Source organism: Pseudomonas sp. SR18 (genome assembly GCF_023701505.1).
GTDB lineage: Bacteria > Pseudomonadota > Gammaproteobacteria > Pseudomonadales > Pseudomonadaceae > Aquipseudomonas > Aquipseudomonas cyclaminis.
The window spans coordinates 1-228,062 of sequence record NZ_JAMQAU010000001.1; the positions used below are offsets into that span (position 1 = coordinate 1).

The 228,062-nt window shown below is 61.0% G+C and carries 212 protein-coding genes, 5 tRNA genes and 2 pseudogenes (1 of these 219 running past the window's edge); 106 read left to right on the plus strand and 113 right to left on the minus strand.

All coding sequences use genetic code 11. From position 1 onward, the window contains the following. Nucleotides 1–618 precede the first annotated feature (618 nt). Nucleotides 619–783, plus strand: a pseudogene (locus NDJ82_RS00005) (signal peptidase II); the annotation flags it as partial. Nucleotides 784–788: 5 nt separating this feature from the next. On the opposite strand, the gene NDJ82_RS00010 reads toward NDJ82_RS00005, so the two are convergent. The 6 genes from NDJ82_RS00010 to NDJ82_RS00035 all read right to left on the minus strand — a co-directional run bounded on the left by NDJ82_RS00010 (nt 789) and on the right by NDJ82_RS00035 (nt 3,878). Further along, the gene (locus tag NDJ82_RS00010; protein ID WP_244643479.1) at nt 789–1,109 is read right to left on the minus strand and encodes a hypothetical protein; all 321 of its coding nucleotides are present in this window, start codon (nt 1,107–1,109) and stop codon (nt 789–791) included. An 84-nt stretch (nt 1,110–1,193) separates the two neighbouring features. After that, nucleotides 1,194–1,937 carry an ATPase gene (locus NDJ82_RS00015; protein WP_244643481.1) on the minus strand — a complete coding sequence of 248 codons (744 nt, stop codon included), beginning with the start codon at nt 1,935–1,937 and terminating at the stop codon, nt 1,194–1,196. Then, nucleotides 1,934–2,224 (minus strand): hypothetical protein, encoded by a 291-nt coding sequence (locus NDJ82_RS00020; RefSeq protein WP_150762284.1) that lies wholly within the window; start codon nt 2,222–2,224, stop codon nt 1,934–1,936. Before NDJ82_RS00020 ends, NDJ82_RS00015 begins: the two co-directional genes overlap by 4 nt. Before the next feature lie 143 nt (nt 2,225–2,367). After that, nucleotides 2,368–3,276: a glutaminase B gene (gene glsB, locus NDJ82_RS00025; RefSeq protein WP_158878083.1), complete on the minus strand. Its 909-nt coding sequence runs from the start codon at nt 3,274–3,276 to the stop codon at nt 2,368–2,370. A gap of 55 nt (nt 3,277–3,331) precedes the next feature. Continuing rightward, nucleotides 3,332–3,484 carry a hypothetical protein gene (locus tag NDJ82_RS00030; RefSeq protein WP_158878033.1) on the minus strand — a complete coding sequence of 51 codons (153 nt, stop codon included), beginning with the start codon at nt 3,482–3,484 and terminating at the stop codon, nt 3,332–3,334. Next, the gene (locus NDJ82_RS00035; RefSeq protein WP_099586937.1) at nt 3,468–3,878 is read right to left on the minus strand and encodes a hypothetical protein; all 411 of its coding nucleotides are present in this window, start codon (nt 3,876–3,878) and stop codon (nt 3,468–3,470) included. The genes NDJ82_RS00030 and NDJ82_RS00035 overlap by 17 nt, the downstream gene beginning before the upstream one ends. Nucleotides 3,879–3,988: 110 nt before the next feature. On the opposite strand from NDJ82_RS00035, the gene NDJ82_RS00040 reads away from it, so the two are divergent. Together NDJ82_RS00040 and NDJ82_RS00045 are read left to right on the plus strand one after the other, a co-directional pair. Further along, nucleotides 3,989–4,849: an AraC family transcriptional regulator gene (locus NDJ82_RS00040; RefSeq protein WP_250924725.1), complete on the plus strand. Its 861-nt coding sequence runs from the start codon at nt 3,989–3,991 to the stop codon at nt 4,847–4,849. After that, a pseudogene (locus NDJ82_RS00045) lies at nt 4,837–4,962 on the plus strand (ABC transporter substrate-binding protein); the annotation flags it as partial. The gene NDJ82_RS00040 and the pseudogene NDJ82_RS00045, both read left to right, overlap by 13 nt. Before the next feature lie 96 nt (nt 4,963–5,058). Here NDJ82_RS00045 and NDJ82_RS00050 read toward each other — a convergent pair. From NDJ82_RS00050 to NDJ82_RS00060, 3 genes are read right to left on the minus strand one after another with little or no spacing between them, the layout of a single operon-like run. After that, nucleotides 5,059–6,534, minus strand: a complete 1,476-nt coding sequence (locus NDJ82_RS00050) for an FGGY family carbohydrate kinase (protein WP_250924726.1) — start codon at nt 6,532–6,534, stop codon at nt 5,059–5,061. Nucleotides 6,535–6,538: 4 nt separating this feature from the next. Then, nucleotides 6,539–7,471: a transketolase family protein gene (locus tag NDJ82_RS00055; RefSeq protein WP_099586940.1), complete on the minus strand. Its 933-nt coding sequence runs from the start codon at nt 7,469–7,471 to the stop codon at nt 6,539–6,541. After that, nucleotides 7,461–8,297: a transketolase gene (locus NDJ82_RS00060; RefSeq protein WP_250924727.1), complete on the minus strand. Its 837-nt coding sequence runs from the start codon at nt 8,295–8,297 to the stop codon at nt 7,461–7,463. Before NDJ82_RS00060 ends, NDJ82_RS00055 begins: the two co-directional genes overlap by 11 nt. A 361-nt stretch (nt 8,298–8,658) precedes the next feature. Between NDJ82_RS00060 and NDJ82_RS00065 the strand changes: the two genes are divergently transcribed. The 7 genes from NDJ82_RS00065 (at nt 8,659) to tal (ending at nt 15,841) form a co-directional block, all read left to right on the plus strand. Further along, complete coding sequence (locus NDJ82_RS00065) at nt 8,659–9,666, plus strand: ABC transporter permease (RefSeq protein WP_099586942.1); 1,008 nt, start codon at nt 8,659–8,661, stop codon at nt 9,664–9,666. A 50-nt stretch (nt 9,667–9,716) separates the two neighbouring features. Continuing rightward, complete coding sequence (locus NDJ82_RS00070) at nt 9,717–10,649, plus strand: sugar ABC transporter substrate-binding protein (protein WP_099586943.1); 933 nt, start codon at nt 9,717–9,719, stop codon at nt 10,647–10,649. 15 nt (nt 10,650–10,664) lie between these two features. Beyond that, nucleotides 10,665–12,173 (plus strand): sugar ABC transporter ATP-binding protein, encoded by a 1,509-nt coding sequence (locus NDJ82_RS00075; protein WP_250924728.1) that lies wholly within the window; start codon nt 10,665–10,667, stop codon nt 12,171–12,173. Nucleotides 12,174–12,319: 146 nt separating this feature from the next. After that, entirely contained in the window at nt 12,320–13,084 is a 765-nt protein-coding gene (locus NDJ82_RS00080) for an SDR family oxidoreductase (protein WP_099586945.1), read from the plus strand. Nucleotides 13,085–13,093: 9 nt separating this feature from the next. Further along, a complete protein-coding gene (locus tag NDJ82_RS00085) occupies nt 13,094–13,894 on the plus strand; it encodes an SDR family oxidoreductase (RefSeq protein ID WP_099586946.1) in 801 nt (266 codons plus the stop codon). Between the two features lie 45 nt (nt 13,895–13,939). Next, the gene (locus tag NDJ82_RS00090; RefSeq protein ID WP_032889554.1) at nt 13,940–14,893 is read left to right on the plus strand and encodes a sugar-binding transcriptional regulator; all 954 of its coding nucleotides are present in this window, start codon (nt 13,940–13,942) and stop codon (nt 14,891–14,893) included. 24 nt (nt 14,894–14,917) lie between these two features. Continuing rightward, nucleotides 14,918–15,841 carry a transaldolase gene (gene tal, locus NDJ82_RS00095; protein ID WP_191946313.1) on the plus strand — a complete coding sequence of 308 codons (924 nt, stop codon included), beginning with the start codon at nt 14,918–14,920 and terminating at the stop codon, nt 15,839–15,841. Nucleotides 15,842–15,879: 38 nt separating this feature from the next. Here tal and NDJ82_RS00100 read toward each other — a convergent pair whose 3' ends face one another. Both NDJ82_RS00100 and NDJ82_RS00110 read right to left on the minus strand, forming a co-directional pair. Continuing rightward, a complete protein-coding gene (locus NDJ82_RS00100; protein WP_158878041.1) occupies nt 15,880–17,064 on the minus strand; it encodes a sugar transporter in 1,185 nt (394 codons plus the stop codon). A 333-nt stretch (nt 17,065–17,397) separates the two neighbouring features. Beyond that, on the minus strand, nt 17,398–18,396 hold the full coding sequence (locus NDJ82_RS00110; protein WP_112195827.1) for a bile acid:sodium symporter family protein: 999 nt from the start codon (nt 18,394–18,396) through the stop codon (nt 17,398–17,400). 85 nt (nt 18,397–18,481) lie between these two features. Between NDJ82_RS00110 and NDJ82_RS00115 the strand changes: the two genes are divergently transcribed. Further along, a complete protein-coding gene (locus NDJ82_RS00115) occupies nt 18,482–19,270 on the plus strand; it encodes an AraC family transcriptional regulator (RefSeq protein ID WP_191958898.1) in 789 nt (262 codons plus the stop codon). Between the two features lie 124 nt (nt 19,271–19,394). Continuing rightward, nucleotides 19,395–19,826, plus strand: coding sequence for a hypothetical protein (locus NDJ82_RS00120; protein ID WP_250924729.1), 432 nt, complete (start codon nt 19,395–19,397; stop codon nt 19,824–19,826). Between the two features lie 8 nt (nt 19,827–19,834). Here the strand turns inward: NDJ82_RS00120 and NDJ82_RS00125 are convergent, their stop codons facing one another. From NDJ82_RS00125 to NDJ82_RS00170, 10 genes are all read right to left on the minus strand, one after another. Next, on the minus strand, nt 19,835–21,079 hold the full coding sequence (locus NDJ82_RS00125) for a zinc-dependent alcohol dehydrogenase (RefSeq protein ID WP_112195833.1): 1,245 nt from the start codon (nt 21,077–21,079) through the stop codon (nt 19,835–19,837). A gap of 83 nt (nt 21,080–21,162) precedes the next feature. Beyond that, nucleotides 21,163–22,281 carry a carboxylate-amine ligase gene (locus NDJ82_RS00130; protein WP_250924955.1) on the minus strand — a complete coding sequence of 373 codons (1,119 nt, stop codon included), beginning with the start codon at nt 22,279–22,281 and terminating at the stop codon, nt 21,163–21,165. 5 nt (nt 22,282–22,286) lie between these two features. Then, the gene (locus NDJ82_RS00135; RefSeq protein ID WP_250924730.1) at nt 22,287–23,234 is read right to left on the minus strand and encodes a methyltransferase; all 948 of its coding nucleotides are present in this window, start codon (nt 23,232–23,234) and stop codon (nt 22,287–22,289) included. A gap of 11 nt (nt 23,235–23,245) precedes the next feature. Beyond that, nucleotides 23,246–24,625 carry an iron-containing redox enzyme family protein gene (locus NDJ82_RS00140; protein WP_250924731.1) on the minus strand — a complete coding sequence of 460 codons (1,380 nt, stop codon included), beginning with the start codon at nt 24,623–24,625 and terminating at the stop codon, nt 23,246–23,248. A gap of 265 nt (nt 24,626–24,890) precedes the next feature. Beyond that, nucleotides 24,891–26,633: an ABC transporter substrate-binding protein gene (locus tag NDJ82_RS00145; protein ID WP_112195839.1), complete on the minus strand. Its 1,743-nt coding sequence runs from the start codon at nt 26,631–26,633 to the stop codon at nt 24,891–24,893. 32 nt (nt 26,634–26,665) lie between these two features. Then, nucleotides 26,666–26,938 (minus strand): DUF2160 domain-containing protein, encoded by a 273-nt coding sequence (locus tag NDJ82_RS00150; protein WP_014718862.1) that lies wholly within the window; start codon nt 26,936–26,938, stop codon nt 26,666–26,668. Between the two features lie 10 nt (nt 26,939–26,948). Continuing rightward, nucleotides 26,949–27,749 carry a carbohydrate ABC transporter permease gene (locus NDJ82_RS00155; protein ID WP_003232361.1) on the minus strand — a complete coding sequence of 267 codons (801 nt, stop codon included), beginning with the start codon at nt 27,747–27,749 and terminating at the stop codon, nt 26,949–26,951. Nucleotides 27,750–27,759: 10 nt separating this feature from the next. Further along, nucleotides 27,760–28,626, minus strand: a complete 867-nt coding sequence (locus NDJ82_RS00160) for a carbohydrate ABC transporter permease (RefSeq protein WP_032889576.1) — start codon at nt 28,624–28,626, stop codon at nt 27,760–27,762. Next, the gene (locus tag NDJ82_RS00165; RefSeq protein WP_099586964.1) at nt 28,623–29,720 is read right to left on the minus strand and encodes an ABC transporter ATP-binding protein; all 1,098 of its coding nucleotides are present in this window, start codon (nt 29,718–29,720) and stop codon (nt 28,623–28,625) included. The genes NDJ82_RS00160 and NDJ82_RS00165 overlap by 4 nt, the downstream gene beginning before the upstream one ends. Continuing rightward, entirely contained in the window at nt 29,720–30,814 is a 1,095-nt protein-coding gene (locus NDJ82_RS00170; RefSeq protein WP_099587036.1) for an ABC transporter ATP-binding protein, read from the minus strand. Before NDJ82_RS00170 ends, NDJ82_RS00165 begins: the two co-directional genes overlap by 1 nt. A gap of 237 nt (nt 30,815–31,051) precedes the next feature. Here NDJ82_RS00170 and NDJ82_RS00175 point away from each other — a divergent pair, with 237 nt between their 5' ends. Continuing rightward, entirely contained in the window at nt 31,052–32,878 is a 1,827-nt protein-coding gene (locus NDJ82_RS00175; RefSeq protein ID WP_112195843.1) for a sigma-54-dependent Fis family transcriptional regulator, read from the plus strand. A 44-nt stretch (nt 32,879–32,922) separates the two neighbouring features. On the opposite strand, the gene NDJ82_RS00180 is transcribed toward NDJ82_RS00175, so the two are convergent. The 7 genes from NDJ82_RS00180 to NDJ82_RS00210 form a co-directional block, all read right to left on the minus strand. Further along, a complete protein-coding gene (locus NDJ82_RS00180; RefSeq protein WP_250924732.1) occupies nt 32,923–33,855 on the minus strand; it encodes a FecR family protein in 933 nt (310 codons plus the stop codon). Then, nucleotides 33,852–34,394 (minus strand): sigma-70 family RNA polymerase sigma factor, encoded by a 543-nt coding sequence (locus NDJ82_RS00185; protein WP_112195847.1) that lies wholly within the window; start codon nt 34,392–34,394, stop codon nt 33,852–33,854. Before NDJ82_RS00185 ends, NDJ82_RS00180 begins: the two co-directional genes overlap by 4 nt. 115 nt (nt 34,395–34,509) lie before the next feature. After that, nucleotides 34,510–36,624, minus strand: a complete 2,115-nt coding sequence (locus tag NDJ82_RS00190; protein WP_250924733.1) for a TonB-dependent receptor family protein — start codon at nt 36,622–36,624, stop codon at nt 34,510–34,512. A gap of 181 nt (nt 36,625–36,805) precedes the next feature. Beyond that, entirely contained in the window at nt 36,806–37,282 is a 477-nt protein-coding gene (locus NDJ82_RS00195; protein WP_250924956.1) for a GAF domain-containing protein, read from the minus strand. A 48-nt stretch (nt 37,283–37,330) separates the two neighbouring features. Beyond that, a complete protein-coding gene (locus tag NDJ82_RS00200; RefSeq protein WP_099586970.1) occupies nt 37,331–38,644 on the minus strand; it encodes a methyl-accepting chemotaxis protein in 1,314 nt (437 codons plus the stop codon). Between the two features lie 112 nt (nt 38,645–38,756). After that, a complete protein-coding gene (locus NDJ82_RS00205; RefSeq protein WP_158878051.1) occupies nt 38,757–39,026 on the minus strand; it encodes a hypothetical protein in 270 nt (89 codons plus the stop codon). Between the two features lie 123 nt (nt 39,027–39,149). Next, complete coding sequence (locus NDJ82_RS00210; protein ID WP_099586972.1) at nt 39,150–39,899, minus strand: hypothetical protein; 750 nt, start codon at nt 39,897–39,899, stop codon at nt 39,150–39,152. Between the two features lie 115 nt (nt 39,900–40,014). Here NDJ82_RS00210 and NDJ82_RS00215 point away from each other — a divergent pair, with 115 nt between their 5' ends. Next, nucleotides 40,015–40,371, plus strand: coding sequence for a hypothetical protein (locus NDJ82_RS00215; RefSeq protein ID WP_191946320.1), 357 nt, complete (start codon nt 40,015–40,017; stop codon nt 40,369–40,371). A 4-nt stretch (nt 40,372–40,375) separates the two neighbouring features. On the opposite strand, the gene NDJ82_RS00220 is transcribed toward NDJ82_RS00215, so the two are convergent. Next, nucleotides 40,376–40,466: transfer RNA gene (locus NDJ82_RS00220), tRNA-Ser, on the minus strand. A gap of 152 nt (nt 40,467–40,618) precedes the next feature. Between NDJ82_RS00220 and NDJ82_RS00225 the strand changes: the two genes are divergently transcribed. Next, complete coding sequence (locus NDJ82_RS00225) at nt 40,619–41,290, plus strand: Bax inhibitor-1/YccA family protein (RefSeq protein WP_078048997.1); 672 nt, start codon at nt 40,619–40,621, stop codon at nt 41,288–41,290. Nucleotides 41,291–41,352: 62 nt separating this feature from the next. Here the strand turns inward: NDJ82_RS00225 and murB are convergent, their stop codons facing one another. From murB to NDJ82_RS00265, 8 genes are read right to left on the minus strand one after another with little or no spacing between them, the layout of a single operon-like run. Beyond that, nucleotides 41,353–42,372, minus strand: a complete 1,020-nt coding sequence (murB, locus tag NDJ82_RS00230) for a UDP-N-acetylmuramate dehydrogenase (protein ID WP_250924734.1) — start codon at nt 42,370–42,372, stop codon at nt 41,353–41,355. After that, nucleotides 42,369–42,833, minus strand: coding sequence for a low molecular weight protein-tyrosine-phosphatase (locus tag NDJ82_RS00235; protein ID WP_250924735.1), 465 nt, complete (start codon nt 42,831–42,833; stop codon nt 42,369–42,371). Before NDJ82_RS00235 ends, murB begins: the two co-directional genes overlap by 4 nt. Beyond that, on the minus strand, nt 42,833–43,597 hold the full coding sequence (gene kdsB / locus NDJ82_RS00240) for a 3-deoxy-manno-octulosonate cytidylyltransferase (RefSeq protein WP_099586975.1): 765 nt from the start codon (nt 43,595–43,597) through the stop codon (nt 42,833–42,835). The genes NDJ82_RS00235 and kdsB overlap by 1 nt, the downstream gene beginning before the upstream one ends. Continuing rightward, nucleotides 43,594–43,779, minus strand: coding sequence for a Trm112 family protein (locus NDJ82_RS00245; protein ID WP_003174668.1), 186 nt, complete (start codon nt 43,777–43,779; stop codon nt 43,594–43,596). Before NDJ82_RS00245 ends, kdsB begins: the two co-directional genes overlap by 4 nt. Before the next feature lie 24 nt (nt 43,780–43,803). Continuing rightward, entirely contained in the window at nt 43,804–44,814 is a 1,011-nt protein-coding gene (gene lpxK / locus NDJ82_RS00250; RefSeq protein WP_250924736.1) for a tetraacyldisaccharide 4'-kinase, read from the minus strand. Next, on the minus strand, nt 44,814–45,242 hold the full coding sequence (pocB, locus tag NDJ82_RS00255) for a flagellar polar localization protein PocB (RefSeq protein ID WP_099586977.1): 429 nt from the start codon (nt 45,240–45,242) through the stop codon (nt 44,814–44,816). Before pocB ends, lpxK begins: the two co-directional genes overlap by 1 nt. Continuing rightward, nucleotides 45,239–45,874: a flagellar polar localization protein PocA gene (pocA, locus tag NDJ82_RS00260; RefSeq protein ID WP_099586978.1), complete on the minus strand. Its 636-nt coding sequence runs from the start codon at nt 45,872–45,874 to the stop codon at nt 45,239–45,241. The genes pocB and pocA overlap by 4 nt, the downstream gene beginning before the upstream one ends. 44 nt (nt 45,875–45,918) lie before the next feature. Beyond that, complete coding sequence (locus tag NDJ82_RS00265) at nt 45,919–48,183, minus strand: DNA internalization-related competence protein ComEC/Rec2 (protein ID WP_250924737.1); 2,265 nt, start codon at nt 48,181–48,183, stop codon at nt 45,919–45,921. Between the two features lie 135 nt (nt 48,184–48,318). Here NDJ82_RS00265 and NDJ82_RS00270 point away from each other — a divergent pair, with 135 nt between their 5' ends. Next, nucleotides 48,319–48,840, plus strand: coding sequence for a DUF2062 domain-containing protein (locus tag NDJ82_RS00270; RefSeq protein WP_112195857.1), 522 nt, complete (start codon nt 48,319–48,321; stop codon nt 48,838–48,840). On the opposite strand, the gene NDJ82_RS00275 is transcribed toward NDJ82_RS00270, so the two are convergent. After that, on the minus strand, nt 48,837–50,210 hold the full coding sequence (locus tag NDJ82_RS00275) for a sensor histidine kinase (RefSeq protein WP_250924738.1): 1,374 nt from the start codon (nt 50,208–50,210) through the stop codon (nt 48,837–48,839). The two genes, NDJ82_RS00270 and NDJ82_RS00275, sit on opposite strands and share 4 nt — an antisense overlap. Next, on the minus strand, nt 50,194–50,922 hold the full coding sequence (locus NDJ82_RS00280) for a response regulator transcription factor (RefSeq protein ID WP_250924739.1): 729 nt from the start codon (nt 50,920–50,922) through the stop codon (nt 50,194–50,196). The genes NDJ82_RS00275 and NDJ82_RS00280 overlap by 17 nt, the downstream gene beginning before the upstream one ends. Before the next feature lie 205 nt (nt 50,923–51,127). On the opposite strand from NDJ82_RS00280, the gene NDJ82_RS00285 reads away from it, so the two are divergent. From NDJ82_RS00285 to NDJ82_RS00300, 4 genes are all read left to right on the plus strand, one after another. Further along, nucleotides 51,128–53,881, plus strand: a complete 2,754-nt coding sequence (locus tag NDJ82_RS00285) for a response regulator (RefSeq protein ID WP_099586983.1) — start codon at nt 51,128–51,130, stop codon at nt 53,879–53,881. 49 nt (nt 53,882–53,930) lie between these two features. Further along, nucleotides 53,931–54,920, plus strand: a complete 990-nt coding sequence (locus NDJ82_RS00290; RefSeq protein ID WP_250924740.1) for a 2-hydroxyacid dehydrogenase — start codon at nt 53,931–53,933, stop codon at nt 54,918–54,920. 71 nt (nt 54,921–54,991) lie between these two features. Next, entirely contained in the window at nt 54,992–55,432 is a 441-nt protein-coding gene (locus tag NDJ82_RS00295; protein ID WP_099586985.1) for a hypothetical protein, read from the plus strand. Continuing rightward, nucleotides 55,429–55,833 (plus strand): META domain-containing protein, encoded by a 405-nt coding sequence (locus tag NDJ82_RS00300; RefSeq protein ID WP_099586986.1) that lies wholly within the window; start codon nt 55,429–55,431, stop codon nt 55,831–55,833. The genes NDJ82_RS00295 and NDJ82_RS00300 overlap by 4 nt, the downstream gene beginning before the upstream one ends. 65 nt (nt 55,834–55,898) lie before the next feature. Here NDJ82_RS00300 and NDJ82_RS00305 read toward each other — a convergent pair whose 3' ends face one another. Next, nucleotides 55,899–56,360: a TlpA disulfide reductase family protein gene (locus tag NDJ82_RS00305; protein ID WP_250924741.1), complete on the minus strand. Its 462-nt coding sequence runs from the start codon at nt 56,358–56,360 to the stop codon at nt 55,899–55,901. Nucleotides 56,361–56,475: 115 nt separating this feature from the next. On the opposite strand from NDJ82_RS00305, the gene arsC reads away from it, so the two are divergent. The 3 genes from arsC to NDJ82_RS00320 are packed head-to-tail and all read left to right on the plus strand — an operon-like array spanning nt 56,476 to nt 57,837. Beyond that, nucleotides 56,476–56,829 carry an arsenate reductase (glutaredoxin) gene (arsC, locus tag NDJ82_RS00310; RefSeq protein ID WP_099586988.1) on the plus strand — a complete coding sequence of 118 codons (354 nt, stop codon included), beginning with the start codon at nt 56,476–56,478 and terminating at the stop codon, nt 56,827–56,829. Beyond that, nucleotides 56,826–57,440 carry an NAD(P)H:quinone oxidoreductase gene (gene wrbA, locus NDJ82_RS00315; RefSeq protein ID WP_250924742.1) on the plus strand — a complete coding sequence of 205 codons (615 nt, stop codon included), beginning with the start codon at nt 56,826–56,828 and terminating at the stop codon, nt 57,438–57,440. The genes arsC and wrbA overlap by 4 nt, the downstream gene beginning before the upstream one ends. After that, nucleotides 57,424–57,837 carry a DUF2069 domain-containing protein gene (locus NDJ82_RS00320; protein WP_250924743.1) on the plus strand — a complete coding sequence of 138 codons (414 nt, stop codon included), beginning with the start codon at nt 57,424–57,426 and terminating at the stop codon, nt 57,835–57,837. The genes wrbA and NDJ82_RS00320 overlap by 17 nt, the downstream gene beginning before the upstream one ends. A gap of 38 nt (nt 57,838–57,875) precedes the next feature. Here NDJ82_RS00320 and NDJ82_RS00325 read toward each other — a convergent pair whose 3' ends face one another. After that, complete coding sequence (locus tag NDJ82_RS00325; protein WP_250924744.1) at nt 57,876–58,547, minus strand: DNA-3-methyladenine glycosylase I; 672 nt, start codon at nt 58,545–58,547, stop codon at nt 57,876–57,878. Nucleotides 58,548–58,615: 68 nt separating this feature from the next. Beyond that, complete coding sequence (gene ttcA, locus NDJ82_RS00330; protein ID WP_250924745.1) at nt 58,616–59,440, minus strand: tRNA 2-thiocytidine(32) synthetase TtcA; 825 nt, start codon at nt 59,438–59,440, stop codon at nt 58,616–58,618. Between the two features lie 264 nt (nt 59,441–59,704). On the opposite strand from ttcA, the gene NDJ82_RS00335 reads away from it, so the two are divergent. Together NDJ82_RS00335 and NDJ82_RS00340 are read left to right on the plus strand one after the other, a co-directional pair. Continuing rightward, entirely contained in the window at nt 59,705–60,307 is a 603-nt protein-coding gene (locus NDJ82_RS00335) for a Yip1 family protein (RefSeq protein ID WP_032889661.1), read from the plus strand. A 128-nt stretch (nt 60,308–60,435) separates the two neighbouring features. Then, nucleotides 60,436–60,930 carry a SprT family zinc-dependent metalloprotease gene (locus tag NDJ82_RS00340; RefSeq protein ID WP_032890037.1) on the plus strand — a complete coding sequence of 165 codons (495 nt, stop codon included), beginning with the start codon at nt 60,436–60,438 and terminating at the stop codon, nt 60,928–60,930. A gap of 84 nt (nt 60,931–61,014) precedes the next feature. On the opposite strand, the gene NDJ82_RS00345 is transcribed toward NDJ82_RS00340, so the two are convergent. Then, nucleotides 61,015–62,178 (minus strand): CaiB/BaiF CoA transferase family protein, encoded by a 1,164-nt coding sequence (locus NDJ82_RS00345; protein ID WP_250924746.1) that lies wholly within the window; start codon nt 62,176–62,178, stop codon nt 61,015–61,017. A 159-nt stretch (nt 62,179–62,337) separates the two neighbouring features. Here NDJ82_RS00345 and tusD point away from each other — a divergent pair, with 159 nt between their 5' ends. The 6 genes from tusD to NDJ82_RS00375 all read left to right on the plus strand — a co-directional run bounded on the left by tusD (nt 62,338) and on the right by NDJ82_RS00375 (nt 65,774). Further along, nucleotides 62,338–62,730, plus strand: coding sequence for a sulfurtransferase complex subunit TusD (gene tusD, locus NDJ82_RS00350; protein ID WP_158878062.1), 393 nt, complete (start codon nt 62,338–62,340; stop codon nt 62,728–62,730). Between the two features lies 1 nt (nt 62,731). Continuing rightward, nucleotides 62,732–63,082, plus strand: coding sequence for a sulfurtransferase complex subunit TusC (gene tusC, locus NDJ82_RS00355; protein WP_099586993.1), 351 nt, complete (start codon nt 62,732–62,734; stop codon nt 63,080–63,082). Next, complete coding sequence (tusB, locus tag NDJ82_RS00360; protein ID WP_112195880.1) at nt 63,082–63,360, plus strand: sulfurtransferase complex subunit TusB; 279 nt, start codon at nt 63,082–63,084, stop codon at nt 63,358–63,360. Before tusC ends, tusB begins: the two co-directional genes overlap by 1 nt. Beyond that, nucleotides 63,357–63,692 (plus strand): TusE/DsrC/DsvC family sulfur relay protein, encoded by a 336-nt coding sequence (locus tag NDJ82_RS00365; RefSeq protein WP_099586995.1) that lies wholly within the window; start codon nt 63,357–63,359, stop codon nt 63,690–63,692. The genes tusB and NDJ82_RS00365 overlap by 4 nt, the downstream gene beginning before the upstream one ends. Next, nucleotides 63,689–64,690 (plus strand): glycosyl transferase family protein, encoded by a 1,002-nt coding sequence (locus tag NDJ82_RS00370; RefSeq protein WP_250924747.1) that lies wholly within the window; start codon nt 63,689–63,691, stop codon nt 64,688–64,690. Before NDJ82_RS00365 ends, NDJ82_RS00370 begins: the two co-directional genes overlap by 4 nt. An 88-nt stretch (nt 64,691–64,778) precedes the next feature. Further along, nucleotides 64,779–65,774, plus strand: a complete 996-nt coding sequence (locus NDJ82_RS00375) for a glutathione S-transferase family protein (protein WP_250924748.1) — start codon at nt 64,779–64,781, stop codon at nt 65,772–65,774. 105 nt (nt 65,775–65,879) lie between these two features. Here the strand turns inward: NDJ82_RS00375 and cysG are convergent, their stop codons facing one another. The 6 genes from cysG to NDJ82_RS00405 are packed head-to-tail and all read right to left on the minus strand — an operon-like array spanning nt 65,880 to nt 73,378. Further along, a complete protein-coding gene (gene cysG, locus NDJ82_RS00380) occupies nt 65,880–67,274 on the minus strand; it encodes a siroheme synthase CysG (RefSeq protein ID WP_112195886.1) in 1,395 nt (464 codons plus the stop codon). Next, entirely contained in the window at nt 67,275–68,555 is a 1,281-nt protein-coding gene (gene serS, locus NDJ82_RS00385) for a serine--tRNA ligase (protein WP_250924749.1), read from the minus strand. A 16-nt stretch (nt 68,556–68,571) separates the two neighbouring features. After that, the gene (gene crcB / locus NDJ82_RS00390; protein WP_099587000.1) at nt 68,572–68,946 is read right to left on the minus strand and encodes a fluoride efflux transporter CrcB; all 375 of its coding nucleotides are present in this window, start codon (nt 68,944–68,946) and stop codon (nt 68,572–68,574) included. Continuing rightward, nucleotides 68,943–70,268 carry a replication-associated recombination protein A gene (locus NDJ82_RS00395; RefSeq protein WP_099587001.1) on the minus strand — a complete coding sequence of 442 codons (1,326 nt, stop codon included), beginning with the start codon at nt 70,266–70,268 and terminating at the stop codon, nt 68,943–68,945. Before NDJ82_RS00395 ends, crcB begins: the two co-directional genes overlap by 4 nt. A 23-nt stretch (nt 70,269–70,291) precedes the next feature. After that, entirely contained in the window at nt 70,292–70,915 is a 624-nt protein-coding gene (lolA, locus tag NDJ82_RS00400; RefSeq protein ID WP_112195892.1) for an outer membrane lipoprotein periplasmic chaperone LolA, read from the minus strand. Nucleotides 70,916–70,969: 54 nt separating this feature from the next. Beyond that, nucleotides 70,970–73,378, minus strand: a complete 2,409-nt coding sequence (locus tag NDJ82_RS00405; RefSeq protein ID WP_099587003.1) for a DNA translocase FtsK — start codon at nt 73,376–73,378, stop codon at nt 70,970–70,972. 496 nt (nt 73,379–73,874) lie between these two features. Here NDJ82_RS00405 and aat point away from each other — a divergent pair, with 496 nt between their 5' ends. From aat to infA, 3 genes are all read left to right on the plus strand, one after another. Next, the gene (gene aat / locus NDJ82_RS00410; protein WP_099587004.1) at nt 73,875–74,555 is read left to right on the plus strand and encodes a leucyl/phenylalanyl-tRNA--protein transferase; all 681 of its coding nucleotides are present in this window, start codon (nt 73,875–73,877) and stop codon (nt 74,553–74,555) included. 56 nt (nt 74,556–74,611) lie between these two features. Further along, a complete protein-coding gene (locus tag NDJ82_RS00415) occupies nt 74,612–75,319 on the plus strand; it encodes an arginyltransferase (protein WP_099587005.1) in 708 nt (235 codons plus the stop codon). A 100-nt stretch (nt 75,320–75,419) separates the two neighbouring features. Further along, nucleotides 75,420–75,638, plus strand: a complete 219-nt coding sequence (gene infA, locus NDJ82_RS00420) for a translation initiation factor IF-1 (protein ID WP_002553999.1) — start codon at nt 75,420–75,422, stop codon at nt 75,636–75,638. Between the two features lie 181 nt (nt 75,639–75,819). Here the strand turns inward: infA and clpA are convergent, their stop codons facing one another. After that, the gene (gene clpA / locus NDJ82_RS00425) at nt 75,820–78,090 is read right to left on the minus strand and encodes an ATP-dependent Clp protease ATP-binding subunit ClpA (protein WP_078743290.1); all 2,271 of its coding nucleotides are present in this window, start codon (nt 78,088–78,090) and stop codon (nt 75,820–75,822) included. 29 nt (nt 78,091–78,119) lie between these two features. Continuing rightward, nucleotides 78,120–78,488 carry an ATP-dependent Clp protease adapter ClpS gene (clpS, locus tag NDJ82_RS00430; RefSeq protein ID WP_010567912.1) on the minus strand — a complete coding sequence of 123 codons (369 nt, stop codon included), beginning with the start codon at nt 78,486–78,488 and terminating at the stop codon, nt 78,120–78,122. Between the two features lie 225 nt (nt 78,489–78,713). Here clpS and cspD point away from each other — a divergent pair, with 225 nt between their 5' ends. Beyond that, nucleotides 78,714–78,977, plus strand: coding sequence for a cold shock domain-containing protein CspD (cspD, locus tag NDJ82_RS00435; RefSeq protein WP_250924750.1), 264 nt, complete (start codon nt 78,714–78,716; stop codon nt 78,975–78,977). An 82-nt stretch (nt 78,978–79,059) separates the two neighbouring features. Here the strand turns inward: cspD and icd are convergent, their stop codons facing one another. Continuing rightward, nucleotides 79,060–80,316 carry an NADP-dependent isocitrate dehydrogenase gene (gene icd / locus NDJ82_RS00440; RefSeq protein ID WP_099587006.1) on the minus strand — a complete coding sequence of 419 codons (1,257 nt, stop codon included), beginning with the start codon at nt 80,314–80,316 and terminating at the stop codon, nt 79,060–79,062. Nucleotides 80,317–80,810: 494 nt separating this feature from the next. Between icd and NDJ82_RS00445 the strand changes: the two genes are divergently transcribed. The 25 genes from NDJ82_RS00445 (at nt 80,811) to NDJ82_RS00565 (ending at nt 108,317) form a co-directional block, all read left to right on the plus strand. Further along, entirely contained in the window at nt 80,811–83,036 is a 2,226-nt protein-coding gene (locus NDJ82_RS00445; RefSeq protein ID WP_191946336.1) for an NADP-dependent isocitrate dehydrogenase, read from the plus strand. Between the two features lie 180 nt (nt 83,037–83,216). Then, nucleotides 83,217–83,624: a carbohydrate-binding module family 20 domain-containing protein gene (locus tag NDJ82_RS00450; RefSeq protein WP_112196969.1), complete on the plus strand. Its 408-nt coding sequence runs from the start codon at nt 83,217–83,219 to the stop codon at nt 83,622–83,624. A gap of 67 nt (nt 83,625–83,691) precedes the next feature. Beyond that, nucleotides 83,692–84,138, plus strand: a complete 447-nt coding sequence (locus NDJ82_RS00455) for an NUDIX hydrolase (protein WP_158878070.1) — start codon at nt 83,692–83,694, stop codon at nt 84,136–84,138. Between the two features lie 59 nt (nt 84,139–84,197). Then, on the plus strand, nt 84,198–85,322 hold the full coding sequence (gene mnmA / locus NDJ82_RS00460) for a tRNA 2-thiouridine(34) synthase MnmA (protein WP_191958875.1): 1,125 nt from the start codon (nt 84,198–84,200) through the stop codon (nt 85,320–85,322). Further along, nucleotides 85,319–85,942, plus strand: a complete 624-nt coding sequence (hflD, locus tag NDJ82_RS00465) for a high frequency lysogenization protein HflD (protein WP_099587011.1) — start codon at nt 85,319–85,321, stop codon at nt 85,940–85,942. The genes mnmA and hflD overlap by 4 nt, the downstream gene beginning before the upstream one ends. 125 nt (nt 85,943–86,067) lie before the next feature. Continuing rightward, nucleotides 86,068–87,438 (plus strand): adenylosuccinate lyase, encoded by a 1,371-nt coding sequence (gene purB, locus NDJ82_RS00470; RefSeq protein WP_250924751.1) that lies wholly within the window; start codon nt 86,068–86,070, stop codon nt 87,436–87,438. 83 nt (nt 87,439–87,521) lie between these two features. Next, nucleotides 87,522–88,688: a ribosomal protein uL16 3-hydroxylase gene (locus tag NDJ82_RS00475; protein ID WP_099587013.1), complete on the plus strand. Its 1,167-nt coding sequence runs from the start codon at nt 87,522–87,524 to the stop codon at nt 88,686–88,688. Beyond that, nucleotides 88,681–89,103, plus strand: a complete 423-nt coding sequence (locus tag NDJ82_RS00480) for a GNAT family N-acetyltransferase (RefSeq protein WP_158878071.1) — start codon at nt 88,681–88,683, stop codon at nt 89,101–89,103. The genes NDJ82_RS00475 and NDJ82_RS00480 overlap by 8 nt, the downstream gene beginning before the upstream one ends. Nucleotides 89,104–89,336: 233 nt before the next feature. Next, on the plus strand, nt 89,337–90,074 hold the full coding sequence (locus NDJ82_RS00485) for a secretin N-terminal domain-containing protein (protein WP_250924752.1): 738 nt from the start codon (nt 89,337–89,339) through the stop codon (nt 90,072–90,074). A gap of 486 nt (nt 90,075–90,560) precedes the next feature. Next, on the plus strand, nt 90,561–91,886 hold the full coding sequence (aceA, locus tag NDJ82_RS00490; protein WP_010458877.1) for an isocitrate lyase: 1,326 nt from the start codon (nt 90,561–90,563) through the stop codon (nt 91,884–91,886). Nucleotides 91,887–92,461: 575 nt separating this feature from the next. Continuing rightward, nucleotides 92,462–92,875, plus strand: a complete 414-nt coding sequence (locus NDJ82_RS00495; RefSeq protein ID WP_015372409.1) for an NADH-quinone oxidoreductase subunit A — start codon at nt 92,462–92,464, stop codon at nt 92,873–92,875. A 10-nt stretch (nt 92,876–92,885) separates the two neighbouring features. Further along, nucleotides 92,886–93,560 (plus strand): NuoB/complex I 20 kDa subunit family protein, encoded by a 675-nt coding sequence (locus NDJ82_RS00500; protein ID WP_012724951.1) that lies wholly within the window; start codon nt 92,886–92,888, stop codon nt 93,558–93,560. 71 nt (nt 93,561–93,631) lie between these two features. Further along, complete coding sequence (nuoC, locus tag NDJ82_RS00505; protein ID WP_101271729.1) at nt 93,632–95,416, plus strand: NADH-quinone oxidoreductase subunit C/D; 1,785 nt, start codon at nt 93,632–93,634, stop codon at nt 95,414–95,416. A gap of 2 nt (nt 95,417–95,418) precedes the next feature. Then, nucleotides 95,419–95,916 (plus strand): NADH-quinone oxidoreductase subunit NuoE, encoded by a 498-nt coding sequence (gene nuoE, locus NDJ82_RS00510; protein ID WP_099587017.1) that lies wholly within the window; start codon nt 95,419–95,421, stop codon nt 95,914–95,916. Further along, nucleotides 95,913–97,268 (plus strand): NADH-quinone oxidoreductase subunit NuoF, encoded by a 1,356-nt coding sequence (nuoF, locus tag NDJ82_RS00515; protein WP_099587018.1) that lies wholly within the window; start codon nt 95,913–95,915, stop codon nt 97,266–97,268. The genes nuoE and nuoF overlap by 4 nt, the downstream gene beginning before the upstream one ends. 135 nt (nt 97,269–97,403) lie before the next feature. After that, a complete protein-coding gene (gene nuoG, locus NDJ82_RS00520) occupies nt 97,404–100,118 on the plus strand; it encodes an NADH-quinone oxidoreductase subunit NuoG (protein ID WP_250924753.1) in 2,715 nt (904 codons plus the stop codon). Further along, nucleotides 100,115–101,122: an NADH-quinone oxidoreductase subunit NuoH gene (nuoH, locus tag NDJ82_RS00525; protein ID WP_017137518.1), complete on the plus strand. Its 1,008-nt coding sequence runs from the start codon at nt 100,115–100,117 to the stop codon at nt 101,120–101,122. The genes nuoG and nuoH overlap by 4 nt, the downstream gene beginning before the upstream one ends. Before the next feature lie 11 nt (nt 101,123–101,133). Continuing rightward, complete coding sequence (nuoI, locus tag NDJ82_RS00530) at nt 101,134–101,682, plus strand: NADH-quinone oxidoreductase subunit NuoI (RefSeq protein WP_003174725.1); 549 nt, start codon at nt 101,134–101,136, stop codon at nt 101,680–101,682. Nucleotides 101,683–101,691: 9 nt separating this feature from the next. Further along, nucleotides 101,692–102,195, plus strand: coding sequence for an NADH-quinone oxidoreductase subunit J (gene nuoJ / locus NDJ82_RS00535; RefSeq protein WP_003174726.1), 504 nt, complete (start codon nt 101,692–101,694; stop codon nt 102,193–102,195). A gap of 2 nt (nt 102,196–102,197) precedes the next feature. Next, nucleotides 102,198–102,506: an NADH-quinone oxidoreductase subunit NuoK gene (gene nuoK, locus NDJ82_RS00540; protein ID WP_003174727.1), complete on the plus strand. Its 309-nt coding sequence runs from the start codon at nt 102,198–102,200 to the stop codon at nt 102,504–102,506. Then, nucleotides 102,503–104,356, plus strand: coding sequence for an NADH-quinone oxidoreductase subunit L (gene nuoL / locus NDJ82_RS00545; protein WP_099587020.1), 1,854 nt, complete (start codon nt 102,503–102,505; stop codon nt 104,354–104,356). The genes nuoK and nuoL overlap by 4 nt, the downstream gene beginning before the upstream one ends. 64 nt (nt 104,357–104,420) lie before the next feature. Then, nucleotides 104,421–105,953, plus strand: coding sequence for an NADH-quinone oxidoreductase subunit M (nuoM, locus tag NDJ82_RS00550; protein ID WP_003232072.1), 1,533 nt, complete (start codon nt 104,421–104,423; stop codon nt 105,951–105,953). Nucleotides 105,954–105,960: 7 nt separating this feature from the next. Then, nucleotides 105,961–107,424: an NADH-quinone oxidoreductase subunit NuoN gene (gene nuoN / locus NDJ82_RS00555; RefSeq protein ID WP_250924754.1), complete on the plus strand. Its 1,464-nt coding sequence runs from the start codon at nt 105,961–105,963 to the stop codon at nt 107,422–107,424. Between the two features lie 238 nt (nt 107,425–107,662). Beyond that, nucleotides 107,663–108,013: a toxin gene (locus NDJ82_RS00560; RefSeq protein ID WP_250924755.1), complete on the plus strand. Its 351-nt coding sequence runs from the start codon at nt 107,663–107,665 to the stop codon at nt 108,011–108,013. Further along, on the plus strand, nt 108,003–108,317 hold the full coding sequence (locus tag NDJ82_RS00565) for a helix-turn-helix domain-containing protein (RefSeq protein WP_099587022.1): 315 nt from the start codon (nt 108,003–108,005) through the stop codon (nt 108,315–108,317). Before NDJ82_RS00560 ends, NDJ82_RS00565 begins: the two co-directional genes overlap by 11 nt. Nucleotides 108,318–108,381: 64 nt before the next feature. On the opposite strand, the gene NDJ82_RS00570 is transcribed toward NDJ82_RS00565, so the two are convergent. Both NDJ82_RS00570 and NDJ82_RS00575 read right to left on the minus strand, forming a co-directional pair. Then, nucleotides 108,382–109,134: an outer membrane beta-barrel protein gene (locus tag NDJ82_RS00570; RefSeq protein ID WP_158878075.1), complete on the minus strand. Its 753-nt coding sequence runs from the start codon at nt 109,132–109,134 to the stop codon at nt 108,382–108,384. Between the two features lie 123 nt (nt 109,135–109,257). Further along, nucleotides 109,258–110,097, minus strand: coding sequence for an arylamine N-acetyltransferase family protein (locus NDJ82_RS00575; RefSeq protein WP_250924756.1), 840 nt, complete (start codon nt 110,095–110,097; stop codon nt 109,258–109,260). A gap of 120 nt (nt 110,098–110,217) precedes the next feature. Here NDJ82_RS00575 and NDJ82_RS00580 point away from each other — a divergent pair, with 120 nt between their 5' ends. Then, nucleotides 110,218–110,454, plus strand: coding sequence for a DUF6555 family protein (locus NDJ82_RS00580; RefSeq protein WP_099587025.1), 237 nt, complete (start codon nt 110,218–110,220; stop codon nt 110,452–110,454). A gap of 45 nt (nt 110,455–110,499) precedes the next feature. Here NDJ82_RS00580 and NDJ82_RS00585 read toward each other — a convergent pair whose 3' ends face one another. Continuing rightward, nucleotides 110,500–110,700, minus strand: a complete 201-nt coding sequence (locus tag NDJ82_RS00585; RefSeq protein ID WP_099587026.1) for a DUF6021 family protein — start codon at nt 110,698–110,700, stop codon at nt 110,500–110,502. A gap of 12 nt (nt 110,701–110,712) precedes the next feature. Next, a complete protein-coding gene (locus NDJ82_RS00590; RefSeq protein ID WP_032889724.1) occupies nt 110,713–110,892 on the minus strand; it encodes a hypothetical protein in 180 nt (59 codons plus the stop codon). Between the two features lie 133 nt (nt 110,893–111,025). On the opposite strand from NDJ82_RS00590, the gene NDJ82_RS00595 reads away from it, so the two are divergent. Next, entirely contained in the window at nt 111,026–111,547 is a 522-nt protein-coding gene (locus NDJ82_RS00595; RefSeq protein ID WP_191946347.1) for a DUF3087 family protein, read from the plus strand. Between the two features lies 1 nt (nt 111,548). Here the strand turns inward: NDJ82_RS00595 and NDJ82_RS00600 are convergent, their stop codons facing one another. The 5 genes from NDJ82_RS00600 to NDJ82_RS00620 form a co-directional block, all read right to left on the minus strand. Next, complete coding sequence (locus NDJ82_RS00600; RefSeq protein ID WP_112195912.1) at nt 111,549–112,670, minus strand: MFS transporter; 1,122 nt, start codon at nt 112,668–112,670, stop codon at nt 111,549–111,551. A 70-nt stretch (nt 112,671–112,740) separates the two neighbouring features. Further along, on the minus strand, nt 112,741–114,105 hold the full coding sequence (locus tag NDJ82_RS00605) for an MFS transporter (RefSeq protein WP_250924757.1): 1,365 nt from the start codon (nt 114,103–114,105) through the stop codon (nt 112,741–112,743). A gap of 229 nt (nt 114,106–114,334) precedes the next feature. Next, nucleotides 114,335–115,270, minus strand: a complete 936-nt coding sequence (locus NDJ82_RS00610) for a hypothetical protein (protein WP_250924758.1) — start codon at nt 115,268–115,270, stop codon at nt 114,335–114,337. Nucleotides 115,271–115,281: 11 nt separating this feature from the next. Further along, entirely contained in the window at nt 115,282–118,176 is a 2,895-nt protein-coding gene (locus NDJ82_RS00615) for an SH3 domain-containing protein (protein ID WP_250924759.1), read from the minus strand. 237 nt (nt 118,177–118,413) lie between these two features. After that, nucleotides 118,414–119,277 carry a Dyp-type peroxidase gene (locus tag NDJ82_RS00620; protein WP_099583892.1) on the minus strand — a complete coding sequence of 288 codons (864 nt, stop codon included), beginning with the start codon at nt 119,275–119,277 and terminating at the stop codon, nt 118,414–118,416. 138 nt (nt 119,278–119,415) lie between these two features. On the opposite strand from NDJ82_RS00620, the gene NDJ82_RS00625 reads away from it, so the two are divergent. Further along, nucleotides 119,416–121,032, plus strand: a complete 1,617-nt coding sequence (locus NDJ82_RS00625; protein ID WP_250924760.1) for an NADP-dependent glyceraldehyde-3-phosphate dehydrogenase — start codon at nt 119,416–119,418, stop codon at nt 121,030–121,032. A 151-nt stretch (nt 121,033–121,183) separates the two neighbouring features. Further along, nucleotides 121,184–122,245 (plus strand): FUSC family protein, encoded by a 1,062-nt coding sequence (locus tag NDJ82_RS00630; protein WP_250924761.1) that lies wholly within the window; start codon nt 121,184–121,186, stop codon nt 122,243–122,245. A 167-nt stretch (nt 122,246–122,412) separates the two neighbouring features. On the opposite strand, the gene NDJ82_RS00635 is transcribed toward NDJ82_RS00630, so the two are convergent. Then, on the minus strand, nt 122,413–123,171 hold the full coding sequence (locus NDJ82_RS00635; RefSeq protein WP_099583281.1) for a TetR/AcrR family transcriptional regulator: 759 nt from the start codon (nt 123,169–123,171) through the stop codon (nt 122,413–122,415). A 357-nt stretch (nt 123,172–123,528) separates the two neighbouring features. Between NDJ82_RS00635 and NDJ82_RS00640 the strand changes: the two genes are divergently transcribed. The 4 genes from NDJ82_RS00640 to NDJ82_RS00655 are packed head-to-tail and all read left to right on the plus strand — an operon-like array spanning nt 123,529 to nt 128,119. Further along, complete coding sequence (locus tag NDJ82_RS00640) at nt 123,529–124,236, plus strand: ABC transporter ATP-binding protein (RefSeq protein WP_158876755.1); 708 nt, start codon at nt 123,529–123,531, stop codon at nt 124,234–124,236. Further along, on the plus strand, nt 124,233–125,432 hold the full coding sequence (locus NDJ82_RS00645; protein ID WP_158876753.1) for an ABC transporter permease: 1,200 nt from the start codon (nt 124,233–124,235) through the stop codon (nt 125,430–125,432). Before NDJ82_RS00640 ends, NDJ82_RS00645 begins: the two co-directional genes overlap by 4 nt. After that, nucleotides 125,425–126,888: a TolC family protein gene (locus NDJ82_RS00650; RefSeq protein WP_099583278.1), complete on the plus strand. Its 1,464-nt coding sequence runs from the start codon at nt 125,425–125,427 to the stop codon at nt 126,886–126,888. The genes NDJ82_RS00645 and NDJ82_RS00650 overlap by 8 nt, the downstream gene beginning before the upstream one ends. Continuing rightward, nucleotides 126,878–128,119 carry an efflux RND transporter periplasmic adaptor subunit gene (locus NDJ82_RS00655; protein ID WP_250924762.1) on the plus strand — a complete coding sequence of 414 codons (1,242 nt, stop codon included), beginning with the start codon at nt 126,878–126,880 and terminating at the stop codon, nt 128,117–128,119. The genes NDJ82_RS00650 and NDJ82_RS00655 overlap by 11 nt, the downstream gene beginning before the upstream one ends. A gap of 41 nt (nt 128,120–128,160) precedes the next feature. On the opposite strand, the gene NDJ82_RS00660 is transcribed toward NDJ82_RS00655, so the two are convergent. The 11 genes from NDJ82_RS00660 to NDJ82_RS00710 form a co-directional block, all read right to left on the minus strand. Next, a complete protein-coding gene (locus NDJ82_RS00660; protein ID WP_250924763.1) occupies nt 128,161–129,555 on the minus strand; it encodes an FAD/NAD(P)-binding protein in 1,395 nt (464 codons plus the stop codon). 12 nt (nt 129,556–129,567) lie between these two features. Continuing rightward, nucleotides 129,568–130,335 (minus strand): ABC transporter ATP-binding protein, encoded by a 768-nt coding sequence (locus NDJ82_RS00665; protein ID WP_112195932.1) that lies wholly within the window; start codon nt 130,333–130,335, stop codon nt 129,568–129,570. Between the two features lie 3 nt (nt 130,336–130,338). Continuing rightward, the gene (locus NDJ82_RS00670) at nt 130,339–131,679 is read right to left on the minus strand and encodes an ABC transporter substrate-binding protein (protein ID WP_158876743.1); all 1,341 of its coding nucleotides are present in this window, start codon (nt 131,677–131,679) and stop codon (nt 130,339–130,341) included. A 19-nt stretch (nt 131,680–131,698) separates the two neighbouring features. Further along, nucleotides 131,699–132,748: a branched-chain amino acid ABC transporter permease gene (locus NDJ82_RS00675; protein WP_112195936.1), complete on the minus strand. Its 1,050-nt coding sequence runs from the start codon at nt 132,746–132,748 to the stop codon at nt 131,699–131,701. A 4-nt stretch (nt 132,749–132,752) separates the two neighbouring features. Continuing rightward, on the minus strand, nt 132,753–133,634 hold the full coding sequence (locus NDJ82_RS00680) for a branched-chain amino acid ABC transporter permease (RefSeq protein WP_158876741.1): 882 nt from the start codon (nt 133,632–133,634) through the stop codon (nt 132,753–132,755). Beyond that, nucleotides 133,634–134,404 (minus strand): ABC transporter ATP-binding protein, encoded by a 771-nt coding sequence (locus NDJ82_RS00685; protein WP_158876739.1) that lies wholly within the window; start codon nt 134,402–134,404, stop codon nt 133,634–133,636. The genes NDJ82_RS00680 and NDJ82_RS00685 overlap by 1 nt, the downstream gene beginning before the upstream one ends. After that, a complete protein-coding gene (locus NDJ82_RS00690; protein WP_158876737.1) occupies nt 134,401–135,249 on the minus strand; it encodes an acyl-CoA synthetase in 849 nt (282 codons plus the stop codon). The genes NDJ82_RS00685 and NDJ82_RS00690 overlap by 4 nt, the downstream gene beginning before the upstream one ends. Nucleotides 135,250–135,362: 113 nt before the next feature. Further along, nucleotides 135,363–136,796, minus strand: a complete 1,434-nt coding sequence (locus tag NDJ82_RS00695) for an LLM class flavin-dependent oxidoreductase (protein WP_250924764.1) — start codon at nt 136,794–136,796, stop codon at nt 135,363–135,365. Next, nucleotides 136,796–137,122 carry an acyl-CoA dehydrogenase gene (locus tag NDJ82_RS00700; protein ID WP_112195946.1) on the minus strand — a complete coding sequence of 109 codons (327 nt, stop codon included), beginning with the start codon at nt 137,120–137,122 and terminating at the stop codon, nt 136,796–136,798. The genes NDJ82_RS00695 and NDJ82_RS00700 overlap by 1 nt, the downstream gene beginning before the upstream one ends. 12 nt (nt 137,123–137,134) lie before the next feature. Further along, nucleotides 137,135–138,331: an SfnB family sulfur acquisition oxidoreductase gene (locus NDJ82_RS00705; RefSeq protein WP_250924765.1), complete on the minus strand. Its 1,197-nt coding sequence runs from the start codon at nt 138,329–138,331 to the stop codon at nt 137,135–137,137. 154 nt (nt 138,332–138,485) lie between these two features. Beyond that, complete coding sequence (locus NDJ82_RS00710; protein ID WP_112195950.1) at nt 138,486–139,049, minus strand: helix-turn-helix domain-containing protein; 564 nt, start codon at nt 139,047–139,049, stop codon at nt 138,486–138,488. Between the two features lie 93 nt (nt 139,050–139,142). Here NDJ82_RS00710 and NDJ82_RS00715 point away from each other — a divergent pair, with 93 nt between their 5' ends. From NDJ82_RS00715 to NDJ82_RS00745, 7 genes are all read left to right on the plus strand, one after another. Beyond that, the gene (locus tag NDJ82_RS00715) at nt 139,143–140,072 is read left to right on the plus strand and encodes a DMT family transporter (RefSeq protein WP_112195952.1); all 930 of its coding nucleotides are present in this window, start codon (nt 139,143–139,145) and stop codon (nt 140,070–140,072) included. Between the two features lie 124 nt (nt 140,073–140,196). After that, nucleotides 140,197–143,118, plus strand: a complete 2,922-nt coding sequence (locus tag NDJ82_RS00720; RefSeq protein ID WP_099583264.1) for a monovalent cation/H+ antiporter subunit A — start codon at nt 140,197–140,199, stop codon at nt 143,116–143,118. After that, nucleotides 143,118–143,462 (plus strand): Na+/H+ antiporter subunit C, encoded by a 345-nt coding sequence (locus NDJ82_RS00725; protein ID WP_003192163.1) that lies wholly within the window; start codon nt 143,118–143,120, stop codon nt 143,460–143,462. Before NDJ82_RS00720 ends, NDJ82_RS00725 begins: the two co-directional genes overlap by 1 nt. Continuing rightward, a complete protein-coding gene (locus NDJ82_RS00730; protein WP_250924766.1) occupies nt 143,459–145,141 on the plus strand; it encodes a monovalent cation/H+ antiporter subunit D in 1,683 nt (560 codons plus the stop codon). The genes NDJ82_RS00725 and NDJ82_RS00730 overlap by 4 nt, the downstream gene beginning before the upstream one ends. Beyond that, nucleotides 145,138–145,626: a Na+/H+ antiporter subunit E gene (locus NDJ82_RS00735; RefSeq protein WP_099583262.1), complete on the plus strand. Its 489-nt coding sequence runs from the start codon at nt 145,138–145,140 to the stop codon at nt 145,624–145,626. Before NDJ82_RS00730 ends, NDJ82_RS00735 begins: the two co-directional genes overlap by 4 nt. Further along, on the plus strand, nt 145,623–145,901 hold the full coding sequence (locus NDJ82_RS00740) for a K+/H+ antiporter subunit F (protein ID WP_005789171.1): 279 nt from the start codon (nt 145,623–145,625) through the stop codon (nt 145,899–145,901). Before NDJ82_RS00735 ends, NDJ82_RS00740 begins: the two co-directional genes overlap by 4 nt. After that, complete coding sequence (locus tag NDJ82_RS00745; protein ID WP_112195958.1) at nt 145,898–146,236, plus strand: Na+/H+ antiporter subunit G; 339 nt, start codon at nt 145,898–145,900, stop codon at nt 146,234–146,236. The genes NDJ82_RS00740 and NDJ82_RS00745 overlap by 4 nt, the downstream gene beginning before the upstream one ends. 125 nt (nt 146,237–146,361) lie before the next feature. Here the strand turns inward: NDJ82_RS00745 and NDJ82_RS00750 are convergent, their stop codons facing one another. Continuing rightward, nucleotides 146,362–146,820 carry an HIT family protein gene (locus NDJ82_RS00750; RefSeq protein WP_250924957.1) on the minus strand — a complete coding sequence of 153 codons (459 nt, stop codon included), beginning with the start codon at nt 146,818–146,820 and terminating at the stop codon, nt 146,362–146,364. Nucleotides 146,821–147,060: 240 nt separating this feature from the next. Between NDJ82_RS00750 and NDJ82_RS00755 the strand changes: the two genes are divergently transcribed. The 3 genes from NDJ82_RS00755 (at nt 147,061) to NDJ82_RS00765 (ending at nt 152,421) form a co-directional block, all read left to right on the plus strand. Next, nucleotides 147,061–151,773 carry an RHS repeat-associated core domain-containing protein gene (locus NDJ82_RS00755; RefSeq protein WP_250924767.1) on the plus strand — a complete coding sequence of 1,571 codons (4,713 nt, stop codon included), beginning with the start codon at nt 147,061–147,063 and terminating at the stop codon, nt 151,771–151,773. After that, complete coding sequence (locus NDJ82_RS00760; protein WP_250924768.1) at nt 151,730–152,143, plus strand: UCP019853 family protein; 414 nt, start codon at nt 151,730–151,732, stop codon at nt 152,141–152,143. Before NDJ82_RS00755 ends, NDJ82_RS00760 begins: the two co-directional genes overlap by 44 nt. Before the next feature lie 140 nt (nt 152,144–152,283). Beyond that, nucleotides 152,284–152,421: a hypothetical protein gene (locus NDJ82_RS00765; RefSeq protein ID WP_158878923.1), complete on the plus strand. Its 138-nt coding sequence runs from the start codon at nt 152,284–152,286 to the stop codon at nt 152,419–152,421. An 85-nt stretch (nt 152,422–152,506) separates the two neighbouring features. Here NDJ82_RS00765 and cysS read toward each other — a convergent pair whose 3' ends face one another. Together cysS and NDJ82_RS00775 are read right to left on the minus strand one after the other, a co-directional pair. Then, complete coding sequence (cysS, locus tag NDJ82_RS00770; RefSeq protein ID WP_099586697.1) at nt 152,507–153,895, minus strand: cysteine--tRNA ligase; 1,389 nt, start codon at nt 153,893–153,895, stop codon at nt 152,507–152,509. A 19-nt stretch (nt 153,896–153,914) separates the two neighbouring features. Further along, on the minus strand, nt 153,915–155,615 hold the full coding sequence (locus NDJ82_RS00775) for a glutamine--tRNA ligase/YqeY domain fusion protein (protein WP_250924769.1): 1,701 nt from the start codon (nt 155,613–155,615) through the stop codon (nt 153,915–153,917). Nucleotides 155,616–155,862: 247 nt separating this feature from the next. On the opposite strand from NDJ82_RS00775, the gene NDJ82_RS00780 reads away from it, so the two are divergent. After that, complete coding sequence (locus NDJ82_RS00780; RefSeq protein ID WP_112195970.1) at nt 155,863–156,369, plus strand: peptidylprolyl isomerase; 507 nt, start codon at nt 155,863–155,865, stop codon at nt 156,367–156,369. Beyond that, the gene (gene lpxH, locus NDJ82_RS00785) at nt 156,366–157,115 is read left to right on the plus strand and encodes a UDP-2,3-diacylglucosamine diphosphatase (RefSeq protein WP_112195972.1); all 750 of its coding nucleotides are present in this window, start codon (nt 156,366–156,368) and stop codon (nt 157,113–157,115) included. Before NDJ82_RS00780 ends, lpxH begins: the two co-directional genes overlap by 4 nt. Before the next feature lie 138 nt (nt 157,116–157,253). Here the strand turns inward: lpxH and NDJ82_RS00790 are convergent, their stop codons facing one another. From NDJ82_RS00790 to NDJ82_RS00820, 7 genes are all read right to left on the minus strand, one after another. Continuing rightward, nucleotides 157,254–158,783 (minus strand): DHA2 family efflux MFS transporter permease subunit, encoded by a 1,530-nt coding sequence (locus NDJ82_RS00790; RefSeq protein ID WP_099586693.1) that lies wholly within the window; start codon nt 158,781–158,783, stop codon nt 157,254–157,256. Then, nucleotides 158,783–159,979 carry an HlyD family secretion protein gene (locus NDJ82_RS00795; RefSeq protein ID WP_250924770.1) on the minus strand — a complete coding sequence of 399 codons (1,197 nt, stop codon included), beginning with the start codon at nt 159,977–159,979 and terminating at the stop codon, nt 158,783–158,785. The genes NDJ82_RS00790 and NDJ82_RS00795 overlap by 1 nt, the downstream gene beginning before the upstream one ends. A gap of 15 nt (nt 159,980–159,994) precedes the next feature. Beyond that, nucleotides 159,995–161,446: an efflux transporter outer membrane subunit gene (locus NDJ82_RS00800; RefSeq protein ID WP_250924771.1), complete on the minus strand. Its 1,452-nt coding sequence runs from the start codon at nt 161,444–161,446 to the stop codon at nt 159,995–159,997. Beyond that, the gene (locus NDJ82_RS00805) at nt 161,443–161,916 is read right to left on the minus strand and encodes a MarR family winged helix-turn-helix transcriptional regulator (RefSeq protein ID WP_112195978.1); all 474 of its coding nucleotides are present in this window, start codon (nt 161,914–161,916) and stop codon (nt 161,443–161,445) included. Before NDJ82_RS00805 ends, NDJ82_RS00800 begins: the two co-directional genes overlap by 4 nt. Before the next feature lie 178 nt (nt 161,917–162,094). Continuing rightward, entirely contained in the window at nt 162,095–165,766 is a 3,672-nt protein-coding gene (locus NDJ82_RS00810) for a translocation/assembly module TamB domain-containing protein (RefSeq protein WP_250924772.1), read from the minus strand. Continuing rightward, nucleotides 165,766–167,493 (minus strand): autotransporter assembly complex protein TamA, encoded by a 1,728-nt coding sequence (locus NDJ82_RS00815; RefSeq protein ID WP_250924773.1) that lies wholly within the window; start codon nt 167,491–167,493, stop codon nt 165,766–165,768. The genes NDJ82_RS00810 and NDJ82_RS00815 overlap by 1 nt, the downstream gene beginning before the upstream one ends. Nucleotides 167,494–167,557: 64 nt before the next feature. Beyond that, nucleotides 167,558–168,202 carry a GNAT family N-acetyltransferase gene (locus NDJ82_RS00820; protein WP_250924774.1) on the minus strand — a complete coding sequence of 215 codons (645 nt, stop codon included), beginning with the start codon at nt 168,200–168,202 and terminating at the stop codon, nt 167,558–167,560. Nucleotides 168,203–168,371: 169 nt separating this feature from the next. On the opposite strand from NDJ82_RS00820, the gene xthA reads away from it, so the two are divergent. Both xthA and NDJ82_RS00830 read left to right on the plus strand, forming a co-directional pair. Then, a complete protein-coding gene (gene xthA, locus NDJ82_RS00825) occupies nt 168,372–169,190 on the plus strand; it encodes an exodeoxyribonuclease III (RefSeq protein WP_250924775.1) in 819 nt (272 codons plus the stop codon). Nucleotides 169,191–169,381: 191 nt separating this feature from the next. Next, entirely contained in the window at nt 169,382–170,716 is a 1,335-nt protein-coding gene (locus tag NDJ82_RS00830) for a substrate-binding domain-containing protein (RefSeq protein ID WP_250924776.1), read from the plus strand. Between the two features lie 133 nt (nt 170,717–170,849). Here NDJ82_RS00830 and NDJ82_RS00835 read toward each other — a convergent pair whose 3' ends face one another. Further along, nucleotides 170,850–172,079, minus strand: coding sequence for an acyl-CoA dehydrogenase (locus tag NDJ82_RS00835; RefSeq protein WP_191946368.1), 1,230 nt, complete (start codon nt 172,077–172,079; stop codon nt 170,850–170,852). 151 nt (nt 172,080–172,230) lie between these two features. Between NDJ82_RS00835 and NDJ82_RS00840 the strand changes: the two genes are divergently transcribed. From NDJ82_RS00840 to NDJ82_RS00870, 7 genes are all read left to right on the plus strand, one after another. Further along, on the plus strand, nt 172,231–173,166 hold the full coding sequence (locus tag NDJ82_RS00840; RefSeq protein WP_250924777.1) for a LysR family transcriptional regulator: 936 nt from the start codon (nt 172,231–172,233) through the stop codon (nt 173,164–173,166). A gap of 75 nt (nt 173,167–173,241) precedes the next feature. Next, the gene (locus tag NDJ82_RS00845) at nt 173,242–173,634 is read left to right on the plus strand and encodes a MerR family transcriptional regulator (RefSeq protein ID WP_099586683.1); all 393 of its coding nucleotides are present in this window, start codon (nt 173,242–173,244) and stop codon (nt 173,632–173,634) included. Between the two features lie 16 nt (nt 173,635–173,650). Then, complete coding sequence (locus NDJ82_RS00850) at nt 173,651–174,550, plus strand: hydroxymethylglutaryl-CoA lyase (RefSeq protein WP_250924778.1); 900 nt, start codon at nt 173,651–173,653, stop codon at nt 174,548–174,550. Nucleotides 174,551–175,253: 703 nt separating this feature from the next. Continuing rightward, a complete protein-coding gene (locus tag NDJ82_RS00855) occupies nt 175,254–176,417 on the plus strand; it encodes an isovaleryl-CoA dehydrogenase (protein ID WP_099586681.1) in 1,164 nt (387 codons plus the stop codon). A gap of 12 nt (nt 176,418–176,429) precedes the next feature. Further along, nucleotides 176,430–178,037, plus strand: coding sequence for a carboxyl transferase domain-containing protein (locus NDJ82_RS00860; RefSeq protein ID WP_158876769.1), 1,608 nt, complete (start codon nt 176,430–176,432; stop codon nt 178,035–178,037). Between the two features lie 15 nt (nt 178,038–178,052). Continuing rightward, the gene (locus NDJ82_RS00865) at nt 178,053–178,859 is read left to right on the plus strand and encodes a gamma-carboxygeranoyl-CoA hydratase (protein ID WP_250924779.1); all 807 of its coding nucleotides are present in this window, start codon (nt 178,053–178,055) and stop codon (nt 178,857–178,859) included. Further along, nucleotides 178,856–180,781: an acetyl/propionyl/methylcrotonyl-CoA carboxylase subunit alpha gene (locus tag NDJ82_RS00870; RefSeq protein WP_250924780.1), complete on the plus strand. Its 1,926-nt coding sequence runs from the start codon at nt 178,856–178,858 to the stop codon at nt 180,779–180,781. Before NDJ82_RS00865 ends, NDJ82_RS00870 begins: the two co-directional genes overlap by 4 nt. Here the strand turns inward: NDJ82_RS00870 and NDJ82_RS00875 are convergent. After that, nucleotides 180,778–181,413, minus strand: a complete 636-nt coding sequence (locus NDJ82_RS00875; RefSeq protein WP_099586677.1) for a LexA family protein — start codon at nt 181,411–181,413, stop codon at nt 180,778–180,780. The genes NDJ82_RS00870 and NDJ82_RS00875 overlap by 4 nt on opposite strands. Before the next feature lie 131 nt (nt 181,414–181,544). Here NDJ82_RS00875 and NDJ82_RS00880 point away from each other — a divergent pair, with 131 nt between their 5' ends. Further along, nucleotides 181,545–181,895, plus strand: a complete 351-nt coding sequence (locus tag NDJ82_RS00880; RefSeq protein ID WP_112195994.1) for a DUF6124 family protein — start codon at nt 181,545–181,547, stop codon at nt 181,893–181,895. 466 nt (nt 181,896–182,361) lie between these two features. After that, nucleotides 182,362–183,513, plus strand: a complete 1,152-nt coding sequence (locus NDJ82_RS00885; RefSeq protein WP_250924781.1) for a M14 family metallopeptidase — start codon at nt 182,362–182,364, stop codon at nt 183,511–183,513. 19 nt (nt 183,514–183,532) lie between these two features. Here the strand turns inward: NDJ82_RS00885 and NDJ82_RS00890 are convergent, their stop codons facing one another. After that, complete coding sequence (locus NDJ82_RS00890) at nt 183,533–184,072, minus strand: cytochrome b (protein ID WP_099586673.1); 540 nt, start codon at nt 184,070–184,072, stop codon at nt 183,533–183,535. Next, nucleotides 184,069–185,151, minus strand: coding sequence for a catalase family peroxidase (locus tag NDJ82_RS00895; protein WP_112195996.1), 1,083 nt, complete (start codon nt 185,149–185,151; stop codon nt 184,069–184,071). The genes NDJ82_RS00890 and NDJ82_RS00895 overlap by 4 nt, the downstream gene beginning before the upstream one ends. Before the next feature lie 170 nt (nt 185,152–185,321). On the opposite strand from NDJ82_RS00895, the gene NDJ82_RS00900 reads away from it, so the two are divergent. After that, on the plus strand, nt 185,322–185,828 hold the full coding sequence (locus tag NDJ82_RS00900; RefSeq protein ID WP_099586668.1) for a sigma-70 family RNA polymerase sigma factor: 507 nt from the start codon (nt 185,322–185,324) through the stop codon (nt 185,826–185,828). After that, complete coding sequence (locus NDJ82_RS00905) at nt 185,825–186,562, plus strand: anti-sigma factor family protein (protein WP_099586667.1); 738 nt, start codon at nt 185,825–185,827, stop codon at nt 186,560–186,562. The genes NDJ82_RS00900 and NDJ82_RS00905 overlap by 4 nt, the downstream gene beginning before the upstream one ends. Here the strand turns inward: NDJ82_RS00905 and NDJ82_RS00910 are convergent. The 7 genes from NDJ82_RS00910 to NDJ82_RS00940 form a co-directional block, all read right to left on the minus strand. Next, nucleotides 186,559–187,479, minus strand: a complete 921-nt coding sequence (locus tag NDJ82_RS00910; RefSeq protein ID WP_250924958.1) for a Csu type fimbrial protein — start codon at nt 187,477–187,479, stop codon at nt 186,559–186,561. The two genes, NDJ82_RS00905 and NDJ82_RS00910, sit on opposite strands and share 4 nt — an antisense overlap. Nucleotides 187,480–187,526: 47 nt before the next feature. Continuing rightward, nucleotides 187,527–189,872, minus strand: a complete 2,346-nt coding sequence (locus NDJ82_RS00915; RefSeq protein WP_250924959.1) for a fimbria/pilus outer membrane usher protein — start codon at nt 189,870–189,872, stop codon at nt 187,527–187,529. A 71-nt stretch (nt 189,873–189,943) separates the two neighbouring features. After that, nucleotides 189,944–190,732, minus strand: coding sequence for a fimbrial biogenesis chaperone (locus NDJ82_RS00920; protein ID WP_250924782.1), 789 nt, complete (start codon nt 190,730–190,732; stop codon nt 189,944–189,946). Between the two features lie 26 nt (nt 190,733–190,758). Then, the gene (locus tag NDJ82_RS00925) at nt 190,759–191,250 is read right to left on the minus strand and encodes a Csu type fimbrial protein (RefSeq protein WP_099586664.1); all 492 of its coding nucleotides are present in this window, start codon (nt 191,248–191,250) and stop codon (nt 190,759–190,761) included. Then, nucleotides 191,250–191,792, minus strand: coding sequence for a Csu type fimbrial protein (locus tag NDJ82_RS00930; protein ID WP_099586663.1), 543 nt, complete (start codon nt 191,790–191,792; stop codon nt 191,250–191,252). Before NDJ82_RS00930 ends, NDJ82_RS00925 begins: the two co-directional genes overlap by 1 nt. Nucleotides 191,793–191,810: 18 nt before the next feature. Further along, nucleotides 191,811–192,353, minus strand: a complete 543-nt coding sequence (locus NDJ82_RS00935) for a Csu type fimbrial protein (protein WP_250924783.1) — start codon at nt 192,351–192,353, stop codon at nt 191,811–191,813. Next, nucleotides 192,347–192,874 carry a Csu type fimbrial protein gene (locus NDJ82_RS00940; protein ID WP_480450734.1) on the minus strand — a complete coding sequence of 176 codons (528 nt, stop codon included), beginning with the start codon at nt 192,872–192,874 and terminating at the stop codon, nt 192,347–192,349. The genes NDJ82_RS00935 and NDJ82_RS00940 overlap by 7 nt, the downstream gene beginning before the upstream one ends. 187 nt (nt 192,875–193,061) lie before the next feature. Between NDJ82_RS00940 and zapE the strand changes: the two genes are divergently transcribed. Both zapE and NDJ82_RS00950 read left to right on the plus strand, forming a co-directional pair. Continuing rightward, nucleotides 193,062–194,156, plus strand: a complete 1,095-nt coding sequence (gene zapE / locus NDJ82_RS00945; protein ID WP_250924784.1) for a cell division protein ZapE — start codon at nt 193,062–193,064, stop codon at nt 194,154–194,156. Between the two features lie 39 nt (nt 194,157–194,195). After that, nucleotides 194,196–195,497, plus strand: coding sequence for a protein kinase (locus tag NDJ82_RS00950; protein WP_250924785.1), 1,302 nt, complete (start codon nt 194,196–194,198; stop codon nt 195,495–195,497). Between the two features lie 309 nt (nt 195,498–195,806). Here NDJ82_RS00950 and NDJ82_RS00955 read toward each other — a convergent pair whose 3' ends face one another. Further along, nucleotides 195,807–196,514 (minus strand): YebC/PmpR family DNA-binding transcriptional regulator, encoded by a 708-nt coding sequence (locus NDJ82_RS00955; protein WP_099586659.1) that lies wholly within the window; start codon nt 196,512–196,514, stop codon nt 195,807–195,809. 99 nt (nt 196,515–196,613) lie between these two features. After that, a complete protein-coding gene (locus NDJ82_RS00960) occupies nt 196,614–197,471 on the minus strand; it encodes a LysR substrate-binding domain-containing protein (RefSeq protein WP_099586658.1) in 858 nt (285 codons plus the stop codon). A gap of 113 nt (nt 197,472–197,584) precedes the next feature. Between NDJ82_RS00960 and NDJ82_RS00965 the strand changes: the two genes are divergently transcribed. From NDJ82_RS00965 to NDJ82_RS00975, 3 genes are all read left to right on the plus strand, one after another. Next, nucleotides 197,585–198,712, plus strand: coding sequence for a 2-aminoethylphosphonate--pyruvate transaminase (locus NDJ82_RS00965; RefSeq protein WP_112196003.1), 1,128 nt, complete (start codon nt 197,585–197,587; stop codon nt 198,710–198,712). Further along, the gene (gene phnX / locus NDJ82_RS00970) at nt 198,709–199,536 is read left to right on the plus strand and encodes a phosphonoacetaldehyde hydrolase (protein WP_158876791.1); all 828 of its coding nucleotides are present in this window, start codon (nt 198,709–198,711) and stop codon (nt 199,534–199,536) included. The genes NDJ82_RS00965 and phnX overlap by 4 nt, the downstream gene beginning before the upstream one ends. Before the next feature lie 114 nt (nt 199,537–199,650). Then, nucleotides 199,651–200,208 carry a cytochrome b gene (locus NDJ82_RS00975; protein ID WP_112196005.1) on the plus strand — a complete coding sequence of 186 codons (558 nt, stop codon included), beginning with the start codon at nt 199,651–199,653 and terminating at the stop codon, nt 200,206–200,208. Here the strand turns inward: NDJ82_RS00975 and NDJ82_RS00980 are convergent. Together NDJ82_RS00980 and NDJ82_RS00985 are read right to left on the minus strand one after the other, a co-directional pair. Continuing rightward, nucleotides 200,198–201,088, minus strand: a complete 891-nt coding sequence (locus NDJ82_RS00980) for a 1-aminocyclopropane-1-carboxylate deaminase/D-cysteine desulfhydrase (RefSeq protein WP_250924786.1) — start codon at nt 201,086–201,088, stop codon at nt 200,198–200,200. The two genes, NDJ82_RS00975 and NDJ82_RS00980, sit on opposite strands and share 11 nt — an antisense overlap. A gap of 58 nt (nt 201,089–201,146) precedes the next feature. Continuing rightward, nucleotides 201,147–203,186 carry an NADPH-dependent 2,4-dienoyl-CoA reductase gene (locus tag NDJ82_RS00985; protein WP_250924787.1) on the minus strand — a complete coding sequence of 680 codons (2,040 nt, stop codon included), beginning with the start codon at nt 203,184–203,186 and terminating at the stop codon, nt 201,147–201,149. A gap of 212 nt (nt 203,187–203,398) precedes the next feature. Between NDJ82_RS00985 and NDJ82_RS00990 the strand changes: the two genes are divergently transcribed. Both NDJ82_RS00990 and NDJ82_RS00995 read left to right on the plus strand, forming a co-directional pair. Then, nucleotides 203,399–204,529, plus strand: a complete 1,131-nt coding sequence (locus NDJ82_RS00990; protein WP_250924788.1) for a carbon-nitrogen hydrolase family protein — start codon at nt 203,399–203,401, stop codon at nt 204,527–204,529. Nucleotides 204,530–204,533: 4 nt separating this feature from the next. After that, nucleotides 204,534–205,568 carry an AraC family transcriptional regulator gene (locus tag NDJ82_RS00995; RefSeq protein ID WP_099586651.1) on the plus strand — a complete coding sequence of 345 codons (1,035 nt, stop codon included), beginning with the start codon at nt 204,534–204,536 and terminating at the stop codon, nt 205,566–205,568. 299 nt (nt 205,569–205,867) lie between these two features. Here NDJ82_RS00995 and NDJ82_RS01000 read toward each other — a convergent pair whose 3' ends face one another. Further along, entirely contained in the window at nt 205,868–206,344 is a 477-nt protein-coding gene (locus NDJ82_RS01000) for a MarR family winged helix-turn-helix transcriptional regulator (protein ID WP_250924789.1), read from the minus strand. 146 nt (nt 206,345–206,490) lie between these two features. Between NDJ82_RS01000 and aceE the strand changes: the two genes are divergently transcribed. Next, on the plus strand, nt 206,491–209,151 hold the full coding sequence (aceE, locus tag NDJ82_RS01005; protein ID WP_250924790.1) for a pyruvate dehydrogenase (acetyl-transferring), homodimeric type: 2,661 nt from the start codon (nt 206,491–206,493) through the stop codon (nt 209,149–209,151). Between the two features lies 1 nt (nt 209,152). Here the strand turns inward: aceE and NDJ82_RS01010 are convergent, their stop codons facing one another. Beyond that, a complete protein-coding gene (locus NDJ82_RS01010; protein ID WP_250924791.1) occupies nt 209,153–209,938 on the minus strand; it encodes a DUF2242 domain-containing protein in 786 nt (261 codons plus the stop codon). 89 nt (nt 209,939–210,027) lie between these two features. Beyond that, nucleotides 210,028–210,927: a LysR family transcriptional regulator gene (locus NDJ82_RS01015; protein WP_250924792.1), complete on the minus strand. Its 900-nt coding sequence runs from the start codon at nt 210,925–210,927 to the stop codon at nt 210,028–210,030. Between the two features lie 119 nt (nt 210,928–211,046). Here NDJ82_RS01015 and NDJ82_RS01020 point away from each other — a divergent pair, with 119 nt between their 5' ends. Beyond that, nucleotides 211,047–212,213 carry an MFS transporter gene (locus NDJ82_RS01020; RefSeq protein ID WP_112196013.1) on the plus strand — a complete coding sequence of 389 codons (1,167 nt, stop codon included), beginning with the start codon at nt 211,047–211,049 and terminating at the stop codon, nt 212,211–212,213. A 62-nt stretch (nt 212,214–212,275) separates the two neighbouring features. Here the strand turns inward: NDJ82_RS01020 and NDJ82_RS01025 are convergent, their stop codons facing one another. From NDJ82_RS01025 to NDJ82_RS01070, 10 genes are all read right to left on the minus strand, one after another. Continuing rightward, nucleotides 212,276–214,150 carry a SurA N-terminal domain-containing protein gene (locus NDJ82_RS01025; RefSeq protein ID WP_250924793.1) on the minus strand — a complete coding sequence of 625 codons (1,875 nt, stop codon included), beginning with the start codon at nt 214,148–214,150 and terminating at the stop codon, nt 212,276–212,278. A 230-nt stretch (nt 214,151–214,380) separates the two neighbouring features. Next, nucleotides 214,381–214,653, minus strand: a complete 273-nt coding sequence (locus tag NDJ82_RS01030) for an HU family DNA-binding protein (RefSeq protein WP_099586644.1) — start codon at nt 214,651–214,653, stop codon at nt 214,381–214,383. A gap of 149 nt (nt 214,654–214,802) precedes the next feature. After that, complete coding sequence (lon, locus tag NDJ82_RS01035) at nt 214,803–217,199, minus strand: endopeptidase La (protein WP_122306535.1); 2,397 nt, start codon at nt 217,197–217,199, stop codon at nt 214,803–214,805. A 174-nt stretch (nt 217,200–217,373) separates the two neighbouring features. Next, nucleotides 217,374–218,657 carry an ATP-dependent Clp protease ATP-binding subunit ClpX gene (gene clpX, locus NDJ82_RS01040; RefSeq protein ID WP_003238279.1) on the minus strand — a complete coding sequence of 428 codons (1,284 nt, stop codon included), beginning with the start codon at nt 218,655–218,657 and terminating at the stop codon, nt 217,374–217,376. 112 nt (nt 218,658–218,769) lie between these two features. Further along, on the minus strand, nt 218,770–219,405 hold the full coding sequence (gene clpP, locus NDJ82_RS01045; RefSeq protein ID WP_083357884.1) for an ATP-dependent Clp endopeptidase proteolytic subunit ClpP: 636 nt from the start codon (nt 219,403–219,405) through the stop codon (nt 218,770–218,772). Between the two features lie 91 nt (nt 219,406–219,496). Further along, nucleotides 219,497–220,807, minus strand: a complete 1,311-nt coding sequence (tig, locus tag NDJ82_RS01050) for a trigger factor (RefSeq protein ID WP_099586642.1) — start codon at nt 220,805–220,807, stop codon at nt 219,497–219,499. Between the two features lie 603 nt (nt 220,808–221,410). Then, a tRNA-His gene (locus NDJ82_RS01055) sits at nt 221,411–221,486 on the minus strand. 77 nt (nt 221,487–221,563) lie between these two features. Next, nucleotides 221,564–221,648: transfer RNA gene (locus NDJ82_RS01060), tRNA-Leu, on the minus strand. A gap of 57 nt (nt 221,649–221,705) precedes the next feature. Beyond that, nucleotides 221,706–221,781, minus strand: a tRNA-His gene (locus NDJ82_RS01065). Nucleotides 221,782–221,813: 32 nt separating this feature from the next. Further along, nucleotides 221,814–221,890: transfer RNA gene (locus NDJ82_RS01070), tRNA-Arg, on the minus strand. A 275-nt stretch (nt 221,891–222,165) separates the two neighbouring features. Between NDJ82_RS01070 and folD the strand changes: the two genes are divergently transcribed. Together folD and pbpG are read left to right on the plus strand one after the other, a co-directional pair. Next, on the plus strand, nt 222,166–223,020 hold the full coding sequence (folD, locus tag NDJ82_RS01075; RefSeq protein ID WP_095184382.1) for a bifunctional methylenetetrahydrofolate dehydrogenase/methenyltetrahydrofolate cyclohydrolase FolD: 855 nt from the start codon (nt 222,166–222,168) through the stop codon (nt 223,018–223,020). 206 nt (nt 223,021–223,226) lie between these two features. Next, the gene (gene pbpG, locus NDJ82_RS01080) at nt 223,227–224,150 is read left to right on the plus strand and encodes a D-alanyl-D-alanine endopeptidase (protein ID WP_099586641.1); all 924 of its coding nucleotides are present in this window, start codon (nt 223,227–223,229) and stop codon (nt 224,148–224,150) included. A gap of 39 nt (nt 224,151–224,189) precedes the next feature. Here pbpG and NDJ82_RS01085 read toward each other — a convergent pair whose 3' ends face one another. Beyond that, nucleotides 224,190–224,852 (minus strand): C39 family peptidase, encoded by a 663-nt coding sequence (locus tag NDJ82_RS01085; protein WP_112196015.1) that lies wholly within the window; start codon nt 224,850–224,852, stop codon nt 224,190–224,192. Nucleotides 224,853–225,063: 211 nt separating this feature from the next. Between NDJ82_RS01085 and NDJ82_RS01090 the strand changes: the two genes are divergently transcribed. Further along, nucleotides 225,064–225,216, plus strand: a complete 153-nt coding sequence (locus NDJ82_RS01090; RefSeq protein ID WP_178075418.1) for a hypothetical protein — start codon at nt 225,064–225,066, stop codon at nt 225,214–225,216. Here the strand turns inward: NDJ82_RS01090 and NDJ82_RS01095 are convergent. After that, on the minus strand, nt 225,213–225,623 hold the full coding sequence (locus tag NDJ82_RS01095; protein ID WP_158876809.1) for a PA0061/PA0062 family lipoprotein: 411 nt from the start codon (nt 225,621–225,623) through the stop codon (nt 225,213–225,215). The two genes, NDJ82_RS01090 and NDJ82_RS01095, sit on opposite strands and share 4 nt — an antisense overlap. A gap of 195 nt (nt 225,624–225,818) precedes the next feature. Between NDJ82_RS01095 and NDJ82_RS01100 the strand changes: the two genes are divergently transcribed. After that, nucleotides 225,819–228,062, plus strand: the 5' portion of a protein-coding gene (locus tag NDJ82_RS01100; protein ID WP_250924794.1) for an efflux RND transporter permease subunit. Its footprint extends 978 nt past the window's final position; 2,244 of the gene's 3,222 nt are visible here — the first part of the coding sequence; its start codon is at nt 225,819–225,821; its stop codon lies beyond the right edge, outside the window.

A 228,062-nucleotide genomic window follows, 5' to 3' on the forward strand; every position in this document is an offset into this window, starting at 1 on the left:
GGCACAGACTTCGGTAACTGGCTGACCTTCATCCAACACCATGCTGGCGGCCTTGAGCTTGAACTCACTCGAATAAGATTTACGCATATCCAAACACCTCAAATTTGGGCGCTATCATAGCGCCCGATTGAAGTGTCCAAAATCATTAGGCCAGTTCAGCTTGCCCCCGATGAGGCCGTTTCAGTTGATGCATCTTTGGCTGACACACTGCTATCGGGGGCAAGCCCTAATGCCAGTCAGTTAAGGACGAACACCGTACCTGTGGCGAGGGAGCTTGCTCCCGCTGGGCCGCGAAGCGGCCCCAAAAATGGGACTGCTGCGCAGTCCAACGGGAGCAAGCTCCCTCGCCACAGGTTACTTTTTGCCCTTTTATCTCTTAACTGACCGGCATTAGGGCAAGCCCCCTCCCACAGGGATAGCACTTCGCCCCAGACTCTCAGAGTTTTCCCACGACTGTTTCAGGTTGTCGCTCGGAACGCGGCCTGAACGTAGACGGCACCAGGCGCCTGAGCTATCTTCGGGCGCTCCTCTCGACAGACCCGGAACAGGAAGTTACCGCTTGAGCACCTCCCCCCTGCTGCGAAGCCGACCCTTCGCCCTCCTCGCCGGCACCGCACCGCCAACCTGATCGACCGGGTGTTTCGCGACGGCCATGTGGTTGATTACATGGTCCTGAACGTCGGGCCAGCGCATACCGGAGTGTTCAATATTGCGGATATCGCGATTACCGTCGGTGCGTTGTACCTGCTGATCGACCTGTTCATGAAGCCGCGTAAAGCCTAGGTGTATCAGTATTGCTCCCCCTCATCGCCTCGAATTTCAGCGGCGAGGGCCTGGGCGATCGCCTTGGCCTTAACGATGCTCTCGTCGCTGTATACAAATGAAATTTGGCCACTGCGATAATCGAAATAGTATTCCTGCTGCGTGGTGGGAGAGGTCCAGTAAGCCGTTTGGTTACCGCTGATGGAGATCGTCGCTCCTGTCGTGGGATTAATGGCAGTCACTTCGTCCTGCAGCACGATGGTTGGGTCACTGGCACACAAGGCGCGCCACTCTTCAGGTTCTATTGCATTGCTTTCGGCACGGGCGATGTGGAGTTCATAGGCCATAAAAATATCCATCAGAAAAAAGGGAAAGATTCTTGAACTGCTAAGGCAGCCTAATACTTCCTTTAGCGTTTTGCCCTTCGATGTCTACGTCAACTTATCAATGACATACTGCTGAAACCACGCAGGCTGAGTGTCCGCCACAATATCGATATCCTCGCCTTCTGTAATCTCGGCAAGTTGCGCAAAGCTGGGCTCGCCGTCTTGCGAATTGTCAAAAATATAGGCCCGATTGGACAAGAGAATCGCCTCTGACAAGTTTTCCAAAGAGCGCTTATAACGAGATCGAATCTTTTCCGGTGGTACATCATGACCACCTATAGAGGCCCGGTAGGCAACCCGGGCAACGTTAATATCAGCATCTGCGGTAGCAACGTAATAAACGTATACCCGATAGCCGGCAGCTTTAGCCTGCCTTAACAACTCAATCTTGCTGCCGTCCGACATGACTGTCTCGAATGTAAAACTCACGCGTTCTTCAATCAGAGACACCCGAATAAAGTCAGAAAGAGCAGAAGCTATATAAGAGTCGATGTTGCGTGAAGCAAAAATGATCCGCTCACCCTTGGCGACCAGATCATCCAGTTTGGCGAGGGAATCGGGAAATTTTGAAAGCAGTGAATGACTGCGCAAAAACGTGATGGCACGCTCGGCGTAGCGGTATAACCCGAAGACGGCAAAGTCAAAAATACCCGTTTCACGAATGCCCAACTCAATCGCGTCAGGATTGATGTAGTTGACCAGCAAGTGCGCCGGGACTTTCGAGTTGAATGTGCTCTTTCCACTCCCGTTCGGGCCGGCGAACATACGGACACGGGGGGTGGTACTCAAGCCTGAATCTGCGCCTGGGCAGACCGACGGTCCAACAAGGATTTTTTGGTTTTCAAGCGAGTGCCTGCCTTGAGAGTGCCGTAGGTTTCCACAGGGCGGATAACCAAAGTCTCCGTATTGGAAACTTTAACCAACTGACCAGCGCGAACCACAAGCACGGACTCACCCTTGGAAAGGGCAACCTCGTAGGCATCCCTGAATGCTTTGGCCGCAATGGAGGGAATGCTCGATTCCTGGGCAAGAATCTGTGCTTCGGTAATTTGGGGCTTAACTTTTTTACGTGACATGCTGGTCTCCGGCTCAGGACAAGGGCTGATCAATGGCAATGAGCATAGATCACCTCAGGCGTCGAACGCTGGCTCGACTTTACCTCAATGTGTGTCCCATGTCCTGCTGTGGGCTGCCCAACACCCTCTAAGCGGCTTCGCACTCAAAACACCGACCACCCAATCCGCTCACTCAACAATTCCAACGCCCTGATCCCCGCCAGCGAGTTCCCCGCCGCGTTCAACTCCGGCGACCACACGCACACCGTGAACTGCCCCGGCACCACTGCGACAATCCCGCCGCCGACCCCGCTCTTACCGGGCAACCCCACGCGATAGGCAAAATTGCCCGCCTCGTCATACAGCCCGCTGGTGGCCATGATCGAGTTGACTTGCTTGGTCTGGCGCGCCGTGAGGATCTGCTCGCCGCTGTGGGCGCTGGTGCCCTCGTTGGCCAGGAAGCTGAAGGCCTTGGCCAGGTCCAGGCAGCTCATCTGCAAGGCGCAGTAGTTGAAGTAGCTGTGCAGCACCGCGTCCACGTCGTTATGGAAGTTGCCGAAGGACTTCATCAGGTAGGCCATGGCCGCGTTGCGTGCGCCGTGCTGGGCTTCGGAGTCGGCGACAACTTTGTTGACCAGGATATGCGGGTTGCCCGACAGGCGCCGCACGAAGTCGCGCATCGACAGAATCGGCACGGCGAAGCGCGATTGGTTGATGTCGCAGATCACCAGTGCGCCAGCGTTGATGAAGGGATTGCGTGGCCGGCCGCGTTCGAATTCCAGCTGTACCAGGGAGTTGAACGGCTGCCCGGACGGCTCGTGGCCCAGGCGTTCCCAGATGCTTTCGCCGCCATGGTCGATGGCCTGCACCAGGCTGAACACCTTGGAAATGCTCTGCACCGAGAACAGCGTATCGGCATCACCGGCGCGGTAGGCCGAGCCGTCGTTGCCGTATACGGCGATGCCCAGTTGGTTGGCCGGTACATCGGCCAGCGCGGGAATGTAATCGGCAACTTTGCCGAGGCCGATCAGTGGGCGCACTTCGTCGAGGATCGACTCCAGCAGCGCCTGCATGTCTTGTCCGGTCATCTTGGTTTGGATCAGTGGTTGGCGGGGCGCGCAGGATACTTCAATGCGCGCGGAAGCCCCACACAATCTCCACCATCCGCTCGGCCACCACCCGATAAACCAGGATCAGCAACAGTTGCACGGCCAGGTGATAACGCAGCTGGGCCAACCCCGCCACAGGGCCGTGTCGCGCGCCTTCAAAAATGCGCCACATCCGACACCCGCTCATCCAGCACATCCCGCGCCAGCGCCCAGGCCTGGTCCTTGGACTCCACCACCAGCAACGGATAGCCCCAGGCCTTGCCGAACATCAGCGCAAACGGTTTGAGCGCCAGGCGTTTGGCGGCGCTGGGTTCTACCTGGATCATGCCTTTGACGAACGTGTGCAGCGCCTGTCGGTGTTTCTTCATCCAGATCGAGGCTTGCTTGCGTTGTTCATGGGAGTGTTCGTAGTCGTTTTCGTCCACGGCTTTTTCGTGCAGCAGCAGGAAGGATTGCTGCCGTGCCAACAGGTCTTCAAAGACCCGGAAGGCGTCCTCCGGCCCGCCTTGGTTCGGGGCATCGAAGACGATTTTGACTACAGGGAACGTTGTACTGTCGAGTCGCATGGCAAAGCTCCTTAATGAGAGTTGATCTCACTATAAGAAAGCCCGCGCTGGACGGCATTGCACAGAATAGCCAGACTATTTCGCAATTCGGCCAACTTTCGAGACCTGCCATGAAACACCTGCGCCTTGATCTGCACGACCCGCTGCTGGCCAAGGATGCCGATGTGGTTCAGCGCGCCGTGGTGGCCGTGGGCGCCAGCAGCGCGTCGGACACCTGGGAGCACACCCCGCACACCCATCGCAAGGGCCAGTTGATGTACACCCTGCGCGGGGTGATCCACTGTGAAATCGAGGCCGGGATATGGATCGTTCCGCCGCAATGCGCGCTATGGATTCCCGGTGGCGTGTCGCATTCGGCGCGGGGCAATGGCGAAGCCCATGTGTATTGCCTGCTGATCGACCCCGATGCCGCAGGCGCCCTGCCCGCGCAATGCTGCACGTTGGGCGTGTCGGGTCTGTTGCATGAGTTGATCAGCAAGGCGATCAGCTTCCCACAACTGTACGAGGTCGACGGCGCCCAGGGACGGTTGATCAACACGCTGTTGGATGAACTCGCCCAAGCCCCACTGGAAGCCCTGCACCTGCCGATGCCCCAGGACTCACGCTTGCGCCGCCTGGCCAATAGCCTGCTGGCCGACCCGGCCGACAAAGCCACCCTCGGCCAATGGGCCATGCGTATCGGCATGAGTGAACGCAGCATGACGCGCCTGTTGCTGGAGGAACTGGGCCTGAGTTTCGGCCGCTGGCGTCGGCAGTTGCATGTGATCCTGTCGTTGCAACGTCTGGCCTTGGGCGACAGTGTGCAGCGGGTGGCTCTGGACCTGGGTTATGAAAACGCCAGCGGGTTTATCACCATGTTCCGCAAGACCGTAGGCCAGCCGCCGGCTCGCTATCTGGCGGATCGGGCCGCGATGAGCTGGCACGAATTCCCCAGCGGCCTGCCGCTGCTCGAAGCGCCGGACAATGGGTGAAAAACCATCCGCAGGACGCGGCGAAAGTGCTGGGACCCCTGTGGGATAACCTGGATGTGGCCACGGTTGAAGCGGCAAACGCGCACCGCAGCTATCAGGTGCAACCGGTGACGGTGGGTGACAGTTACAGATGAGCTGACTGATAAACCGCTATCGGGGGCAAGTCGAATCGTCGCACCGCCCCTCCCACAGTTGATCTCCACGGGTCTTTAGAGAAGGGTGCGGGCCAAGGCCTTTTTCCACTCTGCGTAACGGGCTGCCATCGCCGGATCATCCTGCGGCTCAAAGCGCTCGCGCTGGCGCTCCAACTGCCCTAACGCTTGATCACTCGCCCAAATCCCCAACGCCCTGCCCGCCAGATGCGCTGCGCCCAACGCCGACACTTCCGGCGACAGGCTGCGCACCACCGGGCGTTGCAGCAGGTTGGCCAGGAACTGCATCAGCCAACGGTTACGCGTGGCGCCGCCGTCCACCCACAGTTCCTTCAACGGGCTGCCGATGTCCTGCTGCATCGCTTCAAACACATCACGAATCTGATAACCGATGGACTCCAGCGACGCCCGCAGGATATGCGCGCCTGAGGTGGCTTCCGTCAGCCCGCAGATCAATCCACGTGCATCGGCTTTCCAATGCGGTGCGCCCAGACCCGACAGGGCCGGCACGAAGTACACGCCGCCATTGTCCGGCAGTTGCGCCGCTTGTTCGGTCAGGGCATCCAGGGATTCGCCGGCCACCAGCCGCGAGGCCCACTGCACGGCAGCGCCGGTGTGGACGATATTGCCTTCCATGCCGAAGGTCGGCCTGCCGCCGTCATGCCAGGCCAGGGTGGTCGACAGCCCATGGGTGGACGCAATCGGGCCGCTCATGGGCGTCATCAAGGATGAGCCGGTGCCGAGGGTGGCCTTGACCAGCCCCGGTGCAAAACCGCCCTGCCCGTACAGCGCGGCGTGGGAGTCGCCGATCATCGACATCACCGGGATGCCCGCAGGCAAGCCGCCCAACGCGACGGTTTCGGCGAAGAAACCGGCGCTGGGCTGGATCGGTGCCAGCGCCGCCAACGGAATGGCAAACAGGTCCAGCAACTCGGGATCCCAGGCGCAGGTGTGCAGGTTGAACAGCTGCGTGCGCGCCGCGTTGGAATAGTCGGTGGCAAACACCCGGCCGCCACTGAGCTTCCACAGCAGCCAACTGTCGACCGTGCCCAGGCAAATCTCACCCGCGGCGGCGCGGGCGTGGCCGTTGTCCAGATTGTCGAGAATCCAGCGGAATTTGCCCGCCGAAAACATCGGGTCGAGGGCCAAGCCGGTTTTTTCGAGGATGAGCGCCTCATGCCCCTGCTCATGTAGTTGGGTACACAACGCCATGGAGCGGCGGCATTGCCAACTGATGCACGGTGACAGGGGCTCGCCGGTTTGCCGGTCCCAGGCCACCACGGATTCACGCTGGTTGCTGATCGCCACGGCCGTGATGGGCCGATCCACCTGGGCCAGGCATTCTTCCATCGCGGCCAGGGTGCTGTGCCAGATAAACAGCGGGTCCTGTTCGGAGAAACCGGCCTGGGGATGGCTGACGCTCAGTGGCCGCGAACCGCGAGCAATCACCTGCCCCAGTTCATTGACCAGCACCGCCTTGGCGTTGCTGGTGCCTTCGTCTATCGCCAGGATCAGCGGAGTGTTGTTAGTCATGGGTTCACCGCAACCGAGTGGCAGCCGCCACAATCCCAGCCGCGTCGATGTTATGCAAGGCGCGGGTCGGTTCACGGGCGCCGGCAGCGGCGTATTCGCCATCGCCGATGCCCAGGCGGATCAGGGCAATGCCCAGCCCGGCTTCGGCCAGCACTTCGGCGACCAGGCTGCCGACGCCACCGTTGATATTGTGTTCTTCCACGCTGATCACCGCGCGGGTGCCGCTCAAGGCGCTGAGCAGTACCTCGCGCTGCAACGGCCGGATCGATGACAGGTTGATCACCTGAGCCTGGATGCCCTGCTCCGCCAGCAAGGCGGCGGCGTCCACGGCTTCATGCACCACCGAGCCCAACGCAACGATGCTCACATCCGCGCCCTGGCGCAGGATATCCACCTGACCGGGTTGGAAGTGGTAGTCGCCAGCGTGTACGTCCGGCAAGGCTTTACCGTCGAGACGGATATACACCGGGCCGTGGTAACGCAGCGCGTAATCGACAATCTGCCGACACTCGATGGCATCGGCCGGCGCGAAGATCTGCACATTGCCAAAGCCGCGCATCACCGAAATATCGTCGAGGCTGTGGTGGGTGCTGGCCAACGGGCCGTAGCTGGTACCGGCGTTCAGGCCGAACATTTTCACATTGGCCTGGTTGTAGCAGACGTCCACCTTGATCTGCTCATTGGCGCGGGAAATCAAAAACGGTGCCGCGTTGCAGGTGGCCGCAATCTTGCCACCCAGGGCCAACCCCGCCGCGACGCTGACCAAGGACTGCTCGGCAATCCCGACGTTGATCAAGCGCTCCGGGAAGCGCTGCACAAACGGGCCGATCTTGGCCGTGGACGTGGAGTCGCTGACCACTGGCACCACATCCAGCCCGGCGTCGACTGCGTCAATAAAGGCCTGCACCATGACGCTCGCCAAATGTTCACTCGCCATGGTTCAACTCCTCCAGTGCCGCATTGATTTCATCGCCCTTGGGCACGCGGTGGTGCCATTCAGGGCGGGCTTCGATAAAGGACACGCCCTTGCCTTTGATGGTGTGGGCGATCAGCACCTGGGGCGCGCCGGTTTGGGTCTGCATGCGTTCCAGGGTGTCGATCAACTGGCCCACGTCATTGCCATCGCACTCGCTGACGGTGAAGCCGAAGGCGGCCCATTTCACATCCAGCGGGTCGAGCGGCATGATCTCGGCGGTCAGGCCGGCCAGTTGCAGTTTGTTCTTGTCGACGATCACAAACAGGTTATCCAGCCCGTATTTGGCGGCCGCCATGGCGGCTTCCCAGTTGGAGCCTTCGGCGAGTTCGCCATCGCCGGTCAGTACATAGATGCGCTTTTTGCTGCCGCACATCTTCGCCGCCAACGCCAGCCCCACCGCCACCGGCAAGCCGTGGCCGAGGGCGCCGGTGTTGAGTTCGATACCGGGGGTTTTCTGGCGCACCGGGTGGCCCGGCAAGTGGGAATTGAAGTGCTGGTAGGTGGGCAACCATTCGGTGGGGATATAGCCCGCCTGCGCCAGGCAGCAGTACAAACCGCCCACACCATGGCCCTTGCTCTGGATATAGATATCGCGCTCAGGGTCTTCGGTGCGTTCCGGGCCGGTATTGAGGATGCGGAAGTACAGGGTGGCGAGGATGTCGGTTTCCGAAAGGTCCGCCCCGGTGTGGCCGCCGGCCGGTGAGTCGGCGTTTAGGCGGATCACATGACGGCGGATCAGGCGGGCCTGTTCCTTGATCTGGTGGGCGTCGTACTGGAAGGCATTCATGCAGCGGCTCCTGTGGGGCTGACCACGTGAGGTAAAAGCGTCCAAAGCTGTTTTGAATATTTATTCAGCAGTGACAATATATTTCTATTTAGACGCTGATCGTCCGCGCGGTCAAGTGAGCGATCCACGGAAAAATCAAATAAATCGAAGAAAGATCCCTCGGACAAACGGGCAAAATCCCACACCGGCGGGTCTATCCCGTGGCTTTGGCCGGGATAAAAGCACCGGATTAGAGGCATATCCGAAAAATTAAGCGCTTGACTTTGACACGGTGTCACTGGAATCTGAATTAACAGTCAGGCACGCATAAATATTCATGGCGCCTGAAAGCACTCCAAAAAAAATAAATCAGGAGAACACTGTGGACGCCAAAGCTATTGTCCAGCACCCGGCCGAACTCAAGCCGCCACCCCGCCCACGGTTGGTGAAACTGCTCCCCAGCAATATCGGCGGCCCGCTGATCGGTCTTGTGCTGCTGGTGCTGGTCTTCTCCTTCAGTTCCGAATTCTTCTTCTCGTTGCGCAATGGCCTGAACATCCTTGATCAGGTCACGGTGCTGGGCATCCTGGCGATTGGCATGACGGCGGTGATCGTCATCGGCGGCATCGACCTGTCGGTAGGCTCGGTACTGGCCTTCTCGATGATGATGCTCGGCTGGCTTTATCAGGATCAGGCCGTGCCGCTGGGCTTTGCGATTCCGATCTCGATCGCCACCGGCATGCTCGCCGGGCTGGTGTCCGGGGGCTTGATTACCTACGCCAAGTTGCCGCCGTTTATCGCCACGCTGACCATGATGTCGGTGGCGCGTGGCCTGGCGAACATCCTCACAGAAGGCCGGCAGATCGTCGGTTACCCGGAGTGGTTCACCAGCCTGGCCACGGTGCGGCATTTCGGTTTTCTCTCGGCCACCGTCGGGCTGTTCCTGGTGATGTTGCTGGTGGCGTGGGTGTTCCTGCGCTTTCGTGCCGGTGGTCGCAATCTCTATGCCATGGGCGGCAGCCCGGAAGTGGCGCGGCTGTCCGGCATCAAGGTACGGGCGATTACCTTGTGGGTGTACGCCATCAGCGGCGCCCTCGCCGGGATCGCCGCCGTGACCCTGGCGGCGCGCCTGGACTCCTCGCAACCCAGTGCCGGCCTGAGCCTGGAACTGGACGCCATCGCCGCCGTGGTGATTGGTGGCGCCAGCCTCAGCGGCGGCGTCGGCAGCATCGGCGGCACCCTGGTGGGCGTGCTGATCATTGGCGTGTTGCGCAATGGCCTCAACCTGCTCGGCGTTTCCCCGTTTATCCAGCAAGTGGTGATCGGCGTGGTCATCGCCCTCGCCGTGACCATCGACACCCTGCGACGCCGTTCCAGCACTGCCCGTTAACCCTGTTCGACAGTTGACACCCTCCAACAATAAAACCAGGAGTCACCGACATGTTCAGCCCCAAGAAACTGCTTATCGCCACTGCTCTGGCGGCCGCGACCCTCACCGCCACCGGCACCACCTGGGCCAAGGACCTGACCATCGGCCTGGCCGTGGCGAACCTTCAGGCCGATTTTTTCAACCAGATCAAGCAATCGGTGGAGGCCGAGGGCAAGGCCAAGGGGATCAAGGTGATCACCGTGGACGCCCAGGGCAACTCCTCCACCCAGGTCAGCCAGATTGAAGACCTGATCACCCGCCAGATCGATGTGCTGATCTACATCCCGGCCGGTGCCACCGCGGCGGGTGTGCCGGTCAAAGCCGCCAAGAACGCCGGCATTCCGGTGATCGCCGTGGACCGCAACGCCCCCGACGCACCCGGCGATACCTTTATCGCCAGCGACAGCGTGGCCGGCGCCAAGACCCTGGCCGAATACGTGGGCAAGATCACCGACGGCAAGGGCCGCATCGCGATCCTGCAGGGCCAGCTCGGCACCACCCCGGAGAATGATCGCGCCAAGGGTTTCGAAGAAGGCCTCAAAGCCTTCCCGGACCTCAAGGTCGTGGCCCAGCAACCGGCCGAATGGGCCCAGGACAAAGGCTTCGCCGTGGCCCAGGACCTGCTCCAGCGTGACCCGAATATCACCGTATTCTTCGGCCGCGCCGATGCCATGGCCCTGGGTGCTGCCCAGGCAGTGAAGGTCGGCAACCTCGATCACAAGGTCGTAGTGGTCGGGTTTGACGGCGACGTGGCCGGGCTCAAGGCGGTCGAAAGCGGCGTGCTCAACGCCACCATGACCCAGCAGACCCAGAAAATGGGGCGCCTGGCCGTGGCCTCGGCAATTGACCTGAAGGCCGGCAAAGCCGTACCCAAGGAACAACTGCTGCCCACCGTGCTGACCACCAAAGAAAACGTCGCGCCGTTCCTGCAACAGCACCCGTAAGCCTTGGAGGTCGTCATGCAAGCAGCCGCTCTGGAGAGCAGCACCGATGCGGTGCTGTGCCTGCGCAATATCAGCAAGGCCTACGGCCCGGTGCAGGTGTTGTCCCAGGTCAATGTGGATATTCGTCCCGGTGAAGTGCTGGCCCTGCTCGGCGAGAACGGTGCCGGCAAGTCGACCTTGTCGTCGATCATCGCCGGCCTCGTGCAACCCGAAGCAGGGGGCAGCATGACCTGGCTCGGCGCGCCGTATGCACCCGCCTCGCCGGGCGCGGCACTGGGCGCGGGTATCGGCCTGATCCACCAGGAAATCCGTCTGCTGCCGCAATTGTCGATCGCCGAGAACATCTTTGTCGGTCGCCTGCCCATGCGTCATGGGCGGGTCGACCGCGATTACATCGAGGCCCAGGCGCAGATCCAACTGGAACGCCTGGGGCTCAACGTGCCGGCGTCACGCAAGGTCGAAGGCCTGAGCGTGGCGGCCCAGCAATTGGTGGAAATCGCCAAGGCGCTGACGTTGAAGGCCAGCCTGCTGATTCTCGATGAACCGACCGCCGCGCTGGGCGCCGAAGAGACCGAGCTGCTGTTCAAGCAGGTCGAACGGCTGAAAGCCGAAGGCGTGTCGTTTATCTATATCAGCCATCGCCTGGAAGAAATCGCGCGTATCGCCGACCGCGTGCTGGTGCTGCGCGACGGGCGCCAGATCGCCCTGCACGCCACCGCGCAAGTGCCGGTGCGCGAGCTGGTGGAACAGATGGTCGGGCGCAGCCTGGAGCGGATTTTCCCCGCCTTGCAGGCGCCGCAGGAGCAGGTGATGTTGCAGGTCAAAGACCTGACCTGCCGCGAATTCGCCCTGCACGGCATCGACTTCAGCGTGCGGGCCGGCGAAGTGTTCGGCATTGCCGGGGTGGTCGGCGCCGGACGTACAGAGCTGGTGCGCACCATTGCCGGTGCGGCCCTGGATATCCAGGGCCACATGGTGCTGGACGGCGAAGTCCGGCAGCTGCGCAGCCCGTTTGAAGCAATCCAGGCCGGCGTGGTGCTGGTGCCTGAAGACCGCAAGCAGCAAGGTGTGGTGGTGGAACATCGCATCGAAGACAACCTGGTCTACGGCAACACCGACCTGCTGGACAAACGCGGCTGGGTGCTCCCTGCCCCGCTGCGTGAATTTGCCCGCAGCGCGGTGGCGCGGCTCGGCGTGAAAGGCGCACCGCAGTCGCGGATTTCCAGCTTGTCCGGCGGTAACCAGCAGAAAGTGATCATTGCCAAGTGGCTGGCGCGCAATCCCAAGGTGTTCATTCTGGATGAGCCGACACGGGGCATCGACGTGGGTGCGCGGGCGGCGATCTATGAAGTGATTGCGGATCTGGCGGCCAAGGGCATGGCGGTGATTGTGGTGAGTTCCGACCTGGATGAAGTGCTGGGGCTTTCACATCGGGTGATGGTGATGAGCCGAGGCCGGCAGATGGGAATCCTGGAGCGCGGCGAGGCCACACCGGTTTCAGTCATGGAAATGGCCACCGCGTAACTAAAGTCCTACAGAGATTCAAATGTGGGAGGGGCTTGCCCCCGATGGCAGTGGTTCAGTTACAGATGCATCAACTGACACTCCCTCATCGGGGGCAAGCCCCCTCCCACAGGGGTTCCACTGTGATTTCAAGATTGGAGTAATTCATGCAGCTTTTTAGTCTTCAGGGCCAAGTGGCCTTTGTCACCGGTGCCGGCAGCGGCATCGGCCAAGCGATTGCCGTTGGTCTAGCCGAAGCCGGTGCCGACGTGGCGTGTTTTGACCTGCCCGGCAGCCCCGGCATCGCCAGCACCGTCGAGCGCATCCAGGCCCTGGGCCGTCGCGCCCTCGCCCTGAGCGGCACCGTCACCGAGCGCGCCGCGCTGGATGCAGCGGTCGCGCGAACCGAGCAAGAACTCGGCGAACTCAGCGTGGCCGTCAACTGCGCCGGCATCGCCAACGCCCAGGCCGCCGAGGACCTGGAGCTGCAACGCTGGCAGACCACCCTGGACATCAACCTCACGGGCATCTTCCTCAGCTGCCAGGCCCAGGCCGCCGTGATGTTGCCGCGCGGCAAAGGCGCCATCGTCAATATCGCGTCCATGTCGGGCAGCATCGTCAACCGTGGCCTGCTGCAGGCGCACTACAACACCTCCAAGGCCGGGGTGATTCACCTGAGCAAAAGCCTGGCGATGGAATGGGCCGACAAGGGCCTGCGCGTGAATTGCATCAGCCCCGGCTACACCGCCACGCCGATGAACTCGCGCCCGGAAGTGGCCGACCAGGTGAAGATCTTTGAACAGACCACGCCCATGGGCCGCATGGCCAGCGTGGACGAAATGGTCGGCCCGGCGATCTTTCTGGTCAGCCAGGCCTCGTCTTTCTGCACCGGCGTCGACCTGTTGGTCGATGGCGGTTTTGTGTGCTGGTAGGAGTTGATCATGTCGCAACGATTCAGCGGTAAAACTGTAGTGATCACCGGCGCATGCCGTGGCATCGGCGCCGGGATTGCCGAGCGTTTCGCCCAGGAAGGCGCCAACCTGGTGCTGGCCTCCAACGACCTGGAGCGCGTGACCTTCACCGCCGAGCAACTGGCCGGGGAATACGGCGTGAACGCCCTCGCCCTCGGCATCGATGTCACCGACGAAAGCGATATCGAAAAGCTCTACCGCGAAGGCCACGCCCGCTTCGGCAGCATCGACGTGTCGGTGCAGAACGCCGGCATCATCACCATCGACCACTACGACAAAATGCCCCGCGCAGACTTCGACAAGGTGCTGCAAGTCAACACCACCGGCGTGTGGCTGGGTTGCCGGGAAGCGGCCAAGTACATGGTCAAGCAAGGCAGCGGTCGGTTGATCAATACCTCGTCCGGCCAGGGTCGCCAGGGCTTTATCTACACGCCGCACTACGCCGCCAGCAAGATGGGCGTGATCGGCATCACCCAGAGCCTTTCGCTGGAGCTGGCGCCGCATAACATCACGGTCAATGCGTTTTGCCCCGGCATCATCGAAAGCGAGATGTGGGACTACAACGACCGCGTGTGGGGCGAGATCCTCAGCACCGACGAAAAGCGCTACGGCAAGGGCGAGTTGATGGCCGAATGGGTCAAGAACATCCCCCTGCGCCGTGCCGGCAAGCCCTCGGATGTGGCGGGCCTGGTCGCGTTCCTGGCCTCGGATGACGCGGCGTACCTGACCGGTCAGGCGATCAATATCGACGGCGGCCTGATCATGTCTTAAGGGTTTGGTATCCTCACCGACATTGTTTCACTCACTGAGGCCTTCATGAGCCAGATCGAAGAACAGCGCCTGATCACCAAGATCGCGAGCCTCTATTACGAAGAAGGGCTCAAGCAGTCCGAAATCTCCACGCAACTGGACCTGTCCCAGTCCTTTATCAGCCGCGCCCTGCGCCGGGCGCTGCAGGAAGGCGTCGTGAAGATCAGCGTGATGCGCCTGCAAGGCCTGCACCTGGAGCTGGAAACCCAACTGCAACGCCGCTACGGCGTGCGCCGGGTGATCGTGGTGGAAGCCACCGAGCCCGGCAATGACGAAAGCATCAAGCAAGCCATCGGCTCGGCCGCCGCCCACTACCTGGAAACCAGCCTGTCGCCCCAGGACCATATCGGTATTTCGTCGTGGAGCAGCACCATCCGCGCCATGGTCGGCCACCTGCACGCGCAGTCGGGCAAGCAAGGCGCCGAGGAAGTGGTGCAACTGCTGGGCGGCGTCGGCAACAAAGGCGCGTTCGAAGCCACGCTGCTGACCCAACGCCTGGCCACCCTGCTCAACTGCCCGGCGTATTTGCTGCCGTCCCAAAGCATCGAACAGTCGGTGCAGAGCAAGCAGCGCATCGTGCAGATGGAAGAGGTCAAGGAAGTGCTGCAACGCTTTGACAGCATCACCCTGGCGATTGTCGGCATCGGCGACCTGGAGCCCTCGCAATTGCTGCGCAACAGCGGCAACTACTACACCGAAGACATGCTGCGCCTGCTGGCCGAGCGCGGCGCGGTGGGTGATATCTGCCTGCGTTACTTCGATGCCCAGGGCAAACCGGTGCTGGAAGAAGATGAAGAATTCGTGGTGTCGGTGGCGCTGCCCAAGCTGCGCAGCATCCACCGCGTGCTCGGCCTGGCCGGCGGGCTGAACAAGGTCCAGGCGATTCGCGGCGCGCTCAAGGGCGGCTACCTGGACATCCTGATCACCGACCTGGATACCGCACAGGCCCTCAACCAATAACCTTTTTTTTGGAGACAGCCGCTCATGACGTCCAAGCTCGAACAACTCAAGCAATTCACCACCGTGGTCTGCGACACCGGCGATCTGGAAGCCATCAGCCGCCTGCGCCCGGTGGACGCCACCACCAACCCGTCGCTGCTGCTCAAGGCCGCCGCCATCCCGGAATACGCCGAGTTGCTGCGTAACGCGGTGAGCGTGTCCGAAGGCGATGTCGACCTGGCCTGTGACCGTTTCGCGGTGTCGGTGGGTTGCGGCATTCTCAAGGTGATTCCGGGGCGTATCTCCACCGAAGTCGACGCACGCCTGTCCTTCGACCAAGACGCGCTGTGGGCCAAGGCCAACCAATTGATTGCCCTGTACGACCAGGCCGGTGTCGGCCGCGACCGTGTGCTGATCAAACTGGCGTCCACCTGGGAAGGTATCCGCACCGCCGAGCGCCTGGAAAAAGCCGGCATCCAGACCAACCTCACCCTGCTGTTCTCCTTCGCCCAGGCCCAGGCCTGCGCCGACGCCGGGGTGTTTTTGATCTCGCCGTTCGTGGGCCGCATCTACGACTGGTACCGCAAGAGCACCGGCCTGGACTACACCGGCGCCGAAGACCCGGGCGTGCAGTCAGTGACGCGCATCTACAACTACTACAAGGCCAACGCCATCCCGACGGTGGTGATGGGCGCCAGCTTCCGCACCCTCAGCCAGATCGAACAACTGGCCGGCTGCGACCGCCTGACCATCAGCCCGGACCTGCTGCAAAAGCTCGCCGAAGATAACGCCCCGCTGGAGCGCAAACTGCAACCGGGCGCGGCGGGCGAAGCGCGTCAGCCGTTGAACGAAGCACAGTTCCGTTGGGCGTCGAATGAAGATGCGATGGCCACCGAGAAGCTGGCGGAAGGCATTCGACAGTTTGCGCGGGATCAGGAGAAGTTGGAGAAGGTGTTGGCGGCGCTGTAACACCGCCCTCGTCAGGAGCGAGCTTGCTCGCTCCTACATCAGTGTGGCGCCACACCCGTCCCAAACCTGCGAATCGCCAGGCAATACCCCGCCAACGCCACCGCCGCCAGCAACCCGCCCGCCACGCCGATCCAGGCGAAGCCGAAGTGGCTGCCGACCCAGCTGCCCATCAGGGCGCCGCCGCCGATGCCGATGTTGTAGATGCCGGAGAACATCGCCATGGCAACATCCGTGGCGTCCGGCGCCAGTACCAGCACCTTGGATTGCATAGCCAGGCCGAAGCCCATGATCGCCATGCCCCAGAAAATGCTCAGGATCACCAGGTACGACTCGGCGCCGCTCAGGGGCAGCATCAGCGTCAGGCACGCGGCGAGGATAAACACTGCGCCGACCACAAACAGGTGCGGGTTGAAGCGGTGCACCAGGCTGAACAGCAACGAGCCGATGATGCCCGCGCCGCCGAAGACCAGCAGGATCAGGGTCACGGCGCCGCCATCCATGCCGGCCACGCCTTCGACGAAGGGTTCGATATAGCTGTAGGCGGTGAATTGCGCAGTCACCGTGAGCGCGGTCAGCACGTACAGCGCCACCAGCGCCGGGCGCTTGAACAGCAGCGGCAGGCTGCGCAGGGAGCCGGAGTTCTGGCTCGGCAGCGGCGGTAAGGTGCGCGCCAGCCAGAACACCAGCCCGGCCGCGAAAACACCGATGACCAGGAAGGTGGTGCGCCAGCCCATGGCTTCGCCGAGCAGACGACCCAGGGGAATCCCCAACACCATCGCCAATGACGTACCGGTCGCCAGTAACCCCAGGGCCTGCACCTGCTTGCCTTCCGGCGCCAGGCGCACCGCCAGGGACGCGGTGATCGACCAGAACAACGCATGGGACAAGGCAATGCCGACGCGGCTGACCATCAGCAAGCCAAAACTGTTGGCGACGCTGGAGAGGATATGGCTGACGATAAACATGCCGAACAGCACGATCAGCAATTTGCGCCGCTCGACGTTGCGCGTCAGCAGCATCACCGGCAGCGAGGTCAGGGACACGATCCAGGCGTAAATGGTGAGCATCAGGCCGACGCTGGACACGGGCATGTCGAAGCTCGCACCGATGGCGCTGAGCAGGCCGACCGGCACGAATTCGGTGGTATTGAACACAAACGCGGCCAGCGCAAGGGCGATGACCGGTTGCCAGTTGGCTTGGGGGGTTGCGGCTGAAATGCTCATTGAAGGGCGAGGTACTCTGGCGATGATCGAGCGGCCACCCAGGACAAGCGCCGCCGCCCGACATTCTATAGGTTTCTCGGCCGGCTGTTGACGCTCATCCCCCTCAAAATACCTTCAGTTTTGTCACGGTGCGGTCACGGTGACCACATAGTTCCCGGACTGAATGGGCTTACCGGTGCTGTCTACCACCCGATACCGCTGGTCGTAATATCGCCCGCCGCCGCTGTCGGCCACCAGCCTCACGTTGCCCGCGGCGTTGACCGTGGTGACCGGCCGTACGTCGAACTGACTGCCTCGTCGCTTTAAGGAACGACTGGTAGACAGGCCCGACTATTAAGGTTCCACCCGTCCCATCAACTCGGGAATGCTCTCCGGCCGATTTGCGTACCGCTGTGCCAACGCCGCACAGACCATCAATTGAATCTGGTGAAACAGCATCAATGGCAGGATCAGCACGCCCATGCTCGCCCCGGCAAACAGCACCTGGGCCATGGGTACGCCGGTCGCGAGACTCTTCTTCGAGCCGCAGAACAAAATGGTGATGCGGTCCTCCTGACTGAAGCCGAACGCCTTGCCCAGCACGCTGGAAGCCACCAGCACCAAGGCCAGCAGCACACAGCAGGCGACCACCAGACCACCCAGTTCCCACAGCGGGATCTGGTGCCAGATGCCTTCATTGACTGCCTCGCTGAACGCGCCGTAGACCACCAGCAGGATCGAGCCCTGATCGACAAATTTCAGCCAGGCTTTGTTGCGCCCAACCCATTCGCCGATCCAGCGGCGCGCGATTTGCCCTGCGATAAATGGCAGCAGCAACTGCACGCTGATTTTCAGGATTGCGTCGACGGTGGAGCTGCCTTCACCGTGCACATTGAGCAACAACGTCACCAGCAACGGCGTCAGGAAGATACCGAACAGGCTCGACGCCGCCGCGCTGCAAATCGCCGCGGGGATATTGCCCCGCGCCAATGAGGTGAAGGCAATTGCCGATTGCACGGTGGCCGGCAAGGCACAGAGGTAAAGCATGCCCATGTACAGGTCTTTGCCGATCAGCGGCGACAGCACCGGCTTGAGCGCCAGGCCCAATAAGGGGAACAGCACGAAGGTCAGGCTGAACACCAGCAGGTGCAGGCGCCAATGGCCGGCACCGGCGACGATGGCCTGGCGCGATAGCTTGGCGCCGTGCAGGAAGAACAGCAGCGCGATGGCCAGGTTGGTAACCCAGCCGAAAGCCACGGCGGTCTGGCCGCTGGCGGGCAGCAAGGACGCGAGGATCACCGTGGCGATCAGGGTCAGGGTGAAGTTGTCGGGCAGAAAACGGGGGCGTGTCATAAGCAGATCTTCCAGGGGTTGCCAAGAGCGTCACCGCGACTCTAACGTAACGGCCTGTTACCGACTAACGCCAATGAGCCAGTAAATGCCGCCTAAAGGACATGACAAGACCGTGCGCCGCAGTATCCCCGGGCTGTCCAGCCTGCCACGGCCGGTGTATGGGCGAACTGAATCCTTGCCCAATCGCGCGTTGACCCGGCGTCACAGTCACCCGTGGGTGCAATTGTCTTACGCGATTTCCGGGGTGCTGGAGATCCAGACCAGCGCCGGCCGTTTTGTCGCGCCGCCGCAGCGGGCGGTGTGGATCCCGGCGGGCATGCCACACCGGGTGTACAGCTCGCCCCACACTGAAATGCGCAGCTTGTATCTGGATTGCAGCGTGACCGCCTGGGCCTCGCAGCTTTGCCATGTGCTGGAGGTGAGCAGCCTGTTGCGCGAATTGATCCGCAGCTTCAGCGAAGTGCCGGTGGAGTATGCCGAGGACGGTCCAGATGGGCGTCTGGCCCAAGTAGTCCTGGACCAACTCGCCGCCGCGCCCCACGTGGACTTGATGCTGCCCCTGCCCCTCGACCCGCGTTTGCGCCAGATCTACCGCAGCCTGAACCTGCGCCCGGAGCAACAGACCACCTTGGGGCACTGGAGCGAAAAACTGGGGGTCAGCGAAAAGACCCTCAGCCGCTTGTTCTTGAAGGACACCGGCCTGACCTTCCGCGCCTGGCGCCAGCGCTTGCGACTGTTGAGCGCCCTGCCCGCCCTGGAGCAAGGCGAGCGGGTGACGGATGTGGCGCTGGGGTGCGGGTATGAGTCGACGTCGGCGTTTATCAATGCGTTTCGGCAGCAGTTTGATGCCACACCGGGTGAGTTCTTTCGGTGAGCCCTCACACCCTGAATACCCCCGACACCCGCCCGCTCTGCGTGGAAATGCTGTTCCACACTTCGCCCGGCTGCTATTGTGCCGCGCTTTGAAAAATGGCCACCGACCTGCGAGGAAATGCACGTTGAACACTGACGAAAAAATGACCGGGGACCTGTTCGAGGTCGATAAGCGCCTGTCACTCAAACCCGTGGTGGACTTCAACACCTACCTGCGCAGCGCCTTTGGCGACGGCCCGTGCACCTGCATCCGCTGCACCGCCAGTGGCGGCGACGAAAGCGGCGATGCGTTCCAGCACATGTTCACCTTCGACGGCAAACCCACCCACCGTCGCTTCGCCTCCACGGCGGGCAGTGATGTGTTGATGGCGTTGAAGAGGGCCTGGTTGTCTTACACCAAGGCCGAGTTGCCGCTGAGCGGCGTGCTGACGCTGGAAACGGTGAAAGAGTTTGTCGAACCGCAGTTGCACAAACGCCTGGCACCGCTGTTTCTGGCCAGCGGGTTGGTCAAGGCGGTGGACACTGAGCTGCACCTGCAACCACAAGCCGCCGCCTGACGGGCCAGCTAGGCCGGGCGGGCAGCGCCCACGTTGAACCCTGGGGTCAGCGTGTCCAGCGGCTCAGCCACTGGCCGCTCGTCGATCCCCGGCAGCAGGATGACCTTGCGGCAATCCTCTTCGCCCTTGTCGAACAGCTCATAACCTCGCGCCGCCTGCTCCAGTGACAGGCGGTGCGTGACGATCGCCTCTGGGTTCAGGTGCCCCAACTCAATATGCTCCAGTAACTCCGGCAGAAAACGCTGCACGTGGGTCTGGCCCATCTTGAACGTCAGGCCCTTGTCGAACGCGTCGCCAAACATGAACCCGTGGATAAACCCGGCGTACACCCCCGCCACGCTGACCACCCCGCCGCGGCGCACGGCGGCGATGCACTGGCGCAAGGCCTTGCCGCTGCTGCCTTCGATCTTGAGCGTGGTCAGGATGGTTTCGGTGGTGCTGCCCTTGGCCTCGAAGCCGACCGCGTCGACCACCCCATCGACGCCGCGCATGCCGGCGGTCTGGCGGATGATGGTGTCGGCAGGGTCATCGTCCTGCTCGAAGTTGATCGGGATCACGCCATACATTTTCTGCGCGTAGGCCAGGCGGTACGGGTGGTCGTCGACCATGAAAATCTGCTCGGCGCCCAGCATCTGTGCGCACGCGGCGCTGAGCAGACCCACCGGCCCCGCGCCATAAATCGCCACGCTTGAGCCCTGCCCGATCTCGGCGTTGGTCACCGCCTGCCAGGCCGTGGGCAGGATGTCGGAGAGGAACAGCACCTTTTCATCCGCCAGCAAGCCAGGCACCTTGAACGGCCCGGTATTGGCCTTGGGCACGCGCACCAGTTCGGCCTGGCCGCCGGGAATGCCGCCGTAGAGACGACTGTAGCCAAACAGTGCCGCGCCCGGTGGGATCGCCTTTTTATTCAGGATCGCACCGCGCCCATCGTTGGTGGTTTCGCAGGCGGCAAACTGCTGGAGTTGGCAGAAGAAACAATCGCCACAGGCGATCACAAACGGGATCACCACCCGGTCGCCACGCTGCACCGCCGTCACCGCCGGGCCGGTCTCTTCAACAATGCCCATGAATTCATGACCGAAAATATCACCGTGTTCGACCGTGGGGATCTTGCCCCGGTACAGGTGCAGATCCGAGCCACAGATCGCCGTGGCCGTGACCCGCAGAATAATGTCGTCGGCTTGCTCAATGATCGGATCGGGCACCGTGTCCACCTGCACCTTGTGGGCGCCCTGGAAAGTCATCGCTCGCATGCTCTGCGCTCCTGCTCTTGAGGGATTTATTATTAAGGGCCACACAGACGGCGAGTGTTCACTTGGCCTGGGCCAGCACCCGATCAGTGGTCAGCGCGGCTCTGGGCCAGCAGACGGTCGACCACCTGTTGCAGGCACGCAAACGCTTCGGCGCCCGAAGCCTGGGCGGCGGCGTGGCAGTGCAGTTGCTCGACAGCGCTGTTACCGCCGTCCAGCAACCTGTGCAAGGTCTCAAACAGCTGCGGCTCCCCCAGGGCGTCAGCGGTGGCCGCGAAGGTGCGTTCGGCCTGTTGCAACCACTGCTCGGCAGTGCCCGTTGCGCCGTGATCGTCCAGCGCAAAGGTGCCGGCAGCGCCGTAGCGCTTGGCCTGCCATCGGTTTTCCTGGAGCAGCCAGCGGCTTTCGGCGGTGAAGTCCACACCGGGCGATGGCAGGCCACAGGCATGGGTGACCATCACGCGGTAAAACGTGGCCAGGGCCAGGGCGTCGGCCATCCTGGGGCAAGCATCGGTCATGCGCAGTTCCAGGGTCGGGTAGCGCGCCGCCGGGCGAATGCCCCACCAGCCGTTGCCATCGGCCTTGATCGCGCCGATGCGTTGCAGCAGTGCCAGGTACCGCTGATACGCGGCCCAATCGGCAAAGTGTTCCGGCACGCCCATGCGCGGCCATTCATCACAAACGGCCTGGCGGTAGCTCATGAACCCTGTGGGCGCACCGTCCCAGAACGGCGACGAGCAACTGAGCAGCAACAACAATGGCAACCAGGACGAAACCTGATTCATTACCGCAATACGGTCCACATCCGTCGGCACCGCGACATGCACATGCAAGCCGCACAGCACGCTGCGCCGCGCGACGTGCTGGATAGCGTCGAACAATTGCCGGAAATGCGCGCGCTCCGTGGGCGCCTGCTCACGCCAGTCAGCCAACGGATGGCTGCCGGCACACACCACACCCAGGCCGAACTCGCCGAGAGATCGGGCCAGGTCATGCCGCACCGTCGCCAGGTACTCCGCCGCCTCATGGCTGGTGTGGAACACCGGCGATGCCACCTCGATCTGCCCTTGGAACATTTCATCCGCAAAGCCTGCGCCAATAGCCTTCCGGCAGGCGGCCAAGACCGCCGCCGAAGGCTCGGCCAGCATGCGCCGGGTGTGCAGGTCGGTGATGAAATACTCCTCCTCGATGCCGAAGGTGAGCATCGACGTCAACGCAGGCGCGTAACGGTGAGCGCGACCACGGCAATCCGCTCGACACGCTCGTAGCCCGGCTTGTCCAGCTCTTCGCCAAACACGTCGGGGTCAAGCTCGCGGTAGGTCCAGCCATAGGCATGGCTGCCGAGCAATGGTTTGACGGCCGCCAGGAACGGGTCCTCGCCACCAGCAACGATCGCCACGCCGGTGTACAACACCAGGCTACCGCCCAGCGCCAGGCGCCCCATGGATTCGCCGACAATGCGCACCGACAATTGCTCGCCCAGTGCGCCGCCGCCATGCCGATATGCACGCTGGCGGTCGTCATTCATATAGGGCGGGTTGGCGACGATAAGGTCGAACTCGCCTTCGACGCTGCCCAATACGTCGCTGTGGTACGCGACCACATTGGCCAGCCCTGCCAACTCGGCATTCACTGCGGTCAGGCGCAACGCGCGCGGGTTGATGTCCACCGCCAACACCTCGGCGTCGTGCCGTGCCCGAGCCACCACCAGTGCGCCCACGCCCGCGCCGCAACCGATGTCCACCGCGCGCTTGATCGGCTCGAAACGCTGTTGCAGATGCGCTTCAATCAGGCGCGCGAAGCGGTAACTGTCGGGCCCGAAAAACACCGCATCCGACTGGGTCGTGGGGTACGCCGAGTGAACGAACAACAGGTCATCCAGGCTCGACCAGCGCACGGCGCTGCGCCACAGCGAATCGTGCTTTTCGATCACGTCGGCCTGCTGCAATTCTTCGCAGAACGCCTCGGGCAACAGCGCGCCGTCAAACGGCATCGACCAACCGAACACGTCGCGCAGGTCCATTGCCAGCGGCGTCGCCAGGCGCTGGAATACCCGTTCATGGGTCATGGGCGTCGGCGTGATAAAGCGGTAGCCGCTCTCCTTCAAGCCCCGGCCCAGGTTGAGCAGTGCGCGATCAGCGAGTTGTTGTGCAGACATGGGCGAATTCCTTAGCGCAGGCGCGCGCGCAATTGGATAAACCGGCGAGTGGCGTACAACCCGGCGGGCGTGCAATGGCGCCGCGCCGACAGCCAGGGAATCAGCGCGTTGAGCTGCTGTTCGTCAGGCAGTTGCCACAGCGAGTCCACGAGCGCCTGGGTGTCAGGGTCGGCCGGGCGGTGCTGTTCCTGGGAAAACCGGCTGGAGCGCCCACGCCTCACCGGCGCCACGCGCTGGTCGCTGATCCACTCGCCAGCAATCCAGTCATGTAACACCTGTTTTTCATAGCCGCTGAACACGCCGAACATCGCCGCGCCCGCGCCCTCGATGAGTTGCCAGAAGCGACTCTCGGCCGGGTCCTGATTGCGCTTGATCCACCCCTTGTCCTGCAACGCCTGGAGGAACGCGCCGACCTGCCCCGGCTGCGCCAGCCACTGGTTGACGGTCTTGCCTTCGAAGCAGCAATAGTCCGAATGCATGTGCTGGCCGAAGGTGCGTTTGCGTTCGAGCATCGCCACCACTTCGGCGTGCAGGTCGAACTGCTCGATAACGGCCGTGGTGCCCTGGCCAAGGTCATTAAGGCGATAACCCTCGGCCACCCGGCGGTAGAAGTCCGCCCTGCCCTCGCCCAGCGGCAGCAGGTTCAACACCGACTGCGCCGCCTTGCACGCGTGGCCGCTGCTGGCGTTGTCGATGGTGACGTGCAGGGTGAAGTAATACGGGTCGATGCCCAGCTCGCTCAGCTCATACGAAGTGATCAACAAGTGCAGCGGCAACTGCTCGTAACCCAGGTTGTAGCCGATGACCTGCGGCAGGAATTCCTCGGCACACAGGCCCAGGGCCAGTTGCAGCGCGCCCTGCAGGTAGTGTTCATCTTCGACGCCCGCGTCGCTGTCGGCGTCGTGATCACTGAGCAACTTGCGGTAGATCACCACATGGTTCTGCGCGGCTTCGCCGTCCCCCAACTCTTCAAGATAGGTGCTGAGCAGGCCGTCAAAACGCTGGTCTTGCCAGTAATGCAGCAGTCCATACAACCACGCCCCGTCGACCTGTTTGGTCGGGGCCACACGTTGCAATACGTACAGTGCATGGGCTTTGTTCTGGAAGTAACGGCGCGGCCGGCCTTGCTGGCGCTGCTCAAGGTAATCGGCGTAGTCCTGCGCGACCGCAGCACAACGCTGCTCAACCCAGGCCAAGAGCTGTTCCGGCTCAGCGGGCAGCTCGTTGGTGGCATCCTGTACCTGGGCCAATTGGGTTTGCAGGAACTCGCGCGCCACGCTCTCGGCGTTCGGCGCTTCGCCATACAGGTGTTGATAAACCCGCTGATACTCTCCGTAGCCCGAGTGATGCATAGAGGCCAGTTGGCCCGACAGCGCCGTTAATAGCGTCATAATGGCAGTTCCCGCAAAGTCCGAGACAACGCCCCTTCAACAAGAGGCCCCGCAAGAGCGCTCAAAATCACGCGCTTCTGAAGGAAAGAGCATCGGGCCTGGCGGAAAATTCAATCGGGATTCGAACATGCCTGATCAGTGGCGCCCGTTCGCCGTACGCCTCATGTGCCGCCATGAACACGCCCTCGGCACTCCACGCCGCGGATTGCGGAGCAGCAGAAAAACAAAACGGCACCTGAGTGCCGTTCTGCCCAACCCTACATTTTTACTTGCGCGCCGCCTCCCACGACTTGAGCAGGTCGTTGTAGCTCACGGTCTCGCCTTTCGGCTTCTCGTTCGCCAGTTTCGGTTTTGGCGCGCCCGGTTGGTCGAACCAGTATTGCGCGTCACGCTCGGGGTTCATTTTCGGACCGCACACCGGTTGCACTTTGGAGCGTTCCAGGCGCGTCATGATCGCGTCCTGTTCCTTGGCCAGGTTGTCCAGCGCCTGTTGCGGGGTTTTCTCGCCGCTGGCGGCCGAGGCGATGTTGCTCCACCACAGCTGCGCCAGGCGCGGATAGTCCGGCACGTTGGTACCGGTTGGTGACCACTCGGTGCGCGCCGGGCTGCGGTAGAACTCCACCAGGCCACCGAGTTTGGGGGCCATGTCGGTCATGGCTTGCGAGTTGATGTCGGACTCACGAATCGGCGTCAAACCGACGATGGTTTTCTTCAGCGAGACGGTTTTGGACGTCACGAACTGAGCGTAGAGCCAGGCCGCGAGTTTCTGCTTCTCGGGCGTGGACTTGAGGAAGGTCCAGGAGCCTACGTCCTGATAGCCCTTCTTCATGCCCTTTTCCCAGTAAGGTCCGACAGGCGACGGCGCCATGCGCCATTTCGGCGTGCCGTCGGCATTCACCACCGGCAGGCCAGGCTTGACCATGTCGGCGGTAAACGCGGTGTACCAGAAGATCTGCTGGGCGATGTTGCCTTGGGAAGGTACCGGGCCGGACTCGGAGAAGGTCATGCCCGCCGCTTCCGGTGGCGCGTAGGCTTTCATCCAGTCGACGTATTTCTGCGTGGCAAACACAGCGGCAGGGCCGTTGGTATCGCCGCCACGGGTCACGCTGGAGCCCACCGGATGGCAGTCCTCCACGCGAATGCCCCACTCGTCCACCGGCAAGCCGTTGGGCAGGCCTTTGTCGCCGCCACCGGCCATGGAGAACCAGGCATCGGTGAAGCGCCAGCCCAGGGACGGGTCTTTCTTGCCGTAGTCCATGTGCCCATAAATGCGCTTGCCGTCGATTTCCTTGACGTCTTCGCTGAAGAACTTGGCGATGTCTTCATAGGCCGACCAGTTCACCGGTACGCCGAGGTCGTAGCCGTATTTTTCCTTGAACTTGGCTTTCAGTTCCGGACGCTCGAACCAGTCGGCGCGGAACCAATAGAGGTTGGCGAATTGCTGGTCGGGCAGTTGATAGATCTTGCCGTCCGGCGCGGTGGTGAAGGACAGGCCGATAAAGTCCTTGAGGTCGAGGGTCGGCGAGGTGAAGTCCTTGCCTTCGTTGGCCATCAGGTCGGTGATCGATTCGGTCTTGCCATAGCGAAAGTGCGTACCGATCAAGTCGGAATCGTTGACCCAGCCGTCATAGATGTTCTTGTCGGACTGCATCTGGGTTTGCAGCTTCTCCACCACGTCGCCTTCCTGCAGCAGGTCGTGGGTCAGCTTGATGCCGGTGATTTCACTGAAGGCCTTGGCCAGCACCTTGGACTCGTATTCATGGGTGGTGAGGGTTTCCGACACCACGTTGATCTTCATCCCACGGAACGGTTCCGACGCCTTGATAAACCATTTCAACTCTTCGAGCTGCTGGGCTTCGGTGAGGGTGGACGGTTTGAACTCGCTGCCGATCCATTTCTTCGCGGCATCTTCGTACGCATCGGCCCAGGCCGAAGCGCTCAAACCGCTCAGGGCCAGTACGGCGGCCAATGAAATGCTATGTCGCAGCTTATTGTTCTTATTCAACATAGAGACCTCCTGGTTGTTTATTCATAAGGGCACTAGCCCCAACGCATCACACTCAACAGCCATACCAGGGAGAGCGCGGACGCCACCCAGATGCTCCAGTCGGTAACGCCGATCACCAGCAAATGCAGGTAGGCGCTGCCGAGAAGACCGATAAACAAGCGATCACCACGGGTGGTGCTGATCGGTAACAAACCCCGCCGGGGGATGCTCGGCGAGCGCAGTTCCCAGGTGGTCATGCCCGCCAGGATGAGGGCGATGCCGCCGAAGAACAGTGCAGTGGGGGTAGTCCAGGCCATCCATTCCATCATCGACTCCTCAGACCCGGCCCAGGGCAAAGCCCTTGGCCACGTGGTTGCGAACAAACCAGATCACCAGCATGCCCGGCAGGATGGTCAACACCCCCGCCGCTGCCAGCACGCCCCAATCGATGCCAGACGCCGACACCGTACGCGTCATCACCGCCGCGATGGGCTTGGCGTTGACCGAGGTCAGGGTGCGCGCCAGCAGCAGCTCGACCCAGGAAAACATGAAGCAGAAAAACGCGGTGACACCGATGCCGGAGCCGATCAATGGGATGAAAATTTTCACGAAAAACTTCGGAAACGAGTAGCCATCAATGTAGGCAGTTTCGTCGATCTCCTTGGGCACGCCGGACATAAAACCCTCTAGGATCCACACCGCCAACGGCACGTTGAACAGGCAGTGGGCCAGGGCTACAGCGATATGCGTGTCGAACAGGCCGATGGACGAATACAGCTGGAAAAACGGCAGCAAAAACACCGCTGGCGGCGCCATGCGGTTGGTCAGCAGCCAGAAGAACAGGTGCTTGTCGCCCAGGAAACGATAGCGCGAGAAAGCATAGGCTGCCGGCAGCGCCACGCTCAGGGAAATCACCGTGTTCAGGCTCACGTAGTACAGCGAGTTGAGATAGCCGGTGTACCAACTCGGGTCGGTGAAGATCACCTTGTAGTTGGCCAGGGTGAAATCCTGCGGAAACAACGTCAGCCCGCCGAGGATTTCGGTGTTGCTCTTGAAGGACATGTTCAGCAGCCAGTAGATCGGCACCAGCAGGAACAGGATGTAGATCAGCAACGGGATTAGCTTGCGTTTGCTCATGTTGGCGGCCTCAGCGGTTGGCGTCGGAGTGGGTCATGGCGGTGTAGAACAGCCAGGACACCAACAGGATGATCAGGAAGTACACCAGCGAAAACGCTGCCGCCGGGCCCAGGTCGAATTGGCCTACGGCCATCTGGGTCAAGGTCTGACTGAGGAAAGTGGTGGCGTTACCCGGCCCGCCGCCCGTCAGGACGAAGGGCTCGGTGTAGATCATGAAGCTGTCCATAAACCGCAGCATGACCGCGATCAGCAGCACGCTCTTCATCTTGGGCAGTTGGATATGTCGGAAAACTGCCCAGGCCGATGCACGATCAATCCGAGCGGCCTGGTAGTACACGTCCGGAATCGCCCGCAACCCCGAATAGCACAGCAACGCCACCAGTGAAGTCCAGTGCCACACGTCCATCACCAGCACAGTGACCCAGGCATCCGCCGTGTTGGCCGCGTAGTTATAGCTGATGCCCATGGCGTTTAGGCTGTAACCCAGCAGGCCGATATCGGCGCGGCCAAAAATCTGCCAGATCGTGCCCACCACGTTCCACGGAATCAGCAACGGAATCGCCAGCACGATCAACACCAGCGACGACCAGCGACCCTTGGTCGGCATGGTCAGGGCGATGGCGATGCCCAGGGGAATTTCGATCAACAGCACGCAGGCTGAATAGATGAACTGGCGCAGCAGCGAGTCGTGCAGGCGCGGGTCGAGCAATACCTGCTTGTACCAGTCGGCGCCGACAAAGTAGCGGCTGGACTGGTCGAAGATGTCCTGCACCGAGTAATTGACCACGGTCATCATCGGGATCACCGCACTGAACGCCACCAGCAGGAACACCGGCAGCACCAGCCACCAGGCCTTGTTGTTCTGCACCTTGTTCATGGCTGCACCTCCAGCAGGTAATCGTCGGCGTAGAGCATCAGCCATTGCGCGGGAAAGCTGATGGACGCCGTGCCTTCAGGCACCGGTTTGTCTTCGGCCAAACGCACTTTCAAGGTGGCGCCATCGAGGTTGAGGGTCATGATCTTGTAGGTGCCAAGGTCTTCCAGATGTGTGACGCCGGCCTGCAGGGCGTCGGGGTTGTACTCGTCCCACACATGGATAAATTCCGGGCGGATACCCACCTGCAACTTCTTGTAGTCGGTGCTGGCAATGCGTTGTTGCAACGCATCGGGCAATGGCAAGTGGGTGCCGGCAAACCGCACCCCGCCCGCCTCGGCCTGCACTTCGATCAGATTCATCCCAGGGCTGCCGATGAAGTAGCCGACAAACGTGTGGCTCGGCCGCTCGAACAGCTCCCGTGGCGTGCCGAATTGCACGATCTGCCCGCCGTACATCACCGCGATTTTGTCGGCGAAGGTGGAAGCCTCCAACTGGTCATGGGTGACGTAGACCATGGTGATGTTGAACTGCTCGTGGATCTGCTTGAGCTTGCGCCGCAGTTTCCATTTGAGGTGCGGGTCGATCACCGTCAGCGGCTCGTCGAAGAGGATCGCCGATACGTCGTCGCGCACCAGGCCACGGCCCATGGAGACTTTCTGCTTTTCGTCGGCGGTGAGGTTGCGCGCTTTCTTGCTCAGCAGGGTTTGCAGGTCGAGGACTTCGGCAATTTCCTGCACCTTGCTGTGAATTTTCGCCTCGGCCATGCCCTGATTTCGTAGCGGGAACGCCAGGTTGTCGAACACCGTCATGGTGTCGTACACCACCGGGAACTGGAACACCTGGGCGATGTTGCGCTTCTCCGGCGTGAGGTCGTTGACCACTTGGGTGTCGAACAGCACCTGGCCTTCAGACGGGCTGAGCAAACCGGAGATGATATTGAGCAGGGTCGACTTGCCGCAGCCTGACGGACCAAGCAAGGCGTAGGCACCGCCCTGCTCCCACACGTGGTTCATTTCCCGGATCGCGTAGTCTTCCGGTCCGGTCGGCGTAGGGTTATAGCTGTGCGCCAGGTTCTGCAAATGGATCTCGGCCATCACGCAACCCTCGCGACACGGCGTCCGGGAGCCTGGACCAAACGGCCCTGACCATCGAACACAAACAGTTTATGGGTGGGGATATACACGCGGATCGGCGCGTCAACGTCGTACTCATGCACCCCCGGCAAATGCAGCACCAGCAGGAAGTGTTCGCTGCGCACGTGCAGGAAGGTTTCCGAGCCACTGATTTCGGCGACTTCTACGGTCACCGCCAGCTCCAGGTCGTCGTCGTTGCTCGGCACCAGGCTGATATGGCTGGGGCGCACACCGAAGCGAAAATCGCCTTCGCCGATGGGACGCAGGTCAACATTGAGTGGGAAATGTACGAAATTGGCGAAGCTCACTTCATTGCCACTGATACGCCCCGGCATCAGGTTGATCGGTGGCTCGGAAAACAGCTCGGCCGCGAGCACGGTGTGTGGCTGGTGGTAAACCTCGGCAGCCTTGCCACTCTGGATCACCCGGCCTTCGTGAAGGATGGTGGTAGTGCCGCCGAGGGCCAGGGCTTCGTTGGGTTCGGTAGTGGCGTAGATCGCAATGGTGTGGCGGGCCTGGAACAGCTCGCGCATTTCCTGACGCAGCTCTTCGCGCAGTTTGTAGTCCAGGTTCACCAGCGGCTCGTCGAACAGGATCAGTTCGGCATCCTTGACCAGGGCGCGGGCCATGGCCGTGCGCTGCTGCTGGCCACCGGACAGCTCCAGCGGGTGACGCTTCAGGAACTTCTCGATGCGCAGCATCCGAGCGGTTTCCAGCACCTTGCTCTGGATCACCTCGTTGGACACACCGGCCTGACGCAACGGCGAGGCGATGTTCTCGAACACGGTCATGGTCGGATAGTTGATGAACTGCTGATACACCATCGACACGTTGCGCAGGCGCACCGGCTTGTGGGTGACGTCGACGCCATTCATCAGGATGCGACCGCTGTCGGGCTTGTCCAGGCCGGCCATCAGGCGCATCAGGCTGGTCTTGCCGGACAGGGTGCGACCGAGCAGCACGTTGAAGGAACCGGGCTCGAAACGCAGGGTGGCATCGTCGATCCAGGTTTGGCCTTCGACGACGCGGGAGACATGTTCCAGGGTCAATGACATGACACGACCTTTTTTATTATTGGAATGAATCTGGCCAGTCGTCAGAGCGAATTTCGTGCCAAAACCGGCAGGTGCTTGATCCACAAGGAAATGGGACATATGGGATGTTCGGGAGTGAACAATCGGGCTGAACAACTGAACACTTCTAGGGTTGACAATGAACAGTTCTGAACAACACTAATGGGGCCCCCGCGCCTGCGGGGCCCCATAAAAACAATAAAAACAGAAGGTCGCCCGATGGCCGAACCCTTGGCTCACGACACCATCATCCAGGACTCCTGGCGCCGTTGCCGCGCCTTCGGCCTGGACCACCAGAGCACGCCCAGCTTCGATCAACTGCCTGCCGAGGGCATCAGCCAACTACTGGAAAGCCAGCATTCCCTGGTGCAGACCACCCACCAGGAAGTCCTGCCCTACTACGAGAACATCCTCAGTAATTCCAATTGCCTGATCATGCTGGCCGACAACCAGGGCCAGGTGCTGACCTCGTGGGGTACCCAGCGGTTTATCGAGCCCAAGCTGGCCCGTGGGTTCAGCGCCGGTGCCAGTTGGAAGGAACGCTCCAGCGGTACCAATGCCATCGGCACCGCGCTGGCTTGTGCCCAGGCGGTGCATATCGAACACGACGAACACTTCCTCAAGGCCAACCGTTTCATGACGGGTTCGGCAGCGCCGATCTTCGATGCCCAGCGCGAAATCATCGCGGTGCTGGATGTGTCCAGCGACAGCTACCTGCCGCCCTCTCACACCTTGGGCATGGTCAAGATGATGAGTCAGACCGTGGAGAACCGGCTGATCCTCAACCTGTTTCGCGGCGAGCATTTCCAACTGACCTTCAACACCGGCCTGAGCAACCTGGACAGCCAGTGGGCGGGCCTGCTGATCTTTGATGACAGCGGCCAGGTGCTGTCGGCCAACCGTCGCGCCGACAACCTGCTGGGCATCAGCCTGTCGCGGGTAATGATCGACAGTTTGTTCAAAGTGTCGCTGCTGGAACTGCTCAACCAGCCGGAGGGCTTGCCGTTTTCGTTGCAGGCGGCCGGGCGCAATCGGTTTCAGTGCCTGTTGAAACGCCCCAAGCAGATGCCGGTGCAGGCGCGTGTGTTCAGCGAGCCGGTTATGTCGAAGCCGGCAGCCATTGGCCTCAAGACCCTGCATTTTGGCGATATGCGCGTGGAGAAAGCCGTGCGCCAGGCCGAGCGGTTGCTGGAAAAAGACATCCCGCTGCTGATTCATGGTGAAACCGGCGTGGGCAAAGAGGTGTTCGTCAAAGCCCTGCACCAGGCCAGTTCCCGCAGCCAGAAGGCATTTATCGCGGTGAACTGTGCGGCGATTCCCGCTGAGCTGGTGGAATCGGAGCTGTTCGGTTACGAAAAAGGCGCGTTCACCGGCGCCAATCAGAAAGGCAGCATCGGCCTGATCCGCAAGGCCGACAAGGGCACGCTGTTTCTCGATGAGATCGGCGATATGCCGCTACCGACCCAGGCGCGCCTGCTGCGTGTGTTGCAGGAGCGTTGTGTGCAACCGGTGGGCAGCAGCGAGTTGTTCCCGGTGGATTTGCGCATTATCTCGGCGACCAACCGCGCACTGCGCGAACAGGTGCAGGCCGGGCGTTTTCGTGAGGATTTGTACTACCGCATCGGCGGCCTGACCCTGGAATTGCCGCCCTTGCGCGAGCGGACCGACAAGCAGGCGCTGTTCCAGCAACTGTGGCAACAACACCGCGAGCCCACCCAATGGGCCGGTTTGAGCGCCGAGGTGCTGGCGCTGTTCGAGCAGCACCCGTGGCCGGGGAATTTGCGCCAGGTGAGCAGCGTGTTGCAGGTGGCGCTGGCGATGGCCGAGGAGCAGCCGATAAGGCCGGAGCATCTGCCGGATGATTTTTTTGTGGACTTGAACGTGCCTGCGCCGCTGCCGACCAGTGAGTACCTGGACGACAGCATTGACCTGACCCAGCGTTTGAAGGCGGTAGGCGGCAATATCTCCCACTTGGCACGGGAGTTGGGGGTAAGCCGCAACACGTTGTACAAACGCCTGCGCCAAGGCAATGAATGCCCCCCGTAGAGGCCCACAGATCGCCGGGTGTCAATACGTCAGCTACGGCAGGCTCAGCGCGGCTTGACCACTACCAGCAAGTCGGTGAAGTACTCCACCTGGATCGGCAGGTTGTCCGCCAGAGTCGACAAGGCCGCTGCCGTGTCGTCCAGCTTGAATACGCCGGACACACGCAGGCCGCGCAGGGCCTGTGGGTCGAAGCGGACCATGCCGTGGCGGTAGCTGGCCAGGGTTTGCAACACTTCGCTCAGGGGCTGGTCGTTGACGGTGAGCAGGCCACGCGTCCAGGCGTCCGGATCGGCATTGCCGACGGTTTGCGCGGGCGTTGCGCGCCCATGGTCGAGGACGGAACGCTGGCCGGCGCTGACCTTGACGCCCTCCTCTGCCTCACCTTTGACCGCCACGCTGGACTCGATCACCGTTACCACTGTCGTGCCGTCCGGCGCACGCTTGACCAGGTAACGGGTACCCAGTGCGGTCGCCGTGCCTTGGTCGGTGCGCACCACGAACGGCCGCTGCGCATCTTTGGCCACGTCTACCCACAGCTCGCCTTGCAGCAGTTTGATCACCCGTTGGTGGCCGTCGAATTTCACGTCCACCGCCGAGTTGCTGTTGAGCTGCAACTGGCTGCCGTCTTCGAGGGCGATCTGGCGACGTTCACCGACGCCAGTACGCTGGTCGGCCATCCACACTGGCAGGTGCTCCAGGCTCAGCCAACCGCACAGCGCGATACCGAGCACACCCAGCACCTGTGCGCTGCGTGCCCGTTGCGGGGCAAATGCGCGATTCAGGGCGCGGCGCGCCGGTTGTGCGGGCACGCTGTCGAGGCTGCCCCATAACGCACGCATGCGCTCGATGGCCACGGCGTGGCGCGGGTCGGCCTCGCACCAGGTGTTGAAGGCCTGACGGTCGGCGTCGGTGACGTCCTCGTCGTGCAGGCGTGTCAGCCAATTCGCTGCTTGCTGGATGATCTGTTCGGAGTTCATGACAGTGGGTCGGCCGCGTGCAGGCTGTGATAGCAATGCACCAGGGCGCTGGAGATGTAGTTTTTGACGGTGCTGGGGGACACTTCCAGACGCACGGCGATTTCGCTGTAGGTCAGGCCGTCGAGGCGACTCAACAAGAACGCCTCGCGGGCCTTGGGCGGTAAGCCGGCGAGCATTTCAGCAATGCGTTCCAGCGCTTGCAGGGCAACGTGGATCGCCGCCGGGTCGGGCATGCCGGCGTCTTCGCACTGGATGACCAGCGCCTGCATGTAGGCTTTTTCGATACGGCGACGACGGGCACCGTCGATGAGCAAGCGTCCCGCCGTGGTGGCCAGGAAGGCACGGGGTTCCTTGATCGCTTGCGGTTCGGCCAGCATCAATACACGGATGAAGGCGTCGTGGGCCAGGTCGGCGGCGTGCTGGGAGCAACCGAGTTTCCTGCGCAGCCAGCCATGCAACCATCCGTGGTGCTCGCGGTACATCGCCGTAAGGATCTGCTGACGCGCTGAGTTGCCCAGCGCGGCCGGAATGTCATGCATGCGCAAAAATTTCTCAAATGGGAAATGTTACCAATTGCGCAAACAATGCCAGTAAAACGATGTCGGGGCAAGGGGCTCACATCCTGTAAAAGCGCCCTCCCATCGGTGTGTCCTCTTAGCGCCAGCTCCATGAAACGCCGGTGTAGATACCACGCCCATCTGCCGGTGTAGAGCGCGCAACATCCAGGCCTTTGTCGTCGTAACCCGGCGTGACAGTGTTGGCGTAACGGCGGTTGGCGAGGTTGCGCAGATCGACCCAGGCTTGCCAGTCCTGCTTGGGTGCGTCGTAACCGAACGTTGCGCCAACAATCGTATAGGCCGCGGCGTAGTAGGAGTTGGCGTAGTCCACCGCCACTTTTGATGAGTGCTCGGTGTTAAAGCTGGTGTAGAAACCGGTCGGGTGGCTGTAGCGCAGTTGCGCCTGGTAATAGTGTTTGGGGATGCCCGGCAAGGTGTTGCCACCGAAACGGTCGTCGTCGCGGTAGTGGAAGTCGCTGAAGGTGTAGGCCTGGCGCAGGTCGAGTTTGCCGTTGCGGCCGCCGTCCCACAGTGGGCTGAGCAGGCCCAGTTCCACGCCCTGGTGCACGGTGGGGCTGGCGTTGGATTCGGCGACGATGGCATTGCTGGTTGCGGTCTGGGCCTGGGTTTCCACGGTGAGCAATTCGTGGCGCACCTCGGAGCGGTACAGCGCCAGGTCCCACAGGCCGAGCCAGGCCTCACCGCGACCGCCGACTTCCAGGGTGGTGGCGGTCTGGTTTTTCAGGCTGACGCCTTCACGCGCCATGCCTTTGGCAGGACCGCTCGTAAAATACTTGTTGGAACCCCAGATCATCGACCACGCATGCGGCGGCTCGACGGAGCGACTGAGGTTGCCGTACACCTGCAATTGCGGGTTGAAGTCATAACGCAGGCCGATGCGCGGCGCGTAGTCCCAATCGTGCTGGCTAAGCGGTGCCTGGCCTTCGGGATAGGTGACCTCGGTTTCGCGGCGGGTGTAGATGGCGGCCAGGCCGGTGGTCAGCCACAGGTCCGGCACCAGTTCCAGGTCGTTGCCGATGTGCAGCACGGTGTCGGAGCCCAGGTAGCTGTAATCGCGGGTCTTGGTGCCGGGGGCGTAATACTTCGCAGGATCGGTGGAAGGTACGCGCACGTATTCCGCGCCGCCATTGTTGGGCATCGCCTGGGTGGTGCGCAGGCCGAGGGTGGTTTTGCTGTCGTGGCCGAACACCGTGTCCTGGCGGATGTAGTTGAGGGTGCCGCTGACGTCGGTGTAGGCGACCTTCAGACGGATAGTGCCCTCGCGCAGGTCCATTGGGTAATCGTGGTACGCCAGGCCCACTTCAAGGCGGGAATTGTCGTCCAGTTGCAGGGTGGTTTTGTTGGCGATCCAGGTGGAGCCAGGTTGCAGGCGCTTGGAGTCGCGCGCAGCGTTGAGGCTGTTGGCGGCGCGTGGATCGTGGCTGATCTGGCTGCGAGTGAGTTTGCCGGGGGTGTCGTTGGTGGTTTCGCGATAACGGAAATAGAAGCGGGTTTCCAGGTTGGGGTTGAAGCGGTAGCCGAAGTTGGCGGCCACGCCCTTGCCTGTGGCCGCGCTCTGGCGCTGGTAGCCGTCGGATTGCGAGTCGGTGAGGCTGATGTAGTAGTCGGCGTCGCCCAGCACCTGGCCCGAACTGATCTCGCGCTGGGCATAGCCACGGCTGCCCGCCTCATAGCGCACTTGCAGCTTGGGAGCGTCGTAGCCCGTTCGCGTGACGTAGTTGACCGCACCACCGAGGGCCAACGCGCCCTGATCAAAACCGTTGGCGCCGCGCAACACCTCGACCCGGCTTTGCCACAGCGGGTCCTTGAGCTCATAAGGGGTGCCGCCGGGGCCGGTCAGCGGCAGGCCATCGAACATCTCGTAAAGCCCCGACGCATGGGAGCCAGGGCTGCGGTTGAGGCCCGACCCGCGAATCGACAGTTTCACCCCTTCGTTGTTCGCCGCCTTGGCGTACACCCCCGGCTGGTACTTGAACACATCTTCGTTGGTGCTCACCCGCCCCTGCTGCACGCTGCCCATGTCGATGTAATTGGTGGCGCCGGGCACGCTCTTGAGCTGCGCCTGAGCCACTTCGCCCGCACTCGCTTCAGCCGTGGTGACTTCGACCGGTGCCAATTGCAGGTCTTCGGCGTGCACCAGCGAGCTTAAGGTCAAGGCAGCAAACAGGAATGGAGGTTGGCGCAGCAGCATGGGTGGGTCCTTGGAATTCGGGGGCGTGAACGGCAGGGCCATCACGCGAACAGTGATGGGAAGCCAACGATGCCCGGCAAGTCACGCCTTATTAACGGACCAGCCCCTTCCCACAACAGTGTCGGACCGATTTTATTTACAAGGAAATAAACGATCTAATGCTGACTCAGATAGCCCGAAGTCAGGCCCTGCTGTACTGCAATTCCAGAGTGGTGCTGATCAGCCGGGTGAAAATCGTGAGTATCTCGACCATTTGCGGGTTCTCGAGTTTTTTCGGCAACACGTCCAAGGCGCACAAGGTGCCGAAGACGCTGCCGTCGGAGAAGACAATCGGCAGGGAGATGTAGCTTTCGAAGCCATGTTTACTGGGCAAAGGATTTTGCCAGAACACCGGATCCTTGCTGGCGTGTTCGATAATGATGGGCTTGGGATTGGCCCGCAGACCGTTGCACAGCGTGGCTTCAAGCTGCAATTCATGCCCGACCTCCACGCCAAAATGCAGCTCGTCGTACACCGCGCAGGCCACCCAGTGGGTGTCGGTCATCTTCGAGATCGCCGAGAAGCGCATATCCGTCAAGCGCGTGGTCAGGCGCAGGATATTGGACGCTGTTTCTATCTCGGCGATGACCGCCAGTTCTTCAGGGGTTAAAGGTTTAATAGCACTCTCCTGATTCTCAAATCAAAACCAAGCAGCCCTATGCCTGGGCTATTGCAGCTCGTTCGCAAAACGCCCCACTGCGTTCACCACCTGCTTGGCGCCACCCTGGATCTCGGTGATGACGGCGCCAGCCTGGTTGGCCAGTGTCAAGCCTTGCTCAGCCTGCTCGCGACTGCTGAACATCTCGGTAATGGCTTCGTCGGCGAGGCGTTGGTTCTGTTGGACCACGCTGACGATCTCTTCGGTTGCCGTGCTGGTACGGCTGGCCAATTGCCTTACTTCATCCGCTACCACCGCGAATCCACGGCCCTGTTCACCTGCACGAGCAGCCTCAATGGCGGCATTGAGTGCAAGCAGATTGGTTTGCGCGGCGATGCCGCCGATGGTCTGCACAATCGCGCTGATCAGCAGCGACTGTTTGCCAAGCGCCTCAATGCTGCCGGTGGCGGATTGCATCTGCAGGGCGATGTTTTGCATGGTCTGCACGGTGTCTTGCACAACCGCCGCGCCGCGTTCGGCCGTGACGTCGGTTTGTAAAGAAACCTCGTAGGCCACGCCGGCGGCGGCCTTGACCTCGGACTCGCGCAAGACCTGGTCAGTGACCACACTGGCAAACTTGACCACTTTGCACAGCTTGCCCTCGGCGTCGTGCACCGGGTTGTAGGTGGCTTCGAGCCAGACCTCGTTGCCGCGGCTGTCCACACGCTTGAAGCGGCTGGCAACAAATTCGCCGCGATTGAGGGTTTGCCAGAACGCAGCGTATCCGCTCGAAGCGGCCTCCTGCGCGGTGCAAAACAGACTGTGCTTTTTGCCGACGATCTGATCGAGCGTATAGCCCATGGCGTCGAGAAACTGGGTATTGGCGGTGACCACCGTCCCATCCAATCTGAACTGAATGACGGCCGTCGAGCGGATCAACGCGTTGATAAACGCTTCGTTTTCCTTGGCTTGCTCAATGGCGCGACTGACCTCGATGCCGTAGCCCTGGATCTGCGACAGCTGGCCGTCGCGCGCGTTGATCGGGCACCAGGTGAGGTTGATCCAGGCCAGGCTGCCGTCACTGCGCAGGAAGCGGTAATCGTCGCTCACCGGCTCGGAGCGGGCGACTGCTGCATTGAAATCACGGAAACAAGGTAAATCCCTGACGTAAGGCGGAACAATTTCACTCAAGAGACGGCCCTGCAATTGCTCGCAGGAGTAGCCCAGGGTCCGGGCAAAATCCTCGTTGACGGCAATGAGCCGCATGTCGGCATCCAGGCATATTGAGAGCATGCCGCGGTCATACTGCGTAACGAGCTGTCGCAATTGGAAAAGCTCGTCGTCCCGGTCCTGCAGATCCTTCTTCAAGCGGCGATTGAACATGGCGGCGTCCCTGAGGTAGTTATCACTGCATCGGCCATGCGGCCTGCGGCTTGAGCATAGGCCGATGAACAGTTAGTTGCTCACTCAGTTGTCTCGCGCAACAGAAATAGATCTAACCGGCAGGCCTATCCAGTGTCTGCATCAGATCGTCCGCCTCCGAGCCCACCGGAAACCTGAAGCCGTGCATCTGGTCGGCCGCCAGTATTGCCCTGAGGGCCTCGACAAACTGCGCCTCGGAGGGTGAATCACGCAGCAATTTGTGCGCCGGTAATAACAACTCGGCAGGAACCCCCTCGACACTTGCGGCGTCGATAACGGCAAAGAGGATAAAGCGCAGGCGTATCTCGCGGTCCGTCGGCCACACCGTTTTTCGCTTACCCAAGGTAGGGCCTCACTTTTTCGGAAAAGTCCGAGGCTATTGCCGACGTCGGGGCGTTTCAAGCATGGGGGCGCAACATAGGCCACTTCCTACATTGAAAAGAGAAAAGCCGTACGCGCCATCCGTTCACTGCACCGGCAGGAAATTCATCAGCAACAAACTTTGCGCATAGTTGAGACCGATACGCCGATATCGCTCATCCAGCATCTGGGTCAGCAGGTCAAGCCGCGCCACAATCTTGCCGAACTCCACGGCAAAACTGAGGTTGCTGCCTTCCTCCGAGATCTCATTGGAAAACAGCAGCAACACGCCATTCGCATCCTGACGCTTGCTCAGCAGCCAAGTAGCCTTCTCGATATTGCGCGCGGCATTGCTGACGAACTGCGGGTTGATCGAATCGGTCATGTAGAACTCAGTGCGCCCGCCGTGGGCGGTCACCAACATACTGCCGATCGCGTATATAAAGGCGCCCACCCGGTCGCCCTGAAACTCCGGACTCAAGGAGTAACTCAACGCGGCCAGGTCGCGACGCTCACCCAGGGCAGGCAGCGGTCGACGCTGCTCGATTGCCTGGCGAATTTCCCGCTCGGCACTCACCGCATCCGGATAACCCGATTGCCGCCACTGGCTGGGGTTACGCAGGTATAGCTTGCTCATCAGCAGATACAGGCTTTGCAGATTGTCGCGCATGCCCAGGGTGGCCATGCGATCGACACTGGTCTGAAAGAACTCATCGGGCTTGCCATTGGTGAACTGCTTGGCAATGTCCTGCCCCTGTTGCTGGGTGCAACCTGTCGCGCCGAATATGAAGATCGCAGCCAACAGCAGCAGCCGGCGTATGCGACGAATGTTTGAAAGAGGAAACGTGCGATCCATCGGCACCCGATCTTGTTCTTCTGCCCTCGCGGGGAATCGGCGGGGCTGGGACAAAGATAGAGCAGAGAAATCAAAAAAAGTGCGACAGGCATCGGCAAATTGTCATGAGACCCGCATGCCAGCGCGTTTCGTGACGAATTCGTTTCAGGGTCTATACTTTCTGGAGCAGTTGCGTGTGTTGTTGGCGAGCCAGGGTGGCATTTCAACCTTCGAGCGGCCTGGCGCGTGTATGCACATCGCCTACGGCACTACCACCGGCAACTGCAAACGAGGTGACGGCGATGAAACATCCAATTCGAGCACAAATGTTTGCCCAAGTGATCTGCCTGCTTTCGGTGGCTCAGCTTTTTTGCTGATTGAGATGAGAAACGGCCTTGAAGATTGGCTGCGGGAGTGGCACGGCGAAGTATTGCCCATCGGACTGCCAAACCGCAGAAACACAAAAGCCCCGCATTGCGGGGCTTTCGTTTGAATCTTGGCGGGAAACCAGGGATTCGAACCCTGGGAACGCTATTAACGTTCGCCGGTTTTCAAGACCGGTGCATTCAACCACTCTGCCAATTTCCCTTGTGCATCACAGGATTATAGTAGGCCATCCTGTCTCAGCGGGCGCCATAATACCCGAATGAAACACACTGTCAAACTCTCGCCATCGCTTGTTACAGAGCGTCTGTTATGATCTTTGCGACTGAACGTTTCAAAACCGAAGGAGTGTCGCCATGCGCGAACAGAATTACGCAGTGAATGGTAACGCGCAGGCTGAGCAGCTTGAAGTCAGCCGCGTGTTGCGCAACACCTATGGCCTGCTCGCCCTTACCCTCGCATTCAGCGGCGTGATGGCGTTCGTGGCGCAGCAGATGCGCGTCGGCTATCCGAATATCTTTGTTGTACTGATCGGCTTCTATGGCCTGTTTTTCCTGACCAACAAGCTGCGTGACTCGGCCTGGGGCCTGGTGTCGGCGTTTGCCTTGACCGGTTTCATGGGCTTTATCCTCGGCCCGATCCTCAACCGTTACCTCGGCATGGCCGGTGGTGCGGAAGTGGTCAGCTCGGCGTTTGCCATGACGGCCCTGGTGTTTGGTGGCCTGTCGGCCTACGTGCTGATCACCCGCAAGGACATGAGCTTCCTGGGCGGCTTCATCACCGCAGGTTTCTTTGTGTTGCTGGCGGCAGTGGTTGCAGGCATGTTCTTCCAGATCAGCGGGCTGCAACTGGCGATCAGCGCGGGGTTTGTGCTGTTCTCCTCGGTATGCATCCTGTTCCAGACCAGTGCCATCATCCACGGCGGTGAGCGCAACTACATCATGGCTACCGTCAGCCTGTATGTATCGATCTACAACCTGTTTGTCAGCCTGTTGCAGATCTTCGGCATCATGAGCCGCGATGACTGATTGTTAGCGGCATAAAAAATGCCCCGCATCGAAAGATGCGGGGCATTGTTGTTTTCAGGGCATCAATACTGGTTGGGTTCCATTTCCAGCTGGACCTTGAAACGCTCGGCGATATCCGTTTGGATACGCTGGGCCAGCTTCGCGATGTCGTGCCCTGTGGCGCTGCCATAGTTGACCAGCACCAGCGCCTGCAGTTTGTGCACGCCCGCATCCCCTTCACGGAAGCCCTTCCAGCCGGCCTTGTCGATCAGCCAACCGGCGGCAAGCTTCATGTGCCCATCCGCCTGGGGGTAGGCCACCAGGTCCGGATACAGCGCTTGTAGCTCTTCGGCCAAGGCCTTGGTCACCAGCGGGTTCTTGAAGAAGCTGCCGGCATTGCCCAGGACTGCCGGGTCCGGCAGTTTTTCGCTGCGGATGCTGCAAATTGCGCGGCTGACGTCGCTAGGCGTCGCGTCGGTGATGCCCTGCCCGGCCAAGCGCTGTTGCACCGGGCCGTAATCGAGCTTGAGGTGACTGGCGCGGCTCAGGGCAAAGCGGACCCGCAGGATCAGCCAGCGACCGGTTTCGTGCTTGAACAGGCTGTCACGGTAGGCAAACTTGCATTCTTGCAGGCTGAAGTCCCGCAGTTCGCCGGTGTGGCGATCCAACGCGGTGAGGCCGGCGAATACATCCTTGATCTCCACGCCGTAGGCGCCAATGTTCTGCATCGGGGCAGCGCCGACGGTACCCGGGATCAGGCTGAGGTTTTCCAGGCCGCAAAAACCCTGTGCCAATGTCCAGAGCACAAACGGGTGCCAGGCCTCGCCCGCTTCGGCTTCGACCACTACGTGCACGCCATCATCGTGCAGCACGCGAATGCCCTGGCTGGCCATGCGCAGTACCAACGCAGCGATATCCTGGGTTAGCAGCAGATTGCTACCACCGCCAATCACCAGCAACGGCAACGCTTGCGCCGAAGCATAAGCCAGAGCCTCTCGCACATCGGCATCGCTTCGGGCTTCGGCATACAGCTGGGCGCGCACGTCGATGCCAAAGCTGTTGAATGGCTTGAGGGAAACCTGCGCCAGCACGTCCAAGGTCATAACCGCCCCTTCAATTCGATCACCAATAAATCACAGGCCCGTTCGATCAGGTCCAGCACCCGCTCGAAGCCTTGCTCGCCTTCGTAATACGGGTCTGGCACGTCGTCCACTTGCGAGTCGTAGCGGCGCAGGAACAAATCCAGTTCGGCCTTACCCTGCCCCGACTGCAGCGCCTTGAGGTTGCGCAGGTTGCTGCCATCCATCGCGAGGATCAGGTCATAACGCGCAAAGTCGGCGCGGGATACCTGCTGGGCGCGCTGAGCCGACAAATCGTAACCGCGCACCATCGCCGCACGTTGGCTGCGCTGGTCCGGCGGGTTGCCGACGTGCCAGTCGCCAGTGCCGGCAGATGCCACCTCGACCTTCCCGGCCAGCCCGGCCTCGCGCAATTTATGGCGCAGAACACCTTCAGCGGTGGGCGAGCGACAGATATTGCCCAGGCAGACAAACAGAACCTCCATCAGGCCCCCAGCAGGCGACGGACGCGCTCAAGGTCTTCCTGGGTATCGACACCGGCAGGCGGCGCTTCAAGGGCATCGCCCACATGGATACGCACGCCGTGCCACAGGGCTCGCAGTTGCTCCAGGGATTCGGTATTTTCCAGCCAGCACGGCCCCCAACTGACGAAGTCGTGCAGGAAACCGGCGCGGTAGGCATAGATGCCGATATGGCGGCGGTACGGCACGCCCTCCGGCAACACATCGGGATTGCTGGCGAAGGCGTCACGCGCCCAGGGCAAGGTCGAACGGCTGAAGGTCAGTGCCAGGCCATTCACATCGCTGACGACCTTCACCACGTTCGGATTGAACAAAGTGTCGATGTCCTCAATCGGCTCGGCCAGGGTGGCCATCCGCGCCTCACCATGGGCAGCCAGGTTGGCGGCCACCTGGTCGATCACACTCGGCGGGATCAAAGGCTCGTCGCCTTGCACATTGACCACGATGGCGTCAGGCGCCAGGCCAAGCTGCGTGGCCACTTCGGCCAGGCGGTCGGTGCCGGAATTATGGTCTTCGCGGGTCAGAACCGCTTCGGCACCGAACCCTTTGCAGGCTTCGATAATGCGCGGGTCGTCGGTGGCCACGACCACCCGATCGGCGCTGCTTTTGCAGGCCTGTTCCCAGACCAGTTGGATCATCGGCTTGTTGCCGATCAGTTGCAGCGGCTTGCCTGGCAGGCGGGTCGATGCGTAACGCGAGGGAATAACGACGGTAAAGGCGGTGGTCATTTATCCAGGCGCTCATCGGTGGTCAGGGTGCGGGCTTCGCTTTCCAGCATCACCGGGATGCCATCACGGATCGGGTACGCCAGGCCGGCGCCTTTGCTGATCAGCTCGGTTTTATCGGCGCTGAGCTTGAGCGGGCCTTTGCAGATCGGGCAAGCGAGGATGTCGAGCAGTTTGGTGTCCATGAGTGTTTCCTGGAAAGAAGCGTTTTAAGGCAAGAGACGGGCGGGCAACAAGCGCATCAGCTGCGTGTCGAACCAGACGACGAACGCCGGCGACGGCACGGCATCCACTGCAAGGTACCACCAGTCGGGCTGGGCAAAGGCGCGGCACTTCACCGCGTCCTTCTCGGTCATGACCAGCGGCAATGACGGTGTAAAATTCAAGACCTCGGCGCTGTAGGGCGCGTGGTCGGCAAACGCATGGGGAATCGGCTGCCAGTGTAGCGTTTCAAGGGTGTTGAAGAAACGTTGCGGGTTACCGATACCGGCGACCGCGTGCACCGACTGACCTGCTTGAAAGTACTCCACTGGCTGGCGCTCGCCGGTATGCAGGTTGACCAGTGCCGTAGGCTGCAGACGGAAGGCAAAGCCGTCGTCGCGATCTGATTCAGCCCCGTTGTAGAGCAGTGCATCAACACTCTGCAGGCGCTCGACCGGCTCACGCAGCGGCCCGGCAGGCAGGCAACGGCGGTTGCCGAGGCCGCGGGCGGCGTCGATCAACACCAGCTCCAGGTCACGGGCCAGGCGATAGTGTTGCAGGCCGTCGTCGGAAAGGATCAGGTCGAGAGTCTCGCTGGCCAACAGTGCCTTTACCGCACGGCTGCGGTCAGGGTCGATTACCAAGGGCACGCCGCAGCGCTGCACGATCAGCAAAGGTTCGTCACCCGCCACCGCGGCGCTGTGGCTGGCCTCGACGCGCCAGGGCAGCTGAGGAGGCTTGGCGCCGTAACCCCGACTGACCACGCCGACACGCAAGCCACTGCGCCGACAATGTTCGATCAACCACAGGATCAACGGCGTTTTGCCGGTGCCGCCCACGGTGATGTTCCCGACCACCACCACGGGTACGGGCGACTGATAGATCTCTCCCTCGCCCGCCACAAACCGAGCGCGTTTGCGCTGCACCACACGGCGATACAAAGACTCCAGCGGCCGCAATAACGCGAGCGCCGGATGGCCCTCGTACCAGGCCTTGAGCAGACGATCGGACATGGCCATCAGGGTTGACTCGCCGCCTCGACGGTGCTCATGCGCAGATGGCTGAACCCGAGCTTGCCGGCCGCGTCCATCGCGGTGATCACGGCCTGGTGTTGGGTTTTACCATCGGCACTGATGGACAGCGGCAACTGGGTATCACCGCCGGATTCTTTCTCCAGGGCGACCATCAGGCTGGCGAGATCGTTTTTCTCCAGCAACTGGTTATTCACCGAAAACACCCCGTCGGCGCTGATGGCGATGTCCAGTTGCTTGACTTGCTGGTCCTCGGCCGGCGACCCACTCACCGCTTCCGGCAAGTCGACACGCAGCTCGGTTTGCCGGGTGAAGGTGGTGGTGACGACAAAGAACAGCAGCAGGATAAACACCACGTCGATCAGCGACGCGAGGTTGATATCGACATTTTCCCGTTGCTTGCGGCGAAATTTCACGCTTTGCCCCCAACCAGGTCCACATCACGATCGCCTTGCACCACTTCCACCAGCTTGATGGCTTCCTGCTCCATACCGACCACCAGCTCATCGATACGCCGCTGCAAGAAACGGTGGAAGAACACCGCAGGAATACCCACCATCAGGCCCGCTGCCGTAGTGATCAACGCCTTGGAAATACCCCCGGCGAGCACGGCCGCATTGGTGGTCATGCCCGAGCCCATGAACGAGCTGAAAATGTCGATCATGCCCAGCACCGTTCCCAGCAAACCGAGCAGCGGCGCCATGGCAGCGATGGTGCCAAGGGCATTGATATAGCGCTCCAGCTCATGGATAACCCGAGCGGCGGCCTCTTCGATGCATTCTTTCATGATCTCGCGGCCATGCTTGGAGTTGGCCAGGCCCGCGGCGAGGATTTCACCCAGGGGCGAGTCAGCGCGCAGTGCCTTGAGTTTTTCCTTGTCCAGCTGTTTGTTCTTGATCCAGCCCCAGACCTGCCCCAGTAGATGCTCGGGGGTAACGCGACTGGCACGCAGGGTCCACAGGCGTTCGGCAACGATGCCGAGTGCGGCGATGGAGCTCATGATAATCGGCAACATCATCCAGCCGCCGGATTTGACCAATTCCCACACAGTGAATGTCCCCTCGAAAAAGTGCGCCACTTTACCATATAGGTTCAGCGGCGGGGTTTGTCGGCAATGCTGCCGACGCCGGACCCGGGTAACCGTTCACGCCAGAAACGCCGTTGACTGCGCGCAACAACGGGTGGCATGAAGGCGCCCAGTTGCAGGCGCACGGCACCCTGTTCGGCGCTGTCGTACACCCGGCTGCCCAACGCCTGGTACCGCGCAATGACCTGCGGATGGGGATGACCGAACGCATTGCCGCGCCCTCGGGAAATCAGCACCGATGTGGGCGCCAGGCGCTTTAGAAACGGCCCGGACGACGAACTGCGGCTGCCGTGGTGAGGGGCTTGCAGCCAATCGGTGCGTACGGCCAAGGGTGAAGCGAGAAATGCCCGCTCGGCGGCCCGATCAATATCCCCGGTGAGCAGCAGCCGCTCGCCGTTGGCCTGGACCTGCAGAACGCAGGACTTCGGGTTGCCCTCTGAAGCGTCAGGCCACTGCCACAGCTCGAATAACACACCATCCCATTCCCACCGCTCACCGCTGACACACGGCTGGGTGCCGAGAAACGTGGGCAACCCCTCGGTTTCACCGCCTACGACCCGCCTGATGGGCAACCCACGGGCAACAGCCGCCGCCCCACCGGCATGATCGGCGTCAGCATGGCTGAGCAACATCAGATCCAGCGACCCGACGCCGAGCTTTTTCAACGCAGGCAGCACCACGCGAGCCCCCAGGTCAACCGCCCCCGAACGCGGGCCGGCATCGTAGAGCAACGTGTGATGGCGCGTGCGCAGCACCAGGGACTGCCCCTGCCCCACATCCAACTGCACCACCTCCACCCGGCCATGGGGCACCGGCTCGCGCGGTGGAAAGACTGCCAACAGCAGCATGGGCCAGCCCAGCAGCCGAAACGGCACGCCTTTGGGCAGCAATAGCAGCACCGCGCCCATCAGGCTGACCAGCCAGTACCCCACCGGCACCTCGGCAGGTACCCACGCAGGCACGTGGCCCGCAAGCCACGCCAGGCCCCGGAACAACCCATCCAGCGCCCCACCCGCCAGCCACAGCAAGCCCTCCCCCAGATAAGTCAGCGGCAGCATCAGGGTCCCCAGCAACGCCAGTGGCAACACCACGAGACTGATCCACGGTACGGCCGCCAGATTGGCCAGCGGCGCGCTGACGCTGATGGGCAATCCAAGCACCAACAACACGGGAAACAGACCAATGGCAATCAACCATTGAGGGCGCGTCCAGGCCTGCCAGGCACTCCACGGCCCCAAGCGCCCACCGAATGCCAAGATCAATACGGCAACAGCCGCAAAAGACAGCCAAAACCCCGGTTGCAGGCTGGCCAATGGCTCAAGAATCAGTACGCCATTAAGCGCCAGCAGCAATGGCCACCAGAACCCCAAATGACGGAAGCGTAAACGCCACAGCAGTACCAGGCCTACCATCACACAGGCCCGCTGAACCGGCACACCGAACCCCGCCAACAAGCCGTATGCCAGCGCGGCAGCGAACGCCAGGCCACACGCCCACGGCAGCCACGGCCAGGTGCGGGGCCAGAAACCGTAGCGTGCCAATAACGCGACCAACCCGTAGATCAAGCCCGCCAGCAAGCCGATATGCTGGCCGGAAATCACCAGCAGATGCACCGTGCCAGTGTCCTGTAAGACCTGCCAATCCTCGGCTGACAGCCCGGAACCATCTCCCAGTACCAAGGCGGCCAGGCCCGCCTCGCGACCTTGAGCGTCAACGGCGATCAACCGTTGGCGCACCGTGTCGCGCCAGGCATGCCGGGCCGGCGACAGGCGCTCACCGTCCTTCACTGAGCCAGTCGCGCCAATCCGCTGGGCCAGCAGCCAGGCCTCCTGATCAAAACCGTGAAAATTGAGCAGCCCGGAAGGCCGTTTAAGCGTGACAGCCAGGCGCCAACGCTCCCCGCTGCGCACCTCGGGCCCACCGTGCCAGGACACGCGGATACGCTTGGGCAAGCGGGCGTTGCGCGACCGACTGTCGGCCAGTTCAAAACGCACTCCGGTGCCGGTCTGCTGCGGCAGCCCAACGACGCGGCCCTCCAGCCATCGCGTCTGGCCATCGAGCGCCGGTCGCAGACGATCATCCAGCGCCCCCTGCGCGCTGATGCACGCCCAGCTCAAACCCAGCAGGAAAAACGCCAGGGGCGACGTACGAAATGGCAGCAGCATCAATGCCAGCACCAGCATGGCTATCAGCCAACCAGTCGTCGGCAATGCCGGTAGAAAACGCAGGGCAAGCAACCCCAGCGCGAGCGCGAACATCCCTGTCTTCATGAATCATCCTTTTCAAGTGATCCACTCAGTCTTAGCTGGGTGTCGGCAACCGCCTATGATGTTTTGTCACAAAGTCTGAATTTTCTGTTTATAGAATGCGCGCATACTTGCCCCTCGAACTGACCTGGACCCCTTATGCCACGGCGCTTATTCAAACGGTACATGCCCGACCCCACCAGTATCAGGGAACACAAGTCATTACAGTTTCTTGGCACGCTGCTGCATGACCCGAACCTTTGGCACCTGAATCGGCACTCAGTGGCCCGTGCGATGGCGGTGGGCCTGTTCGCGGCATTTATCCCGATTCCGTTGCAGATGCTGTTGGCCGCAGTGCTTGCAATTACCGTGCGCGGCAATATGCCCATCGCCATCAGCCTGGTTTGGCTGACCAACCCGATTACCATGCCGGTGGTATTTATCTGCACCTACATGACCGGTGCCTGGTTGATGAACGTGCCACCGCGCAGCCTGCCCGATGACTTGACCTGGGAATGGATCAGCGGTCAGTTGAGTACGCTGTGGCAACCCTTCTTGCTGGGCTCGGTAGTATTGGGCATGGTGCTGGGCGCATTGGCCTATTGCCTGACCATGGGCTACTGGCGCTGGTGGGTTGCGCATCAATGGAAGAAACGCAAGCAGCGCCGGGCAAACGCCTAACGCGCCAGCAAACGCAGGTGCACACGTAAGCCCTGGCCGGTGTTTTCCGCCCACAGGCTGCCGTCCTGGCGTTGCACGGCATTGCGCGCAATGCTCAGGCCCAGGCCGAAGCCACCATCGCCGGGCCGTGAGCCGTCCAGGCGTGTAAACGGCGCGAAGATCCGCTCCAGATCCCCCTCGTCAATCCCCCCGCCCTGATCCTCCAGCCACAGGTGCCAGTACTCGCCATCGCGCCGCCCGTCCAGGCACACAACTCCATCCACCGGCGAATGACGTATGGCGTTGCGCAGGATATTTTCCAGGGCCTGGGCCAGGGCGTTCAGGTTGCCGCGCACCCAACAGTCAGCCGCCAGCAGGCAGGGCAATCGCGATACGGGCCAATCGCTTTCAAAGCATGCATTCTCCCGCAGCATGTCCCACAGTGCCTGCACCTGAAGATCTTCCTTGGGCAGCGGCGCCCGCTCCGTGTCCAGCCAGGCCAATTGCAGGCTGTCTTCCACCAGGCGCTGCATGGCATCGATCTCTCGGCCTAACCGCTCACGCAACTGCGCTAGGTCTTGCTCACTGTCACAGGCCACGCGCAAGCGGCTCAACGGTGTACGCAGTTCATGGGACATGTCCCGCAGCAGTTGCTGCTGCAACACCACCGTGCCCTGCAACCGCTCGGACATATGATCAAACGCGCGCCCCAACTCGCCCAGTTCATCCTGACGACTGGTGGCGTCGTGGGACATCCGCGTATTCAACTGATCAGCTCGCCAGGCATTGGCCTGCTCGCGCAGTTGATTGAGGGGCATGATCAACAGCCGATACAGGCCAACGCACAGCAACAAGGTAAACAAACCGGGGATCACCCCGTTGGTCACCACCCGCCAGAACACTTGATAGCGCCCCGGCATAAAACGCTGCGGCAGTTCGATGACCAGCGAACCGGCGCCCGGATCAACCGCAAACGGGATCTTGAGCCACGGCAAGCCCTTGACGTGGCGACTCACCGGCCAATCCAGGCCGCGCAGGAAGGTCAGGCGCTGGCTCTCTGTATCGGTCAGCGGGTAGCTGCTCAAGGACTGCAAGTCATTGCCGATCACACCGATCCAGGTACGTTCCTGCTTGCCCATGGCCTGCAGCCATGCATCAACACCCGCATGACCGCCCCGGTTCCAGGCCTGCTCGGCGCTGACCGCATAACCACTCAACGTAACCCTCGCCTCGTCGGACAGGTACGCGTTCTTTTGCTCCATGTAGCGGCCCCAGGACCAACTGAGCCAGATCATCAGCAGGCAGAAGGCAATCAACAGGCAGGCGAGCTTCCAGAACAAAGAATGCTTGCCCGGCAGCCGTTTCAGCGCACCGTCAAAGCCCATCGTCATGACCACTCAACACATAACCCTTGCCCCACACCGTGCGCACTTCGCGCTCGTTGTAGCCGATGGCCTTGAGCTTGCGACGGATCTGGCTGATGTGCATGTCGAGGCTGCGGTCATGGGGCGCATAGCCACGTTGCAATACATGCTGGTAGAGAAACGCTTTGCTGAGGACTTCTTCGGTATTGCGGTGCAGGGTTTCCAGCAGACGGTATTCGCTGCGGGTCAGGCCAGCCGAGTGTTCCAGATGAAACACATCGCACAGCTCGTCGTCGAACCGCAGCGTGCGGGCGTCCCCACGCTCCGGCGCAAGTGTCGCCAGCGGGCGCCGATCCAGGGCCACCCTGCGCAGGATGGCTTCGATCCGCACGCGCAACTCGACCATGCTGAAGGGTTTAGGCAAATAGTCATCGGCACCCAGGCGAAAACCGCTGACGCGATCGGCCTCGGCGCCCAATGCTGACATCAGGATCACCGGGATCGAATGGCTCTGGCGCAGATGGGTCAGAATCGACAAGCCGTCCAGCCCCGGCAGCAGGATATCCATCAACACCACGTCGAACGCCTGTTCGCGGGCCATCTCCAACCCTAGCTGGCCGTTCTGGCACCACGTGACCTGGAAGCCACAGCGCCCCAGATGCTCGTGGACATAGGCGCCCAGCACGGGGTCATCTTCAATGGTCAGGATACTGGGTAGGCCAACTGCTGCGGGATTCATTAGCGTCTGCAAGTCATTCTCAATCACTGATTATTCAAGATAACCCGGGCGCAGGCAATCGCCACACGACGCCAAACAGGCCGAAGATTGCGCCCTGTCATTAATTTGCAAGATTCCGGGCCGCGCAAATGGCTACACTGCGCAGGTGGCGCGGGCCGGACGCCGGCGCGGAAGATTGATATCAGTGTGGTAGCAGGAGAGTGGCGTGCTTAGAAGAATGGGGATAAAAGGCCGCGTACTGTTGCTGAGCTTATTACCGACCAGCCTGATGGCCTTGTTGTTGGGCGGCTACTTTACCTGGATGCAGCTCTCGGAATTGCAGGCCCAATTGCTGCAACGCGGCGAAATGATCACCGAGCAACTGGCCCCGCTGGTGGCTCCCGCGTTGAGCAGCAAGAACACGGACCTGCTGGAACGCATTGCCACTCAGTCCCTGGAGCAACTGGACGTGCGCACCGTGGCGTTCCTCGCACCGGACCGCACGCCCCTCGCCCACGCCGGCCCGACCATGCTCAACCAGCCGCCGGTCGGCAACAGTTCGCACCTGCTGCAACGCACCGACAACGACGCCACGCGCTACCTGCTGCCGGTGTTTGGCCGCCATCGCAACCTGGCGGGCGACCTGATCCCCGATGAAGCCGACCGCCTGCTGGGGTGGGTCGAGGTAGAACTGTCCCACAACGGTATGTTGCTGCGCGGCTATCGCAGCCTGTTCGCCAGCCTGCTGTTGATTGCCATCGGCCTGATCTGCACCGCAGCCCTGGCGCTGCGCATCAGCCGTACGATCAACGGGCCGATAGGCCTGATCAAGCAAGCCGTGGCCCAACTCAAGGACGGCAACCTGGAAACCCGCTTGCCGCCTTTGGGCAGCCAGGAGCTCGACCAGCTCGCCTCAGGCGTCAACCGCATGGCCGAAACCCTGCAAAACGCCCAGGAAGAATTGCAGCACAGCATCGACCAAGCCACCGAAGACGTGCGCCAGAACCTGGAAACCATCGAAATCCAAAACATCGAGCTGGACCTGGCGCGCAAAGAGGCGCTGGAGGCCAGCCGTATCAAGTCCGAGTTCCTGGCCAATATGAGCCATGAAATCCGCACGCCGCTCAACGGCATCCTCGGCTTTACCCACCTGCTGCAAAAAAGCGAGCTCACGCCGCGCCAGTTGGACTACCTGGGCACTATCGAAAAATCCGCCGACAACCTGCTGGGCATCATCAATGAGATCCTCGACTTCTCGAAGATCGAGGCCGGCAAACTGGTACTCGACAGCATCCCGTTCAACCTGCGGGACTTGCTGCAAGACACCCTGACCATCCTCGCTCCCGCCGCCCATGCCAAGCAGTTGGAACTGGTCAGCCTGGTCTACCGCGACACGCCGCTGGCGCTGGTGGGCGACCCGCTGCGGCTCAAGCAGATCCTCACCAACCTGATCAGCAACGCGATCAAGTTCACCCGCGAGGGCACTATCGTGGCCCGAGCGATGATTGAAGAAGAACAGGAAGACAGCGTGCAACTGCGCATCAGCGTGCAGGACACCGGCATCGGCCTGTCCAGCCAGGACGTGCGCGCGCTGTTCCAGGCGTTCAGCCAGGCCGATAACTCGCTGTCACGCCAGCCGGGCGGCACCGGGCTGGGCCTGGTGATTTCCAAGCGCCTGATCGAGCAGATGGGCGGTGAAATCGGTGTAGACAGCACGCCGGGTGAAGGCTCGGAGTTCTGGATCAGCCTGAACCTGCCCAAAACCCGCGGCGACATTGAAGACCTGCCCTGCGCGCCACTGCTGGGCCACCGCGTGGCGGTACTGGAAAACCACGAACTGGCGCGCCAGGCCCTGCAACATCAACTGGAAGACTGCGGCCTGGAAGTCACGCCGTTCAATAGCCTGGAAAGCCTGACCAACGGCATCACCAGCGCCCATCAGACCGAGCAGGCCATTGACTTGGCCGTGCTCGGCGTAACCGCCAACGACATTCCGCCCGAGCGTCTCAACCAGCACCTTTGGGATCTCGAACGCCTCGGCTGCAAAGTGCTGGTGCTGTGCCCTACCACCGAACAGATGCTGTTCAACCAGTCCGTGCCCAACCCCAACAGCCAGTTGCAGGCCAAGCCGGCGTGCACCCGCAAGCTGCGCCGCGCCCTGTCCGACCTGATCAGCCCGCGCCCGTCGCGCAGCGAGCCGGGCGAGCCGCTGTCCAGCCGTGCGCCCCGTGTGCTGTGTGTCGACGACAACCCGGCGAACCTGCTGTTGGTGCAAACCTTGCTGGAAGACATGGGCGCCCAGGTGCGTGCGGTAGAAAGCGGTTATGCAGCGGTCGACGCCGTAAAACAGGACACCTTCGATCTGGTGCTGATGGACGTGCAAATGCCCGGCATGGATGGGCGCCAGAGTACCGAGGCGATACGCCAATGGGAAAGCGAGGGCCATGGCACGCCCTTGCCGGTGGTCGCCCTCACCGCCCACGCCATGGCCAACGAAAAACGCGCCTTGCTGCAAAGCGGCATGGACGATTACCTGACCAAACCCATCAGCGAACGGCAATTGGCCCAGGTGGTGTTGAAATGGACCGGCCTCGCCTTGCGTAACCAAGTGCCGGAGCGCGTCACCGAAGGGCTGGGCCCGGGCGTGCAGCTTCCGGTGCTCGACCATGAGGAAGGCCTGCGCCTGGCTGCGGGTAAAACCGATCTGGCCGCCGACATGCTCGCCATGCTGCTGGCCTCGCTGGAGGCAGACCGTCAGGCCATTCACGTTGCCCGCGATGCCAAGGACAATCTGGCGCTGATCGAGCGCGTCCACCGCCTGCACGGCGCCACCCGCTACTGTGGCGTGCCGCAACTGCGCGCTGCCTGCCAACGTGCCGAAACCCTGCTCAAGCAGGACGACGCCAAGGCCATGACGGCCCTGGACGAACTGGACATGGCCATCGCCCGGCTGGCCAGTGAAGCGCGGGTCAGCGTCTGACCCTATTTCAAGGCGCTGATCAACTGATAAATAGCAGGGAGCATTTTCAATGCGCGTGATTCTTTTCAGCAGCCAGACCTACGACCGCGACAGCTTCCTCGGCGAGCCGCTGCCACCGGGCCTGGCGCTGCAATTCCAGCCTGCCCGGCTCACTCTCGACACCGTGGCCCTGGCCGAACACCACGAAGTGGTCTGCGCCTTTATCAACGACGACCTCAGCGCCCCGGTGCTGGAACACTTGGCCAAAGGCGGTACCCGGCTGATTGCCCTGCGTTCGGCGGGATACAACCATGTCGACCTCGCCGTCGCCAGGCGCCTGGGCCTGAGCATCGTGCGCGTGCCAGCCTACTCGCCCCATGCGGTCGCGGAGCACGCTGTCGCGCTGATCCTCGCCCTCAACCGCCGCTTGCATCGCGCCTACAACCGCACCCGCGATGGTGACTTCAGCTTGCACGGCCTCACCGGTTTCGACCTGGCGGGCAAGACGGTCGGTGTGGTTGGTACCGGGCAGATCGGCGCGACATTTGCCAGAATCATGGCCGGGTTCGGATGTACGCTGCTCGCCTACGACCCCTTCCCCAATCCGCAGGTCCAGGCCTTGGGCGCGCAGTACGTGAGCCTGCCCGAGTTGCTCGCGCAAGCGCAGATCATCAGCCTGCACTGCCCGCTGACCACCGACAGTAAACACTTGATCAACGCCCGTGCCCTGGCACAGATGCAGCCCGGCGCGATGCTGATCAATACCGGTCGCGGCGGTCTGGTGGATACGCCGGCATTGATCGAAGCGCTCAAGGACGGCCAACTCGGTTATCTGGGGCTGGATGTCTACGAAGAAGAAGCCCAGCTGTTTTTCGAGGACCGTTCGGATATGCCTCTGCAAGACGACGTGCTTGCGCGCCTGCTGACCTTCCCCAACGTGATCATCACCGCGCACCAGGCGTTCCTCACCCGCGAAGCCCTGGCGGCCATTGCCGGCACCACCCTGGCCAACATTGCTGCATGGGCTGATGGCCGGGCGCGGAACCTTGTCGAAGGTTGATCAGCGGTCACATACCAGGCTCATGATGAGCAGGCACCCGTGATAGGATGCCGCGCCTATTTGGAGGATCCATGGCCGAACACGATTTCCGCTTCAGCTTGCTGAGCCCGCAACACACCCTGATCGAATGCCGCGCCCTTGTGCCGGGCCGTTACCAGGTCACCGGCAACGGTGGTTCGATCAAGCACGGCGACGTGCTGATCGTCACCCTGCGCGGCAGTAAAACCCTGTCGATGCGCCTGACCGTCGAAGGCGATGCGCGCTACTCCATCCGCCCGGCGGGCCAATGGGTCGCCATGGCCCAAGGGCCTAAATTCGGCGAGCTGGAGATTCACACCTGGAAGGTCAACTGCGACAGCTGCGACACCGTGCTGGAGTTTGAATTCGCGGTGGAAACCAAGCTGAGCAAGGAGCCGCTGCAGCCTGCCGCCAACGCGCGCATCAAGGAACTGGGCTGGGCCAGCGAAGGCGACAAGCACCGCTGCCCGAAATGCCAGAAGGCTGCGCAATGAAAGGCCTGCTTCTGCTCGCCGCCGTCGGCGCGGCACTGAGCGGCTGTGCCGGTGACGCGGTCAAGCTCAAGCAGGATCACAGTTACGTGGTGGAGTGGATTGGTGAGCGGCCGTTGATGGACTACGCCCACCTGACCGTCACCCTCGGCGCCGATGGTCGCGCCTACGGCAATGGCGGTTGCAACCACTGGTTTGCGCCATACACCGTCGAGGGCGACAAGCTCAGCTTCGGCAAGCTCGGCAGCACCCGCAAGCTCTGCGCCGAGGCCCTGATGGAGCAGGAACACCGCTTCTTCCAGGCTCTGCAAGGCGTACAGCGCTGGGATATCTCGCCGATCGAGCAGACGCGCTTCTGGCCGGCCGAGGGCAAGCCGATTCGCCTGTGGCCCGAAGAGGGCTGATCCCGACTCTGTGACTAAATGTGGGAGGGGCAAGCCCGATCCCACATTTGTTTGGAGTTGCTGCTTTAACCGCGCAGGGCCTTGAGTTTGGCCATTACGCCTTCCGCGGTCTGCTCGCCCATCAACTGCTCACGCACCTTGCCCTTGTCATCGATGATGTAAGTCACCGGCAGGGCCTCGCTGCGCGGAATGTCGAAGATCCCGTCCGGATTCTGTGCCAGCACGGTGAACTTGATGCCCAGCTTGTCGCTGGCGGCTTTCAGTTCCTCCCCCTGCACGTTATCGAAATTGACCCCGAACACCCCGACGTTCTGTGCTTTGAGCTGCTCGGCCAAGGCATTGAGCTCAGGGATTTCCGTGCGGCATGGGCCACACCATTCTGCCCAGTAGTTGACCACCAGCCATTGCTTGTCGAGGCGCTCGGCCGCGACTTTCTGGCCATACTGGTCAACGCCATAGTCATTGCCGCAGCCGCTGAGCAGCAAGGTTGTAATGATCGCCAATGCACCGATCAGTCGACGTGTCATGGGGTAATCCTTCGCAAAAATGAACGTTGGCTGCGACCTATCGCCTCTTACGGTTTAAGGACGGGGCGCAGCGCGGGTAGAATACCCGCCACCTTACGCAAGATGCGACCCGCACATGACCGATCTGACGCTTTATCACAACCCGCGCTGCTCGAAATCCCGCGGTGCGCTCGAACTGCTTGAAGCCCGCGGCCTTGCCCCAACCGTGGTGCGCTACCTGGAAACCCCGCTGGACGCGGCGCAAATCAAGGCCTTGCTGGCCAAACTGGGCCTCAGCGCCCGTCAGTTGCTGCGCACCGGCGAAGACGAATACAAAAGTCTCAACCTGGCCGACGCCACCCTCAGCGAAACCCAACTGATCGCGGCCATCGCCGAACACCCCAAGCTGATGGAACGCCCGATCCTGGAAACCGCCGACAAGGCCATCATTGGCCGCCCACCAGAAAACGTACTGGAGATTCTGCCGTGACCACACCGTATGTGCTGGTGCTGTATTACAGCCGCAACGGCTCGGTCAGCGAAATGGCCCGGCAAATTGCCCGTGGTATCGAGCAAGGCGGTATGGAAGCGCGTTTGCGCACCGTGTCGGCGATCTCCACCGAATGCGAAGCCGTGGCGCCGAGCATTCCGGACGAAGGCGCGTTGTACGCCAGCCTCGATGATTTGAAAAACTGCTCAGGCCTGGCCCTGGGCAGCCCGACGCGCTTCGGCAACATGGCCGCGCCGCTCAAGTACTTTATTGATGGCACCAGCAACCTGTGGCTCACCGGCGCTCTGGTCGGCAAGCCTGCTGGCGTGTTCACCTCCACCGCCAGCCTGCACGGCGGCCAGGAAACCACGCTGATGTCGATGCTGCTGCCGCTGTTGCACCACGGCATGTTGATCACCGGCCTGCCCTACAGCGAACAGGCATTGCTCGACACCCAGGGCGGCGGCACGCCGTATGGCGCCAGCCATCATGCCGGGCCGGACGGCAAGCGCATGCTCGATCAACACGAAATCGCCCTGTGCCGGGCATTGGGCTTGCGCCTGGCTACCACCGCCACGCTGCTGGAGAATGGCCGTGGCCAAAAAGCCTAAAGTCCTGCCGCCCCAGGCGTGGCTGGAGCCGCGTGTAAAGGCGGCACGCGCATTGAGCCTGCTGGCATTTTTTGCCCTGGTGGGCTTGCTGTGCGGGTATTACCTGTTCGTCGCCGACCTGCACGGCGCACGCCCGTGGGTGATCCTGCTGATCGAGCTGGCGCCGCTGCTGTTGCTGGCGCCGGGCATGATCAGCGGCAGTGCGCGGGGGCATTCGTGGATGTGCTTTGCGGTGAACCTGTATTTCATCAAGGGCGCGCTGGCGGCGTACGACCCGAACCGCCAGTGGTTCGGGGTGCTGGAGATGCTGACGAGTCTGGCGGTGTTTTGCACGGCGCTGGTGTATGTGCGGTGGCGGCATCAGTTGGATCGGCGGTTGGCAGCCAATCACCCGTAGCTGTCGAGCGCTACGGGGGTGTTACTTATGGCGTCGGCTCAGTGGTTGACGGTGTAGGCCAGCATCATCGACAACTGGCACATAGGTCGCCCGCTCTCGGCATGCCACTGGTTGAACGCGCCCTGCACCGTCGCCAGATCGCGCAGGCTGGTCGGCGCCTTGTCGACGATTTTCTGTGCATTCAATGCTGCCACCACGTCATCACTCGGCACAAACGTATCCTTACCCACCATCCGCAAGAAGCGCGGCGCCGACAGCCCGCCCAACTGGTGGCCGTGCTTGCTCAGGTACTTCCAGAGCCCGACGATATCGGTGACCGGCCAGTCGGCGATAAACGCGCCGAAGCTGCCTTTTTCTAGCTCAATGTCCAGCATCATCTGCGCGTTGCGCGGCACGCTCTTGAGCTTGCCCAGGTGACGGATGATCCGCGTGTCCTGCATCAGGCGTTCCAGGTGCTCGGCGCCCATCAGCACGACTTTTTCCGGGTTGAAGCCGAAGAACACCTGTTCGAACGCCGGCCATTTGGCGTCCACCACGCTGTGCTTTAAACCGGCGCGAAACACTCGCAGCGCCAGGGTCGACAGATAACGGTCATCACTGATCTTGCGCAATTGCGCCGGTGTCTTGGGCACCGGCAGGTGGGCTTCCAGTTGAGCCGCTGAACCAAAGCGGTTCAGACAATATTCGTGCAGCCACTTGTAATCGCGCATGCCCTCTCCTGGGGATTGAAAATGAAAACGGCGCCCGTAAGCGCCGTCTTTCAGAGCGTTGAGTTGCGTCAGAGGTTCACTACGTTGACGAAGCGCGAGGCGGCCGTCTCGTCGATTTTCAGGCTGGTGAAGTCAAACAGGGTGCGGTCGGCCAATTGTGATGGCTGTACGTTCTGCAAGCTGCGGAAAATACTTTCGGTGCGCCCCGGCGTCTTGCGTTCCCACTCCACCAGCATCTCCTTGACCACCTGGCGCTGCAGGTTTTCCTGGGAGCCGCACAGGTTGCACGGGATGATCGGGAATTGCTTGAAGTCGGAGTAGGCCTGGATGTCCTTCTCGTTGCAATACGCCAGCGGGCGGATGACTACGTTGCGCCCGTCATCGGCGCGCAGCTTGGGCGGCATGGCCTTGAGGGAGCCATTGAAAAACATGTTGAGAAAGAAGGTTTCGACGATGTCGTCGCGGTGGTGCCCCAGGGCCATCTTGGTCGCACCGATTTCATCGGCAAAGGTGTAGAGCGTGCCACGGCGCAGGCGCGAGCACAGCGAGCAGGTGGTCTTGCCTTCCGGAATCAACTCCTTGACCACCGAGTAGGTGTCTTTTTCGACGATGTGGTACTCGACGCCCAGGGCTTTCAGGTAGGCCGGCAGCACGTGCTCCGGGAAGCCTGGTTGTTTCTGGTCCATGTTGACGGCGACGATCTCGAACTTGATTGGCGCGACCTTTTGCAGGTGCAGCAGCACGTCAAGCAGGGTGTAACTGTCTTTGCCGCCGGAGAGACAGACCATGACCTTGTCGCCGTCCTCGATCATGTTGAAATCGGCGACCGCTTCACCGGCCAGGCGACGCAGGCGTTTTTGCAGTTTGTTCTGGTTGACCGTAAGAGTGCCCATGGCGCTTGGATCCGCTGCTGGTGTGACGAAAAGCCGGGTATCTTACCGATGTCGAGTCCCCACATTCAATGTGGGCCAGCATTCCAATCTGCGATTAGGCCCACTGTTTACAGTGCGATTTGCTCTAAAGCCCCTACAGTTATTCAGGTCATCCCTTCCTATACTGCGACGTGAGGTCGCACATCTATATCCAGACCTTTCAGGCCAATTGGCCCGTGGGCGCTCCGATGGGGGGCGATGGCAATAACGACAGGAGTGACTGGCATGATCCATCACGTCGTGGGGCTTTTTACCCATCCCGACCAGGAATGGCGGGAAATCCGTGGCGATAAAGAAGAAAGCATCGGCCACATGTACCTCACTCACACGCTGATTCTCGCGGCGATCCCTGCGATATCAGCGTTTATCGGCACCACCCAGGTGGGCTGGGTCATCGGTAACCGGGCGCCGGTGATGCTGACCCAGGAAAGTGCGTTGTGGATGACCATCATGTCCTATGCCGCCATGCTCGGCGGCGTGGCGGTGATGGGCGCGTTCATTCACTGGATGGCCCGTACCTACGACGCCAACCCCAGCATGGCGCGCTGCGTGGCCTTTGCGACCTACACTGCCACACCCCTGTTTATCGGCGGGCTGGCGGCACTTTACCCACATATGTGGCTGGGCATGGTCGTGGGCACGGCGGCAATCTGCTACACGGTGTACTTGCTGTATGTAGGCCTGCCGACGTTCATGAACATCGACCCGGACGAGGGCTTCCTGTTTTCCAGCTCGGTACTGGCTGTAGGCCTGGTGGTCCTGGTGGCGATCATGGCGTTTACCGTTATCGTCTGGGGCCTGGGTGTTGGCCCGATCTACACCAACTGACCTCACAGCCCCTCAGGCAAGGCCACCGCAAGGTGGCTTTGTGCGTTATGCATGACCATTCGGCACCTGACAGATTCGGAAACACCCGGCTTTGCGGCATACTGGGCCTCTCTGGAGATAGGTACAGCATGCCCGAGCAACTCAATACCCGCGTCGAAGATTGTTTCCTGCAAGCCGAATCCTTTTTCAAACGAAGCTTCAAGCGCCCCCAGGTCAGCCTCAAGCTGCGGGGCCAGAAAGCCGGTGTCGCGCATTTGCACGAGAACCTGCTGCGCTTCAACCCACAGTTGTACCGAGAAAACAGTCAACATTTCCTCAAGCAGACCGTGGCCCATGAAGTGGCGCACCTGATCGCCCATCAATTGTTCGGTGAGCGCATCCAGCCCCATGGCGAGGAATGGCAGTTAATCATGCGCGGGGTCTACGAACTGCCGCCAGACCGCTGCCACACCTATGCCGTGCAGCGTCGCCAGGTAACCCGCTATATCTACCGCTGCCCGTGTGCCGATAGCGACTTCCCGTTTTCGTCGCAGCGTCATGGCATGGTGGCTCAGGGACGGCGGTATTTGTGTCGGCGGTGTCGGCAGACCCTGGTGTTTACCGGGGAAACCCGCGTGGAGTGAGGGCCAAATCGGGGGCAAGCCCCCTCCCACATTTGGAATGCATTTTAATGTGGGAGGGGGCCGCCCCCGATAGCGCCGGGTCAGTCACCCAACCACCTTGGCCCGCCGCAGTTCCGCTATTCGCTGAGCGCTGAGGCCCAACTCCGCCAACACCTCATCACTGTGCACCCCCACCGCCACACCAATATGTCTCGGCGCCGGCAACCCCTCGGAAAACTTCAGCGGGCAAGCCAGTTGCGCCTGGGTCGAACCATCGCCCCTCGGCACCTGGCTGACCAACGCCCGCGCCTTCAACTGCGGGTGTTCAACGGCCTCGCTCAGGCTCAACACTGGCTCTACACACGCATCCACACCGGCAAATAACTCGCACAGTTCATCAAAGCTGCGCTTTTCGAATTCCACTTGCAGCGCCCGCTTGAGCGCAGGATCGAGGCCCAGTGCCGCCAGCTCCGGCCGCCCGAACGCCGCGCACAGTTGCTGCATAAACGCCGGCTCCAGGCTGCCCACCGACATCCAGCGCCCATCACGCGAGCGGTAATAGTCATAGAAACTGCCGCCATTGAGCACATGGGTTTCCCTTTCCGGCTGCACGCCGCAGGCCAGGTAACCGGCGCCAGCCATCGCGTTCAGGCTGAATGAGCAGTCGGTCATGCTCACATCCAGGTATTGACCGACACCCGTCTGCTGGCGAGCAATGACCGCTGCGAGCAAACCCACCACGGCATGCAACGAGCCGCCGCCCACATCCGCCAACTGCACGCCCAACGGCAGCGGCCCGCTGTCCTGGCGCCCGGTGTAGCTGGCCACGCCCGCCAGTGCCAGGTAGTTGATATCGTGGCCGGCGCGATCCTTATACGGGCCGGTCTGGCCATACCCGGTGATCGACACATAAATCAGCCGGGGGTTGAGCGCTTTCAAGGCCTCATACCCCAGGCCCAGGCGCTCCATCACGCCGGGGCGAAACTGTTCGAGCACGATGTCGTAGTTCTTGACCAGCGCCCTTACGATGTCCAGGGCCTCGGCCTGCTTGAGGTCCAGCGCCAGGCTGCGTTTATTGCGATTGAGGTAGGCGTGGCTCGCCGAGGTGCCTTGGTCATGGGGTGGCAGCACGCGCAGCAGGTCCATGCGCGTGGGCGATTCGATACGCAGCACCTCGGCCCCCATGTCCGCCAGCATCAACGAAGCAAACGGGCCAGGTAGCAAGGTGGAAAAATCCAGCACTTTGAGGGACGCCAAGGGACCTGACATTTGGGGGCTCCACTTTCGCTTCGAATGCCCACAGACTAGGCAGCCTTACGCCTACCGGCAATCGTCAGAACAATCACCGACAGTGACCGTTTTGATCACGGCGGGCTTTTTCGCGGCGGCGGCTTTATCATTGGCCCACGTTTGCTTGCCGAGTGTTCCATGAAGTTCGCGATTGCCCTGTATTCCGCCGCCCACGCGCCCTCCTCGCGCCGCGCCCTGCTGTTCGCACAGGCCGCGCTGGCCGGCGGGCATGAGATTGTGCGGTTGTTTTTTTATCAGGATGGCGTGTACAGCGCGTCCAATAACGTTGTCGCGCCCCAGGATGAGCAAGACATCGCCCGCCAATGGCGTGAGTTTGTCAGCACTCATCAGCTGGACGGCGTGGTGTGCATCGCCGCTGCCCTGCGCCGTGGCGTGCTCAACAGCGAAGAAGCCACGCGCTATCAACGCAGCGCGGTCAACCTGGATGCACCGTGGGCGCTGTCAGGCCTTGGGCAATTGCATGATGCGATCCAGGGTGCCGACCGCCTGATCTGTTTTGGAGGGCCGTGAGATGTCCAAATCCCTATTGGTGATCAGCCGCCAGGCGCCGTGGTCCGGGCCTAGCGCGCGGGAAGCGCTGGATATCGTGCTGGCCGGTGGCGCGTTTGATCTGCCCATCGGCTTGCTGTTCATGGATGACGGCGTGTTCCAACTGGCGCCGTGCCAAGCCGCCAAAGCCGTGCAACAGAAAGACCTGAGTGCCAATCTGCAGGCCCTGGGCCTGTTCGGCATTGATGACGTGTTCGCCTGCGACCACAGCCTGTCCGCACGCGGGCTGCCGCCACCCGCCAACGCGCAGTCGCTGGACAGCCAAGCCATTTCCCAATTGATTGACCGTTACGACCAGGTGATTACCCTCTGATGTCGACTCTACATGTGGTGTCTCATTCCCCGTTTACCGACAGCCGCCTCGACAGTTGCCTGCGCATCTGTGGCGCCGGGGACGCAATCCTGCTGTGTGGTGACGGCGCCTACGGCCTGCACACGCCCGCCCTGCAAACCAAAGGCGTGAAGGTGTTTGTGCTGGCCGAAGACATGCAGGCGCGCAATCTGCCACTACCGGACTGGGCTGACAGCATGGACTATCCCGGTTTCGTGCAACTGTCGATCGACTACGACAAGGTCAACACCTGGCTATGAACACCCTGACCGTAGGCGAGCGCCGCCTCGAACTGGACAAGGACGGCTACCTGGTCGATCTGGACGACTGGTCCACCGAAGTCGCCAATGCCCTCGCCGCCGCCGACAACCTGGAGCTGACGCCGGCCCACTGGGAAATCCTCGAACTGTTGCGCGGGTTTTATGCCGAATTTCAGCTGTCCCCGGCCACGCGCCCGCTGATCAAATACACCGCCCTGAAACTTGGCCCGGAGAAGGGCAACAGCCTGCACCTCAACCAACTGTTCAACGGCACTCCCGCCAAACTCGCCGCCAAGCTGGCGGGCCTGCCCAGGCCGACGAATTGCTTATGACCGACTTTGCCCCACTGACCCTGCAAACCCCTGCCGAGCACCCGTTTGCGCCATTCGTGCGCATCCTGGGCAAAGGCAAGCGCGGCGCGCGTAACCTCACCCGCGAAGAAGCCCGTGAAGCCATGGGCATGCTGCTCGACGAAAAAGTCGAAGACACCCAACTGGGCGCCTTCCTGATGCTGCTGCGGCACAAGGAAGAAAGCGCGGAAGAACTTGCTGGCTTCACCGAAGCCGTGCGCGAACGCCTGGATGCCCCGGCACTGAACGTGGATATCGACTGGCCGACCTACGCCGGTAAAAAGCGCCACCTGCCGTGGTTTCTGCTGGCGGCCAAATGCCTGGCACAGAACGGCGTGCGCATCCTGATGCACGGTGGCGGCGCCCATACGGCGGGCCGGTTGTACACCGAACAATTGCTGCAAACCCTGCAAATTCCCCTGTGCCGCAACTGGCAACAGGTCGGCGCGGCGTTTGACCAGGGCAACCTGGCGTTCATCCCGCTGGGCGACTGGGCACCGCAGCTGCAACGCATGATTGATTTGCGCAACACCCTGGGCCTGCGCTCGCCGATCCACTCCCTGGCGCGGCTGCTCAACCCGTTGAACGCCCGTTGCGGCCTGCAAAGCATTTTCCATCCGGGCTATCAGGGCGTACACCGCGACGCCAGCGGCCTGCTTGGCGATAACGTGATTGTGGTGAAAGGCGACGGCGGCGAGATCGAGATCAACCCCGACACGATCAGCCACCTGTACGGCACTACCGGCGGCGAGAGCTGGGATGAAGAATGGCCCGCCCTCTCCGCCCAGCGCCATGTCAAACCGGCAACGCTGGAGACAGAGCATTTGAAAGCGCTGTGGCGCGGTGATGTGGAGGACAGCTACCCACAACTGGCGCTGATCGCCACCATGGCCCTGGCCTTGCGCGGCCTGGGCCACCCACGGGAGCAGGCGTTCGAATTGGCCCGGCAGTACTGGGCTGCGCGGGATAAATCGATTTAATCGATCATTCACCCGCAGTCTTTGCGCTTTTAGTTCGAACTCATCCCTTTAGACTGGGCTCCAACGCTTATTAGCCAAGGAGCCAGTCATGGGTTTACTGATCAAAGGACACTGGAAAGACCAGTGGTACGAAAGTAGCGCAGACGGCGCTTTCCAACGCGAACAGGCGCAGCGCCGCCACTGGGTGACGGCCGACGGCCAGCCTGGCCCGAGCGGCGATGGCGGCTTCAGGGCCGAGGCCGGTCGGTATCACCTCTATGTGTCCCTGGCCTGCCCATGGGCTCACCGCACCCTTATCCTGCGCAAGCTCAAAGGCCTCGAAAGCCTCATCGGTGTGTCCGTGGTCAGCTGGCTGATGCTGGAAAACGGCTGGACCTTCGATAAGGCCCACGGCTCCACTGGCGACGCGCTGGATAATTTTGAATTCATGCACCAGCGCTACACCGCCGATACGGCCGACTACACCGGCCGCGTCACCGTGCCGGTGTTGTGGGACAAGCAGCTCCAACGCATCGTCAGCAATGAGTCGGCGGAGATCATCCGCATGTTCAACAGCGCGTTCAACGGGTTGACGGGCAACACCCTGGACTTCTATCCCGAGTCACTGCGCACAACCATCGACGCGCTGAACGAACGCATTTACCCGGCCGTGAACAACGGCGTGTATCGCGCAGGCTTTGCCACGTCGCAGCAGGCGTATGCAAGCGCGTTTGATGATGTGTTTGCCGAACTTGATGACCTGGAGCAGCACCTGAGCGACCATCGCTACCTGGCCGGTGAATACCTGACCGAGGCAGACGTGCGACTGTTTACCACACTGATTCGTTTTGATGCGGTGTACTACAGCCACTTCAAATGCAATCTGCGGCGGATTGCGGATTATCCAAACCTGTCGAACTGGCTGCGGGAGTTGTATCAGTGGCCTGGGGTGGCCGAGACGGTGGATTTCGAGCACATCAAGGGGCACTACTATGCGAGCCATCGGACGATCAATCCGACGGGGATTGTGCCGAAAGGGCCGTTGCAGAGGTTTGATGCCGAGCATGATCGTCGGCGCTTGAATGGTTCAGGGGTTTTGAGCTGATCCACGAGATGGTTGTGTCTGAGGGACTCATCGGGGGCAAGCCCCCTCCCACATTTGGAATGCATTTTAATGTGGGAGGGGACTTGCCCCCGATGCTTTCAGGGCTCACACCTGAGACTGGGCGCCTTCAAACCACTTGAGCTTCTCGCGCAACACCACCACCTCACCCACGATCACCAATGTCGGCGCATGCACTTCATGCTCCGCCACCATGCGTGGCAAGTCGGCCAGGGTACCGGTGAACACACGCTGGTTCGAGGTGGTGCCCTGCTGGATCAACGCTGCCGGTGTATCAGCGGCGCGACCGTGCTTGATCAGTTGCTCGCAGATGATCGGCAAGCCAATCAGGCCCATGTAGAACACCAGCGTCTGCGACGGCCCCACCAGATCCTGCCAGGGCAGATCCGACGTACCGTTTTTCAGGTGCCCGGTGATAAAGCGCACCGATTGCGCGTAATCGCGGTGGGTCAGCGGAATCCCGGCATACGCCGCGCAGCCACTGGCCGCCGTGATGCCCGGCACCACCTGGAACGGGATGCCATGGGCCGCCAATTCCTCGATTTCTTCGCCACCACGCCCAAAGATGAACGGATCGCCACCCTTGAGGCGCAGCACGCGCTTGCCTTGCTTGGCCAGATCCACCAATTGCTGGTTGATCTGGTCCTGCGGCACGGCATGGTCGGCGCGACGCTTGCCGACATAGACCCGCTCGGCATCACGACGGCACAGCTCAAGAATCGCCGGGGCGACCAGACGGTCGTACAGCACCACATCGGCTTGCTGCATCAGACGTAGCGCACGGAAGGTCAACAGGTCAGGATCGCCCGGGCCTGCGCCCACCAGGTAAACCTCACCCGGCGCGTACGGCGGTGCACCGTTGACCTTTTCAATCAATAAACGCTCAGCCTCATCGCCCTGCCCGGCCAACTGACGGTCGGCAATCGGGCCCTGGAACACTTCTTCCCAGAACGCCCGACGTTGCTGCACATCCGGGTACAAACCTTTGACCTGGGCACGAAAACGCGCCGCCAACCCGGCCAATTGGCCATAAGTCGATGGAATCCAGGTTTCCAGCTTGGCGCGGATCAAGCGTGCCAACACCGGCGCATCGCCGCCGCTGGACACCGCAATCACCAACGGCGAGCGGTCGACAATCGCCGGGAAGATCACGCTGCACAAGGCCGGCGCGTCCACCACGTTGACCGGTACACAGCGACGCTTGGCATCACTGGATACTTGCGCATTGAGTGGCTCGTCGTCCGTCGCGGCGATGATCAGGGTGCAACCATCAAGGTCGGGCTCCTGATAACCACGCACGTTCAGTTCCCCGCCACTGCCCAGCACCAATTCACGCAACTGGTCTTCGATCTGAGGAGCAACCACCCGCAGCACTGCGCCGGCGTCGGCCAGCAGCCGGGACTTGCGCAAGGCAATTTCCCCGCCACCAACGACCAATACACGGCTGCCGCGCAGATTATGAAACAGCGGCAGAAATTCCATTTAGCCGATGACCTCAACGCCGGCCATGTACGGCTTGAGCACTTCAGGTACACGGATCGAACCGTCAGCCTGCTGGTAGTTTTCCAACACCGCCACCAGGGTACGGCCTACGGCCAGGCCCGAACCATTGAGGGTGTGCACCAGTTCCGGCTTGCCGGTTTCCGGGTTACGGAAACGCGCCTGCATGCGACGGGCCTGGAAATCACCGCAGTTGGAGCACGACGAAATCTCGCGGTACTTGTCCTGGCTCGGCACCCACACTTCCAGATCGTAGGTCTTCACGGCGCTGAACCCCATGTCGCCCGTGCACAGAGCCAGCACGCGGTACGGCAGCTCCAGCAGTTGCAGCACGCGCTCGGCGTTGGCGGTCAGGCCTTCCAGGGCTTCCATGGAGGTCGACGGCTCGACCACTTGCACCATCTCGACCTTGTCGAACTGGTGCTGGCGGATCATGCCACGGGTGTCACGCCCCGATGCGCCGGCTTCACTGCGAAAGCACGGGCTGTGGGCCACGAACTTGAGTGGCAGTTGCTTGGCGTCGAGGATCTCGCCAGCGACGATATTGGTCAGCGACACTTCGGCGGTCGGGATCAGGTACAGGTCGGCTTCGCCGTCGCGGCTGATCTTGAACAGGTCTTCTTCGAACTTCGGCAACTGGCTGGTACCCATCAGCGCCGGACCTTGCACCAGATAAGGGGTGTAGGCCTCTTCGTAGCCGTGCTCGCAGGTGTGCAGGTTGATCATGAACTGCGCCAGGGCACGGTGCATGCGCGCGATCGGTCCGCGCAGCAACGCAAAGCGCGCGCCGGACATCTTGGCGGCGGTTTCGAAATCCAGGCCACCGGTCAATTCGCCCAGGGCAACGTGGTCCTTGATCTCGAAGTCAAAGGCTTTGGGCGTGCCCCAGCGGCGGACTTCGACGTTGCCGTCTTCGTCTTCACCCACTGGCACAGATTCATGCGGAATGTTGGGGATGCCCAGCAGGATCGAATCCAGCTCGGATTGAATGCCCTCCAGCTCGACCTTGCCGTCGGACAGCTCGGTGCCCATGCGCTCGACGTCCGCCATCAGCGGCGCGATGTCTTCGCCGCGCTGCTTGGCCTGACCGATGGATTTGGAACGCGCATTACGCTCAGCCTGCAGTGCTTCGGTGCGGGTCTGGACGGTCTTGCGCTGTTCTTCCAGCGCTTCGATGCGCGCAACATCCAAGGCAAAGCCACGGGATGCCAGGCGGTCCGCTACGTCCTGAAGGTTGCTACGTAACAGTTTGGAATCGAGCATGTCGGTCTCTCGTTTATCAAAGTTTGGTCAAGGACAGGCCGGCCCAGGTCGCGAGCAGCCCGCCGAATACACTGATGGCAGCGTAGCCAATCGCCAGCGGCATTTGCCCGCTTTCCAGCAGGCGTACGGTATCCAGTGAAAAGGATGAAAAGGTCGTCAGGCCGCCAAGAAAGCCAACCATCAGCCCGGCGCGCACCTCAATCGGTACTTCGGGACGCACCAGGAACAGGCCGTATAAAACGCCGATCAACAGGCAGCCCACGATATTAACGGCCAGCGTCGCGGTATAGAAGTGCTTGGGCCAATTCGCGCTGATCCAATTACCCGTCGCAAAGCGCAGCAGTGTACCCGCGATACCGCCCGCCGAGACGGCGACCACCAAGGGAATCATGATTTTCTCCGCTGTCTGGGACTTAAACGATCGAGTGCGGCCAGATGATTGAGCTTCTCGCCGATCTTCAGCTCAAGACCACGGGGCACCGGCTGATAGAGCGGCAACGGCTCAAGCTCATCGGGGAAGTAGTCTTCACCGGCGGCATAGGCATCCGGCTCATCGTGGGCATAGCGATATTCGTCGCCGTAGCCGAGCTGTTTCATCAATTTGGTCGGCGCATTGCGCAAGTGCAACGGCACTTCGAGGGAGCCGTATTCGGCCGCGGCACGCAGCGCCGACTTGAAGCCCATGTACACCGCGTTGCTTTTCGGCGCGCAGGCCAGGTAGGTGATGGCCTGGGCCACCGCCAACTCGCCTTCCGGGCTGCCGAGGCGCTCCTGCACGTCCCACGCGGCCAGACACAGGCTCAGGGCACGGGGATCGGCGTTACCGATGTCCTCGCTGGCCATGCGTACCACGCGGCGCGCCAGGTACAACGGATCGCAACCGCCGTCGATCATGCGCGCAAACCAGTACAACGCGCCGTCCGGGTTGGAGCCGCGCACGGATTTGTGCAGCGCCGAGATCTGGTCGTAGAAAGCTTCGCCGCCCTTGTCGAAGCGCCGGCGCGTGTCGCCGAGCAGGCTTTGCAGCAGGTCGACGCCAATCTCGCTGCCGTCTTCGGCTAGGTCGGATGCGTTCTCCAGCAGGTTGAGAAAACGGCGACCGTCGCCATCGGCAGCGGTGAGCAGAATCTTGAAGCCTTCTTCGCTGACACTCAGCTGGCGCTTGCCCAGGCCCTTGTCTTCACTCAAGGCGCGGTGCAGCAGCTTTTGCATCGCCGCCTCGTCGAGGCTCTTGAGCACATACACGCGAGCCCGCGACAGCAACGCGTTGTTCAGTTCGAACGAGGGGTTTTCGGTGGTGGCGCCAATAAAGATCAGCGTGCCGTCTTCGACGTAGGGCAGGAAGGCATCCTGCTGCGACTTGTTGAAGCGATGCACTTCGTCGACAAACAGGATGGTGCGCTTGCCGTATTGCCCGGCCTGCTGCTTGGCGACGTCCACCGCCTGGCGGATTTCCTTGACCCCGGCCAGCACCGCAGACACCGTTTCGAAGTGTGCATCCGAGACTTTCGCCAGCAGCCGCGCCAGGGTGGTTTTACCCACGCCCGGTGGCCCCCAGAAAATCATCGAGTGCAGCGCGCCCTGCTCCAGGGCTTCGCGCAATGGCTTGCCGCGAGCGAGCAGGTGTTCCTGACCGACGTACTCATCCAGGTTGGTCGAACGCAAGCGTGCGGCCAAGGGTTGGGCAATCGGGTCACTTCGAAACAGGTCCATGGGCAGCGTTTGAAACCTCTGGTTTATTCCTGGATCACGTCGGCACCCTTGGGGATGTCGAACTTGAACTTGGAAGCCGGCACCGGCTGGTTGGCCTTGACCCCGGAGAACAGGATATCGGTGCGCTGGCCGACGCTGTCGATCAGGCGCATGTTGTTGATCACGCCATTGCCGAACGACAGGGACAGCGTGTCAAACAGCGTGTCCTTGGATTTGGGCTTGAGGGTGAATTCGATCACGTTGCTGGTTTGCTTGGAGGTGATATCGAAGCTGTCGTTGATCTTCGACACGTCGCCCGACAGCAACAGCGCAGGCGTCTGGTTCAGGCGTGGGTCGAGCTTCTTGATGGTCGCCTGCTCCAGGTCCGGGTCCCACAGCGTAACTTTCTGGCCGTCCGAGACGATGGTCTGCTCGGCCTTGCCTTCGGTGTGCCAGTAGAACAGCCCCGGGCGCTGCACGGCCATTTCCCCTGCCGTTTCCTGCAAGCGAGTACCGCCGGCATCCAGGGTCAGCTGGGAAAAGCGTGCGGTCAGGGTCTGGGATTTGTCCAACAGGTTCTTCAGGCTGGCGACGGAGGCCGGGTCAGCGTGAGCCGAAACAGCGGTCAGGGCCAGTGCCGGCAACAACAGCATGCGGATAAAGCGCATGGGAGTCCTCATTGAGTAGTCAGGGCGCGCCGCGTGCTGCCACGCGGCACGGAGTCAGTCGCGCATCTGCCCAGGGGCAATGATTTCACGCGAGCCGTTGGTGTTCATTGCGGTGACGACGCCGGCGTTTTCCATGGCTTCGATCATGCGGGCGGCGCGGTTGTAGCCGATCTTCAGCTTGCGCTGTACCGCAGAAATCGAGGCCCGGCGGCTTTCCAGCACAAATGCCACGGCTTCGTCGTACAGCGCGTCGGTCTCGGCATCATCGTCGCCACCGCTGCTGCCACCGTCGAAACCGCTGCCAGCTTCTTCAACGCCGGCAAGGATGTCATCGTTGTATTCAGGCGCGCCGCGCAGCTTCCAGGCTTCCACCACGCGGTGCACTTCATCGTCGGACACGAAAGCGCCGTGCACACGGATCGGCAGGCTGGTGCCCGGCGGCATGTAGAGCATGTCACCGTGGCCCAACAGTTGTTCGGCGCCGCCCTGGTCGATGATGGTCCGCGAGTCGATCTTGCTCGACACCTGGAACGCCATACGCGTCGGGATGTTGGCCTTGATCAGGCCGGTGATCACGTCCACCGACGGCCGCTGGGTAGCAAGGATCAAGTGGATACCGGCCGCTCGCGCTTTCTGGGCGATACGGGCGATCAGCTCTTCAACCTTCTTGCCGACGATCATCATCATGTCGGCAAATTCGTCGACCACCACCACGATGGTCGGCAGCTTGCTCAGCAGCGGTGCTTCGTCGTGGATGCTTTCGCGCTTGTACAGCGGATCGGTCAGCGGCGTGCCGGCGTCCTGGGCTTCCTTGACCTTCGCGTTGAAGCCCGACAGGTTACGCACGCCCATCTTCGCCATCAGCTTGTAGCGGCGCTCCATCTCGGCAACGCTCCAGCGCAGGGCGTTGGCGGCGTCCTTCATGTCGGTGACCACCGGGCACAGCAGGTGCGGAATGCCTTCGTAGATCGACAGTTCGAGCATCTTCGGGTCGATCATGATCAGCTTGGCGTCTTCCGGGCCGGACTTGAACAGGATCGACAGGATCATCGCGTTCACCCCCACCGACTTACCGGAACCGGTGGTACCGGCCACCAGCAGGTGAGGCATTTTCGCCAGGTCAGTGATGACCGGCTTGCCGCCGATGTCATGGCCCAGGGCCAGGGTGACCGGCGATTTGAAGTTGTCGTATTCCGGCGTCGACAGCACTTCGGAGAAACGCACGATCTGGCGGTCTTCGTTGGGAATCTCGATACCCACGGTGGTCTTGCCGGGGATCACCTCCACCACGCGCACGCTGGTCACGGCCAGGGAGCGGGCCAAGTCCTTGGCCAGGTTGGAAATGCGGCTGACTTTTACACCGGCGGCCGGCTGGATTTCGTAACGGGTAATCACCGGGCCTGGGTGGATCGAGTCCACCGAGACTTCGACACCGAATTCCTTGAGCTTGATTTCCAGCAGGTGGCCGACGGCCGCCAGGGATTCCGGTGAATAGTTGAGTTGTTTCTTTTCGGCCGGGTCGAGAATCGAGATCGGCGGCAAGGTGCCTTCCACGGCGCTGTCGATGAACAACGGCGCCTGTTTCTCTTTCTGCACGCGATGGCTTGGCTCGGGAGCCTTGGGCGGCGCCGGCGCAATCACCGGTGGCACCTGCTTCTCGCGGTCGGACATGTGCTTGCTCAGGGCCTGTTCGCGCTCGATAAGGCGCTCCTTGACCTTGGCCTGTTCGCGGCGGTCCGGTGTGCTCGGGGCCACGACCTCATTGATGCGGGTATCCACCTCGCGCAACTGGGCCACCATGCGCTTGCGATCGACACGGGCAGACCACCAACGGTTGGCGGCGCCTTGGAACAATTCGAGCAGGTCGAGGGTGATCTTGCCCGTCACATCCATCACCTTGAACCACGAGAGGTCGGTGAATACCGTGAGGCCGAACAGGAACAGCGCAATGAACATCAGGGTGCTGCCCTGGATATTCAGGGTCTTGCGCGCCAGGTCGCCAAGGCTTTCGCCGAGCGCCCCGCCCGCGCCCGCCGGCAAACCGGTAGGCGCGTGGAAATGAATATGGGCCAGCGCAGCGCCGGAGAGCACCAGGAACACCAGGCCGATCAGGCGCCAGGAGAACAGCCAGCCACTCCATTGCCACGGCTCGTGACGCTGGCGGAAGATCTGCCAGGTCTTGATCGCCAGCAGCAACGGGAAGATGTAAGCGAAGTAACCCAGCACCATGAACAGGATATCGGCGCTGTAGGAACCCACCGGACCACCGAAGTTCTGCACGTCGTCGATCTTGCTGTTGTGGCTCCAGCCCGGATCGTCCTTGCCATAGGTGAGCAAGGCCATCATCAGGAACAGACACAGCGCGCCGATAGCGATCAGCGCACCTTCCTTGAGTCGATAGTGCAGGTGCTGGCGCCAAGCCGGCACGACTGCTGCTTTAGGTGTTGCGGCGGATTTCTTCAAAACGGGTCTTTTCCTGCGCCTTTAGCGCGTCCATCTGTTGAATGACTGCAACTACTGCCCAATCCGAGCAGCTGAAAATAAACGAACGTCGTTGAATCTACGTTTAACGTCGAGCGATTGCGCAATGAAATGACGATAACGCCACAATGGCCGCATTGTACGGGTTTGTGTGCCTGATGCCACGCCACTTGGCTTTCTTCAGCCAGCATAGCCAATTGTGTGTCACAACATGTGCAATTTGAGCATGCATTGTCTTTGCTGACAAAGGCTTATGAGCTGTTTTTACCAATCCAGGCAAGCTTGGCAATTGGCCTGCATGGGCCGGCCCAGAATACGACCACACCCCCGGCATAGAGTTGCAGAAACACCCGCTCACGCTAATACGCAGCAATGGCGGATTCAAGCTGGCCCGATGGCGCTGCGTCGACAATAATCAGCACTGCCGAGGCGGGTGTCATACCTGCCACTCCCCTCCCCTTCCATAAGCCTGGATGCCATGCTGACCTGGTTGCAACGCGACACCCTGACCTTTCCACCGCTGGCCAAAGCCATGCGCGAACCCAATGGCCTGCTTGCCGCCGGCGGCGATCTATCGGCGGAGCGACTGGTCAAGGCCTACCGCCACGGCTGCTTCCCTTGGTTTTCGGAGGGTCAACCGATCCTTTGGTGGTCGCCAGACCCGCGCACGGTGATCTTCCCTGATGAACTCCACGTATCCCGCAGCCTGGGCAAGCTGTTACGCCAGCAGCGCTACACCGTGACATTCGACCAGGACTTCGCCGCCGTCATCCAGGCCTGCGCTGCGCCGCGCGCCTACGCCGATGGCACCTGGATCACCGAAGGCATCCAGAACGCCTACCTGGAGCTGCACAAGCGCGGCCATGCGCACTCGGTAGAGGTATGGGATGCAGGCGTACTGGTGGGCGGCCTGTATGGCCTGGCGATGGGCCAGCTGTTTTTTGGCGAATCCATGTTCAGCCGCGCCGACAATGCCTCTAAATTTGGCTTCGCTACACTGACGCGACAATTACAGGCCTGGGGCTTTGTGCTGATCGACTGCCAGATGCCCAACGATCACCTGCACAGCCTGGGTGCCCGCGCCATTCCTCGCAGTGAGTTCGCCGGTTTTCTACGCGACCACCTGGACCAACCCAACACCGGGCCGTGGGTTTCTTAGGCGACATCCGCGCACCTGGCTTACACTTATTTCAAAGCTTATCCCGAGGGTTGATCATGACCGAGTTGGCGCGTTTGAAGTTTTATGCCACTCAAGCCCACTCTTGCAGCTATCTGCCAGACGAGCAGGCCACCACACTGTTCCTCGACCCCAGCCAACCGATGGACGTGCATGTGTATGCGGATCTTTCGGAAATGGGTTTTCGGCGTAGCGGCGACCATCTGTACCGACCCCATTGCCAGAACTGCAATGCCTGCGTGCCGGCGCGCCTCCCTGTGGCGCAGTTTCTGCCGGACCGCAACCAGAAGCGCATCCTCAAGCGCAATGTCGACTTGGTGGTGACATCGAGCAAGCCTCGGTTTACCGAAGAATACTTCGACCTTTACCAGCGCTATATCGAGCAACGCCACGCCGATGGCGATATGTTCCCACCAAGCCGCGACCAATTCTCCACGTTCCTGGTGCGCGACCTGCCTTTTTCACGCTTCTATGAATTTCGTGCGGACGGTCGCCTGCTGGCCGTCGCCGTGACGGATTTGCTGCCTAACGGCCTGTCGGCGGTCTACACCTTCTACGAGCCGACCGAAGAGCGCCGCAGCCTGGGGCGCTTTGCGATCCTCTGGCAAATCGGCGAAGCCCTGCGCCTGGAACTGGAGGCGGTTTACCTCGGATACTGGATCAAGAACTGCAAAAAGATGAGCTACAAGACCCAATATCGGCCCATAGAACTGCTGATTAATCAAAGATGGGTCACGCTTAACTAGAACCCCTTGGCTTAAACACCCTTTTTCGGGCACAATGCACGCCGCTTTTGCCTGGCGCAGTTGCACCGGGCCATTCACTGGATACCGAGGGCTTTACTGCATGTCGAAAGAAGACAGCTTCGAAATGGAAGGCACTGTCGTCGACACCCTGCCCAACACCATGTTTCGTGTGGAGTTGGAAAATGGGCACGTCGTAACCGCGCATATCTCCGGCAAGATGCGCAAGAACTACATTCGTATTCTTACCGGTGACAAAGTGCGCGTCGAGCTGACGCCCTATGACTTGAGCAAAGGGCGCATCACTTACCGCGCTCGCTAAGCAAGTCAATACAAAACGCCCGGTTATGCCGGGCGTTTTTGTGTGCGCCATTTATCTAGCACCACAAGACAATGTGGGAGGGGGCTTGCCCCCGATAGCGGCGTACCAGTCACTCGTGTAGCGACTGAAGCACTGCTATCGGGGGCAAGCCCCCTCCCACATTGGCGCCTGCGGTTATCGATCAGGCCATTTCTGCCGTGGTTTCGAACTCGAAGGTCAGCTCGCCGTCCTTCAGGTCAATATGCACCACGCCACCATGGTCGGAGAGTTCGCCAAACAGGATCTCTTCAGCCAGCGGCCGCTTGATCTTGTCCTGGATCAGACGCGCCATTGGGCGAGCGCCCATTGCTGCGTCGTAGCCACCCTCGGCGATCCAGCTGCGCGCCGCTTCCGTGACATCCAGCTGCACGCGCTTGTCTTCCAACTGCGCCTGTAGCTCGGTGAGGAACTTGTCCACCACACTCTTGATAACCTCATGACTGAGGCGACCAAACTGGATAATGGTGTCCAGGCGGTTGCGGAACTCCGGCGTGAAGCTTTTCTTGATCACTTCCATCGCGTCAGAAGAGTGATCCTGATGCGTGAAGCCGATCGAAGCCCGCGCGGCCGTTTCAGCACCGGCGTTGGTGGTCATGATCACGATCACGTTGCGGAAGTCCGCCTTGCGTCCGTTGTTGTCGGTCAGGGTCCCGTGATCCATCACCTGCAACAGCAGGTTGAAGACTTCCGGGTGGGCCTTCTCGATTTCATCGAGCAGCAATACGCAATGTGGCTGCTTGGTGATCGCTTCGGTCAACAGACCGCCCTGATCGAAGCCAACATAGCCCGGAGGCGCGCCGATCAGGCGCGACACGGTGTGACGCTCCATGTACTCGGACATGTCGAACCGCACCAGCTCGATACCCATGGCCTTGGCCAACTGCCGCGCCGCTTCGGTCTTGCCGACACCGGTAGGCCCGGCAAACAGGAACGAGCCGACTGGCTTGTCCGGCGACTTGAGGCCCGCACGCGACAGCTTGATCGCGGTGGACAGCGCGTCGATAGCTGCATCCTGGCCGAACACCGTGAGCTTGAGGTCGCGCTCCAGATTACGCAGCAGCTCCTTGTCGGAGCTGTTGACGTGTTTTGGCGGAATCCGCGCAATCTTCGCCACGATGTCCTCGACCTGAGGCACGTCGATGCGCTTCACACGTTTCTCGACCGGTTGCAGGCGCTGGTAGGCCCCCGCCTCGTCGATCACGTCGATGGCTTTGTCCGGCATGTGCCGATCATTGATGTAGCGCGATGCCAGCTCCGCAGCTGCGCGCAGCGCCTCATCGGTGTACTCGATGCCATGGTGCGCTTCAAAACGCCCCTTGAGCCCGCGCAGGATGCTGATGGTGTCTTCAACCGACGGCTCGGAGACGTCGACCTTCTGGAAGCGACGCGCCAGGGCGCGGTCCTTCTCGAAGATGCCACGAAATTCCTGGAAAGTGGTGGAACCGATGCAGCGGATGTCACCCGACGACAGTAACGGCTTGAGCAGGTTGGACGCATCCATCACCCCACCGGAAGCCGCACCCGCACCAATGATGGTGTGGATCTCGTCGATGAACAGGATCGCCTGCGGGCGTTTTTTCAGCTCGCCGAGCAGCGCCTTGAAGCGCTTCTCGAAATCGCCACGGTACTTGGTCCCGGCGAGCAACGCGCCCAGATCAAGGGAGTAGACGACACTGTTGGCCAACAGGTCCGGCACCTGGTTGTCCACGATGCGCTTGGCCAGGCCTTCGGCAATCGCGGTCTTGCCCACGCCCGCCTCGCCCACCAGCAGCGGGTTGTTCTTGCGACGACGCGCGAGGATCTGCGCTACACGCTCGACCTCAAGCTCACGCCCCACCAGCGGATCGATCCGCCCCTGGCGCGCCAACTCGTTGAGGTTGCTGGCATAGGCATCCAGCGGGTTGCTTGAAGAAGAAGACTCACCGCCCTCGTCGTCCTGCATATCCTGCTCACCCTCGGAATGATCGCCGTGCCCAGGCACCTTGGAGATACCGTGGGCGATGTAGTTGACGACATCAATACGGGCAACGCTCTGCTGCTTGAGCAGGAACACTGCCTGGCTTTCCTGTTCGCTGAAGATCGCCACAAGCACATTGGCGCCTGTGACTTCACGCTTACCGGAGCTCTGTACGTGGAAAACAGCACGCTGCAATACCCGCTGGAAGCCCAGGGTTGGCTGGGTTTCGCGGTCCTCGTCATGCACGGGGATCAGTGGCGTGGTGGAGTCGATAAACTCCTGCAGGTCATGCTTGAGTTTGTCGAGGTTGGCGCCGCACGCACGCAAAACGGTGGCGGCAGCTTCGTTATCCAAAAGTGCCAGCAAAAGGTGTTCGACAGTCATGAATTCATGACGCTTCGAACGAGCCTCCTTGAAGGCAAGATTGAGGGTGACTTCGAGCTCGCGGTTTAACATAGCTTCACCTCATACCCAAGTGGTCGGCGTTAACCGTCCTTCTCGATTTCACAGAGTAGCGGATGCTGGCTTTCCCTGGCGTACTGGTTGACCTGCATGGCCTTTGTCTCGGCGATGTCACGGGTAAACACTCCACATACTGCCCGTCCTTCTGTGTGAACGGCCAGCATTACCTTGGTCGCCAACTCGCGGTTCAGGTTAAAAAACACCTCGAGTACTTCGACCACGAAATCCATCGGTGTGTAGTCATCATTGAACAAAACCACCTTGTACATCGGCGGCGCCTGTAAAGCAGGCTTGGCCTCCTGAACAGCAATGCCTGCAGAACCGTCGTCATCGTGTTCGTGATCCGGTCGATCCTGATTGAATGTTAGTCGAATCTGGCTGATTGCATGCATGGAAAGAAAGGTTCGTCAGTGGTTCAAATACAGTGGTGGGGGCGAGCTGTCAGAATTTCAACTCTGACCGACTGGTCGCCTTGACTATCGGCAAATCGGTGTTACAACCAATAGAACCCACAGTGGGTAAAAAAGGTCCGCGCAGTCAACCTTAATTTATTCGGGTTAGGACGGATAAACTGGATGATACTCCAGTGATGGAGTCTGGTGCAGAGGGAAATGGGTATGTCTGGCGTCAAGATCAGTGGCAAGGTCAAGTGGTTCAACAATGCCAAAGGATATGGCTTTGTGAATGAGGAAGGGAAAACCGACGACCTTTTTGCGCATTATTCAGCGGTCACGATGGACGGGTACAAAACGCTGAAGGCGGGCCAACCAGTAACCTTTGAAATCATTCAAGGACCGAAAGGGTTGCATGCTATCAATATAACTGTAACACCGGAAAAAACCGCACCAGCGCATGCTCACGAGAAGAAACAACTGGCCTGATATCCGCCAACAAAATGTGCAGCTTGCGATAAAAAACGGCCACCCCAATCACGCTGGGGTGGCCGTTTTTATGCACCTGCTTTTACATATGCGAAATCAACGCATCACCAAAGCCCGACGACGAAACCAGCTTCGCCCCCTCCATCAAACGTTCGAAGTCATAGGTCACGGTCTTGGCCGCAATCGCGCCGTTGGTGCCCTTGATGATCAGGTCAGCCGCCTCGGTCCAACCCATATGGCGCAGCATCATTTCTGCCGACAGAATCAACGAGCCAGGGTTGACCTGATCCTTGCCTGCATACTTGGGCGCCGTACCATGGGTCGCTTCGAACATGGCAACGGTGTCAGACAGGTTAGCCCCCGGCGCAATGCCGATACCGCCCACTTCCGCCGCCAGGGCGTCGGACAGGTAGTCGCCGTTCAGGTTAAGAGTGGCGATCACGTCGTACTCGGCGGGACGCAGCAGGATCTGTTGCAGCATGGCGTCGGCAATGGCGTCCTTGACCACCACATTCCTGCCGGTCTTCGGGTTCTTGAATTGCATCCAAGGCCCACCGTCGAGGAGCGTCGCACCGAACTCTTCGGCCGCCACTTCGTAGGCCCACTCCTTGAACGCCCCTTCGGTGAACTTCATGATGTTGCCTTTGTGCACGATGGTCAGCGATTCGCGGTCGTTATCCACCACATACTGCAAGGCCTTGCGTGCCAGGCGCTTGGTGCCTTCCTTGGATACCGGCTTGACGCCAATCCCGCAATCCTGGTCGAAACGGATCTTGGTGACACCCATTTCCTCCTTGAGGAACTTGATCACCTTGATGGCTTCCGGCGAACCGGCTTTCCACTCGATGCCAGCGTAAATGTCTTCGGAGTTTTCGCGGAAGATCGTCATGTCCACGTCGCCAGGCTTCTTGACCGGGCTCGGCACACCTTCGAACCAGCGCACCGGGCGCAGGCAAACATAAAGGTCGAGTTGCTGACGCAGGGCCACGTTCAGCGAACGGATGCCCCCCCCGACCGGCGTGGTCAGCGGCCCCTTGATGGACACCACATAATCCTTGACCGCATCCAGGGTTTCCTGGGGCAGCCAGGTGTCCTGGTCGTAGACTTGAGTCGCCTTTTCGCCGGCGTACACCTCCATCCACGAGATCTTGCGCTTGCCGCCGTAGGCCTTTTCAACAGCTGCGTCGACTACCTTGATCATCACCGGGCTGATGTCGACGCCAATACCGTCACCTTCGATGTAAGGGATGATCGGTTGGTCAGGAACATTGAGAGAATGGTCTGCATTGACGGTGATTTTGTCGCCGACTGCCGGAACCTGAATCTTCTTGTATCCCATGCTGAACTCCATCTATGGATTGAACATCTGGCTGCGTTCGAGCCTACTCCAGATAAATGGCGACTGAAACCTCGCGCCATGCTCATTTGCATCGAAAACAGCATAAATTGTCGCCTACAAGCCTGAAAGCAAAGGGAAAAGCGCCAATCTTGAGCACATCGTGCGACTTTAGGCGCACCCCGGTACCTGCGACCTTTAGACCAATGGACGACTCACCTTTTGTATGAAGGCTCGGCGTAAGCATAGCGACCTATGTATAATGCCGCCGCTGACCCAAGAGTCACGACGGCTGACCGCTCTAGAATAGGTGCCTTCAGCTACAAAGCCGGACTATTACAATAGTCCACCCGCTTGACGCTCGACTGATGCAACCCAACATCACCGCGAAGAAACCTCGACATTTCGCTCATGGATGACTTTGAACGAACGCGCTCCACCCGGCGCATCTCGAGTTTCTGCGCACGCTTTCAGCAAAGAAGAGAGTTAATCCGAATATGCCCACCCGCTCGAAGATCATCTACACCTTCACCGACGAAGCCCCTGCCCTCGCCACCTATTCACTGCTGCCTATCGTAGAGGCCTTCACCGCTTCCGCTGATATTGCCGTGGAAACCCGCGACATCTCCCTCGCCGCGCGCATCCTGGCAAGCTTCCCCGAGCAACTGGGCACCAAGGCCGTACCGGACCACCTCGCCGAACTGGGCGACCTGGCCGTGACCCCTGAAGCCAACATCATCAAGCTGCCCAACATCAGCGCCTCGACCCCGCAGCTGCAAGCGGCGATCAAGGAACTGCAGGCCCAGGGCTACGCCCTGCCGGACTACCCGGAAACCGTAACCACCGACGCGGAAAAAGAAACCCGTGCACGTTACGACAAGGTCAAGGGCAGCGCCGTGAACCCGGTACTGCGCGAAGGCAACTCCGACCGCCGCGCACCGCTGTCGGTCAAGAACTATGCACGCAAGCACCCGCACAAAATGGGCGCCTGGGCTGCGGACTCGAAATCGCACATCGCCCACATGAGCAACGGCGACTTCTACGGCAGCGAAAAAGCCGTACAGATCGAAGCCGCTGATGCTGTCAAAATTGAGCTGGTCGGCAAGGACGGCACCACCACCGTCCTGAAAGAAAAGACCACCGCACAGGCTGGCGAGATCCTCGACAGCGCCGTGCTGAGCAAGAACGCATTGCGCACGTTCATCGCCGCCGAAATCGAAGACGCCAAGAAACAAGGCGTACTGCTGTCGGTTCACCTCAAAGCCACCATGATGAAGGTCTCCGACCCGATCATGTTCGGCCAGATCGTTGCCGAGTTCTATAAAGATGCCCTGGCCAAGCACGCCACCGTGCTGGAGCAGATCGGCTTCAACCTGAACAACGGCATCGGCGACCTGTACGCCCGCATCAAGGCCCTGCCGGCTGACCAGCAGGCACAGATCGAAGCTGATATCCAGGCGGTCTATGCCGCTCGCCCTTCCCTGGCGATGGTCAACTCCGACAAAGGCATTACCAACCTGCACGTGCCAAGCGACGTCATCGTCGACGCCTCGATGCCGGCCATGATCCGTGACTCCGGCAAGATGTGGGGCACCGACGGCCAACTGCACGACACCAAGGCCGTGATCCCGGATCGCTGCTACGCCACCATCTACCAAGCCGTCATCGAAGACTGCAAGGCCAATGGCGCTTTCGATCCAACCACCATGGGCAGCGTGCCAAACGTTGGCCTGATGGCCAAGAAAGCCGAAGAGTACGGCTCCCACGACAAGACCTTCCAGATCAAGGCTGATGGCGTAGTTCGCATCACCGACAGCAAGGGCAACCTGCTGATGGAACAGACCGTCGAAGCCGGCGACATCTTCCGCATGTGCCAGACCAAAGACGCGCCGATCCAGGACTGGGTCAAGCTGGCCGTCAACCGTGCCCGCGCCAGCGATACCCCGGCCATTTTCTGGCTGGACCCCAAGCGTGCGCATGACGGCGTCGTGGTCGAGAAAGTTCAGGCTTACCTGAAAGACCACAACACCGAAGGCCTGGACATCCGCATCATGGCGCCGGTCGACGCGATGAAGTTCACCCTGGAGCGTACCCGCAAGGGCCTGGACACCATTTCGGTAACCGGTAACGTACTGCGCGACTACCTGACCGACCTGTTCCCGATCATGGAACTGGGCACCAGCGCCAAGATGCTGTCGATCGTGCCGCTGATGAACGGCGGTGGCCTGTTCGAAACCGGCGCCGGCGGTTCGGCGCCAAAGCACGTGCAGCAACTGGTTGAAGAGAACTTCCTGCGCTGGGATTCCCTGGGCGAGTTCCTGGCCCTGGCCGCGTCCCTTGAGCATTTGGGTGTCACCTACAACAACCCGAAAGCCCTGGTACTGTCCAAGACCCTGGACCAGGCCACCGGCCAGTTCCTCGACAATAACAAGTCGCCATCGCGTAAAGTCGGCAACATCGACAACCGCGGCAGCCACTTCTACCTGGCGCTGTACTGGGCTCAAGCCCTGGCCGCCCAGACCGAAGACACTGCACTGCAAGCGCAGTTCGGCGAACTGGCAAAAACCCTGGCTGACAACGAAGCAACCATCGTTGCCGAGCTCAACGCCGTACAGGGCAAGCCAGTGGACATCGGTGGCTACTACGCGCCGAACCCAGAACTGACCAGCAAGGCGATGCGCCCAAGCAACACCCTCAATGCAGCGATTGCCAAGTTGAAGTAAGGTTGTAAGGTGACATCACAAACCCCGGCCATGTGCCGGGGTTTGTGTTTTCGAGCCTTCACGCAAATGGAGCAATTGCGAAAGAATCTAATGAACTGTCAACTCTAACAGGTGACTCTCCCTCCCTCTGAACACCATTATTCTCCCGTGGCTACTGAGCCAAACATGGGAGGACTTCAAATGTTCCGCACCTACTGCCTATTGCCGCTGGGCGCCTTCGTCCTTACGTTGCTACCCTTCGCGAACGCCGGCCAAAACGTTCAGATCACGTATTTCCTCAGCGCGAGCTTTACATGCCTGAACGGCAACACGAAGCCTGGTTATAGCGTCTATGTAGTCGGTTCACACCGGGATATTGGGGAATGGAAAACGGAAAAGGCTGTGTTGCTCGCCACTACGCCCACTGACTATCCGAAATGGACCGGGCAAGTCCGGTTTTCGGGCGTCCAACTCGATGAGAAGGTGGAATGGAAGTGCATCATTCGCAACGAAAATTCCCCGTATGATGTAAAGGAATGGCAGCCCGACCCGAACAGCGAGGTGATACTGAAATTTTCACCACAAGCGCAGGCCAGCGCTTCGTTCTGAGCAACACAGGAATGTCGGGCGTATCATGCAGGCTACCTGAACAACGACCTGCATTCGAGACCCACATATGACCTGGCAACCCCACATCACCGTCGCCACCATCGTCGAAGACAACGGCCGCTTCCTGATGGTCGAAGAACTCAAGGGCGGCCGCGCGGTGCTCAACCAGCCCGCCGGGCACCTCGATCCGGACGAGACCCTGACCGAGGCCGCCGTGCGCGAAACCCTCGAAGAAACCGGCTGGGACGTGGAAGCCACGGGCATCGTCGGCATCTACCTGTACACCGCCCCCAGCAATGGCGTGACCTATCAAAGAGTCTGCTTTATCGCCAAAGCCCTGAAACACCACCCGGACTATCAACTCGACGAAGGCATCCTCCGCGCCCGCTGGCTGACACGGGAGGAGCTGATGGCCGTGCGCGAGGACTGGCGCAGCGAGTTGATCATCCGTTGTATCGATGATTATCTGGCCGGTCAGCGCCACAGCCTGGAATTGATCCGCCCTTCTCTTTAGCCTTGCGGGCCCAGGCCTGCTAGAATCGCGTCCTTTTTCAAGACACCCGTTGAAACCCTATGCGTGATCCAGCCCCTTCTGACACACAAAAGAAGCGCGTCATCGTCGGCATGTCCGGCGGCGTGGATTCTTCCGTTTCCGCCGTTCTGCTCATGGAGCAGGGTTATGAGGTGGAAGGCCTGTTCATGAAGAACTGGGAAGAAGACGATGGAACGGAGTATTGCACCGCCATGGACGACCTGGCGGACGCCCAGGCCGTGTGCGACAAGATCGGTATCAAGCTGCACACCGCCAACTTCGCCGCCGAGTACTGGGACAACGTGTTCGAGCACTTCCTGGCCGAATACAAGGCTGGGCGCACGCCGAACCCGGACATCCTGTGCAATCGCGAAATCAAGTTCAAGGCGTTCCTTGATTACGCCATGATCCTCGGCGCAGACCTCATTGCAACCGGCCACTACGTGCGTCGTCGCGATATCGATGGGCGCACCGAACTGCTCAAGGGCCTGGACCCAAACAAGGACCAGAGCTACTTCCTGCACGCTGTCGGCGGCGAACAGATCGCCAAGACCCTGTTCCCGGTCGGCGAGCTGGAAAAGCCCGAAGTGCGCAAGATCGCCGAAAAACACGGCCTGGCAACCGCCAAGAAGAAAGATTCCACCGGGATCTGCTTTATCGGCGAGCGCCGTTTCAGCGACTTCCTCAAGCAATACCTGCCGGCACAACCAGGCGAAATCAAAACCACCGAAGGCGAAGTGATCGGTCGCCACCACGGCCTGATGTACCACACCATCGGCCAACGCCAGGGCCTGGGCATCGGCGGTTTGAAAGACGCCGGTGAAGAGCCGTGGTACGTGCTGGTCAAGGACCTGGAAAACAACGTGCTGATCGTCGGCCAGGGCAACGAACACCCGCTGCTGTTCTCTGGCGCGCTGCTGGCTTCTGAGATCTATTGGGTCAACCCGATCGACCTGAGCACGCCGCGCCGCCTGACCGCCAAAGTGCGTTACCGCCAGAGCGACCAACCGTGCACCCTGGAAAAAACCACTACCGGTTACCGTGCGACCTTTGATGACCCGCAACGTGCGGTCACCCCTGGCCAGTCCGTGGTGTTCTATGACGGCGAAGTCTGCCTGGGCGGTGGCGTGATTGAAGTCGCGCAAGCCTGGAGCAAGCCGGCATGAGCCCGACCCAGGAGCAACTGACGGCACTCGGCGGGGTATTTCTCTCCGCCGTGCTGGTGGACAAGATCGCCAAGACCGGCCAGGTCACCGAAGCCGGCCTGACCTGCATGCTCGGCAGCCTGCTGATCCGCGACCCCAAGGACACCCTGGAAGTCTACGGCGGCGACGACCTGGCGCTGCGCGAAGGTTACCGCGCGCTGATCGGCGCCTTGGAGCGCGACCCGAGCACCTTGCAGCGCGAACCGCTGCGCTACGCCCTGTCGATGCTCGGCCTGGAGCGTCAACTGGCCAAGCGCGACGACATGCTGGAAATCATCGGCAAGCGCCTGCCACAGATCCAGTCCCAGGTAGAACACTTCGGCCCAGCCCACGAAAACGTGATCGCCGCCTGCGGCGCTTTGTACCAGGACACCTTGAGCACCTTGCGCCAGCGGATCCAGGTCCATGGCGACATGCGCAACCTGCAGCAACCGAACAACGCCTCGAAAATCCGCGCCCTGCTCCTGGCCGGTATTCGTTCGGCGCGGTTGTGGCGCCAGTTGGGCGGTCATCGCTGGCAGCTGGTGATCAGCCGACGCAAATTGCTCAAAGAGCTTTACCCGTTGATGCGCAACGAATAAGTCGCAGCAACAGGCTATTTTCAAGCCGTTACGCGTAATACGCCGGTCAGTTGGCGACGGACCGGCGGATTTTTTCATGTATGATACGCGCCCCATTTCGTTGCCCGACTGTCCGAGAACACCCCATGCAGCTCTCTTCGCTCACTGCGGTTTCCCCTGTTGACGGCCGCTACGCCGGCAAAACCCAGGCCCTGCGCCCTATTTTCAGCGAATACGGCCTGATCCGTGCTCGTGTACTGGTTGAAGTGCGCTGGCTCCAGCGCCTGGCCGCTCACCCTGCCATCAGCGAAGTGCCGGCGTTTTCCGCCGAGGCCAACGCTGTACTGAACACCCTGGCGGAAAACTTCTCCCTGGAGCACGCCGAGCGTGTGAAAGAGATCGAGCGCACCACCAACCACGACGTAAAAGCCATCGAATACCTGCTCAAAGAGCAGGCGGCGAAGCTGCCGGAATTGGCCCAGGTCAGCGAGTTCATCCACTTTGCCTGCACCAGCGAGGACATCAACAACCTGTCCCACGCCCTGATGCTGCGCGAAGGCCGCGATGACGTGATGCTGCCGCTGATGCGCCAGACTGCCGAAGCCATCCGCAAACTGGCCATCCGTTTCGCCGACGTGCCGATGCTGTCGCGCACCCACGGTCAACCGGCATCGCCGACCACCTTGGGCAAAGAACTGGCCAACGTGGTGTATCGCCTGGAGCGCCAGATCGCTCAAGTCGCCGCCGTACCACTGCTGGGCAAGATCAACGGCGCCGTGGGCAACTACAACGCCCACCTGTCGGCCTACCCTGAGATCGACTGGGAAGCCAACGCCCGCGCCTTCATCGAAGACGAGCTGGGCCTGGGCTTCAACCCGTACACCACGCAGATCGAACCGCACGACTACATCGCCGAGCTGTTCGACGCGATTGCGCGCTTCAACACCATCCTGATCGACTTCGATCGCGATATCTGGGGCTACATTTCCCTGGGCTACTTCAAGCAGCGCACCATCGCCGGTGAAATCGGTTCGTCGACCATGCCGCACAAGGTCAACCCGATCGACTTCGAAAACTCCGAAGGCAACCTCGGCATCGCCAACGCCCTGTTCCAGCACCTGGCCAGCAAGTTGCCGATCTCCCGCTGGCAGCGCGACCTGACCGACTCCACCGTACTGCGCAACCTCGGCGTGGGCTTTGCTCACAGCGTGATCGCATACGAAGCCAGCCTCAAAGGCATCAGCAAGCTGGAGCTCAACGCGCAGAAAATCGCCGCTGACCTGGACGCCTGCTGGGAAGTCCTGGCTGAGCCGATCCAGACCGTGATGCGTCGTTACAACATCGAAAACCCGTACGAGAAGCTGAAAGAGTTGACCCGCGGCAAGGGCATCACCTCCGACGCACTGCAAACTTTCATCGACGGCCTGGACATGCCAGCCGCCGCCAAGGCCGAGCTGAAACTGCTCACCCCGGCCAACTACATCGGCAACGCTGTAGAGCAAGCCAAGCGCATCTGATCATCGCAAGACCCTTGAGACGCCCGGCCGCGCCGGGCGTTTTTATTCCCGTCTTAAAAGTGCTTTTTTTCAATAGGTTACACATGAATCCTGACATCCCTCTTCAACTTCTGGGCGGCATCACGGCACGGGAATTCCTGCGCGATTACTGGCAGAAAAAACCGCTGTTGATCCGCCAGGCCATCCCTGATTTCGAAAGCCCGATCGACGCCGACGAACTCGCCGGCCTGGCCCTGGAAGAAGAAGTCGAATCGCGCCTGGTGATCGAACACGGCGAGCGCCCATGGGAACTGCGTCGCGGCCCGTTCGCCGAAGACGCCTTCGCCAGCCTGCCTGAGCGCGAGTGGACCCTGCTGGTGCAGGCGGTCGACCAGTTCGTGCCTGAAGTGGCCGAGCTGCTGGAGCAGTTCCGCTTCCTGCCGAGCTGGCGCATCGACGACGTGATGATCAGCTTCGCCGCACCGGGCGGCAGCGTTGGTCCGCACTTCGACAACTACGACGTGTTCCTGCTGCAAGCCCAGGGCAAGCGCAACTGGAAGATCGGCCAGATGTGCAGCTCCGAAAGCCCGCTGCTGCAACACGCCGACCTGCGTATCCTCGCTGAATTCGAAGAAACCGCCGAATGGGTGCTGGAACCGGGCGACATGCTCTACCTGCCGCCTCGCCTGGCGCACTTCGGCATCGCCGAAGATGACTGCATGACCTACTCGGTCGGCTTCCGTGCTCCGAGCGCCGCTGAAGTGCTGACCCACTTCACCGACTTCCTCGCCCAGTACCTGACCGACGAAGAGCGCTACACCGACGCAGACGCCCAGCCGGTCAGCGACCCGCATCAGATCCAGAGCGACGCCCTCGACCGCCTCAAGAGCCTGCTGGCCGAGCACATGAGTGACGAGCGCATGCTGCTGACCTGGTTCGGCCAGTTCATGACCGAACCGCGCTACCCGGAACTGGTTGCAGGCGAAGAGCTGGGTGAAGACGACTTCATCAGCACCCTGCAAGACGGCGCCATCCTGGTACGCAACCCAAGCGCACGCTTGGCGTGGTCCGAAGTGGACGATGACGTGCTGCTATTCGCCAGCGGCCAGAGCCGTTACCTGCCCGGCAAACTGCGCGAGCTGCTGAAACTGGTGTGCTCCGCCGATGCGCTGCACAGCGAAAACCTGGGCGAGTGGCTCGCCGACGAAGACGGTCGCGACCTGCTGTGCGAACTGGTCAAGCAGGGCAGCCTGGGATTTGCCGATGAATAAGATTCACGTAAGTGTCGCGGACTGGCATAAGGATATCGCTGAGATTCGGCGCATTCGTGAAGCGGTATTTATCGCTGAACAATCGGTTCCGCCCGAGCTGGAGTGGGACGCGGACGACGCTGATGCGGTGCATTTCCTGGCGTTTGAAGGCGACTTTCCGATTGGCACCGCTCGCCTGCTGCCCAGTGGCGAAATTGGGCGTGTGTCGGTGCTCAAGGATTGGCGCGGGCTGAAGGTCGGCGACAAGCTGATGGAAGCGGTGATCGGCGTGGCCGAGCAACGCGGGCAGACCAAGCAATTCCTGAGTGCCCAGGTGTACGCAGCGCCGTTCTATGAGCGGCTTGGCTTCAAGATCGTCAGCGATGAATTCCTCGAAGTCGGGATTCCGCATGTCGATATGGTTCGCGGGGGCTGACTCAAGACCGCGTCGCTGCCATCGGGGGCAAGCCCCCTCCCACATTTTGACCGAGTACATCCCCTGGAATGCGGTCAAGTGTGGGAGGGGGCTTGCCCCCGATGACTATCTCAGCAACACCCCAAGATGCCCTGCCATGCCAGGGCATTTTGCCGTCTACGATTCAACTTGCGCCCCGCCAGGCCGACAAACTGGCACTATCCAAGCCTAAACGCCTCGCAGAGATAACGGACATGTCCCTACGCACCCTGCTCACCGCCCTCCTCCTGACCGCCAGCGTCTCAGCCATGGCCGACACCGAAGTCGTCAACCTGAGCAACCGCACCAGCGCCGACCTGCTGCCGGTGGCGCAGAACTTCATCGGCAAGGACAGCACTGTCAGCGCCTACGGCAACCAGCTTATTGTTAACGCCACCCCCGGCAAGATCGAAGCTCTGCGCGCCCTGCTCGCCCAGCTCGACACGCCTGCCAAACGCCTGCTGATTACTGTGGACACCAACGAAAGCAACCAGCAAAACACCGCTAGCAACCAGACCCGCATCATCAGCTATGGCACCGCCAGCCGTGACGGTGGCATCCAGCAGATCCAGGCCAGCGAAGGCGTGCCCGCTCTGATTCAGGTTGGCCAAAGCGTGCCACTGACCACCACACAACCTGATGCTTATGGCCGCCCGCAAAACCAGACCCAATACCGCAACGTGACCCAGGGCTTCTATGTGACCGCCAGCGTCACCGGCGAGACCGTTCACCTGGCGATCAGTACCAACCGTGACCGCATGAGCCAGGAACGTCCCGATGTAGTGAACGTGCAAAGCACCGACACAACCATCAGTGGCCGGCTGGGTGAGTGGATTCCCCTGGCGGGCATCAACCGCCAGACCCAGGCAGACAATTCCTCTACAACCCGCAGCTACTCTACTCAGGGCCGCGATGACCTGACTTTGCGGGTCAAGGTCGACACCCTGAACTGAAGCACCAAAAACTGACTGATGAGTCGTATAAGACTAAAGATGTAGTGCTCTGAAAAAAGCACTACAAAACATTTGACGATCCAAAAAAGCATGGGCATGATGGCCTCGCTCCCGCTAATCAGGGGCCCTGGCAAGGGCCTTCGGATCGTCGCTCCAAGTTACCCACCTGAGCCGATTCGTGTCTGTACCGCCCACAAGGCGTGTTTGACGAGGTTGCGACTGGAACGAAGTTGTCCCGAGGGACGGAAGCTAACCAGGTAACCCGGCAACACGCTGTAGAATGCCCAAGGGCCCACGACGCCCGAAGACTGTTCTCGGCCAGCCTTTACCTGCCCCCCTCTCGATCATCGTTCATCCCGTCGCCTGCCCCGTCAGACCTGACTTGACCGCCTATGCTTCTGGTCAGCGAGCAGCCATACCCCGCAACGATTGCGCGGCTGGCAAATGGATCTTTCCACCTAGACCTATGCGACGAGGTTTTTCCCCATGGCACTGACACGCGAACAGCAAATTGCAGCCCTTGAAAAAGATTGGGCTGAAAACCCACGCTGGAAAGGCGTGACCCGCGCTTATTCCGCTGCTGACGTCGTCCGCCTGCGTGGCTCGGTTCAACCTGAGCACACCTTTGCAAAACTCGGCGCCGAGAAGCTGTGGAACCTGGTCACCCAAGGTGCCAAGCCTTCCTTCCGTCCCGACAAAGATTTCGTCAACTGCATGGGCGCCCTTACTGGCGGCCAGGCAGTCCAACAGGTAAAAGCCGGCATCCAGGCGATCTACCTGTCCGGCTGGCAAGTGGCAGCGGACAACAACTCCGCTGAATCCATGTACCCCGACCAATCGCTGTATCCAGTTGACTCCGTACCGACCGTGGTCAAGCGCATCAACAACTCGTTCCGTCGTGCCGACCAGATCCAGTGGAAAGCCGGCAAAGGTCCGGGCGACGAAGGCTACATCGACTACTTCGCGCCAATCGTGGCTGACGCCGAAGCCGGTTTCGGCGGCGTACTGAACGCTTACGAGCTGATGAAGAGCATGATCGAAGCCGGCGCCGCTGGTGTTCACTTCGAAGACCAACTGGCCTCTGTGAAGAAATGTGGCCACATGGGCGGCAAGGTACTGGTTCCGACCCAGGAAGCCGTACAGAAGCTGACCGCTGCCCGTTTGGCCGCTGACGTTGCCGGCACGCCGACCATCATCCTGGCTCGTACCGACGCCAACGCCGCTGACTTGCTGACCTCGGACTGCGACCCGTACGATCAGCCGTTCGTGACCGGCGAGCGCACCCAGGAAGGCTTCTATAAAGTACGCGCCGGCCTCGACCAAGCCATCGCCCGCGGCCTGGCCTATGCGCCGTATGCCGACCTGATCTGGTGCGAAACCGCCAAGCCGGACCTGGACGAAGCCCGTCGCTTTGCCGAAGCGATCAAAAAGGAATACCCGGACCAACTGCTGTCCTACAACTGCTCGCCTTCCTTCAACTGGAAGAAGAACCTGGACGACGCGACCATCGCCAAGTTCCAGCGCGAACTGTCCGCCATGGGCTACAAGCACCAGTTCATCACCCTGGCTGGCATTCACAACATGTGGCACAGCATGTTCAACCTGGCGCACGACTACGCCCGCAACGACATGACCGCCTACGTGAAACTGCAGGAGCAGGAATTTGCTGACGCCTCCAAGGGCTATACCTTTGTGGCGCACCAGCAGGAAGTCGGCACCGGCTACTTCGACGACATGACCACCGTGATCCAGGGCGGCACCTCGTCCGTGACCGCGCTGACCGGCTCGACCGAAGAAGAGCAGTTCCACTAAGCACCGCGTACACGGCCACGGCGGCCCCAAGGAAGACCTAACCGCAGTGCCGCACAGCAATCACGCCCCGACTGGTTCGGGGCTTTTTTTTGCCTACGGAAAACCGTCTGACACGACAAAACTCAAAATGTGGGAGGGGGCAATGTGGTCTGCCTGAAGATTTTGCGCAAAACATTGATCCAGAGCGGTATGCAAATCCGCAAAAGCGGTTAAAAGATGCACACCCACAACTAAGCAGCAATCAAGCAAGTAACACCAACTTCCCCCGCCACACGAGAAACATTCGCTTAAACCTCACGCAAACAATATTCATTATCATTTGGACGATAAAAACTTCGTTACCCAACAAACAAAACTTAATTGTACAAATGCCCGCTAATGCCCGCCCCGCAAGGGCTACAGCCCCAGAAAGGTGCACTATGTCCTTATTCCATCGAATAATTTCGCCATAGGAATTTTACTTGCCCGGTGTTTAGCCATAAAATCACCGCGATTGACTGCGCTGCGACATATCGTCACTGCATCATTACTTTTTCGAGCTCAGAGACCTTTGCTCTCTGTTAAGGATTTCCAGCATGACCGAAGCGACAGGACTCATAGCCCACAACTGGGGCTTTGCCATTTTCCTCCTCGGTGTTGTAGGCCTTTGCGCCTTCATGCTCGGCGTCTCCAGCCTCCTCGGGTCAAAAGCCTGGGGCCGCAGCAAAAACGAACCGTTCGAGTCGGGCATGCTACCTACAGGTGGCGCCCGCCTGCGGCTCTCAGCCAAATTCTATCTGGTCGCGATGCTGTTCGTGATCTTCGATATCGAAGCCCTTTTTCTCTTTGCCTGGTCTGTGTCCGTCCGCGAAAGCGGCTGGACCGGATTCGTCGAAGCTCTCGTTTTCATAGCAATTCTGTTGGCAGGCCTTGTCTACCTATTTCGAGTGGGCGCCCTTGATTGGGCTCCGGAAGCTCGTCGTAAGCGGCAAGCGAAGCTGAAACAATGAGGCTTTGGCGATGCAATACAATCTCACCAGGATCGACCCGGATGCTCCTAACGATCAGTACCCCATCGGCGAACGGGAAACCGTCTCCGATCCGTTAGAAGACCAAGTCCACAAAAACATCTACATGGGCAAGCTGGAAGACGTGCTGAGTGGCGCGGTCAACTGGGGACGTAAAAACTCCCTGTGGCCGTACAACTTCGGCCTTTCGTGCTGCTACGTGGAAATGACCACCGCCTTCACGGCGCCCCACGACATCGCACGCTTTGGCGCCGAAGTTATCCGGGCATCACCGCGCCAGGCGGATTTCATGGTTATTGCCGGAACCTGCTTCATCAAGATGGCGCCGATCATTCAGCGTCTCTACGAGCAAATGCTCGAACCTAAGTGGGTTATCTCCATGGGTTCGTGCGCCAACTCCGGTGGCATGTACGACATCTACTCCGTGGTTCAGGGGGTGGACAAGTTCCTGCCCGTGGACGTCTACGTGCCTGGCTGCCCGCCTCGCCCTGAAGCATTCCTGCAAGGCTTGATGCTGTTGCAGGAATCGATTGGCAAGGAGCGTCGCCCGCTTTCCTGGGTCGTCGGCGATCAAGGCGTATACCGCGCCGAGATGCCTTCGCAAAAGGAACAGCGCCGCGAACAGCGAATCGCAGTCACCAACCTGCGCAGCCCCGACGAAGTCTGACCCAGCCCGCTTCTTTTATAGAACGAAAACCTGGCCTCATTCTTTACGTTGACCGAAAGCGATAAAAAACCATGACTACAGGCAGTGCTCTGTATATCCCGCCTTATAAGGCAGACGACCAGGATGTGGTCGTCGAACTCAATAACCGTTTTGGCCCTGACGCCTTCACCGCCCAGGCCACACGCACCGGTATGCCGGTGCTGTGGGTGGCGCGCGCCAAGCTCGTCGAAGTCCTGACCTTCCTGCGTAACCTGCCCAAGCCGTACGTCATGCTCTATGACCTGCATGGCGTGGACGAGCGTCTGCGCACCAAGCGTCAAGGGCTGCCGAGCGGTGCCGATTTCACCGTGTTCTACCACCTGATGTCGCTGGAACGTAACAGCGACGTGATGATCAAGGTTGCCCTCTCCGAGAGCGACCTGAGCGTCCCGACCGTGACCGGCATCTGGCCGAACGCCAGCTGGTACGAGCGTGAAGTCTGGGACATGTTCGGTATCGACTTCCCGGGTCACCCGCACCTGACGCGCATCATGATGCCGCCGACCTGGGAAGGTCACCCGCTGCGCAAGGACTTCCCTGCCCGCGCCACCGAATTCGACCCGTTCAGCCTCAACCTCGCCAAGCAACAGCTTGAAGAAGAAGCGGCGCGCTTCCGTCCGGAAGACTGGGGCATGAAGCGCTCCGGCACCAACGAGGACTACATGTTCCTCAACCTGGGCCCGAACCACCCTTCGGCTCACGGTGCCTTCCGTATCATCCTGCAACTGGACGGCGAAGAGATCGTCGACTGTGTACCGGACATCGGCTACCACCACCGTGGTGCCGAGAAGATGGCCGAGCGCCAGTCGTGGCACAGTTTCATCCCGTACACCGACCGTATCGACTACCTCGGCGGCGTGATGAACAACCTGCCGTACGTGCTCTCGGTCGAGAAGCTCGCCGGCATCAAAGTGCCAGACCGCGTCGACACCATCCGCATCATGATGGCCGAGTTCTTCCGGATCACCAGCCACCTGCTGTTCCTGGGTACCTATATCCAGGACGTCGGCGCCATGACCCCGGTGTTCTTCACCTTCACCGACCGTCAGCGCGCCTACAAGGTCATCGAAGCCATCACCGGTTTCCGCCTGCACCCGGCCTGGTACCGTATCGGCGGTGTTGCCCACGACTTGCCGAATGGCTGGGAGCGCCTGGTCAAGGAATTCATCGACTGGATGCCCAAGCGTCTGGACGAGTACCAAAAGGCAGCGTTGGATAACAGCATCCTGAAGGGTCGTACCATCGGCGTCGCCCAGTACAACACCAAAGAAGCCCTGGAATGGGGCGTCACCGGTGCGGGCCTGCGCTCGACCGGCTGCGATTTCGACCTGCGTAAAGCCCGCCCGTACTCGGGCTACGAGAACTTCGAGTTCGAAGTCCCGCTGGCGGCCAATGGCGATGCCTACGACCGTTGCATCGTGCGCGTCGAAGAAATGCGCCAGAGCCTGAAGATCATCGAGCAGTGCATGCGCAACATGCCAGCCGGCCCGTACAAGGCGGATCACCCGCTGACCACGCCGCCGCCGAAAGAGCGCACGCTGCAACACATCGAAACCCTGATCACGCACTTCCTGCAGGTTTCGTGGGGCCCGGTGATGCCGGCCAACGAATCCTTCCAGATGATCGAAGCGACCAAGGGTATCAACAGTTATTACCTGACGAGCGATGGCGGCACCATGAGCTACCGCACCCGGATTCGTACGCCAAGCTTCCCGCACTTGCAGCAGATCCCTTCGGTGATCAAAGGCGAGATGGTCGCGGACTTGATTGCGTACCTGGGTAGTATCGATTTCGTTATGGCCGACGTGGACCGCTAAGCATGAATAGCACGCTTATCCAGACAGACCGTTTCACCTTGAGTGAAACCGAGCGCTCGGCCATCGAGCACGAGCTGCATCACTACGAAGACCCGCGCGCGGCGTCGATCGAAGCCTTGAAGATCGTCCAGAAGGAACGTGGCTGGGTGCCGGACGGCGCCCTCTACGCCATCGGCGAGATCCTCGGCATCCCCGCCAGCGACGTTGAAGGCGTGGCCACGTTCTACAGCCAGATCTTCCGTCAGCCGGTGGGCCGCCACATCATTCGCGTGTGCGACAGCATGGTGTGCTACATCGGCGGCCACGAATCGGTGGTCGACGCGATCCAGGGCAAGCTGGGCATCGGCCTCGGCCAGACCACCGCCGACGGCCGCTTCACGCTGCTGCCGGTGTGCTGCCTGGGCAACTGCGACAAGGCGCCGGCGTTGATGATCGACGACGACACATTCGGTGACGTGCAAGCATCCGGCGTGACCCAATTGCTGGAGGGCTACCCATGACCCTTACATCTTTCGGCCCGGCCAACCTGATCAAGCGTTCGCCCGAGACCCATCCGCTGACCTGGCGCCTGCGTGACGACGCCGAGCCCGTCTGGCTCGACGAGTACCAAGCCAAGAACGGTTACGCCGCCGCGCGCAAAGCCTTCGCCGACATGGCCCAGGACGACATCGTCCAGACCGTGAAAGACGCCGGCCTCAAGGGCCGCGGCGGTGCAGGCTTCCCCACGGGCGTGAAGTGGGGCCTGATGCCCAAGGACGAATCCATCAACATCCGCTACCTGCTGTGCAACGCGGATGAAATGGAGCCGAACACCTGGAAAGACCGCATGCTGATGGAGCAACTGCCCCATCTGCTGATCGAAGGCATGCTGATCAGCGCCCGTGCACTCAAGACTTACCGGGGCTATATCTTCCTGCGTGGCGAATACACCACCGCCGCCAAGCACCTCAACCGTGCCGTGGCAGAAGCCAAGGCTGCCGGCCTGCTGGGCAAGAACATCCTCGGTTCCGGTTTTGACTTCGAACTGTTCGTGCACACCGGCGCCGGACGTTATATCTGCGGTGAAGAGACCGCGCTGATCAACTCCCTCGAAGGCCGCCGCGCCAACCCGCGCTCCAAGCCGCCCTTCCCTGCCGCCGTCGGCGTGTGGGGCAAGCCGACCTGCGTGAACAACGTCGAGACCCTGTGCAACGTGCCGGCGATCATCGCCGACGGTGTGGACTGGTACAAATCGTTGGCCCGTGAAGGCAGCGAAGACATGGGCACCAAGCTCATGGGCTTCTCCGGCAAGGTCAAGAACCCTGGCCTGTGGGAGCTGCCGTTCGGCGTGACCGCACGCGAGCTGTTCGAGGACTACGCCGGCGGCATGCGCGACGGCTATACCCTGAAAGCCTGGCAGCCAGGCGGCGCCGGTACCGGTTTCCTGCTCCCCGAGCACCTCGACGCACAGATGTATGCCGGCGGCATCGGCAAGGTCGGCACCCGGATGGGTACTGGCCTGGCGATGGCGGTGGACAACACCGTGAACATGGTCTCGCTGCTGCGCAACATGGAGCAGTTCTTTGCCCGTGAATCCTGCGGCTTCTGCACCCCGTGCCGCGACGGCCTGCCGTGGAGCGTGAAATTGCTGATGGCGTTGGAAAATGGCGAAGGCCGCGAGGGTGACATCGAAACCCTGCTGGGCCTGGTCGGTTTCCTCGGCCCTGGCAAGACCTTCTGTGCTCACGCACCGGGCGCCGTGGAGCCATTGGGCAGCGCAATCAAATACTTCCGCTCGGAGTTCGAAGCCGGCATCGCGCCTACCAGCGCCGCCGTCCCACCTCTGGCGAGGCCGATCGTAGTCGGCGCGTAACGCTTTAAAAGGCGAAGGGTCCGTGCCCTTCGCCTTCTCATGTGCTGACGCCTTGAAGGCTGTGTAGATGCACATGAATAACAAGATTCCATTAGCCACGCCCGCTGACAACGGGCCAACGAAGAACTTTGAACCATGGCCACTATCCACGTAGACGGCAAAGCGCTCGAAGTCGATGGGGCAGACAACCTGTTACAGGCATGTCTCTCACTAGGCCTCGACATCCCGTATTTCTGCTGGCACCCCGCGCTCGGTAGCGTCGGTGCCTGTCGCCAGTGTGCGGTCAAGCAATACACCGACGAGAACGACACCCGTGGTCGTATCGTCATGTCCTGCATGACCCCAGCCACCGACAACACCTGGATCTCCATCGAAGATGAAGAATCCAAGGCGTTCCGCGCCAGTGTCGTCGAATGGCTGATGACCAACCACCCCCACGACTGCCCAGTCTGTGAGGAAGGCGGTCACTGCCACCTGCAAGACATGACGGTGATGACCGGCCACAACGAGCGCCGTTATCGCTTCACCAAGCGTACCCACCAGAACCAGGACCTCGGCCCGTTCATTTCCCACGAAATGAACCGCTGCATCGCCTGCTACCGCTGCGTGCGTTTCTATAAAGACTACGCAGGCGGCACCGACCTGGGCGTCTTCGGCGCCCACGACAACGTGTACTTCGGTCGCGTTGAAGACGGCGTGCTCGAAAGCGAGTTCTCCGGCAACCTCACCGAGGTCTGCCCGACCGGTGTGTTCACCGACAAGACCCACTCCGAGCGCTACAACCGCAAGTGGGACATGCAATTCGCGCCGAGCATCTGCCATGGCTGCTCCAGCGGTTGCAACATTTCCCCGGGCGAACGCTACGGTGAACTGCGTCGCATCGAAAACCGCTTCAACGGTTCGGTCAACCAGTACTTCCTGTGCGACCGTGGCCGTTTCGGCTACGGCTACGTCAACCGCAAGGATCGCCCGCGCCAACCGCTGCTGGCCGATGGCGCCAAGCTGAGCCTGGACGAGGCGCTGGATAAAGCCGCCGACCTGCTGCGCGGCCGCAATATCGTCGGTATCGGTTCGCCCCGCGCCAGCCTCGAAAGCAACTACGCGTTGCGCGAGCTGGTGGGTGCCGAACACTTCTACAGCGGCATCGAAGCCGGTGAGTTGGAACGCATCCGCCTGGTCCTGCAAGTGCTGAACGACAGCCCGCTGCCTGTGCCAAACATGCGTGACATCGAAGACCACGATGCGATCTTCGTGCTCGGTGAAGACCTGACCCAGACCGCCGCCCGCGTGGCCCTGTCCCTGCGTCAGTCGGTCAAGGGCAAGGCCGAAGAGATGGCCGACGCCATGCGCGTACAGCCGTGGCTCGACGCCGCCGTGAAAAACATCGGCCAGCACGCGCTGAACCCGCTGTTTATCGCCAGCATCGCTGAAACCAAGCTCGACGACATCGCCGAAGAATGCGTCCACGCAGCGCCCGACGACCTGGCCCGCATCGGCTTCGCCGTCGCCCACGCCCTCGACGCCAGCGCGCCTGCCGTCGAAGGCCTGGACGCTGAAGCCGTTGAACTGGCCCAGCGCATCGCCGACGCCCTGCTCGCCGCCAAGCGCCCGTTGATCATTGCCGGCACCTCATTGGGTTCCAAAGCGCTGATCGAAGCCGCTGCCAACATCGCCAAGGCCTTGAAGCTGCGCGACAAGAACGGTTCCATCAGCCTGGTGGTGCCGGAAGCCAACAGCCTCGGCCTGGCCATGCTCGGTGGTGAGTCCCTGGACGCCGGCCTGCAAGCCGTGATCGACGGCACTGCCGATGCGATCGTGGTGCTGGAAAACGACCTGTATACCCGCACCGATGCCGCCAAGGTTGACGCTGCGCTGAACGCCGCCAAAGTGCTGATCGTGGCCGACCACCAGAAGACCGCCACCAGCGACCGCGCTCAGCTGGTACTGCCAGCGGCGAGCTTCGCCGAAGGTGACGGCACCCTGGTCAGCCAGGAAGGCCGTGCCCAGCGCTTCTTCCAGGTGTTCGATCCGAAATACATGGACGCCAGCATCCTGGTTCACGAAGGCTGGCGCTGGCTGCATGCCCTGCGCGCGACCCTGCTGAACCAGCCGATCGACTGGACCCAGCTCGACCACGTGACCGCCGCTGTCGCTTCCAGCGCACCGCAGCTGGCACGGATTGTCGACGCTGCGCCGTCCGCCGCGTTCCGCATCAAGGGCATGAAACTGGCCCGTGAACCGCTGCGTTACTCCGGTCGTACCGCCATGCGCGCCGACATCAGCGTGCACGAACCGCGTACGCCGCAAGACAACGACACCGCGTTCGCCTTCTCCATGGAAGGTTACTCGGGTTCGGTCGAGCCCCGTCAACAGGTGCCGTTCGCCTGGTCGCCGGGCTGGAACTCGCCGCAAGCCTGGAACAAGTTCCAGGACGAAGTCGGTGGTCACATCCGCGCTGGCGACCCGGGCACCCGCCTGATCGAAAGCGCCGGTGATTCGCTGAATTGGTTCGCTGGCGTACCGCGTCCGTTCAACCCGGCCCAGGGCACCTGGCAGGTTGTGCCGTTCTTCCACCTGTTCGGCAGCGAAGAGAACTCTTCCAAGGCCGCGCCGGTGCAAAGCCGCATCCCGCAAGCCTACGTCTCGGTGGCCAAGTCCGAAGCCGACCGCCTCGGCGTCAACGACGGCGCCCTGCTCAGCGTGACCGTGGCCGGCCAGACCCTGCGTCTGCCGCTGCGCATCAATGAGGAGTTGGGGGCTGGCCTGGTTGCACTGCCTAAAGGCCTCGCCGGCATTCCGCCTGCGATCTTCGGCAAAACCGTTGACGGTCTGCAGGAGGCAGCGCAATGACTTGGTTCACGCCGGAAGTAATTGACGTGATCATTTCGGTGGTCAAGGCCATCGTGATCCTGTTGGCCGTGGTCGTGGCGGGCGCCCTGCTCAGCTTCGTCGAACGTCGCCTGCTGGGCTGGTGGCAGGACCGTTACGGTCCGAACCGCGTTGGCCCATTCGGCATGTTCCAGATTGCCGCCGACATGCTGAAAATGTTCTTCAAGGAAGACTGGACCCCGCCGTTTGCCGACAAGGTGATCTTCACCCTGGCACCGGTCGTGGCCATGAGCGCCTTGCTGATCGCCTTCGCGATCATCCCGATCACCCCGACCTGGGGCGTGGCGGACTTGAACATCGGCTTGCTGTTCTTCTTCGCCATGGCCGGCCTGTCGGTCTACGCGGTGCTGTTCGCCGGTTGGTCGAGCAACAACAAGTTCGCCCTGCTGGGCAGCTTGCGTGCTTCGGCGCAAACCGTATCCTATGAAGTGTTCATGGGGTTGGCACTGATGGGCATCGTGGTGCAGGTTGGCTCGTTCAACATGCGCGACATCGTCGAGTACCAGGCGCAGAACCTGTGGTTCATCATTCCGCAGTTCTTCGGCTTCTGCACCTTCTTCATCGCTGGCGTGGCCGTGACTCACCGTCACCCGTTCGACCAGCCGGAAGCGGAACAGGAACTGGCCGACGGTTACCACATTGAATATGCCGGTATGAAGTGGGGCATGTTCTTCGTTGGTGAGTACATCGGCATCATCTTGATCTCGGCCCTGCTGGTGACGCTGTTCTTCGGCGGCTGGCACGGTCCGTTTGGCATCCTGCCGCAGTTGGCCTTCTTCTGGTTCTTCCTGAAGACCGCGTTCTTCATCATGCTGTTCATCCTGCTGCGCGCCTCGATTCCGCGCCCGCGTTATGACCAGGTGATGGATTTCAGCTGGAGATTCTGCCTGCCGCTGACCCTGATCAATTTGCTGGTGACGGCTGCCGTCGTGTTGTTGAACACGCCCGCCGGCGCGGTTCAGTGAGGATTTGACCCATGTTCAAATATATTGGCGACATCGTTAAGGGTACCGGTACCCAGTTGCGAAGCCTGGTGATGGTGTTCGGTCACGGCTTTCGCAAACGCGACACCCTGCAATACCCCGAAGAAGCGGTGTACCTGCCGCCGCGCTATCGCGGCCGCATCGTACTGACCCGCGACCCCGACGGCGAAGAGCGTTGCGTAGCCTGCAACCTGTGCGCCGTAGCGTGCCCGGTGGGTTGCATCTCCCTGCAGAAAGCTGAAACCGAAGACGGTCGCTGGTACCCGGACTTCTTCCGCATCAACTTCTCGCGCTGCATTTTCTGCGGCCTCTGCGAGGAAGCTTGCCCGACCACCGCGATCCAGCTGACCCCGGATTTCGAGATGGCCGAGTTCAAACGTCAGGACCTGGTGTACGAGAAAGAAGATCTGCTGATCTCTGGTCCCGGTAAAAACCCTGATTACAACTTCTATCGTGTTGCAGGTATGGCCGTTGCCGGGAAGCCGAAAGGCGCCGCACAAAACGAAGCCGAGCCGATCAACGTGAAGAGCTTGCTGCCTTAAGGAAGAAAGATGGAATTCGCTTTCTATTTCGCGTCGGGTATTGCAGTGGTGTCCACGCTTCGCGTGATCACCAACACCAACCCCGTGCACGCCCTGCTCTACCTGATCATTTCGCTGATCGCCGTGGCCATGACCTTCTTCAGCCTCGGCGCACCGTTCGCCGGTGTCCTGGAAGTGATCGCCTACGCCGGCGCCATCATGGTGCTGTTCGTGTTTGTGGTGATGATGCTCAACCTGGGGCCGGCTTCGGTCGCCCAGGAACGTGTCTGGCTCAAGCCCGGCATCTGGCTCGGCCCGGTTGTCCTCGCAGCCCTGCTGCTGGGTGAACTGCTGTATGTGCTGTTCGCGCACCAGAGCGGCCAGGCCATCGGCCACACCACCGTAGACGCGAAAGCCGTGGGCATCAGCCTGTTCGGCCCGTACCTGCTGGTGGTCGAACTGGCTTCGATGCTGCTGCTCGCGGCAGCCATCACCGCCTTCCACTTGGGCCGCAACGAAGCCAAGGAGCAATGACGATGCCTGCTATCCCTTTGGAGCATGGTCTGGCGGTCGCCGGCATCCTGTTCTGCCTTGGCCTGGTCGGCCTGATGGTTCGCCGTAACATTCTGTTCGTGTTGATGAGCCTGGAAATCATGATGAACGCCGCTGCACTGGCATTTATCGTGGCGGGCGCACGTTGGGGCCAGCCGGATGGACAAGTCATGTTCATCCTGGTGATCAGCCTGGCAGCCGCCGAAGCCAGTATTGGCCTCGCGATCCTGCTGCAACTGTATCGTCGCTTCCACACGCTTGATATCGACGCTGCCAGTGAGATGCGCGGATGAACATGATCTTTCTGACTTTCGTATTTCCCCTGATCGGTTTCCTGCTGCTGTCGTTCTCCCGTGGACGCTGGTCGGAAAACCTCTCGGCCTTGATCGGCGTGGGTTCCATTGGCCTGTCGGCCATCGTGACCGCCTACGTGATCTGGCAATTCAACGTCGCGCCACCGGAAGGCGGTCATTACACCCTGGTGCTTTGGCAGTGGATGTCGGTGGAGGGCTTCAAGCCCAATTTCGCCCTCTACGTCGACGGACTGTCGATCACCATGCTCGGCGTGGTGGTGGGTGTCGGCTTCCTGATCCACCTGTTCGCGTCCTGGTACATGCGCGGCGAAGCGGGCTACTCGCGCTTCTTCTCGTACACCAACCTGTTTATCGCCAGCATGCTGTTCCTGGTGCTCGGCGATAACCTGTTGTTCCTGTACTTCGGCTGGGAAGGCGTGGGCCTGTGCTCCTACCTGTTGATCGGTTTCTACTACAGCAACCGCAACAACGGTAACGCGGCACTCAAGGCATTCATCGTTACCCGGATCGGCGACGTGTTCATGGCCATCGGCCTGTTCATCCTGTTCCAACAGGTGGGCACGCTGAACATCCAGGAACTGCTGGTGCTGGCGCCGCAGAAATTCCAGGTCGGCGACTTCTGGATCACCCTGGCGACCCTGATGCTGCTGGGCGGCGCTGTCGGTAAATCCGCGCAACTGCCACTGCAAACCTGGCTGGCGGACGCGATGGCCGGTCCTACCCCTGTTTCCGCACTGATCCACGCGGCAACCATGGTAACCGCCGGTGTCTACCTGATCGCCCGTACCCACGGCCTGTTCACCCTGGCGCCGGACATCCTGCACCTGGTGGGCGTAGTCGGCGGCGTGACCCTGGTACTGGCAGGCTTTGCCGCGCTGGTGCAGACCGACATCAAGCGCATCCTCGCCTACTCGACCATGAGCCAGATCGGCTACATGTTCCTGGCCCTGGGCGTCGGCGCCTGGGACGCGGCGATCTTCCACCTGATGACCCACGCCTTCTTCAAGGCCCTGCTGTTCCTGGCCTCCGGTGCGGTCATCGTGGCCTGCCACCACGAGCAGAACATCTTCAAGATGGGCGGCCTGTGGAAGAAACTGCCGTTGGCCTACGCCAGCTTCATCGTCGGTGGTGCCGCCCTGGCCGCCCTGCCGCTGGTGACCGCCGGTTTCTATTCCAAGGACGAAATCCTCTGGGAAGCCTTTGCCAGCGGTAACCAGAACCTGCTGTACGCAGGCCTGGTGGGTGCGTTCATGACCTCGCTGTACACGTTCCGCCTGATCTTCATCACGTTCCACGGTGAAGCCAAGACCGAAGCGCACGCAGGCCACGGCATCTCCCACTGGTTGCCACTGTCGGTACTGATCGTGCTGTCGACCTTCATCGGCGCCCTGATCACGCCGCCATTGGCCGGTGTACTGCCGGAAAGCGCCGGCCATGCCGGTGGCGCCGCCAAGCACAGCCTGGAAATCGCCTCGGGTGCCATCGCTATCGCGGGTATCCTGCTGGCCGCCCTGTTGTTCCTCGGCAAGCGTCGTTTCGTGACCGCCGTGGCCAATAGCGGCATCGGCCGCTTCCTGTCGGCCTGGTGGTTCGCTGCCTGGGGCTTCGACTGGATCTACGACAAACTGTTCGTCAAGCCTTACCTGGCCATCAGCCATGTACTGCGCAAAGACCCGCTCGACCAGACTATCGGTCTGATCCCGCGCGCCGCCAAGGCCGGTCACACCGCCCTGAGCCGCAGCGAGACCGGCCAACTGCGCTGGTACGCCGCGTCCATGGCGGTCGGTGCCGTGCTGGTCATCGGCGCCATCGTTGTCGTGGCGGTCTGACTATGTCCATGCACATTGCGTACATTGCGAACTTTGCAAACCTGCGAAAGGAAACGAGCCTGTCATGATTCTGCCCTGGCTAATCCTGATCCCCTTTATCGGCGGCCTGCTCTGCTGGATGGGTGAACGCTTCGGCGCCACCCTCCCCCGCTGGATCGCGTTGCTGACCATGTCCCTGGAACTCGCGCTCGGCCTCTGGCTGTGGGCCCATGGTGACTACTCATTCGCTCCGGCACCGGGTGTCGATCCAACTTTCGCGCTTGAATTCAAGCACGTATGGATCCAGCGCTTCGGCATCAACGTGCACCTGGCCCTCGACGGCCTGTCGCTGTTGATGATCCTGCTGACCGGCCTGCTGGGTATCCTCTCGGTACTCTGCTCCTGGAAAGAGATCCAGCGTCACGTGGGCTTCTTCCACCTGAACCTGATGTGGATCCTGGGCGGCGTTGTCGGCGTGTTCCTGGCGCTGGACCTGTTCATGTTCTTCTTCTTCTGGGAAATGATGCTGGTGCCGATGTACTTCCTCATCGCGCTCTGGGGTCACAGTTCTTCGGACGGCAAGAAAACCCGGATCTACGCGGCGACCAAGTTCTTCATCTTCACCCAGGCTTCCGGCCTGATCATGTTGGTGGCGATCCTGGGTCTGGTACTGGTCAACTTCAACAGCACGGGCGTGATTACCTTCAACTACGCCGACCTGTTGAAAACCAAGATGTCCCTGACCACCGAGTACATCCTGATGCTGGGCTTCTTCATCGCGTTCGCGGTGAAGCTGCCGGTGGTGCCGTTCCACTCCTGGCTGCCTGACGCTCACGCCCAGGCGCCAACTGCCGGCTCCGTGGACCTGGCCGGTATCCTGCTGAAAACTGCTGCCTACGGCCTGCTGCGTTTCGCCCTGCCGCTGTTCCCGAATGCCTCGGCCGAATTCGCGCCGATTGCCATGACCCTGGGTCTGATCGGGATCTTCTACGGTGCGTTCCTGGCCTTCGCGCAAACCGACATCAAGCGTCTGATTGCCTTCTCGTCCGTTTCCCACATGGGTTTCGTACTGATCGGCATCTACTCCGGCAGCCAACTGGCGCTGCAAGGCGCGGTGATCCAGATGCTGGCCCACGGTGTTTCGGCCGCTGCACTCTTTATCCTGAGTGGTCAGCTGTACGAGCGCCTGCACACCCGTGACATGCGTGAAATGGGTGGCGTGTGGTCGCGCATTGCGTACCTGCCAGCGATCAGCCTGTTCTTCGCCGCCGCGTCCCTGGGCTTGCCGGGTACCGGTAACTTCATCGGCGAGTTCCTGATCCTGATGGGTGCCTTCGTGCAAACGCCGTGGATCAGTGCGATTGCCACCTCCGGCCTGGTATTCGGTTCGGTCTACTCGCTGATCATGATCCACCGCGCCTACTTCGGCCCGGCCAAGTCCGACACCGTCCTGCAAGGGATGGATGCGCGCGAACTGATCATGGTGCTCGGCCTGGCGGTACTGCTGATCTACATCGGCGTGTACCCGCAACCGTTCCTGGACACTTCTGCCGCAACGATGCATGGCGTGCAGCAGTGGTTCGGCACCGCCTTCTCTCAACTCGCTTCGGCCCGGTAAGAGCGCTATGGAATTCACGATCCAACACTTTATCGCGCTTGCGCCGCTGCTGATTACCAGCCTCACCGTTGTGGCGGTGATGCTGGCAATCGCCTGGCGCCGCAATCATTCGCAAACGTTCCTGCTGTCCTGCGCTGGGTTGAACCTGGCCCTGCTGTCGATCATCCCGGCCCTCAAGGTCGCGCCACTGGCGGTCACGCCATTGATGATGGTCGATGACTTCGCACTGCTGTACATCGCGCTGATCCTGGTCGCGACCCTGGCCTGCGTCACCCTCGCCCACGCCTATCTCGGCGAAGGCGGCACCGGCTACCCTGGCAACCGCGAAGAGCTGTACCTGCTGATCCTGCTGGCCGCGGCCGGCGGTATCGTGCTGGTCAGCGCACAGCACCTGGCGGGCCTGTTCATCGGCCTGGAACTGCTGTCGATCCCGACCTACGGTCTGGTGGCCTATGCCTTCTTCAACAAGCGTTCCCTGGAAGCCGGCATCAAGTACATGGTGCTGTCGGCCGCCGGTTCCGCGTTCCTGTTGTTCGGTATGGCGTTGCTCTACGCCGAAGCCGGCAGCCTGAGCTTCACCGGGATCGGCCACGCCCTGGCCGCCACCAACAGCCCTGCGCCGATTGCCCAATTGGGCCTGGCGATGATGCTGATCGGCCTGGCGTTCAAGCTGTCCCTGGTGCCGTTCCACCTGTGGACCCCGGACGTGTACGAAGGCGCCCCGGCGCCGGTGGCTGCGTTCCTGGCCACGGCGTCCAAGGTCGCTGTGTTTGCGGTGATGGTGCGTCTGTTCCAGATCTCGCCTGCCGCCAACACCGGCGTGCTGAGCAACGCGCTGACCGTGATCGCCATTGCGTCGATCCTGTTCGGTAACCTGCTGGCCCTGACCCAGAACAACCTCAAGCGTCTGCTGGGTTACTCGTCCATCGCCCACTTCGGCTACCTGCTGATCGCCCTGGTGGCGAGCAAAGGCCTGGCCGTGGAAGCCATCGGCGTGTACCTGGTCACCTACGTGATCACCAGCCTCGGTGCATTCGGCGTTATCACCTTGATGTCGTCGCCCTACAAAGGCCGGGACGCGGACGCCCTGTACGAATACCGCGGCCTGTTCTGGCGCCGTCCGTACCTGACCGCCGTACTCACCGTGATGATGCTGTCCCTGGCCGGGATCCCGCTGACTGCGGGCTTTATCGGCAAGTTCTACATCGTCGCCACCGGTGTAGAAGCCCACGAGTGGTGGTTGGTTGCATCCCTGGTCCTGGGTAGCGCCATCGGCGTGTTCTACTACCTGCGCGTGATGGTCACCCTGTACCTGATCGAGCCCAACCTGCGTCGTGTGGATGCCGAGTTGCATTGGGAACAGAAGGCAGGCGGCGTGATGCTGCTGGCCATCGCCCTGCTCGCGTTCTTCCTGGGCGTGTACCCACAACCGCTGCTCACCCTGGTGCAGCACGCGGTACTGGGTGTTTGATCGAATAGCTGATGCAGTAAACAAAACGGCGCCTTCGGGCGCCGTTTTTGCATTCCGGGAAACGCGTTCTTTACCCTCCTCCACTCACAGAAATTTCCTTCCTTATCCAGCTCCTCGTCTGGCATCCCTCCATAAAAAGCAATCGCATGGTGGTCACGTTTTAGGAAAACTCCCACAACAGGGTCACTTGACCCATAGCGAGTGGGCCACCAAACTATACGCAGGCTACGTACAGAACATGGATGCTCTATTTATCGAACCGCCAGCCTTCGAGCGTCATCGCAAGGACTATCTAAGCGACGAGCTTTTCCACGGTTTTCAACAGGAGTTAATGAAGAATCCACAAGCGGGCGACGTGATTGAAGGGACAGGTGGGCTGCGAAAGGTCCGCTTCGTTGATGAGCGGCGAAACAAAGGCAGGCGCGGTGGCCTGCGGGTCATCTACTACTGGTGGTCGGGAGGTACGCAGTTCTGGTTATTCACGCTGTACGGCAATCACGAACAGGACGACCTGACACCACAACACAAGAAAGCCCTAAAACAGATGCTGGACAGGGAAATCAAAGCGAGAACACATCATGAAACGTGAAATCTTTTCCGAACTGGTCGAAGGCTTCGACGCGCTTGCGGACGAACGCCAGGGCAAAGTCACCCTGCGTACCCACAAGGTCCATCTCAACAAACTGGCGCCGCTGACCGCCGAAGAAGTCATCGCCGTGCGCCAGCAACTGAACCTTTCACGGTCGGTGTTCGCCCTGTACCTGCGCACCAATACCCGTACGCTGGAAAACTGGGAACAAGGGCGGGCCAAGCCCAACGCCCAGGCCACCACCTTGATCCGCCTGGTAGCGCGCTTCCCGGAAACCGTAGCGCAACTGGCGGCCTTGAGCTGACACCGCCCAGGCAAAAAAAAACGCCCCGAATCACATCGGGGCGTTTTTTTTCAAACGCACTACCTTAGAACGCAATACCTACCTTGACCCCATACTCATCACGCTTGAGCCGGGTATTATCGGCAACTTCCGAGTCGGCATCCAGCTTGTACTCGGTGCGCGTGTAATACAGCCCGGCCATCACTGGCAGATCGCCCTTCTGGTTCATCAGCAGGCTGACTTCGGCATACGGGTTGGTGCGGTCCTTGAGGTCCACAGTGTCGCTGCCAAAGCCGTCGACCTTGATCCGGGTGCGGCCATCGAGGGTCCGGCGGGCACCGGCTTCGACGCGCAGGGTCATGTCGTCGAACTGATGGTTGTAACCCAGGGCGGCCTTGGCGAATGGCGATTTGTTGGTGAGCTCCAGGTCGTTGTCGTTGGAGTCCAACTCGTAACGGGTCCAGCTGTAGCCGCCGCCCACGATCACGTCGACAAAGTTGCGTGCATCCAGCGCGGCACGCCAGCCGAGGTCGAGGTCAGCCTGGCCTTCCTTGAGTTTGTTGTCGCTCTTCTTGCCGTACTTGGCTTCGATACCGGCCTGGTAAATAAAGCCCGATTCGGCCGTGAGCTTGTTGCCGAAGTTGTAGAACAGGCCCGCTTCCGGCATGTGGTCTTTATCACTTTGGCTACCGCCCTCAAGCTTGAAGTCGTTGTAGCTACCCAGGAGCCCGAAGGTGGAAATCGGGTCAGTGGACGGTGCGGCGAACGCCACGGCTGGAGCGGCGACCAGCGCCAGCAGTGAGGAATTTTTGAGGAAGTTTCCGAATAGTTTGGACATCGTTTACATCTCCTTGTCTGGTGGGCAAATTATTCAGGCAGCGCTTTGAGCCCGAATTGGCAGAAAAGGTTCGAAAAAATTTGCCCCCACCTGGAGGTAAAACGGTTCAGCGATGGCTCTAGGTCAAGACTCCTGGCGTGCAGCCGTTACCAAGCCATCAAGGGTTGAATCAAGCTGAGGGTGAACCGGCACGCGAATCCCGAAGGCAGTGCCCAGCACGTCCAGGAGCTCCTCGCTGCTGCGGATCACGCGCTTGGCACTCGGTCGATCCAGGTAGTGAATCGCATAGTGGGCGTTGTTCAAGGTGTGGCGTTCGCCCGCTGCCAGCCGTGCGACTTTCAATTGGCCCAGGAACGGCGAACCCGGATGGGTCGAGACGTACCAGTTGCCGATTTCGTAATCGATGACCGCCTGCACTTGCAGGTCGAACACATACAAGCCACGCCACTCCCCTGCAACCTGGGCCCATAAGGTGTAGCTGCCCTCCTGCTCATTGAGTGTCAGGCGATACGGCTCATGGGCCGTGGCCTGCACGGCTTGCGTGTCCAACAGCAACGGGCTGCTGGGCACCATGCCGCCAAAGCCGACGTCGGTGATGTAGCGCACGCCGTCCAGGGTGACCAGGCGCAGGCGGTGGGTGCGTGCGGTGCGCGCCTGCGGCGGCCCGCCCATGACCACCCGCCCGGTAATGCCGCGCGCGTCAAAGCCCAGTTCCTGCAACAGCGCCAGGAACATCTGGTTCAGTTCATAGCAATACCCGCCGCGCCCATCGAACAGGACTTTGTGCTCGACACTCGGCAAGTCTATCGGCACCGGCAAGTGCAGCAGGGTCGACAGGCTTTCAAACGCGAAGGTGCACACATGGCGCAGTTGCAGATCCTGCAGGGTTTGCAGGGTGGGCGGCGGCGGCGAATCGTAACCCAGGCGTTGCAGGTACAGATGGCTATGGTTCAGGCGGGGCATGGCACAGTCCTTGGGCACACGAAGAGTGCGCCACTATGCCGCGCCGGTGTGCAGATTGTCATTTTGAATGAACCTTTCTGAACGCTTCAGCCTCCATTTATAACAAGACAGGGAGGCAACATGAGTACCGCAAAAATCTACACCATCCACTACCAACTGCACGGTCAAGCGAAGTCCTTTGTCGTACGCGCCGGGGTGATGAACAACGCCGAAGCCTGGCACTGGGCTGCGGTCGATGCTGATATTGCCCATGTCAGCCGTATCGGCCGCGTTGGCCACGAGCAGGTGAAAAAAACCACCCGGCCCTGGGCTGAAAAGTACGGCATCACTGATGTCAGCTGGACACCACCCAAATAAACGAAGGCCCCGCTCGATGGCGGGGCCTGATTACCGATAACGCTGTTATTTCTTCAAGTCGCCCAACGGATCGTAGGGCGGCTTTTTTTTCGCTTCGTCCTTGTCCTTTTTATCCAGCGGGGCGATGGCCGGACCTACCGGATCGACCTGCGGGTCAGCCACATCCGGCGAGTCTGGATCAAATCCCAGCTCATCCTTGCCACTGGCGTGTTCGTTGGAGGGGGGCCCATCCGAGTGCTTGTTCATCATGGTCTCCTGTTATAGCGGGCGAGCTTTGTCGTGGAGGTTTTCCAGGTCTTCTTCGACGCGCTCCACATCATCATGATCGTCACGCTCTTTCGGATCATTGGGGCGCAAGGCATCGTTGTCGCGCTCTTCTTCACCGGGTGTGCGGTCAGGGTCGGGTGTACCGGGCGGTGGTTGCTTGTATTCGGGCATGGTCGTTCACCTCAGAGGGACTTCACCGATTTAGAGAAACTGCCACAGATCATGGTTCAACTTGATTGCCCCACTGCTGACCGCTGACCATGAGAAGATGCCCCACCCTACCCGCCCTGGAGACCTGACCCGGATGTTCGAGCTCAAACCCTGCGACCCCGCTGTCTACCGCCAACAGACCCGCCGCAGCACGCTGATTGTGGCCGTGGTGTTCCTGACCCTGGCCATGGTGCTGTCGAGCCTGGCAGTGATGCTGTTCGGCGAGGCCGGCGGCGATAACTTTCGCTTCAATGTCGGCGGTGTGTTCGCTGGCGTGCTGATCACCGTCGCCCTGGTGCGTGGCCCGTTCTGGACCCAGTCCTGGTTGGCTGCGGCGGTGTATGGCTGGCAGCTCAAGCGCAACCTGATGCGCGTGACCAATGTGATGCACAAGGTCACCGAACACGTGCAGGCCAATGATCCGACGGCCATGAAAGTGCTGCGTTTCTACCACCTGGGGCTGACGCAGATGCATGCCCTGGACGCCAACTCCAGCGCCCAGGCGCAACTGGTCGGCGAAATGGATGCACACCAAGCCAAGATGCGGGCGCTGGGAATCGACACCGAACAGACCCGTTTCGACCCCACATGGCTGGACGGTTTCAAAAACACTTGAGTCATCTGCCCCGCCAGCAGAACAGCGCACTCACCGCAATCGCCGCCCCGGCCACGCCAAATACCAGCGGCGCCGAGGCCACCGGCAAAAGCAAACCCGCCAGCAGCGGCCCCAGGCCCGCACCGATGTCGCGCCAGACCGCATTCGACGCCAGCGCCGAGACCCGCATCGAACCGGGGTTGCGCTCGGCGACCAAGGTGGTCACCAAGGGCAGTTGCAACGCACGCAGCACCAGCACCGCCGCCGCACCGATAATCACCCAGTAACTGCCGAAAGCGCTCAAGGCCAAGGCACTCAGAAACGAAAACAGCAACAACATCGAGGTAGCGCCGAACCGCTGCGCCGCACGACCGCCCAAGGGGCTCAGAAGCATCTCCGAGACATAGCGCAGGGCCATCAAGCCGCCAGCAATCAACACCGCGTCACCGCCGAGGATTTTCTGGGCCTGGATCGACAGGCCAAAGATAAACAGCCCATCCAGCGCCACGCCCTCGATAAACGACCACAGTGCCACGCTGTCCGGCCACTTGAAGCGCCGCCCCGGTGTGCTGTGCAAATCATGCCCGGCGCTGGGCAAACCACGCGCCATCCACAGGCCTGCCAGGCAGCAACCGGCGAGTATCACAAAGATCGGACGCGGCCCGGCCCACAGCGTCAGCCACCCACCGAGCGGCAACGCCAGCATTGGCCCCCAGGCGATCAAGGCCCTCGAACGCCCGGCCCGACGTGCGGCGCCCTCCGGCTCAGCGGTGGCCAATACTTGGGTCGACAGGTTCAACGCGGCAAAACACAAGCCCCACACCAGCCGCAGTCCGAGCAACGCAGCGAAGCCGGACAGCACCGAGTTGCCCAAGGCACACAGCGTAGCGGCACCGGCGGCGATCATGCAGGTCAGGCGATCACCGTTGCGCGCATAGAAATTCAGCACATGCCGGTAGCCGAAAATCCGCACCAGACGGTTGGCCGCCAGCAACACGCCGGCTTGGGCCAGGGTGATGCCGAAGGCCTGGGATTCCATGGGCAGCAACAGGTAGAGCAACACGTCGCTGGGCAGGCACAACGCCAGGGTCAACGCGGCGCGGCGGGAGGTGGTGTCGGCAGTGCGTTGAGCCTGGCTGGACATAAACCTGAAACATCCCGAAATATTCAGCTCGCCAAGGTAGCCTCTCTGAACCGCGTTTTACAACGGCCCGTTACGTCTTTTTCCCATAAGGCAGCACACGCAAACCACTGGCCACGCTGCCTACCAGCGCAAAGGCACAGCCCAGCCACAACGCCGCGTGCGGACCGCCGGCCTGTGACAGATGGAAACACAACGCCACCAGCGACGCGCCCAGCGTCTGCCCCAGCAAGCGTGAAATCGCCACGATGCCGCTGGCCCCGCCACTGCGCGCCAGCGGTGCACTGGTCATCAAGGCCTTGAGATTGGGCGATTGGAAAAAGCCAAACCCGGCACCGCATAACGCCATGCGCCAACCGATATCGAAGGCCGACGCGCCGCTGCCCAAGGTGGCCAACGCGGCCATCCCCAAGCTCAACATCAATAAGCCGATGCCGCACAGCAGGCCCAGGGACACACGGTCGGCCAGGCGCCCGGCAACCAGCGCCATCACGGCCACCACGGCCGGCCACGGCGTCATCAGGAAACCGGTTTCCACCTGGCTATGGCCGAGTACTGCCTGCAGCAGAAACGGCAGCGACACAAAGGCCAGGCCCTGGGCACTGAAGGCGCAGATCGCGGTAACAGAAGACAAGGCAAACACCGGCCGCCTGAACAGATCCAGGGCCAGCATCGGCGCCGGATGACCGGCCTGGCGACGCAGCAATAACCCGCCGCACAGCAGCGCCACGGCAATCAAGCCCAAGGTCAGTGCGGCTTGAGCACCGTGCACCGCCGTGCCCAGGCCCAACACCACCAAAGCGAACAAACCTGCACATAACACGGCCGCCAGTCGGTCGAACGCGTGCCCGGTCATGGGCAGCGTCGGCAATGAACGCACGCCAAGTGCCAGGGCCAACAACCCCAGCGGCACATTGATCAGGTACAGCCAATGCCACGTCGCCACCGACAGGATCGCCGACGCGGCAGTCGGCCCCAAGGTAAACGCCAACCCCACCACCAACGAGTTGTAACCGAGGCCGCGCCCGAGCATTTTCGACGGGTAGATATGCCGCAGCAACGCCGTGTTCACGCTCATGATCGCCGCTGCCCCCAACCCTTGCACCACCCGCGCCGCGGTGAGGGTTTCCAACGAACCGGCCAACCCGCAAAACAGCGACGAGACGATAAACAGCAGCAAGCCGCCCAGGTAAACGCGGCGATGCCCAAGCACGTCGCTCAGCGACGCAAACGGCAGCACCGTGGCAATAATCGCCAGCTGGTAGGCATTGACCACCCAGATCACCGAGGCCGAATCGGTGCCGATCCCCTCGGCCAGGGTAGGCAATGCCGTGTTGACGATGGCCGTGTCCAGGGTCGCCATGCCGATCCCCAAGGAGATCGCAATTACGGCCGGCAGGCGTTTATTGAGGGGCAGGCCATCGGCGGCAGAAGACATTAACGATCCGGACAGGATGGTGAAGGCGTTTAGATTACGGGTTGATGGTTTTTTTTTCAGTGGGGAATTGCGTGGCTGTCGAAATTTTCATAAAAGGGGGCCGATGAACCTGCCGATCACGCTCTAGGTCGCAGTCGTGGTGGCCTGACCACCAAACCTCCTATAATCGGCATAGGCTGCATAACTATTTTTCCATGCGAGCTGAATTAACCCCTTTCCTTTATGGAAGCTATTGCACTTCTAAGTTCTCTTTCGGCTCACAAAAATCAACATCCTGACATCGCACCCACTTCTCTATCAGGCGTCCTCCTTTTTGCTGATAGCGAACTTCAACAAAAGAATTTATCGACTTTAAGTAAATAGCAACGACATCACCCCGAATCAGATAAGCCTTGGTAACCCCTAGCGAAGAAGGTGACATGTACAAGTAAGCTCTTTCTGAAACAATTGACTTTTGAGTCCAACCGCTTATATCCACCCTAGCAGATAATTCTGTATTTTTAGGCAGCATACCTGCTTTATTCATCGCAGTTTTCAACTTGAAAAAATTGATGGTATCTCCGTCATGCGCCAACAGCTCCAACATATCAAGATATGTCTCTTTATTCACATCACGGGGTGGATCACAAGCCAGAATATTGTCAAAAGCTGTCCCCTCTAAAAAATATGCAAGGACTCTAGGCGAGGAAACCTGAATCAGGTCTTTCCGTCCGGAAGCATAGTCGTTGTAGACCTTATCGATCGTTGGCGCGTCCTTAATGAAATCATATCCATTACTTAGTGAACTATTCCATTGACTAGCGCCACCCCAACTCCCTCCACACTGCTCTCCGACAGACACATCAACAACACAACCATCAGACATTCTTACAAACGCACAAAGATACTTCTTACTCAAACCATCCTCACCTACACCCACTTCAGAAAAATTAACTATTGAAAAGGATTTATCAGGCGATAGATCTCCAGAGCCATATCGGCCATCGTAATTAAAGCTCAACCCCTCATCAAATACTTCAAAAACATCTCCTGCGCTCGACTTATACACTAAAGACCCCAACCCATCATCCGAATAAACCAGCGAGCCGAATACACCCTGAAGATCTTTTGCCATTAACCCTGAGGAAGTTAAAGCAGCCAAAGCAAACAAAATATAACTTCTCATCACAGCACTCCTCATAACAAACTTCGAAGATGCACGTAGCGCTCGCTTGGCGAATTCATGCTACGAGAGGGGCCATAAATCTCTATTAACTCTTTTTCGTATTGCTGGCTATTCTCTTCCCACTGGCTAGGGTCTGAGCTCAACCCAGGGTGGCGACTAAGCAATATGTCAATCGCACTTTTGAGGCTACGCGGCACGTTGCCGGGCGCGTTCACATCGTGATCAAGAACCAGAGCACGTCCGAGTCTTGACTGAAAGAAGTCACTTGCGGGATTAACGTAATCAAGAGGTAACTTCAAGAGAGCCACCCTCATTCGAGCAATAAAATCAACCACTTGTTTCTTCTGGAACTCGTCATGAAGCATCGCACTCGCAATCGAAGCCAGAGCTTCTGACGTTTTTGGGAACTCAGAGTCATTTTGACCAAAGTCTTTTTTTATAAAGTCGTACAATGCCTTTCCAGTTATATATTCATTCCCCGTGTCTCTGGACGAGTAATAAATTCTTTTCCCATTAGCCTCTTGCCTGATGGACCAACCACACCGTGCAAAAATCTCTTCAAATAAATCCGGGTTATCTGCTTGAAATTCACTTATCTGCTTGGGTAACTCTCCGTAACCTTCAGGAGTGACAGTTTTCTGCATCGCCCCAGCACTAAATGTTTGCCAATCCCAAGCTTGAATTGCATCCATAGCCCCTTCATTCGATGACATCGCAATTACAATGGCCTTTTCATCCGCCGTTGCTTTTCCCTTACTGATCAAGTCCTCCCAACCTGCAAATTTATTTAATTTCTTGGTCCCATGGTATACGGGCCCATAATACGTCTCATCAGGATATCCTCTCCTCTTTCTAACCCACCTGTATCTAGAAAACTTAATCTCTAAGCAACAGCCACAAGCGCACCCATTCCTCGTGAGAAACTGTCCCACCAACCCCACCGGATGCAAGTAATAAACCTGCCCATCCACCGGCAATCCAACTCCCTGCGCCACCTCATTCCACCAACTGATCTCCCTGATCCGCTCCTTTTCCGCCACCCAGTTTAAAAGTGGAGTCGAGCCGCTATGCCCCACTACATCGTCCAGTGCGTCCCACTTATGGGGTTCGTGGCGCCACTCGCTTTCGTAGTGGATGATCAGTTGCGACAGCGACTGCGCGTGCGCCGGTAGAGCAATCGCCGCCTGCAACTCTTCAGCCGTCACCACTCCATCACGGTCTCGATCGATGATGTCGTAAAGGCGATTCTTCATACGCCCGTTATCCGACTTATCGGCCAAGTTACTGTAGCGTTCGAGTTGCTGCTGACTGAAACGACCCACCGCTCGAAAAAAGGATGCCAGGGTTTGCCGAGGCGAGTCATAGTTGAAGACGACGTCGTAGCCCTCCCATGACCACGGACTGAACCACGGCGTGACACCCACTTCTTCACGCACCCAACCATCGAGTAATGCACCGTTTGCGTCGTGGAATAGTCCATCAAGTCGATACCAGTTGCAGGCGCTTCGGTCTGGCGTTGCGCTGACGACGATTTTTTTGTCTGGCGGCAAGCCGTCAATCAGGCTCTTGGGCACCAGCAGATCAGCATCACTGGGTATGCTGGCAGCGCTGAGTGTGGGTGGTTGTGTGGTGTTGAAACGCTCCTGATGCGTCACCACAGCGGTGCCCTTGGAGAATTTCAGCCAGGTCTTGCCGGCGGCGGGCAGTCGTTGCGCCCAGGCCCGGCTTGACTCGATAAATGGCTCCATGTGGTCGGCACTGAACACTTCCAGGTGCAACTTCTTTTCCGGGTACTCGGCACTGCCGTCTTGATACTCGCCAATATGACCGATCAACTCGCCAGCCTTGATCGCGATGGGTTTATCAAGGACCACAATGCGGTCAGCTATGGGTTCCAGCGCGCCTTCCAGCGAGTTGAAATGCACATACTGATTTACACGCTCCAACTTGCGGAGCCTGCCTTCCCCGCTGACGGTGACTTCCGTGCCATCGGGCAACTCCATAAGGACGGCGCTGCTGGTGTTCGCTTCGGCACGCACACGCAGTGAGGGAGTCGCTTTGACCCGATACTCATCCCCAACAATGGGGACCAGATAGTCAACCGAAAGGAAACCGAGCAGTGAGCCGTCGGCATTTTTCAGTACATCTGGTCCGCTGGTGTTTTCCAGCTTGCGGTATTCACCCTCACCGCTGACGGTCACCTCTGCGCCCCGTGGCAGCAGCGCCAATACCTTGCCGCCCCGCGCCTGGTTACGCACATTCAGGCCACGTTGCTCAGGAGGGCCTGCGCGTACGTCGCTAACCGTGGTCTTGACTTGGCGGCTCAGCCCCTCGGGCCAAAATGCCGGGCGGAGGATGGAACGGTCACTCCGGTAAACCGCCCAGTCCTGCAGGTGCATATACAGGCTATAAAAGATCAGACTCGGTGGTGCATCCGTGCTGCCCTCAATCCTGGGCGCTTCGAGGCGATGGCGGACCAGCACAAAGTTGCGTGAGAAGGGCTTGGGTACACACCGTTCTTCAGTGAAATAAGGGGTGGTCGGCGAGAGTTCATCAATGCGATAGGCCACCACTTCACCGTCCGCCAGGCAATGCACGCTGGATTGATCCAGGGTACCGGCTGTGCCGCTGTCGAAATGCACCCCGCCGTGCCAAAGGCCATTGCGGCCCAATGGGTAGTAACCCGCGGCTGCCTTGGCCATTTGGGTCACTTGCAGTAATGGATTGCTCTTGTCCTTGAAGGGGTGGCTCCAGTTTTTCAGTGGAGTCAGTGCGTCGTCACGTGACTGCGCAAACGGTTGAGACGGAGCCGGGGACGTCTGCCGCGTCGGAGGGTCCGACACGTAAATCGGCTCTTCCCTACCAGGGCCGAAGAGATCAAATAGACGAGAAAACAAATTCGCCATGGTGCTTCACTCGATGTCTGCAATAGGGCAACCCAGAGACATCCATAAGTCCCTGGATTGGCGAAGTCACAGAGAGTAAAGAGTTGCTATCCGTGGCGAATGTCGGAAGGTTCGCTTTATAAAGACAGGCACTTCCCTAAGTGCAGAACAACAGGCAGTGGATACACAGCCATAAAAAACGCGCCATGACCGGGTAGGCGATGACGCGTTTTTTATGACTTCGACTGAAAGGGAAAATCAGCCTGCCAGCGCGCTCAGGTCCAGTCGCCCCCCAATAACCGGCGGGCACCAGTAGTAACCACCGGTCAACGGCGTACTGATGCGGTACAACCCGTCGACAATCCCGTCTTCCAACCCGCTCATGCGGCGCAGTTGTGCTTCGAATGCATCGAACGAATGGCCAAACGCGAGGAACATCAACCCGGCCTGGCCGTTCTCGGCCCATGGCATCGAGCGGCGCACCACGAAGGCTTCCGGGGTGAAGCTTTCCTGGGCAGTGCGTTTGGTGTGGGCGGATTCGGGGGCGTCTTCCAGCTCTTCGTTGTCGCCATGGCGGCGGCCGATGATGTGGTCGCGCTCTTGGGCAGGCAAGGCGGCGAAGCCGTCGAGGTCGTGCTGCCATTGCTGGATCGCGGCGAAGCTGGCGCCGCTGTCGGTCAAGGCGGCTTCAACGGCGGCGTCGTCGTGAGGGTTTTCGGTGCCGTCTTCGTAGTCGGTGAGGTCGAAGCCGGTCTTGTAGCGAAAGCCTTCGGTTGATTGCACCAGGCTGAACGCTGGGGCCAGGGCCTTCTCAAAAGCGCGACTGCGCAACAGCAGTTCACCGCGATCCACGCCGTGCAGCCATACCCACAGTGCCTGCTGGGTGGACGGATTGTGCGCGCCCGGCGCGCTCACGGTTGGAAAGCTGCGCAAGCCGTCAACCGTCGCACCCAGTGCATTTACCAGCGGCTCGCCAAACCCGACCACTGCCGCCGAATCGGTCAACTGCACCAACGCGTCCAGCGCAGCAGGTACGGCTGCCAGGGTATCCACGGCAAAAAACAGATGGCGTGCCTGCAAAGGCACCGGTGCGGCAAGAATGCCCGGCTGGTACTGACTCATGTGAACTCCTTCAAGAAAGGCGCGCAGTTTACCCGGCGCAAGGCGCGGTGCGTACTGCAAAGCGCACAAGCCTTGCCATAGAGCCCTCTGTTGGGTGACTCTCTAGTCATGTTTTGCAACTATTCCAGGGGTAGCGACATGACCACCAGCAACCTGCTCGCCCAACTTTTCCCCACGTCCGTGGCCGACATTCCCGAGCAATTCCGGCTTGAAGCACCCATTGAGCAGCGTGATTACCTGGTCGATGGCCAGTTAAGGGTATGGAGCGGCCCGCTGGCCCAGGTGCAGAGCCCGGTACAGTTGGGCGAGCGCCGCGTGGTGATCGGCAGCACGCCGCTGCTGGACGCCGAGACCGCCCTCACCGCCCTCGATGCCGCCGTGCGCGCCTACGACCGGGGGCAGGGCGAATGGCCAACCATGCGCGTGGCGGACCGTATCCAGCATGTCGAAGCGTTTTTGCGCCGCATGCGTGAACAGCGCGATGTCGTGGTTACGCTGTTGATGTGGGAAATCGGCAAGAACCTCAAGGACTCGCAGAAAGAATTCGACCGTACCTGCGACTACATCACCGACACCATCAATGCGCTCAAGGAGCTGGACCGTCGCAGCAGCCGCTTCGAGCTGGAACAGGACACCCTCGGGCAAATCCGCCGTGTGCCGCTGGGCGTGGCGTTGTGCATGGGCCCCTACAACTACCCGCTCAACGAGACCTTCACCACGCTGATCCCGGCGCTGATCATGGGCAACACCGTGGTGTTCAAGCCAGCCAAGCTCGGCGTGCTGCTGATCCGCCCACTGCTGGAGGCGTTTCGCGACAGCTTCCCGGCCGGGGTGATCAACGTGATCTACGGCAGTGGCCGCGAGACCGTCAGCGCGCTGATGGCCAGTGGCAAGATCGATATCTTTGCGTTCATCGGCACCAACAAAGCCGCCAGCGACCTTAAAAAACTGCACCCCAAGCCGCACCGCTTGCGTGCCGCCCTGGGCCTGGACGCGAAAAACCCCGGCATCGTGCTGCCCGAGGTCGACCTGGACAATGCCGTCAGCGAGGCGCTCACCGGCTCGTTGTCTTTCAACGGCCAGCGCTGCACCGCGTTGAAAATCCTGTTTGTGCATGAGGATGTCGTCGAGCGCTTTATCGAGAAATTCAACGCCAAACTGGCGACCCTCAAACCCGGCATGCCATGGGAAGACGGCGTGTCGCTGACGCCGCTGCCGGAAGTGGGCAAGGTGGACTACCTCAACGAACTGGTGGCCGATGCGCAACAGCATGGCGCCCAGGTGGTGAATGCCAACGGTGGCACCAGCCGTGGGTCCTTCTTCTACCCGGCGGTGCTGTACCCGGTGAACCCGCAGATGCGCGTGTACCACGAAGAACAGTTCGGCCCGGTGGTGCCAATCGTGCCCTACCGCGACCTGGAGACGGTGATCGAATACGTGCTCGACTCGGACTTCGGCCAGCAATTGAGTATTTTCGGCACCAACGCCGTGGCCGTCGGGCGCCTGGTGGACACCTTTGCCAACCAGGTTGGCCGGATCAATATCAACGCCCAATGCCAGCGCGGGCCGGACACCTTCCCCTTCAACGGGCGCAAGAACTCGGCCGAGGGCACGTTGTCAGTGCATGACGCCTTGCGCGTGTTCTCGATCCGCACCTTGGTGGCCACCAAGTTCCAGGAGAGCAACAAGGCGCTGGTCAGCGACATTCTGCGCAACCGTGATTCGAGTTTCCTGACCACCGATTACATCTTCTAACATCTGCACGACTCACTGTGTGGGAGGGGGCTTGCTCCCGATAGCGGTGGACCAGCCAATACATGCGGTACTGATCCACCGCCATCGGGGGCAAGCCCGCTCCCACGTTTGGATTGTGTACATCTCCTGAACCGAGGCCCCTTTAATACTGATGAATCTGCCACTCTTCGCTCGGCGCCTGTTGCGCCCGCTGCTCGACCCGTACCGCCGCTATCGCCACGCCAAGCTGATCCACGCCGTGCGTGTGTCCATCGGCCTGCTGGCGACGATCCTGCTGACCACCGGCATCAACCTGCCCCATGGCGAATGGGCCTCGGTGACCATGCTGATCGTGATCGGTGGCTTGCAGCACCACGGCAATATCGGCAAGAAAGCCGTGGAGCGCGCCTACGGCACCTTGATCGGCGCCAGCGTCGGCCTGCTGCTGGTGGTGCAACAGGCCTACTTCGGCCAGCCACTGCTGACCTATTTGTTGATGTCGGTGGTGTGCGGATTCTTCTCATATCACGCCATCGGCAAGGGCGGCTACATCGCGCTGCTGTCGGCGATCACGGTATTTATCGTCGCCGGCCACGGAGACAATCCGATCTCGGATGGCTTGTGGCGCACGGTGGATATCCTTATCGGCATCGTGCTGGCCCTGGCGTTTTCCTTCGCCCTGCCGCTGTACGCCGTGTACTCGTGGCGCTACAACCTGGCCAGCGCCTTGCGTGATTGTGCGGCGATTTACAGCCGGATCATCAATGGCCAATCGGTCACCGATGATGAACACCTCAAACTGCTTAACCGCCTGAATGCGGCGATGGTGCAACTGCGTTCGCTGATGCCGTCGGTGTCCAAGGAAGTGCGAGTGTCCATGACCGAACTCGACGCAATCCAGCGCCACCTGCGCATGTGCATCAGCACCCTGGAGATTCTCGGCAACACCCGGCCGGATCCGCGTGATGAACACGCGACGGCGCGGATGCAGGTGATGTTGAAAGCCGAGCACCGGCAGATACGGGTGCAGTTGGTGGGAATGGCTCGGGCCTTGAAATCCGGAGTGACGGAGCGGCTGGAGCGGCCGAGCCATGCCGGCCTGAACGAGCCTGCGCTGGATGCGCCGGTCTACAGCGCGCTGGATGGCTACCGGTTGTTGACGCTACAGTTGGCGGCGAATATTGATGCCATGCGTCAGCGGCTGGCCAAGAGTGCCGGGCGTTGGAAGATCTAAGAAATGGCTATTTGACGCATTTGTCCACGTCAACACTTTCACACTTTCTCTTACATTTTTTTCACGTTTTATTCACATCCCAGGCCGTACTGTAAAGCCTCATCCGTTACAAATGTTGCATATCAAGCCCGCCGCCCCAGCGGGCTTTTTTTTGCCTGGGATTTGATCTAGCGCGCGACTTTGCCGACAGGTGCAGAGGCTTGCTCGCGAATCGCCCGTTGGGTGTCCAGCACCCTGGCCAACGCGGTTTCTGCCTCGGGGCTTTGCTGCGGGACACGAATCGCTGCCGAGACCAGGGTGATCAGCTTGGCCATCACCTCAGCGTCGGTGGCCGGGCGGCCCAGGCTCATGGAGTTCATCAACAGGCGCAGCTCGGTACCGGCCATCACCCCGGAAATCGCCTTGAGGGCAAATTGCAGGCGCACACCCAGTTCGTTGCGCGGCAAATCCGGCAAGGCCAGGGCGAAGGCTTCGAAAAAGCGTTGGAACACCGGCTGGTAATGCACCTTGAGGTATTCCTGGATAAACGGTGAGGTGTCGCTGTACACACGGCCCAGGAAACGAATGAACGAACGCCCTTCCCCACTGGCACTGGCCGGATCGCTGCGCTCCAGGCCCATGGCCGGAGCGAAGAGCACACCGAGCAAGGTGTCGCAATCAAGGGGGCCATCGGCTTCGGCTTCACAACGTGCCAATAGCTCCAGGCGCTGCTCGTTGAGCGGCTCCAGGCGTTGCATCAGCAGGGTCTTCATCAGGGAGTCCTTGTCCCCGAAGTGGTAGTTCACGGCAGCCAGGTTCACCTGGGCACGCTCGGTAATCTGCCGTAACAACACCGCGTCATAACCGTACTTAATAAAGAGCGCCTCTGTCGCATCCAGCAATCGAGTCTTGGTAATGTTTGGAGCGCTGAGTTTCTTCGCGACCATAAAGGGTTCCACGGCGGAAATATTGTTTTAAAAAATAATTTGATTTTTTATACCGGGGCGGCCGTTCGAAAGCAAGTAGTGACACACCGCCATACCATCCAAAGCCTTTGCCAGCGGGCATTTTGCGGCCAGCCAGGGGTATTTTGGCAGCTCCTCACACTGACGGGTTAAATCGTTTCAAAGGGTAAAACCGCTCTACATCCATGGCTGGCGAAGCACTGGGAACACGGTTAGTATTCAAACAATATTTTAAAAACAAGAAATAAAACCAGTCCGTGACGCATACCAGGCAGCTCCCGAACTTGTTACAAGGATTTACAGGGGCATGCCGGCGGCGTCGAGACTGCAGGCGTAGTCATGATGACACAGACCCCCGCGCACCCAGGCTTGATCTCCCTGCAAGGCATCGGCAAACGTTATCAGTTGGCCGGGCAAAAGCTGTCCATTCTCAATGACGTGTGCCTGTCCATCGCCCGCGGTGACAGCTGCGGCATCCTCGGCGCCTCCGGTTCCGGCAAGAGCACCCTGCTCAATATCCTTGGCCTGCTGGACCTGCCCAACAGCGGCCAGTACCACTTTGCCGGCCACGATATTTTGAGCGCCACCCCGGACGAACTGGCGGCGATCCGCAACCAGCAGATCGGTTTTGTCTTCCAGAGCTTCAACCTGCTGCCGCGCCTCAGCGCCCTGGACAACGTCGCCCTGCCCCTGAGCTATCGCGGTGTGTCGCGCCATGAATCGGTGGAGCAGGCCCAGCGCATGCTTGAACAGGTAGGCCTGGCCGACCGCGCCCACCATCGCCCCGCCGACCTCTCCGGCGGCCAGCGCCAACGCGTGGCCATCGCCCGAGCCTTGGTGGGCAAACCCTCGGTGATCCTGGCCGACGAACCCACCGGCAACCTCGACAGCAGCACCGCCCAGGACATCATGGACCTGCTGCTGGCCCTGAATCGCGAGCAGCAGGTCACGCTGATCATCGTCACCCACGACGCGCAGATCGCCGAACGCCTGGAGCGCAAGATCCTGGTGCGCAACGGCGTGGTGCACGAGGTCGGTCGCCCATGAGCCTGCGGGTCGAACAGAGCCTCAGCCAACTGCTGCATGAAGCCTTCATCAGCCTGCGCACCCTGGGCAAGCGCTCGGTTCTGGCGCTGCTGGGCATTGTTATCGGCAGTTCATCGGTGGTGGCGCTGATCAATATCGGCCACAACGCGGCGGTGGATGCCGCGCTGATTTTCAAGGACATGGGCACTGACACCCTGGTGGTGCAGTTCCCGCCCAAAGGCAGCAGCAATGTGCCGATGCGCGCCCAACTCGACCTGCAAGCAGTGCGCGCGGCTGTGCCGGGCATCGCGCATATCGGCGCACTCAGCCTGTTCAGCGGGCCCATCGTGTTCCATGGCCGCAGCGTCAACGCCAACTTTGTCGGCAGCACGCCGGACATTCCCCAGACGATGCGCCTGCAACTGCAGCAGGGGCGTTTTCTGTCGGGCTTCGATGCCAACGAAACCTATGGCGTGATCGGCAACCAGGTCGCTCAGGCCCTGGGGGCGCCGGGCGACCCTCTGCAACTGGGCGACCGCGTGCGCATCAACGACTACCTGTTCCTGATCGTCGGCATCCTGCACAACCAGCCCAGGGCGATGCTGATGCCAGTGCAGGCCAACGAGTCGTTGTTCATCCCCGCCGAAGGCATGCGCCGCATCTACGCCATGCCGCAGATCGGCAACGTGATCATCCGCGCCGCGCCCGGCCAGGACATGGAGCGCATCGCCAAAGAGGCCGCCAGTGCCTTGCAAACCCAACTTACCGAGCATTCTGTCGACATCCAGGTACCCCAGCAGATGATCGATGGCATGACCCGGCAAAGCCGCACCTTCGCCTACCTGCTGCTGGCGCTCGGTGCGATTTCCCTGGTGGGCGGTGGCGTGGGGGTGATGAACGTGATGCTGATGAACGTCTCGGAGCGGCGCCGCGAGATCGGCATTCGCATGGCCCTGGGCGCTCGCCAGCGGGATATCCGCAACCTGTTCCTGCTCGAAGCCGTGACCCTCACCGCCGTCGGCGCGCTGTGCGGCGCAGTGCTGGGCATGAGCGCCGCCTGGCTCTACGCCTGGCTGTCGGGCTGGGAATTCGCACTGGCGGCTGCCGCCCTGCCCCTCGGCGTGGGCAGCACGTTGCTGGTGGGTTTGTTCTTTGGCATCTATCCGGCGGTCTCGGCCTCGCGATTGCAACCGGTGGAGGCCCTGCGTGATGAGTAAATGGCTCTGGCTGCTGGCGCTGATCAGCCTGCCCGGCGTGGCGGCCGACGTGGTCATCCGCCCCTCGGCCCCCAGCAGCAGCCGCAGCGTGTCGCTGAACGCCCAGGTCACTACCCTGACCCTGGGCGACGCGGTGTACCTGGGCCTGCGCAAGAACCCGGCAATCCGCAGTGCCTACCTGCAACGCGTCGCGCAGAAGTTCGACCTGCGGGTGGCCGAAGACGTGTTCAACCCCAAGCTCACCCTCAACAGCTATTACCGCGGCACCCGTGGCTCCCAGGACAGTGCACGCAACGCCAACCTCGCACCGTCCAGCAGCCTGCTCGGCGAATACGGCACGCGCCTGAGCATGGCCTGGACTCAACAGCTGAACAACGCCGACCGCGCCGGCCGCTACCGCAGCGACGGCCTGGACCTGGCGATCATCCAGCCGCTGATGCGCGGCGCCGGCTGGGACGCCACGACCGCGCCACTGCGCCTGTCGCGGCTGTCGGAACAGGCCAACCGCCTCAACCTCAAGGCCACCGTGGCACAGACCATCAGCCAGATCATCGCCACCTACCGCGAATTGCTGCGCGCCCAGGAGCAACTGCTGATCGTGCAGGAAGCCCTCAAGCGCTCCGATACGTTGCTCGAAGTGAACAAGGCCTTGATCAGTGCCGGGCGCATGGCCGAGTTCGAGATTGTGCAGACCGAGGCCGACATCGCCACCCAGCAACTGGGCGTGGAAGAAGCGCAAAACCAACTGGACAGCAATCGCCTGGCGCTCCTGCGCCTGCTGGCCCTGGACCTGTCCACGCCGATTCGCGCCACCGAAGCCCTGGAGGCCAAGCCCATGCAGATCGACAAGCGCCAGGCCTTCACCCTGGCGCAAACCCAGCAACCGGAATACCTCGCCGCCCTGCTCGGCAGCCAGCAAGCCGACCTCAACCTGGTGATCGCCAAGGACTCTGGGCGTTGGCAGGTGGATCTGGTAGCCGGCGCGAATCAGATCCGCGACAACTACAATAACGACGCCGGCAGCAGCAACAACCGCACGTGGGATAGCTACGCCGGGGTGCAGGTGCAAATCCCCATCGGCGACATCAGCACGCGCCAGGCCGAAGTGCGTGCACGGGTGAACGTGGAGGATCAGGCCATCCGTATCACCGACGCCCGCCAGGAGCTGGAACGCAGCGTCAACGACGTGGTGCGCGACCTCGGCACCCGCTGGCGTCAGTATGAAATCTCCCAACGCGCGGTGGAGCTGTCACGCCGCAAGATCGAGATCGAACGGGAAAAACTCAGCGCAGGGCGCTCCACCAACTTCCAGGTGCTGAGTTTCGAGACTGACCTGCGCAACGCCGAAAACGCGCAGCTCAACGCATTGATCGCTTATTTGAACGCCCAGACACAGCTCGACCTGACCCTGGGCATGACGCTGGAAAGCTGGGAAATCGCCCTCAATGACTACTAATCGAAAACGCCTGCTGGGCGCTGTGGTGATCTTGTTGCTGGTCGGTGCCGGGCTGGCCCTGCGCAGCCCTGCGTCCGATCCCGCCAGCACCGCCGAGCAATGGCTGGCCGTGAAACCCGACCCGCTGGTGCACCAGATCGGCCTGGTGGGCAAGATCGAGCCTGACACCACCCTCACCCTCACCGCGCCGTTCGACGGTAACGTGCAGGCCAACCTGGTGGAACCAGGCCAACGGGTCGAGGCGGGTCAAGTGCTGCTGCGCATGGACCCGGCCACCCTCGAAGTGCAATTACGCGACGCACTCTCTGCCCAGCTCAAGGCCCGACGCACCGTGCAAGAGATGCAGGACTGGGACAGCAGCCCCGCCGTCAGCCGCGCCCGCCGCAGCCTGCGCACCACCGAGATGACCGCCGGCAACACCCAGCGCAAACTCACCGAAAGCGACAACCTGTTCAAGCGCGGCATCATCCCGCGCAACGAGCTGGACGACCTCAAGCAGCAGGCCCAACAGCAACAACTGGACCTCGCCTCCGCCCGCAGCGAACTGCAACAGGCCCTCGACCAGGGCAAGGGTGAATACCGCCAGATCGCCGACATGGAACTGACCAACGCTACGGTGAAATACGAGGCCCTGCGCACGTTGCTCGACGGCCGGGAGGTCAAGGCGCCGTTCTCCGGCATCGTGGTGCCCGCGCCCGGCATCAACACGCCCCAAGGCGGCAGCAACACCAACGCCCCAATCCAGGCCGGGAGCAAAGTCAGCCAGGGCCAGGTGCTGTTTGGCCTGGCGAATATCGAACGGCTGAAGATTGTCGCCAAGGTCTCGGAGTTGGACATCAACCAATTGCATCAGGGCCAGGCGGTGGAAGTCATGGGCGACGGGTTTGATGGCGAGCGCCTGACCGGCTCGGTCAGCGTGGTCAGCGGCTTGGCGATGGCCAGTGACAGCCAGGGCAGCGCGCAGTTTCCAGTGACCTTGTCGATCCCCAAGCTGACCCCGCAACAGTTGCAGCGGGTGCGTCTGGGCATGAGTGCGCGGTTGACCATCGTCACCTACAACAACGAGCAGGCGATTGTGGTGCCCGCGCAGGCGGTCGTTGGCGGTGAAGTGGAGTATCGGGAGGCGATGGACAAGCCGGTGGAGCGAGTCAAGGTCACGACCGGGCAAGCGACGGCGCAAGGGGTTGAGGTGTTCGGCCTGAAGCCTGGCCTTGTGAAGCTCTCACAATAATTGATGGTTCAAATCTGGGAGGGGCAAGCCCCTTCCCACATTTAGATATTGGTCAATTTTTCGGCCAGGGCTTTAGCCTGAAGCGCCACATCCGTTACCGCCGTGCTCTCCCACCACATCCCGCGCAACGGTGGGCCCATGGCAAACAATCGCTGGCTGACCTGCCCCTGGGCATCCAGCACGGCGCCGGACTTGTCCGCCGCAATCCCGAGCGCCAACGGCCCAGGCTGGATCAACCCGCGCTTGAGCAACTGTTGCGGCAACGGCCGGGCCACGCGGCGCCAGTCGTATTCGATGCCGCTGGAGTTGATCAACGCAGCACCCGAGACCTGGGTCAGCACCTGTTCGCCACGATGACGCAAACGAATCGTCACGCCCTCGTGCGCAGGCGCCAAGCCCTTGAACGACGCGGCCCTGATCCGCAACCGCCCTTCCTCATGCAGCCGCGCCACCAACTGCGCACTCAACGGCGGCGAGCGGTGGTGATGGCTCTCCCACCATGGCCGTACATGCCGCACAAACTGACGTTTCTCGCGCTCGCTGGCCTGGCTCCACAACCGGCCGATATGGGCACGCACGGTGTCCAGCGGCGCTTGCCAATCGATGCCCTGCGCCTGCGCGATCCGACATTGCCGCCGCACCTCATGCAGCAACTGCCGAGGGCTGCGCAGGCCGTGATCAGCGGCCAGGAAATCCTCCCAAACCGGCGGTTGCCGGCGCACATGGGGCAGCAGGCCGTGGCGTGAAAAAATCTCGATGGGCCCGCGATGCCCAGCCTGTTCCAGGGACACCACCGCATCGACCATGGTCAGACCGGAGCCGATGATCAGCACCGTCGACAGCGGGTCGAGCTGGGTCATGGCCTGCACATCCCAGGGGTCCACCGCCGCCGCGTTCAAGCCGCTGGATTCGGTTTGGGGCGTGCGCGCCGCCGGGAACATACCGGTGGCCAACACGGCAAACGCACCGCGCAGTTGCCGGCCGTTATCGAGGGTCAACAGGGTTGAATCCGCGTCCACTTGCAGGTCGACCACTTCAGCGCGCACATGCTCCACCGTGGACGCGGACAGCGCCTTGGCCTCGGCCAACCGCTGCTGCGCATACACGCCGAAAATCCCCCGTGGCGGAAACAGTTCGCTGATGGGCACGTGCTGCTGGTCCGACTCCGGCCAGCCGCCAGCGCCGATGTAGTCGGTGAGCCATTGCGTCAGGTCATCGGCATTGTCCGGGTCGACACTCATGCGCGCCGCGTTGCCGTTGAGGGTGTGGCCCAGCTCCACAGCACTGTAGGCCTCGCCACGCCCCAGTTCGGCGCGCGGCTCGATTACCAGGATGCGGCGCCGGCCACCTAGACGCAGCAATTGCACCGCCAGCATCGTCCCACTCAGGCCGCCGCCGATGATCAGTACATCAGCGTTGCGGATGGATTCACTCATGCAGGTTCGCCCTTACTGTTTACCCAGATAAATATCATGCAAGTCGCCCCGCGCCAGCAGTTCGGCGGCGCTGCCGCTCAAGGCCACGCGGCCAGTATCCAGCACGTAGCCGTGGGACGCATAGGTCAGCGCGACATTGATGTTCTGCTCGGCGATCAGGAAGCTCACCTGCTGCTCGCGGTTGAGCTGCGCGATGATCGCGAAAATCTCCTGCACGATCATAGGCGCCAAACCCATGGAGGGCTCGTCGAGCAGTACCAACGTAGGACGGGTCATCAACGCCCGGCCGATGGCGACCATCTGCTGCTCGCCGCCCGAGGTGAGGCCGGCGCGGGTGTGGCGCTTGGTCTTGAGCCGGGGGAACCAGGCGTAGATGCGCTCCAGGTCGTGCTCCATGTCCTTGCGGCTCAGGCGCCGCACAAAGCCGCCGCTGCGCAGATTGTCCTCCACGGTCAGTTGGCCGAACACGTGGCGCCCTTCCAGCACATGCACCATGCCCTGGCGCACGCGCTGGCTGGGGTCGACACCTGCCAGGTCCTGGCCGGCGTACGCGATCACGCCTCGGCTGACCTCGGCACGCTCGGCCCGCACCAGACCCGAGATAGCCTTGAGGGTGGTGCTCTTACCGGCACCATTGGCGCCGAGCAAGGCCACAATCGCGCCCTTCGGCACGTTCAGCGAGACCCCGGCCACCGCCAGGATCGCGCCGTCGTAGATCACTTCAATATCATCGACCGTCAGCAGTGACGGGCTGGCGGATTCAGCAGCGGGCTGGCTCATGGCTTATTCATCCCCGGTGCAGGTGCGTGGCGTCAGGCCTTTTTCCTTGGCGAACGCGGCGGATTTTTCATCGATGAGCGGGCGCAACAGCGCACGGTCAGCGGCGATCCAGTCGCTGACCAGCGTCCAGTTGGCGCCGTCCCATTGCTGCACCCGCGCCGAACCGCCGCCTTCGTGGTCGCTGCACGACAGCTTGAGGTTCTGCATCAGGCCCAGGTAACCCATGGCCTTGAGGCGGGCGTCGTCGATATTCAGATGCTCCAGCCCCCAACGGCCTTCTTCACCGTTGAGTGGACGCTTGCCGAACCTGGCCTGGGCGGTGCGGATCGCTTCTACCGCCACGGCGGCGTTCACCAGGCCCGAGTTGTAGTAGACGCTGCCGAAGTTCTTCAGGTCCTTGAGGTCGCTGTTGCCCTTGTCGAGGATCGATTGCTTGAGGCGTTTGTGGATCTCGAAATCGGCACCCGCCGGGTAAGGCGTCAGCGCCAGGTAGCCTTTGGCGGCCGCACCGGCCGGCAAGACGTCTTCGCTGGAACTGGCCCAGATGTCGCCGATGATATGGTCCACCGGGAAGCCGAAGCGCGCGGCGGTCTTGACCGCCACCGGCGTCGACACGCCCCAGGTGCGCAGGAACACCCAGTCCGGGTTGGCCTGGCGCACCTGGCGCCATTGCGCCGATTGTTCGTTGCCCGGATCGGCCACCGGGATCTGGATATTTTCAAAGCCGTATTTCTCGGCCAATAACTTCAGCGGGCCGAGGGTTTCACGACCGTAGGCCGAGTCGTGGTAGACCGTGGCAATCTTCTTGCCCTTGAGTTTGTCGAAGCCGCCTTCGCGCTGGGCGATGTAGTTCACCAGCGTCGACGCCTCGCTGTAGAAGGTCAGCATCACCGGGAAGTTGTAGGGGAATACCGTGCCGTCAGTGGCTTCGGTGCGACCGTAACCGAGGGTGATCAACGGGATCTTGTCCACCTCGGCCCTTTCGCTGAGCGCATAGGCGGCCGGCGCGCCGTTGGGCTGGTACACCGCGACCGGCGCGCCGTCCAGGCCATTCTTGAAGCGCTCGTAGCACTCGATGCCCTTCTCGGCCGTCCACTCGGTCTCGCATTCCTGCCACACCAGTTTCACGCCATTGATGCCGCCTTCGACCTCGTTGATATAGCGCAGGTAGTCGATCATCCCGGCCCACACTTGCACGCCGCTGGACGCATAGGCGCCCACGCGGTAAGTCGCCAGGGGGAAGAATTGCTGGTCGGCCGAGGCCATCGCCTGGGGGGCGGCAGCGGACAACGCCGCCAACGCAAAGGCCGCACTGACCAGGGATCGTTTCAAGGATGCACGCATGGAGATTCTCTTCTATAGGTCAGAAACGTAGCGGCCACTGGCGCAGCCGGTCGCGAAGGTTGTGCAACAGGCGAATCAAGCCCTCGGGTTCCTTGATCAGGAACACGATGATCAATACGCCAAAGATGATTTTCTGCAGGTTCTGCAACTGCCCCGCGTCCACCGAACCGCCGAACAACGCCTGCCCGGCGTGGCTGAGAAAGATCGGCAGCAAACTGATGAACGCCGCGCCGACGAAGTTGCCGGCGATGCTGCCCATGCCGCCAATAATGATGATGAACAGGATCTGGAATGAACGGTTGATATCGAAGCTGCTGGCGCTGGCCGTGCCCAGGTAGGCGAACGCCCACAACGCACCGGCAATGCCCAGGTAAAACGAGCTGACCGCAAACGCCAGGCGCTTGTAACGCACCACCGGGATGCCGACCACGGCGGCGGCGGTGTCCATGTCGCGGATCGCCATCCAGTTGCGCCCCACCTGGCTGCGCACCAGGTTCACCGCGGCCCAGGTCAACAGCAGCACCGTGACCAGCGTCAGCCAGTAACGACCGAGCGGCGTGTTGAGGTCATGGCCCAACAGCGCAAGCCTGGGCGCCGAGATGGTCCCGGACGAGCCGTAGTTGTAGAACCAGGGAAACTTGACGAACAGCCACTCCAGGAAAAACTGCGCGGCCAATGTGGTGACCATCAGGTAGAAGCCTTTGATCCGCGAGCTGGGCAACCCGAACACCAGGCCGACCAAGGCGCTGATAATCCCACCGCCGAGCAACGCCACCGGCAGCCCCAGCTCCGGCAGCCGCAGCAGGAAGCCGTAGGTCGCAAAGGCGCCGACCGCCATGAACCCCGCCGCGCCGACCGAGGTTTGCCCGGTGTAGCCGGTCAGCAGGTTCAGGCCCAACCCGGCCAGCGACAGCACCAGAAACGGGATCAGGATCGCATTGAGCCAATAGTCATTGCCCCACAGCGGCACCCCCACAAAGGCCAACCCCAGCAGACCGAAAAGGCCCCAAGGCACTCGTCGCGGGACCAGCAATAACGGCGCGGTTTGTTGAGCAACAGGGATCGACATGGTTTCAGACTCGCTCGATGGCGCGCTCGCCGAACAGGCCGGCGGGACGGATATACAGGAAGGCCAGGGCCAGGACATAGGCGAACCACGGCGTGATGCCGCCGCCGATCAGCGGGCCGATATACACCTCGGCAAGGTTCTCCGCCGCGCCGACGATCAGCCCGCCGACAATCGCGCCGCCAATCGAGGTAAAGCCGCCGATGATCAACACGGGCAAAGCCTTGAGCACCACCAGCGACAGCGAAAACTGCACCCCCTGGCGTGCGCCCCACAACAAACCGGCCACCAGCCCGACAATGCCAGCCACCGCCCAGACGATCTGCCAGATGCGGTTGAGGTTGATGCCGATGGACAGCGCCGCCGTGGTGTCATCCGCCACGGCGCGCAGGGACACGCCGATGCGGGTTTTGTTGAACAGCAGCGCGAGCACCGTCACCAGCACCACGGCAGCCGCGGCGGCGATCAGGTCGAACTGGCTGAGCATCAGCGGGCCAACAAACAGCGGCACGTCGTCGATACCCAGGTCCAGGGCACGCACTTGCGCGCCCATCAAGCCTTGGGCCAGGCCTTCGATAATGAACGACAGGCCCAAAGTGGCCATGAACAGGGTGATCTGCGAACGGTTCACCAGTGGCCGCAATACCAGGCGCTCGATAAGCAACGCGCCGACGATCATCACGATCACCGTCAGCAGCAGCGCCAGGGCAAACGGCACGCCCTGGTCGTGCAGGCTGACGAAGGTCAACGCGGCAAACAGCAGCATCGCACCCTGGGCAAAGTTGAACACGCCGCTGGCTTTGTAGATCAGCACAAAGCCGATGGCGACCAGGGAATACAGGGTGCCGGCGAGCAGGCCGCCGAGCAGGGTTTCGAAGAAGAAGGTCATCAGTGCACGGCTCCCAGGTAGGCGGCGATCACTTCGGGATTGGCCTGCACCTGTGCCGGCGTGCCGTCGCCGACTTTGCGCCCGTAGTCGAGCACCACCACATGGTCGGACAGGCCCATCACCACGCCCATGTCGTGTTCGATCAACACCACGGTAGTGCCGAGGTCGCGGTTCACGTCAGCGACGAAGCGCGCCATGTCCTGTTTCTCTTCGGCGTTCATGCCAGCCATGGGTTCGTCGAGCAGCAACAGGCTCGGCCCGGCGATCAATGCGCGGCCCAGCTCCACGCGCTTTTGCAGGCCGTAGGACAAGTTGCCCACCAGCACATCGCGGTGGGCTTGCAGCTCCAGAAACTCAAGGATGGCTTGGCCACGCAGGCGAAAGGCCTCGGCTTCACGTCGCGCACGGGGCAAGCCGAGGGCCTGCTCGATAACACTGCTGCGCATATGCCGCGACAGGCCGGTGAGGAGGTTGTCGAGCACGCTCATTTTCTTGAACAGCGCGTTGTTCTGGAAGGTCCGGCCAATGCCACGGCGTGCGGCCCCCAAGGGGTCGATGCGGTGGAAGTGTTGCGCCTCGAAAACGATCTCGCCCGCGTCAAAGCGATACACGCCATTGAGCACGTTGAGCAACGAACTTTTACCGGCGCCGTTAGGGCCGATCAACGCGCAGATCTCGCCGCGCCGCACCTCGAAAGACAAGGCGTTGATGGCCTTGACCCCTTTGAATGACAGCGAGATATCGCGCACCTGGAGAATAACGTCACTCATGCGATATCCCGTTTGAATTCGGCCAGCCACACCGGCTCGACCGTGGATTTGAGGGGCTGCCAGATAAAGGCCAGGCGCTGGAAGCCCAGCAGTTTGCGCACGCGGTTTTTCAGCAGCCGGCGCAGGCCGCTTTGGGGGTGGGCGATGGCCCAGTCGCACAGGCGTCGACGCCAGGTGCCGTGGGGGGCCAGGCGGCTTTCGATCTCATCGGCCAAGTGCTGTAACCGCTCGGGCGACAGCAGCAGGCCGGTGGGCGCGACTTCGCCGCGATCACGCTGCGCCGAGGCCAGGTTTTCCGGGAATGCCAGGCCGTGGCCGCTGCTCAGCCATTGCTCCAGCAGGACGTCCAGGCCGCGCTGCCAGTGGGTACCCTCCTCGCTCCACAACGCGGTTTCGCCGGTGGGTTGCCACCAGCGCTGCAGGTGTTGCGCCGGGTCCACGGGGCCGAGTAACTGGGCGAAATCCAAGCGCTGGGTAAACGCCCAATCGCGCTGGCGACCTTGAACGTAGGCGTGACTGGGATGGATGCGCCACAGGTGTTGTTCCAGTGCCTGCGGCTCAAGGTTATCGGCCAGCGTCAGCACGTGTGCGCCGACGGACTGGGCCGCCAACGCCAGCAGCAACAGGTTCGGCTCAAAGGCGCCGCTGAGCACCAGGCGTGACTGGTCGCTGAAACCTTGCTGGCGCAAACCATCGGCCAGCCGCTCGACGTCGCGCAAGGTGTCGATCCAGCGCCAGGCATACCATTGCCCCTGGCGCTTGTGGCGCAGGGCGATGTGCAACGGCGTGAGTTGCGACCAGTGGCGCAGTTGCTCCAGAGAGGCCTTTGGTTCGTGCACGCTCATAGGGGATTGCTCCTATTGGGGAGGTGGGCGTGCGGTGGTCCGCTGGCTGGAATAGATCAAGCAATTAAGATCAACATGTGGGAGGGGGCTTGCCCCCGATAGCAGTGTGTCAGTCACGAGTGTTCTAACTGACCCACCGCTATCGGGGGCAAGCCCCCTCCCACATTGGAATTTTGTGCACCAGATAGATCGCGGTAGCTGGCGCCTGGATGGTTGGCGCCCAGTCGCGCACCGTCGCCAAACAACTTCTCACGCAACGTGCCCTGGGCGTATTCGGTCTTGTACATGCCACGCTTCTGCAACTCCGGAACAAGCCATTCCACGGCGTCGACAAAGGTTTCATGGGTCAGCGCATAGGCCAGGTTGAAGCCGTCCACATCAGTCTCTTCGACCCACTCCTGCAACAGGTCCGCCACAGTCTCCGGGCCGCCGACGAACAGTGGGCCAAAGCCGCCGATACCGACCCAATCGGCCAGCTCGTTGGGCGTCCAGACCTTGTTCGGGTCCGCCGTGGAAAACGCTTCCACCGCCGATTGAATCGCATTGGTGTGCACGTGTTTGAGCGGTTCGTCCGGTTTGAACTGGCTGAAGTCGATGCCGGTCCAGCCGGAGATCAGCGCCATGGCGCCTTCGTAGCTGACGTAGGATTTGTACTCGTCAAACTTGGCTTTAGCCTTTGCGTCGGTTTCGTCGACGATCACCGTCTGCAAGTTGAAGATCAGGATTTTCTTCGGATCACGCCCAGCCTCGGCGGCACGACGGCGGATGTCGGCCACGGTCTTTTTCAGCAGCACCTTGGACGGCGCAGCGACGAACACACATTCGGCCTGCTCGGCGGCGAACTGCTTGCCACGGCTGGACGCGCCAGCCTGGTACAGCACCGGCGTGCGCTGCGGCGACGGCTCGCACAGGTGAATGCCGGGCACCTGGAAGTGTTTGCCGACGTGGCGGATCTCGTGGATTTTGCTCGGGTCGCTGAAAACCCGTCGTTCGCGGTCACGCAGGACCGCGCCCTCTTCCCAACTGCCTTCCCAGAGTTTGTAGCAAACCTGCAGGTATTCCTCGGCGTAGTCGTAGCGCGCGTCGTGTTCGGTCTGGGCTTTCTGGCCGAGGTTCTTGGCGCCGCTTTCCAGGTACGAGGTGACGATGTTCCAGCCGATGCGGCCCTTGGTCAGGTGGTCGAGCGTCGACAGACGACGGGCGAACGGATACGGATGCTCAAAGGACAACGAAGCGGTGAGGCCAAAGCCCAGGTGCTCGGTGACCAACGCCATTGGCGCGATCAGCGACAACGGGTCGTTGACCGGCACTTGGGTGGCCTGGCGAATCGCCGCGTCGCCGTTACCGTTGTACACGTCGTAGATGCCCAGCACGTCGGCGATAAACAGACCGTCGAACTTGCCGCGTTCGAGGATTTTCGCCAGGTCGGTCCAGTATTCCAGGTCCTTGTACTGCCACGAACGGTCACGCGGGTGCGCCCACAGGCCGGGAGATTGGTGGCCGACACAGTTCATGTCGAAGGCGTTCAAACGAATTTCACGGGCCATCACAGCACTCCGTTGAGGTGGTAGTTGCCGACGACTTGGTATTTCCAGCGCAGCGGGTCATCGACGGTCGACGGCAGTGCAGTGCGTTGACCGGTCAGTTCGAATTCGGCGTTGCTGGCGGCAATCAGTGCTTCGGCGGCGGCGATCTGCGCCTCGGTGGCGGCGACCGGGCTGGGGTGGGTGTCGGCGCGTTCAAGCAAGGCAGCGGCCACGTCGACGCGGATCTGCAAGTCGCCGAAGCGGCTGATCACATAGGGGTCGTCGCTTTTTTCGACATGGCGGCGAGTGCTGTCCAGCAGTTGGCGTGCGAGATTCAAGGCAGTCATGGGTCAGGTTCCTCAGTTCCAGGCGTGGCGCGCAGGCTTCACGCCGTTGAGCACGAAGTTGCCGATCAGGTGGTATTTCCAGCGGGCCGGGTCGTGCAAGGTGTGGGTGCGTGCGTTGCGCCAGAAGCGGTCGAGGTTGTGCTTGGCGGTGACCGAGCGGGTGCCGGCCAGTTCGAAGAGTTTGCTGCTGGCGAGCAACGCCGTTTCGGCGGACAGCACCTTGGCCTGGGCGACGATCAGCGAGGCGTTGGCGACGGTGTCTTCATTCGGTTCAGCGAGGGCTTGGTCCACGGCAATACCGGCCTTGGCGAGGATCGCTTCGGTGCCGTGCACGCGCCATTCCAGATCGCCAATGGCGGCGATGGTGAACGGGTCCTGCCAGCCGTGATCCTGCTGGCTGTCGATCCACGGCCGCGCCTGGCGGGCGTAGATCTTGGCCTGTTCGAGGGCGCCGAGGGCAATGCCGGTGTCGACCGCCGCCTGGATGATCTGCGAAATCGGGCCGTCGGCCGTGGGCTGGTCGAACGCCAGGTGGGCGGGGATCACCGCGCTCAGGGGCACGGTCACGCCATCGAGGGTCACGCCGCCGCTGGCGGTGGTGCGTTGGCCGAAGCCGTCCCAGTTGTCGATCACGGTAAGGCCTGGCGCGTCGCGTTCGACGAGGCCAATAAACGCCTGGCCTTTTTCGTTATTACCGACGGTGGGCACGATATGGGCGAACAACGCGCCGGTGCAGTAGAACTTCTCGCCGTTGATTTGCGCGGTGTCGCCATGAAAGCGGATCTGGGTGTCGAAGGTGCCGGCGTTTTTGCTCTTGGCCTCGGAAAAGGCATTGCCGAAGCGATAACCCGCCAGCACCTTGCCGAAGTAATGAAGCTTTTGTTCCTCGGTGGCGGTTTGCAGCAGGATGTCCACCACACCCAGGTGGTTCTGCGGGATCTGCCCCAATGACGGGTCGGCGGCGGAGATCAACTTGATCACTTCAGCCACTGTCACATAGGACACACCAGCGCCGCCGTAGGCCTTGGGAACGGTGATGCCCCACAAGCCGCTGGCCGAGAATTCGTCGAGTTCGGCTACCGGTAAGCGGCGGTCGCGGTCACGCACGCTGGCGTCGACGGCAAAACGCTCGGCCAGGCGCGTGGCGACCTCGATGGCCTCCGCGTCCGAGCGGATGATATGGGCAGGTTGTTGAGGGTGGGCTGACATGGGCCGACTCCAGGCTCCGAGGGAATATCGGAGTGATTGCAGGAGTCGTGCCTGAATTTAATCGTCAGTAAAATCAGTAGTTTGCCGCGAAAAGCAGGCGTTGAACGCGGTTGCAAACCAGCAAAATGTGGATCCACTGTTGCCAGGCAGACAGTTAGATCACCACGTTGCGCACAAAGCGCACGGCCACGTCACCGTCATTGCGATAAACGTGGTGCTGGTGGCTGGCGAACATGAAGAACTCGCCGGCGCCGATGGTGTTTTCCTGGTCGCCGATCACCAGCGTCAGGTTGCCCTCGAACACAAACAGTTGCTCGCTCCAGCCTTCCAGGTCGGGGTCCGGGCAATAGCGGTCGCCGGGTTCAAGGCGCCACTCCCACAGCTCAACCTCGCGGCGAGCCGTGGCCTTGGCCAGCAACACCGCTTTGCTCCCGGCAATTTCACCGGCCCAGGCCAGTTCGTTGATGCGGCTGTGATCGCGTACGTCCGGCGCCTGGATCAGGTCGCTGAACGCCACGTCCAACGCTTCAGCCACACGGTCGAGGGTCGACAGGCTGACGTTCTTCTCCCCGGCCTCGATGGCCACCAGCATGCGCCGGCTGACGCCGGACTTTTCCGAGAGCGCGGTCTGGCTCAGGTCGGCGGCGTGGCGCAGGCGACGAACGTTCTGGCTGACGTGCTGCAGGACCGAAGCCCGTTGTGGATTTTCTTTGTGCACTATATTGCTCAATGGGTGGGTGTGCGCAGTATACTGCCCAGCGTGCGGCGCATTGTGCGGTCCGTGCCTTTCCCTGTGCAAGACCGAGCTGCCATGACCACCGCCAAAACCCCTTCGCGTTTCAACCGTTTCAGCAAAGCCGAATGCATCCTGGTGTTTATCACCATGATCTGGGGCGGCACCTTTTTGCTGGTACAGCACGCCATGACGGTGAGCGGCCCGATGTTTTTCGTGGGCCTGCGCTTTGCGGCGGCGGCCATTGTGGTGGGCTTCTTCTCGCTGCGCACCTTGCGCGACTTGACCCTGTTTGAATTGAAGGCCGGGGTGTTTATCGGTGTGGCGATCATGTTTGGCTACGGCTTGCAGACCATCGGCCTGCAAACGATCCTGAGCAGCCAGTCGGCGTTTATCACCGCGCTGTATGTGCCGTTCGTGCCGTTGTTGCAATGGTTGGTCCTGGGCCGTCGTCCTGGGTTGATGCCGAGCATTGGCATCATGCTCGCATTTGCCGGGTTGATGTTGTTGACCGGGCCAGCGGGGGCTTCGTTGAATTTCAGCCCCGGTGAAATCGCTACGTTGATTGGTGCCATTGCGATTGCAGCAGAAATCATCCTGATCAGCGCATTTGCAGGTCAAGTGGATGTACGCCGGGTGACGGTGGTGCAACTGGCCACGGCGTCACTGCTGTCGTTCCTGATGGTGGTGCCGATGGGTGAGGCGCTGCCGGGGTTCTCGTGGTTGCTGCTGTTCAGTGCGGTGGGCCTGGGCTTGACCAGCGCGGTGATCCAGGTCGCGATGAACTGGGCGCAACAGAGCGTTTCACCGACGCGGGCCACGTTGATCTATGCCGGTGAGCCGGTGTGGGCTGGGGTGGTCGGGCGGATTGCCGGCGAGCGCTTCCCGCCGATTGCGATGCTGGGGGCGGCGTTGATTGTGGTGGCGGTGATTGTGAGTGAGATGAAGACAAAAGGGCAAAAAGCCATCGAGCTGCAGGATACGAGGGAACAGGAGCAACAGGGCTAGGGTCGGAAACACTGCCAAATGGGAATATTCGACCTATCTTGTAGGATCCTGCCACATCTTGCCGTTTGGTGATCAACAAAGCGGCACGTATGATGCATCCCAAACTCCCGCAGATTAGAAGCCTATGTCCCTGATAGTTCTACTGCTTCTGCCATTCATTGGCAGCTGTCTGGCGGCCTTGCTGCCGCACAATGCACGTAACACCGAATCCCTGTTGGCCGGCCTTGTGGCCCTGGTCGGCACTCTTCAAGTCGCCCTGCTCTACCCCCAGATCGCCCACGGTGGCGTGATCCGCGAAGAATTCATGTGGTTGCCCAGCCTCGGCCTGAACTTCGTCTTGCGTATGGATGGGTTTGCCTGGCTGTTCTCGATGCTGGTGCTCGGCATCGGTTCGCTGGTGGCGTTGTATGCGCGCTACTACATGTCGCCGGATGACCCGGTGCCGCGCTTCTTCGCGTTTTTCCTGGCTTTTATGGGCGCCATGCTCGGGCTTGTGATTTCCGGCAACCTGGTCCAGATCGTGTTCTTCTGGGAACTGACCAGCCTGTTCTCGTTCCTGTTGATCGGCTATTGGCACCACCGCGCCGATGCCCGACGCGGCGCCTACATGGCGCTGATGGTCACTGGCGCGGGCGGCTTGTGCCTGCTGGCCGGGGTGATGCTGCTGGGGCATATCGTCGGCAGCTATGACCTGGACCGGGTGCTGGCGGCGGGCGATCAGATCCGCGCACATGCGCTGTACCCGGTGATGCTGGCCCTGGTGCTGATCGGCGCACTGAGCAAAAGCGCGCAGTTCCCGTTCCACTTCTGGCTGCCCCACGCCATGGCCGCACCGACGCCGGTGTCTGCCTATCTGCACTCGGCGACGATGGTGAAGGCCGGCGTGTTCCTGCTGGCCCGCCTGTGGCCGGCGCTGTCGGGCAGCGAAGAATGGTTCTGGATCGTCGGCGGCGCCGGCGCCCTCACCCTCCTCCTCGGCGCTTACTGCGCCATGTTCCAGAACGACCTCAAGGGCCTGTTGGCCTACTCCACCATCAGCCACCTCGGGCTCATCACTTTGCTGCTGGGGCTCAACAGCCCGCTGGCCGCCGTCGCCGCAGTGTTCCATATCCTCAACCACGCCACCTTCAAGGCCTCGCTGTTCATGGCGGCGGGCATCATCGACCACGAAAGTGGCACGCGGGATATCCGCAAGCTCAGCGGCCTGGTGCGCCTGATCCCGTTCACCGCGACCCTGGCGATGGTGGCCAGTGCCTCCATGGCCGGCGTGCCGTTGCTCAATGGCTTCCTGTCCAAAGAGATGTTCTTCGCCGAAACGGTGTTTATCTCGGCGACAAAATGGGTGGAAATTGCGCTGCCGGTGATCGCGACCATCGCCGGCACTTTCAGCGTGGCCTATGCGCTGCGCTTTACCGTCGATGTGTTCTTCGGCCCGCCCGCCACCGACCTGCCGCACACGCCCCACGAACCGCCACGCTGGATGCGTGCCCCGGTCGAGTTGCTGGTGTTCACCTGCCTGCTGGTGGGGATATTCCCGGCCCAGGTGGTCGGCTCGATCCTTGCGGCTGCCGCACTGCCGGTGGTCGGCGGTGTGCTGCCCGAGTACAGCCTGGCCATCTGGCACGGCTGGAACGCGCCGATGATCATGAGCCTGGTGGCCATGACCGGCGGCGTGCTGCTCTACCTGATGTTGCGCAAACAACTTAAACGCGGGCGCTTCAAGTACCCGCCGCTGGTGGGCTACTTCAATGGCAAGCGCGGCTTCGAGCGCTGCCTGGTGGTGATGATGCGCGGCGTGCGCAAAATCGAAAAACGCATCAGCACCAAGCGCCTGCAAACCCAGTTGTTCCTGTTGGTGATCGTCGCGGTGATCGGCGCCATGATCCCGATGCTCAACAGTGGCCTCAGTTGGGGCGACCGCCCGAAAATTCCGGGTTCCATCGTCTTCGTCACCCTGTGGCTGCTGGCGATTGCCTGTGCCCTGGGCGCCGCCTGGCAAGCCAAGTACCACAGGCTGGCGGCCCTGACCATGGTCAGCGTGTGCGGCATGGTCACTTGCGTGACGTTTGTATGGTTCTCGGCACCGGACCTGGCACTGACGCAACTGGTGGTCGAGGTCGTGACGACGGTGCTGATCCTGCTTGGCCTGCGCTGGCTGCCACGGCGGATCGAGGAAGTCTCGCCACTGCCAAGCTCGCTGCGCAAGGCGCGCATTCGCCGCCTGCGTGACTTCCTGCTGTCCACCGCAGTGGGTGGCGGCATGGCGCTGCTGTCCTATGCGATGCTGACCCGCCAGACGCCCAACGATATTTCCTCCTTCTACCTGAGCCGCGCCCTGCCCGAAGGCGGCGGCAGCAATGTGGTGAACGTAATGTTGGTGGACTTCCGTGGCTTCGACACCCTTGGCGAAATCACCGTGCTCGGCGCCGTGGCGCTGACGGTGTACGCCCTGCTGCGCCGCTTCCGCCCGTCCAAGGAAAGCATGCAACTGCCTGCCCAACAGCGCCAACTGGCACCGGACGTGGCCACCGACCTGGTCAACCCGCGCCAGGCCAGCGACACCGCCCTGGGCTTCATGATGGTGCCGGCGGTGCTGGTGCGCCTGCTGCTGCCGATTGCGCTGGTGGTGTCGTTCTACCTGTTCATGCGCGGCCACAACCAACCGGGCGGCGGGTTTGTCGCCGGGCTGGTGATGTCGGTGGCGTTTATCCTGCAATACATGGTCGCCGGTACACAGTGGGTCGAGGCGCAGATGAGCCTGCGGCCGATGCGCTGGATGGGTTTTGGCCTGCTGTCCGCCACGCTCACCGGGCTCGGCGCGCTGTTTGTCGGCTACCCGTTCCTCACCACTCACACCTGGCATTTCAGCCTGCCGCTGCTGGGCGATATCCATGTCGCCAGTGCGTTGTTCTTTGACGTCGGCGTGTACGCCATGGTCGTCGGCTCGACCTTGCTGATGCTCACCGCCCTCGGTCACCAGTCGGTGCGCGCGCACAAACCGAGCAACCAGGCCAAAGCAGTCGCCGCAACAGAAGGAGCCGCCTGATGGAAGAAGTCATCGCAATTGCCATTGGGGTCCTGGCGGCCTCCGGCGTCTGGTTGATCCTGCGGCCACGGACGTTCCAGGTGGTGATGGGCCTGTGCCTGTTGTCGTACGGGGTCAATCTGTTCATTTTCAGCATGGGCAGCCTGTTTATCGGCAAGGAGCCGATCATCAAGGACGGCGTGCCGCAAGACCTGCTCAACTACACCGACCCGCTGCCACAGGCCCTGGTGCTGACGGCCATCGTGATCAGCTTTGCCATGACCGCCTTGTTCCTGGTGGTGCTGCTGGCCTCCCGTGGCCTGACCGGCACGGACCATGTGGACGGCCGGGAGCCCAAGGAATGAATTGGGTCAATCAACTGATCGTCGCGCCGATCCTGCTGCCGCTGCTGACCGCCGGGCTGATGCTGATGCTCGGCGAGAAGCGCCGCCCGCTCAAAGCCAGGATCAACCTGTTCTCCAGCGTGATCGGCCTGGGCGTCGCCGTGTTGCTGCTGTACTGGACGCAAAAAGGCGGCCCCGGTTCGATTGGCGTGTACCTGCCGGGCAATTGGCAGGTGCCATTCGGCATTGTGCTGGTGGTGGACCAGCTGTCGGCGCTGATGCTGGTGCTCACCGGGATTATCGGCGTGAGCGCGCTGCTGTTCGCCATGGCCCGCTGGGACCGTGCGGGCACCAGTTTCCATGCGTTGTTCCAGGTGCAGATGATGGGGTTGTACGGCGCGTTCCTGACCGCCGACCTGTTCAACCTGTTCGTGTTCTTCGAGGTGCTGCTGGCGGCGTCCTACGGTTTGATGCTGCACGGTTCCGGCCGTGCGCGGGTGTCGGCGGGGCTGCATTACATCGCAATCAACCTGCTGGCGTCGTCGCTGTTCCTGATTGGCGCGGCGATGATCTACGGGGTGACCGGCACGCTGAACTTCGCTGACCTGGCGCTGAAAATCCCGCTGGTACCGGAGGCCGATCGCGGCCTGCTGCATGCCGGTGCGGCAATCCTGGCGACAGCGTTTTTGGCCAAAGCCGGCATGTGGCCGCTCAACTTCTGGCTGGCGCCCGCCTATTCCTCGGCCAGCGCGCCGGTGGCGGCGATGTTTGCGATCATGACCAAGGTTGGCGTGTACACCGTGCTGCGCCTGTGGACGCTGCTGTTCTCCGGCCAGGCCGGCGCTTCGGCGCTGTTTGGTGGCGACTGGCTGGTGTACGGCGGCATGGCGACTATCGTCTGCGCGGCGCTGGCGATGGTGGCGGCACAACGCCTGGAACGTATGGCCAGCCTGAGTATCCTGGTGTCAGCCGGGATCCTGCTGTCGGCGGTCGGGTTTGCCCAGCCGAGCCTGACCGCAGGCGCGCTGTTTTATCTGGTCAGCTCCACACTGGCCTTGAGTGCGCTGTTCCTGCTGGCCGAATTGATCGAGCGTTCGCGTTCGGCCAATGACCTGCCGCTGGATGAAGAAATCGATGCGTTGCCCAAAGCCATGGAATCCCTGCATCCGCGTCCCGGTGTGAACCTCGATGACGAGCAAAAGGCCGTGGTTGGCCAAGTGATTCCGTGGACCATGGCGTTCCTGGGCTTGAGCTTTGTCGCCTGCGCCCTGCTGATCATCGGCATGCCGCCGCTGTCCGGGTTTATCGGCAAGCTCAGTTTGTTGAGTGCGCTGGTCAATCCACTGGGCCTGGGCAGCGGCCTGGAAGGCCCGATCCGACCTGCAGCGTGGGGCCTGATGGTCTTGCTGATCCTGTCCGGCCTGGCCTCGCTGATCGCGTTCGCCCGCCTGGGTATCCAGCGTTTCTGGACACCGGAAGAACGCCCATCGCCCTTGCTGCGTCGCTATGAGTGCATGCCGATCTTCTTCCTGCTGGGCCTGAGCATCCTGCTGACCTTCAAGGCCGAGCCGCTGATGCGCTACACCCAGGCCACCGCTGTCAGCCTGAACAACCCGGAAGCCTACGTGATGGCGGTCATGGCCACGCGCCCAGTGCCCAGCCCTGAAGCCAAAGCGGCCGCCCTGGAGGTGCAACCATGAAGCGACTGTTTCCTGCCCCGTGGTTGTCCCTGGCATTGTGGGTGCTGTGGCTCGTGCTGAACCTGTCCGTCAGCCCTGGTCATCTGCTGCTGGGTGCTGCGCTGGGGGTGCTTGCCCCGCTGCTGATGGCGCCGTTGCGTCCGCTGCCGATCCGCATCCGCCGCCCCGGTGTGATCATCCGCCTGTTCTTCCTGGTGGGCCGCGATGTGATCGTCTCCAACCTGCAAGTGGCCTGGGGCGTGCTGACGTGCGGCTCACGCCCACCCCGTTCGCGCTTCATCAAGATCCCGCTCGACCTGCGTGACGCCAACGGCCTTGCCGCTCTGTCGATGATCACCACCGTGGTGCCCGGCACCATCTGGTCGGAACTGGCCCTGGACCGCAGCATCCTGCTGCTGCACGTCTTCGACCTGGATGACGAAGCGGCCTTCATCGAACATTTCAAAAGCGCCTACGAACGGCCATTGATGGAGATCTTCGAATGAGTGCCCTGCTCTCCAATGCGATCCTGTTCAGCCTGTTCCTGTTCTCCCTGGCCATGGTGCTGACCCTGATCCGCCTGTTCAAAGGCCCATCGGCCCAGGACCGGGTCCTGGCGCTGGACTACCTGTACATCCTGGCGATGCTGATGATGCTGGTGCTGGGCATTCGGTATGCCAGTGACACCTACTTTGAAGCGGCGCTGCTGATCGCACTGTTCGGCTTCGTCGGCTCGTTTGCCCTGGCCAAATTCCTGCTGCGTGGGGAGGTGATTGAATGATGCCGTTATGGATGGAAATCGTCGTGGCTGTGCTGCTGGTGTTAAGCAGTGTGTTTGCGCTGATTGGCGCCGTTGGGCTGCTGCGCATGAAGGACTTCTTCCAGCGCATGCACCCGCCTGCGCTGGCCTCGACGCTGGGCGCATGGTGTGTGGCACTGGCGTCGATTATCTACTTTTCGGCGCTCAAGTCCGCGCCGGTGTTGCACGGCTGGCTGATCCCGATCTTGTTGGCGATCACCGTGCCGGTGACTACATTGCTGCTGGCGCGTACCGCGCTGTTTCGCAAGCGTATGGCTGGGGATGACGTGCCGGCAGAAGTCAGCAGCCGTCGCTGAGCGCTGAAGAGAACACAATCCAAATGTGGGAGGGGGCTTGCCCCCGATGGCGGTGGGTCAGCGATAGATAAACCGACTGACCCACTGCTATCGGGGGCAAGCCCCCTCCCACATTGGGAACTGTACTAGGCGAAAGATCTGATTCGCTCGGCCAGTTCTGCCAGTTCAGCATCATCCGCCCGCACGTGATCGTGGGATGAGATATAGCCTTCATAAGCCTCAAAAAACTTATCCACTTTCGAGCTCAACGGCTTGAATGCACTGTCCTGCCCCGTCCCATGCATGGGAAACAACTTCGCATGCAGATGATCAACCCCATACCCTTCCAGCATCATCCCCGTACGCGCCACATCGGGAAACGTCCGGTCGATCAGCAAGGCGGTTTTCTTGGTGGCCACGATCAGATCAGCCAACACCTCATCCGACTGCGCAAAGGCATAACTGCCGTAATGCTGCTTGGGGATGACCACGCTGAAACCTGGGGTATTGGGGAAAATCGACAGGAACGCCATGTGATGTTCGTCCTCCCACAGGATATGGGCCGGGGAGGTTTTGCGGACAATGCTGCAGAAAATACAATCCATTTGAGCCGCTGCCGTTTTTGTCGTGGGTTTGGTCGTTGCGAACATCTAAAAACAGGAGCGGGCGGGAGTCAAATCCTAGTTTTTAGCGGTCTCACGATTTACCGAAACCTCCCACATAAGCGCCGGATAAGCTCTACAGCTTCCCCCTGAAAACCTCTGCAAAGTCCTTCGCCTGATCACACAGTGCGAGGGATTGCAGATGGTTTTTTTCGTTAAGGCCCTGCCTGCCGGGGCTGCCTCTTGATTCCCGTCATTGCCAGCCTTGTCCTGGCCCCCATGGATCCCAACGCGCCGGATAGTGAGCGCGTCTTCGGCGACTTCCGTAATTGCCTGAACACCTTTGATGCCTGGGCCGAAAGCTTCTGGAGCGGTTCGGCACTGGAGGTGGAACAGGTCTTCAAGGTGGGCGACGAGGTAGCGCTGGTTACGCCGGTTTCGTCCAAGACGCCCAGTAAAACCGTCGCCATGTGCAGTGCCCAGGGCTCGCTGACACTGGTGCATATGTTCGAAAGCACGCGTTTTGTGCCTATCGGCAACACCCCGGTGATGCTCCAAGCCATTGCGGCGGATGGCAGCCCGATGGGCCCACCGCTGCATCGGACCATCGGCCCCAGCGGCATCCTCGAAATCACCGAGTGTGATCGCAACCAGCCGTACCAAATCACTTTCTATCCCACTGTTTCCCAGGATCACGTCAAGGCGCTGTATGCGTCTTATCAGTCAGTGATTGCGGGGCTGGAAGGTCGTCTGCGGGAAGAGTGGACGGCGACTTTCAAACCCCAATGGAAGGACTTTGCCAACGCCGGCTCTTTGCGACGCAGCGCGATGCAGGGCGTGGCGTTTTCCACCGGGATGGCCAAGGCGCTCTACAACCTGTGGGACAACATTGCCCAGTTGTACGACCTGCTGGCGAATCTCAAGGCCAACAGCCAGCAGTTGTTGGCGTACCTCTCTCAGGCTGAGCTTGATGAACTACTGAAGCTGGGCAGCGAAGCGATTGCCAAGAGTTTGTTGGTGCTTAGCGATGAGCCGCTGTTGTTCATTTATGTCTCGGCGATCGTCAGCTGGATACGCCTGCTGCCACCGCCAGAGATGTATGAATTGCTGGGCGAGGTCACCGGTGAAGTGCTGATCAACCTGCTGCTGATGTGGGCGACGGCTGGGACGGGTATGGCGCTACGCATGGGCGCACAGACGCTGAGCACTATCAAATCCAAACGGGCGCGGGCGTTGTTGGAGTTGCTGGCCGATCACCTCGTGGGGCCGAAGTTGGACGCGCACTCGGAGGCGCTCAAGCCTTTGTTGCTGGGCAGTGCGGCAACGCCGATCAAGGCGGTGCCGGTTGCGTCGTTGAAGGCTGGGGAGAATCTGGTTTCGAACGCGGTGCCGGCGGTTCGCGGCAAGACACGGCGAACGGTGTTGGTCAGGCAGGAGCATGTCGACGATGTGCCTGCCGTGGCGACGAATCCGAAGGGGGATGCTGCTGCGGCTTCGGATAAGACCGTGACCAACGGCTGCCCGGTGTCGATGGTCACCGGCGAAGAATTACTAACCCTCACCGATGGCACGTTGGACGGAATTTTGCCGTTTGAGTGGACACGGTTGTATCGCACCAGTGCGGTGGAAATGGATGTCGGGCTGGGGTTTGGCTGGAGTCATTCGCTGGCGCATCGGCTTGTTGTGTCAGGCAATTCGGTGGTGTGGACGGATCATGAGAACCGCTCGACTGAGTTTCCACTGCCGACAGTTGCTCGACCTGCAATCACCAATAGCCTGGCCGAAGCGTCGATCTACTTGGGCTCGGTGCCGGATGAGTTGGTGCTGGTACAGGCGTCGCGGTTTTATCACTTTCGCGATGGGGTGCTGGTTTCAATCAGTGATGCGTATGACAACCGGCTGCGGATTAGTCGGGACCATTTAGGGCGCATTGAACGGCTGGATAACGGTGTCGGTTTCGCGCTGTTTTTACGCTATGAGTCGGGCCGCATTGTGGCGGTGGACTACCAGGTTCAGCGGGCCAAGGGACATGAGCCTTACGTCTGGATCACAGAGCACAGCGTTGTTTCCTACGTCTACGACGACATGGGCCGACTGGTCTCAGCGACCAATGCCGTCGGTGAAAGCGAGGTTTATCGCTACGACGATCAGCACGTGATTCTTGAACGTGGGTTGGCCGGTGGGGCGAGCTTCTTTTGGGCGTGGGAACGGTCTGGCAAGGCGGCGCGATGTGTCCGGCATTGGGCCAGTTTTTCGCAGATGGATACGCGGTATGTGTGGGGGGATGACGGCAGCGTTGTGGTGCACAACGCCGATGGCAGCCAGGAAGTGTATGTCCACGATGACCGCGCACGGCTGGTGCAGCGCATTGATCCGGACGGTGCCGAGCATTTCAGATCCTACGACGACAAGGGTCGGCTGACGGTCGAGCAGGACCCGCTGGGCGCGGTGACGGCGTATCAGTACGACGAGGCCGGACGCCTGGTTGCGTTGTTTCCGGGGGACGACGAACCAACGTCCTACGAGCATGACAATGGCTTCGTACGGGTTGTAAGACGTGGTGAGGCGGTTTGGAAATATGAGCGCAATGACCAAGGCGATGTCATTCGCAAGACCGACCCTGACGGTACTTCCACAGACTACAGCTACAACAAATACGGGCAGCTGACGGGAGTTTGGTATCCGGACCACAGCTGTCATCGCCTGGTCTGGAATGAACGCGGCCAGCTCATTGAGGAACAACTACCCAACGGCGGAATCAAGCGCTATCGCTACGACGACCTGGGCCGGCAGATTGCCCGGGAGGATGAACAAGGCGCGCTGACCCAATACCAGTGGGATGCAGCCGGTCGGCTGACTCGCCTCGTACTGCCCGGCGGCGCAACGCGGGAATATAGCTACAACCCCTACGGAAAAATCACCGCCGAACGCGATGAACGGGGCCACGTTACCCGCTACGAATATGCGGACGGCCTGCACCTGATCAGCCGTCGCATCAATGCTGATGGCACCCAGGTCCAGTACCGCTACGACAACGTGCGGTTGCTGCTGACCGAGATTGAAAACGAAGTTGGCGAAACCTATCGGCTGGCTTACCACGCCAACGGCCTGATCCAGCAGGAAGTTGGGTTTGACGGCCAACGCACCGCCTACGCGTATGACCTCAACGGCAACCTGAAAGAAAAAACTGAATACGGCGATGACGGCACTCGGCTAGTGACTTGTTACGAGCGCGACTACGCCGGCCGTCTCGTACGAAAAATCCTGCCCGACGGCAACAAGATCGATTACGCCTACGACCGCCAAGGCAATCTCCTCAGCGTCGACGACGGCCATTGGGCGCTGGCCTACGAGTACGACGTCCAGAACCGCCTCACCGCCGAACACCAAGGCTGGGGCACCTTGCGCTACGGCTACGACGCCTGCGGCCAGCTTCAACACCTGCGCCTGCCGGACAACAACCGGCTGGTTTTTAATCATGCCAAGGGCGGTCATCTCGCCACCGTCGAGCTAAACGGCGCGCTGCTGACCTCACACCTGTTCAAGGCCGGTCAAGAACACCAGCGCCAACAAGGCCAACTGCTCAGCCACTACCACTATGACGACCAGCAGCGCCTGCACTCCCACGCGATCACTCAACAACACGACCACTTCTACCAACGCCATTACGACTACGACAGATCCGGCAACCTCACCCGCCTCAACGACACCCGCAAAGGCGAACACCACTACCACTACGACCCGCTCAACCGCCTGACCCGCGCCGACCACTCCCAAGACCTGCACGAACGCTTCGGCCACAACCCGGCGGGCAACCTGCTCATGCAAGACCGCCCCGGCCCCGACATCGTCGCCGGCAACCGCCTGATGATCCAGGGCGACCGGCATTACGACTACGACGCGTTCGGCAACCTGATCGGTGAACGCAGAGGCAAAGGTCACCAACTGGTCACCCAGTACAGCTACGACTGCCAGCACCGCCTGATTGCCGTCACACAACCCAACGGGCAAACCGCCAGCTACCGCTACGATCCGTTTGGACGGCGCATCAGCAAAACCGTGGAGGACATCACCACAGAATTTTTCTGGCAAGGCGACAAGCTGATTGCCGAACACCATGCGGACCGCCACCGCAGCTACCTTTACGAACCCGACAGCTTCCGCCCGTTGGCACTACTGGAAGGCTTCGGCCCAACCGAAACCCAGCCCTACCACTACCAACTCGACCACCTCGGCACACCACAGGAACTCACCGACCCAGACGGCGAAATCGTCTGGTCCGCGCACTACCGCGCCTACGGCCAGATCAGCCGTCTCGACAAAGGTAAAATCGACAACCCGCTGCGCTTCCAGGGTCAGTACTTTGATCAGGAGAGCGGGCTGCACTACAACCGCCATCGCTACTACAATCCGGATATCGGGCGCTATCTGACGCCGGACCCGGTGAAGTTGGCGGGGGGGATCAACGCGTACCAGTACGTGCCTAACCCTACGGGGTGGGTTGATCCATTAGGGTTGAGCAATTGCCCAGGAGACGCTGGGTGCAAACCGCAATGGGTAGTTGAAGACCCGGTAGACAAAGCTAAAGTAAATACAGGCGAACCCCACAGGCCATCTACGACAGGGCCCGCGGAGTTTGCCAGCAAGCAAAAATTAGACGAACATTATGAGAAGCATGGTTCTCAATTCGGCGCCGAGAGCAGTAAGGAGTATCTACTCGCCGCACGGCACGTAGTGAGCAACGGAATACCCGTACACTATTCGTACAAAAACACACCAACGACTGGATATGTCTTATTGATAGGAACAAATAGAAGTGGTCAAGCCAAATTCGCATTCGCTGGAACAAATACAGATGGCCACATTACTACGTTACATACCAAAAGCGGGAAAGATTTCTGGAGGATGATAAATGGCGACCCCACTGAAAAAATCATCAGACCTTACAGCAAATAACTATAAAAAAGCCCAAGTAGTTTCGCTCAATGAGCACGTAGAGGAAGACGTTACACTGCTTATTGAAGGGACACTTGTAAATTGCCTTATCAGTTACTGCCCATACGACATAGAAGTAGGCAGGACCTATAATGTAGAATTGACATTAAATATTCCTGAAAACTATGAGATTGCGAAGATTGAACCACGCGTTCTTTTAACCGAGAAGATTGACTGTGGTTACGCCTATTTCCTTTATGGAATTCTACACGATGATAATTTTCTTACTTTCACATTACTCAAAGACGAAGGCATACATTATGATCACCCTGAGCTAAACGAAGAATTCATAAAATTAAGGGTCGAAAGAATCGACGCCAGTTTTCAGTAAGCGCCCCGGGGCTGGTGGCTCGCCACCCTTCGGGTATGCCGAGCGCCTAGAGTCCCAGCCTGCGACCTCTGCATACAGTTGCCTCCCAAATATCGTTTTGCAGTGATGGCTGGTGACTCCAATACTCTAGGCGCTTTGTCATGATTAAAGACAGTTCCAACCCGCCGTCTGATTTAACCGCGTTTCACACTGCTGCTGATCAAGCAATTAACCACTATCTGAATACTTCCGAAAAACCAGTGCCGTTTGTTGGAGGGAATTTGATTGTTGGTGAGTAGGACCGTTGTTCAAAGTCACATGCCTGAGTACAGACAAAAAAACGCCCCGAACCAGTCGGGGCGTTTTTCATTCAGCAATCAACGATCAAGCCTGATCAGCCAACCGCCAAGTAGTCCCACCCTTCCCATCTTCCAACACCACACCCATCGCGGTCAGTTGGTCACGGATGCGGTCGGATTCTGCCCAGTCTTTACCCGCACGAGCAGCCAGACGCGCCTGGATCAGCGCCTCCACTTGCGCCGCATCCACACGCCCTTCGGCGCCGGCTTGCAGGAAGTCATCGGCTTCCATCTGCAACACGCCCAGCACGCTGGCCAGCTCTTTCAAGCGTGCCGCCAGGCCCGCCGCTGCGTCGAGATCACTCTCGCGCAGGCGGTTGATCTCGCGCACCATTTCGAACAACACGGCGCAGGCTTCGGGGGTGCCGAAGTCGTCGTTCATGACTTCAGTGAAGCGTGCCACGAACGCTTCGCCACCGGCAGGCGCAACCACTGGCAGACCTTTCAGCGCGTGGTAGAACCGCTCCAGAGCGCCCTTGGCGTCCTTGAGGTTGTCTTCCGAGTAGTTGATAGCGCTGCGGTAGTGGCTGGACACCAGCAGGTAACGCACCACTTCCGGATGGTACTTTTCCAGCACGTCGCGGATGGTGAAGAAGTTGTTCAAGGACTTGGACATCTTCTCGCCATTGATGCGGATCATGCCGCAGTGCATCCAGGCGTTGGCGTAGGTCTTGCCGGTCGCGGCTTCGCTTTGGGCGATTTCGTTTTCGTGGTGCGGGAACTCAAGGTCGCTGCCGCCGCCATGAATGTCGAAGGTGTCGCCCAGGCAGCAGGTGGACATCACCGAGCATTCGATGTGCCAGCCCGGACGCCCGGCGCCCCATGGCGATTCCCAGCTCGGCTCGCCGGGCTTGGTGGCTTTCCACAGCACGAAGTCGAGGGGGTCCTGCTTGGCTTCGTCGACTTCGATGCGCGCGCCGATGCGCAGGTCTTCGATCTTCTTACGCGACAGCTTGCCGTAGCCCATGAATTTGGCGACGCGGTAGTACACGTCGCCGTTGCCTGGGGCGTAGGCGTAACCCTTGTCGATCAGGGTCTGGATCATCGCGTGCATGCCAGGGATGTGGTCCGTGGCACGTGGCTCCATGTCCGGCTTGAGGATGTTGAGGCGCGCCTCATCCTCGTGCATCGCGGCGATCATGCGCTCGGTCAGCGCGTCGAACGACTCGCCGTTTTCGTTGGCGCGGTTGATGATCTTGTCGTCGATGTCGGTGATGTTGCGCACATACGTCAAGTCATAGCCGCTGAAACGCAACCAGCGGGTCACCAGGTCGAAGGCAACCATGCTGCGGCCATGGCCGATGTGGCAGTAGTCGTACACGGTCATGCCGCACACGTACATGCGCACCTTGTTGCCATCGAGCGGCTTGAAGACTTCTTTGGTCTTGCTGAGTGTGTTGTAGATCGTTAGCACGACAGTTCCTTAAACAGAATCACTGGCCCCACGAATCACGCAAGGTCACGGTACGGTTGAATACCGGATGACCTGGTTTCGAGTCCTTGATATCCGCGCAGAAGTAACCTTCGCGCTCGAACTGGAAACGGTCTTCCGGCTGTGCGTCGCCAAGCGATGGCTCGGCACGACAACCAGTGAGTACTTGCAGGGAGTCAGGGTTGATGTTGTCGAGGAAACTCGCGCTGTCTTCGGCCTTCTCGGGGTTGGCCGAGCGGAACAGACGATCGTACAGGCGCACTTCGCACTCGATGCTGGCCGCGGCCGGCACCCAGTGAACCACGCCCTTGACCTTGCGGCCTTCAGGGTTCTTGCCCAGGGTGTCCGGATCGTAGGAGCAGCGCAGCTCGACGATGTTGCCGTCGGCGTCCTTGATCGCTTCGTCGGCACGGATCACATAGCTGCCGCGCAGGCGCACTTCGCCATTCGGCTCCAGGCGCTTGTAGCCTTTTGGCGGCTCTTCCATGAAGTCATCGCGGTCAATGTAGATTTCACGGGCGAACGGCAGCTTGCGCACGCCAAGTTCTTCTTTTTGCGGATGACGCGGCAGTTCGAGGTTCTCGACCTGGCCTTCCGGGTAGTTGGTGATCACGACTTTCAACGGACGCAGTACGCACATGGCGCGCGGGGCGTTCGCGTCCAGATCCTGGCGGATGCTGAATTCGAGCATGCCGAAGTCGACCACGCCGTCGGAACGGTTGGTGCCGACCATGTCGCAGAAATTGCGGATCGACGCCGGGGTGTAACCGCGACGGCGGAAGCCCGACAGGGTCGACATGCGCGGGTCATCCCAACCAAACACGTGCTTCTCATCGACCAGTTGCTTGAGCTTGCGCTTGCTGGTGATGGTGTAGTTCAGGTTCAGGCGGCTGAATTCGTACTGACGCGGGTGCGCCGGTACCGGCAGGCTGTCGAGGAACCACTCGTACAGCGGACGATGGCTTTCGAACTCCAGGGTGCAGATGGAGTGGGTGATGCCTTCGATGGCATCCGACTGGCCGTGGGTGAAGTCGTAGTTCGGGTAGATGCACCACTTGTCACCGGTCTGGTGGTGGTGGGCATGGCGGATGCGGTACATGATCGGGTCGCGCAGGTTCATGTTCGGCGAGGCCATGTCGATCTTGGCGCGCAGCACGCGGGCGCCGTCGGCGAACTCACCGGCGCGCATGCGGCTGAACCAGTCGAGGTTCTCTTCCACCGAACGGTCGCGGAACGGACTGTTCTTGCCCGGCTCGGTCAGGGTGCCACGGTATTCCTTGGCCTGCTCCGGGCTCAGGTCGTCGACGTAGGCCTTGCCGGCCTTGATCAGCTCGACGGCCCAGTCGAACAACTGGTCGAAATACTTGGAGGCGTAGCGCACTTCACCGGACCATTCGAAGCCCAGCCACTTGATGTCGCTTTCGATGGCGTCGATGTATTCCTGGTCTTCCTTGGCCGGGTTGGTGTCGTCGAAACGCAGGTGCGTGACGCCACCGAACTCCTGGGCCAGGCCGAAGTTCACACAGATCGACTTGGCGTGACCGATGTGCAGGTAGCCGTTGGGCTCTGGCGGGAAACGGGTGACGATCTGCGTGTGCTTGCCCGAATCCAGGTCCGCCTGGATGATCGGGCGCAGGAAATTGACCGGGACGGCAGGTCCAGCCTTGGAATTCGAGGTAGGGTCGACAGTGGGCTTGCTCATAGGATCCTTGAACAGACAGGTTCGTGGCCGGTTGGGGCCAGATAAAACAAAGGCCGTATCATAGCTGATGCTGTCAAGCTGCTGACAGAGTGCGCTCAAAAACTGCTGGATTTATTGCACAGGCGGTAAAAAACCACCTCGAAATTCCCGCCGGGCACGCTAAACTGCGCGCCTTGGCCGCAGTTTCGCCAAACCGGTAAGGCGCCCCGGCGCTCAAACCCACGAATTTCCTGAAAGAGTAGTGAACATGACTCAAGTCAAACTGACCACCAACCACGGCGAGATCGTCATCGAGCTGAACGCCGAAAAAGCGCCGATCACCGTCGCCAACTTCATCGAATACGTGAAGGCCGGCCACTACGACAACACCGTTTTCCACCGTGTCATCGGCAACTTCATGGTCCAGGGCGGCGGTTTCGAGCCTGGCATGAAAGAAAAGAAAGACAAGCGCCCAAGCATCCAGAACGAAGCGGACAACGGCCTTTCCAACGACAAGTACACCGTCGCCATGGCCCGTACCATGGAGCCGCATTCGGCCTCCGCGCAGTTCTTCATCAACGTGGCCGACAACGCCTTCCTGAACCACAGCGGCAAGAACGTGCAGGGTTGGGGCTACGCCGTGTTCGGTAAAGTCACCGCAGGCACCGACGTTGTCGACAAGATCAAAGGCGTATCGACCACCTCCAAGGCCGGTCACCAAGACGTTCCAGCCGAAGACGTGATCGTCGAGAAAGCCGAGATCATCGAAGCGTGATATTGCTGATTTCAGACTTGCATCTGGAAGAGGAACGCCCGGACATCACCCGGGCGTTTCTGGATCTGCTCCACGGCCGCGCCCGTGGCGCCCAGGCGTTGTACATTCTGGGGGACTTCTTCGAAGCCTGGATTGGCGACGATGGCATGACCCCCTTCCAGCGTTCCATCTGCGAGGCTCTACGCGAGCTGAGCGACAGCGGCACCCCGATTTTCATCATGCATGGCAACCGCGATTTCCTGATCGGCAAGGCGTTCTGTAAAGCGGCAGGCGCTACCTTGCTCAAGGACCCGAGTGTCGTGCAGCTCTACGGCGAGCCCGTGCTGTTGATGCACGGCGACAGCCTCTGTACCCGCGACCTTGGCTATATGAAGCTGCGGCGCATCCTGCGTAACCCGATTGTGCTGTTTATCCTGCGCCACTTGCCCCTGCGTACCCGCCACAAGCTGGCGCGCAAGCTGCGCAGTGAAAGCCGTGCGCAAACACGCATGAAGGCCAACGACATTGTCGATGTCACCCCCGAGGAAGTGCCGCAAGTAATGCAGCAGTTCGGCGTACGTACCCTGGTCCACGGCCACACCCACCGCCCGGCGATCCACAAGCTGCAGATTGGCGAACAGGCGGCCAAGCGCATTGTGCTGGGGGATTGGGACAAGCAGGGCTGGGCGTTGCAGGTGGATGAGCAAGGGTTTGCGTTGGCGGCGTTTGACTTCGTCAATCCGCAGCTGGCACTACCTGGCGCCTGATCCAATGTGAACAGAGATCAAAATGTGGGAGGGGGCTTGCCCCCGATAGCGGTGGGTCAGCCAAAAATATGCTGACTGATCCACAGCCATCGGGGGCAAGCCCCCTCCCACAGTTGATTGCATTCCAGCCTTTGTGGATCAGTGACCCGAAGCAGCCGGCCCCGCCTTCGCCGTAAACGGCGGCTTCGCCAGCCACACCAGCAACATCAGCGCCATGAACATCCACCCCAGCAACGTGAAGTAATCCACGGTGGACATCATGTACGCCTGGCTGGTGAGAATCTGGTCCAACTGCGCATAGGCCTTGTGCCCTGCCCCACCCAACGCATCCAGCGCATTGCGCGTGGCCGCATCATAGGTGGTCATGTTCTCGCTCATGTACGCATGGTGCTGGTCCGCCCGGCGGATCCAGATCCAAGTGGTCAGCGACGCCGCAAAGCTGCCGCCCAACGTGCGCAAGAAGGTCGCCAGGCCCGCGCCGTCGGCGATCTGGTGCGGTGGCAGGTCGGACATCAAAATGCTCAAGGTCGGCATGAAGAACAGCGCCACACCAATGCCCATGAACAACTGCACCAGGGCGATGTGGGTGAAGTCCACTTCATTGGTGAAGCCGGCGCGCATGAAGCAGCTCAAGCCAATCGCCAGGAACGCCAGGCCCGCCAGCAGGCGCAGGTCGAACTTGTGCGCGTACTTGCCAACGAACGGCGACATCAGCACCGGCAGGATCCCGATCGGCGCCACCGCCAGGCCCGCCCAGGTGGCGGTGTAGCCCATCTGGGTTTGCAGCCATTGCGGCAGGATCAGGTTGATGCCGAAGAAGCCCGCATAACCGAGGATCAACACGATGGTGCCGATGCGAAAGTTGCGGTAGGCAAACAGCCGCAGGTTGACCACCGGGTGCTTGTCGGTCATTTCCCAGATGATGAACACCGCCAGGGCAATCACCGAAATCGCCGCACCGATGATGATGAAGTTGGACTCGAACCAATCCAGGTCATTGCCCTTGTCGAGGATGATCTGCAAGGCGCCGACCCCCACGATCAAGCTCAACAACCCGACGTAATCCATCGGTTGATGACTGGTGACCACAGGGCGTTTCTTCAACTGCGCACGCACCACCATCACCGCAAAGATGCCGATGGGAACGTTGATAAAGAAGATCCACGGCCAGCTGTAGCTGTCGGTGATCCAGCCGCCCAGGATCGGCCCGGCAATCGGTGCGACCACCGTGACCATCGCCAATAACGCCAGGGCCATGCCGCGCCTCGCCGGGGGGTAGACCGCAATCAACAGGGTCTGGGTCATCGGATACAACGGCCCGGCCACCAGGCCTTGCAGCACCCGAAAGCCGATCAGCTCGGGCATCGACGTGGAAATCCCGCACAGGAACGAAGCCAGCACAAACAGGATGGTTGCCCACAGAAACAGCTTCACCTCGCCAAACCGACGGCTCAACCAACCGGTGAGCGGCAAGGCGATGGCGTTGCTCACCGCAAACGAGGTGATCACCCAGGTGCCCTGCTCCGAACTCACGCCCAGGTTGCCGGAAATGGTCGGCAACGCCACGTTGGCGATGGTGGTGTCGAGCACCTGCATAAAGGTCGCCAGCGACAGGCCAATAGTGGCCATCAACAGGCTGGGCGGCGTGAAGGAGGCGTTATTGCTCATCAGCGTTGCACAGCCTTGGGCGCGGCGAGGCTGTTGTCATGGATCAATTGGGTGATCATGGCATCGGCTTCGGCCAATTGGCGGTCGTACACGTTGGTGGTAAACGAGGCCTTTTGCGGCGGCTGTTGCGCCAGCACCGGGCCGCTCTGGTCGTGCAGGTCCACATTCACCACGGTGCTCAAGCCCACACGCAGTGGGTGCTTGGCCAACTCTTCGGCATTGATATGGATGCGCACCGGAACCCGCTGCACGATCTTGATCCAGTTGCCGGTGGCGTTCTGCGCCGGCAACAGGGCGAACGCGCTGCCGGTGCCGGCGCCAAGGCTGTCGATGGTGCCGCTGTATTTCACGTCGCTGCCGTAGATATCCGACTCGATGTCCACCGGCTGGCCAATGCGCATGTCGCGCAGTTGGGTTTCCTTGAAGTTGGCGTCGATCCACAGTTCGTTCAGCGGGATCACTGCCATTAACGCAGTACCCGGCTGCACACGCTGGCCCAGTTGCACGGAGCGCTTGGCCACATAGCCGGTGACCGGCGCGATCAGGGTGCTGCGCGCATTGGTCAGGTAGGCCTGGCGCAGTTGCGCGGCGGCGGATTGCACGTCCGGATGGGACGAGATCACCGTGTCATCCACCAAGGCGTTGGTGGTTTTGAGTTGCTGCTCAAGGTTGGTCAGGGCGTTCTTGGCGGCGGTCAGGCTGTCACGGGCGTGGGACAGTTCCTCAAGGGAAATCGCCCCGCCCTGGGCCAGGGTTTTACGCCGGTTGTAGTTGTCCTGGGCGGTCTGCACGTCGGCTTTCTGCGCATTGACCTGGGCTTTCATGCCATCGACGTTGCTGTACAAGCCACGCACCTGGCGCACGGTACGCGCCAGGTTGGCCTGGGCACTTTGCAGGCCGACCGCGGCGTCATTCGGGTCGAAGTTGACCAGCACCTGGCCTTCGTGGACCAGGTCGCCATCGTCGGCGCCGATGCTCACCACAGTGCCGGTGACCAGCGGGGTGATTTCCACCACGTTGCCGTTCACATAGGCGTCGTCGGTGCTCTCGTTGAAGCGCCCGTAGAATTCGTGCCAGGCCCATACGCCGATGACGCTGAGGATGACGATCAGCGCAAGGCCGACCAACATGACTTTGCGTTTGCGCGGGTTGCTGTCGTTTGTGTCTGTTGCGGTGTTGCTGTCGGCAGTGGCCATGACAAATACCTCAAATTATTCCGTGCGAGTGGCTGGGGTGGTCGATGCCACGTTGTCGGCGCTGTAGCCGCCGCCCAGGGCCTGCATCAATTGGATCGACAAAGCGATTTGCCCGGCATTCAGGGTCGCCAGCTGACGCTGGGCCTGCAGCAACTGCTGCTCGATGCTGAGCACGTCCAGGTAGTTACCGATCCCGGAGCCGTAACGCTGGACCACGGTGTCGTAGGACTGCTGGGCAATGTCCGTGGCGTGTTGCTGGGCCTGGATCTGCCGGCTGGTTTCGCGCAGTTGCGACAGGGTGTTGCCAATATCGCCCAGGGCTTGCACCAGGGTTTTGTTGTACTGCGCCACGGCCAAGTCGTAGTCGGCATCGCGGGCATCGAGGTCGGCGCGCAGGCGGCCGCCATCGAAGATCGGCAACGAGATCGTGGGGGCGATATTGAAGAAGCGGCTTGGTGAGCCAAACATCGCATCCCCCAGTAATGACTCGGCCCCGGCGCTCGCGCTCAGGTTGAGGTTGGGGTAGAAGCGCGTCTTGCTGGCGGCGATGTCCTTGCTCGCGGCCTCGACTCGCCAACGTGCGGCGATCAGGTCCGGGCGGCGGCCCAGCAGTTCGGCAGGCAGCACCGACGGCACGGCGACGGCGGCCGGCTTCAACACCGTGGGGCGCGCCAGTTCATTGCCGCGATCCGGACCTTTGCCGAGCAATACCGCCAGGGCGATCTTGGCGCTCTGCAGTTGTTTTTCCGCGTCGATCAGTTGCGACTGGGCGCTGGCTTCCAGGCTTTCGGTCTGCTGGTACTGATAGTGGCTGTCGATGCCCGAGTCCAGGCGGCGCTTGCTCAGGTCGAGCATTTGCTGGGTACGCTTGAGGTCGTCGGTTGCCAGGTCACGCACGATATGCGCCTGGCCCAAATCGCTGTAGGCCTTGGCTACATCGGCGGCCAGGGTCAGGCGCGCGGCCTGCTGGTCGACTTGCGCGGCGCGGGCCTGGCCCAACGCGGCTTCCCAGGCGGCGCGCTGGCCGCCCCAGAGGTCGAAGGTGTAATTAAAGCTGGCGCCGATGTTGCGCACGGTGGAATAGGCATCGCCCTGCCCCAGCGGGTCTTGATCCCTGGCCAGGCGCGAACGGGTCACACCGGCGCTGGCGTCCAGAGTCGGCATGCGCGCGGCGTTCGCGGCGTAGGCGGCCGCTTCGGCCTGGTGGGCGCGGGCGCTGGCGACTTGCATGTCAGGGCTGTTTTGCAGGGCTTCACGGATCAGGCCGTCGAGCTGTGGGTCGCCGAGGCTTTTCCACCAATCGGCGCGCGGCCAGGCCGCGTTCGACAAGGACACGCCGTTCAGGGATTGACCGGTCTGCAGCGTGTTGGCGTCGAGGCGCTGGCCCTGGGTATCAAGGCCGCTGTAGTTGGCGCAACCAGCCATGCTCATGGCCACGAGCACCAGGCATAAGGCACGTGTATTCATTTATTACCTACCCGCAGGATAGTGATGGGATCACCCGCCGCTATCAGAATTTTCTTGAGGATCTTTTCCAGGGTTTCCAACTCGCCCGGCTCCAGTGCGCCCGCCAGTTGGTTCAGCGCCTGGGCGCCGATGTGCGGCAGCATGTCCGCCAGGCGCTGGCCGTCCTGCGTGAGCACCAACTGCACTTGGCGGCGGTCGAGGTCCGAGCGCTTGCGGCTGAGCAGGTCTTTTTGCTCCAGCCGGTCGAGCATGCGGGTCATCGAGCCGCTGTCCAGCGACAGGTGGCGGCACAGCTCCGCCGGGGTGTCGACACCGAACTGGGCCATGATGATCAACACCTTGAACTGCGCGGCGGTGATGCCGTGGGGTTCCATATGGGTGTCGATGATGCGGTCCTTGAGGATCGCGGCGCGGCCGAGCAACAGGCCGAGGTGGCAGTTATGGAAGTTGTCCGGGGTGAAGTGAGGCATTGGAAGTCACCTTATTACTGCCTAGGCAGTGAATGTGTGACGAGATGTTACTGCTTAGGCAGCGAATGTCAAATGGAATAATTAGCTTGCTTGGTATTTGTTCAGGAAGGCGGGTAGAAATGCAGTCCAATGTGGGAGTGGGGCAACCCCCCCTCCCACATTTTTTACCGAGTACGGCTCAGAAATCGCGTTTGTAGAAGATATCCAGCGAGCTGGCCACACCACTGGCCACCTCCAGGTAGACCTTCTTGCTCAACAGGTAGCGCAAGGCAATGGTACTGGCGGGTTCGAACACCCCTACGCCATAACGCAGGCTGAGTTTCTCGGTGATCTTGCCGCTGGCTACCACGGCGGTGTTATTGCCGCTGCCCTGGGTATCGAGGTCGAAGTCCCGGATGCCCAACTTGGTGGCGATGTCCGAGGTCACCCCCGCACTGCCCATCAAACCCAGGCCCAGCGCCGCTTGGGCAAGCATGTTGTTGTCTTCACCGGTGGTACTCAGCGGGCGCCCCAGCACCAGGTAGGACAGCGCCTGTTCCTGGCTCATGGCCGGTTCCGAGAAGATTTGCGTGGTGGGTTGTTCCGCGCTGCCACTGAGACGGATACCGGCCACCACATCGTCGGTCTTGCGGATCGCTTCGATGTCCAGGTACGGCTGGTCCAGCGGGCCGGCGAACAGCAACCGCGCCCGGCGTACATCGAGCCTCTGGCCGTAGGCGCGGTAGCGGCCATCGTTGAGCCACAGCTCGCCACGGGTGTCCAGGTTGTCGCCGATATGCACATGGCCCTGCACCTTGGCGGTGAGGCCGAAACCCGAGAAGTTGAGCTGGTCTTCGCCCACTGCCACGTCGATATCCATGGCCATGGCCATCGCCGGTTTGCCCTCCTCGGTCTGGCTGCCGACGATGACGGTGTCGTCCGAGACCTTGACCGTCGACGGCGGCAGTTCGCGCACGGTGATGTCACCACGCGGGATCTGCACCTTGCCGGCGATCGCCAGCTTGTCGTCCTTCAGGGTGATCTTCAGGTCCGGCGCCACTTCCAGGGCGGCGTAGGGCTCGACCGTGAGCGGCAATTGCGAGCCTTGCAGGCTGAGGTCCACGGCCAGGGCCTGACCCCAGTCTATCTGCCCCTTGAGGCTGCCCTGCCCGGCCTTGCCACTGCGCCAGCCGCCGTTGAGCTGCACGCTTTCACCGGCGATCAGCGCCTGCACATTCAGGCCTTCGAGGCTGATGGGCAGTTCCGGACCGGAGACTTCACCGCCGATCAGGTTCACATTGCCGTTGATCTGCGGTGCCAGCAGGCCACCGGAGATGCGTCCGTTGCCGTTGAGCTTGCCGTTGAGGGTTTCCACCATCGGCACAAACGGCCGCGCCACCGCGAGGTCCAGCCCGGTGAGGCTGAAATTGCCGGTGATCGGCTTGTTCTTCGGCAGCGGGTTGATCTGCGCCTGCAACAGCAATTCACCGAGCTTGCCGCCACGGAAGTTCAGCTGGGTGTCGATGCGCTTGGGATTGAGCGTGGTTTCCAGCTTGAGGGTGTCGTAAGGGAAATCCAGCCACTGGTCCTTGTCCTTGACGCGCAAGGTGCCGCCGCTGGCATCCACCGACACCACGCCTTTGGGGCCGCTGTTGGGCAGGTCGAGTTGCACATCGGCATTGAGCTTGCCCTGCCAGGCGAAGTCCTTGGGCAAAAACGCCGCGAGGCTGTCGAGGGGGAATTGCTTGAGGTGGTAACGCAGCTTGGGCTCGGGCATCAGGCGCTGGTCTTCACCACACAGGCTGGCAGCACCGGAGACCCAACAGTGCGCGGCGAAGGTCAGCCTGCCGTCGGCCAGGTAGTCGATTTTCGCCGGGGCTTGCAGCTTCCAGTCCTGGCCACCCGCCTGGACATCACCGCTGGCCAGACGCCCGCGCCAGTTGCCTTTGTCGAGATTACCGTCCAGGGCCAGGGCCAGCTTGAGCAAGGGACCGGTCAGGTCCATCTGGACTTTTTGCTGCTTGATATCACCTTGGGCACTGGCGGTCAGGGTACCGACCTGGGTGTCGCCGCTTTGAAGGCCGCTGCCCTTGAGGTCGATGCTGGCGCGTTGGGCGTTATCGAGGGTGGCCGCGAGGCTGAGGTTTTGCAGGCGGTTGTCGGCAAACGCCAATTGCTGGCCCTTGAGGTCCAGCTTGCCCTGGGGCGCGGTCAGGCTACCGGCCACGTCAAGACGGCCATTGATCTGCCCGCGCAATTGCGGCCACAGCTGGGCCAGGCGCGCCAGCTTGATGTCGATCTGCCCGGCCAGGCGTTGTTGCAGGCTGCCGCTGCCGTTGATGCGATTGTCACCCAGGCGGATATCCAGGTTGGCCAGGGTCCATTGTTCCCCTGCACCTTCGGCCTTGGCCGCCAGCACGGCGGTTTGGCCACGCAGACGGCCCTTGAGGTCAAGGTCGGCAGTGAGCTTGAGTTGCTCGTTCTTGAACTCGCCCTTGCTGCGCAGCGGCCCGGCCAACGTGCCCGGCAGTTCAGCGACCCAGTACGCCGGATTGAGCGCCGACAGGTCCAGCGCAGTATCCCAGGCAATGCCATCGGCAAACTGCAGGTTGAGGTGGCCTTCGGCCTTGCCTTGGCCGGCGGTCAGTTTCAGCTCGGGCAGGAAGACTTGCTTGAGGTCGCCACTGAACGGCGTGACCACGTTGAACTTGCCCGCCGGACCGTCGAGGTCGGCCTTGAGGTTGCCCAGATAATTGCCGTCTTTATAGGAAATCTCGCCGTTGAACGTACGCACCGTCACCTGGGGTTCGTCGATCACGGGGTAGAGGCGATGCCAGGGAAAGTCGAGCCAGTCGAGCCTGGCGTCGGCGCTGAAGCCTTGTTGCCAGTCCAGGTTGGCACTGAGCTTGAGGCTTTGCTTGTCACCGGCATTCAGGTCCAGGCCGGCGATCTGCGCGCCCTTGGCGTCGACCCTGCCTTGCAGCAGCAAGTCCACCGGGCCTTTTTCCGCCGGCAGCACGGCATTGCCCTGCAGTTGGTAGCCGCTTTTCAGATCACCGTTGGCGGTGAGGTCCAGTTGATTGAGTTGCAAGGTGTCGGGCAAATCGGCGCTGGGTTTGAAGCCGTCAGCGGTGATGTGCAACCGGGCCGGAAGGTTTTCCGCCAGGGGTTGCAACTCGCCCTTGAGCTTGGCCGGCAGGTAGCCGCTGCTATCGGCGTCGAGCTTGAGGGTCTTGAGCAGGTCGCCTTCGACCTTGAGGGCAACGCTCCAGGGCGCGCCGCCGGGCGCATAAGGCAGGCTGAGGTTACCGCTGGCGGTCAACGGCCAGTCACCGGTGGGTTGCAGCAGGCCGGACAGGTCCAGCACCAGGTCGTCGCGTTGCAGGTGCACGGAGTCGATCTGCATGCCTGCGGCGGTCCAGTGCGCCGCCAGTTGCAGGCCTTTGAGTTCTTCGCTGCCGTTGAACACCAGGCTGCCGATGCGAACGTCGCCCAACTGCAGGGCAACCGGCAACGTCAGATCAGGCAGTGCAACCGGGCCGCTGCTGTCTTCGGTGCTGGGTGGAAATTGCAGGCTGATTTGATCCACATCCAACTGGTCAATGCATAAGGTCATGCGCAGCAGGCAGGCGGGGGACCAATCAAACGTGGCTGCCTTGAGTTCCACGCGGCTGCTGTCTTGCTGCCAGAGCAGATGATCGGCGCTCCATTGGCCGCCCAGGCGACCCTGGAAATTCTCCACGCTCAAACCCGGCACCAGGCCCAAGGCCCAGCGGCTGCCCGCTTGGCTGCCCAATACCGCCCAGAGTGCCAGCAACAGCACGGCAAGGACTGCCACCACGGCCAGCCCCGCTATTTTCAAACCACGCATCACAGCTCAGGCCCCATGGAAAAGTGCAAACGAACGCCGCCCGGATCTTCCAGGGCATGGGCCAGGTCGAGGCGGATCGGACCGACCGGCGATACCCAGCGGATGCCGACGCCGACGCCGGTTTTCAGGCTCGGCAGTTCCAGGGAGTTGAACGAGTTGCCCTGGTCGATGAAGGTCGCGATCCGCCATTTTTCGGCGATGGAATATTGATACTCGGCGCTCAACGCCACCATGTAGCGGCCACCGATGCGATCACCCTGGTCATTCTCCGGCGACAGGGTCTGGTACTCGTAACCACGCACGCTCTGATCGCCACCGGCAAAGAAGCGCAGCGAAGGCGGCACCGACTTGTAGCCATTGGTGGCACTGCCGCCCACTTGCGCCCGCGCCAGGAAACGGTGGTTGTCCCACAGGGTGGTCAGGCCTTTGACCATGGCCGTGCCGTAGAGCAAGTTGGTGTCGGAGCCCAGGCCTTCTTTGGCGACCTTGGTGTCGAATTGCAGGCGATAGCCATTGTGGGGGTCGATGCGGTTGTCGCTGCGCAGGTAGGAATAACTGATGCCCGGCATCAGCAGGTTACTGAGACCGGAGTCGTCGCCCAGGCGATATTCTTCGCGCTGGTATTTGAGGGATATCACCCGGGTCCAGCCGCTGGGCAACTTGCTGTGCCATTCCGGGCCGACGGTGAGCAATTTACTCAGGGTGTCGGTGTTGGCCAGTTCTTCATTCTGGTAGCCACCGGCGAAGCGCAGTTTGTCGGTGAGCGGTGGGTCCAGCGGAATGTCGTACCACAGGCCGACGTTCTGGCGCGGGGCCGACAGTTCGGCCTCCCAACCATAACTATGGCCCTGAGGGTTGACCCAGTGACGGGTCCAGTTGGCCTTGCCGCGCGGGCCGACGTCAGTGGAGTAGCCCAGGCCCAGGCCCATGGTGCGCGGTTTTCGGGTGTCCAGATTGACGGCCACCGGGATCATGTCATTGGTTGAGGCGGTGGGGCTGGCGTCCACGCGCACGCCTTCGAAAAAGCCGCTGGCTTGCAGGTTCTGGTTGAGTTCGGCGATCAGTTCGGAATCGTAGGGGTCACCGCTTTTAAACGGCACCATGCGTTGCAGCAGTTCGTCATCAAACGGCGTGTCGCCGGCAAAGCTGACCTTGCCCATGCTGTAGCGCGGGCCGCTGTCATAGATGAGTTCGATATCGGCGACGCCGGCTTGGGGGTCCACCGCGAGTTTCTGGCTGATAAAGCGCCCACTGAAGAAGCCGTAGCGCGAGGCCTGGTTCTGGATCAGACGCTTGGCGTCTTCGTAGTGGCCGTGATTGAGCACGGCGCCGGAGATGAGGTCGTCGCTGGCAGGCACGCGAAACGACTTGAGGTTCGCCGCCTCGCCGTCGACCCGAATGGTCACGTTGCGCAAATGCACCGGTTCGCCGGGGTCGATGCTGAGGATCAGGCGCGGGTTCTTGCCGCCCTTCACTTCGCTGTCGATCTGTGGCTGATAGAAGCCTAAGGCCTGCGCCGCTTTGCGCGCCTGCTCCTCGGCGCCACGGCTGAACCGCAGCAAGGCCTCTTCGTCACGATCGCCCACCCCGCCGATGTAGCCTTCGATGTTGGCTTTCAACGCGTCGTTTGAGGGTTTGACCCGCACATCCAATTCGCTTTGCGCCAAGGCGCTGCAACTGGTGAGCAGCAGGATCAAACCACGGGTAAATCTTCCTGGAAACTTCATAGGCGCGGATGCTACACGAGCTGGGGAGCATCTTATAACCCGGATAATTCTGAAAAATTCTTGCCTAAGCCGTTGCAGCATGTAACGCCTGAGGATTGGGGTGAAAAAACACATGCTCCAGGATCGGGCCTACAGCGACCTCGCCGATTTCCTCGTAGCCCTGGCGTCTATAGAAATCCAGGTAGCGCGAGTTGCCTGTATCCAGCACCACACCGGACGAATGCGGGTCTTCGGCGCACCAGTTGTGCACCGCTTCCAGTAACTGTTCGCCGTAGTGTTTGCCCTGGAATTGCGGGTGAATACCCAACAGCGGCAGCACATGCACCGACTCGCTCGGCAGGCACGCCAGCACCGCGTGATGGTAATCCAGGTAACGCCGCGTACCGCGCACGCCGGTGCTCAGCCACATGCGCAGTTGCCAGGCCCAGCTCTCGGTGATGCCCAGGCGCCGTTGCGGCGGTGCAATCAGGGAGATGCCGATCAGCCGATCATTCACAAACAAACCAATCGCCGGAAGCTTCTGGAAAAAATGCTGCTTGACCAGCTCACGTACAGTGGCGCGCACACGCTGCTCATACCCTGGGCGTTCAGCTTCGAAGATGTAGGCAAACGTCGGCTCATGCCGATAGGCCTGGTACAGCAGGGAGCGGGCTTCGCGCGAATAGCCGCTGTTGAGGAGGCGAATTTCGCCAATGGCAGTGTCAGTCATACAGTCAATCTCCCTGGGCGCCATTCAATAGATGGCGTTCTTATGGGTACGAACCTACGCAGCACCAGTCGTTCCCAGACATTAGCAGTGCATCTGCCCTACCGCCACGCTGGCCCCCGTCCGACTTGTCGGCTAGCATCGCCCTTTTGCCAAGACTGGACTGCCGACCATGAAAATCGTCTCCTTCAATATCAACGGGCTGCGCGCCCGCCCCCATCAGCTGGCGGCGCTGATTGAAAAACACCAACCCGATGTGATCGGCCTGCAGGAAACCAAAGTCCACGATGACCAGTTTCCCCTGGCCGAAGTACAGGCTCTTGGCTATCACGTGTATTACCACGGGCAGAAAGGTCACTACGGTGTGGCCCTGCTCTCGCGTCAGCCGGCGTTGAGCCTTCACAAAGGTTTTGCCAGCGACGAGGAAGACGCCCAGCGCCGTTTTATCTGGGGCACCTTCGCCGATGAAAATGGCAACCCGGTGACCATCATGAACGGCTATTTCCCACAGGGCGAAAGCCGCGACCACCCGACCAAGTTCCCCGCCAAGCAACGCTTCTACGAAGACCTGCAACAGCTGCTGGAAAGCCAGTTCAGCAACGACCAGGCACTGGTGGTGATGGGCGACGTGAATATCTCCCCGCAAGACTGCGACATCGGCATCGGCGCCGACAACGCCAAACGCTGGCTGAAAACCGGCAAGTGCAGCTTCCTGCCCGAAGAACGCGAGTGGATGGCCCGCCTGAAAAACTGGGGCCTGGTGGACAGCTTCCGTCACCTCAACCCGGACGTGACCGACCGCTTCAGCTGGTTCGACTACCGCAGCCGTGGCTTTGAAGATGAGCCCAAGCGCGGCCTGCGCATTGACGTGATCATGGCCTCCAACGGCTTGCTGCCACGCGTCAAGGATGCGGGCGTGGACTACGATCTGCGCGGGCTGGAAAAGCCGTCGGACCATGCGCCGATCTGGTTGGAACTGAGCAGATCCTAAGGCGAATAAAAATCCAAATGTGGGAGGGGGCTTGCTCCCGATAGCGGTGTATCAGTGACAGATAAGCTGTCTGGCACACCGCCATCGGGGGCAACCCCCCCCACATTTTGCTCCGCGGCGCGTCAGTCATATTTATGCAACCTGCCTGTCTTAATCTCGCGGCACTCCCTTTGGCTTGAGAAGGTGCCGGCATGACGCTGCGCGTTCTGTTCCTGTTGTGTTGCGTGCTTTCCCTCCCTGCTGTGGCTGCTCCCCTCCCCGTGCCCGACCAAGGGCCGGCCTTGCGCATCCAGGGTTCCAACACCATTGGCGCGGCGCTGGCACCGGCGCTGGCCAAGGGTTTGATGGAATATCAAGGGTTGCAGGGCGTGCACATCGAACCCGGCGAAGGCGCCAACGAACAACGTGTGATCGGCAAGACGCGCCAGGGCAAGACCGTGACCATCGACGTCGCGGCCCACGGCTCCAGCACCGGTTTTGTCGCGTTGAAGAAAACCAGCGCCGACCTGGCCGCTTCCTCCCGCCCCATCAAGGACAGCGAACTGGTGGACCTTGAGCCTCTCGGCGACCTGAAGAGCGCCGAAGCCGAACAGGTGATCGCCATCGACGGCCTCGCCATCATCCTCAACCCGCAAAACCCGCTGAACACGTTGAACACCACACAACTGGCGCAGATTTTCAACGGTGAAATCAGCACCTGGGAGGCGCTGGGTGGCATCGGCGGCGCGATTCACATCTACGCCCGCGATGACCAGTCCGGCACCTACGACACGTTCAAGGAATTGGTCCTACGCCTGCGCGGCAAGCCCCTCGCCTCTTCGGCCCAGCGTTTCGAGTCCAGCGAGCAGTTGTCCGACGCGGTGAGCCAGGATCCCCAAGGCATTGGCTTTATTGGCCTGCCCTACGTGCGTCAGTCCAAGGCGGTGGCAATTGTGGATGGCGACTCGCAACCGATGTTGCCGCTCAACAGCCTGATCGCCACTGAGGACTACCCGCTGTCGCGCCGCTTGTTCTTTTACCTGCCGCCCTCGGGCCATCACCCGTGGGCCAAGGCGTTGGTGGACTTCGCCCAGAGCAGCAAAGGCCAGGCGATTGTGGCCGCCAGCGGGTTTATCGCGCAGCAGGTACAGGCCATGGCCGTGGAACCGCGCCCGACCATGCCCGATGACTATCAAGCCATCGCCCGGGATGCCCAGCGTTTGACGGTCAATTTTCGTTTCGAAGAAGGCAGCGCCAGCCTGGATAACAAGGCGCGCCAGGATGTGCAGCGGGTGGTGGCGTATCTCAAGGGCCACGAAAAGCTGGACAAGCAGGTGACACTGGTGGGGTTTGGCGACGCCAAGAATGACCCGCAGCGGGCGGCGCTACTGTCGAAACTGCGGGCGATGGCGGTGCGACGAGAGTTGGTCAGGAACGGCGTGGTGTTGCGCGATATCCGTGGGTTTGGCGCGCAGATGCCGGTGGCGGCGAATACGGCGGATGAGGGGCGGATCAAGAATCGGCGGGTGGAGGTGTGGGTGTACTGAGGGCTGCTGAATCTTCAGGGCCTGATCCGGCCTCATCGGGGGCAAGCCCCCTCCCACATTTGACCGCATTTCTATTGGAGATACGCGGTCACCTGTGGGAGGGGGCTTGCCCCCGATTGCAGGCGACGCGGTATTACTGTCCGCTGCGCATCATTTCCCGAGGCACATACTTGCCGATCTCAAACTTGCCGATCGCCGCGCGGTGTACTTCATCCGGGCCGTCGGCCAGGCGCAGGGTGCGTTGCATGGCATACATGTACGCCAGTGGGAAGTCATTGGACACCCCAGCACCACCATGGATCTGGATCGCGCGGTCGATCACCTTCAACGCCACGTTTGGCGCCACTACCTTGATTTGGGCGATCTCGCTTTTCGCCACTTTGTTGCCCGCAGTGTCCATCATGTACGCCGCTTTCAGGGTCAGCAGGCGCGCCATGTCGATCTCCATGCGTGAGTCGGCGATCTTGTCGATATTGCCGCCCAAACGGGCCAGCGGCTTGCCGAACGCGGTACGACTGACCGCGCGTTTGCACATCAATTCCAGCGCACGCTCGGCCATGCCGATGGAGCGCATGCAGTGGTGGATGCGGCCTGGGCCAAGGCGACCCTGGGCGATTTCAAAGCCGCGCCCTTCACCCAGCAATACGTTTTCATACGGCACACGTACGTTGTCGAACAGCACTTCGGCATGGCCGTGTGGCGCGTCGTCGTAGCCGAACACCGGCAGCGGACGCACGATTTTCACGCCGGGGGTGTCCACCGGTACCAGGATCATCGAGTGCTGCTGGTGACGCGGCGCGTCGGGGTTGCTCAGGCCCATGAAGATCAGGATCTTGCAGCGCGGGTCGCAGGCGCCGGAGGTCCACCACTTCTTGCCGTTGATCACCCACTCGTCGCCCTGGCGTTCGGCGCGGGCGGCCATGTTGGTGGCGTCCGAGGAGGCGACATCCGGTTCGGTCATGGCGAAGGCCGAGCGGATCTCGCCGCGCAGCAGCGGTTCAAGCCAGCGTTGCTTCTGCTCTTCGTTGGCGTAGCGCACCAGCACTTCCATATTGCCGGTGTCCGGCGCCGAGCAATTGAACGGCTCCGGGCCCAGCAGCGAGCGGCCCATGATTTCGGCGAGCGGCGCGTATTCGAGGTTGGTCAGGCCGGCGCCCAGTTCGGATTCGGGCAGGAACAGGTTCCACAGGCCTTCGGCCTTAGCCTTGGCTTTCAGCTCTTCCATGATGGCGGTGGGCTGCCAGCGGTCACCTTCGCTGACCTGGCGTTCGAACACCGGCTCAGCCGGGTAAACGTAAGCATCCATAAACGCGGTGACGCGTTCACGCAGTTCCTGAACCTTGGGCGAATAGGCGAAATCCATGAGCAGCTCCCTTCTTTGAGAGGTTGTTTAGGTCATGCAATCGATGCTAGAACAGCGTTGATAATTTACCTAGCCTATTCTCGGCGTGTATTAACATTCATCACCGATATATGATCGGCGTATGAACACCTAACAATAAGAGCGCAACGAAATGAATCTGAGCAAGGTCGACCTCAACCTCTTTATTGTCTTCGACGCGATCTACACCGAAGCCAACCTGACCCGCGCCGGGCAGATCGTGGGCATTACCCAGCCGGCCGTGTCCAACGCCCTGGCCCGACTGCGCGAGACCTTCAACGACCCGCTGTTTGTGCGCACCGCCCAAGGCATGGTACCCACGCCGATGGCCCAGAACATTATTGGCCCGGTGCGCAATGCGCTGTCATTGCTGCGGGTGTCGGTGCAGGAAAGCCGGATTTTCAACCCGCAGCAGGCCGCCAAGACTTACCGCATCAGCATGACCGACCTCACCGAGGCGGTGATTCTGCCGCTGCTGTTCCAGCGCCTGCGGCGCCTTGCGCCCACCGTCGTCATCGAGAGTTTCTTGTCCAAACGCCGCGAGACCACCAAGGAACTGGCCGCCGGGCGCCTGGACTTTGCCGTGGACGCGCCGCTCAACACAGACCCGCAAGTGCGCCACGTCAAGCTGATGGAAGATCGCTACGTATGCGCCATGCGCAAGGGCCATCCGATGGCGGGCAAGGACAAGCTGACCCTCGATGATTACCTGGGGCTGACCCATATCCACATCTCCAGCCGACGCAACGGCCTGGGCCATGTCGACCTGGCCTTGGGCAAGATGGGCGTGCAACGCAAGATCGCGCTGCGCTCCCAGCATTACCTGATGGCCTCCCAAGTGCTGCAACAGACCGACATGGTGATGACCGTGCCCGAGCGCTTCGCCAGGCGCCATGAGTTGCACTGGGTCAACCTGCCAGTCAATGACGTACCGCCGGTGGAAACCCACCTGTATTGGCACGAAAGCACCGATCAGGATCCCGCCAACCGCTGGATGCGTGAGCAGATGATCGAGTTGTGCCAACAGGTGACGGCTCATGAGAAGAAGTTGGATGGCAAGCAAGCTTGAGGATGGGTGGCGATTTGCTTGACGCTTACGTCAACCTGACAGTAGCTTAGCGCCAAGACTTTATTGAGCGCCGCCATGAGCACCACCTACAGCATCTCCGACCTCGCCCGCGAGCTGGACATCACCACCCGCGCCATTCGGTTCTACGAAGAACAAGGCCTGCTGGCCCCGGAACGCCGGGGCCAGGAGCGCATTTACTCGGCGCGGGACAAGGTCAGCCTCAAGCTGATCCTGCGTGGCAAACGCATCGGTTTTTCCCTGGCCGAATGCCGCGAACTGATCGAACTCTACGACCCCACCAGCGGCAATCACATCCAGCTCAACAGCATGCTGTCCAAAATCGCCGAGCGCCGTGAGCAGCTTGAGCAACAGTTGCTGGATATCGAACAGATGAAACTCGAACTGGACACCGCCGAAGAGCGCTGCACACAGGCCCTGGCAGACACCATGAGCCAGGTTGGCCATTGATCAGGAGGTAACTGCCATGTCTCTCCCTTCACACGTGCGCCTGGTCGAAGTCGGCCCACGCGACGGTTTGCAGAACGAAGCCCAGCCCATCAGCGTGGCCGACAAGGTGCAACTGGTCGACGCGCTCAGCGCCGCCGGCTTGAGTTATATCGAGGTCGGCAGTTTTGTGTCGCCCAAGTGGGTGCCGCAGATGGCCGGCTCTGCCGAGGTTTTCGCGCAGATCCAGCGCAAACCCGGTGTAACGTACGGCGCGCTGACCCCCAACCTGCGGGGTTTTGAAGATGCGCTGGCGGCTGGCGTGAAGGAAGTCGCGGTGTTTGCGGCGGCGTCCGAGGCGTTTTCCCAGCGCAACATCAATTGCTCCATCAGTGAAAGCCTGGAGCGGTTTGCCCCAATCATGACCGCGGCCAGGCAGCATGGCATGAGTGTGCGTGGTTATGTGTCCTGCGTGCTGGGCTGCCCGTACGAAGGCACGGTTGCCCCGGAACAGGTGGCCGCAGTGGCGCAAGAGTTGTACGAGATGGGCTGCTATGAAGTGTCCTTGGGCGACACCATCGGCACCGGCACTGCAGGCGCCACGCGACGGTTGTTCGAGGTGGTAGGTGCCAAGGTGCCAAGGGACAGGTTGGCGGGCCACTTCCACGACACCTACGGCCAGGCAGTTGCGAACCTCTACGCCAGCCTGCTGGAAGGGATCAGCGTGTTCGACAGCTCTATCGCGGGCCTCGGCGGGTGCCCTTACGCCAAGGGCGCCAGCGGTAACGTCGCCACCGAGGATGTGGTGTACCTGCTCGACGGGCTGGGGATCGACACCGGTATCGACCTGGAGGCCTTGATTCGTGCGGGGCTGCAAATCAGCAAAGTAGTAGGTCGCCCAACCGGTTCACGGGTGGCCAAGGCGCGGTTAGCCGGTTGAGTAGCGTAGCCGTGACAATGTGTTACCGCACGCCTACACATCGAGTAACACGGGAACATATTTTGTAGTGTTTACCGCCAGACATTTCCCACGAAAAAATCAAAACATTGATTTTAAAGGGATTTTTAAAGTTGGCACGGCTCCTGCTATCTCTATGGCATAACAAGAATAAAAAGCGCCAAACCTAATAAAAATAAGACGAAACGACTCTGACATAACAAAAACAACACGGCAGAGACGCAGCTAACAGATTTTTTTGGAGAAGATGTGCTTTGCAGGGTACGGCGTGCCGAAACCCGCAACCGGTTAGAGAAAAATAAAACTACCTCAGGTAGCTACCCACTGGTTGGATCGCGTGCGAAGAAGCAGATCAGCGCTCAAAAAAATACGTTTGCTCTTGACCCTGAATGGGGGTCGCAAAAAAACAGCGGTAAAGGGTAACGGTTGCCAAAAACAACAATAGACCGCCCCTCAATAATAAAAAAAGAGCACGTAACGACAAATTAAAGGGAACCTTCGGGTTCCCTTTGTGCTTTCTGCAGTTTCTTATCTGGCTGACTCACCCCTGTTGTTTTTTAGGTTGACGTATACGTAAACGACGATTGACAGCACCGCAACGCGAGCTTACGTTAACGTAAAGGTGAGCGCCCTTCCCTGGCGCGCCATCTACACAACAACAAAGCTCACATTAAGGTGCCTGTCCATGAGTTACCCGTCCCTGAACTTCGCCCTCGGTGAAACCATCGACATGCTGCGCGACCAGGTGCAGTCCTTCGTGGCCAAGGAGATCGCGCCCCGCGCGGCTCAGATCGACAGTGACAACCTGTTCCCCGCCGACCTGTGGCGCAAGTTCGGTGACATGGGCCTGCTGGGCATCACCGTCGCGGAAGAATACGGCGGTGCTGGCCTGGGTTACCTGGCCCACGTGGTGACCATGGAAGAGATCAGCCGTGGCTCGGCGTCAGTGGCGTTGTCCTACGGCGCCCACTCCAACCTGTGTGTGAACCAGATCAACCGCAACGGCAATCACGCACAGAAACTCAAGTACCTGCCGCAACTGATCAGCGGCGAACATGTCGGCGCCCTGGCCATGAGCGAGCCGAACGCCGGCTCCGATGTAGTCTCGATGAAACTGCGTGCCGACAAACACGGCGACCACTACGTGCTCAACGGCAGCAAGACCTGGATCACCAACGGTCCCGACGCCAGCACCTACGTGATCTATGCCAAGACCGACCTGGAAAAAGGTCCCCACGGCATCACCGCGTTTATCGTCGAGCGGGACTGGAAAGGCTTCAGCCGCAGCAGCAAGTTCGACAAGCTGGGCATGCGCGGCTCTAACACCTGCGAGCTGTTTTTCGATGACGTCGAAGTGCCCGAAGAAAATATCCTCGGCGTGCTCAACGGCGGCGTAAAAGTACTGATGAGCGGCCTCGACTACGAGCGTGTGGTGCTGTCCGGCGGCCCTACCGGGATCATGCAGGCCTGCATGGACCTGATCGTGCCCTACATCCACGACCGCAAGCAGTTCGGCCAGAGCATCGGCGAATTCCAGCTGATCCAGGGCAAGGTCGCCGACATGTACACCCAACTCAACGCCAGCCGCGCCTACCTCTACGCGGTGGCCCAGGCCTGCGAGCGTGGCGAGACCACGCGCAAGGACGCCGCCGGGGTGATCCTCTACAGCGCCGAACGCGCCACGCAAATGGCCCTGGACGCGATCCAGATTCTCGGCGGCAATGGCTACATCAATGAATTCCCTGCCGGGCGTCTGCTGCGTGACGCCAAGCTGTACGAAATCGGCGCCGGCACCAGTGAGATTCGACGGATGCTGATCGGTCGCGAACTCTTCAACGAAACCCGCTGAAGGAGCGCGCCCATGGCCACCCTGCATACCCTACTCAACCCCCGCTCGGCGGAATTTGCCGCCAACAGCGCAGCGATGCGCCAACAGGTCGACGCCCTGCACACCCTGCTCGCCCATGTGCAACAAGGTGGCGGCGCCAAGGCACAGGAGCGGCACACCTCACGCGGCAAATTGCTGCCCCGCGAGCGCATCAATCGCCTGCTCGATCCAGGTTCGCCGTTCCTTGAACTCAGCCAATTGGCCGCTCATCAGGTGTATGGCGAAGACGTGCCGGCGGCCGGGGTGATTGCCGGGATCGGCCGCGTGGAAGGTGTCGAATGCATGATCGTCGCCAACGATGCCACGGTGAAAGGCGGTTCCTATTATCCGCTGACGGTAAAGAAACACCTGCGCGCCCAGACCATCGCCGAGCAGAATCGCCTGCCGTGCATCTACCTGGTGGACTCGGGCGGCGCCAACCTGCCGCGTCAGGACGAAGTGTTTCCCGACCGCGAGCACTTCGGGCGGATCTTCTTCAACCAGGCCAACATGAGTGCCCAAGGCATCCCGCAGATCGCCGTGGTGATGGGCTCGTGCACCGCCGGTGGCGCCTACGTACCGGCCATGGCCGATGAGGCGATCATGGTGCGTCAGCAGGCCACCATCTTCCTCGCCGGCCCGCCGCTGGTGAAGGCGGCCACGGGTGAAGTGGTCAGCGCCGAAGACCTGGGCGGTGCCGATGTGCACTGCAAAATCTCCGGCGTGGCCGACCACTACGCCGACAGCGACGAACACGCCCTGGCCCTGGCCCGCCGCAGTGTGGCCAACCTCAATTGGCGCAAACAGGGCCAGTTGGTGCAGCGCGCACCGGTAGCCCCGTTGTACAGCGCCGATGAGCTGTACGGCGTGATCCCGGCCGATGCCAAGCAGCCGTTCGATGTGCGCGAAGTGATTGCGCGGCTGGTGGACGGTTCGGTGTTCGATGAATTCAAGGCGCTGTTCGGCACCACGCTGGTCTGCGGTTTTGCGCACTTGCACGGCTACCCGATTGCCATTCTGGCGAACAACGGGATTTTGTTCGCCGAAGCCGCGCAAAAAGGCGCGCACTTTATCGAGCTGGCTTGCCAGCGCGGGATTCCACTGTTGTTTTTGCAGAACATCACCGGGTTTATGGTTGGCCAGAAATACGAAGCCGGCGGTATCGCCAAGCACGGCGCCAAGCTGGTCACTGCCGTGGCCTGTGCCAAGGTGCCGAAGTTCACCGTGATCATCGGTGGCAGCTTCGGTGCCGGTAACTACGGCATGTGCGGCCGCGCTTACGACCCGCGCTTTTTGTGGATGTGGCCGAATGCGCGCATCGGCGTGATGGGCGCCGAACAGGCTGCGGGCGTGCTGGTGCAGGTCAAGCGCGAGCAGGCCGAGCGTGCGGGCAATGCGTTCAGCGCTGAGGAAGAGGCCGCGATCAAGCAGCCGATCCTCGATCAATACGAAACCCAGGGCCATCCCTACTACTCCAGCGCCCGCCTGTGGGACGACGGGGTCATCGACCCGCAGCAGACCCGCGAGGTACTGGCCCTTGCGCTGTCCGCCTCCTTGAACGCCCCTATCGAGCCGAGCCGCTTCGGCGTGTTCCGCATGTAATTGGAGCTGTACCCCATGAGCGATTTCAATACCCTCGAACTGATCACCGACAGCCGTGGTTTTGCCACGCTCTGGCTCAGTCGTGAAGCCAAGAACAATGCGTTCAACGCCGAAATGATCCGCGAACTGATCATTGCCCTCGACCACGTGCAAAGCGACCCAGCCCTGCGCTTTCTGGTGCTGCGCGGACGCGGCAAGCACTTCAGCGCCGGTGCGGATCTGGCCTGGATGCAGCAGTCGGCCGAGCTGGATTACCACACCAACCTGGACGACGCCCGCGAACTCGCCGAGCTGATGTACAACCTGGCCAAGCTGAAAATCCCGACCCTGGCGGTGGTGCAAGGCGCGGCCTACGGGGGGGCGCTGGGCTTGATCAGTTGCTGCGACATGGCGATAGGCGCCGACGATGCGCAGTTCTGCCTGTCGGAAGTGCGCATTGGCCTGGCACCGGCGGTGATCAGCCCGTTTGTAGTGCAGGCCATTGGCGAACGTGCGGCGCGGCGCTATGCCCTGACGGCCGAGCGCTTTGCTGGCCAACGTGCGCGGGAGATCGGTCTGCTGGCGGAAAGCTACCCTGCCGGTGAGCTGGATACCCAGGTGGAGCATTGGATCGCCAACCTGTTGCAAAACAGCCCGGCGGCGATGCGCGCCAGCAAAGACCTGCTGCGTGAAGTGGGCAACGGCGCCCTCACCCCGGCGCTGCGCCGCTACTGCGAAAATGCCATCGCACGGATTCGCGTCAGCGCCGAGGGCCAGGAAGGGTTGAGGGCGTTCCTGCAAAAAAGATCACCGAACTGGCAATCCCAGGAGCCGCGCTCATGAGCACTCTAACGACGCTGCTGGTGGCCAACCGGGGCGAAATCGCCTGCCGGGTGATGCGCACCGCCAAAGCCATGGGCCTGACCACGGTGGCCGTGCACAGCGCCATCGACCGCGATGCACGGCACAGTCGCGAGGCGGATATCCGCGTCGACCTGGGCGGCAGCAAGGCCACGGAAAGTTACCTGCAAACCGACAAGATCATCGCCGCCGCCCTCGCCAGCGGCGCCCAGGCGATTCATCCGGGTTATGGCTTTTTGTCGGAAAACGCCGGTTTCGCCCGAGCGATCGAAGCCGCCGGCCTGATCTTCCTCGGCCCGCCCGCCTCGGCCATCGACGCCATGGGCAGCAAATCCGCCGCCAAGGCACTGATGGAAACCGCGGGTGTGCCATTGGTGCCGGGTTATCACGGCGAAGCCCAGGACCTGGAGACCTTCCGCGCCGCCTGTGAACGTATTGGCTACCCGGTGCTGCTCAAAGCCACGGCGGGCGGTGGTGGCAAGGGCATGAAGGTGGTTGAGCACGTTGACCAACTCGCCGAAGCCCTGGCGTCGGCCCAGCGTGAAGCGCTGTCGTCGTTTGGCAATGGCCAGATGCTGGTGGAGAAATACCTGCTCAAGCCGCGCCATGTGGAGATCCAGGTATTTGCCGATCAGCAAGGGCATTGCCTGTACCTCAATGAGCGAGATTGCTCGATCCAGCGTCGGCACCAAAAAGTCGTCGAGGAAGCGCCAGCGCCGGGGCTGAGCGCTGAACAGCGCAGGGCCATGGGCGAAGCTGCCGTGCGTGCGGCACAGGCCATTGGCTACGTGGGCGCCGGTACCGTGGAGTTTTTGCTGGATGCGCGCGGCGAGTTCTTCTTTATGGAGATGAACACGCGGCTGCAGGTGGAACACCCGGTAACCGAGGCCATTACCGGCCTGGACCTGGTGGCCTGGCAGATTCGTGTAGCTCAGGGCGAAGCGCTGCCGATCACTCAGGAACAGGTGCCGCTGATCGGCCATGCAATTGAAGTGCGCTTGTATGCCGAAGACCCGGCCAATGATTTTCTGCCTGCCACCGGGCACCTGGCGCTCTACCGCGAATCTGCGTCAGGCCCGGGACGCCGGGTGGACAGCGGCGTCGAGCAAGGGGACCGTGTGTCGCCATTCTATGACCCAATGCTCGGCAAGCTGATTGCCTGGGGCGAGGACCGCGAGCAGGCACGTCTGCGCTTGCTGAGCATGCTTGATGAATTTGCCGTGGGTGGCCTGAAGACTAACCTGGGTTTCCTGCGGCGCATCATTGGCCATCCGGCATTTGCCGCAGCCGAGCTGGATACCGGGTTTATTCCGCGTTATCAGGAGCAATTGCTGCCGGTGCCTGGTGAGTTGAGCGACGAATTCTGGCAGGCGGCGGGTGCGGCCTTCATTCAGAGCTTGCCGGCGGGTGAAGGGCCTTGGGCTGACAGCCGTGGATTTCGTGCAGGCCTGCCCGCCAAAATTTCGCTGCATTTACGCTGCAACGAGCAGGATCGCCGGGTGACATTGGGTGAAGAGGCTCCGCGACTGCGTGGGGAACACCTGCTGATCGAATATCAAGGCGTGCGTCGCTCGCACCTGGCAGTACGCCGCGAGGGCAGCGTGTTCTTGCGTTGGGATGGCGAGATGCATGGCGTGAGCCTGTTCGACCCGATTGCCGCTGTGGAGGCGAACCCGTCTCACCAGGGCGGCCTCACGGCGCCGATGAACGGCAGCATCGTGCGGGTGCTGGTAGACGTTGGCCAGGCGGTTGAGTCCGGCACACAACTGGTGGTGCTCGAAGCGATGAAAATGGAACACAGCATCCGCGCCCCCCAGGCGGGAGTGGTCAAGGCGCTGTTCTGCCTGGAAGGCGAAATGGTTGCCGAAGGTTGCGTGCTGGTGGAACTCGACACCGCCGATTAGAACTTCGCCGTGGCCTGTACGACCACACCCAGGATGTGGCAATCGTCGGTGAACAGCCGTTTCGGATAGGTCGGGTTGAGCGGCACCAGATAGCGTTCGCCGCTTTCTTCCATCAACTGGCGAAAAGTTGCCTGTGGGCTGTCGGCCCATTGGGCAACCACCAGTTTGCCGGGTTCGGCAGCGATGGCTGGGTCCACCAGGATCAGCATGCCGGCGGCGATGCTCAGGCCACTGAGCGCTGTCATGGCGTCCCCCGTCACAGGGAGCCAGAAGGCGTTGCCGTGGGCGTGGTAGTCGGTCAATTCGAAGCGCACGGCGCCATAAGCGGGGCGCTCTTCGCGGACTTCGCACAGGCCCCTCCACTCGCCGACCGGGTAACGAAAATACGGGTTGTACTGTTTAGCCGGGATCAGCGCGTCGTCGGTTTTTTCACGCACCTCCTGCACCACTTCCAAGTCGCCCAGCCCGAGTTCTTCCAGGACCCGATTCATATCCGCCAGGCTCGGCACCCGGCGCTTGCTGAGCCAATGGCCCACACCGCCCTGGGACATGCCCAAGCGTTCAGCCAGCTCACTCTGTGTGACCTTGCGGTCTTTCATGTTGGCCTTGACCAACGCGATCCAATTATCCATGGCGCCAGACAATACGGCAGGTATTTTCCAGGGCAATAAACAGTTTGTAGTAATCCATAAAACGACATGAATACGATAAGTACTATCATCAGGCATAAGGTTTTCGCCCCCCACACAGAGTATCGCCCCTTATGACGACGAGCCCGTATCTACTGCCCGAAACACCTGAAAATGATGACGTGTACAACCTGCGCAGCAGCGGTGCAGCACAGCGTGCGCTGGACTTTTACTTGAAAGAAAATATGTCGGCACCAGCCCCGCAAGAGCGTTTTTTCGACATCAAGCCAGGCATCAGCCACGAAGAAGCCCTGGTGCACGCCTCAGACCTGTTGCGCAGCGCTGCTGCCACCGCCTATGAATCGGCGAGCAACCACCAGGGCAATCAGCGCGAACTGGCGTTTTCAGTGGTGTATTTGATTGATATGGCGAAGGCGATGGTGGAGCGATCGTTGCAAAGGCCAGAAGCCCGGGCGAACGGATAACAGGCGCGTAAGAAAAATATTTCTATCTCATGGATAAAAACATTTGACTTGCAAATGATAATGATTATTATTGGACCCAGCTGATCGCGAGATCAGTCGATAGACCAAGGGACCTTAGGTCGGACTCTTGGAATATCTCCTCATCAGGCTAATCACGGTTTTTGACCCGGCTCTTTGGCCGGGTCTTTTTTTTGCCAGTTTCCCTGGCATGGCTTCAGGCTAATGAAGACTGTGTGTTGCTTGATGGCGCGCATGGTAGCAAAAGACCATCGCCGAAAGAAAGTCAGTCGGGCGCTCTGGTTCACATCTCTGCGAAATAGCGCTTGAGAATCAATCTCATAGATTCTAACCTGCGGCTGCGTCATGGACGACGCCCCCCTCCTCCCTGCAACAATTTTGCATCCAGGCTTTACCGGACTCCTGTGTAATATAGCTGCCACAACACTCATATTCAGGCAGCCAGACTATGACCGTGGCCTTGACCTCCATCAAGATCAGCACCGACTTCGACAGTGGCAATATCCAGGTGCTCGACGCCAGCGATGCCTATCAGTTACTGCTGGCAATCAAACCCGACACGCAGAGCCATCATTTCCAATGGTTCCACTTCAAGGCCGAAGGCATGCACGTGGGCCACACCCACACGTTTCGCCTGAGCAACGCGGGAGGCTCCTCGTATAAGCATGCATGGAGCGGTTACAACGCTGTCGCGTCCTATGACCACATCAACTGGTTCCGAGTCCCCACGCGCTTTGACGGCGAGATCCTGCACATCAGCCTCGAAACCCGCGAGAAACACGCCTGGCTTGCCTACTTCGAACCCTACAGCCGCGCACGCCATGATTGGCTGATCGATCAGGCGCTGAAAGACGCAGGCACTCAACTGCTGGCCACCGGTAAAAGCGTCGAAGGCCGCGATATTCAGCTGCTGCGGCGCGGCAAAGGTGGCGAAGGCCGTCGCAACGTCTGGATCATCGCCCAGCAGCACCCCGGCGAACACATGGCCGAATGGTTTATGGAAGGCATCGTCGAGCGCCTGCAACAGGACGGCGATGCCGAGATGAAAAAACTCCTGGCCGCTGCCGACCTGTACCTGGTGCCGAATATGAACCCCGACGGCGCCTTCCACGGGCACTTGCGCACCAACGCCATGGGCCAGGACCTCAACCGTGCCTGGCAAAGCGCCAGCCAAGACAGAAGCCCGGAAGTGCTGTTTGTGCAGCAACAGATGGAACGCTACGGTGTCGACCTGTTCCTCGATATCCACGGCGACGAAGAAATCCCCTACGTGTTCACCGCCGCCTGCGAAGGCAACCCCGGCTATACGCCGCGCATCAAAGCGCTGGAAAATCGCTTCCGCAAGCACTTGAGTGGACTGACCCGCGACTTCCAGACCGTCCACGGCTACACCCGAGACTTGCCGGGCGAAGCCAATATGACCCTGGCCTGTAATGCCGTCGGCGAGAAGTACGACTGCCTGTCCCTGACCCTGGAAATGCCCTTCAAGGACAACGACGACAGCCCCAACCCGAAAACCGGTTGGTCGGGTGAGCGCTCCAGGCAACTGGGCAAGGATGTGCTGAGTACGGTGGCCGATATGGTCACGGCCCTGCGCTGACCATCCTGCCCAGCCGGCATCAGTCCTTGGTGCCGGTCATGCTCTGCAACACGCCATCCCGTCGAATCAGCCCGTGGAACAACGCCGCCGCCAGGTGTACCAGCACCGTCAAAAACAGCAGGTAGGCCAGGAACCCATGGGCCTTGCGCAGCAGCGCAAACAACGGCGCATTGGCCCCGACCAGCGCCGGCAGTTGCACCGAACTGCTGAGCATCACCGGGTCGCCCGCCGCCGAGATCATCGCCCAGCCGAGCAGCGGCAACACCAGCATCAATGCGTACAACACCAGATGCGATGCCTTGGCCGCCAGCACTTGCCACAGCGGCAAGTCAGACGGCAATGGCGGCTGACGGGTGGAAAAGCGCACCGCCAGACGCACAATCACCAACGCCAGGATCGCAATCCCCAGCGGCTTGTGCAGGTGGATCAACCACTCATGGCGCTCTGACACCGACGCCGCCAGGCCTGCGCCGATAAACAACATGGCGATGACCAGCAGCGCCATCAACCAGTGCAGCAGGCGTGCCAAGGGCGCAAAAAACCGAGGCTGGGCATTCATGGTTTCGACTCCTGAGGGGCACTGTGCAACGGGCTGACTTCACCGGCACGGCGCAGGTATGAACTGGCATACGCCGCCGAACGGGCGGCCAGCAGTGGGTCATTGGAGGCTTCGATGCCACTGGGCAGAATCAACGGGTCGAAGTTGATGTCGCGGCAGTCACCGTCGGCCTGTGGTTGGCTGCTTTGCAGCACCAGGGTGCCGGCGTTCAACACCTTGTGCTCGCCGGTCCAGGTCTTGCTCGCGTCGTCGAGCGGGTCGCCGGGGTTGGCCAGGGTCATGTTCAACTGCCAACGCAACGGCCCTGACGCCAGGCGCTGCACCAGGTCTTTCTCAAGAAAGTCAGCAGCGGCCGGCGCTGCATCCCCCGCCGCGTCCTGGCTCTGCGGCACTACGCCCCAGCGCACAGCCTGGCGCGTGCCATCAGCGCTCACCAGGTAAAACGCGTTGATGCCGTTGTAGGTTTCGGTGGCATAGCTGGCCGATGGTTTCGCGGTCTTGACCCACGCCAAAAACGCCGCCGTTTCGGGATGAGAGGCAAAAAATGCCGGCATGTTCGCCGGGTTCGGCTTGCCGGTGGCCGGGTCGGGCGCGCCGGCCTTGAGCATCTGGTAGAACGCCTCGGGCGTGCCCACCGGGAACACCGGCATGCTGTTCATGCCGGTGCGCCATTGCTGGCCATTGGCCTGGCTGAATTGCACAGCGAAGCTGCGGATCGGCACACTGCTGTCCGGCGCATAAGGATTGCCACTCGGCAAGGCAAACCGCCCGACCAGCGGCGTCTTGGCCTCGCTGAATACTTGGGCACTGGAGTACGCACGCGCCTCGGGAGTGCTCTCGAAATAACCGGCCACGCATACGCCCTTGGCATGGTTACGGCGAAAACCAGGGTGTACGCCGTTATTGGTTTCCAAGGCATTGACCAAGGTTTTCGGCCGCAGCCGCTGTGGGTCGAGCGTGCCGTTGACGTAGGCAAAGGCCCCGGCAACGACCGCGACCACGGCACCAATGCCGGCGAGGCGCGCAATCAGGCTCGCCGTACTCAGCGCGGGACGAGGCGGTGATGAGTGATCTACCATGAACAGACTCCAGGGCCAGAGGCCTTAGGGGGTTGAAACATAAGGTCGGAGCATTGAGACGAATGCCAACCGGCTCTATTCCCAGGCCGTGGATTTATTTTTCGCCGCCTGGAATAACCCTTACCGCCGGACGTCTCTCTAGTCCCAGCGTAGTGACCAGCCAGATACCCATGCATGAACTCGACGAACCGTTACGTGAACTCATCCCCAGGCTGCGGCGCTTTGCCGTGTCCCTGACCCGTAACGCCAGCAGCGCCGACGACCTGGTGCAGGCCACCCTGGAGCGGGCAATCAACCGTTGGGCCGACAAGCGCATCGAGGGCGACCTGCGCGCGTGGCTGTTCTCGATCCTCTACCGGCAGTTCCTCGACGCCCACCGCCGCACCCGCCGCTATGCACGCATGCTGGAATTTTTTACCGGCCGCGACGATGCACAGCCATCGGTGGAGCGTACGGTGATCGCCCAGTCGACCCTGCAAGCCTTCGATCAGCTCAACACCGAACAGCGCGCCCTGCTGTTATGGGTGTCGGTAGAAGGCTTGAGCTACAAGGAAGTCGCCGACATCCTCGACGTGCCCATGGGCACCGTGATGTCGCGCTTGTCCCGCGCACGCCAAGCCTTGCGCCAACTCAGCGATGGCGAAATTGCCAGCCCTTCCCTGCGGATACTCAAATGATCAGCCTGCCCCCCAGCGAACGCGACCTGCATGCCTACGTCGATCACCAACTCCTGGAGAGCGATCGCCGTGTACTCGACACCTATCTGGCCGCTCACCCCGAGGTCGCGGCCCAGGTACAGGCCTGGCAGCACGACGCGCAATTGCTGCGCGCGTCACTCAGCGGCGCCTTGCAACAGCCGGCCAACCCGGCGCTGGACCCGGCGCTGATCCGCCAGCGCATCAAGCAGCAATCGCGCCGTCACTTCGCCACGGCGGCGGTGTTGCTGATTGCCGTGAGCCTTGGCGGCCTCGGCGGCTGGCACGCCCGCGAAGCCACGCAAACGTCGATGTTGCCGATGGCCGACGCGATGCAAGCGTTCCGTCTGTTTGCCCAGGAAGGCATCATGCCCGCCGACTACAACGGCCAGGACAGTGGCACCATGCAGGCCTGGCTCGACCGCTACTTCAACCAGGCCCATCGCCTGCCGGACTTGAGCCAGTCAGGTTTCAAGCCGGTCAGCGGCCGGTTGCTCACCACCGAGCAAGGCGCCGCCGCCATGGTGCTGTACGAAGACCCGCACGGTCGGCGCATCAGTTTCTACATTCGCCCACCGGGCCCGAACAACGGTTTCCTGCCCCGTGGCCAGCGCTCGGCGGATGGGTTGCAGGCGCAATACTGGTCTGGCGGCGGCTACAACTATGCGGTGGTCAGCCCCACGGATCAGCCGCCGCCGTCCATGCAGCCGTTCTAGAAACCGACGTCCAACACCACGTTGTCGAGGTAGGTGCCGGCGGGGGGCGTGGTCTGGTCGGTGTAGATTCTGGCGTTGTAGTTGAATACCTGGCTGCCAGTGCCCAAGCCATTACCGGGGTTGACCTCGGCCGTGGAGCTGGCCCGCCGCGCCGCGCCGACACTGCCCCAACGCGTGGTGCCGGCGCTTTTGAAAATGTCGTAGGCCAGGTAGTTGCTGCCCGAGATCATGCGCCGCCGCCCGCCCACACTCAGCGGGTTCTGGCCATCGCTCAGGCCCACGGTGTAGGCGCTGCCTTTGGTGCAGGCGATGTTGACAGTCTGCCCCGTTACGGCCGTGAACCCACTGACCACCGGGGCGCTGCCAAAGCTGATATTGGGCGCGGTGATCTGGCAGTCGTTGGTGACGGTCATGCTGACTGTCAGGGTCGCGACGGCATTGCCGATATCACGCCCCAGGCAGATCCCGCCAAGGCCGATGCCCGAGCAATAATTCCAGTTCCAGGCAATGTTCAACGTCTCGGTATACAGGCCCGCCGCCACGTTGCTGCCAGTGATGCTGCTCAGGTACAGCGGCACGGTTTTCGCCCCGGGCCCCGCGATCAACCCCAACACCTGGGCAATCCCCCCGGCGCCACCAAAATCGAACTGTGTGCCTCGGGTGATCGGATAGCTGCTGCTGTTGTTGCCGTAGAGTGTGTAGCCGATCACGTCACCGGTCGGCCCGACCATGCCGCTCTGGGTCGAGGTGATGGTGGCGTAGAAGTGGTCCGACGGCACCAGCAGCGAAATCAGCGCCGATGTGCAGCGCAACCCGGCGTTGGTGGTCGAACTGGTTTGCGCGGCCGTGCGCACGGTCATCGAACTGATCGAGCCGAAACTGGCCGGCGCGCTGGTGACCACCGAGCACGCCGCCATCGCCGGGCCTGACAGCAGCAGCCCGAGCAGCAGGCATGCCTTGCCCCTCACTGGCACACCAACGGCCCGATCAGCGGCACGCCTTGTTGTTGCTCGTCCACATCGAAGGTCGCCTGGCAGGTACGTCCTGGCCCCAGCGTCACCTGCAAGGTGTTATGGGCCGACAGGTTTTCCAGGTACACCAAACCATCCCAGCCCACCACCGCCTGCTGGCCGCTTTGCTCATGCACCACCAGGCTGCCCAGGGGCAATTCCTGGTGCTGGCTGTCCACCAGCGTGACGCTCGCCGCCAGCACGCGGCGCAGCGGGAATTCCAGCAGATAACCCGCGCCACGGCGCACCGAGACCCGTTGTTCCACGTTGGGGCTCTGCACATTGAGCGGCAGGTTCAGTGGGTCGATTTCATACTTGCCCCGGTAATACGCACTGCTCCAGGGCACCAGCAAATGCCCGTTGCGGTCGGTCTCGCCCACCAGTTGGTTCTCGTAACGCACCGGAATCCCGGCAAAGCCCTGCGTACTCACCACCACAAACGCATCATTGATGCGGTTGGCGGCAAAGGTGTCGCCGCCCATCCACACCAACGAACCGCTGGCATCCGCCCAGCGCGTCTCGGCATCGCTGCTGCCATACACGCCGGCCTGCAGTTGCACCGACTGCAAGCGCCAGGTCAAGTCAGCCTGTCGATAGCTGGGTGCGTCGCCCTGGGCATAGCCCAGGTTATAGCCGAACCCACCTTGGCTGGGCACGGCGCTGCTGTAGTTGATCCGCTGGCGGCCAGTGCCGTCCTTACCACGCTCGGTGCTCAGCGCGAGGCTGCCGTTGAGGTCGAACGGGATGACCAGTTGCGCCTGCATGGCCCAGTTGCTGTCGCCGATCTCGCGGTTGGCCGACAGGTAGAAGCTGGTGTTGCGCCACAACGGTTTGCTCCAGCTCAGGTTGAGCAACCGCGTGCGCGAGTCGTCTGCGGCCTGCACGTCGAAATAGCCCAGGCCCAGGCTGCCGAAACGCTCAAGATTAAGGCTCAAGGTCACCTGTTCACTGCGCTTGCTCAAACTCGCGTAGGGCGTGTCGACCAGCGTCAGGTCGGCGTAGTCGGCGCGCCGTTCGACCCGTTGGTAGGACAGGCTGTAATGGCTGCTGTTGTACTGATAACCCAGGCTCAGTTGCTGGCCGTTGCGGCCTTCGAACTGGCTCTGGCTGAGGGCCGTGTTGAGCACGCCGAAGTGGCCCAGTCGCACGTTGCCACCCAGCCCGCCGAGGGTCAGGTCACTGGACGCTTCGGCGTGGCTTTCCAGGGTCAGGTTGTCGGAATAGCCGTAACGCAACGTCGCGCTGGTCACTCCTGGCCCATAGGAAAAATCCCGCACGGTGTAGTCGCGGCGCAACGTCCCGGCCGCCACCGAAAAATCCGTCAAGCCTTGTTGCAGCAACGTGCTGGTGACGTAGAACGGCACCGTGGTCGACACCTGACGACCCAAGGCATCGGTGGTCACCACCACCGCTTCACCCGCACCGTTGATAAACGGGACGTTGGTCAGGGTGTAAGGGCCAGGTTGCAGCAGCGCGCTTTCGGATTTGTAGCCGTTGATGAACAAATCCACCGACGACGGCACCGCCGCCTCACCGGCAAATTGCGGCAAGGGATAAGTGACCAGGTCGGGGCGCACCGCAAAGTCGCGCGAAAACTGCACCCCGCCCAAGCGCACCGAGCTGCTCCAGGGCAGCGAACCGCTGATTACATCGCCCGCTTCATAGGTGAGCATCCGTTCATCATCAGAGAAGCGCCAGGTGGTGTCGTAACGCCGGTAACCATTGTTGAGGGTACTGTCGTTGATACCGTCGGCCAGGGTCTGGCGGACCTGCCCGGTGTTGGACAACGTGCCCCAGTTGTCGAACAGCCGCACTTCGTTCCAGGCCGCGAGGTAGCTGCCGCCTTCATCGGTGTCGTTGAAATACAGATCGTAGTTGAGCAAGGCGCCAAAGCTGCTCATGGCCTGGGTGCGCGGATAGGTGTTGCGGTTGCCGATGAACTGCTCCTGCAGCCACGACGGCGGTACGTCGATCAGCAGGCGCTGGCCGTTGCTGTCGTAATCGCTGTGCAGGCCGGGGATTGCGTCCAGCGCCACGCTGCCGCTGAGTTCACCGGGCAGCTTCATGCCCACGTCCTGCAGCGCCCCCGCCGGCACATATAGCTGCCCGGCGCGCTGGTCGACGGCAATGACGCGGCCGGTGTCCATCTGGTTGACCACCAACTCCAGAAACAGCTGTGCATCGGCGACAGCCTCCATACTGCTCGGCGGCGGCGGCAGGTCGCCCGCCACTGCCGCGCCCCACAGCCCGCTGACCACCACCGACAGCCATAGATGACGAGCCCGACCACGACTCACCATGGCGTTGTGTCCTTCAATGGACATCTCCATCCGCTTAACACCCGGAGCTTCCGAGCCCCGCTACACCACCCTCAACGCTTCGGCGCAAGGCTCTCCAACTGCGCTGCACCGTTGACGCGAACCTGCAACGGCTGATCAGCCGACACCGCATCCGGAACCGGCCAGCGCATGGTCGCGCCGGGCAGCACATACCCCAATAAACCCTCCACCAGCGGCCGGGGCTGCCCGCTCTGTTTGAACGACGCATCGGTCAGCCGCGCATGCACGGCGCCCTGGTTTCGCACCTCGATGTAGTTGCGCCCCGCCACCGTGACCTTGTGCCAACTCAGGTCCGGCTTGCCCGCGCCTGCCGGATCGCGCTGACGCGTGGCGTCCTCTTTGCTCCACAGCCCCGCGCCGTAGGCGAACAACGGTACCGAGTAGCGCATCTGGAAGCGGATCGCCGCCGCCGTATTCTTGCCTTCCGGCGGCGTAGGCACCTGCAACGGCGAGGGGATTTCATCAATGATGATGCGATAGGCCAACTCCTGGCCCGGCGGCACTTCACGCGTGCGGGTCAGGCGCACCAGTTGCTTCTGCCCCGGCTCGATCCTGGCCACCGGCGGGCTGCCGATCACATCGCGCTGGTTCTGGTACTGCTCGTCGAAGCCGCTCTGGCTCCAGGCAAATACGCGAATCTGCAGGCTCGCGGTTTCCGTGCCGCGGTTCTCCAGCCACAGCGCGCTGGCCTGTTGATCCGCTTCCAGCACCGGGTCGATGGGCCAGATCAGCACCGAGCTGGCGGCCTGCGCCAACCCCGCCGTGCACAACGCCCCCAGGGCCATGCCCGCGGCCCACAGCCGCCGGGAAGGTGAACGCATAAAACCACTCCTTATACCGATAAGCCCTACCACGTCAGTTGCACCTGCAACGTGTCGCTGTACGTCCCCCCAGGCTGATTGCCCGGTAATACCACCCGCCCATAGATCGGCAGGCTGATGGTGTTTGCATCGCTGTACGTCACGCTGACGCTTTGACTGACCCCCAGGCTCTGGCTGAACGCCGCGTCCCGAAACAGCTGGTACGCCACCCGCGCACTGCCGCTGTTGAGCTGCAAGTTGCGCCCGCTGCTGTTATGCAGGCCGCCGTCGACGCTCATGCTCAACGCCACCCCCGGCGTGCATTGCAGGGTCACACCGCCGGTCAGCGCGGCAGTCACGGTGCTGGTGGCCAGGGCCGAGTAACTGCCGTAATTCAGTGCGCCGTAATTGGCGCTGCCGCCAACGATCAAACAGCCCGGCGTAATCGTCGCGCTCACCTGAAAGCTCTGGCTGGTCACCGCCGACAACGGCAGCGGCACCGCCAGCCCACAGGCCAGCAAGGCGCAAAGCCAGCGCATCAGAACGTCAGTTCAACAGCCACGGTGTCCGAGTACGTGCCCGCCGGCAGCCCGGCCTTGCCCACCGCCCGCCCATAGAGGTTCACGGTTTGCGCCACGCCGGTGCTGGTGGCGAGGGTGATCACGCCGTCAATCGCCAGCAGCGCCGAGTGGCCGCTGTCGGTGTAGAAGTCGTACGGCACGAAGTTGCCCGCGCCGTCGGCCAGCGCACGGGTGCCCCCGTCAGACGCACCATCATTCGCACCGGCACGCACCTTCACCGCTGGCGTGGTGCCGCTGGAACACAGGATCGACAGCGCGCCCCCGGTGCCGGTGCCGCCGAGCAATTGGGCGTCGGCATTGGTGAAAAGGCTGTTGGTGGTACCGAAGTTCAGGCTACCGAAGTTCAGGCCGGTGGCCGCTCCGGAACCGTTGACCTGGCAACTGGCAATCAGTGTCAGGCTGGAGGTGATCTGGCCGGTCACCGTGGTGGCCGCATTCAGGCTGGAGGCCATCGCCAGACCCAGTGCGCAAACGCCGAGTCGAGATACACGTGCATGCATGATCGTCATCCTTTTGATTTACCAGTCCAATGTCACCGTCAAAGTGTCGGTATAGGTTCCTGCCGGGAGGGCCGTGGTATTGGCCACCACGGCGCCCCACACCGGGATGGTCATTTGCGTGCCGTTGGTGGCTACAAAACTGCGTTGCTGGCCGATGGTGTAAGGGATACGCCCCAGCGGGTCGGCCATCAGTTGATAAGGGATGGTCTGGCGGCCGTTGCTCAGGCGCCGGGTGGTGCCGACGGCATTGGTGCCGCCGTCGATGGTCACGGTGAAACTGGCGACCGTCGGGTTGCACGAGACGGTCAGCGGCGCATTACTGCCGTCCGAAACACCCGCCGCCAAGGGACTGCTCCACGTCGGCCCCTGGCTGCCGAAGTCCAGCATGGCCGTGCCGCCCGTGGGGCTGACCGGGGCGATTTCGTTACCCTTGCTCACTTCGCAACTGGCGGTGATCACCATGCGCGCCTGGATAAACCCGCTGGCCACCGCCGCGCGGGCATCTTCGGCCAGCAGCAACAAGCCACCCATGGCCACCAGGGTCCAGCCCCGGCTCACCATGTGACCGTGACCTTGAGCAGGTCGGTGTAACGACCGACCGCCGGGATGTCTTTTAGCGGTTCGATCCGGCCATACAGCGGCAGGTCGACGGAACCGGAGTCCGGCACACGGCCGCTCAGCGGCACATTCACCGGCAAGGGGATGCGCCGCGCGGCGTCGGCATAAATGCGATAAGGAATGGGCCTGCCGGAGGGGATGCCCGTGCTCAGGTAACGCACTTCGCCGGTGCCGCCGTTCAGGCCGCCATCGACGCGCATCTGGTACGGGGTGTCGGGGTTGCATTCCAGGCGCGGCTGGCGCTGGCTGATCAGCGCCGCACTCAAGGGCCCGGCCGGGTCATCCAGACGCGGGCCGCTGCCGAAGTCCAATACGCCCAGTTGCTCGATGCCAGCGCTGCGGGTGATGCCCACCAACTGGCAGCCGCGCTGCACGTCGATGCGCACCATCACTTGCAGTTGCGCTGCGTAAACCGTGCTGCAGAGCATTGCGCCCATCACTGTCAATACTGCTCGTCCCTTCACTGCCCCAAATCCTTATACAGGGGTGACTGCTGTGTAGAAGGGTAGTCACTGAGGAAGAATCTGCCAGTCTGGACAGGATTTCCTGCATTCCATGCCTTTTCGAGATGGCTGGCCGCGCCCTTGTGCATTGGTCAAATCGCGGCGAGCGCCCTAAAGTAAGCGACTTCGACACACAGAGTGACTTCCATTGGCCGTGCTTGCCTTGATCCGTCGTTTGCTCGGTAAACCCACCGATGGCCACGACGACTCGCCCATCCAGACGTTCTTTGACACCAAAGCCCGGCAACAGGGCTACACCCTCAGCGCCGGCCAGGCCCAGGCAATCGCCGCCATGGCCCGCGCAACCGGGCTCCTGCTCGCCGGCCAACCCACCCGCAGCCTGTACCTGCACGGTCCGGTAGGTCGCGGCAAAAGCTGGCTGCTGGACGGTTTCTTCCAGGCGCTGCCCATAGCCGAGAAGCAGCGCGTGCACTTTCATGAGTTCTTCGCCCGGTTGCACCGAGGCATGTTCACCCACCAGCAAGCCGACGATGCGCTAGGCGTGACCCTGGATGAACTGCTCAATGGCTGTCGAGTGCTGTGTTTCGACGAGTTCCATGTGCACGATATCGGCGATGCGATGCTCATCACGCGGCTGTTCAAGGCGCTGTTCCAAAGGGGCGTGCTGGTGCTGGTCACCTCCAACTATGCGCCCGAAGAGCTGTTGCCCAACCCGCTGTACCACGAACGGTTCAAGCCGGTGATCGACTTGATCGCCACGCGCATGGAAGTGCTGGAAGTCAGCTCGCCCCAGGATTTTCGCAGCCTGCCCCAGGCCCATACCGTGCAGCGTTTTACCACCGGTCGGTACGTGTGGCCGGGCACATCGGCCCAGCGAATTGCGCTCGGCCTGCCTGCCACCGATGGCCCGGCGCAGCACCTGACAGTGGGCAACCGACAACTCATCTGCCGCCAGCATGACGCCCGCACCATCACCTTCACCTTCAGCGACCTCTGTGAACAACTGACCGCCGTGATGGACTACCTGCTGCTGTGCGAGGATTTCGATCACTGGATCATCGACGGCCTGCCGCACCTGGCCGAGTGCCCGATCGCCGTGCAGCAACGGTTTATCAACTTGGTGGACGTGCTCTACGACAAGGACAAGCACCTGATCCTGATCGGCGAACACACGCTGCAGCAGGCGATGAGCGGCCAGGCCATCGACCTGGCGCGCACCGCCAGCCGCCTGAACCAACTGCAACAAGCCAGCCCGCAACCCATCCACGACCCGGTATCATGAGCGCCATTCACGCCCCTTTACCGAGTGACCGCGCCGTTTATGAATACCCTCGCCCAACTCAAGGCCGGCCAGTTGGCCGGCATTACGCGCCTGGACCTGTCCTGCGGGCTCACCGAATTCCCTGAAGAAATCTTCGGGCTGGCCGACTCCCTGGAAGTTCTCAACCTCAGCGGTAACGCCCTGAGCTGCCTACCCGACGACCTCCACCGCCTGCCACACCTACGTGTGCTGTTCTGCTCCGACAACGCCTTTACCGAACTGCCGGAATGCCTGGGCCAATGCGCAAAGTTGAGCATGATCGGCTTCAAGGCCAACCAGATCAGCCACGTGCCTGCCACCGCTTTACCGCCGTTGCTGCGCTGGCTGATCCTCACCGACAACCGCATCAGCCAATTGCCTGACGCATTGGGCGAGCGTCCACTGCTGCAAAAACTGATGCTGGCCGGCAACCAGCTCGCGGCCCTGCCGGAAAGCCTGGCCAATTGTCACAACCTCGAATTGCTTCGCATCGCGTCCAACTGCTTGACCCACCTGCCGCAATGGTTGTTAGCCCTGCCAAGCCTGACCTGGCTGGCCTATGCCGGTAACCCCGTGGAAATGGCCGTGGAGGTGACGGCAGACGTCGCAACACCGGCTATTGCGTGGACAGACCTGGAATTGGGCGAAGTGCTGGGCGAAGGCGCCTCGGGGGTGATCCGCAAGGCCCTGTGGAAAGCACAAGCCAAGCCGATTGCCGTCAAACTCTACAAAGGCACCATCACCAGCGACGGCTCGCCGCTGCACGAAATGCAGGCCTGCATTGCCGCCGGCCTGCACCCCAACCTGATCAAGATCGAGGGCCGCGTGGTCGACCACCCGGACGACCAGGCCGCCCTGGTGATGGACCTGATCGAGCCCAGCTACCGCAACCTCGCCGCCCTGCCGAGCCTGGCGTCGTGCACTCGCGACATCTACGCACCAACCGCTCGTTTCAGTGCCGATGTGGCCTTGCGCATGGCACGGGGCATCGCCTCGGTGGCGGCACATTTACACCGGCACGGCATCACCCATGGCGACTTGTACGGCCACAATATTCTGTGGAATGACGCAGGGGATTGTCTGCTCGGGGATTTTGGCGCGGCGTCGTTCCATCCCACGGCCGATACCTTGGAGACACGGGCGTTGCAGCGAATTGAAGTGCGGGCGTTCGGGGTGTTGCTGGGGGAGTTGTTGGAGCGGGTTGAGGGTGGGGCAAGCGGTGAACTGTTGGAACTGCAAAGAATATGCTGTCAGCCGGATGTGTTGGCGCGACCGAACTTCGAAGAAATCGAGGCCTTGCTGACAGCCAGCCAGCACCCCTGAACATTGTGGGGGGGCTTGCCCTGATGACAGTCAGTCAAGAAGTAAAAGGGCAAAAATCAACCTGTGGCAAACAGGCTGTTTTGTGGTGAGCGGGCTTGTCCCGCGCTGGGCTGCGAAGCGGCCCCAAAACCTTCACCTCGATTGATTCTGGCACTCTGCGGTGACCTTATTGGGGCTGCTGCGCAGCCCAGCGCGGGACAAGCCCGCTCACCACAGAGTTATGTTATGTATAGGCCTTTGAGAGTTGTGCATATACCTATGGCCATCGGGGGCAAGCCCCCTCCCACAGTTGTCCAGCGATAAGTCCAATCAGCCAGCCAGGCCGACGAACATATCCTGCACGTCATCATGGTTGTCCAGGCCTTCCAGGAACGCCTCGACCTCAGCCATCTGCTCGTCGCTCAACCCGCTCACCGGGTTTTTCGCGATGTAGCCCAGCTTGGCCGACAGCACGGTGAAACCCTGCTCCGGCAAGGCTTTCTGTACCGCGTCCAGGTCGGTGGTTTCGGTGATGAACAGGGTGGTGCCCTCTTCTTCGCCGTCTTCAAAGTCCTGGGCACCGGCTTCAATCGCGGCCATTTCCGGATCGGCGTCCGGGGTATCCGGGGAAGCTTCGATCAGGCCGACATGGTTGAAGTCCCAGGCGACCGAGCCCGAAGCGCCCAGTTGGCCCTTGCGGAACGCCACGCGGATTTCCGCCACGGTGCGGTTGATGTTGTCGGTCACGCACTCGACGATCAACGGCACCTGGTGCGGGGCAAACCCTTCGTAGGTCACGCGGTGGTATTGCACGGTTTCACCGAGCAGACCGGCGCCCTTCTTGATCGCGCGATCCAGGGTTTCCTTGGGCATCGAGGCCTTCTTGGCCTGCTCCACCACCAGACGCAAGTGAGCGTTGGTTGCGGTGTCGGCGCCGTTGCGGGCGGCGATGGTGATTTCTTTCACCAGCTTGCCGAAGATCTTGCCCTTGGCATTGGATGCCGCTTCTTTATGTTTGACTTTCCACTGTGCGCCCATGACTCACTCTCTGATATCCATAGCGCCGAGACGTCTACTGGCCGGCGCTTTGGGGGCAGAGTTTATAGCGCGAGAACGCATCGTTCCACCAAAAAACCCTCAGGGCGCCAACTCGAAAAACGCCTGAATCAAACGCAACGACCGGCGTCGCTCCATGCAGCCGAGCATGTGCCGATTCAGCAGCCCGTCGCCCTGGATCGGCACCGCGCGCACCCGCGGGTCCTGGCTGACCTCCATCGACGACACCACGCCCACACCCAACTCGGCGGCGACGGCCTCGGTTACCGCCTCGCGGCTGTCCAGTTCCAGCAACACCTTGGGCTGAACCTCGGCAGCCAGGCACGCATCGTCGAAGGTACGACGGGTGATGGAGTTGGGCTCGCGCAGCACCATGATCACTTCGTGCAGTTGCTTGAGCGCAATGCCCTCGGCCTGCGTCGCCCACGGATGCCCGGCCGGCACCAGCGCGCAAATGCGTGACTCGCTCAAAGGTTGCAAATGCAGGCCATTGCGCGGTTCCACTTCAGTCAGCACCGCCACATCCGCATGCTCGGACAGCAAGGCCGCGAGGGTTTCCTGGGCATTGCCCAGGCGCAGGTTGACCGTGATGCCGGGGTAGCGCGCACGCAGGCTGGCGATCATCGGCATGACCAGGTGCGGACCGTCCGCCGCCACTTCCAGGCGGCCGGTGAGCAATTGCCGATTGGCCTCCAACAGCGCCTGCGCTTCGTCCACCAGGCCGAAGATCGCCCGGGTGATCGCCGCCAGGCGTGCGCCCTCCTCGGTCAATTCCACCCGCCGTGCCGTACGGCGCAACAGGGGAATCTGGTAGTACTCCTCCAGCGCCTTGATATGCCCGGTCACCGCCGGCTGGCTGATAAACAGCCGCGCCGCAGCTCGGGTAAAGCTGCCTTCGCGGGCTACCGCATCGAATGCGCGTAATTGAAACAGGTTCATGGTTATCGGCCTCACTGATAGCTCGCATAACAACAAACAATTTGATTGATAACAAGCCAAACTGCAATTTAGGCCCCGTAGCTTCACCCCCCGATGCCTTGCGAGAACTTGCGATGAACACTGCCGCGCCGATCCTGCTGACCCCTGGCCCCCTGACCACATCCAGCCGCACCCGTCAGGCAATGCTGGTGGACTGGGGTTCATGGGATGACCGTTTCAACCAACTCACCGCCAGCGTCTGCACGCGACTGCTGGCAATCCTCAACGGCGCGGACAGCCATCACTGCGTGCCTTTGCAAGGCAGCGGCACCTTTGCCGTCGAAGCGGCCATCGGCACCCTGGTTCCACGCAACGGCAAGGTACTGGTGCTGATCAACGGCGCCTACGGCAAGCGCCTGGCGAAGATCTGCGAAGTGCTGGGCCGCGATTTCAGCACCTTTGAAACCGCTGAAAATGAACCCACCACTGCCGCCGATGTGGACCGTTTGCTCCAAGCCGACAAGGGCATCACCCACGTCGCCTTGATCCACTGCGAAACCAGCACGGGCATTCTCAATCCGTTACCGGAGATCGCCCAGGTCGTCAAAAACCACGGCAAACGCCTGATCATCGACGCCATGAGCTCCTTCGGCGCATTGCCCATTGATGCTCGCGACGTGCCGTTCGAAGCCTTGATCGCCGCCTCGGGCAAATGCCTGGAAGGCGTGCCCGGCATGGGTTTTGTCTTCGCCGAGAAGCAGGCACTGGCCGCCGCCCAAGGCAACTGCCATTCCCTGGCGATGGACCTGTTCGACCAGCACAGCTACAGGGTCAAGACCGGCCAATGGCGCTTCACCCCGCCGACCCACGTGGTCGCCGCCCTGCACGAGGCGCTGCTGCAATATCAGGAAGAAGGCGGCCTGCCTGCTCGAAACCAACGCTACACCGACAACTGCCAGGCGCTGCTGGACGGCATGGCCAAGCTCGGTCTGCGCAGCTTCCTGCCGGCCGCCATCCAGGCGCCGATCATCGTCACCTTCCACGCCCCGCAAGACCCGCACTACCAGTTCAAGGACTTCTACGAACGGGTCAAGGCCAAGGGCTTCATCTTGTACCCCGGCAAATTGACCCAGGTGGAGACCTTCCGCGTCGGCTGCATCGGTCACGTCGACGCCGCCGACATGGGCGCCGCCGTCAGTGCAATCGCTGAGGCTTTGCAGGCCATGGGCATCACCCTTACATCCATTGGAGCGCCCGCATGAACTATCAAAACCCCAACACCCTCCAGGCCGTCATCCTCGATTGGGCCGGCACCGTGGTCGACTTCGGCTCCTTCGCGCCAACCCAGATTTTTGTCGAGGCCTTTGCCGAGTTCGACGTGCAAGTCTCTATCGAAGAGGCCCGCGGCCCGATGGGCATGGGCAAGTGGGACCACATCCGCACCCTCTGCGACCAGCCGCAAGTTGCCGAGCGTTACCGCAAGGCGTTCGGCCGTACGCCCACTGACGACGACGTCACCGCCATCTACCAACGCTTCATGCCGTTGCAGATCGAGAAGATCGCCGAACACTCGGTGCTGATTCCTGGCGCCCTCGACACCCTTGCGCAACTGCGCAAGCAAGGCATCAGGATCGGCTCCTGCTCCGGCTATCCCAAGCAGGTAATGGACAAGGTCGTCGCCCTGGCTGCCACCAATGGCTACGTCGCCGACCATGTCGTCGCCACCGACGAAGTGCCCAACGGCCGCCCTTGGCCAGCCCAGGCCCTGGCCAACGTGATTGCACTGGGGATTGACGATGTAGCAGCGTGCGTGAAGGTCGACGACACCGTGCCCGGCATCCTTGAAGGGCGTCGCGCCGGGATGTGGACCGTCGCGCTGACCTGCTCCGGCAACGCCCTGGGCCTGACCCATGAACAGTTCCAAGCCCTGGATGCCACCACCCTGGCCAGCGAACGCACGCGCATCGAAGCGATGTTCGAAGGCTCGCGCCCGCATTACCTGATCGACACCATCACCGACCTGCCGGCAGTGATCGCCGATATCAACCAGCGCCTGGCACGCGGTGAAATGCCGCAAAGCCACTGATAGAGGTCAACACAACGGCATTCGCGTAGGGCAAATCGTTCAAAACAGGCATAGAGTAAAAGGACTCCGTCGCCAAAGAACGGAGGCTTGCCCTGATGAACGAGGAACCCAGCGATGCCGTGGAAAAATTCCGATACGCGCTACAGCACTATGTCGATTGCGCTGCACTGGTTGATGGTGGTGCTGCTGGCGGTGGTCTACGCCTGCATAGAGTTACGCGGCCAGTTCCCCAAAGGCAGCGGCGCCCGCACGCTGATCGTCGAGATGCACTTTATGTTCGGTCTCACGGTGTTTGTGCTGGTGTGGCTGCGCCTGTTTGCGCGCAGCCTGGGGGTAGCGCCGAAGATCCTACCGGCACCGCCGCAATGGCAACGCCTGCTGGCCACCCTGATGCACGCCGCGCTGTACGCCCTGATGATCGGCATGCCGATTGCGGGCTGGCTGATTGTCAGCGCCGAGGGGCATTCGGTGATGTTCTATGGCATGGAATTGCCGCCGCTGATTGGCGAGAACAAGGCCCTGGCCAAAGAGATTGAAAGCTGGCACGTGCTGTTCGGCAAGATCGGCTACTGGCTGATCGGGCTGCATGCCGTGGCGGGGATCTTTCATCATTATGTGATGCGCGATAACACGGCGCTGCGGATGATGCCGGGTAAGCGCGCTAGTCTGTAAACCCTCGCCGGCCTTGCAGGCCGCCGGTGTGCACGAAGATCAGGCGAGTGCCGGGCGCGATGTGGCCGGCCTCGATCTGCTGTTTCAAGGCCAGTAGTGCCTTGCCGGTGTAAAGCGGCTCCAGCGGCACGCCGCAGGCTTGTTGCGTGGCCTCGATAAAGTCGAGCAACAACGGGTCGACCTTAGCGAACCCGCCCCGGCTGGCGCCCAGCAAGTGATAGCCGCCCGCCACCAGGGCACTCACGTTTTGCGCCACACCATGACCATCCGGCACGGCCAGTGCGCCGTACACCGGATGGGCGCCCGCCTCTGCCAGCACCAGACCCGCCAGCGTGGTGCCGGTGCCCGCTGCCAGCCACCACCCGTCGTAATCGGCCCAGCCCAGCTTGCTCAATTGCGCACGGGCCTGCTCAACCAGCACCCCGCAGCCCATTGCGCCGGCCAAACCGCCGCCGCCCTCCGGAACAGGATAGAGATGGGGATATTGCTCACGCCAAGGCAACCAGAAACCCGGCTCATTGCGCGCGCGATAACCACCGTAACCGAGCCAATGCAGCTGCATACCGAACGCCTGCAAATCCTGGACGGTAGGCGTGTCTTGCGGATGGCCGCGCAGCAGGCCGACGGTGGCAAAGCCAAAACGCTTGCCCGCCGCCGCCAGTGCGTGCAGATGGTTGGAATAGGCGCCGCCGAGGCTGATAACGCCGCTGGCCCCGGCCCTTTGCGCCTGGGCCAGGTGTTCGGTGAGCTTGAACCACTTGTTGCCGCTGATCAGCGGGTCGATGCGGTCCAGGCGCAGCACGGCCAACTCGACGCCGTTCAGCCAATCCAGCGCCAAAGGTTCAAGGGGTGCATAGGGAAGCCAATCGAAGGGGCCCATCGGACGGGAACTGTATGAAAAACGGGGCGGTAGTCTAACACCGCCCCGCTCGGGGGTTTTACAGCTCGGCGGCGAGGCGCGAGCCCTGGTTGATGGCACGCTTGGCGTCCAGCTCGGCCGCCACGTCAGCACCGCCGATCAGGTGCACGTTCTGGCCGGCAGCGACGAGGCCGTCGTGCAATTCGCGCAACGGGTCCTGGCCGGCGCAGATGACGATGTTGTCCACCGCCAACAGCTTTGGCTCACCTTCGGCGCCGATGCGGATATGCAGACCGTCATCGTCGATCTTCAGGTACTCGACACTGTTGAGCATCTGCACCTGCTTGTTCTTCAAGCCGGTGCGGTGAATCCAACCGGTGGTTTTGCCCAGGCCGTCGCCGACCTTGGAGGCCTTGCGTTGCAGCAGGAAGACTTCACGTGCCGGCGCATGGCGCTCGGGTTTGATCCCGGCCACGCCGCCACGGGCTTGCAGTTGAGTGTCGATGCCCCACTCCTTCCAGAACGCTTCGCGATCCAGGCTGGTGGACACGCCCTGGTGGACGAGGAATTCGGATACGTCAAAACCAATACCGCCTGCGCCGATCACCGCGACGCGCTTACCTACTGGCTTGCGTTCGAGGATCACGTCCAGGTAGCTCAGCACCTTGGCATTGTCCACGCCGGGAATCGCCGGGGTACGCGGTGCGATGCCGGTGGCGAGGATGATCTCGTCGTAGCCGCCAGCCGCCAGTTGCGCCACATCCACACGGGTGTTGAGGCACAGCTCAACGTGGGTAGTCTGCAGCTTGCGCTTGAAGTAGCGCAGGGTTTCGAAGAACTCTTCCTTGCCCGGCACACGCTTGGCGATGTTGAACTGGCCGCCGATCTCGCTGGCAGAATCGAACAGCGTCACCTGGTGACCGCGCTCAGCCGCCACCGTGGCCGCAGCCAGACCCGCCGGGCCGGCGCCGACCACCGCAATCTTCTTGATCTGCTTGACCGGCAGGTAATTGAGCTCGGTCTCATAGCACGCGCGGGGGTTGACCAGGCAGGTGGTCAGCTTGCCGCCGAAGGTGTGGTCCAGGCAGGCCTGGTTGCAGCCGATGCAGGTGTTGATTTCATCGGCGCGGCCGGCGGCGGCTTTGTTGACGAACTCCGGGTCGGCAAGGAACGGCCGTGCCATCGAGACCATGTCCGCATCGCCTTCGGCGAGGATCTGCTCGGCGATTTCCGGGGTGTTGATGCGGTTGGTGGTGATCAACGGGATCTGCACCGCACCGCGCAACTTGGCCGTGACTTTGCTGAACGCGCCGCGTGGCACTTTGGTGGCGATGGTCGGGATACGCGCTTCATGCCAGCCGATCCCGGTATTGATAAGGGTCGCACCGGCCTGCTCGATGGCCTTGGCCAACTGCACGATTTCTTCCCAGGTGCTGCCGCCTTCCACCAGGTCGAGCATCGACAAACGGAATATGATGATGAACTCCGGGCCGACCGCTTCGCGAACACGGCGCACGATTTCCACGGCGAGGCGCATGCGGTTTTCGTAGCTGCCACCCCAACGGTCGGTGCGGTGGTTGGTGTGGGCGGCGAGGAACTGGTTAATGAAATAACCTTCGGAGCCCATGATTTCCACGCCGTCGTACTCGGCGACCTGAGCCAGCAGCGAGCAGGTGACAAAATCCTGAATCTGCTTTTCGATGCCCTCTTCGTCCAACTCCTTGGGTTTGAACGGGTTGATCGGCGCCTGGATCGCGCTGGGCGCGACCTGCTTGGGGCTGTAGGCATAACGCCCGGCGTGGAGGATCTGCATGCAGATCTTGCCGCCCGCCTCGTGCACCGCGTGGGTGACGATCTTGTGCTTTTGTGCTTCTTCGTCGGTGGTCAGCTTGGCCGCACCAGCGTACACGCCGCCTTCATCATTCGGGCCAATCCCGCCGGTGACCATCAGGCCCACGCCGCCACGGGCGCGCTCGGCAAAATAAGCGGCCATGCGTTCGAAACCACCGGGTTTTTCTTCCAGGCCGGTGTGCATCGAGCCCATCAGGGTACGGTTGCGCAGCGTGGTAAAACCCAGGTCCAACGGGGCCAGCAGGTGCGGGTAGGCAGCAGCGGTCATGGTACAGCTCCACAACGGATCATCACGGGACGTGGAAGGCTCGAATGGCCTGCCATCGATTTATGTCCCACAGACTAAGAGGCCATCCCCTACCGCTCAATGACCGAAACTCACAACTTATTGATCCAAATGCACAGCGCCCCTTGGCAAGCCTCTGCAGGGGCCCTACCCTAGTCAGCGAACCCTGCACCCGGTCTGTTGTCTGTTCCCCCATGCGTAAACTTCTAGCTTTTACCGTTACCCTGGCCCTGGTTGCCGCCATCGCCGCCTATCTGGTCTGGACCCAGGAGCGCCCCGTGGCGCATTACCTGTCGGACCTGCGCAGCACCGTCGCCGTCAACGAAGGCCAGCCTGCCGATCGTGGCAACCTGCTGGGCATCCAGCCGGAGCTGTTCCCCGCCGACTACCAGAGCCTGGAACGCCTGCACCTGAAGCTCGCGGCCTACCTGCAAAACGCCCGTGACCAAGGCCTGATCAACGACAAGACCATCGTGGTGTTACCTGAACACATCGGCACTTGGCTGATGCTCACTGACGAGAAAAACGAGGTGTACCAGGCGCTGCATGTGAAGGACGCGATGCATTGGCTGTCGATCAGCAATCCGCTGCAGTTCCTGCGAGCCTGGATCAGCGCCACCGGCGATGACCGCACCAACGACGCCTACCTGCGCATGAAAGCCCCGGCCATGGCGCGTGACTACCAGGTGCTGTTCGGCGGCCTGGCCAAGGAGTTCGGGGTCACGGTGGTGGCCGGCTCCATCGCCCTGCCCAACCCGAGTGTGAGCCAGGGGCAACTCCAGGTCGGCCATGGTGCGCTGTACAACGCCAGCGTGGTGTTTGCAGCGGATGGCTTGCCGGTCGGCGATCTGCAACGCCAGCTCTACCCGATCTACGACGAGCGCGGCTTTATCGAGCCCGGTGATGAAAATGTCATCAGCGTGGTCGACACCCCGGCCGGGCGCCTCGGCGTGCTGGTGGGCAGTGACAGCTGGTACCCGGACAACTACCGCAAGCTTAACGAACAAGGCGCGCAGCTGATCGCGGTGCCAGCCTTTGTGCTCGGCCGCGACACCTGGGAGCGGCCATGGCGTGGTTTTAAAAGTGTCTCCACGCCGCAGGAAATCAGCCTCAAGCCCGAGGAACTCAGCGAAGGCGAAGCGTGGCGCCGCCTGACCTTGATCAGCCAGCAACCGATCAGCCAGGCCAGCGCCGGCATAAGCGTGTTCCTGCGCGGGCAGTTCTGGGACCTGGGCACTGCCGGGCAAAGCTTCCTCAGCCACAACGGGCAGATCAGCGCCGACGGCGACGCCCGTGGCGCGCGCTTGCTGAATATCTGGCTGTAACGCGGTGAAGCCGGTGCGCCTGGGGGATCTGTCGGTAGGCTTCGTACATACCCTGGCCGATGCGATCCATAGCCACGGCCTGGATCCGCAGCCGCTATTGCTGCAATACGGCCTCGACCCGGCGCGCCTCGCCGAAGCCGGCGCGCGCTTGTCGATCCCACGTTATATGCGCCTGGGCCATGCGGCCATCCAACTGACCGGCAACCCCGGATTGGGTTTGCGCATGGGTCAACTCAGCCGCATGAGCCAGGCGGGCCTCGCCGGCGTCACCGCCGCCCAGGCGCCCAACGTCCGCGAAGCCGCCCGCACACTCACACGCTTTGAGCCACTGTATGGCGCCAACTATCGCGGGCAATCGAGTTTTCACGAGGATGCCGAAGGCGCCTGGCTGCGTTTTTATTCCATCAGCCCCTACAACGCCTACAACCGCTTTGTGGTGGACTCGATCATTTCCAGCTGGCTGCATCAGCTCGCCAGCCTGGCTCAACAACCGCTGCAGGCGCAACGCATCGAGATCGAGTTTGACGCCCCCGACTACAGCGAGCAGTACAGCCAATTGGGCGCGAGCCCGGTGCACTTCGGCGCCGAAGCCAACCAGGTGCGCCTGAGTCAATCGACCCTGGGCCTGCGCAACCCCCAGCATTGCCCGAGTACCTGGCAACTGCTACTGCAACTGTGTGAAAGGGAATTGGAGCAGTTGACCCGCACCCGCAGCCTGCGCGAGCGCATTACGCGGTTGCTCGGGCCGATGCTCAATGGCGGTCGGGAACCCGACCTGGAAGAAGTGGCGGCACGCTTGAAGCTGCCAACCTGGACACTGCGCCGAAAACTGGCCGAAGAAGGCACTCAGTTCCGGGCGATTCTCAACGATACCCGCCGCGACCTGGCCATGACCTACATTCGCGATACGGAACTGGCGTTCGGCGAGATCGCCTACTTGCTCGGTTTTGCCTCAGCCCAAGCGTTCCAGCGGGCCTTCAGGCGATGGAACAACCAGACCCCAGGGGAATTTCGCCGCAGTCAGCGGCATTCCGCCTGACGTCGGTCTTACAGCTCTGTTGCGTCGTCTGCAGGTTCCAGCGGGTCCAGCTCAATCGCGTGGTACTCAAGCAGTTCTTCCTGGTAATCGTCCATAGTGGGCTCCTTGTCTTGAATTAAAAGCGGCTGCCAGTAAATGACCTGCACAGCCAGCCTAAAGTGCCGTCATGACGAAAAAATGTCGACGTCATGACGTTCCTGCACTCCAGGATTAAACGTAGCAGCGTTATTCGGATTTAGCACTGAGGTGTTGAGGCGCGATTGCCATCGGGGGCAAGCCCCTCCCACACTGGATCTGCATTACGTTTCGGACTTACCTCGGCCACGGGTTTGAACACCCGCCTCCATCGCCATTCCGGCGGCGCGCTCCAATGCATCTGCAAACCCCTGGCGCTGCTCCGGTTCGATCTGCGACAGGAACAATTCGTCCACCGTACTTTCGTAGATCTTCCACATTTTTTTGCGCAACGCTCGGCCGGCATCGGTGATCGACGCAAATGCCGCGCGGCCATCGCCGTCGGAGCGCGAACGCACCACCAGACCGTCCTTTTCCAGGCGGTCTACCAGGCGCGTGAGGTTATAGCGCTCAATAGCCAGCACATCGGCCAGTTCGTGCATGCGGCGGGTGCCATCGAGGCCGCTTTCCAGGCCCCACAAGGCGTCATACCAGGCATACGGCGGCAGGTCCGCTGCGGCCAGCCGGCGCTCGATTTCACGGATGACCGTCCTGTGGGCCCTGACAAAACGGAACCATACATCAGGCTCTTTCGACGACATGCAACACCATCCGGTGGATTTCAAGAAGGTTGCAATAGTAGCTCATCCCGCGCTAAATTCGCCCATGTAGTTGCAATTGCAACAACTTTTGGCGACGCTCCCACAAGGAGCCCGCCACTTGAAATCCGCCTATCCTGGAGCCTCACATGACCCCGAATAACGCAGTCGGACGCGACGCAGATCCACAGGAAACCCGCGAGTGGCTGGAGTCCATCGAGTCGGTGCTGTCCGCCGAAGGCCGCCCGCGTGCCCATTACCTGATCGATCAGTTGCTGGACTTCGACGTAGCGCGGCATGGCGACTTCTACGGGCGGGTGACCACGCCTTACGTCAATACCATCGCGGTGGATCGCCAGTTGCCCTACCCCGGCAACCTGGCCATCGAACGCCGCACCAATGCGTTTATCCGTTGGAACGCCATGGCCATGGTGCTGCGCGCAGGCAAACACTCCGGGGTGGGCGGGCATATTGCTACTTACGCGTCAGCCGCTGTGCTGTATGACGTCGGTTTCGACCACTTCTTCCGTGGCCGCACCGACAGCTTCGACGGCGACCTGGTGTACATTCAGGGACACTCGTCGCCGGGCATCTACGGCCGCGCCTACCTCGAAGGCCGCATCAGCGAAGCACAGCTGGACAACTTCCGCCGCGAAGCCGGTGGTGAGGGTATTTCGTCCTACCCCCACCCACGCCTGATGCCGGACTTCTGGCAATTTCCCACTGTGTCCATGGGGCTCGGGCCAATCACGGCGGCCTATCAGGCGCGCTTTATGCGCTACCTGGAGTTTCGTGACCTCAAGCAACACCAGGGCCGCAAGGTGTGGGCATTTCTCGGTGATGGCGAGATGGACCAACCGGAATCCCTGGCCGCTATCTCCCTGGCCGGACGCGAGAAGCTCGACAATCTGATCTTCGTGGTCAACTGCAACCTGCAACGCCTGGATGGCCCGGTACGCGGCAATGCCAAGGTAATCCAGGAGTTCGAAAGCCTGTACCGCGCCGCCGGCTGGAATGTGATCAAAGTGATCTGGGGCGGCGGCTGGGATGCATTGCTGGAAAAGGACACAAGCGGTCTGTTGCGCCAACGCATGATGGAATGCGTGGACGGTGACTATCAGAACTACAAATCCCAGAACGGCGCCTACGTACGCGAACACTTTTTCGGCAAATACCCGGAGTTGCTGGCACTGGTTGTGGACCTGTCCGATGACGATATCTGGAAACTCTCACGGGGCGGCCATGACCCGGACAAGGTCTACAACGCCTATGCCGCCGCCGTGCGTCACAGTGGCCAACCCACGGTGATCCTGGCAAAAACGGTAAAGGGCTTTGGCATGGGCGAAGCCGGCGAAGGCCAGAACATCAACCATCAGTTGAAGAAGATGGGCGCCGATGCCGTCAAAGCCTTCCGCGACCGCTTCGGCCTGGAAGTGCCGGACGAGCAACTCGCTGATATCCCGTATCTCAAGCCCCCAGCAGACAGCGAAGAAGCCCGCTACTTCGCCGCACGGCGTCAGGCCTTGGGTGGGTATGTGCCCGCGCGCCACACTGCGGTCGAATCGTTGCAGATCCCCGAGCTGAGCGCCTTCGCCACTCAACTCAAGGACACTGGTGAGCGCGCGATTTCCACCACCATGGCCTTCGTGCGCATCCTCGGCACCCTGCTCAAGGACCCGCACCTGGGCAAGCTGATCGTGCCTATCGTGCCCGACGAGTCGCGCACCTTCGGCATGGAAAGCCTGTTCCGTCAGATCGGCATCCACTCCGCCGTCGGCCAGCTCTACACCCCGCAGGACTCCGGCCAGTTGAGCTATTACAAGGAGAGCAAGGACGGACAGATCATGCAGGAAGGTCTGAATGAGTCCGGCGCGATTTCCTCGTGGATCGCGGCCAGTACGTCCTACAGCAACCACGGCCTGATGACCGTGCCGTTCTATATCTTCTATTCGATGTTCGGTTTCCAGCGCGTCGGCGACCTGGCCTGGGCGGCAGGCGATGCACGGGCGCGCGGTTTCCTGCTGGGCGCCACCGCCGGGCGCACCACGCTGATGGGCGAAGGCTTGCAGCATGACGACGGACATAGCCATATCCTCTCGTCGGTGATTCCGTGCTGCATCTCCTATGACCCGACCTTTGCCTACGAACTGGCGGTAATTATTCGCGAGGGCATGCGGCGCATGTACGTCGAGCAGGAAGACATTTACTACTACATCACCCTGCTCAACGAAAACTACCCGCACCCGGCGATGCCCGAGGGCGTGGAACACGGCATTCTCAAGGGCATGTACCTGCTCAGCGCCAGCCCTCAGGCACAGGTACAACTGATGGGCAGTGGTTCGATCCTGCGAGAAGTGATCGCCGCCGCTGAACTGCTGGCCAACGACTTCGGCGTGCACAGCGATGTGTGGAGTGTGACCAGCCTCACCGAGTTGCGCCGTGACGGGCATGCGGCCGAACGCTGGAACCTGCTGCACCCGGAAAGTGAGCCGCGCGTAAGTTATGCAGAGCAATGCCTGGCCGGGCAAACGGGGCCAGTGGTGGTGGCGACGGACTACATGAAACTGTTCGCCGATCAGATTCGTCCGTTCGTGCCGGGACGGCGCTTTATCGCGTTGGGCACCGATGGTTTCGGGCAATCGGACACCCGGGAAACACTACGGGAGTTTTTTGAGGTGGACCGGTATTTCGTCGCGCTGGCAGCCTTGAAGGCACTGGCCGATGACAACGTGATCGGTCGCGATAAAGTCAGTGAGGCGATCAAGCGCTACGGGATCAACGTCGACAAGGCCGACCCCGTAGCAGTCTGATCTACTGCGCAGGCGTCGGCAGGGGCGGAATGGCTTCGGTCGGTGCCGGCAGGTCCGGATGGGTCGGTGCTGGCGTTGGCGTCGGTGCCGGCTCTTCCTGCGGCGCAATGGGCGCAGGCTCTGCCGGTGGTGCCACCGGTTCCGACGCAGCAGGCTCTTCCTTTGGCGCCTCGGCCTTCTCGACCAGCGGTGCCGCCTTGGGCTCCGGCACACCTAGGTCAGCCTTGGGCTGCTCGGGAATATGCTCGGCCTTCTTCACTTCCTGGGGCAGGAACACGTCCACCAGCGCGAAGTAACGCTCGTAGAACTTCGGCGCGGACACCGTCTCACTGGCCACCTTGACCATCGAGTCATCGGTGGAGCCGATCGGCATCGACACCGATCCCAGTACGCCCACACCCAGGCTCGCGGAGTTGTTGACCTTCTTCAGCGCGTAACGGTCCTGCAGGGCGTTGGCGAACATCGTCGAATGGTTGGTGCCTTTGCCATCATCGGCACACACCACGTTGAAGCTGATCTGCAGATGGGTTTCGCCGGTCTGCTGGAAGCTTTTGTTACCGACGACGACCTTGGGATCGCTGCTGGTGATGATGTAGCCCTGGCTCAGCAAGGCACGCCGCGCCGCTTCGCACGCCGCGGCATCACTGACCGGGTAATCCCTGGAAAACGTGCCGGAGTCGTCGAAACTCTCATGTTCATAAATAGCGGGTTTGGGTGACGAGCAGCCCGCGGCGCCCGCCAACACCAGCGCCAGCCCGAGGCTACGCAAGTGAAATGATGTCGACATCGATAATCCTGAAGAAAACAGTCCGGGCGGTATTGTGCAACAGAACGAGGCCTTGGCGCGCACATTCCTGTCGGTAAAACGTCACAGGGCTACAGCATGGCGACTGTAGGAAAAAGCCCTGTGCACATATGATCTATAAACACGCGCAACTTGGTCGAAGCATGGCGACTTGATGGCCACAACATCCAGAAACTGCCACGGTGCTCCAGATAATCATCCAGCACCCGTTGCAGTCGTCCCTCGCGCACCGCCTGGTTGACCATGTAGTCGGGCAGGCAAGCAATCCCCAGCCCTTCGTGGACCACATGGTTGAGCGACTCAATAGTGGTGCTGGCCAGCGAAGTGCGCAACGTCAGTTCGCCAGCACCGGGTTCCAGGCGCAACGGCCAGGGTTCCAGCTTGCCGGTGGCGCAGAACTTGTGACGCAGGCAGGCGTGTCCATTTAAATGCTGGGGTTGTTGCGGCGTGCCGTGCTGCACGAAGTACGCCGGCGTGCCCACCAGCACCAGTTGGTAATGCCCCAGATGACGGGCCATCAAGCGCGAATCTTCCGGCTTGCCGGTACGAATTACCGCATCGAACCCTTCCTCGATCACGTCCACCATGCGGTCGGAAAAATCCACATCCAGCTCGATATCCGGGTACGCACGCATGAAGTCACTGAGCACCGGCATCAGCAGGCCGCGCACTTGTGGCACGCTGATGCGCAACTTGCCCCGAGGCGTCGCACTGGCTTCGGTCAACTCGCGCTCCGCCGCTTCGACTTCGGCCAGAATCCGCCGTGAACGCTCAAGGAACAGCGCGCCCTCTCCCGTCAGGGTAATGCTGCGTGTACTGCGATGAAACAGCCGCACACCCAGACGCTCTTCCATCCGCGCAATGCTTTTGCCCACGGCCGAAGACGACACACCCAATACCCGTCCGGCGACGGTAAAGCTGCGGGTCTCCGCCACCTGCACAAATACCGACAGGCTGCCCAAACTGTCCATGATCCTGCCTCAGCTGATTACGGACATCCACGTCCGATAAGTTCGGAACCTTAGCCTGTTTTTCCATCGGTCACAGCCCCCTACTCTGCTGGCTTGCCCTTTCGCATGGAAACAGCGCTATGAGCTCTAACGCTTCACTGGCTGATGCCGCCGCCACAGCCCGACACGAATCCCTGCCTTTGGGCGGCCTGCTGGCCCTGGCCTCGGCGGGATTCATCACCATCCTCACCGAAGCCATGCCCGCCGGGCTGCTACCGCAGATGGGCGAAGGCCTCGGCGTGTCGCCAGCACTGGTTGGCCAACTGGTCACCCTCTACGCCCTTGGATCGTTATTGGCAGCCATCCCACTCACGCTGCTGACCCGAGGTTGGCGCAGACGCCCGCTGCTGCTGATCGCCATCGGCGGCTTTGCCTTGGTCAACAGCGTAACGGCCTTCTCCAGCCACTATGGGCTGACGCTGGTGGCGCGTTTTTTTGCCGGGGTGTTTGCCGGGCTGCTTTGGGCGCTATTGGCGGGTTACGCCAGCCGAATGGTCGCGCCACATTTGCAAGGCCGGGCAATCGCCGTGGCAATGCTCGGCGCACCACTGGCCTTGTCCCTGGGCGTGCCAGCGGGAACCTGGCTCGGTGCGGCCGTTGGCTGGCGACTGAGCTTTGCGATCATGACCGGCCTCACGCTGGTGCTGCTGATATGGGCTCGCTGGCAACTGCCCGACTTCGCGGGTCAACCGACGGGCAAGCGCCTGGGATTACGCCAAGTACTTGCATTGCCCGGCATCCGTCCTGTGTTGTGGGTGACCTTTACCTACGTCTTGGCCCACAACATTCTCTATACCTACATCGCTCCATTGCTGGTGCCCGCCGCACTTGCCACCGACATCGACCGGGTGCTGCTGGTGTTTGGCCTCGCCGCGCTGCTGAGCATCTGGCTGACCGGGGTATTGATTGACCGGTGGCTGCGCACACTGCTGCTGATCAGTTGCGCATTGTTTGGCCTGATCGGCTTGGCGCTGGTGTTCTGGATCGACGTGCCGGTGGCGGTCTACATCGCTGTCGCGTTATGGGGCCTGGCGTTCGGCGGTCTGCCGGCTTTGCTGCAAACAGCGCTGGCCAAATCAGCAGGGGAATCGGCGGATGCCGCGCAGTCGATGCTGGTGACCGTGTGGAACCTGGGAATTGCTGGCGGCGGCCTGATAGGCGGCCTCCTGCTGCAGCGCTGGGGCGTCAGTGCGTTCCCGTGGGCGGTGGTGGGATTGATGCTCCTGGCCGTGGCCAAGCACCGATAAAACAGTGGACATAAAAAAACCCCCGGTCTTTTCAGGCCGGGGGTTTTTTATTCAAACCGCCATCAGAACTTCTTGATGTCAGCCTGGGTTTCCAACTGCTTGCGGTACGCCGCGAAGTCTTGCTGGCCGACACGGGAAGCGAGGTATTGGCGGTATTGCGCCTTTTCTTCGTCCGATGGGGCTGCAGCTTCATTCACACCGTTCAAGCGCACGATCGCCAGGCTACCGTCAGCCAGGGTCACGGTGGTGAAGGTCGGCTTGTCCTTGGCCGCAGGCTTAGGCATGCGGAACAGGGCTTGCAGCGCGGCAGGATCGATCGCTTCCGCACTGCGGCTAGCCGCTTCAGTGACTTTCCACGCCTGGCCGTCAACCGGTTGGTTCAGCGGCGTCTTGCCATCACGCAGGCTGGCGATCAGCTCGTCAGCGTGAGTCTTGGCAGCCGCGCTGGCGCGCTCCTTGGCCATCTGGGTGCGGATTGCCGCGGCAACGCTTTCCAGCGGCAGTTGCGCCGGTTTGCGGTGCTCTTTGGCACGCAGCACGATGATGGTTTCCGGGTCCAGCTCAATGGCGGTGCTGTTGGCACCTTCATCCAGCACTTCCGGGCTGAACGCTGCGGTGACCACGGCACGGTTGGCCGCAACACCTTCGCCACCTTCACGGCCAAACGGCGCGGAGGTGTGCACGGTCAGCTTCAGGTCGGAGGCAGGTTGAGCCAGGTCCGACGCTTCGAATGCCGCATCTTCCAATTGCTTGGTCGCTTCGACAAAACGCTGTTCAACCTGCTGTGCCTTGAGCTCGCGGGTCAGCTTGTCTTTCAGGCTGGCGAACGATGGCACTTCAGGCGCCTCAACGCCCAGCAACTTGATCAGATGCAAACCGAAGGTAGTGCGCACTGGCGCCGACACCTGGTCTTGCTTCAAGCCGTACAGCGCGGTTTCGAAGTCCGGGTCATAAACGCCGGGGCCCGCAAAGCCGAGGTCACCGCCATTGTTGGCCGAACCTGGGTCCTGGGAGAACTCCTTGGCCAGGGCTTCGAACTTCTCACCCTTGGCCAGGCGCGCCTGGATGTCTTCGATCTTGGCCTTGGCTTGCGCCTCGGTGACCTTGTCATTGACTTCAATCAGGATGTGCGCGGCACGACGCTGTTCAGCGAGGTTGGCGGTTTCCTTCTCGTAGGCAGCCTGCAGCTCATCGTCCTTGACGTTGACCTGGTCGAAGAAGGAAGACTTCTTCAATTCCAGATAGTCGATGACCACCTGGTCCGGGGTCATGAACTCTTTGGCGTGCTGGTCGTAGTAAGCCTTGACCTCGTCGTCGGTGAGTTTCACCGCCGCAGGGTTGGCCTTGATGTTGACGGTGGCGAAATCGCGGGTCTGTTTTTCCAGACGGGCGAATGCGAGCACTTCGGCATCGGTGACGAAACCGCTGCCGGCAATGCCTGCGCGAACCTGGCCGATCAGCATTTCCTGGGTCATCATCTGACGGAACTGCAGACGGCTGTAGCCCAACTGACGGATCACCTGGTCAAAGCGTTCGGCGCTGAACTTGCCGTCGACCTGGAATTCCGGCGTTTGCAGGATCACTTGGTCCAATGCAGCTTCAGAGAAACCGAATTTGGAATCGGCGGCGCCTTGCAGCAGCAGCTTGCGATCGATCAGGCCTTTGAGGGCCGCTTCGCGCAGCAGTTTTTCGTCCAGCAGCGAAGCATCGAAATCCTTGCCCAACTGTTGCATCAGCTGGCGACGTTGCAGGTCGACGGCCTGGCTCAGCTCGGTCTGGGTGATTTCTTCACCGTTGACCTTGGCCACGTCCTGCTTGTTATTACCCGAAGCCTGGAAAATGGCCTCGATACCGGTGAACGCCATCAATGCGACGATGATCCCGATAATGGTCTTGGCAATCCAGCCTTGTGAATTGTCCCTGATATTTTGCAGCATGCGTCCCCCAGAAACGGTTGAACTTCAAAAATTGGCAACCGTGGAGCGTGGGTAGAGTCCGGATAGAAGAAAGGCGCATCCGAGGATGCGCCTTCTCGTAACTGGCGGAGCGGACGGGGGGTTGAACCTGCACCCCCGGCGTGGCGACCCAATGGATAGGTGGGTCAGCTGCCGCTCCGCTGCCAGGTCAGACCTGCGTCCGACCCGGGTAGCAAAGGCTTGATCGAAGCTTAGTTGACGGCTTCTTTCAGGGCTTTACCGGCTTTGAAACCTGGTTTCTTGGCAGCAGCGATTTCCAGTGCTTTGCCAGTCTGTGGGTTGCGGCCAGTGCGAGCTGGGCGGTCAGTCACAGAGAAAGTACCGAAGCCTACCAGTACCACGGAGTCGCCGGCCTTCAGAGCGCCAGTGACGGATTCGATTACTGCATCCAGCGCACGGCCAGCAGCAGCTTTCGGGATATCAGCGGATGCAGCGATAGCATCAATCAGTTCCGACTTGTTCACTCTAAGTCCCCTTATATATCTATTGAGTATGATTCTAAGTTTTTTGGTAAACAGCAAAAATCAGTGCTGAATGGCCTACAGACACTTAAGAGCCGCTTTATAACAAGGGCTCTAAAAAGCTGTCAAGGAAGCCACCAGGCTTATTCACATTAATGCGTGCTAATTCTTTCCTTGGAATCAGACTCTCGTTTTTCGTCCTTGGCAACTATCTCCGGGGCCACATCCGGCAAGGGCTCCGGCGCGTATTGCAGCGCAATTTGCAGGACCTCGTCAATCCATTTAACCGGTTTAATCTGAAGATCCTGCTTGATGTTGTCAGGAATTTCCTTCAAGTCGCGAACATTCTCTTCAGGAATGATCACGGTCTTGATACCACCCCGATGTGCGGCAAGCAATTTCTCTTTCAGACCACCGATCGCCAATACCTGACCACGCAAGGTGATTTCCCCAGTCATGGCCACATCGGCACGCACCGGAATGCCGGTCAATGCCGACACCAGCGCCGTGCACATGCCTACGCCAGCGCTAGGGCCGTCTTTAGGCGTCGCCCCTTCCGGCATGTGGATGTGGGTGTCGTGCTTCTCGTGGAAGTCCAGGGGAATCCCCAGGCTCCTGGCGCGGCTGCGCACCACGGTCTGCGCGGCGGTGATGGATTCGACCATCACGTCACCCAGGGAACCGGTCTTGATCAATTGGCCTTTACCCGGAATCACCGCGGCTTCGATGGTCAGCAACTCGCCGCCCACCTGGGTCCACGCCAGGCCAGTCACCTGCCCTACCTGATCCTGCTGCTCGGCCAGGCCGTAGCGGAATTTCTTCACGCCCAGGAAGTGCTCCAGGGAATCGGCCACGACCTTCACCGAAAAGCGTTTTTCCAGCGCGTGCTCTTTGACCGCCTTGCGGCAAATCTTCGCGATCTGGCGCTCAAGGCCCCGTACACCGGCCTCGCGGGTGTAGTAACGCACGATGTCGCGGATCGCTTCGATGTCAAATTCGATCTCGCCCTTCTTCAGGCCATTAGCCGATATCTGCTTGGGCGCGAGGTATTTGACCGCGATATTGATCTTCTCGTCTTCGGTGTAGCCCGGCAGACGAATTACCTCCATCCGGTCCAGCAAGGCCGGTGGAATGTTCATGGAATTGGAGGTGCAGAGGAACATTACGTCGGACAAGTCGTAGTCGACTTCCAGGTAATGGTCGTTGAAGTTGTGGTTTTGTTCAGGGTCGAGCACTTCCAGCAACGCCGATGCCGGATCGCCACGCATGTCGCTGCCCATTTTGTCGATTTCATCGAGCAGGAACAGCGGATTGCGCACTCCCACTTTTGTCATCTTTTGAATCAATCTTCCTGGCATCGAACCGATGTAAGTCCGGCGATGACCACGGATTTCCGCCTCGTCACGCACACCGCCGAGGGCCATGCGTACGAATTTGCGGTTGGTGGCACTGGCAATCGACTCGGCCAGGGAGGTTTTACCGACCCCAGGAGGACCAACCAGGCACAACACCGGACCACGAATTTTCTTCACACGCTTTTGCACGGCGAGGTATTCGAGGATCCGTTCTTTGACTTCTTCGAGGCCGTAGTGATCGGCGTCGAGAATTTCTTCGGCACGGGTCAGGTCCAGACGCACCTTGGTCTGAGCCTTCCACGGCACCTGCACCAACCAGTCAATGTACGAACGCACCACAGTGGCTTCAGCGGACATCGGCGACATCTGCTTGAGCTTGTTCAGCTCGGCATTGGCCTTGGTCAGGGCGTCTTTCGGCAGGCCGGCGGCATCGATGCGCTTTTTCAGCTCTTCGATTTCGTTGTGGCCATCCTCGCTGTCGCCGAGCTCTTTCTGAATGGCCTTCATCTGCTCATTCAGGTAGTACTCGCGCTGGCTGCGCTCCATTTGCTTCTTCACACGACCACGGATGCGCTTTTCAACCTGCAACAGGTCGATCTCCGCATCCAGCAACGCCAGCACGTGTTCAACACGGGCCGACAGGTCGATGATTTCGAGGATGTCTTGCTTCTGCTCAATCTTCAGCGCCATGTGCGCGGCCATGGTGTCGACCAGGCGGCTTGGCTCATCAATGCTGTTGAGGGAAGACAGGACTTCAGCCGGGACTTTCTTGCCCAGCTGCACATACTGCTCGAACTGCGAGAGCAGGCTGCGTACAAAAACCTCGGATTCGCGCTCAGGGGCTTCGACTTCGTCGATCAGCGCCACTTCGGCGCGCAGGTGACCATCCACCTCCATGAAACGCTCTACCGCCCCACGTTGCTCGCCTTCCACCAGCACCTTGACGGTGCCATCAGGCAGTTTCAGCAGTTGCAGAACGGTGGCAATGGTACCGACGCGATACAGGGCGTCTTCGCCTGGATCATCATCAGCAGGATTTCTCTGGGCCAACAGCAGGATCTGCTTGTCGCCCGTCATCGCTGCCTCAAGGGCTTCGATAGACTTCTCGCGCCCCACGAACAGCGGGATAACCATGTGCGGATAGACGACGACATCACGCAACGGCAGGAGAGGCAATTCAATGGTTGTCTTCATGATTTCGCCTCTATGACAGTTCAAAAATAAGCTTGAAACCAAGATGGGGGCTGCATGCAAAAAAAACAAGCTTATTGCCAGCAGTTAAACGCAGTAAACGCGTCAGGATAAAAACTCGCGCAAAAAACAAAGGGGCCCTAGGGGCCCCTTGTTTGTACCGAAACTGCGAAACGCTTACGCGTCTGGCGCAGCCTTGGCAGTCGGCTCACTGTTTTCGTAGATATACAGTGGCTTGGACTTACCTTCTATAACGCTTTCGTCGATCACCACTTTACTCACCTCGGACTGCGAGGGGATTTCATACATGGTGTCGAGCAACACGCCTTCAAGGATAGAACGCAGACCACGTGCACCGGTCTTGCGCTCCAGCGCTCGCTTGGCTACCGACTTGAGTGCGTCAGTACGGAACTCAAGGTCCACACCTTCCATCTCAAACAGCTTGGCATATTGCTTGGTCAGGGCGTTTTTCGGCTCGGTGAGGATCTGAATCAGAGCAGCCTCATCCAACTCGTCCAACGTGGCCAAGACCGGCAAACGGCCAACGAATTCGGGGATCAGACCGAACTTGACCAGATCGTCAGGCTCGACTTCACGCAGGGACTCGCCCACCTTCTTGCCTTCTTCCTTGCTGCGCACTTCTGCACTGAAACCGATACCGCCCCGGGTAGAACGTTGCTGGATAACTTTTTCCAGCCCGGAGAATGCACCGCCACAGATAAACAGGATGTTGCGCGTATCTACCTGAAGGAATTCCTGCTGCGGGTGCTTGCGGCCGCCTTGTGGCGGTACGGAAGCTACCGTGCCTTCGATCAGTTTCAACAGGGCCTGCTGCACGCCTTCACCGGAAACATCCCGAGTGATCGACGGGTTGTCAGACTTGCGCGAGATCTTGTCGATTTCGTCTATGTAGACAATACCCATCTGGGCTTTCTCTACGTCGTAGTCGCACTTCTGCAGCAGTTTCTGAATGATGTTCTCAACGTCCTCACCCACGTAGCCAGCCTCGGTGAGGGTGGTGGCGTCGGCGATGGTGAACGGAACATTCAACAAACGAGCGAGGGTTTCTGCAAGCAGGGTTTTACCCGAGCCTGTAGGACCGATCAGCAAGATGTTGCTCTTGCCGAGTTCGACTTCGTCGCCTTTCTTGTCACGCTGGTTCAGACGCTTGTAGTGGTTGTACACCGCTACGGCCAGAACCTTCTTTGCACGCTCTTGACCAATCACGTATTGATCAAGGATGCCGCTGATTTCTTTAGGCGAAGGCAATTTATGCGCGCTGCTTTCGGCCTGGGCTTCCTGCACCTCCTCACGGATGATGTCATTGCACAGGTCGACGCACTCGTCGCAGATAAAGACCGAGGGGCCGGCAATCAACTTGCGTACTTCATGCTGGCTTTTGCCACAGAAGGAGCAATAGAGCAGCTTGCCGTTGTCCTCGCCGTTGCGGGTGTCAGTCATTCGTTCGATCCAAATCCGATAGGCTTGCAACACAAGATGAAGGCTTATGCGGGCTTTTTCAAGCCCGCCGATGATCGGACACGCCGACCAGCCCTATTTTGAGCGGCTTATATTAAGCGGGGCGCTTTTCGATCACTGCGTCGATCAACCCGTATGCACGTGCGGCTTCGGCGCTCATGAAGTTGTCGCGGTTGGTGTCGCGCTCGATTTCTTCGAGGGTATGCCCGCTGTGCTTGGCCATCAGCGTGTTGAGACGCTCGCGGATGAAGAGGATTTCCTTGGCATGGATTTCGATATCCGACGCCTGGCCCTGGAAGCCGCCCAGTGGCTGGTGAATCATCACACGCGAGTTCGGCAGGCAGTAACGCTTGCCCTCGGCACCCGCCGTCAGCAGGAACGCGCCCATGCTGCAGGCCTGGCCAATGCAGGTCGTCGAGACATTCGGCTTGATGAACTGCATGGTGTCGTAGATCGACATGCCTGCTGTTACCGAACCGCCCGGCGAGTTGATGTAGAGATGGATGTCCTTGTCCGGGTTTTCCGCTTCAAGGAACAGCAGCTGCGCACAGATCAGGTTGGCCATGTAGTCCTCTACCGGGCCCACCAGAAAGATCACTCGCTCCTTGAGCAGGCGCGAGTAGATGTCGTAGGCGCGTTCGCCACGAGCGGACTGCTCGACAACCATCGGGACCAGGCCGCCTGCGGCCTGGATATCAGAGTTCTGCTGAATATAGGAATTACGGAACATGCTCTGCAGTTACTCCCAAATAGTCATGTCTTGAAAACGCATAAGCCAGCGCGAGGCTGGCTTATGGTTGAATTTCCAACGAGTTGGACAATCAGTCGGCTTGTGCTGCTTCCGCCGGCTTGACTGCTTCTTCGTAAGAGACCGCTTTATCGGTCACCTTAGCCTTCTGCAGAACAGTATCCACAACTTGTTCTTCCAGCACAACCGAACGTACTTCGTTCAGTTGCTGGTCGTTCTTGTAGTACCAAGCCACAACCTGCTCAGGCTCCTGGTAGGCCGAAGCCATTTCCTGGATCATTTCGCGAACGCGGTCTTCGTCAGGCTTGAGGTCGAACTGCTTGACCACTTCGGCCACGACCAGACCCAGCACAACGCGACGCTTGGCTTGTTCTTCGAACAGCTCGGCCGGCAGTTGGTCAGGCTTGATGTTGCCACCAAACTGCTGAACCGCTTGAACGCGCAGGCGATCCACTTCGTTGGACAGCAGAGCCTTAGGCACTTCGATCGGGTTGGCGGCCAGCAGACCGTCCATGACCTGGTTCTTGACCTTGGACTTGATCGCCTGACGCAGCTCGCGCTCCATGTTCTTGCGAACTTCGGTGCGGAAACCTTCGAGAGTGGCTTCCTTGATACCGAACTGAGCAAAGAACTCTTCGTTCAGCTCAGGCAGCTTAGGCTCGGAAACGCTGTTGACGGTCACGGTGAACTCGACAGCTTTGCCAGCCAGGTCCAGGTTCTGGTAGTCAGCAGGGAAAGCCAGGCTCAGAACACGCTCTTCGCCGGCTTTGGCGCCAACCAGGCCGTCCTCGAAACCAGGAATCATGCGGTTGGAACCCAGCACCAGCTGAGTGCCCTTGGCGGAGCCGCCAGCGAATACTTCGCCGTCAACCTTGCCAACAAAATCGATGTTCAGTTGGTCTTCGTTCTGGGCGGCACGATCGGCCACTTCGAAACGGGTGTTCTGCTTGCGCAGGATTTCCAGCATGTTGTCCAGGTCGGAATCAGCAACTTCGGCGCTCAGGCGCTCGATTTCGATACCGTCAAAACCGGCCACTTCGAACTCTGGGAACACTTCGAATACGGCAACGTATTCCAGGTCCTTGCCAGCTTCCAGGGACTTAGGCTCGATCGAAGGCGAACCAGCCGGGTTCAGCTTGTGCTCAACAACGGCTTCGTAGAAGGAAGCCTGGATCACGTCACCTACCGCTTCCTGACGCGCATCGGCACCAAAACGGCGCTTGATTTCGCTCATTGGCACTTTGCCCGGACGGAAACCAGCGATTTTGGCCTTTTGGGCAGTCTGCTGCAGACGCTTGTTGACCGCAGTTTCGATACGCTCTGCCGGCACGGTGATGCTCAGGCGGCGCTCAATAGCAGTAGTATTTTCAACAGAAACTTGCATGAATATTCCTCGTTGCACAGACGTTAGCCGGCCGTTTCCGACCCCAGAATCAAGGGCATGCATTCTAGAGGGTCAAACTCAAGAAGTCACCCTACTGGAAACGGGTAAAAAAACAGCAGGCCATTTGTAGGTTCAAGTGCACGCATGCACCTGCGCCCATTAGCAAATACAGCTCATCAAGCCAGGGCTCTGCGCCAGCCCTTCTATATATAGAAGGGTGCGCAAACAAACCCTGACCGCCGACCTTGCAAGCAAGACCGACAGGCCGGCCGCAGCATCGCGAAACACAAATACGACGAAGCGCCCTGCCCTGGAAACTCGAAACGCTCAAACAAAAACGGCACAGCCCTTTTTCAGGTACTGCGCCGTTATCGCTATTTAATAGCGGTGCTGACCTCTATATAGCCGAGCATCAGTTCTACACGTTCAAAACCGGCAACGATTCTAACGCCAAGGCATTGAGAATGCTTGTTTTTTTCTTGACACCCGGAATCCGCGAATCCTCACGTGGCTCAATGCCCGCAAATGCCCGCAGAAACGAGCCCCTGCTTTTTCGGACGCAAAAAAAAGCGCCAGATGATTAATCTGGCGCTTTTTCAAATATGGGGTGGACGAAGGGGATCGAACCCTCGACAACGGGAGTCACAATCCCGTGCTCTACCAACTGAGCTACGCCCACCATATTGCATTAACAAAGAACTCGAACATCTTCTTTGTTGAACCCTACCTCGCCTGACGGCCTGGCAAAGCTTTAATTGGTGCGGATGAAGAGACTCGAACTCTTACGCCTCGCGGCGCTGGAACCTAAATCCAGTGTGTCTACCAATTCCACCACATCCGCGCTTGAAGCTCTTAAAGCAAAGGCGCCAGACGATTAATCTGGCGCCTTTTCAAAATATGGGGTGGACGAAGGGGATCGAACCCTCGACAACGGGAGTCACAATCCCGTGCTCTACCAACTGAGCTACGCCCACCATATAACGCTACTTGTGCCAAAGCTGCCTAATGGCGCACCCGGCAGGACTCGAACCTGCGACCATCCGCTTAGAAGGCGGATGCTCTATCCAGCTGAGCTACGGGCGCCTTATTAATCTGTACTCTTGGAGGATTACAAACTAAGTGCTTCCAGCCTCGCAGTACAACAATTCTGCTCGACCTTCTTAACCAGTGCTAGGCTGTGCCCGACAAGTGCGACGAATAGTATAGAGGGCCTGGAAACCCGTCAAATCTTTTTTGAAAAAAATTCATTTTATTTAAGGGGTTAGGCCAATTTGCAGACCAAGCGCCTTTGCCCTCGCGCCGTGGCGTGCGAGAATGCGCGCACTTTTCCTCCCCCTCTCGATGGTTAATCACGCGTAATGACTGCACAACTTATCGACGGCAAATCAATCGCCGCCAGCCTGCGCCAGCAGATCGCCAAACGAGTCACCGAGCGCAGCCAGCAAGGCCTGCGCACACCGGGCCTCGCGGTGATCCTGGTCGGCAGCGATCCTGCCTCTCAGGTTTATGTCTCGCACAAGCGTAAAGACTGCGAAGAGGTCGGCTTTATATCCAAGGCCTACGACCTGCCTGCCGCCACCACCCAAGAGGCGCTCACCGACCTGATCGATGGCCTCAACGACAACCCGGCGATCGACGGCATCCTCCTGCAACTGCCACTGCCCGAGCACCTGGACGCGTCCAAGTTGCTGGAGCGCATCCGCCCGGACAAAGACGTCGACGGTTTCCACCCTTATAACGTCGGCCGCCTGGCCCAGCGCATCCCGCTGCTGCGCCCGTGCACACCAAAGGGCATCATGACCCTGCTGGAAAGCACCGGTGTCGACCTCTATGGCCTGGACGCCGTGGTCGTGGGTGCCTCCAACATCGTCGGCCGCCCAATGGCCATGGAATTGCTGCTGGCCGGCTGCACCGTGACCGTGACCCACCGCTTCACCAAGGATCTGGCCGGCCACGTTGGTCGCGCTGACCTGGTCGTCGTGGCCGCCGGCAAGCCGGGCCTGGTCAAGGGTGAGTGGATCAAGGAAGGCGCCATTGTTATCGACGTGGGCATCAACCGCCAGGAAGACGGCAAGCTGGTAGGCGACGTGGTGTATGAAACTGCCCTGCCCCGCGCCGGCTGGATCACCCCGGTGCCCGGCGGCGTTGGCCCGATGACCCGTGCCTGCCTGCTGGAAAATACCCTGTACGCCGCAGAAACCCTGCACGGTTAATAACCAGGCGTACTGAAAAAGCTCTGCCTTATCGCAGGGCTTTTTATTGCCCGAAAAAAACCTGTTTTTTCTTAGTTTTTAAGCACTTTCGTCTGGTTTTAGAAGAACATTCGACAGTCCATCGTCCATACTCCTAAAATGTAACGGCTTTTATCAAAAAAACCGTTACTCAACGGTATTTCCTACTTTTTAGCGAGTTCATCCGCGTGAAAATTCGTCTTTCTATCGTCAGCCTATTTTTTGCTTTCACAGGCACCTTTGCGCACGCCGCCGAATCCACCCAGGCACCGCGCGATCCGTCCAAACTGCAGATCGCGTCCGGCAGCGCCATGCTGGTCGACCTGCAAACCAATAAAGTCATCTATGCCAGCAACCCCGATGTAGTGGTGCCGATTGCGTCGGTAAGCAAGTTGATGACCGGCCTGATCGTGCTTGAAGCCAAGCAGAACATGGACGAGTACATCGACATCAACATCAAGGACACGCCAGAAATGAAAGGCGTGTTCTCCCGCGTGAAAATCGGCAGCGAAATGCCCCGCAAGGAAATGCTGCTGATCGCCCTGATGTCCTCGGAAAACCGCGCCGCCGCCAGCCTGGCCCACCATTATCCGGGCGGCTACCCGGCGTTTATCGCGGCGATGAACGCCAAGGCCAAGGCGCTGGGCATGACCAGCACTCACTATGTTGAGCCCACTGGCCTGTCGATCCACAACGTGTCCACCGCCCGCGACCTCAGCAAGCTGCTGGCTGCCGCACGCCACTACCCGCTGCTCAGCCAGTTGAGCACCACCAAGGAAAAGACCGTTGCGTTCCGCAAGCCCAACTACACCTTGGGTTTCTCCAACACTGACCACCTGATCAACCGCGCCAACTGGGACATCAAGCTGACCAAGACCGGCTTCACCAACCAGGCTGGCCATTGCCTGGTGCTGGTGACCAGCATGGGCAATCGCCCGGTGTCGCTGGTGATTCTGGATGCGTTCGGCAAATTCACCCACTTCGCCGATGCCAGCCGTATTCGCAGCTGGGTCGAGACCGGCAAAGGCGGCTCGGTGCCGGACGTGGCGTTGCGCTACAAGGCCGACAAGAATCTGAAGAACCGCCCGAACGCCGCAGAAGTGCGTCGATAACCCGCGCATAAAAAAACGGCGCATCGAGCGCCGTTTTTTTTACTTTCTTTCTGACAACACTTTAAGCGCCTGCGCCGCCGCCCGTTCCTGCCCGGCCTGGGCCGTGGCATTCGCCGCGTCGCGCCAGCGCTGGGTATCCACATTCGCCGGCAACTGGCTCGGACGCTGGGTGAGGATCGCCCAGTGCCCCGCGCTTGCCCACTTCGATTCAAAGTCGCTGAAGCTCATCAACAAGCGCCGGTCCATGCCCGAGCGCAGCAGCACCGTGCTTTTCTGCTGATTGAAGCCCACCACGACCACATAGTGCGCATCCGACCAAAGCCCTCCGCCGACGCGCGCCATCACCGGATAACCCGCCGCCACCTGCGCCAGTACGGCCGTCAGCCTGGCATCCAGCGGATACACCATCAGCCCGTACTCACGGGCCAGCACCTGCATGTTGCGCTCCAGGTCCGCTTCGCCGCCCGGTAACCGCAGTGGTTTATCCAGCAAGCCCGGTGTCATGACAATGCCTTGTTGCGACAGCATGCTGGCTAACGCCGTAGGTCCGCTCTGATAAGCCTCGCTGCGAAAGGTCGGCACACCATTGAGTTCGACGCGCTCCGGCAAGCCCGGCAGTTTCGACGGATGCCCGGAACAGGCCGCAAGGCCCATGGCGCAGGCCAGCAACAGGGATGATTTAACGTTCGACCGTAACCGCAATTTTGTACTCTCTTGATCAACTGCCGGTGAGGGTCCTGATCATAGGGCGCCACGCCACGCGGGTATAGCCCAAAACCGGGGTCTGGCGCCTGGGATAGAGCAAACAAGTTGGACGAACACGACCATTGGTCAATAGCAGGCAACCGCCGGGTAGCTAGACTGTCCATTGAGAAGACTGTGTGTGCCCCCTGCGGGGTAAAAGGAGGTCTGAATGAGCCTTGCAACAACGATTGTGATGTTGATCTGCGGTTGGCTGGCGGTAGCCGGCGCCATGTTGTGGGGGGTGTTACGCATTACCCGTCGGCACCATCATCCCCACGTCAAACCGGCCAAGCCGCTGAAGGCTGCGATACACCACGCCTAGCCAGGCATGCAATTGAAGTCCTGAGTCGCCGCGACTTCCTTGCCGTGGTCATCCTTCAAGGATGCGCGCACGGTCGTGCCCAGGCTCGACTCCACCAGCGTGTAGTGTTCACCCGCCTTGAAGCCCTGGTACTCGACCCGGCCCTGGCAGTCCCGCTGGTTGTCGTCGCCCGGCTCCTCTTCGTAAAGCGTCACGTCCAGACGATGATCACCCGGCGTCACTTCAAAATAGCGCCCGTCATCCACGCGCTTGCCGTCCACGCGCTCGGCCAGCAAATCATTCGGCGCCTCCTCCCTCAGACCAATCCAGGCCTCGCTCGGGTCCGCCTTGGGGATCGGGCCGGCGCACGCCGACAACAGCAATACGGCACCTAGAGCAGGGATCAACAACAGTGGTTTAAGTGACATGGCAGGGCTCCAAAAAAGACGATGTGTCCGATGGGTGACAAGCTTGGCCAGCAGCCCTGTGTAGAACAAATGAATCCATATGAAACGATCTTCAGCCCGTACCTAAATGTTCCTTCACCTGGCTGAAAGGTGCGTGTTAGGTGGGTCGGGCAAGACTGCCGGGGTTTGCAATCCTGCTCCCTCGGAGGTTCACGCATGCTCGGGCTGGTAAAGACCGCACTGCACAAGCCCTACACGTTTATCGTGTTGGCCATATTCATCTGCATCATCGGGCCGATGGCGGCCCTGCGTACCCCCACGGACGTGTTCCCCGATATCGGTATCCCTGTGGTCGCCGTGGTCTGGCAGTACAACGGCCTGTCGCCGGACGCCATGGCCGGCCGGGTGATCTACACCTACGAACGCTCCCTGAGCACCACCGTCAACGACATCGAACATATCGAATCGCAATCCCTGCCCGGCATGGGCATCGTGAAAATATTCTTCCAACCCGGCGTCGATATTCGCACCGCCAATGCCCAAGTGACCGCCGTGTCACAAACCGTACTCAAGCAGATGCCGCCGGGTATCACGCCGCCGCTGATCCTCAACTACAGCGCATCCACGGTGCCGATCCTGCAAATGGCCTTTTCCAGCCCGAGCCTGTCGGAAGCCAGGATCCGCGACCTGGTGCAGAACAACATTCGCCTGCCGTTAAGCGCCCTGCCCGGCCTGGCGATGCCCACGCCGATGGGTGGCAAGCAGCGGCAGATTACCCTCGACCTTGACCCGCAGGCGCTGGCGGCTAAAGGCCTGTCGGCGCAGGACGTGGGCAATGCCCTGGCCCTGCAGAACCAGATCATCCCGGTGGGCACCGCCAAGCTCGGCCCCAACGAATACACGATCCTGCTCAACAACAGCCCCAAGGCCATCGATGAACTCAACGACCTGCCGATCAAGACCGTCGACGGCGCGTTGATCACCATCGGCCAGGTCGCCCACGTGCGCGACGGTTCGCCCCCGCAGACCAACATCGTGCGTGTCGACGGCCATCGCGCCGTGCTGATGCCGGCGCTGAAGAACGGCAGCATCTCCACCCTGTCGATCATCGACGGTATCCGTGGAATGCTGCCGCGCATCAATGAGACGCTGCCGCCGTCGCTCAAGACGTCCCTGTTGGGCGACGCCTCGGTATTCGTCAAACAATCGGTGGGCAGCGTGGCCCAGGAAGGCATCATCGCCGCACTGCTGACCAGTGCAATGATCCTGCTGTTCCTCGGCAGCTGGCGCTCGACCCTGATCATTGCCGCCTCGATTCCCCTGGCAGTGCTCTCGGCAATCGCGCTGCTGGCTGTCAGCGGGCAAACCCTCAACGTCATGACCCTCGGCGGTCTCGCGCTGGCGGTGGGGATTCTGGTGGATGACGCCACGGTGACCATCGAGAACATCAACTGGCACCTGGAACAAGGCAAGGCGGTGAAGACCGCGATCCTCGACGGCGCCGCGCAAATTGTCGGCCCGGCGTTTGTGTCGCTGCTGTGCATCTGCATCGTGTTCGTGCCGATGTTCATGCTTCAGGGCATCGCCGGTTACCTGTTCCGGCCGATGGCCCTGGCGGTGATTTTTGCCATGGCCAGTTCCTTTGTCCTCTCGCGCACCTTGGTGCCGACGCTGGCGATGTTCCTGCTCAAGCCACACACGCCGGAGCAAGGTGCCGGGCATCATCCGGAAGACGACTTCATCAATCACCATGAGGGCGAGCAGCACACCCAACCACGCCATCGCGCGCTGCAAGCAGTGCTGAATTTGCAGCAGGGTTTCGAGCGCCATTTCTCGAATACCCGCGACACTTACCACGGCCTGTTGACCCTGGCACTGGGTCATCGCAAGCGCTTTATCATCGGCTTCCTGGCCTGCGTGCTGGCGTCGTTCCTGCTGCTGCCAAGCCTGGGCCAGGACTTCTTCCCGGCCACCGACGCCGGCGCCCTCGCCCTTCACGTGCGCCTGCCGCTGGGCACGCGTATCGAGGAAAGTGCCGCCACCTTCGACCGCATAGAAGCGCGGATCCGCGAAGTGATCCCGGCCGCAGAACTGGACACCATCGTCGACAATATCGGCATCCCGCTCAGCGGCATCGACATGGCCTACAGCAACAGCGGCACCATCGGCCCCCAGGATGGCGACATCCAGGTCAGCCTGAAAAAGCACCACGCGCCCACCGCCGACTACGTGAAAAAACTGCGTGAAGCGCTGCCGCAAAGCTTCCCCGGCAGCCACTTCGCCTTCCTGCCCGCCGACATCAGCAGCCAGATCCTCAACTTCGGCGCACCCGCCCCGCTGGACGTGAAAATCTCCGGGCGCAACGATGCCGAAAACCGTGCGTATGCCATAGAGCTTGAGCGCCGCCTGCAACATGTGCCGGGCATTGCCGACCTGCGTATCCAGCAATCCACCGGCTAC

Coding starts and splice junctions, on each gene's coding strand:
- NDJ82_RS00830 (WP_250924776.1), top strand. CDS start 169,382: ATGACGCTGCGCGTTCTGTTCCTGTTGTGTTGCGTGCTTTCCCTCCCT.
- kdsB (WP_099586975.1), bottom strand. CDS start 43,597: ATGACCACCGCCTTTACCGTCGTTATTCCCTCGCGTTACGCATCGACC.
- NDJ82_RS00415 (WP_099587005.1), top strand. CDS start 74,612: ATGACCGAGTTGGCGCGTTTGAAGTTTTATGCCACTCAAGCCCACTCT.
- NDJ82_RS00445 (WP_191946336.1), top strand. CDS start 80,811: ATGCCCACCCGCTCGAAGATCATCTACACCTTCACCGACGAAGCCCCT.
- ttcA (WP_250924745.1), bottom strand. CDS start 59,440: ATGGGCACTCTTACGGTCAACCAGAACAAACTGCAAAAACGCCTGCGT.
- NDJ82_RS00270 (WP_112195857.1), top strand. CDS start 48,319: ATGCCACGGCGCTTATTCAAACGGTACATGCCCGACCCCACCAGTATC.
- NDJ82_RS00265 (WP_250924737.1), bottom strand. CDS start 48,183: ATGAAGACAGGGATGTTCGCGCTCGCGCTGGGGTTGCTTGCCCTGCGT.
- nuoH (WP_017137518.1), top strand. CDS start 100,115: ATGACTTGGTTCACGCCGGAAGTAATTGACGTGATCATTTCGGTGGTC.
- NDJ82_RS00745 (WP_112195958.1), top strand. CDS start 145,898: ATGATGCCGTTATGGATGGAAATCGTCGTGGCTGTGCTGCTGGTGTTA.
- NDJ82_RS00630 (WP_250924761.1), top strand. CDS start 121,184: ATGAATCTGCCACTCTTCGCTCGGCGCCTGTTGCGCCCGCTGCTCGAC.
- NDJ82_RS00695 (WP_250924764.1), bottom strand. CDS start 136,796: ATGGCCCGTGAAATTCGTTTGAACGCCTTCGACATGAACTGTGTCGGC.
- purB (WP_250924751.1), top strand. CDS start 86,068: ATGCAGCTCTCTTCGCTCACTGCGGTTTCCCCTGTTGACGGCCGCTAC.
- NDJ82_RS00370 (WP_250924747.1), top strand. CDS start 63,689: ATGACCGACTTTGCCCCACTGACCCTGCAAACCCCTGCCGAGCACCCG.
- crcB (WP_099587000.1), bottom strand. CDS start 68,946: ATGATTCCCTTGGTGGTCGCCGTCTCGGCGGGCGGTATCGCGGGTACA.
- NDJ82_RS00190 (WP_250924733.1), bottom strand. CDS start 36,624: ATGCTGCTGCGCCAACCTCCATTCCTGTTTGCTGCCTTGACCTTAAGC.
- NDJ82_RS00150 (WP_014718862.1), bottom strand. CDS start 26,938: ATGGAATGGATGGCCTGGACTACCCCCACTGCACTGTTCTTCGGCGGC.
- NDJ82_RS00965 (WP_112196003.1), top strand. CDS start 197,585: ATGAACACTGCCGCGCCGATCCTGCTGACCCCTGGCCCCCTGACCACA.
- aceE (WP_250924790.1), top strand. CDS start 206,491: ATGACCCCGAATAACGCAGTCGGACGCGACGCAGATCCACAGGAAACC.
- NDJ82_RS00660 (WP_250924763.1), bottom strand. CDS start 129,555: ATGAGTGAATCCATCCGCAACGCTGATGTACTGATCATCGGCGGCGGC.
- NDJ82_RS00275 (WP_250924738.1), bottom strand. CDS start 50,210: ATGACGATGGGCTTTGACGGTGCGCTGAAACGGCTGCCGGGCAAGCAT.
- NDJ82_RS00580 (WP_099587025.1), top strand. CDS start 110,218: ATGAGTACCGCAAAAATCTACACCATCCACTACCAACTGCACGGTCAA.
- NDJ82_RS00480 (WP_158878071.1), top strand. CDS start 88,681: ATGAATAAGATTCACGTAAGTGTCGCGGACTGGCATAAGGATATCGCT.
- tusB (WP_112195880.1), top strand. CDS start 63,082: ATGTCGACTCTACATGTGGTGTCTCATTCCCCGTTTACCGACAGCCGC.
- NDJ82_RS00685 (WP_158876739.1), bottom strand. CDS start 134,404: ATGAGTGACGTTATTCTCCAGGTGCGCGATATCTCGCTGTCATTCAAA.
- NDJ82_RS01020 (WP_112196013.1), top strand. CDS start 211,047: ATGAGCTCTAACGCTTCACTGGCTGATGCCGCCGCCACAGCCCGACAC.
- aat (WP_099587004.1), top strand. CDS start 73,875: ATGCTGACCTGGTTGCAACGCGACACCCTGACCTTTCCACCGCTGGCC.
- NDJ82_RS00855 (WP_099586681.1), top strand. CDS start 175,254: ATGAGTTACCCGTCCCTGAACTTCGCCCTCGGTGAAACCATCGACATG.
- NDJ82_RS01095 (WP_158876809.1), bottom strand. CDS start 225,623: ATGTCACTTAAACCACTGTTGTTGATCCCTGCTCTAGGTGCCGTATTG.
- serS (WP_250924749.1), bottom strand. CDS start 68,555: ATGCTCGATTCCAAACTGTTACGTAGCAACCTTCAGGACGTAGCGGAC.
- xthA (WP_250924775.1), top strand. CDS start 168,372: ATGAAAATCGTCTCCTTCAATATCAACGGGCTGCGCGCCCGCCCCCAT.
- NDJ82_RS00335 (WP_032889661.1), top strand. CDS start 59,705: ATGATCCATCACGTCGTGGGGCTTTTTACCCATCCCGACCAGGAATGG.
- NDJ82_RS00165 (WP_099586964.1), bottom strand. CDS start 29,720: ATGGCCGAGATCCATTTGCAGAACCTGGCGCACAGCTATAACCCTACG.
- NDJ82_RS00155 (WP_003232361.1), bottom strand. CDS start 27,749: ATGAGCAAACGCAAGCTAATCCCGTTGCTGATCTACATCCTGTTCCTG.
- NDJ82_RS00625 (WP_250924760.1), top strand. CDS start 119,416: ATGACCACCAGCAACCTGCTCGCCCAACTTTTCCCCACGTCCGTGGCC.
- NDJ82_RS00395 (WP_099587001.1), bottom strand. CDS start 70,268: ATGGACCTGTTTCGAAGTGACCCGATTGCCCAACCCTTGGCCGCACGC.
- NDJ82_RS00840 (WP_250924777.1), top strand. CDS start 172,231: ATGAATCTGAGCAAGGTCGACCTCAACCTCTTTATTGTCTTCGACGCG.
- NDJ82_RS00130 (WP_250924955.1), bottom strand. CDS start 22,281: ATGCTCACCTTCGGCATCGAGGAGGAGTATTTCATCACCGACCTGCAC.
- NDJ82_RS00620 (WP_099583892.1), bottom strand. CDS start 119,277: ATGAGTCAGTACCAGCCGGGCATTCTTGCCGCACCGGTGCCTTTGCAG.
- nuoJ (WP_003174726.1), top strand. CDS start 101,692: ATGGAATTCGCTTTCTATTTCGCGTCGGGTATTGCAGTGGTGTCCACG.
- NDJ82_RS00245 (WP_003174668.1), bottom strand. CDS start 43,779: ATGGACACCAAACTGCTCGACATCCTCGCTTGCCCGATCTGCAAAGGC.
- NDJ82_RS00115 (WP_191958898.1), top strand. CDS start 18,482: ATGCCGCCTAAAGGACATGACAAGACCGTGCGCCGCAGTATCCCCGGG.
- NDJ82_RS00020 (WP_150762284.1), bottom strand. CDS start 2,224: ATGTCACGTAAAAAAGTTAAGCCCCAAATTACCGAAGCACAGATTCTT.
- NDJ82_RS00610 (WP_250924758.1), bottom strand. CDS start 115,270: ATGAGAAGTTATATTTTGTTTGCTTTGGCTGCTTTAACTTCCTCAGGG.
- NDJ82_RS00185 (WP_112195847.1), bottom strand. CDS start 34,394: ATGCATGACATTCCGGCCGCGCTGGGCAACTCAGCGCGTCAGCAGATC.
- NDJ82_RS00180 (WP_250924732.1), bottom strand. CDS start 33,855: ATGAACTCCGAACAGATCATCCAGCAAGCAGCGAATTGGCTGACACGC.
- NDJ82_RS00210 (WP_099586972.1), bottom strand. CDS start 39,899: ATGGATCGCACGTTTCCTCTTTCAAACATTCGTCGCATACGCCGGCTG.
- nuoE (WP_099587017.1), top strand. CDS start 95,419: ATGAATAGCACGCTTATCCAGACAGACCGTTTCACCTTGAGTGAAACC.
- NDJ82_RS00345 (WP_250924746.1), bottom strand. CDS start 62,178: ATGTCAGGTCCCTTGGCGTCCCTCAAAGTGCTGGATTTTTCCACCTTG.
- NDJ82_RS00910 (WP_250924958.1), bottom strand. CDS start 187,479: ATGGCGGCGTGCTCGGTGGTCACCAGCGCGCCGGCCAGTTTCGGCTCG.
- NDJ82_RS00645 (WP_158876753.1), top strand. CDS start 124,233: ATGAGCCTGCGGGTCGAACAGAGCCTCAGCCAACTGCTGCATGAAGCC.
- NDJ82_RS00820 (WP_250924774.1), bottom strand. CDS start 168,202: ATGACTGACACTGCCATTGGCGAAATTCGCCTCCTCAACAGCGGCTAT.
- NDJ82_RS00600 (WP_112195912.1), bottom strand. CDS start 112,670: ATGTCCAGCCAGGCTCAACGCACTGCCGACACCACCTCCCGCCGCGCC.
- NDJ82_RS00985 (WP_250924787.1), bottom strand. CDS start 203,186: ATGACCGCTGCTGCCTACCCGCACCTGCTGGCCCCGTTGGACCTGGGT.
- mnmA (WP_191958875.1), top strand. CDS start 84,198: ATGCGTGATCCAGCCCCTTCTGACACACAAAAGAAGCGCGTCATCGTC.
- NDJ82_RS00680 (WP_158876741.1), bottom strand. CDS start 133,634: ATGACCTTCTTCTTCGAAACCCTGCTCGGCGGCCTGCTCGCCGGCACC.
- NDJ82_RS00200 (WP_099586970.1), bottom strand. CDS start 38,644: ATGTTCAATCGCCGCTTGAAGAAGGATCTGCAGGACCGGGACGACGAG.
- NDJ82_RS00140 (WP_250924731.1), bottom strand. CDS start 24,625: ATGACGCTATTAACGGCGCTGTCGGGCCAACTGGCCTCTATGCATCAC.
- cysG (WP_112195886.1), bottom strand. CDS start 67,274: ATGGAATTTCTGCCGCTGTTTCATAATCTGCGCGGCAGCCGTGTATTG.
- nuoF (WP_099587018.1), top strand. CDS start 95,913: ATGACCCTTACATCTTTCGGCCCGGCCAACCTGATCAAGCGTTCGCCC.
- NDJ82_RS00720 (WP_099583264.1), top strand. CDS start 140,197: ATGTCCCTGATAGTTCTACTGCTTCTGCCATTCATTGGCAGCTGTCTG.
- clpA (WP_078743290.1), bottom strand. CDS start 78,090: ATGTTAAACCGCGAGCTCGAAGTCACCCTCAATCTTGCCTTCAAGGAG.
- NDJ82_RS00235 (WP_250924735.1), bottom strand. CDS start 42,833: ATGGAGGTTCTGTTTGTCTGCCTGGGCAATATCTGTCGCTCGCCCACC.
- NDJ82_RS00035 (WP_099586937.1), bottom strand. CDS start 3,878: ATGCGACTCGACAGTACAACGTTCCCTGTAGTCAAAATCGTCTTCGAT.
- nuoL (WP_099587020.1), top strand. CDS start 102,503: ATGAACATGATCTTTCTGACTTTCGTATTTCCCCTGATCGGTTTCCTG.
- NDJ82_RS00725 (WP_003192163.1), top strand. CDS start 143,118: ATGGAAGAAGTCATCGCAATTGCCATTGGGGTCCTGGCGGCCTCCGGC.
- NDJ82_RS00960 (WP_099586658.1), bottom strand. CDS start 197,471: ATGAACCTGTTTCAATTACGCGCATTCGATGCGGTAGCCCGCGAAGGC.
- nuoC (WP_101271729.1), top strand. CDS start 93,632: ATGACTACAGGCAGTGCTCTGTATATCCCGCCTTATAAGGCAGACGAC.
- NDJ82_RS00375 (WP_250924748.1), top strand. CDS start 64,779: ATGGGTTTACTGATCAAAGGACACTGGAAAGACCAGTGGTACGAAAGT.
- folD (WP_095184382.1), top strand. CDS start 222,166: ATGACTGCACAACTTATCGACGGCAAATCAATCGCCGCCAGCCTGCGC.
- NDJ82_RS00905 (WP_099586667.1), top strand. CDS start 185,825: ATGATCAGCCTGCCCCCCAGCGAACGCGACCTGCATGCCTACGTCGAT.
- NDJ82_RS00715 (WP_112195952.1), top strand. CDS start 139,143: ATGACCACCGCCAAAACCCCTTCGCGTTTCAACCGTTTCAGCAAAGCC.
- aceA (WP_010458877.1), top strand. CDS start 90,561: ATGGCACTGACACGCGAACAGCAAATTGCAGCCCTTGAAAAAGATTGG.
- phnX (WP_158876791.1), top strand. CDS start 198,709: ATGAACTATCAAAACCCCAACACCCTCCAGGCCGTCATCCTCGATTGG.
- NDJ82_RS00870 (WP_250924780.1), top strand. CDS start 178,856: ATGAGCACTCTAACGACGCTGCTGGTGGCCAACCGGGGCGAAATCGCC.
- NDJ82_RS00880 (WP_112195994.1), top strand. CDS start 181,545: ATGACGACGAGCCCGTATCTACTGCCCGAAACACCTGAAAATGATGAC.
- infA (WP_002553999.1), top strand. CDS start 75,420: ATGTCGAAAGAAGACAGCTTCGAAATGGAAGGCACTGTCGTCGACACC.
- NDJ82_RS00495 (WP_015372409.1), top strand. CDS start 92,462: ATGACCGAAGCGACAGGACTCATAGCCCACAACTGGGGCTTTGCCATT.
- NDJ82_RS00090 (WP_032889554.1), top strand. CDS start 13,940: ATGAGCCAGATCGAAGAACAGCGCCTGATCACCAAGATCGCGAGCCTC.
- NDJ82_RS00765 (WP_158878923.1), top strand. CDS start 152,284: ATGATTAAAGACAGTTCCAACCCGCCGTCTGATTTAACCGCGTTTCAC.
- NDJ82_RS00305 (WP_250924741.1), bottom strand. CDS start 56,360: ATGACACGTCGACTGATCGGTGCATTGGCGATCATTACAACCTTGCTG.
- NDJ82_RS01015 (WP_250924792.1), bottom strand. CDS start 210,927: ATGGACAGTTTGGGCAGCCTGTCGGTATTTGTGCAGGTGGCGGAGACC.
- NDJ82_RS00570 (WP_158878075.1), bottom strand. CDS start 109,134: ATGTCCAAACTATTCGGAAACTTCCTCAAAAATTCCTCACTGCTGGCG.
- NDJ82_RS00750 (WP_250924957.1), bottom strand. CDS start 146,820: ATGGATTGTATTTTCTGCAGCATTGTCCGCAAAACCTCCCCGGCCCAT.
- NDJ82_RS01025 (WP_250924793.1), bottom strand. CDS start 214,150: ATGCTGCAAAATATCAGGGACAATTCACAAGGCTGGATTGCCAAGACC.
- NDJ82_RS00875 (WP_099586677.1), bottom strand. CDS start 181,413: ATGGATAATTGGATCGCGTTGGTCAAGGCCAACATGAAAGACCGCAAG.
- NDJ82_RS00605 (WP_250924757.1), bottom strand. CDS start 114,105: ATGTCTTCTGCCGCCGATGGCCTGCCCCTCAATAAACGCCTGCCGGCC.
- NDJ82_RS00050 (WP_250924726.1), bottom strand. CDS start 6,534: ATGACTAACAACACTCCGCTGATCCTGGCGATAGACGAAGGCACCAGC.
- NDJ82_RS00575 (WP_250924756.1), bottom strand. CDS start 110,097: ATGCCCCGCCTGAACCATAGCCATCTGTACCTGCAACGCCTGGGTTAC.
- NDJ82_RS00295 (WP_099586985.1), top strand. CDS start 54,992: ATGGCCGAACACGATTTCCGCTTCAGCTTGCTGAGCCCGCAACACACC.
- NDJ82_RS00110 (WP_112195827.1), bottom strand. CDS start 18,396: ATGACACGCCCCCGTTTTCTGCCCGACAACTTCACCCTGACCCTGATC.
- NDJ82_RS00325 (WP_250924744.1), bottom strand. CDS start 58,547: ATGCGCGATTACAAGTGGCTGCACGAATATTGTCTGAACCGCTTTGGT.
- NDJ82_RS00690 (WP_158876737.1), bottom strand. CDS start 135,249: ATGAGCGTGCACGAACCAAAGGCCTCTCTGGAGCAACTGCGCCACTGG.
- NDJ82_RS00780 (WP_112195970.1), top strand. CDS start 155,863: ATGACTCAAGTCAAACTGACCACCAACCACGGCGAGATCGTCATCGAG.
- NDJ82_RS00650 (WP_099583278.1), top strand. CDS start 125,425: ATGAGTAAATGGCTCTGGCTGCTGGCGCTGATCAGCCTGCCCGGCGTG.
- NDJ82_RS00795 (WP_250924770.1), bottom strand. CDS start 159,979: ATGGCCACTGCCGACAGCAACACCGCAACAGACACAAACGACAGCAAC.
- lolA (WP_112195892.1), bottom strand. CDS start 70,915: ATGCGCTTTATCCGCATGCTGTTGTTGCCGGCACTGGCCCTGACCGCT.
- NDJ82_RS00665 (WP_112195932.1), bottom strand. CDS start 130,335: ATGAGCCAGCCCGCTGCTGAATCCGCCAGCCCGTCACTGCTGACGGTC.
- NDJ82_RS00800 (WP_250924771.1), bottom strand. CDS start 161,446: ATGAATACACGTGCCTTATGCCTGGTGCTCGTGGCCATGAGCATGGCT.
- NDJ82_RS00850 (WP_250924778.1), top strand. CDS start 173,651: ATGTCTCTCCCTTCACACGTGCGCCTGGTCGAAGTCGGCCCACGCGAC.
- NDJ82_RS00595 (WP_191946347.1), top strand. CDS start 111,026: ATGTTCGAGCTCAAACCCTGCGACCCCGCTGTCTACCGCCAACAGACC.
- NDJ82_RS00060 (WP_250924727.1), bottom strand. CDS start 8,297: ATGAATGCCTTCCAGTACGACGCCCACCAGATCAAGGAACAGGCCCGC.
- tal (WP_191946313.1), top strand. CDS start 14,918: ATGACGTCCAAGCTCGAACAACTCAAGCAATTCACCACCGTGGTCTGC.
- nuoN (WP_250924754.1), top strand. CDS start 105,961: ATGGAATTCACGATCCAACACTTTATCGCGCTTGCGCCGCTGCTGATT.
- lpxK (WP_250924736.1), bottom strand. CDS start 44,814: ATGGCCATGTCCGATCGTCTGCTCAAGGCCTGGTACGAGGGCCATCCG.
- NDJ82_RS00085 (WP_099586946.1), top strand. CDS start 13,094: ATGTCGCAACGATTCAGCGGTAAAACTGTAGTGATCACCGGCGCATGC.
- NDJ82_RS00030 (WP_158878033.1), bottom strand. CDS start 3,484: ATGTGGCGCATTTTTGAAGGCGCGCGACACGGCCCTGTGGCGGGGTTG.
- NDJ82_RS00655 (WP_250924762.1), top strand. CDS start 126,878: ATGACTACTAATCGAAAACGCCTGCTGGGCGCTGTGGTGATCTTGTTG.
- NDJ82_RS00805 (WP_112195978.1), bottom strand. CDS start 161,916: ATGCCTCACTTCACCCCGGACAACTTCCATAACTGCCACCTCGGCCTG.
- NDJ82_RS00300 (WP_099586986.1), top strand. CDS start 55,429: ATGAAAGGCCTGCTTCTGCTCGCCGCCGTCGGCGCGGCACTGAGCGGC.
- clpS (WP_010567912.1), bottom strand. CDS start 78,488: ATGCATGCAATCAGCCAGATTCGACTAACATTCAATCAGGATCGACCG.
- NDJ82_RS00010 (WP_244643479.1), bottom strand. CDS start 1,109: ATGGCCTATGAACTCCACATCGCCCGTGCCGAAAGCAATGCAATAGAA.
- NDJ82_RS00885 (WP_250924781.1), top strand. CDS start 182,362: ATGACCGTGGCCTTGACCTCCATCAAGATCAGCACCGACTTCGACAGT.
- NDJ82_RS00040 (WP_250924725.1), top strand. CDS start 3,989: ATGAAACACCTGCGCCTTGATCTGCACGACCCGCTGCTGGCCAAGGAT.
- NDJ82_RS00560 (WP_250924755.1), top strand. CDS start 107,663: ATGGATGCTCTATTTATCGAACCGCCAGCCTTCGAGCGTCATCGCAAG.
- lon (WP_122306535.1), bottom strand. CDS start 217,199: ATGAAGACAACCATTGAATTGCCTCTCCTGCCGTTGCGTGATGTCGTC.
- NDJ82_RS00950 (WP_250924785.1), top strand. CDS start 194,196: ATGAATACCCTCGCCCAACTCAAGGCCGGCCAGTTGGCCGGCATTACG.
- NDJ82_RS00860 (WP_158876769.1), top strand. CDS start 176,430: ATGGCCACCCTGCATACCCTACTCAACCCCCGCTCGGCGGAATTTGCC.
- NDJ82_RS00700 (WP_112195946.1), bottom strand. CDS start 137,122: ATGACTGCCTTGAATCTCGCACGCCAACTGCTGGACAGCACTCGCCGC.
- nuoI (WP_003174725.1), top strand. CDS start 101,134: ATGTTCAAATATATTGGCGACATCGTTAAGGGTACCGGTACCCAGTTG.
- NDJ82_RS00070 (WP_099586943.1), top strand. CDS start 9,717: ATGTTCAGCCCCAAGAAACTGCTTATCGCCACTGCTCTGGCGGCCGCG.
- nuoK (WP_003174727.1), top strand. CDS start 102,198: ATGCCTGCTATCCCTTTGGAGCATGGTCTGGCGGTCGCCGGCATCCTG.
- NDJ82_RS00955 (WP_099586659.1), bottom strand. CDS start 196,514: ATGGGCGCACAGTGGAAAGTCAAACATAAAGAAGCGGCATCCAATGCC.
- NDJ82_RS00175 (WP_112195843.1), top strand. CDS start 31,052: ATGGCCGAACCCTTGGCTCACGACACCATCATCCAGGACTCCTGGCGC.
- clpX (WP_003238279.1), bottom strand. CDS start 218,657: ATGACTGACACCCGCAACGGCGAGGACAACGGCAAGCTGCTCTATTGC.
- NDJ82_RS00585 (WP_099587026.1), bottom strand. CDS start 110,700: ATGAACAAGCACTCGGATGGGCCCCCCTCCAACGAACACGCCAGTGGC.
- NDJ82_RS00160 (WP_032889576.1), bottom strand. CDS start 28,626: ATGAACAAGGTGCAGAACAACAAGGCCTGGTGGCTGGTGCTGCCGGTG.
- NDJ82_RS00640 (WP_158876755.1), top strand. CDS start 123,529: ATGATGACACAGACCCCCGCGCACCCAGGCTTGATCTCCCTGCAAGGC.
- NDJ82_RS01010 (WP_250924791.1), bottom strand. CDS start 209,938: ATGTCGACATCATTTCACTTGCGTAGCCTCGGGCTGGCGCTGGTGTTG.
- NDJ82_RS00675 (WP_112195936.1), bottom strand. CDS start 132,748: ATGTCGATCCCTGTTGCTCAACAAACCGCGCCGTTATTGCTGGTCCCG.
- NDJ82_RS00365 (WP_099586995.1), top strand. CDS start 63,357: ATGAACACCCTGACCGTAGGCGAGCGCCGCCTCGAACTGGACAAGGAC.
- NDJ82_RS00055 (WP_099586940.1), bottom strand. CDS start 7,471: ATGGCGAGTGAACATTTGGCGAGCGTCATGGTGCAGGCCTTTATTGAC.
- NDJ82_RS00730 (WP_250924766.1), top strand. CDS start 143,459: ATGAATTGGGTCAATCAACTGATCGTCGCGCCGATCCTGCTGCCGCTG.
- NDJ82_RS00280 (WP_250924739.1), bottom strand. CDS start 50,922: ATGAATCCCGCAGCAGTTGGCCTACCCAGTATCCTGACCATTGAAGAT.
- NDJ82_RS00920 (WP_250924782.1), bottom strand. CDS start 190,732: ATGCGTTCACCTTCCCGGCGGCTGTGGGCCGCGGGCATGGCCCTGGGG.
- NDJ82_RS00635 (WP_099583281.1), bottom strand. CDS start 123,171: ATGGTCGCGAAGAAACTCAGCGCTCCAAACATTACCAAGACTCGATTG.
- NDJ82_RS00215 (WP_191946320.1), top strand. CDS start 40,015: ATGCCAGCGCGTTTCGTGACGAATTCGTTTCAGGGTCTATACTTTCTG.
- glsB (WP_158878083.1), bottom strand. CDS start 3,276: ATGCAGGCGCTGCTGGAGTCGATCCTCGACGAAGTGCGCCCACTGATC.
- tusC (WP_099586993.1), top strand. CDS start 62,732: ATGTCCAAATCCCTATTGGTGATCAGCCGCCAGGCGCCGTGGTCCGGG.
- NDJ82_RS00915 (WP_250924959.1), bottom strand. CDS start 189,872: ATGGTGAGTCGTGGTCGGGCTCGTCATCTATGGCTGTCGGTGGTGGTC.
- arsC (WP_099586988.1), top strand. CDS start 56,476: ATGACCGATCTGACGCTTTATCACAACCCGCGCTGCTCGAAATCCCGC.
- NDJ82_RS00990 (WP_250924788.1), top strand. CDS start 203,399: ATGCGTAAACTTCTAGCTTTTACCGTTACCCTGGCCCTGGTTGCCGCC.
- NDJ82_RS00590 (WP_032889724.1), bottom strand. CDS start 110,892: ATGCCCGAATACAAGCAACCACCGCCCGGTACACCCGACCCTGACCGC.
- NDJ82_RS00485 (WP_250924752.1), top strand. CDS start 89,337: ATGTCCCTACGCACCCTGCTCACCGCCCTCCTCCTGACCGCCAGCGTC.
- NDJ82_RS00455 (WP_158878070.1), top strand. CDS start 83,692: ATGACCTGGCAACCCCACATCACCGTCGCCACCATCGTCGAAGACAAC.
- NDJ82_RS00760 (WP_250924768.1), top strand. CDS start 151,730: ATGGCGACCCCACTGAAAAAATCATCAGACCTTACAGCAAATAACTAT.
- NDJ82_RS00735 (WP_099583262.1), top strand. CDS start 145,138: ATGAAGCGACTGTTTCCTGCCCCGTGGTTGTCCCTGGCATTGTGGGTG.
- NDJ82_RS01090 (WP_178075418.1), top strand. CDS start 225,064: ATGAGCCTTGCAACAACGATTGTGATGTTGATCTGCGGTTGGCTGGCG.
- NDJ82_RS00810 (WP_250924772.1), bottom strand. CDS start 165,766: ATGCGTGGTTTGAAAATAGCGGGGCTGGCCGTGGTGGCAGTCCTTGCC.
- NDJ82_RS00145 (WP_112195839.1), bottom strand. CDS start 26,633: ATGTTGAATAAGAACAATAAGCTGCGACATAGCATTTCATTGGCCGCC.
- NDJ82_RS00290 (WP_250924740.1), top strand. CDS start 53,931: ATGCGCGTGATTCTTTTCAGCAGCCAGACCTACGACCGCGACAGCTTC.
- NDJ82_RS00475 (WP_099587013.1), top strand. CDS start 87,522: ATGAATCCTGACATCCCTCTTCAACTTCTGGGCGGCATCACGGCACGG.
- tig (WP_099586642.1), bottom strand. CDS start 220,807: ATGCAAGTTTCTGTTGAAAATACTACTGCTATTGAGCGCCGCCTGAGC.
- NDJ82_RS01000 (WP_250924789.1), bottom strand. CDS start 206,344: ATGTCGTCGAAAGAGCCTGATGTATGGTTCCGTTTTGTCAGGGCCCAC.
- NDJ82_RS00815 (WP_250924773.1), bottom strand. CDS start 167,493: ATGAAGTTTCCAGGAAGATTTACCCGTGGTTTGATCCTGCTGCTCACC.
- NDJ82_RS00340 (WP_032890037.1), top strand. CDS start 60,436: ATGCCCGAGCAACTCAATACCCGCGTCGAAGATTGTTTCCTGCAAGCC.
- cspD (WP_250924750.1), top strand. CDS start 78,714: ATGTCTGGCGTCAAGATCAGTGGCAAGGTCAAGTGGTTCAACAATGCC.
- clpP (WP_083357884.1), bottom strand. CDS start 219,405: ATGTTCCGTAATTCCTATATTCAGCAGAACTCTGATATCCAGGCCGCA.
- hflD (WP_099587011.1), top strand. CDS start 85,319: ATGAGCCCGACCCAGGAGCAACTGACGGCACTCGGCGGGGTATTTCTC.
- NDJ82_RS00705 (WP_250924765.1), bottom strand. CDS start 138,331: ATGTCAGCCCACCCTCAACAACCTGCCCATATCATCCGCTCGGACGCG.
- NDJ82_RS00930 (WP_099586663.1), bottom strand. CDS start 191,792: ATGCATGCACGTGTATCTCGACTCGGCGTTTGCGCACTGGGTCTGGCG.
- NDJ82_RS00125 (WP_112195833.1), bottom strand. CDS start 21,079: ATGCGAGCGATGACTTTCCAGGGCGCCCACAAGGTGCAGGTGGACACG.
- nuoM (WP_003232072.1), top strand. CDS start 104,421: ATGATTCTGCCCTGGCTAATCCTGATCCCCTTTATCGGCGGCCTGCTC.
- NDJ82_RS00900 (WP_099586668.1), top strand. CDS start 185,322: ATGCATGAACTCGACGAACCGTTACGTGAACTCATCCCCAGGCTGCGG.
- NDJ82_RS00080 (WP_099586945.1), top strand. CDS start 12,320: ATGCAGCTTTTTAGTCTTCAGGGCCAAGTGGCCTTTGTCACCGGTGCC.
- NDJ82_RS00835 (WP_191946368.1), bottom strand. CDS start 172,079: ATGGATTTCGCCTATTCGCCCAAGGTTCAGGAACTGCGTGAACGCGTC.
- NDJ82_RS00565 (WP_099587022.1), top strand. CDS start 108,003: ATGAAACGTGAAATCTTTTCCGAACTGGTCGAAGGCTTCGACGCGCTT.
- NDJ82_RS00975 (WP_112196005.1), top strand. CDS start 199,651: ATGCCGTGGAAAAATTCCGATACGCGCTACAGCACTATGTCGATTGCG.
- NDJ82_RS00615 (WP_250924759.1), bottom strand. CDS start 118,176: ATGGCGAATTTGTTTTCTCGTCTATTTGATCTCTTCGGCCCTGGTAGG.
- NDJ82_RS00845 (WP_099586683.1), top strand. CDS start 173,242: ATGAGCACCACCTACAGCATCTCCGACCTCGCCCGCGAGCTGGACATC.
- NDJ82_RS00935 (WP_250924783.1), bottom strand. CDS start 192,353: ATGGTGAGCCGGGGCTGGACCCTGGTGGCCATGGGTGGCTTGTTGCTG.
- NDJ82_RS00895 (WP_112195996.1), bottom strand. CDS start 185,151: ATGGTAGATCACTCATCACCGCCTCGTCCCGCGCTGAGTACGGCGAGC.
- NDJ82_RS00670 (WP_158876743.1), bottom strand. CDS start 131,679: ATGCGTGCATCCTTGAAACGATCCCTGGTCAGTGCGGCCTTTGCGTTG.
- nuoG (WP_250924753.1), top strand. CDS start 97,404: ATGGCCACTATCCACGTAGACGGCAAAGCGCTCGAAGTCGATGGGGCA.
- NDJ82_RS00500 (WP_012724951.1), top strand. CDS start 92,886: ATGCAATACAATCTCACCAGGATCGACCCGGATGCTCCTAACGATCAG.
- icd (WP_099587006.1), bottom strand. CDS start 80,316: ATGGGATACAAGAAGATTCAGGTTCCGGCAGTCGGCGACAAAATCACC.
- NDJ82_RS00225 (WP_078048997.1), top strand. CDS start 40,619: ATGCGCGAACAGAATTACGCAGTGAATGGTAACGCGCAGGCTGAGCAG.
- murB (WP_250924734.1), bottom strand. CDS start 42,372: ATGACCTTGGACGTGCTGGCGCAGGTTTCCCTCAAGCCATTCAACAGC.
- NDJ82_RS00890 (WP_099586673.1), bottom strand. CDS start 184,072: ATGAATGCCCAGCCTCGGTTTTTTGCGCCCTTGGCACGCCTGCTGCAC.
- NDJ82_RS00170 (WP_099587036.1), bottom strand. CDS start 30,814: ATGTCATTGACCCTGGAACATGTCTCCCGCGTCGTCGAAGGCCAAACC.
- NDJ82_RS00775 (WP_250924769.1), bottom strand. CDS start 155,615: ATGAGCAAGCCCACTGTCGACCCTACCTCGAATTCCAAGGCTGGACCT.
- NDJ82_RS00790 (WP_099586693.1), bottom strand. CDS start 158,783: ATGAGCAATAACGCCTCCTTCACGCCGCCCAGCCTGTTGATGGCCACT.
- NDJ82_RS00135 (WP_250924730.1), bottom strand. CDS start 23,234: ATGTCTGCACAACAACTCGCTGATCGCGCACTGCTCAACCTGGGCCGG.
- NDJ82_RS00980 (WP_250924786.1), bottom strand. CDS start 201,088: ATGGGCCCCTTCGATTGGCTTCCCTATGCACCCCTTGAACCTTTGGCG.
- NDJ82_RS00100 (WP_158878041.1), bottom strand. CDS start 17,064: ATGAGCATTTCAGCCGCAACCCCCCAAGCCAACTGGCAACCGGTCATC.
- NDJ82_RS00925 (WP_099586664.1), bottom strand. CDS start 191,250: ATGCGCTGGCTTTGCGCCTTGCTGGCCTGTGGGCTGGCGGTGCCGCTG.
- NDJ82_RS00450 (WP_112196969.1), top strand. CDS start 83,217: ATGTTCCGCACCTACTGCCTATTGCCGCTGGGCGCCTTCGTCCTTACG.
- tusD (WP_158878062.1), top strand. CDS start 62,338: ATGAAGTTCGCGATTGCCCTGTATTCCGCCGCCCACGCGCCCTCCTCG.
- NDJ82_RS00740 (WP_005789171.1), top strand. CDS start 145,623: ATGAGTGCCCTGCTCTCCAATGCGATCCTGTTCAGCCTGTTCCTGTTC.
- NDJ82_RS00865 (WP_250924779.1), top strand. CDS start 178,053: ATGAGCGATTTCAATACCCTCGAACTGATCACCGACAGCCGTGGTTTT.
- NDJ82_RS00075 (WP_250924728.1), top strand. CDS start 10,665: ATGCAAGCAGCCGCTCTGGAGAGCAGCACCGATGCGGTGCTGTGCCTG.